The 230,686-nt window shown below is 36.4% G+C and carries 197 protein-coding genes, 1 tRNA gene, 2 other RNA genes, 2 pseudogenes and 2 other annotated features (2 of these 204 running past the window's edge); of the genes and pseudogenes, 41 read left to right on the plus strand and 161 right to left on the minus strand.

Annotated elements, in window-relative coordinates; translation table 11 throughout:
• From IGL49_RS07285 to IGL49_RS07340, 12 genes are all read right to left on the minus strand, one after another.
• On the minus strand, window positions 1-1,312 hold the 5' portion of the coding sequence (locus IGL49_RS07285) for a glycoside hydrolase family 35 protein (RefSeq protein WP_174108271.1). 497 nt of this gene lie to the left of the window's left edge; 1,312 of the gene's 1,809 nt are visible here — the first part of the coding sequence; it begins with the start codon at window positions 1,310-1,312; its stop codon lies off the left edge, out of view.
• A 32-nt stretch (window positions 1,313-1,344) separates the two neighbouring features.
• Entirely contained in the window at window positions 1,345-2,286 is a 942-nt protein-coding gene (locus tag IGL49_RS07290) for a hexose kinase (RefSeq protein WP_104854047.1), read from the minus strand.
• Between the two features lie 15 nt (window positions 2,287-2,301).
• Window positions 2,302-3,297, minus strand: coding sequence for a tagatose-bisphosphate aldolase (gene lacD / locus IGL49_RS07295; protein WP_104854048.1), 996 nt, complete (start codon window positions 3,295-3,297; stop codon window positions 2,302-2,304).
• A 22-nt stretch (window positions 3,298-3,319) separates the two neighbouring features.
• Window positions 3,320-4,492, minus strand: a complete 1,173-nt coding sequence (gene agaS / locus IGL49_RS07300) for an SIS domain-containing protein (protein ID WP_104854049.1) — start codon at window positions 4,490-4,492, stop codon at window positions 3,320-3,322.
• 11 nt (window positions 4,493-4,503) lie between these two features.
• Window positions 4,504-5,235, minus strand: a complete 732-nt coding sequence (locus IGL49_RS07305) for a GntR family transcriptional regulator (protein WP_104854050.1) — start codon at window positions 5,233-5,235, stop codon at window positions 4,504-4,506.
• Between the two features lie 272 nt (window positions 5,236-5,507).
• Window positions 5,508-6,338 (minus strand): manganese catalase family protein, encoded by an 831-nt coding sequence (locus IGL49_RS07310; RefSeq protein WP_104854051.1) that lies wholly within the window; start codon window positions 6,336-6,338, stop codon window positions 5,508-5,510.
• 36 nt (window positions 6,339-6,374) lie between these two features.
• Window positions 6,375-7,313 carry a magnesium transporter CorA family protein gene (locus tag IGL49_RS07315; RefSeq protein ID WP_104854052.1) on the minus strand — a complete coding sequence of 313 codons (939 nt, stop codon included), beginning with the start codon at window positions 7,311-7,313 and terminating at the stop codon, window positions 6,375-6,377.
• 130 nt (window positions 7,314-7,443) lie between these two features.
• Window positions 7,444-8,346 carry a glycosyltransferase family 8 protein gene (locus tag IGL49_RS07320; protein ID WP_104854053.1) on the minus strand — a complete coding sequence of 301 codons (903 nt, stop codon included), beginning with the start codon at window positions 8,344-8,346 and terminating at the stop codon, window positions 7,444-7,446.
• The gene (locus tag IGL49_RS07325; RefSeq protein ID WP_104854054.1) at window positions 8,336-9,181 is read right to left on the minus strand and encodes a glycosyltransferase family 8 protein; all 846 of its coding nucleotides are present in this window, start codon (window positions 9,179-9,181) and stop codon (window positions 8,336-8,338) included. The genes IGL49_RS07320 and IGL49_RS07325 overlap by 11 nt, the downstream gene beginning before the upstream one ends.
• 368 nt (window positions 9,182-9,549) lie before the next feature.
• Window positions 9,550-11,718, minus strand: coding sequence for an L-type lectin-domain containing protein (locus IGL49_RS07330; RefSeq protein ID WP_104854055.1), 2,169 nt, complete (start codon window positions 11,716-11,718; stop codon window positions 9,550-9,552).
• A 2-nt stretch (window positions 11,719-11,720) separates the two neighbouring features.
• Window positions 11,721-12,764 (minus strand): DUF3324 domain-containing protein, encoded by a 1,044-nt coding sequence (locus tag IGL49_RS07335; protein WP_104854056.1) that lies wholly within the window; start codon window positions 12,762-12,764, stop codon window positions 11,721-11,723.
• Window positions 12,765-12,853: 89 nt separating this feature from the next.
• Complete coding sequence (locus IGL49_RS07340) at window positions 12,854-13,429, minus strand: WxL domain-containing protein (RefSeq protein WP_104854057.1); 576 nt, start codon at window positions 13,427-13,429, stop codon at window positions 12,854-12,856.
• A gap of 202 nt (window positions 13,430-13,631) precedes the next feature.
• On the opposite strand from IGL49_RS07340, the gene IGL49_RS07345 reads away from it, so the two are divergent.
• Both IGL49_RS07345 and IGL49_RS07350 read left to right on the plus strand, forming a co-directional pair.
• Window positions 13,632-14,471, plus strand: a complete 840-nt coding sequence (locus IGL49_RS07345; RefSeq protein ID WP_104854058.1) for a helix-turn-helix domain-containing protein — start codon at window positions 13,632-13,634, stop codon at window positions 14,469-14,471.
• 124 nt (window positions 14,472-14,595) lie between these two features.
• The gene (locus tag IGL49_RS07350) at window positions 14,596-15,333 is read left to right on the plus strand and encodes a LytTR family transcriptional regulator DNA-binding domain-containing protein (protein WP_002377201.1); all 738 of its coding nucleotides are present in this window, start codon (window positions 14,596-14,598) and stop codon (window positions 15,331-15,333) included.
• Between the two features lie 33 nt (window positions 15,334-15,366).
• On the opposite strand, the gene IGL49_RS07355 is transcribed toward IGL49_RS07350, so the two are convergent.
• The 9 genes from IGL49_RS07355 to IGL49_RS07395 form a co-directional block, all read right to left on the minus strand.
• Complete coding sequence (locus tag IGL49_RS07355; RefSeq protein ID WP_061101350.1) at window positions 15,367-16,611, minus strand: GHKL domain-containing protein; 1,245 nt, start codon at window positions 16,609-16,611, stop codon at window positions 15,367-15,369.
• Between the two features lie 90 nt (window positions 16,612-16,701).
• Window positions 16,702-18,429 carry a hypothetical protein gene (locus IGL49_RS07360; protein WP_104854059.1) on the minus strand — a complete coding sequence of 576 codons (1,728 nt, stop codon included), beginning with the start codon at window positions 18,427-18,429 and terminating at the stop codon, window positions 16,702-16,704.
• 13 nt (window positions 18,430-18,442) lie between these two features.
• Complete coding sequence (locus IGL49_RS07365; protein ID WP_104854060.1) at window positions 18,443-19,480, minus strand: DUF916 and DUF3324 domain-containing protein; 1,038 nt, start codon at window positions 19,478-19,480, stop codon at window positions 18,443-18,445.
• On the minus strand, window positions 19,473-20,186 hold the full coding sequence (locus IGL49_RS07370) for a WxL domain-containing protein (protein WP_104854061.1): 714 nt from the start codon (window positions 20,184-20,186) through the stop codon (window positions 19,473-19,475). The genes IGL49_RS07365 and IGL49_RS07370 overlap by 8 nt, the downstream gene beginning before the upstream one ends.
• Window positions 20,187-20,218: 32 nt before the next feature.
• Window positions 20,219-20,878 carry a WxL domain-containing protein gene (locus tag IGL49_RS07375; RefSeq protein ID WP_104854062.1) on the minus strand — a complete coding sequence of 220 codons (660 nt, stop codon included), beginning with the start codon at window positions 20,876-20,878 and terminating at the stop codon, window positions 20,219-20,221.
• Window positions 20,875-21,204 (minus strand): LPXTG cell wall anchor domain-containing protein, encoded by a 330-nt coding sequence (locus IGL49_RS07380; protein WP_104854063.1) that lies wholly within the window; start codon window positions 21,202-21,204, stop codon window positions 20,875-20,877. The genes IGL49_RS07375 and IGL49_RS07380 overlap by 4 nt, the downstream gene beginning before the upstream one ends.
• A gap of 280 nt (window positions 21,205-21,484) precedes the next feature.
• Window positions 21,485-23,545: an LTA synthase family protein gene (locus tag IGL49_RS07385; protein WP_104854064.1), complete on the minus strand. Its 2,061-nt coding sequence runs from the start codon at window positions 23,543-23,545 to the stop codon at window positions 21,485-21,487.
• Between the two features lie 41 nt (window positions 23,546-23,586).
• Window positions 23,587-24,975 (minus strand): MFS transporter, encoded by a 1,389-nt coding sequence (locus tag IGL49_RS07390; RefSeq protein WP_258078313.1) that lies wholly within the window; start codon window positions 24,973-24,975, stop codon window positions 23,587-23,589.
• Between the two features lie 380 nt (window positions 24,976-25,355).
• Window positions 25,356-26,210: a LysR family transcriptional regulator gene (locus tag IGL49_RS07395; RefSeq protein WP_104854066.1), complete on the minus strand. Its 855-nt coding sequence runs from the start codon at window positions 26,208-26,210 to the stop codon at window positions 25,356-25,358.
• Window positions 26,211-26,539: 329 nt separating this feature from the next.
• Here IGL49_RS07395 and IGL49_RS07400 point away from each other — a divergent pair, with 329 nt between their 5' ends.
• Window positions 26,540-27,370, plus strand: coding sequence for an MBL fold metallo-hydrolase (locus tag IGL49_RS07400; RefSeq protein WP_104854067.1), 831 nt, complete (start codon window positions 26,540-26,542; stop codon window positions 27,368-27,370).
• Between the two features lie 147 nt (window positions 27,371-27,517).
• Here IGL49_RS07400 and sprE read toward each other — a convergent pair whose 3' ends face one another.
• The 5 genes from sprE to fsrA all read right to left on the minus strand — a co-directional run bounded on the left by sprE (window position 27,518) and on the right by fsrA (window position 33,077).
• Window positions 27,518-28,372 carry a serine proteinase SprE gene (gene sprE, locus IGL49_RS07405; protein WP_104854068.1) on the minus strand — a complete coding sequence of 285 codons (855 nt, stop codon included), beginning with the start codon at window positions 28,370-28,372 and terminating at the stop codon, window positions 27,518-27,520.
• A 48-nt stretch (window positions 28,373-28,420) separates the two neighbouring features.
• Window positions 28,421-29,953 carry a gelatinase GelE gene (gene gelE / locus IGL49_RS07410; RefSeq protein WP_104854069.1) on the minus strand — a complete coding sequence of 511 codons (1,533 nt, stop codon included), beginning with the start codon at window positions 29,951-29,953 and terminating at the stop codon, window positions 28,421-28,423.
• A gap of 235 nt (window positions 29,954-30,188) precedes the next feature.
• Entirely contained in the window at window positions 30,189-31,532 is a 1,344-nt protein-coding gene (fsrC, locus tag IGL49_RS07415) for a sensor histidine kinase FsrC (protein ID WP_104854070.1), read from the minus strand.
• The gene (gene fsrB, locus IGL49_RS07420) at window positions 31,529-32,257 is read right to left on the minus strand and encodes a quorum-sensing system protein FsrB (protein ID WP_104858161.1); all 729 of its coding nucleotides are present in this window, start codon (window positions 32,255-32,257) and stop codon (window positions 31,529-31,531) included. The genes fsrC and fsrB overlap by 4 nt, the downstream gene beginning before the upstream one ends.
• An 88-nt stretch (window positions 32,258-32,345) precedes the next feature.
• Entirely contained in the window at window positions 32,346-33,077 is a 732-nt protein-coding gene (gene fsrA / locus IGL49_RS07425) for a response regulator transcription factor FsrA (RefSeq protein ID WP_104854072.1), read from the minus strand.
• 1,109 nt (window positions 33,078-34,186) lie between these two features.
• Here fsrA and IGL49_RS07430 point away from each other — a divergent pair.
• Window positions 34,187-35,091 (plus strand): annotated as a pseudogene (locus tag IGL49_RS07430) (polysaccharide deacetylase family protein).
• Window positions 35,092-35,212: 121 nt separating this feature from the next.
• Here the strand turns inward: IGL49_RS07430 and rplS are convergent.
• The 4 genes from rplS to IGL49_RS07450 all read right to left on the minus strand — a co-directional run bounded on the left by rplS (window position 35,213) and on the right by IGL49_RS07450 (window position 38,427).
• The gene (gene rplS, locus IGL49_RS07435) at window positions 35,213-35,560 is read right to left on the minus strand and encodes a 50S ribosomal protein L19 (protein WP_002357176.1); all 348 of its coding nucleotides are present in this window, start codon (window positions 35,558-35,560) and stop codon (window positions 35,213-35,215) included.
• 143 nt (window positions 35,561-35,703) lie between these two features.
• Window positions 35,704-36,444, minus strand: a complete 741-nt coding sequence (trmD, locus tag IGL49_RS07440) for a tRNA (guanosine(37)-N1)-methyltransferase TrmD (RefSeq protein WP_104854073.1) — start codon at window positions 36,442-36,444, stop codon at window positions 35,704-35,706.
• A complete protein-coding gene (rimM, locus tag IGL49_RS07445; RefSeq protein ID WP_104854074.1) occupies window positions 36,434-36,958 on the minus strand; it encodes a ribosome maturation factor RimM in 525 nt (174 codons plus the stop codon). Before rimM ends, trmD begins: the two co-directional genes overlap by 11 nt.
• A gap of 107 nt (window positions 36,959-37,065) precedes the next feature.
• The gene (locus IGL49_RS07450; protein ID WP_002360069.1) at window positions 37,066-38,427 is read right to left on the minus strand and encodes an Nramp family divalent metal transporter; all 1,362 of its coding nucleotides are present in this window, start codon (window positions 38,425-38,427) and stop codon (window positions 37,066-37,068) included.
• Between the two features lie 197 nt (window positions 38,428-38,624).
• On the opposite strand from IGL49_RS07450, the pseudogene IGL49_RS07455 reads away from it, so the two are divergent.
• The 3 genes and pseudogenes from IGL49_RS07455 (at window position 38,625) to IGL49_RS07465 (ending at window position 41,572) form a co-directional block, all read left to right on the plus strand.
• A pseudogene (locus IGL49_RS07455) lies at window positions 38,625-38,839 on the plus strand (hypothetical protein).
• Window positions 38,840-39,060: 221 nt separating this feature from the next.
• Complete coding sequence (locus tag IGL49_RS07460; protein WP_104854075.1) at window positions 39,061-39,669, plus strand: TVP38/TMEM64 family protein; 609 nt, start codon at window positions 39,061-39,063, stop codon at window positions 39,667-39,669.
• Between the two features lie 100 nt (window positions 39,670-39,769).
• Window positions 39,770-41,572: a glycerophosphoryl diester phosphodiesterase membrane domain-containing protein gene (locus IGL49_RS07465; RefSeq protein WP_104854076.1), complete on the plus strand. Its 1,803-nt coding sequence runs from the start codon at window positions 39,770-39,772 to the stop codon at window positions 41,570-41,572.
• A gap of 45 nt (window positions 41,573-41,617) precedes the next feature.
• On the opposite strand, the gene IGL49_RS07470 is transcribed toward IGL49_RS07465, so the two are convergent.
• From IGL49_RS07470 to IGL49_RS07490, 5 genes are all read right to left on the minus strand, one after another.
• Window positions 41,618-42,304: a Bax inhibitor-1/YccA family protein gene (locus IGL49_RS07470; RefSeq protein WP_104854077.1), complete on the minus strand. Its 687-nt coding sequence runs from the start codon at window positions 42,302-42,304 to the stop codon at window positions 41,618-41,620.
• On the minus strand, window positions 42,297-42,782 hold the full coding sequence (locus IGL49_RS07475) for a MaoC/PaaZ C-terminal domain-containing protein (protein ID WP_002357164.1): 486 nt from the start codon (window positions 42,780-42,782) through the stop codon (window positions 42,297-42,299). The genes IGL49_RS07470 and IGL49_RS07475 overlap by 8 nt, the downstream gene beginning before the upstream one ends.
• Window positions 42,783-42,980: 198 nt before the next feature.
• Window positions 42,981-44,318, minus strand: coding sequence for a UDP-N-acetylmuramate--L-alanine ligase (gene murC / locus IGL49_RS07480; protein WP_002357163.1), 1,338 nt, complete (start codon window positions 44,316-44,318; stop codon window positions 42,981-42,983).
• A gap of 154 nt (window positions 44,319-44,472) precedes the next feature.
• Entirely contained in the window at window positions 44,473-45,426 is a 954-nt protein-coding gene (locus IGL49_RS07485) for a hypothetical protein (protein WP_164982854.1), read from the minus strand.
• A gap of 116 nt (window positions 45,427-45,542) precedes the next feature.
• The gene (locus tag IGL49_RS07490; RefSeq protein WP_104854079.1) at window positions 45,543-46,502 is read right to left on the minus strand and encodes an aromatic acid exporter family protein; all 960 of its coding nucleotides are present in this window, start codon (window positions 46,500-46,502) and stop codon (window positions 45,543-45,545) included.
• 102 nt (window positions 46,503-46,604) lie between these two features.
• Here IGL49_RS07490 and IGL49_RS07495 point away from each other — a divergent pair, with 102 nt between their 5' ends.
• Window positions 46,605-47,216 (plus strand): FUSC family protein, encoded by a 612-nt coding sequence (locus IGL49_RS07495; RefSeq protein ID WP_002395185.1) that lies wholly within the window; start codon window positions 46,605-46,607, stop codon window positions 47,214-47,216.
• A gap of 40 nt (window positions 47,217-47,256) precedes the next feature.
• Here IGL49_RS07495 and IGL49_RS07500 read toward each other — a convergent pair whose 3' ends face one another.
• Window positions 47,257-48,138, minus strand: a complete 882-nt coding sequence (locus IGL49_RS07500) for an ROK family protein (RefSeq protein WP_002360061.1) — start codon at window positions 48,136-48,138, stop codon at window positions 47,257-47,259.
• Between the two features lie 2 nt (window positions 48,139-48,140).
• Window positions 48,141-48,443, minus strand: a complete 303-nt coding sequence (yidD, locus tag IGL49_RS07505; RefSeq protein ID WP_002357157.1) for a membrane protein insertion efficiency factor YidD — start codon at window positions 48,441-48,443, stop codon at window positions 48,141-48,143.
• 178 nt (window positions 48,444-48,621) lie between these two features.
• Between yidD and IGL49_RS07510 the strand changes: the two genes are divergently transcribed.
• Window positions 48,622-48,774 (plus strand): SPJ_0845 family protein, encoded by a 153-nt coding sequence (locus IGL49_RS07510; RefSeq protein WP_002362024.1) that lies wholly within the window; start codon window positions 48,622-48,624, stop codon window positions 48,772-48,774.
• 16 nt (window positions 48,775-48,790) lie between these two features.
• On the opposite strand, the gene yihA is transcribed toward IGL49_RS07510, so the two are convergent.
• Together yihA and clpX are read right to left on the minus strand one after the other, a co-directional pair.
• A complete protein-coding gene (gene yihA, locus IGL49_RS07515) occupies window positions 48,791-49,372 on the minus strand; it encodes a ribosome biogenesis GTP-binding protein YihA/YsxC (RefSeq protein WP_002357155.1) in 582 nt (193 codons plus the stop codon).
• A 97-nt stretch (window positions 49,373-49,469) separates the two neighbouring features.
• Complete coding sequence (gene clpX / locus IGL49_RS07520; RefSeq protein WP_104854080.1) at window positions 49,470-50,723, minus strand: ATP-dependent Clp protease ATP-binding subunit ClpX; 1,254 nt, start codon at window positions 50,721-50,723, stop codon at window positions 49,470-49,472.
• Window positions 50,724-50,914: 191 nt separating this feature from the next.
• On the opposite strand from clpX, the gene IGL49_RS07525 reads away from it, so the two are divergent.
• Window positions 50,915-51,943 (plus strand): lactonase family protein, encoded by a 1,029-nt coding sequence (locus IGL49_RS07525; RefSeq protein ID WP_104854081.1) that lies wholly within the window; start codon window positions 50,915-50,917, stop codon window positions 51,941-51,943.
• A 378-nt stretch (window positions 51,944-52,321) separates the two neighbouring features.
• Here IGL49_RS07525 and IGL49_RS07530 read toward each other — a convergent pair whose 3' ends face one another.
• A complete protein-coding gene (locus IGL49_RS07530) occupies window positions 52,322-54,673 on the minus strand; it encodes a VaFE repeat-containing surface-anchored protein (RefSeq protein ID WP_104854082.1) in 2,352 nt (783 codons plus the stop codon).
• Between the two features lie 186 nt (window positions 54,674-54,859).
• On the opposite strand from IGL49_RS07530, the gene IGL49_RS07535 reads away from it, so the two are divergent.
• Window positions 54,860-56,365, plus strand: a complete 1,506-nt coding sequence (locus tag IGL49_RS07535) for a helix-turn-helix domain-containing protein (RefSeq protein WP_104854083.1) — start codon at window positions 54,860-54,862, stop codon at window positions 56,363-56,365.
• A gap of 79 nt (window positions 56,366-56,444) precedes the next feature.
• Here IGL49_RS07535 and IGL49_RS07540 read toward each other — a convergent pair whose 3' ends face one another.
• The 5 genes from IGL49_RS07540 to IGL49_RS07560 form a co-directional block, all read right to left on the minus strand.
• Window positions 56,445-57,164 (minus strand): MIP/aquaporin family protein, encoded by a 720-nt coding sequence (locus tag IGL49_RS07540; RefSeq protein WP_002357140.1) that lies wholly within the window; start codon window positions 57,162-57,164, stop codon window positions 56,445-56,447.
• A gap of 7 nt (window positions 57,165-57,171) precedes the next feature.
• Window positions 57,172-59,001, minus strand: a complete 1,830-nt coding sequence (gene glpO / locus IGL49_RS07545) for a type 1 glycerol-3-phosphate oxidase (RefSeq protein ID WP_104854084.1) — start codon at window positions 58,999-59,001, stop codon at window positions 57,172-57,174.
• Between the two features lie 20 nt (window positions 59,002-59,021).
• Window positions 59,022-60,527 (minus strand): glycerol kinase GlpK, encoded by a 1,506-nt coding sequence (gene glpK / locus IGL49_RS07550; RefSeq protein WP_104854085.1) that lies wholly within the window; start codon window positions 60,525-60,527, stop codon window positions 59,022-59,024.
• Between the two features lie 276 nt (window positions 60,528-60,803).
• The gene (locus IGL49_RS07555) at window positions 60,804-62,270 is read right to left on the minus strand and encodes a helix-turn-helix domain-containing protein (protein ID WP_104854086.1); all 1,467 of its coding nucleotides are present in this window, start codon (window positions 62,268-62,270) and stop codon (window positions 60,804-60,806) included.
• Window positions 62,260-63,594: an FAD-dependent oxidoreductase gene (locus IGL49_RS07560; RefSeq protein ID WP_104854087.1), complete on the minus strand. Its 1,335-nt coding sequence runs from the start codon at window positions 63,592-63,594 to the stop codon at window positions 62,260-62,262. The genes IGL49_RS07555 and IGL49_RS07560 overlap by 11 nt, the downstream gene beginning before the upstream one ends.
• A 179-nt stretch (window positions 63,595-63,773) precedes the next feature.
• Between IGL49_RS07560 and IGL49_RS07565 the strand changes: the two genes are divergently transcribed.
• Together IGL49_RS07565 and IGL49_RS07570 are read left to right on the plus strand one after the other, a co-directional pair.
• Entirely contained in the window at window positions 63,774-64,130 is a 357-nt protein-coding gene (locus IGL49_RS07565) for a hypothetical protein (protein ID WP_002357135.1), read from the plus strand.
• Window positions 64,131-64,163: 33 nt separating this feature from the next.
• Window positions 64,164-64,325: a hypothetical protein gene (locus tag IGL49_RS07570; protein WP_002357133.1), complete on the plus strand. Its 162-nt coding sequence runs from the start codon at window positions 64,164-64,166 to the stop codon at window positions 64,323-64,325.
• A gap of 240 nt (window positions 64,326-64,565) precedes the next feature.
• Here the strand turns inward: IGL49_RS07570 and IGL49_RS07575 are convergent, their stop codons facing one another.
• The 4 genes from IGL49_RS07575 to IGL49_RS07590 all read right to left on the minus strand — a co-directional run bounded on the left by IGL49_RS07575 (window position 64,566) and on the right by IGL49_RS07590 (window position 69,353).
• Entirely contained in the window at window positions 64,566-65,006 is a 441-nt protein-coding gene (locus IGL49_RS07575) for a hypothetical protein (protein WP_002385841.1), read from the minus strand.
• A 69-nt stretch (window positions 65,007-65,075) separates the two neighbouring features.
• Entirely contained in the window at window positions 65,076-65,612 is a 537-nt protein-coding gene (locus tag IGL49_RS07580) for a GNAT family N-acetyltransferase (RefSeq protein ID WP_104854088.1), read from the minus strand.
• 68 nt (window positions 65,613-65,680) lie between these two features.
• A complete protein-coding gene (locus tag IGL49_RS07585; protein WP_104854089.1) occupies window positions 65,681-68,386 on the minus strand; it encodes a cation-translocating P-type ATPase in 2,706 nt (901 codons plus the stop codon).
• Between the two features lie 316 nt (window positions 68,387-68,702).
• A complete protein-coding gene (locus IGL49_RS07590) occupies window positions 68,703-69,353 on the minus strand; it encodes a YczE/YyaS/YitT family protein (protein WP_104854090.1) in 651 nt (216 codons plus the stop codon).
• A gap of 88 nt (window positions 69,354-69,441) precedes the next feature.
• Between IGL49_RS07590 and yeiL the strand changes: the two genes are divergently transcribed.
• The 3 genes from yeiL to IGL49_RS07605 all read left to right on the plus strand — a co-directional run bounded on the left by yeiL (window position 69,442) and on the right by IGL49_RS07605 (window position 71,865).
• Window positions 69,442-70,107 (plus strand): transcriptional regulator YeiL, encoded by a 666-nt coding sequence (gene yeiL, locus IGL49_RS07595; protein WP_104854091.1) that lies wholly within the window; start codon window positions 69,442-69,444, stop codon window positions 70,105-70,107.
• Between the two features lie 71 nt (window positions 70,108-70,178).
• Window positions 70,179-70,574 (plus strand): DUF3224 domain-containing protein, encoded by a 396-nt coding sequence (locus IGL49_RS07600; RefSeq protein ID WP_104854092.1) that lies wholly within the window; start codon window positions 70,179-70,181, stop codon window positions 70,572-70,574.
• 109 nt (window positions 70,575-70,683) lie between these two features.
• Entirely contained in the window at window positions 70,684-71,865 is a 1,182-nt protein-coding gene (locus IGL49_RS07605) for a multidrug effflux MFS transporter (protein WP_104854093.1), read from the plus strand.
• Between the two features lie 604 nt (window positions 71,866-72,469).
• Here IGL49_RS07605 and IGL49_RS07610 read toward each other — a convergent pair.
• Window positions 72,470-74,305, minus strand: coding sequence for an LTA synthase family protein (locus tag IGL49_RS07610; RefSeq protein WP_104858168.1), 1,836 nt, complete (start codon window positions 74,303-74,305; stop codon window positions 72,470-72,472).
• 207 nt (window positions 74,306-74,512) lie between these two features.
• Between IGL49_RS07610 and IGL49_RS07615 the strand changes: the two genes are divergently transcribed.
• Complete coding sequence (locus tag IGL49_RS07615; RefSeq protein WP_002357118.1) at window positions 74,513-74,662, plus strand: hypothetical protein; 150 nt, start codon at window positions 74,513-74,515, stop codon at window positions 74,660-74,662.
• Window positions 74,663-74,812: 150 nt separating this feature from the next.
• Window positions 74,813-75,172, plus strand: coding sequence for an iron chaperone (locus IGL49_RS07620; protein ID WP_002364154.1), 360 nt, complete (start codon window positions 74,813-74,815; stop codon window positions 75,170-75,172).
• 146 nt (window positions 75,173-75,318) lie between these two features.
• Here IGL49_RS07620 and IGL49_RS07625 read toward each other — a convergent pair whose 3' ends face one another.
• The 22 genes from IGL49_RS07625 to IGL49_RS07730 all read right to left on the minus strand — a co-directional run bounded on the left by IGL49_RS07625 (window position 75,319) and on the right by IGL49_RS07730 (window position 97,178).
• Complete coding sequence (locus tag IGL49_RS07625) at window positions 75,319-75,669, minus strand: DUF2200 domain-containing protein (protein ID WP_002360043.1); 351 nt, start codon at window positions 75,667-75,669, stop codon at window positions 75,319-75,321.
• Between the two features lie 227 nt (window positions 75,670-75,896).
• Window positions 75,897-76,112, minus strand: a complete 216-nt coding sequence (locus IGL49_RS07630; RefSeq protein WP_104854096.1) for a hypothetical protein — start codon at window positions 76,110-76,112, stop codon at window positions 75,897-75,899.
• A gap of 210 nt (window positions 76,113-76,322) precedes the next feature.
• Entirely contained in the window at window positions 76,323-77,684 is a 1,362-nt protein-coding gene (locus IGL49_RS07635; RefSeq protein WP_002419683.1) for a deoxyguanosinetriphosphate triphosphohydrolase, read from the minus strand.
• 16 nt (window positions 77,685-77,700) lie between these two features.
• Window positions 77,701-78,525 carry a toll/interleukin-1 receptor domain-containing protein gene (locus tag IGL49_RS07640; protein ID WP_002360036.1) on the minus strand — a complete coding sequence of 275 codons (825 nt, stop codon included), beginning with the start codon at window positions 78,523-78,525 and terminating at the stop codon, window positions 77,701-77,703.
• A gap of 353 nt (window positions 78,526-78,878) precedes the next feature.
• On the minus strand, window positions 78,879-80,177 hold the full coding sequence (eno, locus tag IGL49_RS07645) for a phosphopyruvate hydratase (RefSeq protein ID WP_002357098.1): 1,299 nt from the start codon (window positions 80,175-80,177) through the stop codon (window positions 78,879-78,881).
• A gap of 130 nt (window positions 80,178-80,307) precedes the next feature.
• Entirely contained in the window at window positions 80,308-81,063 is a 756-nt protein-coding gene (gene tpiA / locus IGL49_RS07650) for a triose-phosphate isomerase (RefSeq protein WP_002362045.1), read from the minus strand.
• 48 nt (window positions 81,064-81,111) lie between these two features.
• Window positions 81,112-82,305 (minus strand): phosphoglycerate kinase, encoded by a 1,194-nt coding sequence (locus tag IGL49_RS07655; protein WP_002357094.1) that lies wholly within the window; start codon window positions 82,303-82,305, stop codon window positions 81,112-81,114.
• Window positions 82,306-82,431: 126 nt separating this feature from the next.
• On the minus strand, window positions 82,432-83,433 hold the full coding sequence (gap, locus tag IGL49_RS07660) for a type I glyceraldehyde-3-phosphate dehydrogenase (RefSeq protein WP_002357093.1): 1,002 nt from the start codon (window positions 83,431-83,433) through the stop codon (window positions 82,432-82,434).
• Between the two features lie 39 nt (window positions 83,434-83,472).
• The gene (locus IGL49_RS07665; RefSeq protein ID WP_002357092.1) at window positions 83,473-84,510 is read right to left on the minus strand and encodes a sugar-binding transcriptional regulator; all 1,038 of its coding nucleotides are present in this window, start codon (window positions 84,508-84,510) and stop codon (window positions 83,473-83,475) included.
• A 419-nt stretch (window positions 84,511-84,929) separates the two neighbouring features.
• Window positions 84,930-85,808, minus strand: coding sequence for a YitT family protein (locus tag IGL49_RS07670; RefSeq protein WP_002357090.1), 879 nt, complete (start codon window positions 85,806-85,808; stop codon window positions 84,930-84,932).
• A gap of 142 nt (window positions 85,809-85,950) precedes the next feature.
• Window positions 85,951-86,520 carry a TIGR01440 family protein gene (locus IGL49_RS07675; protein WP_104854098.1) on the minus strand — a complete coding sequence of 190 codons (570 nt, stop codon included), beginning with the start codon at window positions 86,518-86,520 and terminating at the stop codon, window positions 85,951-85,953.
• Complete coding sequence (locus tag IGL49_RS07680; protein WP_162782498.1) at window positions 86,517-87,023, minus strand: ECF transporter S component; 507 nt, start codon at window positions 87,021-87,023, stop codon at window positions 86,517-86,519. Before IGL49_RS07680 ends, IGL49_RS07675 begins: the two co-directional genes overlap by 4 nt.
• A complete protein-coding gene (locus IGL49_RS07685) occupies window positions 87,007-87,843 on the minus strand; it encodes a bifunctional hydroxymethylpyrimidine kinase/phosphomethylpyrimidine kinase (protein ID WP_164982853.1) in 837 nt (278 codons plus the stop codon). The genes IGL49_RS07680 and IGL49_RS07685 overlap by 17 nt, the downstream gene beginning before the upstream one ends.
• Window positions 87,844-87,997: 154 nt before the next feature.
• Entirely contained in the window at window positions 87,998-89,767 is a 1,770-nt protein-coding gene (gene aspS, locus IGL49_RS07690; protein WP_104854101.1) for an aspartate--tRNA ligase, read from the minus strand.
• 17 nt (window positions 89,768-89,784) lie between these two features.
• Entirely contained in the window at window positions 89,785-91,086 is a 1,302-nt protein-coding gene (gene hisS / locus IGL49_RS07695) for a histidine--tRNA ligase (RefSeq protein ID WP_002362049.1), read from the minus strand.
• A 23-nt stretch (window positions 91,087-91,109) separates the two neighbouring features.
• Window positions 91,110-91,304 (minus strand): hypothetical protein, encoded by a 195-nt coding sequence (locus IGL49_RS07700; RefSeq protein WP_162782500.1) that lies wholly within the window; start codon window positions 91,302-91,304, stop codon window positions 91,110-91,112.
• 139 nt (window positions 91,305-91,443) lie between these two features.
• Window positions 91,444-91,890 carry a D-aminoacyl-tRNA deacylase gene (gene dtd / locus IGL49_RS07705; protein WP_002414558.1) on the minus strand — a complete coding sequence of 149 codons (447 nt, stop codon included), beginning with the start codon at window positions 91,888-91,890 and terminating at the stop codon, window positions 91,444-91,446.
• A 23-nt stretch (window positions 91,891-91,913) separates the two neighbouring features.
• Window positions 91,914-94,127 (minus strand): RelA/SpoT family protein, encoded by a 2,214-nt coding sequence (locus IGL49_RS07710; protein ID WP_002357079.1) that lies wholly within the window; start codon window positions 94,125-94,127, stop codon window positions 91,914-91,916.
• A 214-nt stretch (window positions 94,128-94,341) separates the two neighbouring features.
• On the minus strand, window positions 94,342-95,094 hold the full coding sequence (locus IGL49_RS07715) for a 16S rRNA (uracil(1498)-N(3))-methyltransferase (RefSeq protein ID WP_104854102.1): 753 nt from the start codon (window positions 95,092-95,094) through the stop codon (window positions 94,342-94,344).
• Between the two features lies 1 nt (window position 95,095).
• Complete coding sequence (gene prmA, locus IGL49_RS07720) at window positions 95,096-96,043, minus strand: 50S ribosomal protein L11 methyltransferase (RefSeq protein ID WP_002357075.1); 948 nt, start codon at window positions 96,041-96,043, stop codon at window positions 95,096-95,098.
• Between the two features lie 15 nt (window positions 96,044-96,058).
• Entirely contained in the window at window positions 96,059-96,544 is a 486-nt protein-coding gene (locus IGL49_RS07725; protein WP_010713278.1) for a DUF3013 family protein, read from the minus strand.
• Complete coding sequence (locus IGL49_RS07730; protein WP_164982852.1) at window positions 96,501-97,178, minus strand: DNA-3-methyladenine glycosylase; 678 nt, start codon at window positions 97,176-97,178, stop codon at window positions 96,501-96,503. Before IGL49_RS07730 ends, IGL49_RS07725 begins: the two co-directional genes overlap by 44 nt.
• Window positions 97,179-97,306: 128 nt before the next feature.
• On the opposite strand from IGL49_RS07730, the gene IGL49_RS07735 reads away from it, so the two are divergent.
• The 4 genes from IGL49_RS07735 (at window position 97,307) to IGL49_RS07750 (ending at window position 99,837) form a co-directional block, all read left to right on the plus strand.
• Window positions 97,307-98,584: a replication-associated recombination protein A gene (locus tag IGL49_RS07735; protein WP_104854104.1), complete on the plus strand. Its 1,278-nt coding sequence runs from the start codon at window positions 97,307-97,309 to the stop codon at window positions 98,582-98,584.
• Window positions 98,585-98,656: 72 nt separating this feature from the next.
• Window positions 98,657-98,850, plus strand: a non-coding RNA gene (gene ssrS, locus IGL49_RS07740) — 6S RNA.
• Between the two features lie 60 nt (window positions 98,851-98,910).
• The gene (locus IGL49_RS07745) at window positions 98,911-99,189 is read left to right on the plus strand and encodes a hypothetical protein (RefSeq protein WP_002380425.1); all 279 of its coding nucleotides are present in this window, start codon (window positions 98,911-98,913) and stop codon (window positions 99,187-99,189) included.
• A 174-nt stretch (window positions 99,190-99,363) separates the two neighbouring features.
• Window positions 99,364-99,837, plus strand: a complete 474-nt coding sequence (locus IGL49_RS07750; RefSeq protein WP_104854105.1) for a universal stress protein — start codon at window positions 99,364-99,366, stop codon at window positions 99,835-99,837.
• A 111-nt stretch (window positions 99,838-99,948) separates the two neighbouring features.
• Here IGL49_RS07750 and IGL49_RS07755 read toward each other — a convergent pair whose 3' ends face one another.
• The 17 genes from IGL49_RS07755 to IGL49_RS07835 form a co-directional block, all read right to left on the minus strand.
• On the minus strand, window positions 99,949-101,136 hold the full coding sequence (locus IGL49_RS07755; protein ID WP_002357064.1) for an acetate/propionate family kinase: 1,188 nt from the start codon (window positions 101,134-101,136) through the stop codon (window positions 99,949-99,951).
• A gap of 24 nt (window positions 101,137-101,160) precedes the next feature.
• Window positions 101,161-102,168, minus strand: coding sequence for a class I SAM-dependent methyltransferase (locus IGL49_RS07760; RefSeq protein WP_033599703.1), 1,008 nt, complete (start codon window positions 102,166-102,168; stop codon window positions 101,161-101,163).
• A gap of 128 nt (window positions 102,169-102,296) precedes the next feature.
• Window positions 102,297-102,650, minus strand: a complete 354-nt coding sequence (comGG, locus tag IGL49_RS07765; RefSeq protein WP_104855170.1) for a competence type IV pilus minor pilin ComGG — start codon at window positions 102,648-102,650, stop codon at window positions 102,297-102,299.
• Window positions 102,647-103,084 carry a competence type IV pilus minor pilin ComGF gene (gene comGF / locus IGL49_RS07770; RefSeq protein ID WP_104855169.1) on the minus strand — a complete coding sequence of 146 codons (438 nt, stop codon included), beginning with the start codon at window positions 103,082-103,084 and terminating at the stop codon, window positions 102,647-102,649. Before comGF ends, comGG begins: the two co-directional genes overlap by 4 nt.
• Window positions 103,074-103,400 carry a type II secretion system protein gene (locus tag IGL49_RS07775; RefSeq protein WP_164982851.1) on the minus strand — a complete coding sequence of 109 codons (327 nt, stop codon included), beginning with the start codon at window positions 103,398-103,400 and terminating at the stop codon, window positions 103,074-103,076. Before IGL49_RS07775 ends, comGF begins: the two co-directional genes overlap by 11 nt.
• The gene (gene comGD / locus IGL49_RS07780) at window positions 103,366-103,812 is read right to left on the minus strand and encodes a competence type IV pilus minor pilin ComGD (RefSeq protein ID WP_104855167.1); all 447 of its coding nucleotides are present in this window, start codon (window positions 103,810-103,812) and stop codon (window positions 103,366-103,368) included. The genes IGL49_RS07775 and comGD overlap by 35 nt, the downstream gene beginning before the upstream one ends.
• Complete coding sequence (gene comGC, locus IGL49_RS07785; protein ID WP_002356991.1) at window positions 103,809-104,084, minus strand: competence type IV pilus major pilin ComGC; 276 nt, start codon at window positions 104,082-104,084, stop codon at window positions 103,809-103,811. Before comGC ends, comGD begins: the two co-directional genes overlap by 4 nt.
• On the minus strand, window positions 104,084-105,130 hold the full coding sequence (gene comGB, locus IGL49_RS07790; protein ID WP_104855166.1) for a competence type IV pilus assembly protein ComGB: 1,047 nt from the start codon (window positions 105,128-105,130) through the stop codon (window positions 104,084-104,086). The genes comGC and comGB overlap by 1 nt, the downstream gene beginning before the upstream one ends.
• A complete protein-coding gene (comGA, locus tag IGL49_RS07795; protein ID WP_104855165.1) occupies window positions 105,087-106,055 on the minus strand; it encodes a competence type IV pilus ATPase ComGA in 969 nt (322 codons plus the stop codon). The genes comGB and comGA overlap by 44 nt, the downstream gene beginning before the upstream one ends.
• 239 nt (window positions 106,056-106,294) lie before the next feature.
• Entirely contained in the window at window positions 106,295-107,623 is a 1,329-nt protein-coding gene (locus tag IGL49_RS07800; RefSeq protein ID WP_104855164.1) for an APC family permease, read from the minus strand.
• A gap of 290 nt (window positions 107,624-107,913) precedes the next feature.
• Window positions 107,914-108,987, minus strand: coding sequence for a 23S rRNA (adenine(2503)-C(2))-methyltransferase RlmN (rlmN, locus tag IGL49_RS07805; protein WP_002356987.1), 1,074 nt, complete (start codon window positions 108,985-108,987; stop codon window positions 107,914-107,916).
• A 124-nt stretch (window positions 108,988-109,111) separates the two neighbouring features.
• Window positions 109,112-110,941 (minus strand): ABC transporter permease, encoded by a 1,830-nt coding sequence (locus tag IGL49_RS07810; RefSeq protein WP_104855162.1) that lies wholly within the window; start codon window positions 110,939-110,941, stop codon window positions 109,112-109,114.
• Complete coding sequence (locus IGL49_RS07815) at window positions 110,931-111,680, minus strand: ABC transporter ATP-binding protein (RefSeq protein WP_002381711.1); 750 nt, start codon at window positions 111,678-111,680, stop codon at window positions 110,931-110,933. Before IGL49_RS07815 ends, IGL49_RS07810 begins: the two co-directional genes overlap by 11 nt.
• Window positions 111,681-111,797: 117 nt before the next feature.
• Window positions 111,798-112,499, minus strand: coding sequence for a GntR family transcriptional regulator (locus IGL49_RS07820; protein ID WP_104855161.1), 702 nt, complete (start codon window positions 112,497-112,499; stop codon window positions 111,798-111,800).
• A gap of 130 nt (window positions 112,500-112,629) precedes the next feature.
• On the minus strand, window positions 112,630-115,053 hold the full coding sequence (locus IGL49_RS07825; protein WP_104855160.1) for a DNA translocase FtsK: 2,424 nt from the start codon (window positions 115,051-115,053) through the stop codon (window positions 112,630-112,632).
• 172 nt (window positions 115,054-115,225) lie between these two features.
• Entirely contained in the window at window positions 115,226-116,437 is a 1,212-nt protein-coding gene (locus tag IGL49_RS07830) for an NAD(P)/FAD-dependent oxidoreductase (protein WP_016617571.1), read from the minus strand.
• Window positions 116,438-116,465: 28 nt separating this feature from the next.
• Window positions 116,466-117,371 carry a prenyltransferase gene (locus IGL49_RS07835; protein ID WP_104855159.1) on the minus strand — a complete coding sequence of 302 codons (906 nt, stop codon included), beginning with the start codon at window positions 117,369-117,371 and terminating at the stop codon, window positions 116,466-116,468.
• Between the two features lie 121 nt (window positions 117,372-117,492).
• Between IGL49_RS07835 and IGL49_RS07840 the strand changes: the two genes are divergently transcribed.
• The gene (locus IGL49_RS07840; protein ID WP_104855158.1) at window positions 117,493-118,473 is read left to right on the plus strand and encodes a polyprenyl synthetase family protein; all 981 of its coding nucleotides are present in this window, start codon (window positions 117,493-117,495) and stop codon (window positions 118,471-118,473) included.
• An 80-nt stretch (window positions 118,474-118,553) separates the two neighbouring features.
• Here IGL49_RS07840 and cydC read toward each other — a convergent pair whose 3' ends face one another.
• The 7 genes from cydC to IGL49_RS07875 form a co-directional block, all read right to left on the minus strand.
• Window positions 118,554-120,320: a thiol reductant ABC exporter subunit CydC gene (gene cydC / locus IGL49_RS07845; RefSeq protein WP_104855157.1), complete on the minus strand. Its 1,767-nt coding sequence runs from the start codon at window positions 120,318-120,320 to the stop codon at window positions 118,554-118,556.
• Entirely contained in the window at window positions 120,317-122,050 is a 1,734-nt protein-coding gene (gene cydD, locus IGL49_RS07850) for a thiol reductant ABC exporter subunit CydD (RefSeq protein ID WP_104855156.1), read from the minus strand. Before cydD ends, cydC begins: the two co-directional genes overlap by 4 nt.
• A gap of 4 nt (window positions 122,051-122,054) precedes the next feature.
• Window positions 122,055-123,068, minus strand: coding sequence for a cytochrome d ubiquinol oxidase subunit II (cydB, locus tag IGL49_RS07855; protein ID WP_104855155.1), 1,014 nt, complete (start codon window positions 123,066-123,068; stop codon window positions 122,055-122,057).
• Window positions 123,065-124,483 (minus strand): cytochrome ubiquinol oxidase subunit I, encoded by a 1,419-nt coding sequence (locus IGL49_RS07860; RefSeq protein ID WP_104855154.1) that lies wholly within the window; start codon window positions 124,481-124,483, stop codon window positions 123,065-123,067. Before IGL49_RS07860 ends, cydB begins: the two co-directional genes overlap by 4 nt.
• 660 nt (window positions 124,484-125,143) lie before the next feature.
• Window positions 125,144-127,225, minus strand: coding sequence for a DNA topoisomerase III (locus IGL49_RS07865; protein WP_104855152.1), 2,082 nt, complete (start codon window positions 127,223-127,225; stop codon window positions 125,144-125,146).
• A gap of 130 nt (window positions 127,226-127,355) precedes the next feature.
• The gene (locus tag IGL49_RS07870) at window positions 127,356-127,721 is read right to left on the minus strand and encodes a DUF1033 family protein (RefSeq protein WP_104855151.1); all 366 of its coding nucleotides are present in this window, start codon (window positions 127,719-127,721) and stop codon (window positions 127,356-127,358) included.
• Between the two features lie 97 nt (window positions 127,722-127,818).
• Entirely contained in the window at window positions 127,819-128,388 is a 570-nt protein-coding gene (locus IGL49_RS07875; protein ID WP_002356965.1) for a TetR/AcrR family transcriptional regulator, read from the minus strand.
• A 132-nt stretch (window positions 128,389-128,520) separates the two neighbouring features.
• Here IGL49_RS07875 and IGL49_RS07880 point away from each other — a divergent pair, with 132 nt between their 5' ends.
• Both IGL49_RS07880 and IGL49_RS07885 read left to right on the plus strand, forming a co-directional pair.
• Window positions 128,521-129,036: a YbhB/YbcL family Raf kinase inhibitor-like protein gene (locus IGL49_RS07880; protein WP_104855150.1), complete on the plus strand. Its 516-nt coding sequence runs from the start codon at window positions 128,521-128,523 to the stop codon at window positions 129,034-129,036.
• A gap of 16 nt (window positions 129,037-129,052) precedes the next feature.
• Window positions 129,053-130,291 (plus strand): multidrug efflux MFS transporter, encoded by a 1,239-nt coding sequence (locus tag IGL49_RS07885; protein WP_104855149.1) that lies wholly within the window; start codon window positions 129,053-129,055, stop codon window positions 130,289-130,291.
• 179 nt (window positions 130,292-130,470) lie between these two features.
• Here the strand turns inward: IGL49_RS07885 and mnmA are convergent, their stop codons facing one another.
• The 4 genes from mnmA to IGL49_RS07905 form a co-directional block, all read right to left on the minus strand.
• Window positions 130,471-131,595 carry a tRNA 2-thiouridine(34) synthase MnmA gene (mnmA, locus tag IGL49_RS07890; RefSeq protein WP_104855148.1) on the minus strand — a complete coding sequence of 375 codons (1,125 nt, stop codon included), beginning with the start codon at window positions 131,593-131,595 and terminating at the stop codon, window positions 130,471-130,473.
• A 225-nt stretch (window positions 131,596-131,820) separates the two neighbouring features.
• Window positions 131,821-132,165 carry a DUF1831 domain-containing protein gene (locus tag IGL49_RS07895; protein WP_002356959.1) on the minus strand — a complete coding sequence of 115 codons (345 nt, stop codon included), beginning with the start codon at window positions 132,163-132,165 and terminating at the stop codon, window positions 131,821-131,823.
• Between the two features lie 67 nt (window positions 132,166-132,232).
• Window positions 132,233-133,378 (minus strand): cysteine desulfurase family protein, encoded by a 1,146-nt coding sequence (locus IGL49_RS07900; protein ID WP_104855147.1) that lies wholly within the window; start codon window positions 133,376-133,378, stop codon window positions 132,233-132,235.
• Window positions 133,379-133,536: 158 nt separating this feature from the next.
• The gene (locus tag IGL49_RS07905; RefSeq protein ID WP_002362076.1) at window positions 133,537-134,511 is read right to left on the minus strand and encodes a ribose-phosphate diphosphokinase; all 975 of its coding nucleotides are present in this window, start codon (window positions 134,509-134,511) and stop codon (window positions 133,537-133,539) included.
• 212 nt (window positions 134,512-134,723) lie between these two features.
• Between IGL49_RS07905 and IGL49_RS07910 the strand changes: the two genes are divergently transcribed.
• From IGL49_RS07910 to IGL49_RS07920, 3 genes are read left to right on the plus strand one after another with little or no spacing between them, the layout of a single operon-like run.
• Window positions 134,724-135,473: a metal ABC transporter ATP-binding protein gene (locus IGL49_RS07910; protein WP_104855146.1), complete on the plus strand. Its 750-nt coding sequence runs from the start codon at window positions 134,724-134,726 to the stop codon at window positions 135,471-135,473.
• Window positions 135,470-136,339: a metal ABC transporter permease gene (locus IGL49_RS07915; RefSeq protein WP_104855145.1), complete on the plus strand. Its 870-nt coding sequence runs from the start codon at window positions 135,470-135,472 to the stop codon at window positions 136,337-136,339. The genes IGL49_RS07910 and IGL49_RS07915 overlap by 4 nt, the downstream gene beginning before the upstream one ends.
• Entirely contained in the window at window positions 136,326-137,252 is a 927-nt protein-coding gene (locus IGL49_RS07920) for a metal ABC transporter substrate-binding protein (RefSeq protein WP_104855144.1), read from the plus strand. The genes IGL49_RS07915 and IGL49_RS07920 overlap by 14 nt, the downstream gene beginning before the upstream one ends.
• A gap of 54 nt (window positions 137,253-137,306) precedes the next feature.
• Here the strand turns inward: IGL49_RS07920 and IGL49_RS07925 are convergent, their stop codons facing one another.
• The 5 genes from IGL49_RS07925 to IGL49_RS07945 all read right to left on the minus strand — a co-directional run bounded on the left by IGL49_RS07925 (window position 137,307) and on the right by IGL49_RS07945 (window position 143,045).
• Window positions 137,307-138,845: an ABC-F family ATP-binding cassette domain-containing protein gene (locus IGL49_RS07925; RefSeq protein WP_104853762.1), complete on the minus strand. Its 1,539-nt coding sequence runs from the start codon at window positions 138,843-138,845 to the stop codon at window positions 137,307-137,309.
• 369 nt (window positions 138,846-139,214) lie between these two features.
• A complete protein-coding gene (locus tag IGL49_RS07930; protein WP_104853761.1) occupies window positions 139,215-140,408 on the minus strand; it encodes a M20 family metallopeptidase in 1,194 nt (397 codons plus the stop codon).
• 14 nt (window positions 140,409-140,422) lie between these two features.
• On the minus strand, window positions 140,423-141,256 hold the full coding sequence (locus IGL49_RS07935; RefSeq protein WP_104853760.1) for a MetQ/NlpA family ABC transporter substrate-binding protein: 834 nt from the start codon (window positions 141,254-141,256) through the stop codon (window positions 140,423-140,425).
• Between the two features lie 19 nt (window positions 141,257-141,275).
• Window positions 141,276-141,956: a methionine ABC transporter permease gene (locus IGL49_RS07940; protein ID WP_104853759.1), complete on the minus strand. Its 681-nt coding sequence runs from the start codon at window positions 141,954-141,956 to the stop codon at window positions 141,276-141,278.
• A gap of 18 nt (window positions 141,957-141,974) precedes the next feature.
• The gene (locus IGL49_RS07945) at window positions 141,975-143,045 is read right to left on the minus strand and encodes a methionine ABC transporter ATP-binding protein (RefSeq protein ID WP_104853758.1); all 1,071 of its coding nucleotides are present in this window, start codon (window positions 143,043-143,045) and stop codon (window positions 141,975-141,977) included.
• An 85-nt stretch (window positions 143,046-143,130) separates the two neighbouring features.
• Window positions 143,131-143,381 (minus strand) — a binding site (T-box leader).
• A gap of 568 nt (window positions 143,382-143,949) precedes the next feature.
• Window positions 143,950-144,195 (minus strand) — a binding site (T-box leader).
• Window positions 144,196-144,458: 263 nt separating this feature from the next.
• Here IGL49_RS07945 and IGL49_RS07950 point away from each other — a divergent pair.
• The 3 genes from IGL49_RS07950 to IGL49_RS07960 all read left to right on the plus strand — a co-directional run bounded on the left by IGL49_RS07950 (window position 144,459) and on the right by IGL49_RS07960 (window position 146,572).
• Window positions 144,459-144,531: transfer RNA gene (locus IGL49_RS07950), tRNA-Thr, on the plus strand.
• 157 nt (window positions 144,532-144,688) lie between these two features.
• Complete coding sequence (locus IGL49_RS07955) at window positions 144,689-146,179, plus strand: glucosyltransferase domain-containing protein (protein ID WP_104853755.1); 1,491 nt, start codon at window positions 144,689-144,691, stop codon at window positions 146,177-146,179.
• Window positions 146,180-146,392: 213 nt separating this feature from the next.
• A complete protein-coding gene (locus tag IGL49_RS07960) occupies window positions 146,393-146,572 on the plus strand; it encodes a hypothetical protein (RefSeq protein ID WP_002383739.1) in 180 nt (59 codons plus the stop codon).
• Between the two features lie 87 nt (window positions 146,573-146,659).
• Here IGL49_RS07960 and IGL49_RS07965 read toward each other — a convergent pair whose 3' ends face one another.
• From IGL49_RS07965 to IGL49_RS08045, 17 genes are all read right to left on the minus strand, one after another.
• Entirely contained in the window at window positions 146,660-147,625 is a 966-nt protein-coding gene (locus IGL49_RS07965; protein ID WP_104853754.1) for a hypothetical protein, read from the minus strand.
• 89 nt (window positions 147,626-147,714) lie between these two features.
• Complete coding sequence (locus IGL49_RS07970; RefSeq protein WP_002359936.1) at window positions 147,715-148,005, minus strand: hypothetical protein; 291 nt, start codon at window positions 148,003-148,005, stop codon at window positions 147,715-147,717.
• A 48-nt stretch (window positions 148,006-148,053) separates the two neighbouring features.
• Window positions 148,054-149,292: an aminoacyltransferase gene (locus tag IGL49_RS07975; protein ID WP_240185120.1), complete on the minus strand. Its 1,239-nt coding sequence runs from the start codon at window positions 149,290-149,292 to the stop codon at window positions 148,054-148,056.
• A gap of 381 nt (window positions 149,293-149,673) precedes the next feature.
• Window positions 149,674-151,482, minus strand: a complete 1,809-nt coding sequence (gene glmS / locus IGL49_RS07980; RefSeq protein WP_104853752.1) for a glutamine--fructose-6-phosphate transaminase (isomerizing) — start codon at window positions 151,480-151,482, stop codon at window positions 149,674-149,676.
• A 442-nt stretch (window positions 151,483-151,924) separates the two neighbouring features.
• A complete protein-coding gene (locus IGL49_RS07985; RefSeq protein WP_104853751.1) occupies window positions 151,925-152,758 on the minus strand; it encodes an energy-coupling factor transporter transmembrane component T family protein in 834 nt (277 codons plus the stop codon).
• Window positions 152,755-154,461, minus strand: a complete 1,707-nt coding sequence (locus IGL49_RS07990; protein ID WP_104853750.1) for an ABC transporter ATP-binding protein — start codon at window positions 154,459-154,461, stop codon at window positions 152,755-152,757. Before IGL49_RS07990 ends, IGL49_RS07985 begins: the two co-directional genes overlap by 4 nt.
• Before the next feature lie 100 nt (window positions 154,462-154,561).
• Window positions 154,562-155,113: an ECF-type riboflavin transporter substrate-binding protein gene (locus IGL49_RS07995; RefSeq protein ID WP_002356937.1), complete on the minus strand. Its 552-nt coding sequence runs from the start codon at window positions 155,111-155,113 to the stop codon at window positions 154,562-154,564.
• A gap of 228 nt (window positions 155,114-155,341) precedes the next feature.
• Entirely contained in the window at window positions 155,342-156,697 is a 1,356-nt protein-coding gene (glmM, locus tag IGL49_RS08000; protein WP_104853749.1) for a phosphoglucosamine mutase, read from the minus strand.
• Window positions 156,690-157,853 carry a CdaR family protein gene (locus IGL49_RS08005; RefSeq protein WP_002374494.1) on the minus strand — a complete coding sequence of 388 codons (1,164 nt, stop codon included), beginning with the start codon at window positions 157,851-157,853 and terminating at the stop codon, window positions 156,690-156,692. The genes glmM and IGL49_RS08005 overlap by 8 nt, the downstream gene beginning before the upstream one ends.
• Window positions 157,850-158,734, minus strand: a complete 885-nt coding sequence (gene cdaA, locus IGL49_RS08010) for a diadenylate cyclase CdaA (protein WP_002389035.1) — start codon at window positions 158,732-158,734, stop codon at window positions 157,850-157,852. Before cdaA ends, IGL49_RS08005 begins: the two co-directional genes overlap by 4 nt.
• 196 nt (window positions 158,735-158,930) lie before the next feature.
• Complete coding sequence (nifJ, locus tag IGL49_RS08015) at window positions 158,931-162,662, minus strand: pyruvate:ferredoxin (flavodoxin) oxidoreductase (protein WP_164982850.1); 3,732 nt, start codon at window positions 162,660-162,662, stop codon at window positions 158,931-158,933.
• A gap of 258 nt (window positions 162,663-162,920) precedes the next feature.
• On the minus strand, window positions 162,921-164,261 hold the full coding sequence (gene glnA, locus IGL49_RS08020; RefSeq protein WP_104853747.1) for a type I glutamate--ammonia ligase: 1,341 nt from the start codon (window positions 164,259-164,261) through the stop codon (window positions 162,921-162,923).
• Window positions 164,262-164,303: 42 nt separating this feature from the next.
• Window positions 164,304-164,687 (minus strand): MerR family transcriptional regulator, encoded by a 384-nt coding sequence (locus IGL49_RS08025; RefSeq protein WP_002388239.1) that lies wholly within the window; start codon window positions 164,685-164,687, stop codon window positions 164,304-164,306.
• Between the two features lie 202 nt (window positions 164,688-164,889).
• Window positions 164,890-166,131: a GTPase HflX gene (hflX, locus tag IGL49_RS08030; protein ID WP_104853746.1), complete on the minus strand. Its 1,242-nt coding sequence runs from the start codon at window positions 166,129-166,131 to the stop codon at window positions 164,890-164,892.
• Between the two features lie 3 nt (window positions 166,132-166,134).
• Entirely contained in the window at window positions 166,135-167,064 is a 930-nt protein-coding gene (miaA, locus tag IGL49_RS08035) for a tRNA (adenosine(37)-N6)-dimethylallyltransferase MiaA (protein ID WP_104853745.1), read from the minus strand.
• Window positions 167,065-167,811, minus strand: a complete 747-nt coding sequence (locus IGL49_RS08040; RefSeq protein WP_104853744.1) for a glycerophosphodiester phosphodiesterase — start codon at window positions 167,809-167,811, stop codon at window positions 167,065-167,067.
• 158 nt (window positions 167,812-167,969) lie between these two features.
• A complete protein-coding gene (locus tag IGL49_RS08045) occupies window positions 167,970-168,920 on the minus strand; it encodes a GDP-mannose 4,6-dehydratase (protein ID WP_104853743.1) in 951 nt (316 codons plus the stop codon).
• Window positions 168,921-169,131: 211 nt separating this feature from the next.
• On the opposite strand from IGL49_RS08045, the gene IGL49_RS08050 reads away from it, so the two are divergent.
• Window positions 169,132-170,679: an oligosaccharide flippase family protein gene (locus tag IGL49_RS08050; protein WP_104853742.1), complete on the plus strand. Its 1,548-nt coding sequence runs from the start codon at window positions 169,132-169,134 to the stop codon at window positions 170,677-170,679.
• Window positions 170,680-171,075: 396 nt separating this feature from the next.
• On the opposite strand, the gene IGL49_RS08055 is transcribed toward IGL49_RS08050, so the two are convergent.
• From IGL49_RS08055 to IGL49_RS08125, 15 genes are all read right to left on the minus strand, one after another.
• Window positions 171,076-171,966, minus strand: coding sequence for a hypothetical protein (locus IGL49_RS08055; RefSeq protein ID WP_104853740.1), 891 nt, complete (start codon window positions 171,964-171,966; stop codon window positions 171,076-171,078).
• Window positions 171,963-173,423 (minus strand): O-antigen polysaccharide polymerase Wzy family protein, encoded by a 1,461-nt coding sequence (locus IGL49_RS08060; protein ID WP_002411416.1) that lies wholly within the window; start codon window positions 173,421-173,423, stop codon window positions 171,963-171,965. Before IGL49_RS08060 ends, IGL49_RS08055 begins: the two co-directional genes overlap by 4 nt.
• A gap of 27 nt (window positions 173,424-173,450) precedes the next feature.
• Window positions 173,451-174,428 carry a glycosyltransferase family 2 protein gene (locus IGL49_RS08065; protein WP_104853739.1) on the minus strand — a complete coding sequence of 326 codons (978 nt, stop codon included), beginning with the start codon at window positions 174,426-174,428 and terminating at the stop codon, window positions 173,451-173,453.
• Window position 174,429: 1 nt separating this feature from the next.
• Complete coding sequence (locus IGL49_RS08070; protein WP_104853738.1) at window positions 174,430-175,488, minus strand: NAD-dependent epimerase/dehydratase family protein; 1,059 nt, start codon at window positions 175,486-175,488, stop codon at window positions 174,430-174,432.
• A gap of 12 nt (window positions 175,489-175,500) precedes the next feature.
• Window positions 175,501-176,205, minus strand: a complete 705-nt coding sequence (locus IGL49_RS08075) for an IspD/TarI family cytidylyltransferase (protein ID WP_002378508.1) — start codon at window positions 176,203-176,205, stop codon at window positions 175,501-175,503.
• 555 nt (window positions 176,206-176,760) lie between these two features.
• Window positions 176,761-179,904: a GW domain-containing glycosaminoglycan-binding protein gene (locus tag IGL49_RS08080; protein ID WP_202585441.1), complete on the minus strand. Its 3,144-nt coding sequence runs from the start codon at window positions 179,902-179,904 to the stop codon at window positions 176,761-176,763.
• A 315-nt stretch (window positions 179,905-180,219) separates the two neighbouring features.
• Window positions 180,220-181,062 carry a LicD family protein gene (locus IGL49_RS08085; RefSeq protein WP_104853736.1) on the minus strand — a complete coding sequence of 281 codons (843 nt, stop codon included), beginning with the start codon at window positions 181,060-181,062 and terminating at the stop codon, window positions 180,220-180,222.
• A gap of 15 nt (window positions 181,063-181,077) precedes the next feature.
• Window positions 181,078-181,911 (minus strand): glycosyltransferase, encoded by an 834-nt coding sequence (locus IGL49_RS08090; RefSeq protein WP_104853735.1) that lies wholly within the window; start codon window positions 181,909-181,911, stop codon window positions 181,078-181,080.
• A gap of 119 nt (window positions 181,912-182,030) precedes the next feature.
• Entirely contained in the window at window positions 182,031-183,428 is a 1,398-nt protein-coding gene (locus IGL49_RS08095) for a sugar transferase (protein WP_104853734.1), read from the minus strand.
• Between the two features lie 105 nt (window positions 183,429-183,533).
• A complete protein-coding gene (locus IGL49_RS08100) occupies window positions 183,534-184,835 on the minus strand; it encodes an EpaQ family protein (RefSeq protein ID WP_104853733.1) in 1,302 nt (433 codons plus the stop codon).
• A gap of 28 nt (window positions 184,836-184,863) precedes the next feature.
• Window positions 184,864-186,867 (minus strand): DUF7657 domain-containing protein, encoded by a 2,004-nt coding sequence (locus IGL49_RS08105; RefSeq protein ID WP_162782506.1) that lies wholly within the window; start codon window positions 186,865-186,867, stop codon window positions 184,864-184,866.
• Window positions 186,868-189,009, minus strand: a complete 2,142-nt coding sequence (locus tag IGL49_RS08110) for a glycosyltransferase family 2 protein (RefSeq protein WP_104853731.1) — start codon at window positions 189,007-189,009, stop codon at window positions 186,868-186,870.
• A gap of 11 nt (window positions 189,010-189,020) precedes the next feature.
• The gene (locus tag IGL49_RS08115) at window positions 189,021-192,164 is read right to left on the minus strand and encodes a glycosyltransferase (protein WP_104858223.1); all 3,144 of its coding nucleotides are present in this window, start codon (window positions 192,162-192,164) and stop codon (window positions 189,021-189,023) included.
• Window positions 192,154-193,371 (minus strand): ABC transporter ATP-binding protein, encoded by a 1,218-nt coding sequence (locus IGL49_RS08120; RefSeq protein WP_104853729.1) that lies wholly within the window; start codon window positions 193,369-193,371, stop codon window positions 192,154-192,156. The genes IGL49_RS08115 and IGL49_RS08120 overlap by 11 nt, the downstream gene beginning before the upstream one ends.
• Before the next feature lie 12 nt (window positions 193,372-193,383).
• Window positions 193,384-194,178 carry an ABC transporter permease gene (locus tag IGL49_RS08125; protein ID WP_002356900.1) on the minus strand — a complete coding sequence of 265 codons (795 nt, stop codon included), beginning with the start codon at window positions 194,176-194,178 and terminating at the stop codon, window positions 193,384-193,386.
• A gap of 247 nt (window positions 194,179-194,425) precedes the next feature.
• Between IGL49_RS08125 and IGL49_RS08130 the strand changes: the two genes are divergently transcribed.
• On the plus strand, window positions 194,426-194,767 hold the full coding sequence (locus IGL49_RS08130; protein WP_002356899.1) for an EamA family transporter: 342 nt from the start codon (window positions 194,426-194,428) through the stop codon (window positions 194,765-194,767).
• Window positions 194,768-194,840: 73 nt separating this feature from the next.
• On the opposite strand, the gene IGL49_RS08135 is transcribed toward IGL49_RS08130, so the two are convergent.
• The 12 genes from IGL49_RS08135 to map all read right to left on the minus strand — a co-directional run bounded on the left by IGL49_RS08135 (window position 194,841) and on the right by map (window position 204,923).
• Window positions 194,841-195,191: a DUF2304 domain-containing protein gene (locus IGL49_RS08135; RefSeq protein ID WP_104853728.1), complete on the minus strand. Its 351-nt coding sequence runs from the start codon at window positions 195,189-195,191 to the stop codon at window positions 194,841-194,843.
• Complete coding sequence (locus IGL49_RS08140; protein ID WP_002369094.1) at window positions 195,191-195,916, minus strand: glycosyltransferase family 2 protein; 726 nt, start codon at window positions 195,914-195,916, stop codon at window positions 195,191-195,193. Before IGL49_RS08140 ends, IGL49_RS08135 begins: the two co-directional genes overlap by 1 nt.
• A 58-nt stretch (window positions 195,917-195,974) precedes the next feature.
• Window positions 195,975-196,817 (minus strand): dTDP-4-dehydrorhamnose reductase, encoded by an 843-nt coding sequence (gene rfbD / locus IGL49_RS08145; RefSeq protein WP_104853727.1) that lies wholly within the window; start codon window positions 196,815-196,817, stop codon window positions 195,975-195,977.
• 90 nt (window positions 196,818-196,907) lie between these two features.
• Window positions 196,908-197,936 carry a dTDP-glucose 4,6-dehydratase gene (gene rfbB / locus IGL49_RS08150; protein WP_002359895.1) on the minus strand — a complete coding sequence of 343 codons (1,029 nt, stop codon included), beginning with the start codon at window positions 197,934-197,936 and terminating at the stop codon, window positions 196,908-196,910.
• Between the two features lie 24 nt (window positions 197,937-197,960).
• Window positions 197,961-198,533: a dTDP-4-dehydrorhamnose 3,5-epimerase gene (gene rfbC / locus IGL49_RS08155; RefSeq protein ID WP_104853726.1), complete on the minus strand. Its 573-nt coding sequence runs from the start codon at window positions 198,531-198,533 to the stop codon at window positions 197,961-197,963.
• Between the two features lie 12 nt (window positions 198,534-198,545).
• Entirely contained in the window at window positions 198,546-199,412 is an 867-nt protein-coding gene (rfbA, locus tag IGL49_RS08160) for a glucose-1-phosphate thymidylyltransferase RfbA (RefSeq protein ID WP_104853725.1), read from the minus strand.
• Between the two features lie 121 nt (window positions 199,413-199,533).
• On the minus strand, window positions 199,534-200,247 hold the full coding sequence (locus IGL49_RS08165) for a glycosyltransferase family 2 protein (RefSeq protein ID WP_104853724.1): 714 nt from the start codon (window positions 200,245-200,247) through the stop codon (window positions 199,534-199,536).
• A gap of 3 nt (window positions 200,248-200,250) precedes the next feature.
• Window positions 200,251-201,078 carry a glycosyltransferase gene (locus IGL49_RS08170; RefSeq protein WP_104853723.1) on the minus strand — a complete coding sequence of 276 codons (828 nt, stop codon included), beginning with the start codon at window positions 201,076-201,078 and terminating at the stop codon, window positions 200,251-200,253.
• On the minus strand, window positions 201,078-201,866 hold the full coding sequence (locus tag IGL49_RS08175) for a glycosyltransferase family 2 protein (RefSeq protein WP_104853722.1): 789 nt from the start codon (window positions 201,864-201,866) through the stop codon (window positions 201,078-201,080). Before IGL49_RS08175 ends, IGL49_RS08170 begins: the two co-directional genes overlap by 1 nt.
• Before the next feature lie 121 nt (window positions 201,867-201,987).
• Complete coding sequence (locus IGL49_RS08180; protein WP_104853721.1) at window positions 201,988-203,124, minus strand: MraY family glycosyltransferase; 1,137 nt, start codon at window positions 203,122-203,124, stop codon at window positions 201,988-201,990.
• Between the two features lie 110 nt (window positions 203,125-203,234).
• On the minus strand, window positions 203,235-204,143 hold the full coding sequence (locus IGL49_RS08185) for a YihY/virulence factor BrkB family protein (RefSeq protein ID WP_104858225.1): 909 nt from the start codon (window positions 204,141-204,143) through the stop codon (window positions 203,235-203,237).
• A gap of 15 nt (window positions 204,144-204,158) precedes the next feature.
• Entirely contained in the window at window positions 204,159-204,923 is a 765-nt protein-coding gene (map, locus tag IGL49_RS08190; protein WP_104853719.1) for a type I methionyl aminopeptidase, read from the minus strand.
• 174 nt (window positions 204,924-205,097) lie between these two features.
• On the opposite strand from map, the gene IGL49_RS08195 reads away from it, so the two are divergent.
• On the plus strand, window positions 205,098-205,541 hold the full coding sequence (locus IGL49_RS08195; protein WP_104853718.1) for a flavodoxin: 444 nt from the start codon (window positions 205,098-205,100) through the stop codon (window positions 205,539-205,541).
• Window positions 205,542-205,613: 72 nt separating this feature from the next.
• Here IGL49_RS08195 and IGL49_RS08200 read toward each other — a convergent pair whose 3' ends face one another.
• Together IGL49_RS08200 and IGL49_RS08205 are read right to left on the minus strand one after the other, a co-directional pair.
• Complete coding sequence (locus tag IGL49_RS08200) at window positions 205,614-206,087, minus strand: TspO/MBR family protein (RefSeq protein WP_104853717.1); 474 nt, start codon at window positions 206,085-206,087, stop codon at window positions 205,614-205,616.
• Between the two features lie 155 nt (window positions 206,088-206,242).
• The gene (locus tag IGL49_RS08205; RefSeq protein WP_002356883.1) at window positions 206,243-206,815 is read right to left on the minus strand and encodes a TetR/AcrR family transcriptional regulator; all 573 of its coding nucleotides are present in this window, start codon (window positions 206,813-206,815) and stop codon (window positions 206,243-206,245) included.
• A gap of 250 nt (window positions 206,816-207,065) precedes the next feature.
• On the opposite strand from IGL49_RS08205, the gene IGL49_RS08210 reads away from it, so the two are divergent.
• Window positions 207,066-208,304, plus strand: coding sequence for an aminopeptidase (locus tag IGL49_RS08210; protein ID WP_104858737.1), 1,239 nt, complete (start codon window positions 207,066-207,068; stop codon window positions 208,302-208,304).
• An 87-nt stretch (window positions 208,305-208,391) separates the two neighbouring features.
• On the opposite strand, the gene ffs is transcribed toward IGL49_RS08210, so the two are convergent.
• Window positions 208,392-208,478, minus strand: an RNA gene (ffs, locus tag IGL49_RS08215) — signal recognition particle sRNA small type.
• 39 nt (window positions 208,479-208,517) lie between these two features.
• Window positions 208,518-209,039, minus strand: coding sequence for a tRNA adenosine(34) deaminase TadA (gene tadA / locus IGL49_RS08220; RefSeq protein ID WP_104853715.1), 522 nt, complete (start codon window positions 209,037-209,039; stop codon window positions 208,518-208,520).
• Window positions 209,040-209,116: 77 nt separating this feature from the next.
• Here tadA and IGL49_RS08225 point away from each other — a divergent pair, with 77 nt between their 5' ends.
• Both IGL49_RS08225 and IGL49_RS08230 read left to right on the plus strand, forming a co-directional pair.
• Entirely contained in the window at window positions 209,117-209,968 is an 852-nt protein-coding gene (locus IGL49_RS08225) for a PucR family transcriptional regulator (protein ID WP_104853714.1), read from the plus strand.
• A gap of 56 nt (window positions 209,969-210,024) precedes the next feature.
• Window positions 210,025-210,870: a PhzF family phenazine biosynthesis protein gene (locus tag IGL49_RS08230; RefSeq protein WP_104853713.1), complete on the plus strand. Its 846-nt coding sequence runs from the start codon at window positions 210,025-210,027 to the stop codon at window positions 210,868-210,870.
• 26 nt (window positions 210,871-210,896) lie between these two features.
• Here IGL49_RS08230 and IGL49_RS08235 read toward each other — a convergent pair whose 3' ends face one another.
• Both IGL49_RS08235 and IGL49_RS08240 read right to left on the minus strand, forming a co-directional pair.
• A complete protein-coding gene (locus IGL49_RS08235; protein WP_002356871.1) occupies window positions 210,897-211,235 on the minus strand; it encodes a hypothetical protein in 339 nt (112 codons plus the stop codon).
• Between the two features lie 83 nt (window positions 211,236-211,318).
• Complete coding sequence (locus tag IGL49_RS08240; RefSeq protein WP_002384290.1) at window positions 211,319-212,023, minus strand: zinc metallopeptidase; 705 nt, start codon at window positions 212,021-212,023, stop codon at window positions 211,319-211,321.
• Between the two features lie 198 nt (window positions 212,024-212,221).
• On the opposite strand from IGL49_RS08240, the gene IGL49_RS08245 reads away from it, so the two are divergent.
• Window positions 212,222-212,575, plus strand: coding sequence for a YxeA family protein (locus tag IGL49_RS08245; RefSeq protein ID WP_104853712.1), 354 nt, complete (start codon window positions 212,222-212,224; stop codon window positions 212,573-212,575).
• Between the two features lie 34 nt (window positions 212,576-212,609).
• Here IGL49_RS08245 and IGL49_RS08250 read toward each other — a convergent pair whose 3' ends face one another.
• Both IGL49_RS08250 and treP read right to left on the minus strand, forming a co-directional pair.
• Entirely contained in the window at window positions 212,610-213,614 is a 1,005-nt protein-coding gene (locus IGL49_RS08250; RefSeq protein WP_104853711.1) for a nucleoid-associated protein, read from the minus strand.
• Window positions 213,615-213,741: 127 nt separating this feature from the next.
• Window positions 213,742-215,208: a PTS system trehalose-specific EIIBC component gene (treP, locus tag IGL49_RS08255; RefSeq protein WP_104853710.1), complete on the minus strand. Its 1,467-nt coding sequence runs from the start codon at window positions 215,206-215,208 to the stop codon at window positions 213,742-213,744.
• Window positions 215,209-215,416: 208 nt separating this feature from the next.
• Between treP and gloA2 the strand changes: the two genes are divergently transcribed.
• The gene (gene gloA2, locus IGL49_RS08260) at window positions 215,417-215,797 is read left to right on the plus strand and encodes an SMU1112c/YaeR family gloxylase I-like metalloprotein (RefSeq protein WP_104853709.1); all 381 of its coding nucleotides are present in this window, start codon (window positions 215,417-215,419) and stop codon (window positions 215,795-215,797) included.
• A gap of 27 nt (window positions 215,798-215,824) precedes the next feature.
• Window positions 215,825-216,313: a hypothetical protein gene (locus IGL49_RS08265; RefSeq protein WP_104853708.1), complete on the plus strand. Its 489-nt coding sequence runs from the start codon at window positions 215,825-215,827 to the stop codon at window positions 216,311-216,313.
• 49 nt (window positions 216,314-216,362) lie between these two features.
• Here IGL49_RS08265 and IGL49_RS08270 read toward each other — a convergent pair whose 3' ends face one another.
• The gene (locus IGL49_RS08270) at window positions 216,363-223,844 is read right to left on the minus strand and encodes an LPXTG cell wall anchor domain-containing protein (RefSeq protein WP_104853707.1); all 7,482 of its coding nucleotides are present in this window, start codon (window positions 223,842-223,844) and stop codon (window positions 216,363-216,365) included.
• Window positions 223,845-224,232: 388 nt separating this feature from the next.
• Window positions 224,233-225,330, minus strand: a complete 1,098-nt coding sequence (locus IGL49_RS08275) for an FUSC family protein (RefSeq protein WP_104853706.1) — start codon at window positions 225,328-225,330, stop codon at window positions 224,233-224,235.
• Window positions 225,331-225,502: 172 nt separating this feature from the next.
• On the opposite strand from IGL49_RS08275, the gene IGL49_RS08280 reads away from it, so the two are divergent.
• Window positions 225,503-227,644 (plus strand): GH92 family glycosyl hydrolase, encoded by a 2,142-nt coding sequence (locus IGL49_RS08280; protein WP_104853705.1) that lies wholly within the window; start codon window positions 225,503-225,505, stop codon window positions 227,642-227,644.
• 40 nt (window positions 227,645-227,684) lie between these two features.
• Here IGL49_RS08280 and IGL49_RS08285 read toward each other — a convergent pair whose 3' ends face one another.
• Together IGL49_RS08285 and IGL49_RS08290 are read right to left on the minus strand one after the other, a co-directional pair.
• Window positions 227,685-229,166, minus strand: coding sequence for a response regulator transcription factor (locus tag IGL49_RS08285; RefSeq protein ID WP_104853704.1), 1,482 nt, complete (start codon window positions 229,164-229,166; stop codon window positions 227,685-227,687).
• Between the two features lie 11 nt (window positions 229,167-229,177).
• A protein-coding gene (locus IGL49_RS08290) for a sensor histidine kinase (protein ID WP_164982880.1) crosses the window boundary here: on the minus strand, window positions 229,178-230,686 show its 3' portion. The gene runs 222 nt beyond the window's last position; only the last 1,509 of its 1,731 coding nucleotides appear in the window; its start codon lies beyond the right edge, outside the window; its stop codon occupies window positions 229,178-229,180.

Consider the following 230,686-nt stretch of genomic DNA (forward strand, 5'->3'; position numbering starts at 1 on the left):
CGATTTCCGTTTGATATTGCGTTGCTTGATGTACCTGATTGACAAATAATTGCAGACGATCACGACCGTCAATCACTCTTAGCTTTTCTTCTGCAGCATCTTTTTCAATGCTTGTTCGGTAAAGAAGATAGCCGGTATTTTGTCCTAATTGTTCCATGGTTTGCGGATAAACGCTGACCACTGGCTGACTAATCGTTTCTAAAGTCGCAAATAAACTCACTTTGTTTGTTAAAGGAATTGCTGTTTGCGCAAAAGAATCTTTTACTAATGGCTCAGCTTGTGGTAGCGCAGGATACTCCTCGTGAAGCATTTTTTGTAACGCAAAATACTTTGCGGTTGGGTTTCCTTGTTCATCAAGTGGCGCATCATAATCATAGGAAGTGATTTGTGGTAAATCAATGGTTCCTCGTGCGGAGCAGCCATTCATAAACCCAAAATTGGTGCCGCCATGAAACATATATAAGTTGATACTGCCTAATGCTAATGCTTCTCTAACTGACTCAGCCAATTCTTGCGGATCTCGTTTAATAATTGGCTCTTTCCAACGATTAAACCAGCCATCCCAAAATTCCATACACATTAACGGCCATTTTTTACCATGTTCTTCAAAAAAGGCTTGCATCATACCGAAATTTTCTTTGGCTTTTGAGCCAAAATTCCCGGTTACTAAAATATCATCTTCAATCATGCTACCTGCCCGCAATGTTGCGCGCCACGGCCCGTCAGAAGTAAAAAATGGTACTGTCACGCCACGTTCAATCATTAAATCACGAATCGCTCGTAAATACGCTTTTTCTTCGCCAAATGAACCATATTCGTTTTCGATTTGAATCATTAAAATATTGCCACCGTTAGCAAGTTGATGCGGAACAATTTTTTCCATTAAAACATCATAATATTCCGCAACATGCTTCAGATAGGTTGAATCATTTGAACGCATCCGTCCTGGTAAATTTAATAACCATGCTGGAAAACCGCCAAACTCCCATTCTGCACAAATATAAGGAGACGGCCGCACAATCGCATATAGTCCAAGTTCTTGTGCTAATTTTAAAAAGCGCTCCAAATCTAATATTCCCTCAAAATGAAATGTTCCCTTTTGCGGTTCATGTAAATTCCATGGCACATATGTCTCAACTGTATTGAAGCCTAAAGCTTTCAAATTATAAAGTGAATGATACCAATCTGAGGGATCTACACGAAAATAATGAATAGCGCCTGATAAAATTTTAAATGGTTGACCATTTAAAAGAAATTCCTCTTTAATTTCAAATCTGTCCACATTGCCACCCTTTCTAGTAAACGCTTTCAATTCCTGGATAATTGCTAAGTAAAGAAAGCTCTTTATTTAGCAATTTCAACTACTTGGATGTTCATAAGATGTTTCTTCACGTTCTCTACGTCTACATGCCCAGTCGTTCTTTCTTGGGCATTAGCCATTCCGGCCGCCATGCCCCATTTTAGCAGTTCAGAAGCTAGGGCATCCTTCGCTAGTCCATATGCCAGACCAGCAATGGTTGCATCTCCTGAACCAACAGGATTTTTAGCTTGAATCGTTGGAATTTTTACACGGTAGAACTGATCGTGGTGTTTGGCAATTGCACCATCTTTTCCTAAAGACACGACAATCCATTCAATTCCAGCAAACATTGGTTTTGTTAAAGCTGTTTGTACAGTTGCTAACGGATTTTCTGAAAAATCTTGCTCTAGCAATCCTTCTAGTTCCTCTAAATTAGGTTTAATTAAATACGGTTTCCATGGTCCTTGAAGAACTTGCCTTAAACTATCACCAGAAGTATCTAGTAGCACTTTAACCTCTTGTGCGTGAGCTTTTTGAACTAATTCTTGATAAAAATTTGATGGTAATCCTTTCGCCAAACTTCCAGAAATTGTGACAATTTCTGCTTGCTTAATTAATTGATCGAAATTTTCAAGGAAGTCGCTGATTTCTTCTGGGGAAACAGTCGGTCCAGCTTCTAAAATTTCAGTTTGCTTCCCCTCGTGCAAAATCGCAATCGAATCACGCGTTTCTTCTTTGATTGACGTAAATGCTTGGGGGATGTTTGCTTTCTTTAACTCGTTTGCAATAAACGCCCCATGAAAACCACCAAGAACGCCGGTAGCGATAACATCTCCACCTAAATCATGAATAACGCGAGTGACATTTAGTCCTTTGCCACCAGGGGTTTTTGTCACCTGACTGGTCCGATTAACGGTATCAAGCTTTAGATGATCTAATAGGTAGGAGATGTCAATTGACGGATTCATTGTTACTGTTACTATCACAGCTATGCCTCCCAATTACCCTTCGTTTACTTGAACTTTTGCATGCCAAGAGCTGGCGGTTGCTGCGATGACTTCATTTAAACTTTCAATGTTTTCTCGGCCTTCTGTTTTTAACCAATCACAAGCCGCAGTTTCTCCTGCTTCAACGAAAGGTTTCACGCCATTTTTCCACGTAGCACGGCCACATAAAACACCATTAAATGTTGAACTAGCTTCTTTAGCGAAACGTAGTGTTTCTTGGAATAGCTCTGTTGAGACACCGGCACTTAAAAAGATAAATGGTAAATCAGTGGCTTGACTTTGTTCTAAGAAATAATTCGCCGCTTCCTCTTTTGTATACGCTGTTTCAGCCGGCGCAAAACCTTCTACAAAATTCATATTAACTGGAACTTCCACTTTCAATACATCTACTTTATATTGGGGTTTAGAAAATTCTTTCATCATTTCATTCACTTTATGCGGTTTAACTTTTGCATATTCTAAAGAAGTTGCATCTGCTATTTGTGCATCGTAAGAAACTAATTCTAAGTAAAATGGTAGGTCTTCTTCTGCACATTCACTCCCTAAGCGTTCAATAAATACATGTTTTTGATGATTGATTTCTGGATCCTCATCCACATCATAGTAGAGTAAAAATTTAATCGCATCTGCGCCTTCTTCTTTCAAGCGTAAAACAGACCAATCTGCTAGTAAATCAGGCAATCGTCCCGGAGTTGTTGCATCATAGCCCGTTTTTTCATAAGCGAGTAACAATCCAGCCTCGGTATCGCGTGCTTTTGCAGCAGGTAATCCATATTCTGGATCCAATAAAATGGCGGACGCATAAGGTGTCAATTCTTTCGAGACTAATTCTTTAAACGTTTCAATTTGTGCATCAGTTGGCTCTACATCTAGCGCTTTGATCATTTTTTTCAAGGCACCTCGTTGATCAATGGCTAATGCGCTAATGATTCCTTCTTGGGTTGACAAACGATCCATTGCCGCTTTTTTTCCAGCTGTTAACGTAAGCATAGTTCCTCCTCCAAATGTTGTATTATTTATAGTCATAAATCGTTACGCCTTTAACCACACGATTCACTGTACCTGTCGGTGAAGGGGTATCCGGTTTATTTCCAACTTTAATAGATGTTAAAAGTGCGACTGTTTGGGCTACCATGATATCTGCTAATGCTAAATAGCCATCAGGTAACAGCGCTGTTTCTGCGGAATATTCAATAGTCGAACCTGTGAAATTACGTTTGCCAGGTTGAGCAATCGCAAAAACACCCGCCGCAATTTCGTCACCGTGAACTTCTTCTAAGATATCCAAGTCATAATCTCTTGTGTATGGTGTATTATTAACAAAGCCAAACATTATTGTTTTTTCATTAATAAATGATTTTGGTCCATGACGGAAGCCCATGGAAGAGTCAAAAATCGTGGCAACTTTGCCGGCTGTTAGTTCTAAAATTTTCAATTGTGCTTCTCTTGTCAAACCAGCTAAACTTCCAGAACCAACATAAACAATTCGTTCAAAATCAAGGTTAACAATTTCATTTAATTCTTCTTCACGAGATAACACTTCTTCACCCAATTTTATTAAAGCGGTTACATAATCTTGTTTTTGCTCAAAGGTTGTTTGATCAAAGAGTAGTAATGTGCCTAAGGTCATGCAAGAAAAACTACCAGTCATTGCAAAACCACCATCATTGGAACGTGTTGGCATTAAGAATAAAAAGCTGTTCTCTTCTTTTTGGCTTATTTGTGCCAGTTGTCCTTCTTCGGCACAAGTAATCGCTAAATGATGAATTGTTTCAACCGCTTGATTAGCCACTTCAACTGCCGCTAAACTTTCAGGGCTATTCCCACTTCTTGCAAACGAAACTAACAATGTTGGTTCGTCTTTAATCAGATAATCTTCTGGTTTGGCCACAATATCGGTTGTCCCGATACTCTCGAATGAAAAGGCTTGTGTGTCGCCGTGTGCTCGGAGATAAGGTACAACAGTATCACCGACATATTGCGAAGTTCCTGCTCCTGTAAAAATTACTCTTGTGCGTTTCCCTTGCGCTTTCGCTTGGACTTCTTTTAAAAAGTTTTCCAAAGCTGCTTGATTTTTATGATACAGGGTCACGGTTTCTTGCCAAAGCTCAGGTTGCTGACGAATTTCACGTGTCGTGATTTCCGCTCCTAACTGTTCTAGTTCTTCTTTTTCTGCTGTAAACATACTAAACTCTCCTAACTATTCCGAATATGGCGTATCTGATAATGAAATTGGTCTGCTCGCGCCACACTCAACGTAAATTCAATAATTTCATTTTTCATGTTATATGTCTGACGTGCTAAATGAAGGACTGGCGCTCCTTCTGGAATCATCAATAATTTGGCATCTTCTTTTGAAGCAATACTAGCGTATAATTCTTCATCAGCTAAGCGTATGGTTTGCTTAAAATCTTCCGAAAACAGATCATATAATGGTTTGCTACGTAACAATTGATCCGTGAGTGATAAGAAAAATTTCACAGGCAAGTATGTGTCTTCAACCATTAATGGCTCGTTATCAGCAATCCGCAACCGACTTAATTTAAAAACTGCCTCTCCTAACGAAAGATTCAAATGCTGACAAATAAATTTATCCGCTTCCAATTTTTCGAAGGATAAAATACGCGTATGCGGTTTTCGGCCGAGTCCTTTCATTTGTTCTGTAAAACTATAGGCGCCAGCTAAATCAGCGGCCTCTTTTTTTATATCTGAAACAAATGTTCCTTTGCCATGACGGCGATAGATGGAACCTCTATTTTCTAGTTCTTGTAGCGCTAACCGGACCGTCGTCCGACTCACCCCATATTGTGCAGTCAATTCACGTTCTGAGGGCAACTTGTCATGAGGAATCATGCATGTTTCGATTCGTTCCTGCAGCAAATCGACAAGTTGATGATACAAAGCTTTGTTTTTAAAGGCATTTTCCATAACTTTCTCCTTTACCTTAACTGGTTATAACCACAAACCAATAGTAAGGTGGTTTTTTTTATTTTGTCAATAAAAAGCATCAATAAATATCTTTACATCGCCACACCCCCTGTATAACAGCGTTTGCATTTTTTTATTTTTCTTTGTTTTAATATTTTTTTCCTAAAGAAATCACCTTGTTATAAAAAACCATCCTTAAATATGATACCAGTTAATAAAAAAAAAGATTCTCTAAACGAGAATCTTTTTTCATATATAGCTAGAGGTATCTTTTATTTTTTTAATTTCGGTGTACCGTACATTTTAGGTGTAACAGGCTTTAAGTTAGGAGCTTTCCCTTCAATTTTTGGTTCTTTCAACCATTGGTATTCTCCTTCTCCATCTAATGCTTTACCACTAGCCCATGAGCCTTGACTGCTTTCATCTCCTTCAGAAAAGTTATAGAAATCATAGGCAATATCCAAACGTTCTTCTTCTCTAGGAAAAGTACTTGGAACTAAGATAGAGCCCTCTTTTGTTTCCAGTTCCTTCACTGCGCTTGCCCATAAATTTTGGTGATAGCTATCTCTAGCTAAAAGGACAGAAAGTAAATCTTTCACTCCACGGTCATCAATCATTTCATAAATTCGAGCAACTTGTAAGCGTCCTTGGGATTCTGCATTTAAATTAGCACGAAAATCAGCTAACATGTTCCCACTAGCAATAATGTACCCACCACTCCAGGGATTTCCAACGCTATCTGCGGGACGTGGCCCTAAACCAGCAACAATCGCATGCTGGGGATTCATTCCAGAAATGATTGCCCCAATTGTTGGATCTTTTTTCATTGCTTCTTCTTGGTCTTCCACTGGCGCTCCTTCAAGTAGACGAGCGACCATTGTCGCAAGCATTTCAACGTGGCCCAACTCTTCAGTAGCAATATCCATTAACATATCTTTATACTTTTCTTCTCCACGACAGCTCCATCCTTGGAATAAATACTGCATTGCTACACTCATTTCACCGTACTGTCCACCAATTAATTCTTGAAGATACTTTGCAATTAACGGATTCGGTTTGTCTGGTTTCGCCTCAAACTGTAATTCTTTTTGATGTCTAAACATGATTCATCCTCCTATATAATAAATTTTAATTCCTCTTTATTTTGAATAATCTTTTTTGTAAAGATGGTAACCAAAGGCCACTGCGATAATGAGCGCACCTAGGACGACTAATAAAAAACCTAGCCCAGAACTTTTACCTGGTAAGCCACCGGTATTCATACCCCAGATGCCAGCAATCATCGCTGGAATTGAAATAATTAATGCCGCTGAATCAAGATATTTCATTAAATGGTTTAATTGGTTATCCATCATTCCGCTAAAAAGATTGCCAATACTTTCTAAAAGGTCTCTATAAATCGAAATCATTTTTTCGGTTTGTCGTTGTCTCAATTGAACGTCATAAAGTAGTTTTTTATCGGATAATCGCTGAACAAACTGGGAAGATTGCCAGAGTAATTCTAAGGTGCTTTTTTGATCCCTTAACGTATGATCAATGTAAACGATTTCTCTTTCTAAATCAGCTTGTTTGTACAATTCCTCGTTTTCTGTAGTCATACGTGCTTTTTTATCTAGACGATCGATCCGTTGTTTCTTTTCCTTCAACTCCTCTACGTAATGTGAGTAGATATCTAAAATCGCATACGTTATTAATTTCTCAAATGTATCTATTTTGTAATCATATTTTTCTAATAAACGATCAAAAAAATGATTGTTTCCATTAGTACATGTAATTAAAAGGTTTTCTGAAGAAATAAACGAAATAGGTACTATACGTTCCTCAATGTTCTTGCCCTCTTTCAAAAGATTCATAAGCACTAGCGAAATCGGTTGTTTCAACATCGTATCCGAAAGAGTTTCAAAACGAGAAACTTCTTCTGGATACGACGTACCTACAAAAATATCTTGAGGAAAATTATACTCTTTAATTATTCTTTCAATTACCTTGTTTTCACTAGTGTCAATGACTAACCAGTTAAAATCTTTTTCTTCTGTCTCCCTCACTCGTTCCCCACCAATAAAGTAGTACTTGGGCATTATAAATCTCTCCTTCTAAAAAATATTTCGAGTAAACACACAATGCCTGGCGCAAATTAATCTTCTTTACGTCTCCACTTTTCTGCAGTAATTAATTGAGGTGTACCTCTATTATTCTAAATAACAAGGGTTATTGAACATGCTCAACAGCTTTACTATTTTTGGCATAAGAAAGATATTTACTAAATGTTTTTGCACATCGAAAGGCAGTCATATTCGCGTATTGGTCATAATAATATTTTGTTCTGCCTTGAAATTCTTTGGTCCAAGGTTTGACATGGCCAGTAAAGTGGATAATGGATGGTGCTCTTCTCGTTTCTTCATATTGTCTTTCTCCGTATATTGTTGGATGCCTTTTCGCTTTTGACATTATATAGCCTTGTGCGTTCCACTTGGGATGTAACAGGGTCCAACGATCATGTAAAATAGCATTCAATGCATCTTGATCATGGAAACGTAATTTTTCTGGATTTTGTTCAATAAATGTTAAGACTTTAGTAGTTACATCTAAATCCAACCATTTTTTAACATCGATTAGCAACAAGCCTGAGTTAAAATAACACATAGATTCTGCGGGAATCGCCATTTTTTCCAAACGTTGGTGGAAACCTGCATCTTCAACAGCGGCGACAATATTTTCACCTAAATCTACTGTCCATAATTTTGCGACATCATCCAAGGCAATCATGTCACAATCCATATATAAAAGCCGGTCAATATGGCTTCCTCTAAATAACTCTGGAATTGCAATTCTATAATAGGCTGTTTCGGGAATCCGCTCACTTGTTACAACGTTTTTGAAAAAGTGAGGATTAATTTTTAAAAATGTTAACTCTGCGTTGATTTGTGTATGTTTAATCGTAAAATACAGTAGCTGCTTGCTTTCAAAGTTGATATTGTCATCAATCACATAAAAATGAACAGCGGCCGCTGAGGGACTATTTTTTAAAATTGAAACAAACATAGCAGCAAGATGTGGTACAAAGTTGGTATTGCAACAAGAGACGATTGCTAGTTCTTTTCTATTTTCCATTTTTTGCACCTACTTTCTTTAGCTTGTTTAGATAAAGAGCTGTATAAGGATGATTTTCTAATGTATTCCAAGGTTTATCATGACCAGTAAAATGAATAATCGCTGGTTCTTGATTTCCCGCTGTATATAATTTTTGGTAGGCTTCATTCGGCGCTTCATGACGATTAAATACTAAAGATGTCTGCATATTCCATCTCGGTTCTAAGGCTAACCAATCTTCATAAAGAACGGCGTTTAAGGCATCTTGATCATGATAGACAATCCGATCTCCGTTTTCTTCTAGATACTGAATTGTTTTTTGGGTGATTGCTTTCTCGTTCCACCGATCAACATCAATAATCATGACCCCTGAATTAAAATAATAATCGGATGAATGGATACCCAAACGTTTTAAGGCATATGCTTGACCAGGGTCAATCACTGCGCCAATCGTTTGGTTCGCTAATGGCGTATCATACAACTGGACAATATCATCTAAAACAAGCGTGTCTGCATCTAAATAAAGGACTTTTTTATAGCTATATTTTTGTAAAATTGATGGCAAAGAAATTCGTAAGTAAGCGGTCGTTGTAATATGGTCACTCACTAAAAAATTTTGATAGACTTCTTTGTCTACTGTTAAGAATTCAACAGTCGCACTTTGTGAATAACTACTAACCGTCTCTTGGAGTGCTTTTTTGCTAGATATAGATAATCCATCATCAATCACATAGAAATGAATTGACCTATTCGAATGACAATTTTCTAAAACAGTCGTTATCATCACATTCAAATAAGGAGCATAATTTTCGTCTGAAGCTGTCACAATTGGCACAATCTTCTGTGTTTTTCTCATCAAAACCACTCTCCTCTTTCATCTTTTTATAGCTAAGTTCATAACCAGAATAGGACTGAAAAAATATTTATGCAAATGATACGCTTTGACAAACATAATTAAATTATAAAAAAAATATATTTTATTACTATTAAAAAATATTTATGAGGAAACAAAAAAAATCATATACTCTTATTTTACGGACATATTATACGCAATAAAACCTATATAATACTATTCCTACTATTTTTTATTTTTGATAAAAACAACCATTCGAAATCCCCTTATTTATTTTAATATTTTTTAAAATAGTATTACCAATAAAAAACTGACTACTCAGTTAAGTAGTCAGTTTTTTTATTCAATGATCTTTAAAAATATTCTAATTTTTAAGGCTTAACTTCTGATAACCGCCATCTAACATTTCCTGAATACCGTCCCGGTATAACTTTTAAAGGATCAGCTTTAAAACGAAAATAGAGATCATAATCATTTAAACTTTTAGTTATATTCTTACCTTCTACTTCTTGCTTTAGAATTAACTGTTCATCTTTGGTTAATTGAAAAAGTAATGTTTGAGTATTCTTTTCAAAAAAACAAAGTGACACGTCTTGTCCCCAGTTTTCTATTTGTTCAACGATAGTTGCTAGTTGTCCACTTAATTCCCAAGAATGACTGCTTGTATTTGTAATCGTCAGCAAATCGTTCTCCTGTAAATTTTCTATTTTCATATAAAAATAGCCATCTTCACGCTTCGTTTGAACTAATTCGTTGATTGTCAAAGTGTTGCCAACAAAAGCTGTAGGAACTGTTGCTAATTCTACAATTCCTTTGAAATCAATGGCTTGAATTTTGGTTTCTGATTGATTTCCTTCAGCATCTACTGTATACATACCTACGTAATACATTTTTTCGGGTTGAAGCTGTGAAGTCTCGTATTCAATAGTTGTTTCAAAGTTCTCCGTTAAATTTTCTCTCGAAAGATGTGCTTTTTCAGAAAAGGTAGTCGTAGCTAATTCTTCTTCTGAAACGATAGGACTCATAAACAGTTTAGTTGAAGTGGAATTTTCATCTTCAATTTGAACAGGCAGATAGGCCTTTCGTTTTTGTCGTACAATTTGAGGAGACTGAGCTGCCTCCGTTGCAGAAGAATGACCAGTTGTAATTGTCGGCATCCATTTCCCTGTTAGCTTGTAATAATGGACAGCGGGATCACCGGTAGTCACTGGTTTAGAAAAAGCATTCCCGGAAAAAGTACTAGAAACAGGAATAGTTAAATCCAGCCGGCTATTTATTTGAACGAACTTGTTTTTCACTTTGAAATAAAGACCATACAACGTGCCTCTTTCAAGTGCCGGTAATGTAATAACTATTTTGTCTTTTTCTCTTGTAAAAGCAAGTGCTTGTCCCCCCGTTGGTTGAGCGCCTGTACCTATTTCTTGAGCACTCCCGAAGTAAACCTTATTCTCTAGCACTTCAAAGTTATCAGGGAGTGTCATTTGAATCCTCGTCCCGGCTTGTAGACGAAGTAAATCACTTGTTTGTAAATAATCAATCGCTGTCATATACGTGATTTCTTGACTTCTGTCGACCGAATGAACTTCATTTTGAGGAATCCCAGTATCTGCTAGCAATTGGTTATCCGCTGATTGTACGACACCCATACGTAATTGCAAATCTACCAGCCCTTCCACATTTGTAAATGAAATAGCTTTTGCTTGTGCATAGCCCCCATTTGCTCCAGTAAACCCAAAATAAACACGTTTATTTTCATTTAAGCCTAAGTTATTTTTAAACTCCGTATCCACAGGAATCGTAATATTTAAGGCATAATCAGGAACAGAATAGGTAAATGTTCCCGCTTCTCGTTTAAATTCCACGACAAATTTATGCCACTTACTATCAGATAAATCTGCCACTCCTTTTTCATTTCGGTGATGAAGAACTTTGTCAATCTTAAAAATACCATCTTTTGTATAAGAAGTTTCTGCCCCCGGATAAGCCCAGGCAATATGATGGCCTTTGGAACTTGTATCACGATCCATCATGCCATCATTTGCAATAAGATTACTATTATTGTTATAGAAGGTGTCAAATTCAATCGCCACACTGTTAGGAATTGCCCCTTTACTTAGCGGTGTAGAATCTCCTGTGTTTGCCCATACCCCAATCGTTGGACCAGTTTCTGCGGCTATTGCTGTCGGACCATTACTTTGCATAACAAACGTTAATCCATCACTATCATTTGCTACATTTTCAATATAAAAAGCCATCTCAATTTTAAAATCATTTGTGAAACTCACTGGATTATTAAACCAAACTGCCCCACTAGAACTCGGTGTTGTATCATTAATCTGAACATAGCGGTGATTTTCAGATCCACTTGGACTTCCCGCTTTTCCTACCGTCGAAATCATCGTTTGATCGATTGGTAATGTCTCAAATTCTGGTTCAATGATTGCCGCTAACCCTTCACTGGGGAAGAAAAATAGACCACCAAAGAAAAGTGGTAAACAGGAAAGCAAAAAAAACAAAACGCTTAATTTGCTGGGCTTCATTCTTAATTCACCCTCCTTTTATTTTTTAATTGGTAATATTTCCAAAGCAAGCCCAGAATGGCTAGTAAAAACACAATTAGCATGCCAACTAAAATTGAAAATATAATAGCTTCATCTTTCTGTTTCGCAAAAAAGACTGTTTTTTGATTAATTGCTTTCGCTTGAGCAGCAGAAACAGTAAACGAGTCATCGAACACCCAGTTGCCTTTTGAGGAATGAATTGCGATATGAACATTATATGTTCCAGATTTTAAAGTTTCTTCCTTTAACTCTGTTAAAATTGGCATTAAGGAGTTAGGAGCAATTTGATAGTTGTCTGCTTTTTTCGCACCAATTATTTTTTTATTTGTTTTATCATAGACAGTTGTCTCAACGTTTACCTTACCAAGCGCGGTAGGCTGGTTGTTTATCAAGGTACTTTTGATGGCTACAGCATCATTTTTAATGACAGGCTCAGTTTTGTCAAAAAGTAAATTAGGTAATGGTAGTGATCCTAATTCACTGCGTAACCGTACACCAATTTGGGTTAGATATTTCGCTTGAATCATTGAATGCATTGCTTTTTCTTGGTTTGGGGAAGTAATTGTTTCAAAAGCAAAAGCACCTAGTATCTCACCAGTAATTTTTTGTCGTTGACTATCTAATTGAAACGAAACTTTTTTACTTTCAGAAGGCTGCATCCTTATAATTTGTTGTTTTGGTTCAACAAATTGAGTAAATGACTGCCCTTGATACATTTCTGCAGTTTCAAGGCTTTGATACGCAATTATGCCCGTAGATGTCGTATAACTGTTTAAAGCACTCGCTTTTACTTGCAATGTTTGTTCAGATGTATTTGTAACTAAAAGAGTCAACGTTTGTTTATTTTCCTGAAGATATAAATCAAAATATGTAGCTTCTGACACTTGATTTTCAGGATACTCGGGTGTCACAGTAAAAGTGGTCGTTTCCGCCTCTGCAGACAGTACTTTACTGTTTATACCAAAAAATATGCTGCATAATGTGAAAAAAAATAACAAAAAAGTGGTGTTACATTTGACAGCCATGCTCTCTCCTCCTAACAGTCAAAATTTCAACTTTATTGTTGAGCCATTTAACTAACAAACAAATTACTAAATTTTTTGTTCATGTTGCTTCATTCAGGAGTATAAGCGTTTGTTAACACCCAAGTAACCGTTCCTCTGTAGCGGCCACTATTAATATTTTGTTTTGGAAAAGTTAACGTCGTGTTTGATAAATCAAATTCATTCGCTGCCAATCCTGTTGTTCCACTTGCACTAGCAACAAGTGTCGGCTCAGTTGTGCCAGCATCAATCGTTGTCGTAGCAGTAACCGTCGCATCGCCTTTTGCGCGTGTGGTTGCTAAATTTAATTTCGCAGATTGTAATTTTACGTTATTTTCATTTTTAATATCTGAGAGTTTTAATGACAACATCCAGCCAGATTCGTTTGGCCCTCGATAATCAAATACTTTCGTTATCTCTGGTGTTCCAGTCAATGTTTGATCAGATTCCGCAACATCTTGAATCGTTAATTCTCCAAAATTAAAGTTAGAAACTGCGTCTAAACTTAAGATTCCTGGTTGAATTGTCAAAGATGCTTCACTTGTCAATTCAGCTGTTGGGTTCGCTTCGGCAGCATACGAATTGATTGCTCCACCTCCAAAAGACAATCCCAGTACCGCTATTGTCGATAAAATACTTTTTTTCATCCTATCCCATCCTTTTTAAAATTTTCAAAAAATGAACTTAACTATCTAAATGATAATTAGTCTGAATTGGAGCATAACACAAGATGTTTTTCTTTTTAAAAAAAGATGTACTATAAGTCATTTTCATAAGAGCAAGACCTTTCTATGATGGTATAATAGGGAAACAGAAAGAAATTTTCAGAGACCAAGGAGGTAAACTGACGTGTATGGTCAAACAATCAGAAAAATTCGAAAAGACAAAGGGTTAACTCAAAAAGATGTTTGCCAAGGGGTTGTGACACTGAGCTATTACAGCCGAATTGAACGAAACATTAGTATCCCTACCATCGATATATTTATGGAGATCATAAAAAATTTGAATGTTCGATTAGAAGAATTTATGTATATTCACAATGGCTATCAGAAAGCTTTAAAAGATCAGACTTGGTTTGAGATTACCGAACTTTATCATGCAGGAAATATGAAAGGTCTTGAGGACTATAAAACAGCGATTTTAACTGGAAAACTGCCACACGAAGAAGAAATTACGATTCAATTAATTAACCTGTTTATTTATCGCTTGGGCGGCAATGTCGTTGCCGAAAATATAACCAATATTGTTCAAAACTTGATGAACTTAGAAAATTGGACAAGTAGGGAAGTCACAATGTTCATTACGATTATGGACGAAATTCCTATCGAAACTTTGTTAATTATTGTCAATCGATTGCTCAAAAAAAGAAATCTTTATTCTGCTTCTGATGGCTACAATTCTCCTTATAGCAAAATACTCATCAATACCATCCTTCTCTGTGTAAACAACAAGTATCTTAACGAAGGGCTAAGTTATATGAAACAGTTTCGAGAAACGTTAGAAATTCGAGATTTATTCGGAAAAACAATGGCTTTATTCTTAGAGGGGTTGCTTTGCTATGCCAAAGGAGCACAACTTGCGGGTACCAAAAAAGTGAGTGAGGCGTTTCAAATTTTTCATTTATTAGAGATGGATAATTTTTCTCGCAAGTATCAACAATACTTTGAGTATATTAAAACTATCTATTGATATATTCATTTTTTTGACTTTTACAATGTTAGCTTATGGAAGAAAGTAAACGTAGCGCTTTATCTTCCTAACTTATTTCTGTTATACTTAAGTAAGAAATATGTGGGTAGGAGAGCGTAAATTTATGAAAATTTATTACATTGAAGACAATCCTTTTCATCAAGAGCGATTTAAAAAAGAACGCCACAACTATGAAAGTTTACGTTCTGTTCCTGTAGAGATATTTCCCAATAATAAATTAGAAAGTATTTATAAAAAACTAGATACTTTTGATTTTTCAGTCTCCGATATCTTCTTAATTGATATTGATTTGCAATCCCTTCATTCTGGTATTGATTTTGCAAAAAAGATTCGACTAATTAATCCTGATTGCTACATCATCTTTTTATCAAATGATACAACTAAAGGTTTAGAAATTATCAATCAACATATTCGACCTGATTTATATCTCTCTAAAAATGAAATGAGCAACGTATTTTTAGCTTTGGAAAATATCTTGGTATCTAGATTAAAAAAAGTTAATAACACAACTGCTCTTATTGAACTTAAAGGTTCTTCAAAAGTCTATCTGATTCATCCAGATGAAATTAATTACCTCTCCACTATTAAAGGATTTCGTTCGTCTATAGAATTTTTCGGTACAACAGAAAATTTTATCATTCAAGATAAAATGAAAAATTTAAAACAATTACTTGCTCCTTATCATTACTTTAACGATTTAAAAAGCTTTTCCATTAATCCGTATAATATTAAAGAAATAAATAAAAATACATTGGAAGTTATTTTTAAAAACGAAGAGTGTTTGGCATTGAGTGCTACCAGCATAAAGAAATTACTTACGTACATTGATGCTCTAGGATAAACAAAAAGCAGGCAAAATATGCCTGCTTTTTGTTTACTTAAAAGAAATAGTTAAAGATAATTCAAACAGTTTCTCTTGTTTATCATAGCGCAAATCATAATTAATATTGTTATACAGGTTAACAATTCTTGAAAAATTATAAAGCCCTAGTCCTCCTGCTTTTTTCTCGGAATGACCACGTTTTAAAAGTACCGTTAAATTGCCACCATGGTCAATTATCGCAGGATTTCTAACTAAAAAATGAAAAGCCTGATCTTTTTCGTTTAAACAGATAACAATCGGTTGAGCATTATCTGTTGCCGAATAATGCTCAATGGCATTATTTAAAGCAATAGAAAGTAGACGGATCAAGTCGATATAGTCCACAGCAACCGTTGAAATCACATTTAAAACTTGAATAGAGTATGATCTATTATTCTTTTCTGCTTTATCGATAAAGTCATAAAGTAAACCTTTAATCACTGGGTCTGTAATCTTTTTCATTGGATTATGTCTAGCATCTTCTATCCTCTCTAAAGAATACTCTTTAAAATGAGTTACCAGTTCTCGCGCCTCTTCTGGTGTCTGATGACTAATTCCATATTCTAAAGCGGCAATAAAATTTAAATAATCATGACGAAATTCATCTAATTTATTGTAATATTCTTGTGTTTCTTTTAAATCTTTTAAGTAAGAAGTAACAAATTCCTTACGTTTTCTGTTAATAATGAACACTATAAAAGCTACACTACTAAAAAGGTTGAATCCTAACATAATAATTGAAGTTAACACGTAATCTAGTGAATATAGGTTCACTTGTGCATGTAGAAAATAAAGTCCTGCCATCATTAAAGTAGACAATAAGGTAATGCTTTTCATTTTTTTCGTATAATCTGTAAAATAGTCAAAAATATGATATTTTTTATCAAGATGCTTCAAGTACAGACATAAAACTACTGTCATAGCGATTTCTAGAAAAACAGTAATATATAAATGATTGAACCCTAGATATCGTGGAAGATCAATACACAAGAAGATAATTAATCCCCCACAACTCATTAAAAAATTATTTAGTAAGATAGAAAGATAAATGTTCTCTACTTTAATATAGATATAGTAACATTGAGAAAAATAGAGCAGAAATAAAAAAAAGAATGTATATTTTATCATAAGTAAATTACAAACCGCCAATAATAAATAAAAGATAGTAAAAAAGTACGTACTTCGCTCCTGAAATAATAGATTGATGCCTATTAAAATATTTACATACACCATACCCACAAATACAATTAATTCCATTATTTTACTTCCACTCCTGACTTGCTAACCTATATTATCATACCAAAAAAGAAAGAAAAACAAAGAATCTATGTTTTCCTTTCTTTTTAACTAGGGGGCTTCAATAATTGTCCATTCTAACTCAGATTGATAATCGCCAATATATGCATTCGATGAAATCGCTAAATCAAATTGATGATTTCCATCTTGTATCAGACCATATTCCGTGTCAGTTTCTTTGACAACAGGTAAGGTAACTTGTTGATTATTCGTAATGACTAAATTATCTCTATTATTTTGATAACTGAGAACAGCTGGAAGTTCTCTTTGCGCATTTTTAAATGTGCTTATTTGGCTGACTACTAATTGCCAGTTTCCTGGTGAACGCGTGGTATCTTCAATTTTTATATCGACTGGTTTTTGAGGAAGAGAGTGAACTGTTTGTCCATTAATAACAGCATCTTGAAAAGATAGGACTGAATCAACAGATTTAAAATGTACAGTGCCTTCCATTAATTGTAAGGTAAAAGTTGCAACATTTGACTTGAGTCCCTCTGTATCTACCACATAAATTTCAACAGCATTCGCTCCAAGTTTTAAATCGGCTAATGACATTTCTTGTGAAAAAACATTCCAAGTCCCTTTATTTGCATTCGCTACAGAATTTTCTAGTAGATGTTCTACCCCATTTAATTTGTAATAAAGAGTCCCCGTTTGACTCTCAGCGTCTTTCCATTGCCCTTCCACTTTAAAGGATGAAAGATTCGGCGTTATTGGAATAGTTTTATTTGATAATGCGTCCACCAACTGAAGTTGAGGAGGTGTATTTTTTTGTACCAACGTTAGTATCCCGTTATCGGATGCGATTTGCCCCATACTATCTTTTATTTCAATCTGTGTTTTATTTTGGCCAATCATTCCTATATTAGTTAAATCAACGGGTATTGAAAATGTTCCCTCTTTTTGAAAACTCCCAGTTGGTATCGCAACAGTTTGACCATTAACAGTTAACGTGGGTTTTAGATCCGCTATATTTCCAGTCCATGTACCGGTTAAAGTTATATGGTAGGAATTTGCATCAGTGATGTCGACTACTTTATTTTTACTTCCCTCATCAAAAGATACATTGATACTTTGAATAGCTGGCATTTTCGTAGTTAAAAAATCCTCCCAATCAAAATCACCTTTAGAGCTGTCATAAATACCTGAATGCAGAGAAAACTCTTTATTTTTTAACGCTTCCTCTGTAACCTTGGCTTTATACGAAAGAATAATTTTATCTCCTTTGTTTATTAACAAATTGGAAATTCGATAAGTGTCATCATAAGGACCATCATCATATTGATTCGTTACTTGAAGTTCTGTCATCCGACCATCATAGGAAACAGTATCATGATACATCACTTGTGCTTCTGCATTAAAGGCCCAAAATATATCTCGATGAAGTTCTTTAGAAGTATTAACGAATGAGCCAGTATCAGATAAACTTCCTCTTTTATAAATAAACGTTGGTTCTCCTTCTAATTTCAATCCTTGTGTTTCATCTGGAAAAAGAACTAACATGGAAGATTGATTAAAAGATTCAGGTAAGACACCATCATCTAGTTTTTCCAAAGTTGTATTGACTGTGACCGTGTCCCCAACAGCGGTATAGTACGGTGAATGGTCTTTTTCATAAGCAATTGTAGCTTTCACATGACCACCCAAAATGGTTGCTTCTTGATTATCTGGGTAGTCTGCGGCTAAAACATTCCCTGAAAAAAAAATCAGAGAAATAAAAATGGCACACATTAGAACTAAACAATTGGTGGCAAAAAATTTTTTATTAATTATGTTCATTGAATATGCTCACCTACTTCTTTTGTTTAAGTAATTTATAACTTAAAACTAGAATAATCCCTATTAATAATAAACCTACCACGATAATGATCGGCAAATACGGAACTCCTTTGTTTTCTAGAACAGCTTTTTTATTTATTTTTTCTGCTTTTTTAGCTTGTATTTCGAAATCAGTCGTCAAATGCCAAGTTTTATTGGTAGTCCCTTCTTTAGCATCAATTGTGACGGTATAGTTACCTGGTGTAATCTTTTCTTTATTTAAGCCAATTGGAAAGTTAAAATTCGTATTAGGCGCAATGGACATATTTTCTTTTTTCGATTTATAAAGAACCTTTTTAGAACCTTTTTTGGTAATTGTTGCGTCAAAACTTACTTTACTGATAATTGTTGGTGTTGGATTTTGGACATTTGCAAAAATAGTCGTATACGAATTTTCTAAACCGGGCCGTGCAGCTAGTAATTTTAAATCTGGCGTCACTTTATTTGTATTCGTTTCTAATTTCATTCCGATTACATAGGCATATTTATTTCTTATAGCTGTCCCACTAACCTTTTTACTTAGCGTATCTTTTTTAGTGATATGAATGCCACCAAGAATTATCCCTGTAAAAGCTTGTTTTGGCATCTTTATTTGAAAGGGAATATCTTTTGCTTCTCCAGGTTGTAATGCCACCTCTTGTGTCTCTGGTGAAACCAATTGATTTAACACATAATCAGCTGATACATCTTTTTTTACGTTTTTTTGTCCATAATCAATGACACCATTACTATTCGTTACAGCATTATTAACATCGACAAGGTAAGTCGCCTTCTCTTGACTATTGTTCTTTATATGAATAGAAACTTGTTCTTTTTGACTCGGTTTTAACAATAAGTCAAAATAAGAAAGCTTTTTATTATTTTGAAAAGATGGAAGATTTGCGCTAACACTGTATGCTGATTCTTCAGAATCAGCATACACTTTTACATTGTTCATTCCTAAAATAATAAAACTTATTCCGATAAACAAACAACTTTTAATGAGGGAGAAACAAGGTCTGCTTTTATTCATGAGCATCAATTGGACCAGCAGTTAAAGTCCAAGTAATCGTCGCTGTATATTCTTTTGCCTGAGCACTTCCTGAGGGAACGGCTAGTTGAACATCTGCATTATGTCCTTCTTCACCAGGAAACACATCTAGCCAGGTTCCTTCTCCTGCCAGACTAGCTGCTGACATGACATTTAGTGCTTCAGTATTATTGAAAGTTACATCTTCGTTTACAGTAGGTTGTGCACTGGTATTATCTGATTTTTTTCGAGCAACTCCATTTTCAAACGATAAGACGGCCCCTTTTAATTCAGATTGATCCTCTGCTTTGAATTTAGAAGCACTTGCGGTTAAAGTCCAACCTCCTTCAACACCACGTTTATCAGTAATTTGGACATGTGGTTCAGCATTTAAAGCGCTATATACTTGACTATCACTAGAGATTTCTTGGGTCCCAAAACTAATATTAGAGACATAATCAATAGATAAAGGACCATTATCATCTGTGCCATGATTATCTGGATCATCTGGGTCAACCGGATTGACAGGATTATCTGGATCGTCTGGATCAACCGGATTAACTGGATCATCGTTTCCTCCAGTAAAAGTGACTTTTGCTGTAGTCGTTGTTGCATCACCTGACTCGGCTGCATTTGCTAAAATTCCAGTCAAAAGTGTTGCAGACAATAATGTTGTCGCTGCTAAAGAATATAAGATACTTTTTTTCATATTCATTCTCCTTTATGTGTTTGTAACTTTTTTTAAGCGGGTGCATCCGTTAACGTCCATTCAAGAGTCGCTGTGTAATCCCCAGCTAAATTTCCAGAAGGAACTTTCAAAGAAACATCTGTTGTAGTCATTTGATCTGCCCATGTTCCTAACCCTGTATTCACTGCTGAGGTCATGATATTTTGAGCTTCTGTATTAACTGTTACAACTGCTGTAGATGGCGTTGCAGATTGATTATCATTCACCGTTTTAGGCATGCCGTTTGGTAAAGTTAATTGTGCCCCCTTCAATTCTTGCCCACTTTGTGTTTTGAATCCGGCATTTTCGCTATCATAATTGACTTGTAAATTCCAACCTGCACCAGTTCCCCGTAAATCGGATACTTGAGCTTCTGTACGTAAAGAAGGTTTTTGTGCTGCATACGTTTCTGTAGAACCAGAAATTGTTTGCGTACCAAAATCAATATTAGAAATGTAATCGATACGTAAGACCCCAGTGTTTCCTGTTGGATCATTGGAATTAGGATTATCATCTGGATCAATAGGATCAATTGGTCCAACAGGATTATCTGGATCTGCTTGTGAGATACCGATTTTTGCTGTACTTGTAGCATCTTTATCTTCAGCATGAACGACTGTACTACCTAATGTTGCACAACTAAATAATGCCGTAATTAAAATCATTTTTTTCATTGTTCTGTTTCCTTCTTTCTTCTTTTGAAAAATATCCATAATAGTAATCCGCCAATAAGTAACCAACCACTAAGTATAAGAAAATGATTTTTTTGTTCATTAGTCATTGGAAATATTTTTTTAGATTTCATTTCGTGATACTTTTTACTGTTTTGTGTTTGTACATCTGAATTATTCGTTTTTTGTTGTGGCATATTGCTTTTAAAGGTAATGCCAACGTTACTTTTTTCGCTAATTGCAAAAGCATCCTGTCCAAAACTAGTAGATATTTGAATACATCCAATCATCATTAGCATTATAAGCAATTGTCTACTAAATTTTTTCATTTGTTGTCCCCCTTACCATTAATCGAATAGCACCCCCAAACTGAAGTTTTGATCAATTTAGAATTATTACAATTCAGAACATCCATAGTATACTTAAATCAAAACAACATTTCTTGATTTTGAAATCGCTTTCTTTTAAAGTTGTGTCAAAATATTATACAATTTAATATCTTTTCTCTTTCTAAGAGAAAAAGTGAAGGACAAAAATCATTTTAGGTTTTTGTCCTTCACTTCACATATGATTCTCTTTCCCTTACAAAAGTTATCCTTCTTAAATAATCTATGGCGTAGTCGGATAATTTTGAACTGTCGTTTGATTGCCATTTTGACTAAACAAGCTAGTCGATTGTGCATTTTTTTGTTTTTCTACTTCTAAGACTTTATTTTTTTCAAAAGCCACATCATAGTTGTAGTCCTTTGGTTGCACTTCTTGGAATCCTTGTGGTTTATAAAAACGTAAAAGGTTTTCCTGATTTAATTTGTCAGATAAACTTAACGATTTTTTCACCCAATCGTTAGCTTTCGTGACTTCTGCTTGTAAATCTGCTGGAACTTGGTCTAATTTTTTCCCTTGATTGTTGTAGATCTCCCCACCTAGATAAGAAAATTGAGGCGTTACAAAATCGCCATTTCTAAAAGGAACCACTTGTTTATATTGAGGGGGTAAAAGGTCCGTGCCAAAATGGATATAATTTTTATCATCGATGCCTAAAAGATGGTACAGTGTCGGTAAAACGTCAATTTCTCCACCATATTCGTGCATGATTTTCCCTTGCGTATATCCTGGCATGTAAAACATCAAAGGTACTCTTTGCAATTGCGCATTGTCATAGTTTGTCCACGTCTTTGGATCGCGGTTGAAGGCTTTACATAAGTCCTTGTTGTTCGCATCTGAAATACCGAAGTGGTCACCATAAATAACAAAAATAGAATGATTGTATAAACTAGTTGTTTGCAAGTAATGGAAAAATTGTTCTAGCGATTGGTCCAAATAGTGCGCTGTTCGAACATAATCATCCACAATCGAATTGCCTGTGTTCAATTTAGGAAACGGAAAGTTCTGATCATCCGTATAATAAGGGGTATGATTGGTCACAGTTAAAAACTTCGCATAGAATGGCTGCTGTAAATGTTCAAGCTCACTAGCTGATTCCCGCAACAATTGTTTATCTAAAATACCGTAACCTAGTATTTTGTCATCTTTTGAAAAATATGACCGATCAAAAAAGTATTGATAACCTAAGTTTTTATACACATGGTCTCGATTCCAAAAACTCCCCACATTTCCATGGAAAACAGCGGTTGTATAGCCTTTTTGTCCTAAAACAGCGGGAGCCGCTTCGAAAGTATTGTCTGATCCTAATTGTGTAAAAAGAGAGCCTTGCGGGAGCCCGAATGTCCCTGTTTCTAACATGTTCTCCGCATCACTCGTTTTTCCTTGCCCGACTTCATGAAAGAAATTATCAAAACTGATTGTCGCTTTGTTTTGATAGAGCTGATTTAAAAACGGTGTAACCTCTTGGCCTTGGACTTTCATATTAATCAAAAATTGTTGAAAACTTTCTAAGTGAATCACAAATACATTTTTTCCTTTAGCAATCCCGGCATACTGCGGATTAAGCGGTAAGTTATTCTGCTTGGTAAATTTCATGATTTCAGGTAATTCGTTTGAACTAGCTTCTGCTCTTACCTCATTTGACATGGCTGTTTTGACACCATCGATGGCTGTGAATGCATCCAAACCAAGATATTTTACAATATAATTACGATCAAAAATTCTTTGAAGCAATTGAGGACGATCGGTTTCGCTTAAAAATAAGTTAACCGAAAAGAGCAAGACGCTTAAACAACTAATTGAGATCGCCAGTCTTCTATTGATAGGTTTGGTCATAAAGACTTGATGATTCCGTCGCTGTTTAAAAGAGTAAAATACCAAAACAAGCAGCACTAAAGTATCTAGCCAATAAAAGACATCGTGGACCCTCATTAAGGCAAGTAAATCACCAGAAATCCCTTCTGAAACTTTTGAAAAACCAAAAACAGATTGGATGGTAATAAAGTCAGTGAATTCACGATAAAAAATAATATTCAAATATAAAATTAATGTATTTAAAACATTTAAAAGAGTTAAGCTAAGCATAAACGTTTTATGCTTTTTAAAATACAAACTAAAGCCAAATAATAACAACGTAGTAGCAACTGGATTGAACCACAAAATTTCTCGCTGGAGACTGCCCTTAACGCCCAATGAGAAATCTAGATAATACGCCAGAATCGTTTTTGCCCAAAAGAGTAAAACAAAAAATAGAAAGAGTCCTAATCGGTTATTTATTTTTTTCATCTAAGTTTGTCTTCCTTTCCCTTCAAAAAAATCTTGATTTGTTAAAAATAAAACTTAACTTTGCGCAAAGACTTTTTCGCTAGCGCAGAATTGGATAAATAACTTAAAAAGATAATCGCAATGGCACAGCATGCAAATAAAAGCCATACGTTTGTAAAAGGCGTTCGAGTAAGTGAACTAGTAATAGGCTTTGTAATTAAAAGACTTGGTAGCGCGACCCCTAAAGAATTGCCAATTTGCTTACATGTCACCGCAATTGCGGCTGCCGTTCCTGACTGAGAAAGTGGCATTCCTTCAATCGCTGTAATGGTAATCGGTGCGTTTAGCATCCCAAATCCAATACCTAAAAAGATATAAATAACAAACAAAATAATCATAGGCGTCGTTTTAGTCACAAATAATTGTAAAAAGCTAACAGCCAACATTGAAATACCACAAAGCATAATAGGACGTTTTGTTCCTATTTTCCCTACCATTTCTCCGGCTCTCGGGGCAACAATAAAACTAACAAAAGCCAAAGGAATGGTTGATAAGCCAGCTGCCAACGGGCTGAAGCCTCTCATCTCTTGCAAATATAGCGTGTTTAAAAATAAATAGCCGTTATATATGATAAAACCAAAAATAGCTAAAAAAGAAGCCGATGTAAATGGAATAGATAAAAAGAAGCGCGGGTTGATTAACGGATTGTCAATGTTATATTCATAAATAAAGAAAATAACAATAGCTAAGCAGCCGATTATCCCAGTACTTAAAATATCTGGCGAGAAAAAACCTTTTCTAGGTAGTCCGATAATGGAATAGATAGAACTAAATAGAAAAAGAATCATCAATGCTTGGCCAACAAAATCATTTTTCGCCGTTTTCTCTACTCTTGACTCAGGTACAAACTTTTTTGTAAGGATGATTGCCGCTGCAATGATCGGTACATTTACAAAAAAGACATACCGCCAGCTAAAATAAGAAACAATCAGTCCGCCAATAATCGGGCCCATTCCTAAGGAAATCCCTGTAACAGAGCCCCACAAGCCGATTGCTTTAGCTCGTTCTAACTTTTCGGTAAATACCTGTGTAATAATAGACATTGCTACCGGATTTAACATGGAACCACCAATCCCTTGCAACATGCGAAACGCAATCAATTGTCCAGGCGTTTGTGAAATCCCACATAGGAAAGATGCTAAACCAAAACAGGCTAAGCCCAACTGAAGGACTCGTTTACGACCAATTCGATCCGCTGTAGATCCAGACAACAATAACAAGGATGCCACCATTAAAGTGTACCCATCTGTTACCCACTGTAATGTAGACAAATTCGTGTGAAATTCACTCTGAATGGACGGTAAGGCAACGTTGACAACCGTAACATCCATGGTTACTATAAACAAACTCATGCAACAAGTGTACAAAATAACTTTTTTTCTATCGATCATAAAAACAGTCCTTTCTAGCAACTACATAAAACAGGAAATACAACAATGACACCTAAACTTCTAGCGACACGGTTATCGCAAGTACTCACATATCAACAATTCTTTATATAACTTGCTATTTAGTTATTTTATTCTAAAAAAGTAAATCTTTAGATAGCCAAACTATACACCAGAACCCACTTAAATTGAACCGTAATAGATACGATTTATTGATTCTTAAGTTATTAAATTATTGAACATTCCGTTCAGAAATATCGAACAGTCCCATGATTTACCACCTCTTTTAAACAATGAACACCAAAAATAGCCTTATCCGCATCAGAAGTAAATCTAAGCGAATAAAGCTATTTTTGGTAACTATTCCGAAGTAATTTTAATGGCTAAGTCTCTAGCAACTTTTGTAAAGTTGCCTTGACTTGATTAGGTTGGACAAAAACCGAACTGGAAACATTTCGGTATAAATAAAATTTTTGTTTTCGTTCAATCGGTAAAAAGAAGAGTTTAGAATCAATTTCCTGCAGTTGTTCTTTCCGAAGAGAGATCACCGCATAAACTCCTTTACTTTTTTCAATGAGACGAGTAAGCATCAACGTATCGTAGCAACAAACAAGCGGACTTGTTAATTGCAACATTTCTAGCACATTCTTGGTAGCTTCTAAGTGATCTAAGTGATGAGGCAAAAATAGAAATGGATAGTTAGTCAAACAAGTGAAGTCTTCTTCCTCAATTTCTTGTTTAATTTCTCTTGAAACACAAAGATACATTTTTAGTTCAATTAATTGTTCTTTCTTTAAAACTGGACTATTCACGTCTGCAGAAGTAATCACAAAATCTAACTCATGATTCTCCAATTTATTCAATAACTCAAACGATGAACCATGATAACATTCCCAAAAACGATTCAGTTGACTCTCATTTTCTGTCACTTTATACATTAGGGACGTATTTCCAAAACCTAAACGCATCACTGGATTCTCAATCATTTCGTGCAGATTAAGTTTCATTTTCTTAGCCTCGTTTAAAATGATATAGACAGATTGGACGATTTTATCACCATAGGAATTTAACGTCAAAGAATTACCGTTACGGTCAAAAAGTAAATGGCCCAATTCACTTTCCAAATCTCTTAATGATGCGCTTAAGGTTGATTTACTAACATGGAGTTCAGAGGCTGCTTTGGAAATACTATTATATTTTGCAATAGTATAAAAGTATTCTAATTTTTCAATGGTCATCTTTTGTCATCCCTTTTATTCAAATTCATATGCCCACACAACCTGTTCAAAACACGCCTCACTCTTTATCAATAGCGTAGTTACTTTTGTACTAATAAGCTATGTCCATCTTGTTATTCTTCTATAACTAATGTTAGATAGATATGGAAGTGCCTTCAGTAAAACTTTTTCTATTTTACGCAAATTAACTTAAGAAATGCCATTTCAATTCTTCTCTAAAAAAGGTAAGATAAATACAGCAAATGTTTCCGCTTCCATCCCCTTTTGCTTTAAGATTCAGCGTTATTTACTAAGTATCAAGAATGTCAAAGAAAGGTTAGGTACTCCCAATGAAAATCAACTATTTAGGTACGGGTGCAGCAGAACGGATTCCAGGAATTTTTTGTAATTGTAAATTATGTAAGTATGCTCGAGAGAAAAAAGGACGAGAAATTCGTACACAAACTCAATTAATTATTGATGATGTCCTGCTGATTGATTTTCCAGGAGATTCTTATTTGCATCTGTTGCAGTACGGCTTGTGTTTTGCAGACTTTGACTCTTTGCTAATCTCTCATTGGCATTCCGATCATTTTTACGGCGAGGATTTGGCTTATCGAATGTCTGGTTATGCATTAGATGTTCCCAATTGTTTAACTGTTTACGGGAATAAAGCAGTTAAGACATTTTATCAGCGCGCCTTTGATTTAGAAGGTCGTCAAGACGATACCCGATTACAATATCAGGTTATTCAGCCCTACAAGTGTTTTACTATTGCGAACTATACGATTTATCCCCTTCCTGCACAACATGGAAATTTCAGCGAAGATTGTTTTATTTTCGTTATTGATGATGGTAAAGATGCCTTTTTATCCACTCATGATACAGGTTACTTTACGTCAGAAATGTTTGAATATCTTGAAAAGAGCCATTTACTTCTTAGTGTTGTTTCTTTAGATTGTACTAGTCAAATAAACGAAACTGGCAATAGCCATATGAACTGGGAAGAAAATTTAAAATTAATTACAGAATTAAAAGAAAGGAAACTCGTCACAGATAAAACGATTTACGTTGCCAACCATTTTTCTCACAATGGCGGCTTGTCTTATGCGGAGATGGCGGCTTTATCTCAAAAGCATGAAATCATTACTAGTTATGATGGTTTAGAAATACTAACTTAATCGGATTATTTACCTTCTTTTCAGCACTATTATATGCTTTTAACCGATAATTACAAGGCACTTTTATCGTAACTTACACTATCTTAAAAAACAAAAATACTCAAAATTTCCAGAATTACGGGAAATTTCGAGTATTTTTATGGTTCTTTACGCTGCTGGCACAGCGGATAAGCGTTTATTTTCTTCTTCATTCACTCGATTGACAATAAAGTTATAATTCACTTCATTTAGTCTTTGACCATGGTTTCCTGTTTGCTTAATGCCACCATTGGAATGAACACCAACTACTTCAAACTGAGCATTATAGATTGGTGAACCAGATTGACCGCCTGTTGTATCGATATCATAAAATAGTAATGGATTTTCTAAGTCTGTAAAGTTAGATGTAAACAAATCATTTTCATGAGACCATTGCGTGTGGTTTTTCTCACCTGGATAGCCTGATATTGTTACATGGGTATCTGAAGATTCAAACTTTTTCAAAACAAATGGCGTTAAAATTTCTCCCAACTCTGGGGCATCCGGACGATCATTTTGTTTACCAACAGTTACTACCGCAATATCCGCGTTCGGGGAAAAAGCTACATCAATCACTTTGAATTTACCAAATGGTGTCGCACTGCCATCTCGCCCTGGATAAAACCAAGCATCATCTTTGGCACTTGGATTTAATACTTTGGCATTCTTAAAACTTTCAGCCACATGATTATTGGTGACAATTGTATTGGTTCCAACCACAAAGCCTGTTCCTAAAGAAATATAGCCTGGTTTACTGGCCGGGGAAATGATTCTTCCGATTGACGCGAAAGGCGCTTCGGTTGTATCTGCTACTTCTTGTCTTCTGTCTTCAGGGTCCAGTAACGATCTTTTTTGTCGTAAATGACTTTCGGCAGGAACGATATACTCTTCTGCATTTGCAGACAGGCTAAAACCGGCTATCAAACTTACTAAAATCAGAAACAAAAAACCAGAACTAATTTTTCGTATGGAGAACTTTTTCATAAAATTATGCCACTCCTTATCCATTTTTATTTAATTGGGGAAGTTTTTTCATTCATTGACAAGAACAGATTCACTTGGTTGGTTTACCTGAATATCCTCTTTAGCTCCGATTCCAGCAGAGTTAAATGCTGCTGACACCACTGAAGCTGCTTCATCGCCATATTGAACTTTTGCAGCAGCAAGCATCGCATCACGAGCATCACTGAATTGTGCTTTAGGTGTTAAATAATTTACTAACGAGCTATAGAAAATAGTCTGCGCTTTTTCAATGCCTAAGTTCTGGATAATAGTGTAACCAATCCGGTTAATAATTCCACTATTATAATGAACACCGCCTTGATCATAATAAGGCGTTCCTTTATACTGTGCTCGATCGTCGTATTGAGCCATGGTTTCTGGTTGTCCGTGTTTGCTTGGCGTTTGTAAATTTCTAATGCCTGTTTTTCGATCTACACTCTGAGTGTCTGCGCCAATTTCTGGATTAGACGCACCAGAAATAATATAACCCATTAAATCAGAATAAGATTCATTCAACGCACCTGATTGTCCTAAATATTCTAAACCTGCAGTATGTTCTGTCACACCATGTGTCATTTCATGGCCAACTACATCTAAAGATGAAGCATACGTTTTTCCTGTTAGTGTACTTGTTTCACCATAACGCATTGCTTTTCCATCCCAAAAAGCATTATCATAAGCATCTGGATGTTGTTCATCAACAACTGACAAGATGGGCATCCCTCGATCATCAATACTGTGTCGTTGGAAATGGTCTTCATAATATGTTTTCACAAATTTTCCATGTGTATAGGCATCGACAGCATTCTGATTTAATGCTGCTAGTGATGGTGCTTGAATGATAGTGTAATTATTTTTGCCATCAACTACTGCATGGTAAACACCTGTGTTATCCGTCCCGTGTAAAGCAATTCCCGCGTTGTTTTTTTCAACTGGTACATTAAACGCTACTTGAAAAGAGTTTTTTAACGTTACTTCACTACCAACATGCTCCGTTAAATCTTGTTTTTCTATAATTGTTCCATCTGTAGCATTCACTTTATAAACCAATGATACGGGGTCACCAGTTGGTGAAGAAGTTACTCTGACTTTATAAAATAATTGCCCTTCATTATTTACACGTTTGTCAATAGCTAAAAAGACAAGATCTTTATTTTCCGGATTATCAGAAGCAATAATTTTTTTAACTCCTTCTTCACCGATTGCATCAACCGATTGAATTTTCACTACTTGATCAACTGGATTTCCTGTAACACTTGTTACTGCACCATTTTTATCTAAATGAATAATCACATTATCTGAATCAACAGTAACGCCTTCCGTTTGCTTTTCTAACTTAAGATGCTTCATACCCCACGCATCTTCTTTTCGATCTACAACCGTATATTGTTCAGCAGCTGCCTCAGAAATTGCCTCCTTTTCCAACTTCGATAAAACTGTTGAAACTTCACTTTCTGAATAAACTTGTTCTTCTGCTGCTACAAAAAGTGAAGAAAATAGACATGAACTTCCAACAAAGATGCCTGTACCTAAAATATATAAAATTTTATTCCCCTTCATCAAACGATTAACTCCTTCCCCAGTTTCCTTTTATTTCTCTTCCCAACAAAAGTATTGCTTTATCCTCCCTAATCTTTCCCGTTAAACGACCGCCCCTTTCCCTGCGTAAATATTTTGTTGCTATTTTCATTATAGACAATTACCTAACTGGCACTATCTAAATTCCTTAATCAGCCGACATTTTTCCCTGAATTGTCCTTCATATCTTAATACCATAGCAAAAAAGTTGTTAACAAATTCATTCGTTAACAACTTTTTTACTGTTATGATTTTTTTCAATAATTAAATGTTGAGTGACCGATCCTTCATTGAAGGAAGTTTGTAAATCAAATTGATCCGAAAAATCAACAATTTCTTTTACATATAACAATCCCCAACCATGCTCTTCAGGGTTACTTTTAGAACTAAATTTGGTTTTCTTCATAACCCTAAAATCAAATTCGGCTTGAACACTATTTGTTATCACAAACTCTTGCGTTTCATTTTTATTAAAAATCGAGATTGCGAACATTTTCAATTCTGATTTTACACTATTTTCAATCGCGTTATCTAATAGAATAGCCAACAAACGAATCACAACCACTAAGTCGATTGATGTATCAAGAATAAATACTTCTGGCACATCAACAATCACTTTTAGTTTTGCTTGCTTTGCGGTATTAATTTTCATACTTATGAGTGCCTTAAGTTCCATATTTTTCAAACGATTTAACTTCATAAGTTCAAATTCTTCATTATCAATAATTTTTTTGGTTGGTGCAATCGTTTCTTCATAAATTCTTTTGATTTCCAGAATATCTTCGTATGAAATAGCAATTTGTAAACTATACAATAAATTTTTATAATCATGACGAAACATCGCTAGCTCTTCGTTAATGGATTCTATTTTTTCAGTATAAATCGTTAAATTATTCAATAATTGAGTGTTGATACGTTGTTCTTCCAAATAAGCTTCAATGACTAAGCCAATCAGAATTAAAAATAAACCTACACTTATTAATAACTCCAATTTAGAACTATTTACCGTGACAAATCCTCGCATAAAGTCAGGTGAAATCTCTGGCGAAATCAAAAACACAAAAAGTAACAACAGAATCAACAATAAAAGTAAACAACCAAAAAAAATTCGGCTATTTTCTAACACACGATTTAATCTTAAAAAAACACTATTGGGAATTTTTAAAGCAATCCAGATATTTATAAGCAACAGAATAACATTTGAGGCAATCCATAATAATTTATTTTGATAAATCTGTTGAAAAAAAACACTTAAAATCGTTTGCTCCGTGTAATTGATAAATGAAACCATAAGCAATGTAAAAACGGATAAAAATATCGCTTTAAAAATTGAAAACCTCTTTTTGTGAATAAGTAAAAATCCTGTAAAAACAACGACTGTCAGCGCATAAATCAACCAAGAGTAGCCCAACATTAATGCCGCAAACGAACAAAGATTAATGACAATAAGCAATGAAAGTAACGGTATTTTACATTCAATCTTGATCAATGTTACTCGTAAAAAGACAAAAACGATAAAGCTAGATACAAGCAAAACGTTAGTAGCTAATAACAACAAAATCATTTTTCAATATTCTTTTTAGGTTTTTCAGTTTGTCCCATCCATTGTCCAAATATATTGGGCGAATTTTGATTTAATCTAGGTTTAGTTCCCACACCATCACTAACTTTTTCTACTCTTTTTTCAATAACATTTTTAATTATTTTTTTACCAAATTTCATAAAAACACTTCCTTCAATTAAATTTTTTGTTACAGGTAGTATCATCAGACCTTGGATGACGAGACCGTAGAGTATTACTGAAGCAACCTTTTCTTTGACAAACAGACTACATAAAATAAGTAAACACACCCTTATAAGGCTTTGCTTTTTGAGCACTTTTAAATCAGATTGCTGAACAGGTTCGATCGCTGTTCCTTGTGGCGCATACCAATATAATAATACGACTAAGAGGCAAATCAATAAAATTTTATAAATAAACGGTAAGCTCACAGAAAAATTTTTCAATACAAATGGTATGGCAACATAGATAACAATGCTTTCTAGACGACAGAGCCATTTGGTTTTCGCATGCCAGCCACCTGCGACAGGCCGTAAAAAAATCAGTACGACGTATACAATAAAGGTTTCGCTTAACGTCCCAAATAAAACCGATAAAATCAGAATCATCAGAAAATTAAACAAGCCAGAAAAATAAACGGTCAGGTAATACTTTGTCCATTGTGTTTTTCCTGATTGATCTTCCTTATCCATATCCATAATATTTTTTAGAATCCAATCGATTAGCATATCGCCCTCCTCTTCAAGTATTGCACTAAATTATAACGAATATAGCGACTAATAGATAGATAATTCCTTAATTAGTCATTATTCCTCCCTAAGTAAGAAATAGCCCCTTGACCTGAGTATAATATCTTCTTGAGACTGGTACTTCCGTTCCGTCTCTCATAGTTAAAAGATGCGTTTTATAATTTAATTTTGCCGCATATTTTTTATTGATGATGATTGATTGATGGACTCTAATCAAATCTGGATGCAGTTGTTCAATTTTTGATAACGTTCCATAAAATTCTCTTTTAAAATTTTTACCAACCATTGACACACGATGATCGTATTCCGTTTGAAAGAAATAAATATCATTAATATCCATTTTTATAGAGGACGCTTTTAAGTTAATGATAATATATTCACTTTTTGTCTTTATATTTTCTTTTTGTTGAATATATGCGTCGACACACGTTTCAACCTCTTTTTGGAAATCTAGAAAATCCACGTTCTTTTGAATAAATTGAAGAGCTGAAACCATATATTTATAGGAAGTTAAAACTAATTCTGTGTGCGTAGAAATAAAAACAATCAGACTTTCGCTGTCTGTTTTTCTGATTTCTTTAGCAACCTCAAAGCCTGCCTGGATATGATTATTCATTTGAATGTCTAGGAAAAAGATATTTAATTGGGCATCCTCGCGTGCTGTTCGTAATAATTCATCTGACCGTGAAAATAAATGGATTGTTTCATTATAAATATTTCTTGAATGTAGGATATTTGTTACCAATGCTTCTAACGCTTTTGCTTGAATAATTTGGTCTTCTAATATATAAATAGCCATTTGTTCACTCATCCCTTTCTCAAGAAGATATAAAATTACACAACAAAAGACAAATGATTATAATGTTCAATCAATTTATACACCAATAAAAGAGATAAAAAATTGATTGTCTGTTAGTATATTCACATAAATTTAGTATAGCGATTTCAGTAGTTTCCTGCAAACAAAAACATAAAATAACAAAGAATTAAGAAAGATGACTTTGGACTATTCATCTACCGCTAACGAATTATGAGGTCTATTGTCTCTTCATTGACAAAAAACAAAGAATCAACCGCCAAACTGTTCTTGTCGTTTTATACATGACAAAATCAATTTATTGGTCGATCCTGGTTATTTTAATTCGTTTGTTCACACATAGATCATTGTGCTAGTTTTTTTACTTAAACATCTACACTTCTTCCTGTGGAATGAGTCGATTAAGCGTTGAGCGTGGGACAAAAACTGATAAACGGCGGGAACAGAAGCAACACTACGCGTTGCTTCAATCTCAACAACATCTAAGGTGTTTTCTCGACATACGTCTCGTCACAGTCCAGGCTTCAAAAGAGCTACAGCTCTAAGAGTTGCGATGTTTCACTGTGAAGCATGAACAGATGAAATCATCGTACCTACTTGGTGAAGGTCCTTCGGAACTTACAAGGATAAAACTGTGACGAGCCTTTGGCGAGAAAACAATAAGCCGAAATTGACTTTCTCACATAAGTGTTCGGCGTATCTTAATCCTTCCAAGTACTCCTGCGATTACTCGATGTATTTGAGCTTTTGGTAGTGTTGAACAGTCCCTACTTGGTTCTCGGAGTTAAACACTTCTGTCCCAACCTCCTCCTATTAAACCTTCAGGCGTCTGGACACCATTAAAATTAATCGAATTTCCTAGAGCATATTTTTCTTTATACATTCGGTTCAGCTGCTCTTCTAGATAAATAAATTATATTCCTTTCATCCCCTAGCAACCTTTTATCTTTTATTAAATAAACAACTAACTAAATTGAAAAAAATGAAACTTTTCGGTCCTCAAATTCGTCTATAACTAATAGGACGTTCAATTTTGTATAACGTGGAGGTGTATTTTTAACTTTTTTCATTAACCAAAGAGGAGTGAAAGTATGCGACATCAGAAAAGAAAATTCAAAATAAACGGCTATGTATTATTTAGTGCGTTAATTCTCATTGTTCTTGTTTTCGTTCAAACGTTCCTATTAACTCAGCCCAAGATAACAAGTCAAAATGATGCTACTGCACAAACATCGACCAAAAAATCAACTGCAAAAAAAGATTCCCCGACCAAGCTAGAAAAGGAATCAACACATATGAGTATTTCATCAAAAAAATATGCTTACTCAGCAGACAAAATCAGAAAATATATAACTGGAGAAGAACCTTACAAAGGTGAAAAATTAGTATTCTTAACCTTTGATGATGGCGTTAATAATCAAATAACACCCCAGGTCCTAGATACGTTAAAAAAGTATAAAGTCCATGCAACTTTTTTTTTGTAGGAAATACCCTAACTTCTGGAACCCAAAACATAGTGAAACGTATAGTCGCAGAAGGAAATGCAATAGGTTTTCATAGTTTAACTCATGATTATGCAACGTTATATCCAAATGGGATTGTCAACACTGAAGAAATACAAGCGGAAATAGCGACCATGCAGAGCTCTATTAAAAAAATATTGGGGGAAACATTTCAAACAACTCTCTGGCGATACCCAGGAGGTCATATGTCATGGAGAGGTACAGAAAAATCTGATGAATTATTAAAACAACTCGGCATTCATTGGATTGACTGGAATGCAATGGTTGGTGATGCGGAGCCGTTAGACAAACAGCCTACTACAGTCGCAGAAATGCTAACTTTCCATCAAAATTCACTTGAGGTCTATCCAGATTATAACGTTAGAGTAGTCTTAATGCATGATTCAGTAGATAAAGAATTAACGAAACAAGCATTGCCTCAATTAATAGAGTTTTATCAATCAAATGGTTATCAATTTGGTGTGTTATATTAGAGTAACTAGGAACAACTAAAGAAAGTATTTCTGGTCTTAGTCAATGCTAATTTCCCACTTAATTACACACAAAAACACCCTCTTGCTAAGCAAGAGGGGGGTTCTGTGTCGAATAATAAAATTAACGACGGATTTCTTTGATACGAGCTGCTTTTCCGTGTAATGCGCGTAAGTAGTAAAGTTTTGCACGACGTACTTTACCGTAGCGAACCACTTCAATTTGAGCAACACGTGGTGTGTGTAATGGGAATGTACGTTCCACACCAACACCATTTGAAACTTTACGTACTGTGTAAGTTTCGCTGATTCCAGCACCACGGCGTTTAATTACAACACCTTCGAATAACTGGATACGTTCACGAGTACCTTCGACTACTTTCGCATGAACGCGAACAGTGTCACCAGGGCGGAACGCAGGAATATCCGTACGTAATTGTTCTTGTGTTAATTCTTGAATTAATGGATTCATTTTATCCTTCTCCTTATTCCCAAATATTCTTATGGTCACTTCTGCCACAGCGGAATATTGTAATAGTTAGAGCGCATTGCACTCACCAAATTAGTTTACCACAGACAAAATAAGCTGTAAAGAGAATTTTCTTGAAAGTGCCCTTATTTTTGTTCTTCTTGTTTAATTTCCTCTAACAACTTCAACATTTCAGGCGTCATTTCTACTGATTCCAACATGTCAGGTCGACGCAAAAAGGTCCGTCGTAATGATTCTTTTAGTTGCCATTCTGCAATTAATTTATGGTTACCATTCGTTAGCACGGCAGGGACTTCCATATCATTGAAAATAGCAGGTCGGGTATATTGTGGATGCTCTAATAGGCCAGTGGAATGTGAATCCGTTTGTGCAGAAAGATTGTTACCTAAGACATCAGGTAATAAACGGACTGTCGCATCAATCATGACCATCGCGCCTAATTCGCCCCCTGTTAAAACATAATCCCCCAATGAAACTTCATCTGTGACCATCGTGCGAATTCGCTCATCATAGCCTTCATAATGTCCACAAATAAAAACTAAATGTTCTTCTTGTGAAAATTCCTCGGCCATTTTTTGATTAAACGGTTTTCCTGCCGGATCTAATAAGATGACCCGTTTTAGTTGCTGGTTTGTCTCTTCTTCAATTACTTTTAGGTTATCATAGATCGGTTGTACTTTTAAAAGCATCCCCGCGCCACCGCCATATGGATAATCATCGACCGTTTGGTGTTTGTTATCTGAAAAATCGCGAAAATTAGAGACATTCAATTCTAATAACTGCTTTTCCCGAGCTTTCCCAATAATTGATTCCCCCATTGGTCCTTCAAACATTCTAGGAAAAAGAGTTAATACATCAATTCTCATCGTCAATCAATCCTTCTGGAATGTCCACATCAATCCGTTGATTTTCGACATCGACTTTTGTAACAACACCTTCAATATACGGTAAAAGTAAATCTTTTTTCTTTGATCGTTGGACGACCCACACATCATTCGCACCAGGAGATAAAATTTCTTTAATTTTTCCCAGTTCACTACCTGTTTCATCATAAACAGTGGCGCCAATGACTTGGTGATAATAAAATTCGTCCTCTGCCAATTCAGCGAGATTGTCTTTTGCAACTTTTAAAATACCGTCACGATATTTTTCAACATCATTGATATTTGGATGTCCTTCAAAGCTTAAAATGTCAAAATTCTTATGCTTGCGGTGGGACTTCACGACCAATTCAATTGGTGCTTTTTTCTCTTGAAATAGCAGTAACGTTGCTCCTTTTTGATAACGTTCTTCTGGAAAATCCGTTTTCGAAATGACCCGAACTTCTCCTTTGATTCCTTGTGTGTTCACAATTTTTCCTACATTTAAATAATCTGTCACGTGAAAGCCTCTCTTCCTTGTATTTCATCTTTCCTATTCTACCATTTCTTACGCGCAAATTCTATGAAAAAACAAAGGCCAACTTTTCCAGTCAGCCTTTGTTTTTATTAATTCGTTAAACCAGTTAATGTGCCATAAATTAAAAATAAATTCAATAACGTCAAGGCAATTGCAATAATCCAAGCTAAAAATTTCACCCACGCTGGATTCGCAAATTGGCCCATTAATTTTTTATCACTTGTATACATCGTTAAAGGAATAATCGACACTGGCAAAGCAATACTTAGGAAAACTTGCGTATAAAGTAACAAGTCTTCAACAGCCGTTTCGCTACCACCATAGATAATGACACAGATAATGACTGGCACAATTGCTAACAAACGAGTTAACACTCGTCGTGCCCACAACGGCATTTTTAAATGGATAAAACCTTCCATCACAATTTGTCCTGACAGCGTACCTGTAATCGTTGAATTTTGACCCGAAGCCAATAAAGCAATTGCAAAAAGAATACTTAACACTGGGCTAGCAATATTACCAACAATATCTGGATTTTTCAGGGCATCAAATAAATCAACGAATTTACCTAATTCACTGTTGGTTCCATAAAATAATGCTCCTCCTAAAATTAACAGCAAACAATTTACGACGAAAGCGACAGTTAATTGAATATTTGAATCCCAAGTAGTGAAACGAATTGCTTTGGCTTTCTCAGCATCATCGTTACGATCAAATTTCCGTGCTTGCGCAATGGAAGAATGCAAATATAAATTATGAGGCATGACTGTCGCTCCAACGATTCCCAAGGCTAAAAATAACATAGATTTATCTGTCGCTATTTTTGTGTCTGGAATAAAACCTCGTAATACTTCACCAACATTTGGATCTGCTAATGCCACTTCATAAGCAAAAACAAAAAAGATGACTGCAATTAAACAAGAAACAATTGCTTCGATTTTGCGAAAGCCTAACTTTGTCAGTAGCAAAAGTAATAAAACATCAAACGTTGTTATCAACACACCAATTAATAATGGAAAACCAAATAATAATTGCAAAGCAACGGCACCACCAATTACCTCAGCGATATCTGTAGCCATTATGGCTAACTCCGTCACCACCCACAAGGCAACGCCCGTTCGTTTACTTGTATGCTCTCTAGTCGCTTGAGCTAAATCCATTCCTGTCACGATTCCTAAGCGCGCAGCCATACTTTGTAGTAACATGGCAACTAAACTAGAAAGCAAAATCACACTAAGTAACGTGTACTTATATTCCGCTCCACCAGCAATTGAAGTAATCCAATTTCCTGGATCCATATAACCAACAGCCACTAAAGCGCCCGGTCCGCTATAGGCTAACAAAGTTCGCCAAAAGCTAGCGTTTTTAGGTACCTCGACGGTATTATTTATCTCTTCTAAACTAGGTCCATTTGCATAATTAAGCATTTTTTCCGTTTTCTTTTCTTTCATCCAACATCCCTCAATCTATCTTGTTCACACATTTCACTTTTAGGTGTACCTAAAACTAGTTAACATAATTATAGTCTTCTTATTCTTCGTTGTAAACTGTTACATTTTAATTTTTTTAAGCAATCTCGCTCTAAATCGTTTGGTTTTTACCAAAAAATCCCTTACACTTATTTTATCATAGATCGGAGGTTATGAGGATGAAATTAGATATGGTCGGTATTATCGTTAACGATATGACACAAGTACTCTCTTTTTACCAAACGCTAGGTTTTAACGTGCTGGGAGAAGCTTCGCCTGAAGCCAAGCTGGTTACATCGTTTTTAAAGAACCTTGGAATGCACCTTGGGGCCAACGATACGCAATCATTAAAGATGTAGATGCAAATTTAATTTCACTCTTTGCCCCTCTATAATGTTACTAAAAAAAGTGCTGCTTTCACTTCTTTTAGTCTCTTTCGCGAAAAAATTGCAGAATGGGTCTTAAGTAGGATGTCTTTTCTACTTCTTTTTTTGTATAATAAACCTATCAAATGATGTGTATCTTACAACTTTGTTCGTTTGCAGAAAGAACAAACGATGTTTTTTATTGATAAAAAGTTATATACTAAAAGTATAATGAGTATAACTAAAGGAGATGAGAAATGTGAGTGTTACCCTGTCTAGAAAAATTGTTAATATTATTTCCATTTTAGGCATTGTTGCAACCATTATTGCAACCATCTATTTTATTCGATTGGGTGTCTTCAAGGATATCAATGCCCTAAGAGGACTAGTAGGGCAATCTGTCATTCTCGGTCCGATTATTTTCATGTTAATTCAGATTATTCAAGTGGTTATTCCGATTATTCCTGGTGGTGTCAGCTGTGCTGCGGGGGTCTTGATTTTCGGACCAACAATGGGCTTCGTCTATAATTACGTTGGTATTGCACTTGGCTCTATCATTATTTTCTTACTAGGTCGTAATTATGGGAAACCATTCATTATGAGCCTTGTCAGTGATAAAACATATAACAAGTATATCGGTTGGTTAGACAATGAAAAACGTTTTGAACGATTGTTTGCTTTAGCAATTTTCTTCCCGATTGCACCGGATGATGCGCTTTGTTTAATGGCCGGTCTAACAAAAATGTCTGTGAAAAAATTTACTCTGATTATTTTATTAGCAAAACCTGCTTCTATCTATTTATATAGTCTTGCGTTAATTTATGGCGGAACATTTTTAACTAGCATACTGGGAATGTAAAATAAATAAAAAAGCGAACGGACTAAATCAAAACTCTGCCTGTGTCAGTTTGATTTAGTCCTTTTATTATGGAATTTTGGTAGAAACTGGAGGACTTTTGATGTTTAGTTATTTTAAAAATAGTATTGTGAATACGCTAGATTTTCTTAAAGGGACAACGGCATATTTTCGCGACGTGCTCTTGATGCACGGATTTATGTTATTCGTTCTATTGCCTTTATTAACAAGTTTGTCCAAATTGGTACTCAAAGAAGGTGGGATTGATTATATTTCCTATGATAACTTAGGGGCAATTGCCACGCAACATCCTTATGTCCTTTTGACTTTTCTACTGATTGGACTGTTAATTTTACTGGCGCTCTTTTTTGAATTTACTTTTTTATTGCTAAGTGTCTATTTTATTAAGAAAAAACAACCAATTACTCTAACGCAATTATTGCACGGCACCTTGCTTCAGATCAAAAAAGTTCGAGGAATTACCTTTCTGTTTTTCCTGGCATATTTCTTTTTGATTTTACCATTAAGTGGGTTAACCTTCCGCTCTTATTTATTAACAAGAGTTAAGATTCCAGCCTTTATCTTAGATTTTATTTTTGCAAATCGCGTCATTATTATTATTGGTTTCGTACTGTTAGAGCTGATTATCTTATATTTAGCGATTCGACTTGCTTTTGCCCTCCCAGAATTGATTTTACGTGATGTTGGTTTTCGTGAGTCTTTAAAACGTAGTTGGCAAATTACGAAGCGGCGCTTTTTCCAAATTCTGGGACAATTTATTATTATTGGTGGAACTGTTTTAGGGATTTTTACGGCTGGCTATTTCTTGATATTTTTAGGTCAAACCGCCGTTGAAACGTTTAAACCTGAATGGTCTTTACCTAGTGCTGTCATCGCTATGACACTCCTTCAGGTTATGATGCTCTTAAACTTGGTGTTGTCTAGTGTTGCTATTTTTTACATTATTGTTGATGACATGGAGGATGAAGGGATTTTACCTGACACGCCAGAATGGTTCACCCCGAAATCAGAAGTTCGGGTAGAATGGACCACCTTCAGAGTCGTTCTTTTTTGTTTGATTGCAATCATCTTCGGAATTGGTGTAGGTACTTATAATACAAATTACCTAAGTCATACTCCTGACCGAAAACCTGTTACTATCTCCCATCGTGGTGTCAATGGTAACAATGGTGTTCAAAACACCTTAGACTCTTTAATCGAGACCAATAAGGCGAAACCTGATTATGTTGAAATGGATATTCAAGAAACTAAAGACCATCAGTTTATTGTCATGCACGATTTTAATTTACGGGCGTTAACGGGCGTTAATAAACGACCAAATCAATTAACACTTAAAGAATTAACGAATATGAATGTCACAGAAAATAGGCAAACTGCTAAAATGGTTTCTTTCGATGATTATTTAGCCAAAGCCAATCAATTAAAACAACGTTTATTAATTGAAATCAAAACCACGCCTCAGGATAGCCCTGATTTAGTGCAGCGCTTTGTCAAACAATACCGCGAAAATATTTTAGAAAACGGTCATATCCTTCATACCTTGACCTATGATACGGCGATGGCCTTAAAGAAAGAAGAACCACGCTTTTATGTAGGCTACGTTATTCCTTTCAACATTGTGGGACCGCCTAAAATGCCAGTTGACTTTTTTACTATGGAATACAGTACAATGAATCGTAACTTTGTAAATGCCGCTCATCATGATGGTAAAAAGGTTTATGCTTGGACAGCAAATGATGAAGATGTTATGACGCGAATGATTTTTTACGGTGTCGATGGCATCATTACCGATCAGCTCAGTCTACTGAACGAAACAATGAAAACCGATTTAGAAAACCCAACATACTCTGATAAACTGTTGAATTTCGCTATTGGAATGGGTTAAAAAAAGAGCCAATCTGCTGAGCAGATTGGCTCTTTTACGTTCATGTTAGTTGTTTTTACCAAAAATTCTTAAGAAAGCTAAGAATAAGTTGATGAAGTCAAGGTATAATTGTAATGCGAAGAAAACGGCCATCCCAGTACCTGCTTGATCACCTGTTTGCGCATAGACTTGGCGAATACGTTGGTTATCGTAAGCAGTAATCCCTGAGAAAATTAGGACCATTAAAATGGAAATAAAGAATTCTACAGCACTACTGTGTAAAAGGAACATATTTAGCAACATCGCAATGATAATTCCGATTAAGGCACTATAAGCGGCATGACCAACTGCTGATAGGTCTTTCTTCGTAAAGACACCTACTAATGACATCGCGCCAAAGGTAGCTGCTGCACTTAAAAATGCGCCGGCCACTGTTCCACCAGTATACATTAATAAAGTCACGGATAAAGTGACACCATTTAATAATGCATACGCAACAAATCCTGCAATCGCAATGGTTGGATTCTTCTGTGCTTTTGCGCCTAGATATAAAACTAAGCCAATTTCAACAAGCCAAATCATCCAAAAAGCTAAGCTTGATTGGAATAAAGTAGCTAGAACAGGTAAAAAGACAGTCGTCATGGCATAAGCCATGATTGCGCTAATACCAATTCCTAACGCTAAAAATCCGTAAATTTTGGCATAAAATTTATTCAACCCTATGCCAGTTTGTATATACTCTTGATTATTCATAAGTTAAAGTCCCTTCTTTCTCTGTTAGTTCATCAATCGTCACTTGGGGTGGTTGAACCATCACCACTGCATCTAACACGCGATTTTCTTGCTCATTAACCGCCTCAACAGAAATGGTAATCACATCTTTCATTTTGTCGACTTTGATTACTTCTAATTGGAAAGTCAATGTTTCGTAATGAAAAACGGGTTCCACAAAGTTCACAGAGAAATTCACAACATGTGAACCTGGTCCTGGTAAATGTTTAGAAATCGCACTAGTGATAATTCCCATCAGCATAATTGATGGTACGATTGGTTTTTCATATTCTGTTTTTTGGGCATAATCATGTTGGATATATAAAGGATTCGCATCATTGGTCAAGCCCAAGTAAAGTAATAAGTCCTTGTCTTCAATTGACTCTGTCAAGGACAACGAATCTCCCTCTTCGATATCTTCGATGGTTTTGCCTAATTTTCTCGGTTTTCCGATATTCAAATTAGTACACCTCCGTTATTGATAAGATAATTGTACCAAAATGTACTTAAAAGGCAAGTTAAAAAGTAGTCTTTAAAGGATGTTTAAACAAAACCAACTGATCTACCATGCTAGCATTCTAAAAACAAACAACGGAACAGGAGCAGCTTCTTATTTTTTGAAGCCAGATACCCCTGTCCCGATTTTGATTATGTTCTCTTATAAAACGTTTCTAGTTGTGTTACTTAGTAATGTTTCGTAGGCTTGTTCAAATTTCTGAACGTCGCCAGCGCCCATAAAGACAACCACTGCATTTTCAAAATCTAGTAAAGGCGACACATTATCTTCGGTAATTACTTGTCCACCTTTTTGAATTTTTTCACCTAAATCTTCAATGCGTACCTCGCCTTGTGTTTCACGCGCAGAGCCAAAAATATTACATAAGAATACTTCATCTGCTAAATCCAGTGCTTCAGCAAATTCATCCATTAAGGCAATTGTTCGTGTAAATGTATGCGGCTGGAAGACAGCAATAATTTCTTTGTCAGGATATTTTTGACGAGCGCCATCAATCGTTGCTTTAATTTCGGCTGGATGGTGCGCATAATCATCAACAATAATCATGTCACTGACTTTTTTCTCGCTAAAACGACGTTTCACACCTTTAAAACTTAGCATTTCTTCTGCGACTTTTTGCATATCAAGTTTTTCAAAATAAGCCACAGCAATCACACCTAGCGCATTCATGATATTGTGATGGCCAAATGCTGGTAAGACAAAATGACCTACAAAATCATCCTTGTGATAAACATCAAAAGATGAGCCTTCCGTTGTTCGTTGAATATTTCGTGCTTGGATATCATCCTCTTCACTGACGCCATAATAATAAACTGGCACTTCTGATTCTAACTGACGAAGATACTTATCATCACCATAAGCAAAAATTCCTTTTTTGACTTGATGAGCCATTGTTTGGAACGCTGAAAAAACGTCCTCAATGCTCTTATAGTAATCCGGATGATCAAAATCGATATTCGTCATAATCGCATAATCTGGTGAATAAGCCAAGAAATGACGGCGATATTCACACGCTTCAAATGCAAAGAAATCAGCATCTGGTTCGCCGTGGCCAGTGCCATCCCCTATTAAATAACTAGTTGGATTGATACCACTTAATACATGTGCTAGCAAACCAGTCGTACTTGTTTTCCCATGTGAGCCTGTTACAGCAATGCTTGTATACGGTTCGATAAAACGAGCAATGAAATCATGGTAACGAATTACTTCTGCGCCTAATTCGATGGCACGGGCAATTTCCTCATGGGTATCTGGAAAAGCATTTCCAGCAATAACAATCATGTCTTTATCAATATTATCTGCATTAAATGGTAAAATAGGGACACCTGATTTTTCAAGATCCCGTTGTGTAAAGAAATACTCTTCTACGTCTGATCCTTGAACGTTGTAGCCTTTTTGGTGTAAGACCAACGCTAATGAGCTCATGCCAGAACCTTTAATTCCGACAAAATGGTATAATTTGTTCTCTTGATTTCCCATTATAATCCTCTTCTCTATCACTATATAAAACATACCTTTTTTAAAAAAATTTCAATCATACGAGATTCATTATCGTATAAAACAAAAAAATAATCAACTATTAAAACAGAATAAAAAACTTACATGTTTCAATTCCACATGTAAGTTTCATCTCTTAACTAAAATATTTACTGTTTTCTAATACAGAACTTGAATCTTCTAGCATCCCACTTAATGGTTTATCCAAGATGCCCTTTTTCTTTTCTTCTGTCACAGGTACTTCAGGATCCACTTGAGCATTCGCTTTAGCTAGTTTTTTCCCATAGGCAGTTTGACTTTTAGCATTTTTCTTTGCGGCATTCAAACGGGAACGCGAACGCAAATCTAACGCATCTTCGCCAAAACGTTCTAAGTCTGGTTTGATTTGTTGATATTGTCGTCTAGTTAAAGGAATCTCAGGCTCTGAGGTTGGAATATTAAACTTCCGCACCGTTGGATCTTCTTCCGTATCTTTCACTTGAAAAGCCGTTGGTTCATCATCAAGAATGACATATGAACGTCGATCTTTTTTCATTGCTTTTAGCAACTCTTCTTCAGTAAAACTAGGTTCCTGTTCCTCAGGAATCACAGAAGCCGGGATATATTTAGGAACAAAATAAGAAGGTGTCGTTTTCTGCATTAATGGTGATGTGGCAGGTCTACTTGGTTTCGCTACGACTTCTTTTTTTTTATACGTTTGTGTCCAGCCATTTCCTTTTGGCGTGCCAAAAAGGCTATTATTTTTTTTCGTTGCTTGTTTATTTTTCGTTGTTTTACTAGCGTGTTTTGTATAGTCTGGCAAATTAGAGCGATGACGTGCTAATTGCTCTTGTTGTGCTGCCGTTAATTGTTGCGGTTGTTTATTTGTAGTTGGTTGATTCGTTATTGGTTGTTGGACAGATGGCGTGCTTTGTCTAGTATCTTCGGCAGATGTTGCAGTTCTTCTGCTACCAGACATTGTTTTCCCAATCAGATCATCTTGAAACAAGTTACGTTCATTATCTGTTGGTAATTTTACGCCCTGTTCATCATCATACGCTGGAAAACGGAAATGTTTTCTTTTCACTTGAGCATTATCCATTGCGGTCATTCCTTTTATTTTTCTTTCTCATTAGTTTAACACATTCTCAATGAATACTAAAGAACTTGCCTGAATTTTTAAGAGAACAAAAAAGAAACCTCCGTTTAAAAAGGTTTCTTTTCTGTTTATTTATCTAGTTGTAATTTGGCAAAGTCCGCTTTGACTTGGATGAACGACTGAAACAATTGTAAAAACTGAAAGAGCCGCGCCCGATTTTCAAATTCACTTCTTGTTTGTGGCAGTGGTTTTGTGCGATAAGTTTCATAAACGGTCTTAATTCGATTCATAATTTCTTGTCCATCATTATTCTCTGCAAATGTTTCTGCCGTATATTCCAACAATTGTTGAATATAGCGAACTTGTTGCGCATCAACGGTAATATCTTCTAATAATTCCAACATGTTTTTTAGAATATTACTTTGCATTTTTCTCATCGCAAAGTACTCTAAATAGTACGTATTGGTAGACAGCAATTGATTCTCGGCATGATTTTTGGCCCACGTCTCGCCTGTGCGAATAAAGGCTTTTAAATCTGCACAATGCTTGACCAAATTACGCTCTCCTGCAGCGTTGTTTAAATGTAGCGCCATTTCCCTTAAAATTTTACGAAACATTGTTTCAATGACTTCTTGGTCTTCTCTTAAACGTTTTTCTGTATCAGGCATATAAGAATTAGCTAATAACGCTAGTCCCACACCAATACTCATTAATAAAAACTCATTTCCAATAATCGCCCAAGAAAGATTTTTTTCGACTAAATAATGGGTTACCAAAACGGAACTCACAACAATCCCATCAGATAATTGAAAATACACAGCTGCTGGAATAAATAATAACAAAAAAATACCAAAAGCAATCGCTGTAAAACCTAAAAAAGTAAAACAAATATACGCTAAAATAGTTGCTAAAGCTAAGGATAACAAACGATAAATCCCTGTCATGACAGATGTTTTTTTCGTGCTAGTAACACTTAAAACCGAAATAATCCCTGCCGAAGGGGCATAGAGTAATCCCAGTTTTTCCGCAATAATCATTGCTAATGCAGCGCTAATGGCTGTCTTGACTGTTCGTAAACCAATTTTCATGCATACTCCCCTTAAAAAATAATAATTCTTCACTTTTCTCTAGTAATTTTACCTCTATTTCGGTTATCATTAAAGAGAAAAGTTATTTAGGAGCGAATATTTATGATAGTGGGTCGATTTCGTTTAGGCATGCGAACGTTAAAAACAGCAATTGCTGTCATGCTGTGTATTCTTTTATTTCAATTTTTCCATCGTGGCTCACCTATGATTGCCTGTTTAGCAGCTGTTTTTTCACTAAGACAAGATTTAAATACAAGTTTGTCTTTTGGAAAATCGCGCATTATTGGAAACACATTGGGTGGCTTTTTAGCTTTGCTTTATGTATTAGCACAAGATTATTTTCCTAATCAAAACTTAGTAGAATTACTGCTACTACCACTTTTAGTCATTATCGTCATCGTTGTTTCTGATGGGATTAATAACAATGCTGGGATCATTTCTGCGACTGCGACACTTTTAATGATTTCTTTAAGTATTCCGCAAAGCGATTCCTTTCAATATGCAATGGAACGTGTGTTGGATACATTCATTGGGACCTTTATAGCGATTGGTTTAAACGTCTTTTTACAACCTAAGCCAGCAGAAGAAGCTCATGAAATTTCTGAAGATTTAGCTGAATTAGAAAAGAAAGAAAAAGAACTAGAAGCTTTACGCCAACAAGTTCAAGCGCGGATTGCTGCAGAAGAAAACACTGACGACAAGGCAAATAAATAAAGAAACAGCCGATTGAAGAGAATAACAATCGGCTGTTTCTTTATAGTTCCCAATTTGTTTTTGCTTGAAAGTTGGCGGCTGCGCCAATCAAATTGGCATCATTTTGATAATGGCAGGTCACGATTTCGGGAACAAAATCTTTTAATTCAAAGGTCTGTAAATGCGTTAGCATCCGGCGATTAATCTCTGCTAATAAGCCTTCTTTAGCAGAAACACCGCCTCCGAGTACAATCATTTCAGGATCATAAGAAAACTGTAAGCCGAATAATCCTTGTGTCAAATAATCATAAAAATTATTGACTTCTTCGCGAGCAATCTCATCCCCTCGTTGTGCCAGTTCAAAAACTTCTTCTCCTGTCACCGCCTGTTTTTCGACTCCGATTCGTTCACAATAGCGCTGAGCCATTTTGACAGCTGTGCCAATTTCACTGAATGTTTGGCCATTACTTAAAAAGTTCAGTCCAAACTCGCCTCCATATAAATGAGCGCCTTTGTACAATTCGCCATTGCGAAAAATCGCTCCGCCAATTCCTGTCCCAATAACGACAAAAAGCACTTCTTTTTTCCCTTTCGCCGCGCCTTCATATATCTCTGCTAAACCAGCACAATTCGCATCATTTTCGATAGTCACTGGTAAGCCAAACAACGCTTCTAATTCTTCGTAAATGTTAAAATGATGAATATATGGAATGGCGGAAATCCCTAAAATCTGTTGACTTTTTTCGTCAACTACTCCAGGTGAACTAAAAGCAACACCACTAATCGACTCATTTCTTTTGTCTGCATAAACCGAATATAAATGCGCTTTCATTTCTTCCCAAGAGCCAGGTGTTGGAAAGCTCCCTTGATTTGTTAATTCTTTGCCTGTCCAAACGCCGTATTTCACGGAAGAACCGCCAAGATCAAATGCTAAAATTGCCATATTTATCCATCCTTTTCTACTTCTGTTTTCTTATTTCTTCGATACGTATACGGTCCATGATAGGTCTCATCAGGATTTTTCGTCAAGCGAAATTTCAACGGAACATAGTCAATGCCGCCTTTAACAAAAGGATGACATCGTAAAATCCGGGCTACTCCCATCGTTGTTCCTTTGACACTTCCATGTGTATGAATTGCATCAATCATATATTGAGAACACGTTGGGTAATAGCGACAACGTGCAGGCAATCCTGGAGAAATAAATCGTTGATAAAAACGAACACCGCCGATTAACGGATTTTTCATAAAGTGCCTTCTTTCTAACTAATTCTTACTAAAGAATAGCTTGTTTTTTCATGTTTGGCAAGTCCTAGTGACGAGAAATTACACCAGGTGCCCCTATTACGAATTCTTACATTTCTATTGCTATCCAAATGAAAAAAAACGTGCTACACTATAAAAAAAAGGAATGGAGGCTTAGTAAATGGGATTAAAATTTGAACGTTCCAATGACTTAGATAAACTCTTCGATTCTTTCGCCGTTGATCCATTAAAAAAAGAAGTACCTCTTGAAGAACTGGCAAAACAACGACAAGAAGCAAAAAAAGAAGAAGCAAAAAAACAAGCAAAAGAGTAATTTTGCTTGTTTTTTTCTATAGAAACTTTTCAATTGCTGTCCAAGCTGCTTCTTTTCCTTCTTTTGTTTCAGAAGAGAAAATAATAAAGTCATCTTGTTTATCAAAATTCAAAGCTTTTTTAATGACACTCTCGTGTTTGTTCCATTTGCCCCGCGGAATTTTGTCCGCCTTAGTTGCCACAATAATAACTGGCAAATCATAGTATTTCAAAAATTCATACATTTGGATATCATCTTGGGTCGGCGGATGACGTAAATCAATTAAAGAAACGACAGCACGTAATTGCTCACGTTGCGTGATATACGTTTCAATCATTTTTCCCCACTTCGCACGTTCTGTTTTAGAAACTTTGGCATAACCATAGCCAGGAACATCTACAAAATGTAAGGCATCCTCAATTAAATAAAAGTTTAGCGTTTGCGTTTTACCAGGTTTACCTGAGGTTCTTGCTAAATTTTTACGATTAATCAAGGTATTAATAAAAGATGATTTTCCAACGTTCGAACGTCCAGCTAAAGCAATCTCCGGTAACTGAGATTCAGGATATTGTTTAGGGGATACCGCACTAATCACGATTTCTGCATTATGTACGTTCATTGTTTTCCTCCGTTCTTCTATTCAGTCTTTCATTCAAAAACTTAACAAAAACAGCTCTTTCGGAGATCCGCCGAAAGAGCTGTTTTCAGCTTCAATCTTATACAGCTTCTTTATCTTTTTTGTTATAAATAATTGTTGGTTTACCGGCACCTTCAGCTGCCATTTTAGTAATGATAACTTTTTCAATGCTTTCATCTGAAGGAACATCAAACATTACGTCCATCATAATTTCTTCAATGATTGAACGAAGTCCGCGTGCGCCAGTATTACGTTCAATGGCTTTGGCTGCGATGGCTTTTAATGCTTCTGGTTCAAATTCTAATTTAGTGTCATCAAGAGACAATAATTTTTGATATTGTTTCACCAAAGCATTCTTCGGTTCTGTTAAAATTCGAACCAAATCATCATTCGTTAATTTATCAAGCGCAGCCATTACAGGTAAGCGTCCAATAAATTCTGGAATTAAACCAAATTTCAATAAATCTTCTGGAATAATATGTTGCATAATGCTTTCTTCTTCATTTAAAGCAGAATTGGTTTTACCAAAACCAATGGTTTTTTCGCCTAAGCGGTTTTTAACAATGGTTTCAATCCCATCAAATGCTCCACCAACAATGAAGAGAACATTCGTTGTGTCTATTTGGATAAATTCTTGATGTGGATGTTTGCGGCCCCCTTGTGGCGGTACACTTGCAACTGTTCCTTCAAGAATTTTTAGTAAGGCTTGTTGAACACCCTCACCTGAAACATCTCGAGTAATCGAAACATTTTCACTCTTACGGGCAATTTTATCAATCTCATCAATATAGATAATGCCCTTTTCCGCACGTTCAACATTATAGTCAGCAGATTGTAGTAATTTTAAAAGGATGTTTTCAACATCTTCCCCTACATAACCTGCTTCTGTTAAACTGGTCGCATCAGCGATTGCAAAAGGTACATTTAATGTTTTTGCTAACGTTTGAGCCAAGAAAGTTTTACCTGAACCTGTAGGTCCAATTAAACAAATGTTACTTTTTTGCAATTCAACGTCATCTTGAGTTGCAGCTGTTTCTGATTGATTCACACGTTTATAGTGATTGTAAACAGCAACAGAAAGTGTGCGTTTTGCACGTTCTTGTCCAATAACATATTCATTTAAAACATTTAAAATTTCTTGGGGTTTTGGCACATCCGTTAATTCTCGGACTGCTTCATCATAAAATTCTTCATCAATAATCTCTTTACATAGATCAATACATTCATTACAAATATAGACACCCGGACCAGCAACAATTTTTTTTACTTCTTCTTGTGTTTTCCCACAAAATGAACAACGAACGGTCCCGTTATTATCCGTATTGTCGTACATGTTCGTCACCCCTCTAAAAATCAAAAAATGACTGTCATCACAGTCTCTCATCATAATAGCACAAACCACTTTAAAATGCGAACATCTCAGATAGAAAGTTTTATTGTTCTTAGACTTCTTATGGTATACTACATTATATAAAAGCACTTTCATAAAAAGTGATTGTGTTGAAACAAATTGGAGGAATTGTGATGTTAGAACAAATTTTACTAGGTACCTATACTCGAAGAGCCAGCCAAGGCATTTATAAAATTGCATTAGATACAACACAAGGTCGTTTAACAGAAGCGACACTTTTATTAGAAGAAACGAGTCCTACCTATCTTGCTCTGAGTCAAAAGGGCGAACTTTTTAGCGTCACTAGTGTTGACGGTGAAGGTGGCACTGCCGCTTATCAACCAGAAATGGACCATTTTAACTTATTGAATAAAGTAACTGAGGAAGGTGCACCGCCATGTTATGTAGCTGTTGACGAAAACCGACAACTGGTCTATGCAGCAAATTATCACCAAGGTATTGTTCACGTGTATCGTATCTTAGAAGATGGTTCTTTGGAAGATGCTGACAAAGTGATTCATACAGAGCCAACTGGTCCTCATGAAAATCAAAACAATGCCCATGTTCATTACACAGATTTAACACCTGATCAACGCTTAGTCGTCTGTGATCTAGGAACCGATCGTGTGTATACGTATAATGTTAGCTTAGACGGAAAACTTTCTGAAATCGCTCAATTCGTGACTGAGCCAGGGACTGGTCCACGTCATTTAGTGTTCCACCCAACAAAATCATTGGCTTATCTATTTGGCGAATTAGATAGCACTGTTTCAGTTCTTTCATATGATGAAACAGATGGTTCTTTCACTGAATTACAAAAAGTTTCTACTTTGCCTGCTGATTATGATGCGTTTAATGGTGGTGCTGCGATTCGTATTTCTTCTGATGGCCGTTTCCTTTATGCTTCAAACCGTGGCCATAACTCGATTGCTGTCTATGCTGTTTCAGAAAACGGCGAAGCAATTGAACGAATTCAATTAATTTCAACCGAAGGCGAGATTCCGCGAGATTTCGATTTAGATGCTTCTGAAGATTTCGTTGTTGTCGCTAATCAAGACTCTGATAATTTAACACTTTATCGTCGGAACCAAGAAACAGGCTTATTAGAAATGATTCAAAAAGATGTTGCCGTTCCCGAATGTGTTTGCGTTTTGTTTGTGTAATAATCACAACAAGCAGAACGATGAGACGGAACCCGAAAAGGCAATATTATAACGAATGTTTAATTAAGAAATAGTATTCAGCTCTAAAGCTAAATTCTTCCCAAAGTGGCAATATTACTTTCATCTGTTTATGCTTTGTAGTAAAGCAATACCACTTCTTAGAGCTACATTTTTGAGGGGCCTACCTGTGAAAATGAATATCAAAAAGCATCTTAAAGGTTGTTACTTTTGTTCTTCCTATTATAAGATTTCAAGCCTGGGGCAAAAATCTAAAATGATTTTTGCCCCAGGCTTGTGCTTAAAACCTAATATTAGGAAAGAAATGGTGCCTATTCCTTTTCGTTTATGGAGTCGGTCACTTTTTTACTAGTTTTTAATTTACACTTTTTTCTTTTTAGAGATATAGAAAAAAACCAAAGAGATCATAAGAATACCAATAACTACCAGAAGTAGACTCATTTTTTGATTTTCGCCAGTTTTAGGTAAAACTTTTTTTCTTAAATCTGTTTTAAGTGGTGATTGTTTTTGCGGATTTTTATTGTGTGTAACTTTTGTATCGTTGACTTCTTTTGCTGGAGTACGGAAGTAAACAGTTTGGTTCTTGTCATTGATATCTTCATGCAATGCAATTGCTGTACCTTGACGCATCAAGCGTTCAAAGACGACAACTTCTTTTCCTTCTAAACTTGTACCATCAAAAGTAAATTCAAGTTGAACGACGCCCTCTTGGCTTTTGGCCACAAAAACTTGTGTCGCCGTCACTGCTTTGCCATCTACCAATAACGGTTGTCCTGTTTCTTTATTCATTAATGTTCCCTGAATGATATATTCATTACCTTTAATTAAATTTTTATAAGAAACATTATCCACAATCGTTACTTGTTTACTTGGTACAAGATCTTTTTGACCGTTTTCTTTATTTGTCGCGGTTGTGGCGATGGTTGGTGTTGTGAAAAGAACGGTTTGTTTTTCATCATCTAAATCGGCATGTTCAGCAATAGGATTGGGACTTTCTCCTTCGTATAAGTATTCAAAAACGACCACTTTTTTGCCAGTTAATTCACTAGCTTTTACTGTAAATTCGACTGTTGTCGTGCCTTTTGACTGTGTAGGCGTAAAGGTTGTTTCAGCCGTCACTGCTTTGCCATCAACTTCCAACGGTTGACCCGTTGCTTTGTCCATCAACTGTCCGACAATAGTATATTTCTGATTTACCTTTAAGCCCTCATAATTAATTTTATCTTCAATTATAACTTTCGCTAGTGGTTCTAACACTTTCAATCCAGATTCTTTGTCTGTTGCTGTTGTTTGTATTTTAATTTCTTCTCTTGGATTGTTAGGCGTATTAGGAATTTTCGGTTTTTCAGTTTCCTTGATTGTCACAGTTTGATCGACATCATTGATATCTTCGTGTGATGCAATTTCTCTGTTTTCTAGGAATAATTTTTCAAAAACAACAATTGTTTTCCCAGCTAACAAGCTTGCATCAAATGTAAAATCTAACGTTTCAAAACCGTTTGATTCTGTTGGAATAAATGTTTTTTCTGCAGTAATAGGTAGATCGTTCACTAATAAAGCTTCACCAGTCACTTTATCCATCAGTCTTCCTGAAATAGTATACTCTCTATTTGGTATTAAATTTTCATAATGGATTTCATCACGAATTGTTGCTATTTTTTCTGGCTCAACAACTTTTGTTCCATCCGTTTTATTTGTTGCTGTTGTGCGTACTGTTACTTTTTTTGGTTGCTCATTAGGGGTTTCTGTAATCCAATTCATTGATGCCTCAGTTTGCTCGTCTTTCGCGATATACTGATCACCTATCACTAATGATTGTTGCTGATTTGTACCTGCTGGTCGATCATATTTCATAAATGTAAAGGAAGTAGTTCCGCCATTCGCAACGACTTGAATCTCATCTGTTGGAGTTGCATCTGGAACAGAAATTACAAATTCTTCACCAACTGCAATTTCTACGCCTGTCGTCATACCTACCGCTTTAGTTCCCGATTTGGTAATAATTTGTGCATCTGCGATATTTTTACTTAAAGTAATCATCGCACTTCCTTGTAAATTAAAAGGAGCTGTCAAACGATAGCTTTGACGATATGTGGATTCGTTAGAAACAACCTCACCAATTTTTTCTAACTTAATAGATAAATCTTGATGAATCCACTCACGCAAATTTGCTACTCCAGCAGCAAGCTGTGGATTAGTAATCGTAAATTGACTCATATCCCATGTTGGTACAATTTCATGGACCATCCATTGGGTCGTTGTGTATGCATCGATGTTACTCAATGTCCGAACGCCAGGACCTTTGTAAACATTTTGTCCTTGCTCAACGTATCCTAGTTTTAATAAATTTGACAATAATACTTTTTGCTCTTGTGTTAAGTCATCTGCAGGTATGGCAGACCCATTTGGCGTTGCCTGATTAAAATTCAAACAATATGCCAAAATATTATCTGTCGTATTTTTAAACTTTTGTCCATCCCATGGCACACCATTTTGATCTTTCGCAAACCCTTTAATTATTCCGTCGCTGTCTACCGTTAAATAAGAACCTTGGAGCGGGATTCCATCGTTCCACGTTCGGGTCGCAGTATTAATTCCCACAGGTGCAAAATTTTTTGAACCTGTGGGAATTTCAGCTGCTTGTACAACTGGTAAAATAACTAATTGTGCAAGCGTAAACAGCACACTTAATAACGCAACTACTTTTTTCATTTATTAGCCTCCACTAATCTATTAATCTATACTTCTGATATACAGTAATATAGTAAGTATATTTTACTCAATTTTTTTCGTTTGGTTTACTTTATAACTTCTAAAAAAAAGAACGATTTAGATAATCAATTTCCGAGCTATTTTTTATAATAACCATTATAATAAAATAGAAGCTATTATTAAGGAGTGAGTCTCATAAAAACGCAAGATGCCATAAAAACATTTCTGCTTTCAAAAAAAACTCAAAAAAAGTTAGATGTCTTTTTGTATTTAGCGAAACGAAACAACCCCAAGTTATCTGTTATTGCCCAAATATTTAATTTGTCCAATAAAAATTTATCTATCTACCTTCATGAAATCCAGGAAGACTTAACTAACATCCCCGAAAGTACCTTAGAAATACAAATTAATCATGGAACAATTTCATTGTATACAACTAGTAACGATTTTTTATTTCATTATTTTTTGCTATTCAATTATTATTGTTTACAATCTACTGATTATATTCTTTTCAAAGCTATTTTAAAAAAAGAAAATAATTCTGTTTGGAAAGTTAGCCAAGAAACCAATTTCAGTTCCTCTTATATCTATAAGCGTTTGAACAATCTTAATAAATTGCTGGATTTATATGGTATTTCTGTCCATTTTTCTCCTTCATCAACTAAAGTAATTTCTGGTACTGAATTTCAAGTGCTATATGCTTTTTTAGATGTGTATTGGACAATTTTTTTAAATTTACTTTCTTTGCCACGTTATACATCAAAATATTTTAAAAATATTTTATCAGAACATATTAAACCGGAAATTTCCGAGCGTTTAGAGTTAGCTTCACAGTTAAAGTTAAACTTACTTTTACACATTTCTAACTATCGTTTTCCTTATACTTCAGAAGATTACCTTGAAAAAGACATGGAACAAAAGTCTTACTTAACTCTGTATTCAGAACCAGAATTAAATATATTTAGTACAATTTCAAGTTTTTCAGAAAATCAAAAAAACGTAGTAAACATCATTGCCCCGCTGGCCATTGACAATCTTGATTCTTCTGAACGTGCATTATATTTGTTAACTTCTTTAAAAAATAAACAATGTCTAGAATATCAATATGTTGAAAAATTATTAGACACTTTTTGCCAAACATTCAATATCTCTCAAATGCGCGAATTTGATCGTCATTACTTTTTACTTATTTTATTTAAAAATGTTGTTTATAATCAACTGTTTATTTCCAAACAGCCAAATACAGCAATTCTAGATTTTTTAGTCAATAAAAACAATGATAGCCAAAAGACTTTACAGAAAGAAATTTATGATTTTTATCAAAGTTTTTCAGGTAACTTTCCTTATCAATTAGAATTTAAAGACCAAGAAAATCCTGATTGGACATGCGAATTACTACTAAGAATCTATAAACATTATAGCCCGCGTACTAAAATAAAAATTGGTGTGTCGTATTCTCGTGATTTTTACATTGCGAGTTTTATCATGATGAAAATTAAACAAGCGTTTAGTGAGGACATTATTTTTGAACGAACGAATTTTTCAACTTGCGACATTGTTATTACTGATTATCCTATATTTAATTTGCCTGAAAAAATTGAACGAATTTATATTTTAGAAGAAGAGTTAACCCGGGAAGATTGGGAATTAATTTTCAGTAAAATAAGTATCGCTATTTTCGATTTACAATAAAAAAGAACGAACCCAAAAATCAGTGTAGATTTCTGGGTTCGTTCTTTTTTTCTATTCAGTTAGTTATCCGTTTTTTCTATTAAATAGTGAATAAATAAATTACTGCAGCTAATGAAGCACCTAAGATAGGTCCCACAATTGGCACCCAAGAATACGCCCAATCGGAATCACCTTTTGTTTTCACAGGAATAATTTGGTGCGCTAAACGAGGTCCTAAATCACGTGCAGGGTTAATTGCATAACCTGTAGGTCCGCCTAATGATAGACCTAGTCCTAAGACCAAAATCCCCACAAGCATTGGGTTAATCCCAGCCGCTAAGTCGTTTTGAGAAAAGGCTAGTAAGCCAAAAACCAAGACAAATGTGCCGATAATTTCTGTTAAAACATTGGCTGGATAGTTACGGACAGCTGGACCAGTTGCAAAGGTTCCTAAAATAGCGCCTTTGTCCTCTGTAATGTTCCAATGGGGTAAATAAGCTAACCAGACAACTAAACCACCAATAAAACCGCCTAGGACTTGAGCTACGATATAAGGTAAAACCATGCCCCATTCAAAATTTCCCGTAATTGCCATCGCAACTGTTACAGCAGGATTTAAATGCGCTGGACTCATATACCCAGACATGTAAACAGCTAATGTAACAGCAGCGCCCCAACCTAAAGCAATAACGACCCAACCAGAAGCAAAGGCTTTGCTTTTCTTCAAGTTAACTGCGGCACAGACGCCATCTCCTAGTAAAACTAAAATCATCGTTCCGAAAAATTCACCGAATAATTGTGTCATCATCGAAGTTCCCATTTTTCCTTCACCCTACTTTCAAATTTTTTAAATCTGATTCTTCAATTACTTTTTCTAATGTTTCAATTTGTCGTGCTCTTTCTTCCGCTGTCCACTGATAATGCTGTGCCATTTCTTCAATGACTCCCGCTTTTACTTGGTCCAAACGATCACGCATAAACAATAAGTGGTTGGTCCGTCGTAATAAAAAGTCAACGGGTGTTAAAGCCATTTCTTCTTCCATCGCATAGTTTAAAGAGACAGTTTCCGTTAAGGTTAAACCAGGAATTACTTTTGCATGATCAATCATTTCAAAAACAGTCGGTACGTTAGAGCCATATAAATGAGCTAAGTATAGTGCATCCTTTTCACTTAACCCTTTAGACACGCCATGTTTTGCCAACGCTTCTAATTCTTCATCTACCGTTGCAGGATTCAATTTTCCACCTGAAACTGGATAGTTTTTAGAATCAATTAAGGTGAATTCTTTTTGGTATTCTTCTGCTAAGATGGTTTGAATCATTTTCATCGCACCTTCTGCCATTTTACGATAATCTGTTAATTTCCCACCAGCCAAAGTTAGCAAGCCATCCGCTGATCTTTCCAATGAACTGCCTCGAGAAACAGCTGAAGGATTGACTTTATTTTCCACCAAACTGTCTTCCAGATGGTTTAGGACTTCTTCAATTTCTCGTTTATCTGTTTGTTTTTTTTGGTATCTGTCAACGACATCAATGACTTCATCAATACTTTTATCTGAAAGTTTGCCATTGTTTCCACCATTATAATCTGAGCCACCGTTAGCAGAAATTAACGGTCGTAAACCGGCCCAGCTGGCTTCAATATCATCAATTGTTAATTGCACCTCTGGATAACGATTATTTACTACTTCCAATAGGTAATCAACATCACTTTGTTCTACTGTTGGATGTTGAAAATCTCCATGGTAATCTGTATCCGTCGTCCCAAAATATGTTTTTTCTTCTCTAGGAACAACAAAGACCATGCGGCCATCTTGTTTACCTGTATCAAAATACGTTGGTTGAGGGACGTTTAAACGGCTTTTGTCTACAACTAAATGGACTCCTTTGGTCGGACGCATTTGTGGTGTGAATGATTCGTTTTTATCTAAGCCTCTTAATTTATCCGACCAAGGACCAGTAGTATTAATCACAACATCTGCGTGAATCTCAAACTGTTCGTCAGTTAGTAGATCCTTTGCTTGAATGCCAGTAATTTTACCTTCATCATTGTATAAAAAGCCCACCGCTTGAACCCGACTCACAGCATGCGCCCCGTCAGCTACTGCTTGTTTAATATTTTCAATAACTAAACGAGCATCATTATTTCGGTAATCTAAATAAACACCGCCACCTTGTAGACCTTCACTTTTTAGTTGTGGCTCACGTGCCAAAACCTCGTCTTTTGTTAACAGATAGTTGGCGTACTTGGTACCTGTAACATCAGCTAACTGATCGTATAAATCCATTGCTATTTTGACAGAAAATAGGTTAAATGTTGCATTTGGCTCATCATAAATCGGCAATAACATGGGATCCGCTTTAGGGATATGTGGCGCAATTGATTGAACAACGGCTCGTTCTTTAACCGTATCCGCCACTACTTCTACATCAAACGTTTTCAAATAGCGGATACCACCATGAACTAATTTGGTTGATCGTGAAGAGGTGCCCTCTGCGAAATCCTGCATTTCAATTAATCCTGTCTTCATTTTAGCGGCACTGGCTTGCAGGGCAACGCCTGCGCCAGTAATGCCACCACCGATAATTAAGACATCTAAGTGTTGTGTTTTTAAAGCGTCGATTGATTGTCGGCGTGTTTCTATTGAGAAAGTCATAAAAAATTCCCCTTTTCCATTTACTTATTTTTACGTTTGAATTGTTGGGTAGCTGCTACTGCTTGTTGCCACCCCACATATAAATCTTCTCTTTCTTCTTCCGCCATAATTGGTTCAAATTGTTGGCCTTCTTCTTGGAATGCTTTGATTTCTTCTAAGTCTTTCCAGAAGCCAACCGCTAAGCCCGCCAAGAAAGCTGCGCCTAAGGCCGTTGTTTCTAAGTTATGGGCTCTTTGAACAGCAGTGTTTAAAATATCCGCTTGGAATTGCATCAAGAAATCATTGTTTGCTGCGCCACCGTCTACTTTTAAGACGGGAATATCTATGCCTGTATCTTCTTTCATCGTGTCAATAATGTCACGGACTTGATATGCAACTGCTTGAAGTGTCGCTTTGACAAAATCTTCTCTTGTGGTGCCGCGTGTTAATCCAAAGACAGCCCCGCGCGCTTGTGAATCCCAATATGGTGCACCCAAACCAGTGAATGCAGGAACCACATAAACTTCATTGTGTCCTGTTGACGCTTTGGCTACTGCTTCAGATTCTGCAGCCGTTTGCAACATTTTTAAGCCATCTCGCAACCATTGAATTGCTGAACCAGCCACGAAGATACTTCCTTCTAAGGCATAATATACTTTGCCGTTAATGCCATAACCAATAGTGGTAAGCAGATTATTTTTAGAAAGTTGAGGTTCTTCGCCCGTGTTCATGACAATAAATGAGCCTGTTCCATAGGTATTTTTAACCATTCCAGGTTCAAAGGCCATTTGACCAAATAAGGCGGCTTGTTGGTCACCAGCCATCCCAGCGATAGGAACTTCACTTCCGTAAAAATGGTAATTTTTTGTTAAGCCATACACTTCAGAGTTCGAAACGACTTTTGGTAACATCACGCGTGGGATATTTAAAAGATCCAAAATTTCTTGATCCCAATCTAAATCATGGATATTAAACAACATCGTCCGACTTGCATTTGAATAATCAGTGACATGAGTATCTCCCGTTAATTTCCAAACGAGCCAAGTGTCAATTGTTCCAAACATCAATTCTCCATTTTCTGCACGTTCTTGCGCACCTTCTACGTGATCTAAGATCCAACGAACCTTCGTTGCTGAGAAATAAGCATCAATGATTAACCCAGTTTTTTCATGAATCATTTCGCTGTAGCCATCTTCTTTTAGTTGATCGGCAATGGGTGTCGTTTGGCGTGATTGCCAAACAATTGCGTTATAAATGGGTAACCCAGTTGCTTTGTCCCAAACAACGGTTGTTTCCCGTTGATTTGTAATCCCAATTCCGGCAATATCTGTTGGTTTCACTCCTGACTCAATTAAAGAACCTGCAATAACGGATTGAACAGAATTCCAAATTTCATTGGCATTATGTTCCACCCAGCCTGCATTAGGAAAATATTGAGTAAATTCCTTTTGTGAACTACCAATTTTGTTTCCTTTTTTATCAAAAATAATTGCACGAGAACTAGTCGTTCCTTGATCAATTGCCATAATGTATTTTTCTTCTGCCATGATAATTCCTCCTAAACGTTTTTGAAATCGTTTTCTTTATGTCCTTATCTTACATACAAAAGACTAACCAAACATGTCAAAAACTTTTTTTATTTAAAAAAAATTGAAAGGATTTCTATTAAAACCAACAAAGACAACGCTTTCAATAATACTTTTATTATCTCTAATTTTTCAATAAAAAGAAACATTTTTGTTTAAAAAAGCCTAATTTTCGACTTTTAGTGGTAAAAAGGTTGGTGTGAGGATCAGATAATTTCCTTCACACCAACCTTTTGTTTATTTCTCCCGCAAGGTGCGTATTTTCTTTTTTAATTGTTGCACATCATAGGTCGAACTTAATTCTGACAAAACATAAACTTCCGGTGTTCCTTGATAGCTCGTTTGCTGATAATTGGTCACAATTAAATCATATGTTTGTTCAGGCTGATACCTCTCCACCAGCGTGCCATTCATATTTTTAAGACTGAGCATTAATACTTGTGTTAACGCCGCTTGATAAAGAGCATCCATCGCTAAGTGAATCCCAATTTTTATTTCGCCAATCATTTTAAATTCAATTAATGCCAACACGCTTAAATATTTGACCAAAGAAAGTTCATGTAAACTATCTCCTGGTTGATACGTTTCATTAAAACAAGCTAAAGCTTTTTCTAATAACGTTTTTGAAAAAGAAGCTAATTCCCGACTAGATAATTGTTGTTCTTTTTCCCAAATATGGGCCCGATCAAAGACTTCCAATTCTCCTTTAAAAAAATACAGTTTTCCATGAATTTGTGAAAAATAATAAGCCATGGTTTTCTCAAGAGTAGGTTCAAATTTATGGGGCCGATAATACAAGACCACATTTTCCATGATAAATGTATCAGCTAAAGAAACAGCGGAACGACGACCCCGAATTAAGGAATATTCATCAAAAGCTGATTCTGGTAAAACCGACATTGTAATTAGAAAAACAAAATGAATCATGCTTTCGCCTTCATCTAATTCTAAAGAATAGCGACTGGAAAAACGGAAAAATAATTGTCGAACTTGCTTAAATAGAGGATCTTCTTTAAAATCAGTCATTTTCTTTCTCAATTGTTGATATTTTTTCGAAGTGCCCGCTAGGCGCTTTTTCGTAATACTCAACCAAAGGCTAACTTTTAACGCATTATGTTCATTAAAAGTAAAACCTAAGCCAGTCTCAATCCCTTCAATTATCCGTTTATTTAACGGCGACATCGTTTTTTTCTGGTGTGTTTCATAGGGAGTAATATACCAATACAACTGAAAGTAAAAGTAACGAATCTGCAATTCTTCTCCCTGTAGTTGGCCATTTTTTATTTGCAAATCAAAGGCGGCTAACAATTGATTAAGTTCTTTAATCTTTCGAAATAAAGAAGACTCACTAATCATAAATTTAGTCGTTAATTGAACAATAGAAAACTCTTTATTACGATATAAATAATCTAAAAGTTGAAATTTAAGAGACTCTTTTACAAATGCTTCAATTAAATGATTCAACGAAAAAAAATCCGATAAGGTGATTGATAGCTGTTGGCCATCATAAGTCAGCTGACAATCCTGTCCAAAAGGTTTCAAAAAATAATGTAAATCCTCTAAGTCTTTTTCAAAGGAGGCTTTTGTGACCGCTAAAAATGCCGTTAAATCAGAGACTGAGCAGGTACCGCCTGCTAAGATGGTTTGTTGCACCGTTAATAATTGTCGCATCGCTTTCTTTTCCAATAACGTCTCAACTTTCATCGTTCTCTCTCCAATAAGCCGAAGCACCCATCAAATTTGTAATATCATAAATATTGGTTAAAGCAGGTTGATAAAAATAATCTTTTTGTAAAAGGTCTGTCAGCGTCTGACCTGTTTGGATACTTAATGCTAAAGTATTTATTTTTTCTAAACAATTGTTTTTTGAACAAAGCTGTGCCCCAAGGACCCGTTGCGTCACTTTATCATAAATTAATTTGCCTAAAATCTCTGTCCCATGTTGTAAGGGCGGCGCTGGCTGTCTAACAATTACGGAAGCAAGTGTTTGCGGAAAAAATAACCCTTCCGTTTCGGTTAGACCTGTACTAGCAAGATAATAGTCCCCCACTTTTGTTCCCATTGTTCGCAAAGAGCCAATAAATCGGTGTGTTTTTTCTTCTAAATTGTTGGCGACTACTAAGCCAGTTCGTACCGCATTGTTCACTAACGGGGCATAAAAAGTTTCCGCGACTGGTTCATTCATAACTGAAATGCAGTCACCGATGGCAAAAACATTCGGCACTGATGTTTGTAAATAAGCGTCCACCGCGATTGTCTGATCCAGATTTCGTTGAATTTTTTTATCCAAATAGGCTAATTGAGGATGTAAGTTTAAAGCAAAAATCCCACTGTCACAAGAAATTTCCTGCTCGCTTGTTTCAAGAACAATACCATTTGCTGTTTCTTCAATTCCTAGGACCGTTTCTTCAAAATGGAAAATTACTGCTTGTTTTTCCAAAGATTTTTGAACTTCTGCGACCATTTCTTTATCAAAATATTTAGGCAATAGATTTTCCAAACTTTCAAAGACATGGACCGTTTTCTTCATTTTCACAAGAAAATCAATAGCTTCCATTCCAATGGGTCCTGCACCAATGACGGCTACTGTCTGGCTTTCTTCCAGTAATGGAACAGCCGCTAAAGCACCTGACAAAAATTTATATTTGAGTAATTTTTCTGTTTGACTACCACGAATTTGCGTGGAAAATTGGCTCGCGCCTGTCGCTAAAATCAATTTATCATAAGAATACCACTGTTGCTCTTCCTTTCGTGACCAAGCAATCAATTGGTTCTCAACATCCATTGCCACGACTTCTCTATTTAAAAGCAACTGAATCTTTTGACGACGTAATTCCTCTTCCGTTATGTAACGTGCTTCGTGTAATTCATTGATGGTATGATTAAAATACGCACTTAAGCCACCAGATAAATACCCCACTGTTGCTTGTTTATCAATTAAAGAAATTTCTGCTTGGGGATATTTTTTCCTTGAAGCAATTGCTGCGGAAATACCTGCGAATGATGCACCAATAATCACAATTTTCATTTGTTTCCTCCTCTGTCAGGACCTACTATACTTCTCTCAGTTTATCATGATTAAAAAGAATGCTAAAGCAACAACTATAGTTTTCCCTTAAAATAATTATTTTTGCTGAGCGCATTGCTTTTCAAGCACTTTCATTTTCATTTATAATAAATGTTACTACTGTTTGAGGAGGAGTTTTCATGTCTGCAACGAAAGAGCAATTGGAACTATTTTTATTTTATTTATCTGAAACCCATACAAAAAGTTTATCTTTACATGACTTAGTTACAAGTCGACCACGCCCAGAAGAAGCGCGTATTTTATTAAATATTAACGAGGTTTTCACTTACTACCATAGCGCTCGTGTTCTCTACACAAGTGTTCCTGCTCTTGAAAACAACAAGTCTGAGCCTTTTTTCCAAGCCTTCGAAAATTTTTATTTTGAATTAAAACAACATTTTTTCAATGAAGAAGATGAAACCAACCAATTGAATGAACGTCTAGAGGAAATGAAAATTGCCTTTGAACAATTGACGGATGACTACAATGTTCTATAATAGAAGAGAACAATTCGTTGAGAAGGGGTCCTTATGAAGCAAGAAGAAGTGATTGAACGTTTAAAAGAAGAACTAAATTTGCCATTTTTTAATGGCACACTGGAAGAAAAGAACTATTCTGAAGCAGATTATCAACAAATCAAGAAAGAGTTAATTCAATACTTTGATGATTATGTGCGAAATGTTGAAAATTAACAAGCTAAAACAACCTTTGATTTTAATAAAATCAAAGGTTGTTTTATTATTAAATAAAAAAATAACAAAAAAACCACCGGCAGTTTTGCCGATGGAAAAGGAGTATTTACTCAATAAGAGTAAAATGAAAAATAAAAAGGTTGTTGTTGGTATGAATTAATAATACAATACACTTTCTCTTTTGTCCATAAAAAAGACATGAAAAAAATATTAAATTCGTTAGTTATTTTTATTAGTTTTTTATTTTTTCAAAAGAATGTTGCTCATCCGCGTAATGGCAAAGGTTAATTCATCCGTTGCTTGATCCTGCTTTTCTTCTGAAGCATTAAATAAATCTGCATCAATACCTGTTTCTGGATCTGTTGCTAAAATCATTTCATTGCATCCTGCTACATATTCTGTATAAGCATGTTGAAATTTTTTGTGAATGCCAAGTACTTGTGGTGTCGGTTTTAATGTTCCGACTTTTTTGAGCATTAATTCATATTTTTCAGTACCTTCTTTAAATTTTGCTTGAATTTCTGCAATTCGTTCGGCTGTTAAATCATTTACTTTATTCTTATCAATCGCTTGACGAACTTCTTCGTAATATGGATTCATGACTTCGCCAATATCTTCTGTTGTTTTAACGATATCATTAATTGTTTGAACATAAAATCCTAAATTTGGTCTCATAACCATCCCTCTTTTCCCTTTTCTCTTTCACTCCATTTTACACTTTTTCTATTCCATCTGACAAGTGGCACTTTTTCAATCTTTATTTTTTTGATTTTTAACAGAGAAAACATAGTGAGGCATCGTTTTGCCACAGTATGTTTTAATGTATCGATCCCTAACAAGCATCTGGTTTCGAATAGCGACATTCATAGAGGCTAAGTTCGTATCACGAATCGTTGAAATAACTTCTGGAAAATTTAACACATCGAATGCGTACTGCTTTGTCGCTGCGGCAGCTTCAATCGCATACCCTTTATGCCATTCTTTGGCACATAAATGATAACCAATTTCTGGATAGCTCTTTCCTTTTACTAATTGATTGGTGAGACCACACTCGCCGATGACTTCGCCTGTTTTTTTCTTCTCTAACGCCCATAAGCCGTAGCCGTATTCTTGATAGGATTGTAAGTTCCACTTTAGCCAGTTTGCGACTTCTTCGTCAGAAAAAGCATGTTCATAGGCATACATTACGTTTTCATCTTGCAAAAATTTTTTCAATTCCGCTTTATCTTCCGACTGCCATTCTCTGACAATAAGTCGTTGTGTTTCGAAAATAATTTTCCGTTTCAAGCCATTTCACTCCTTGAATAAAGAAAAATTGACTGGTTTAAGTACCAGCCAATTTTCTTTTTTCTATATTAAGCACCTTTACCTGCTTTACGTTGGAAGAACTTGACAATTTCCACAATTGGGATGATAGCAAAAGAAGTACCTGCTACAATTGCCCATTGATACGCATCTAAATGTGTGACGCTGAATAAATCATTAAATCCTGGAATAACAATCGTTGCAGCTAATAGCAAGAACGAAACAAGAATCCCATAGTTAAATGATTTGTTGCGGAACAAGCCAACTTTGAAAATTGATTGATAAATCGACTTCACATTAAAGGCATGGAACAATTGAATTAATCCCAAAGTAGCGAAGGCCATGGTTAAAGCATCACCGTGTTGTAAATCATACAACGCTTGCGCCGATAAGTTTGTGTTAGCTGTGGTATGCGCTGGGAACATAATTGACATTTTGTACACAATCAAAGTCAAGGCTCCTTGCGTAATCCCTTGGTAAACTACACTGCTTAAAACGCCGCCAGAGAAGAAGTTCGATTTTTTTCCACGAGGGGCATGACTCATCACATCACGTTCTGCTGGTTCCACACCTAACGCAATCGCTGGGAACGTATCCGTTACTAAGTTAATCCACAATAAGTGAACAGGTAACAAGGTATCCCAATTGAGCATTGTTGCAATAAACAAGGTTAATACTTCCCCTAAGTTAGCTGAAAGTAAATATTGAATCGTTTTTTGGATATTTGAGAAGACTTTACGTCCTTCTTCTACTGCTACAATAATTGTTGAAAAGTTATCATCGGCAAGGACCATATCTGAAGCACCTTTCGATACTTCGGTTCCGGTAATCCCCATACCAATCCCGATGTCAGCAGCTTTTAAGGCTGGAGCATCATTTACGCCATCACCAGTCATCGCAACCACTTTTCCTTCTTGTTGCCAGGCTTTAACAATCCGAACCTTGTGTTCTGGTGAAACACGAGCATAGACAGAGTATTGTCCCACAACTTGTGCAAATTTTTCATCTGACAATTCATTTAATTCAGCACCTGTAATGACTGCATCGTCGTCGCCTTCTTTGATGATGCCTAAACGTGCCGCAATTGCTTCTGCTGTATCACGGTGGTCACCCGTAATCATAATTGGACGAATACCCGCTTCTTTCGCGACTTTTACAGCATCTGCAGCTTCTTTTCTCTCTGGGTCAATCATACCGACTAAACCAGCAAATGTTAAATCTTTTTCCACATGTTCAGAACTCATTTCCGCTGGAATCGTCTCAACATATTTATAAGCCATTCCTAAAACACGTAAGGCTTGTTTCGCTAATGAGGTGTTGGTTTTCAAAATTTCTTGACGTTTTGTTTCATCTAATGGACTTGTTTCGCCATTTAATAAGATTTCCGTACAACGTTTCAATAATTCATCTGGCGCGCCTTTGACAGAAACCAAGAAACCACCTGTTTTTAATTCATGAACAGTAGTCATTAATTTACGATCAGAGTCAAAAGGAATTTCTGCCACACGCGGTTCAGCTGCTACTTTTTCGGTTACGTTAAACGCATGATCTAAACCAAATTGTACTAAGGCAGTTTCTGTTGGGTCACCAATTAATGAACCATCTTGTGCGATTTTTGTATCATTCGTAAAGTTCATGATTTTTAAAGCCATATTATCAGCAGGGATTTCTGTTGAAGCAGATAAAACTTGACCATCTGTATACAACGCTTCAACGGTCATTTGGTTTAAGGTTAATGTACCTGTTTTATCTGAACAGATAATATCTGTACTTCCTAATGTTTCAACGGCTGGTAACTTACGGACAATCGCATTTTTCTTGGCCATTTTTTGAGTCCCTAAAGCCAAAATAATCGTGACAATCGCTGGTAATCCTTCTGGAATTGCCGCTACAGCTAACGAAATTGACGTTAATAACATGTCAATCCATGAACGACCATTCATCATTCCTACCACAAACATCACCGCTGCAATGACTAAAATGGCAATTGTTAACATTTTACCCAATTGGTTTAAGTTTTGTTTTAATGGCGTTTCCGTTTCTTGTTCGCTTGCCAGCATGCCAGCAATTTTACCGACTTCTGTATTCATTCCTGTGCCAACCACAACACCAAGACCGCGTCCATACGTCACATTACTATTGGAATAAGCCATATTGATCCGGTCACCGATACCAATATCGGTTCCCTCTAAAATGGTTACTTCTTTTTCGACTGGAACAGATTCACCAGTTAACGCTGCTTCTTCAATTTTTAAGCTATTCGCTTCCAATAAACGTAAATCGGCTGGAACGACATCGCCTGCTTCTAATAAAACAATGTCGCCTGGTACTAATTCATCACTTTTAACAGTAATGACGTGTCCATCACGGCGAACATTGGCATTTGGTGAAGACATTTCTTTTAATGCTTCAATGGCTTGTTCCGCTTTGGCTTCTTGAATGACCCCAAAGATAGCATTCAAGATAACAACCACTAAGATGATAATCGAGTCTACCACATCATGGGAAAAGACGGCTGAAATGACCGCTGCCGCTAATAAAACAATAATCATAAAATCTTTGAATTGCTCAAAGAATTTCACGGCAAGTGATTTTTTCTTCCCTTCATCTAGCACATTTTCCCCGTACGTTTCTAAACGCTTTTGAGCCTCCTGTGCACTTAATCCATCAGTTGTTGTGTTCATTTTCTCCAAAACAACTGTGTCGTCTTGTGCGTAAAACGCTTCAGACAATTGTGTTTTCTTTTCTTCTGACATGTTCTTCCTCCTCTATTTTTTGCAGCATCCTTCAAGTACTATTTTACATTCCATCAAAAATAAATGAAAAAAAATAGACTTGTGTATGCTACTTCGTCGAACATACATAAGTCTCACCGTTTAAGACAACACCAGAAATTGCTTTCGGAGTTGGTGATGTTGTCACAGCATAAATACTGTCAGTTACTCCCTCATGAAAAAACTATTTAACATTGATTGGAGAACCAATGTTATGAATAATTACTTAATTAGTATACCGTTTTCCACTCTTTTTTTCAAATAAAAGTTCTGCTCATTTGAAAAAAATGAAATCCTTTCATTCGGATTCCAGTTTCTTGATTTGTATTCGTAAAATACGTTGTTGCCCCCGCTTTCTCGACCAACTAATAACCCAAGAAAGTAGGAAAAGACTGATCACGGTTCCCTCACGAACAAAAATCGGCAAATGATAACTCATGGACAATCCTAGTGCTAAACTGACGCAAAAAATATCAACTAAATATCGATAAACCTGAAAACTATAGCGCGTTCTTTCAGAAATAAGTGTACAAAATTTTTCAATGGGAAATTGCAAAACACCCAGCGCAACTACCTGTCCTGTTCCAATTCCTGCTATGATTGTCCCTAAAATAAATAGAACAATTTTAACCAAATAATTTTGAAAAATAAGCGAACCAAATAATTGATACAAGAAAAAATTAATGACAAAACCAAAGCCGATTAACGCCACCAAAATAATCAAATAGTCCTGAATTTTACGCTCCTGATCTAACAACCAACACGTGCCTAAAAAAGCTAAATTGATAGCCGTAGTAACCGTCCCGACTTTTAAATGAGTAAGTGTTGCAAAGGTCACATTAAACGCATTAAAACTACTAACTCCAATGCCTGCTTGAATTGTCAAACTGATGCCCAATGCACTAATTAAATAAAAAAGAAACGATAGCACAATTTTTTTCTTCCACATTATAAAAACTCCTCTACTCTTGATACGTCTATTATGTGCTAAAATAGAAGAAAAAAATAGGAGATATCTCCTATTATAAGGAGAAAAAATGCTTAAAACAGCCTACCAACGATCACCGAAACAAGCATTAGCTAAAAATACGCCTTTTTTTAATGAAACTGATTTAAAACACAGTTTTATTATCGATTTTGAAAATCAAGAATTCATTCATCACCAAGCAGAGCCATTAAATTATCTTTTTTATTTAATCAAAGGAAAAGCGAAAATTTTAAAAACAGAACGCAATGGCCGCCAATCCATTGTTCAGTTTTTAACGACAGGTGATTTAATTGGCGATTTAACATTAGTTCAAGCGGAAACGATAACCAAGGACGTTATCGCCATAGGAGAAACCTGTTGTTTAGCTGTACCTTTAGCTTACGCAGAAACTGTTTTAAAAAACAAGGTGCTTTTTATGCAACAACTCAGCCATTATCTAGGGGAAAAAATGCTCCAACGGGTGGATCACTTTACAACGAATCAGACCTATGAACTAAGTTATCGGTTAGCAGAATTGTTATTGGTTGCCGCTAATCACGAAGATGTTTATAAAGAAAAACATACTGAGATTGCCGAATACTTAGGGGTTAGTTATCGCCATCTTATTTATACCTTCAAACAATTTCGAGAGCGCGGCTTTATTCAAAAACAAGGAACTGCTTATCACATCAACCGCTTAGCGTTACATTCTTTTGTGCAAAAAATGAAGAGTTAAAGTGGTGGATTGTTGACAAATAGTGTGCTTCCCGCTACCCTATTCTTATTAATAAGAAAGAAGGGACAGCAATGGAGCAAGCATCATTTACTGTATCTAGTTGGCAAGAACAACCGATTGACAATCTTAATGAAAATTTCCCAGTGAATCAAGCGAGCGCTACTTATCAATTGTCAGGTGCCTTATCTGGGACAGCTTCTGTGGAATACTTAATGACTTATCAAGGCTCTTCAATGGCTGATGGACTTGAAGCTGTGGCTCAAGTGGTCGGTTTCTTACATTTCGAAGGAACTTATTTAGGAAAAAAAGGTACCTTTACTGCTTGCGAAAAAGGAACGTTTACACAGGGCCTTTTAGACTGTCCTGGTGAACTATTTCAAGCATCCGGTGAGCTTGCCGGTTTATTTGGTCGCTACACTTATGAATTTAGTCAAGAAGAAGCGCTTCTTCATTTAGACTTTGTATAATAAAAAATTTCAAGGAAAGTTGGTGACATTATTTTACTTATTTTAAATTTGGCGGTTGTAAAAGATAATGGGTGTTTTTGATTAGATTAAACTTTTAAGGAGAAAAATCATGAAAAACACCCAAAACACCGTCCCATCATTACTAATTATTATTTTGCTTGTGGGATTTCCACAAATCAGCGAGTCGATTTTCACACCCATTTTGCCGGCACTTAGTTCTGCTTTTAACATTCACGACAGCGTGGCACAATTAACCATGAGTATTTATTTTGTTGCCTTTGCCGTTGGTGTTTTATTCTGGGGCATTCTATCCGATACGATTGGACGTCGCCCAGCTATGTTATTAGGAATTTTATGCTATTTAATCGGAAATATTGGCCTTTTTTTGAGTCCGACATTTCCTTGGCTGTTATTCTTCCGTTTAATTCAAGCATTTGGTGCAAGCGTTGGTTCTGTCATTACCCAATCGATGATGCGGGAAAGCTTTAACGATTTTCAAAGAGGGAAAATTTTTGCTCAAACAAGTGCTGCCCTATCGCTATCTCCTGCCATCGGACCGTTAGTCGGCGGGCTTGTTCAAACCTATTTTGGCTATCAGCATGTCTTTAGCACCTTAATTGTCATGGCTGTTCTATTACTTTTCTATAGTTTTTATCGTTTACCAGAAACCTTTCACTTAGAAAATACCTTAACGAAAGCGCCTTTTTGGTCCGTGGCGAAACGCCTTTCCTTCGATTCAAAAGTTTGGTGCTACGGCTTATTGATTGGTGGCATTAATGGTTTATTGTTTAGCTACTATGCAGAAGCTCCGTTTATTTTCATCAATCACTTTGGCTTTAGCAGTGTTCAATATGGCTTTCTTGGTTTAGTTTTAGCTGTGTCTAGTATTCTTGCTGCGGTTCTTATCAATTGGTTACTGGGATATTGGTCCGCGGAAAAAATTGCCTTTGTTGGTTTGTTGCTAAGTATCTTTGCAGCTTGCTGTTTATTAATAATGACACAATTTGAATCAATCATTGGTCTTATTTTGTTTATTTTTCTCTTTTTCTTAGGGATTAATATTACTTTGCCAAATGCCTTAAGTATGGCCTTAAAAGGCTATGAATCTGTGATTGGTACTGCCAGTGGAATTTTTAGTTTTGTCTATTACTTGTTTGTTAGTTTCTTTACCTATTTGATTAGTTACTTTCACAATGGCACCATTTGGGTCTTACCACTTTACTTTTTTAGTTTTGCCTGCCTGTTAGCTTTCAGCTATTATGTCATTGTTTATCGTAAAACTTTAAAATAAAAATCGAGCCTGGGACAAAAATCACTTTGGATTTTTGTCCCAGGCTTAAAAATTGATAAACGGCGGGAACAGAAGCAACACTACGCGTTGCTCCGATCTCAACAACTTCTAAGGTGTTTTCTCGACATGCGTCTCGTCACAGTACAGCCTTCAAAAGAGCTACAGCTCTAAGAGTTGCGATGTTTCACTGTGAAGCATGAACAGATGAAATCATCGTACCTACTTGGTGAAGGTCCTTCGGAAATAAGCCGAAATTGTTGAAAATCACGAAGAACGTAGTGATTCGATGATGAACAATACCTACTTCGCAGAGCTCCGATCTCATCAATCTCTAAGTGATAAATCACTAAGAATTGAAGGACTTGGTCTCCAAAAATTATAGAACACCGGGTCCTTCAATTCTAGCATGTTCCATGCGTAGAAATTGATGCGAACGAAACGGAGTGTAGTGTATCATGCAACATCAACTCGTACCTCGTTGTGTTTTATGACATTTTTTGGAAATTCCTTCTTATTGCTGAGAAACACTATTTGCAAAGCAAATAGATGTTAAACAGTACCTACTTGGTTCTCGGAGTTAAACGCTTCTGTCCCGAACTCATTTTTAGCTAAAAAATTGATTTTCTAAACTATATTGCTTTCCTGAAACAATGTCATATTGAATCAGTCGGTATTCCTCATATAGTTGTTCTTGCTTTTTATTCATTTCTACTGTTTTTTTCCATTCCCCACCGAGATAGTAATTCCCCTTTTCAAAAGCAGGCAATTGTCCTTGTACCTCATTTAGCATAGCGTAAAATCCCGATTGCGGTAAGCCGCTTTGTTGAAAAAGTGAGGGAGCAAAATAAAATGGACTAATGGTAGCTTGATGCTGATTTTTTTCTGTTAACTGGTTCGCCGTATCATACATTAGAAATTCTGTCTGGTGAAGGGCTGCCCCTTCATTCAACGCTTGAATGTTTTCATCATAAATACTTGGTAAGTGATCTCCCCAAAAAACGACTAATGTGCGTTTGGGCATTTTTTCGATTTCTTGTAGGAATTTTTTCAAAGCTTCGCTACTGTAGGCAATATCTTGCAAATAATTATTGAGCGCGACTTGATTGCCGTTTCCTTGAGAAAAATAATTGGACGTTGGGTATTTATTTTCATAGGGCATATGTGTTTGCATAGTAACTAAATGAATGAATTGCGGTTGCTCTTTTTCTTTAAGCAGTGTCGTCACTTCCTGATACGCTGCTTGATCTGAAATGTAAGGATTATTTTCTAGTTTATCTGTATAGTTCATTGTTTTTTCATTGATAAATTGATCAAAACCTAAAATTTTATACACATCTTTTCGTTTATACATAGATGTATTGTACGGATGAATAGCCGTTGTTTGGTACTTTTGTTCCTTAAGTAATGAAACAATGGAAGGCAATTCCGTCATCTTAGGAATCATCATCGTATAAGGGGTAGTCATTTGGCCATTCATTAATTCCATCGAAAAACTTGTTAAGGCTTCAAATTCAATATTCGCAGTTCCACCCCCGTAGTTTTGTGAAAGCATCTGGCCGCTGTAAGTTTTATCAGCGATTTGCTGATAATCAGTTAAAGGATTACCGATAATAGACAAACCTTTCAGATGATCTGGATTTGAAAAACTTTCACTCATGACAAACACAATATTGGGTTGTTCCTTGCTCTGCACTGTTTTCGCCTTGGCCAACGTTTGATACTTCTGAGTAATTTCTGAAATAGCTTCTTTTGAATAGCCTTTTGGTTGATCCATAGCCTCTACTTTTAAATTATATAGAAAACCACCAATAAATCCTGTATTGTAGTAATTCATTTTTTGGCTATAAGGAATCCATAACGCGGTTTTATTATAGGCTTTACGTAACAAATTTTGCGGATTGTTAAAATCACCAATATATGAAAATAGACCAATCGAAAGTACAAGACTTAACACACGAATCGTTTGTTTTTTCTTCGATAAAAAGAAACTTTTATAAAAGGCTTTTCCTAAGAAAAAAAGTGCTATACAGCCTAACGCTACCACAAAAATAAACGGCCATAAACCAACCATTTCTTTTAATAAACTAACTTCTGTGATCATTTTTAAGTCGTCTGGGTAAATAGGTTCGACACGATAAAACATCTTTTGATAGTCCGCAAATCCTAAAACCCCTATTATGACACTATATAAAAGAGCGCCAACTCCTAATGAGCCTGCCAAACTACATAAAAAAAGTAAAAAAACGCTTAGCACAAAACAACCTAAGAAAAACTTTTCCGTATGCCACGAAAAAGCAAACTTGAAGGCTAAATCAGCAGACAAGTTATTCTGACACCATTGCAGATATAAGTTACTAAAAATAATTAATATGATGAACCCGATTCCATACAGAAGATAGCGGTAGGGCCATCGTTTAAATTTCTCAACTCTCTTTTTCACATCGATCTCCTATTCAAAAACTAGTAATGTATTTATTTTATGCTTCTTGAAAAAGAATGTAAAGAAGTAGCTAACAAAGAAGTCTAAGGAATAGTAAAGAAAAATGTTATTTATTGCAAAAATAATTTTCCAGTGGTATAGTAACAATGGAATTTCGTTATCAGTTATCGTCGCCTTTTTAGAGTACTTTATGAAAGGAGAATAACTATGACTTACAAAGTAAAAAACATTCAATACCGTATTCAATTAGACACAGACAAAAATATTTTCATTGTTTTTGATGCAAAAAATGAAAGTAAAACAGCAACTGGTCACACAATTGAAGAAGCAATTGCACACTTAAAACAATTAAACTAAGGAGTGACAAACATTTCCATGCAAGACCCTTTAGGTAGTTATTTAAGCTAAAAGCCGTTTAGTAAAGAAAAAATACTAGACGGTTTTTTTGTATCCTCTTCGCCTTTTATTTTTTACATAGTATACTGAAACAAACGGAGGTGTTTTTATATGACCATCATTGCAAACTATATTCGCCAACAACCCCAACATCAAACACAGTTAACAGAAATCTACCAAGCAATTTTAGCGGTTGTTCCTCAGGAGACTACTGAAAAAATCGCTTATGGAATGCCGACCTTTTACTTAAATGGCAATTTAGTGCATTTTGCGGCGGCCAAGCAACATTTAGGTTTCTATCCTACGCCATCAGCCATCCAACGTTTCAGCAAAGAATTACGCCCTTTTAAAACCTCGAAAGGTGCCATTCAATTCCCCTACACGCAAGAGTTACCTCTTTCATTAATACAGGAAATAGTTAAATTCCGTGTACAAGAAAACATGAAGAGCGTGGGACAAAAATCACTTTGAATTTTTGTCCCACGCTCAAAAACTGATAAACGGCGGGAACAGAAGCAACTCCTTCGGAAATAAACCGAAATTCTCCAAAAATTAAAGAACAATTTTCGGAAATTTCTTCTTATTTCTCGGAGTTAAACACTTCTGTCCCGACCTCTTCATGTTCTTAAAATTTTTTCCATCGCTTTTCCCTTGGCCAATTCATCGATTAACTTATCTAGGTAACGGATTTTTTGCATTAAAGGATCTTCAATTTCTTCCACGCGATAGCCACAAATTACGCCTTTAATCAATTGGGCGTTTTCATTAAAATTGGGCGCTTCTTCAAAAAAAGTTTCCATCGTTACTTTTTGAGCCAATTGTTGTTGCAAGCCTTTTTCATCATAACCAGTTAACCAGTAAATAATTTCGTCAACCTCCGCTTGCGTTCGATTTTTACGTTCTGCTTTTTGAATATATAGCGGGTAAACACTGGCAAAGGTCATTGTATAGATTTTCGGTTTTGTCATTGGTTTTCCTACTTTCTGAAAAAATAACTCCTTCTCATTATACTATACTTCTCTTAAATTTAAACTTTAATACATGTTAAAACAATAAGTGCCGTAAAAAAATTTAAAAAGCAGTAAAATTGACTCTTCTAGTCAAAATTTCTTTTGTTATTTTTCTTTATATAAGGAGCCCATTTTTTATGTTATTTAATCACAGGAACCTGATTCTATCATTGCAGAATAGGCTTTCATTCAGTATACTGTAAATAGAGGAACAAGAAACGAATTGGATAATTAGGCACTGAAAGAATGCACCACCGTTCTGAATGTTTCGAAACACACAACAGGTTATCGAAATGGCCATTGGAGAAAAATTCCTTTTTCTCCGAGGTTAGCGATTGTGACATGTTGCAATCGTTTTTTGTCCTTAAAATGTTGAGAAAAAGAAAAAAGGCACTTTGCATGTCAGCACCACCTGACAAACAAAGCCCTTCATAGACAGCACAACCTATCTATTCCAGTTGCCTTTTTTGCTAGTTACACTAGCTAATTTTAGTGTACCCGATTTTCAGTGAAATTACTAGCATCTTTAAAATTTTTACTGAAACGATCAGCCTGTGCACTGAACTAGTTTTCTTAGCGGCGGCAACCGTTGAGAAACTTTTTCTCAAATTTTAAGTGAATAATGTATCATAAACTTTTTTGGCATATCCATCCGTCATATTACATACAAAGTCCACCGCCATTTTCAAACGATAATAGTCTTTTTCTGCTTCTGTAGCGTTCTTTGCTTCTCTTCTATACAACGCTTTCGCGCTTTCCGAAATATTATTAAAGATTCGCTCCTCATACTTATTCATGGAAACTTTTTCGTATTTTAGTACGACTGGAACAAATTCATCTAGTAAACGATTGATGATATTGAAGCCTAATACCTCTTGATCCAAAATTGTTTTTGTTTGAAAAACATAGGCTCTAGAAAAGTTTTTTAATGCCTGAAAGCATTTCACTTCATCACAATCTTCAATTATAATTTCATTATGATAGATACCTCTCATAATTAAGTCATAATGATTAGCAAAATTTTTCGCTACGCTTTGACAAACAGCTCTTTGTGTCTTTCTCAAAAATTCTTGTAAGGTAGCTTCTTCTGTTTTATCTTTTTCTAACATTAAAAATTTTTTTGTTCCTGTTTGCGCATCAACAAACTGCTTTAAATCTTGATAGCTGTATAAACCATAATTATAGGCATCTTCGATATCTGAAAAAGTATAGGCAATATCATCTGAAGCTTCTAACAAAAAGACTAATGGGTGTCGCTTATTTTGTGTTCCTGTCGCAAATTTAATGGCGTTAAAGACTTGTTTTTCCGAGTAAAAATAGCCAACTTTTTTAGACAAAAGCTGTTGCTTATTTAATTGATCTGAAGATGCCGTATATTTGATAACTGTATCTAATGTCGTGGCTGTTAGTTTCATTCCTGCTTTAGAAGTCCCATTATCATGATGTAGTTTTGTTAAAAGTCGGATGGTTTGAGCGTTTCCTTCAAAGTTAAGAAAATCATTTTGTTGTTGCTCCGAAAAATCAGACCAACAAGCATACAAAGGACCATTTTTTTCAAACCAAATACGAATGGCTTCTTCCCCAAAATGTCCAAAAGGGGGATTGCCAATATCATGGATTAATGCAGCTGTTTCTAACAACCGATAGCATTCTGATAATTCCATAACCTCAATGTTTCGTTCGTTCAACTGTGAAATAACTAATCTAAGTATATCCCTACTATGCATGGCCACTTCTAAGCTATGCGTTAAACGCGTTCTTACAAAATCATTACGTTCTAAAGGAAAAACTTGTGTTTTGTCTTGTAAACGTCTAAATGCATCACTTTTAATTACTCTACGATAGTCACTATCAAAAGATTTACGAAGTTCTGGGGCTAAATCAACTTGCTTATTTAACCAGTCATTTTGATATTGTTTGCCATTATCAGAAATACGATATGTACCAACCAACTGACGCCAATTCATTTTCATTTATTACCTCCTCCAATTACTCTACCTTCTCTAAATAAGAGACGTAAATATTTTTACATTTACCAATATCACTAAATTCCCGATTGTTATACGCCTTATCCTTTTTCAATTTAAACCGCACTTTTTCGCCTTCTTGAAAAGTTCCCCACGTAAGAAAAAAGAATAACCAATGGCTTTCATCCTCTGATAGCGTGTCTAACCCTAAGCTTTTAGGCTCAATTAAGCTAGGTAATTTGAAACAGTCATACACCCCTTTTGCTGTGCCATACACAGGACGATGAGTGCTAAGAGTCGTTTCAAAATATCCTTTTTCATCAGGTTTTAAATAACTTGCTTGCCGAATCAGTTGTGTCAGTTTATTTTGGAATGGCTGAATATTTTTCTCAACGTTTAGTTCAAAATCTGGTTCAGCTTGTACATCTGTGTCATGAGATAACTTTTTTAATAAGCAGTTTATTTCATTAGTACTTGTCTTGTCATTAAACGCAATCGCCAAACGCTCGCTGCTAATAACACCTTTCATATCTTTCATAGAAAAATTATTTAACGCAATTGGATAGTGTTTATCTGATAGCATCCAAGAAGCACCCATTTCGTTTAAACATGGAATACTCTGATAATAATGATCAGATAAAAAATACAGCATGACAGGTTGATTGGTTAGCTCCCTTTTAATCGTGTCAAAAATTAATTCTCCTGGTTGTACACCCGTTTCAATAGTGGAACTATAAAAAATATCCTGTGTTCGAAACCCAAACTTTTTCAATAATTGGATAAACGCATCCACATATTCTTGATCCTTTGAACTATGACTAATAAAAATCTTTTTCCCGTTGCTCACTACTCAACATCCTCCAAGTTAAATTTGTGTTTTCATTTTTTTGTGAAATTATATACTATTTCTTTAAGCGTACAGCGTTATCTGAAACCAGTCAATACTAAAATTATAAAATAACAATTATTTTGTTTTATTAATTTTTTATATAATGTTATTTTGTTAATGTTTTGTTATTTTTAAACAAGTAATTATAGAGCAATGTACGGTTGAAATTATTTCCAATCTATTTTTTTCAATATTTTTATAAATATAAAAAAACACGCCTTTCTTTGCAGAAAGGCGTGTTTTTACGTCCGAGTATAAGGAGAATTGATTCATTAACCAATTGTCCCTTTAAGCGTTATTCATTAAATGAATTATTTGTTTTTTAAGTTGTAGAAAGATTTTAAGCCTTTGTATTCAGCTACATCGCCTAATTGATCTTCAATACGTAATAATTGGTTGTATTTAGCAATACGGTCAGTACGGCTTAATGAACCAGTTTTGATTTGGCCAGCGTTTGTTGCAACAGCAATATCAGAGATTGTTGAATCTTCTGTTTCACCAGAACGGTGAGATACAACTGCAGTGTAGCCAGCTTCTTTAGCCATTTCGATTGCTTCAAATGTTTCAGTTAAAGTACCGATTTGGTTAACTTTGATTAGGATTGAGTTAGCGATACCTTTTTCGATACCTTCAGCTAATTTAGTTGTGTTTGTTACGAATAAATCGTCACCAACTAGTTGAACTTTATCGCCTAATACTTCAGTTAATTTTTTGAATCCGTCCCAGTCGTTTTCGTCTAAGCCGTCTTCGATTGAAATGATTGGGTATTTAGAAACTAATTCTTCGTAGAACGCGATCATTTCTTCAGTTGTTTTTTCGCCTTCGCCTGAGTCAGCTAAAACGTAAACGCCTTTTTCTTTGTCGTAGAATTCTGAAGAAGCAGCATCCATAGCAAGAACAACGTCTTTACCAGGAACATAGCCAGCTTTTTCGATAGCTTCGATGATTACTTCGAAACCTTCTTCGTTTGAACCTAAGTTAGGAGCGAAACCACCTTCGTCACCTACTGAAGTAGCTAAGCCGCGACCTTTTAAGATTGAAGCTAATGCGTGGAATACTTCTGCACCCATACGTAAAGCTTCTTTGAAAGTAGGCGCACCTACAGGCATGATCATGAATTCTTGGAAGTCAATACTGTTGTCAGCATGTGATCCACCGTTGATGATGTTCATCATTGGAGTTGGTAATACTTTTGTATTGAATCCGCCTAAGTAGTGATATAAAGGCACTTCTAGGTAATCAGCAGCAGCACGAGCTACGGCGATAGACACACCAAGAATAGCGTTAGCACCTAATTTACCTTTGTTAGGAGTTCCATCTAAATCGATCATTGCTTTATCGATAGCCATTTGATCGCGTACATCGTAACCGATGATTGCTTCAGCAATGATGTTGTTTACGTTATCTACAGCTTTAGTAACACCTTTACCTAAGTAACGAGCTTTGTCGCCATCACGTAATTCAACTGCTTCGTATTCACCAGTTGAAGCTCCTGAAGGAACCATTCCACGGCCGAAAGCTCCGCTTTCAGTGTAAACTTCTACTTCGATTGTTGGGTTACCGCGTGAGTCTAAGACTTCGCGTGCGTAAATATCAGTAATAATTGACATGTTTTGTCTCTCCTTTGAGTTTGTATTTATACTAAGGGGATTCCCTCATGTATGATTGTAGTTAATTCTCGCAAACTATGCAAACATTTTTTGCAAAAGTCATTGAGAAAACGTTACCGTTAGTGATTTCTTATTTTACAGCATCTAATAAAGCTAGGAATGAATCTGCTTCTAAGCTTGCGCCGCCGACTAAAGCACCGTCAACGTTTTCTTTTGCCATATATTCAGCGATGTTTTCTGGTTTAACAGAACCACCGTATTGAATACGAACAGCTTCAGAAACTTCTTTGCCGTATAATTTTTCAACTGTTGAACGAACAACACCACAGATTTCATCTGCAATATTAGCATCTGCAGATTTACCAGTTCCGATTGCCCAGATTGGTTCGTAAGCGATAACCATTGAAGCAACTTGTTCGTTTGATAAACCAACTAAGCCGTTAGTGATTTGACCTTCGATCCATTCCGCTGTTTTACCAGCTTCATACGTTTCTAAAGTTTCACCACAACAGAAGATTGGTGTCATACCATTTGCAAAGATTGCTTTGGCTTTTTTATTGATATCTTCATCTGTTTCGTGGAAATATTCGCGACGTTCAGAGTGTCCGATAATCACATAGTTTACACCTAAATCGGCAATTGCAGCTGGTGAGTTTTCACCAGTGAAGGCACCAGCGTTTTCCCAGTAGCAGTTTTGTGCAGCTAATTTCACTTCAGAATCTTTTAGGTTCCAAGCTAAAGGAGCTAAGAATAATGCTGGAGATCCAATCACAGCGTCAACAACGTCGTTTGATGGAACAGCATTTTTTACTGCTTCTGCAAAGCTTTGTGCTTCGCTTAAAGTTTTGTTCATTTTCCAGTTACCAGCGATAATTGGTTTGCGCATGAAAAGCACATCCTTTTCTTTTTTTAAAAATATTGTCTTTTAAACTGATTATTTATCGTTAATAGAAGCTAAACCTGGTAAAGTTTTGCCTTCTAATAATTCTAAACTTGCTCCGCCACCTGTTGAGATGTGAGAGAATTTGTTTTCGTAGCCTAATTGAATTGCTGCAGCAGCAGAGTCCCCGCCACCGATGATTGTTGTTGCGTCTTCTAAATTAGCAATCGCTTCACACACACCAATTGTTCCTTTAGCAAAGTTACTCATTTCAAATACGCCCATTGGTCCATTCCAAACAACTGTTTTCGCACCTTGTAATTCGTTAGCGAATAATTCAATTGTTTTTTCACCAATATCCAAGCCTTCTTCATCATCTGGGATTTCAGTTGAAGGAACCGTGTGGAAAGGAGCGTCATTGCTGAACTCTTTAGAGACAACTGTATCAACCGGTAAAACTAATTTGTCGCCAGCTTTTTCCATTAAGCTTTTCGCTAAGTCCACTTTATCTTCTTCAAGTAAAGATAAACCAACACTATAGCCTTGTGCTTTCATGAATGTGTAAGCCATACCGCCACCGATTAAAATTTTATCGGCTTTTTCAATTAGGTTTTCAATGACAGCGATTTTGTCAGAAACTTTTGCGCCACCCAAGATTGCTACGAATGGACGTTTTGGATTTTCAACAGCTTCGCCGATGAATTTAATTTCTTTTTCCATTAAGAAACCAGCAACTGTTGGGATACCAGTTGAAGCAATTCCAACGTTTGAGGCATGTGCACGGTGTGCAGTACCAAAAGCATCATTGACAAATACATCGCCTAAAGAAGCCCAGTATTTACCCAATTCAGCGTCATTGCCGCTTTCTTTTTTGCCGTCAACATCTTCAAAACGAGTGTTTTCAAATACTAAAACGTCGCCATCTTTCATATTGTTAACAGCGTCTTCTAATTCTTTACCACGTGTTTCTGGAACAAAAGTAACTGGTTGACCTAGTAATTCGCTTAAACGTTCAGCCACTGGTTTTAATGATTTACCAGCTTTGTCTTCTTCTGTTTTTACACGACCTAAATGAGAGAAAAGAATTGCTTTTCCGCCATTTTCAATCACGTATTTGATTGTTGGTAAAGCCGCTACGATACGATTATCGTTTGTGATCACGCCATCTTTTAACGGAACGTTAAAGTCAACACGGACAAGGACTTTTTTGTCTTTTAAATCTACATCTTTAATTGTCTTTTTAGCCATGAGTAGACCTCCTGTATTGTCAATTTTAGGATTTTTCTTTTTTAAAAAAAGAAAGCGGAGAAGCGCGTTGCTTCCCCGCTTATTATTTCACAATTGTTCAAATTTCACTAATGATAAGAATGAATCTTATAAGTTAGCGAAGTATTCTAAAGTACGAACTAATTGAGCAGTGTATGACATTTCGTTGTCATACCAAGCAACAGTTTTAACTAATTGTTTGTCGCCAACTGTCATAACTTTTGTTTGAGTTGCATCGAATAATGAACCGTAAGTCATACCTACGATATCAGAAGAAACGATTTCGTCTGTGTTATAACCATAAGATTCGTTAGCAGCTTTTTCCATTACTGCATTTACTTCATCAACAGTAACTTCTTTGTCTAATACAGTAACTAATTCAGTTAATGAACCAGTTGCTACAGGAACACGTTGAGCAGCGCCATCTAATTTACCGTTCAATTCTGGGATTACTAAGCCGATTGCTTTAGCAGCACCAGTTGAGTTAGGTACGATGTTTGCAGCAGCAGCGCGCGCACGACGGAAGTCGCCTTTAGGATGTGGTCCGTCTAATGTCATTTGGTCACCTGTGTAAGCGTGGATAGTTGTCATTAAACCTTCAACAACACCAAAGTTGTCATGTAAAGCTTTAGCCATTGGAGCTAAGCAGTTTGTAGTACAAGAAGCGCCTGAAATTACAGTTTCTTCTCCAGTTAATGTTTCATGGTTTGTGTTGTAAACGATTGTTGGTACATCGTTACCACCAGGAGCTGAAATAACTACACGTTTTGCACCAGCAGTTAAATGTTTTTCAGCAGCTTCTTTAGAAGTAAAGAAACCAGTACATTCTAAAACGATGTCTACGCCTAATTCGCCCCACGGTAATTCTTCAGGGTTACGGTTAGCTAAAACTTTGATTTCTTTGCCGTTAACGTTGAATGAACCTTCGTGAACTTCAACTGTACCGTTGAAACGGCCTTGAGTTGTGTCATATTTTAACAAGTGTGCTAACATTTTAGCATCTGTTAAGTCGTTGATTGCAACTACTTCGATTCCTTCTACATCTTGGATACGACGGAAAGCTAAGCGTCCGATACGTCCAAATCCATTAATACCTACTTTAACTGTCATTAAAGATTTCCTCCTTATGAAAATCAAAAATTTTTTATTTTAAAGGGTTACCCCTTTTAAAATCTCGTTTGCAGCAGCTTCATCTGTGATGAGCCACGTTTGTTTTGGTGCGTTTTTCATGTATGCGCGAATGGCTTTGGCTTTCGTTTTGCCGCCCGCAATTGCGACGACATAGGGAATTTCTTGTAAGTTTTTTAATTGAAGGCCAATTCGTGGAATTTTATAGACCACTTTTCCTTCTTCATCAAAGAAATAACCAAACGATTCTGCCACGGCATTTTTTTGTTTGAGCATAACCATTTCGTCATCAGACATTTTTCGGCGTGCCGCCATGTGCAACGCTCGACCAATACTGTGCACCACACAGTTGGCATGACTAATTAACGTAAGAACTTCTTGAATCGAGGGTTCTTGTAATAAACTATTATACGTTTCACGACTCAATTGTTCTGGGACATATAACGCCCGGTAGTTACCACCCGTTTTGTTGGCCATTACAGCACTAATTGAATTGGCTTGGACAGAAACTGCTTCACCAATCCCTCCTCTGGCTGGAACAAACAAATTATGACGTTTTTCAGTTTCTAGTGATCCCATATTTTCGGCCACCATGGCCATTGTTGTCCCACCCATAACCGCAATTGTATTCTCACCATTTGGTAAGAGTAAATTCAGCGTATTGGTTAAGACATCTCCAAAGTCCGAAAGAACTTTCTTTTGGATATCACTATCTCCTGCAACAACGATACAACGTTGAATGCCAAAGTACTGTGTCATTTCTTTTTCGATTTGGTGCATGCCAAGCAATTGATTCATGACTAATTCTAAGCCTTGATAGACTTCCAAACCGCGTTCTGTTAATGTCATTCCGCTTTTTGAAGGTTCAATCAGGTTGAGCTGCTTCAAAACATCTGTTTCTGTACGCAAGACTCGCTCTGTAATTCCCATCGTTTCTGATAAACTTCTACGTCCAATAGGTTGCATCCAATAAATATTGCGAAGAATTTGGAATCTTTCTTGTAATACATCGAGCATATCTGGAGCAACTGCTTCAATCATTTTAAATTCTTTTAACATGATGCGCTCCTTTTGTGGGTCGAAATATGTCCAAGTAAGACTGAAAACGACCTATGAACTTTAAAAAAATAGAATTGATGTTCGTTTTTCCTACTATTTATTCATAACAGTATTAAAAGTACTTATCAATTACACACTTAGTGTACCAGTTTTTTTAGGTCTTTTCAATAAAAATGATTCTTTTTTCATCGTTTTCTTTCAAATCCAAACAAAGCATTCGTTTGTGGGAAACAATAGCGACTTATTTCCGAATAATCAGATCTAATTAAACCAAAAGCAAAGGAATTCACGAACGTCTTTCAATTAATTTTTTGTTTAAATAGGAATTTTACGTCTTCTCACAAAGCATTTTTTACTTATTTTTCAAAAAAAGCAACGAAAGAATAGACACAGCCATTCTCTCGTTGCTTCATACCCTTTTATTTGTAATCTTCTTCGTAAAAACGTCCTAAAATTTTAACATTATCTGAGATGCTGACAAAGGCATTCGGATCACTTTCTTTCATGGCTGCTTCTAAACTTGGCAACTCAAAGCGTGTCACAATAGTTAGCAAAACAGTTTGGCGGTCGTGGCGATACGCCCCTTCTGCTTCATGGATAATTGTAATACCGCGACGCATTTTCTTCTGAATCTCATCCACGACTCGATCTGGGTTTTTAGTAACAATCATAACTTGCATTTTCTTTTGCTTAGTGTAAACAGCATCTGTGACCTTCCCACTTACAAAAATTGATAACGCACTGTAGAACATGTACTGCCAACCAAATAAATAACCTGCAACAAAGACAATTAGGGCGTTAAAATAAATTGAAATGGAGCCAACGGAACGCCCCGTTTTTTTCCGAATGGTAATGCTTAGAATATCTAAGCCCCCAGAAGAAACCCCGTTTTTTAAGACAAAACCAATTCCTGATCCAGAAATCGCCCCACCAAAAATAGCACAGATAATTGGATCTTGTGTCATCACCGTTTGCGGAACAATATGCATAAATAATGAAGTTAAAGTCACGGTAATGAAAGTAAAAATTGTAAACTTCTTACCTATTTTTTTCCACGCAATAAAGAATAACGGCACATTTAAAAGATACAATGTAATGGAGACGGGCACATTAAAACCGACAATTTTGGTTGAGAGGGTTGTTAAAATTTGGGCCAAGCCTGTTAAGCCACTGGAATAAATATTTCCTGGTTGATAGAAAAAGTTCATGGCAATTGATGCAAGAATGGCATAGACAATCGACACGGAAAATTTTGTTGTATAGTCATGAACTGGCAGTCCGTCGTAAATTTTTTTCATAAATAATAGCCTCGTTTCAGGTTTTCAATAAATTACATTTCTTTTCATATTATACGTGGTTTACCGAGAGAAAAAAAGAGATTCCTATAATATTTACGGAAGATTCATCAAATGTTTATAGAAATGAAAAAAGAACGAAATCTTAACGATTTCGTTCTTGAGTTGTTTCATAATGGGCTCTTGGTCCACCTACATATTTAGGACGAGAATATAATGCTGTAACATGAGCCGCACCTAACGTTCGAATGCTCAAGCGAAGAGGCACTTGCACATGTTTTACGTGCATACCGATAGATGTATCGCCAATGTCAATCCCTGCTTGAGCAACAATATGCTCCACTTCCACTGGTTCATCAAATTTTTCAAAGGCAGCCACTGAACAAGAACCGCCAGCATGTAATTGTGGTACTACAGAGACAATTTCAAAGCCTTTTTCTTCGGCCACACGACGTTCCATGGCTAGAGCACGATTAATATGTTCGCATCCTTGGACAGCCAAAGAGATGCCTTTTTTATCTAATTGTTCAATTAAGGTTGAAACAATCCATTGTCCTACTTCGGCACTGGAATTTTTACCAATGACGCCACCTACTACCTCACTGGTGGTACAACCTAAAACAAATAGGTCCCCTTTTTGTAAATTTCCTGCTGTAATGACTTCTTCTGTAAGTGTCACTAACTGTTCTTTTAACATTTTTTCATCGATAGTCATTTGTTCATCCTTCTTTCTTCTAAACGACCATTTTTTGGTAACACACGTTTTAATGTTTGACTAAGAGGCAATGCTACAATCACCCCAAATAAGGATTGAATGATATTCCCTGGTAAAGAGGCAATCCCCGCACCCACGCCGTAAAGCCAGCTAGTCGCTAAAGCATACCCGCTAATCATGAGGAGACTGGCTGAAAGTAATCCTAGCGTTTGCATCTTTTTATTTTTATTAAAGAAGTGCCCTGCTAACCAACCTTGTCCACCATGAATCAATAACGAAAAAACGAACCATTGTGGATAGCCTGACAATAAATCAATTAAACCACCGCTTAAAGCTCCGACTGTCAAGCCACCGATCGGACCAAAAAGTAAACTAGCAATGTAAATCCCTGCATCCGCCAATGTAACAAAGCCATTTGTTGCTGGGACGGGGATAATAAAGACCATTGACACAGCCACTGTTAAAGCGGTAATTACTGCATATAGACTAATTTTTCTTGTCATTAACCGCCACACCTCCTGCTAGTAATCCTTGATGCCATACACTTCCAAAAGCTGCATTTAGCTGGACCCCAGAAACAATGGCTTCATGAACGTACGTTTTTGCTAAATCAACTGCTTCAATTAACGGATATCCTTTAACTAAATTCGCACCAATTGCAGAGGCAAAGGAACAACCAGCGCCATCAATGGTGTGGGCCATTACTTTTTCTTTGACCAATTGAATATGTTGTTGTCCATCATAAAAAAAGTCACGTGCTTCTTGACCAAGCCAACGATTACCGCCTTTAATCACCACCGTTGCCGCTCCTAAAGAGTTTAACTCTTCCGCCGCTTGTTGGACTTCTTCGACGGTTGTTAATTTTCTGCCAATGAGTAATTCTGCTTCTTTTAAATTAGGCGTTATAATCGTTGCGAATGGAAAAAGTTTTTCAACCAATAACTGCATGTACCTTTTTTCATAAACTGAAGTCGTTTCTTTAAAAGCCAAGACAGGATCCAACACCACCGGCAGACCTGCGTGCTTTTTCAAAAAGGTTGCAATTTGTAGCATACTTTCTTCACTGTGAATCAAGCCAATCTTGATGCCGTCTAAACTCCCGGCAGGTATGGAAGCGAGTTGCTCTTTCACCAAAGAAGTCTCAAGGTCATGAATCTGAAAATGATTCTTAGGGGCTGTAGCAAGGCAAGTTAAAGTTGATAAGCCAAAGACTTGATGATTTTCAAACGTTTTTAAATCTGTTTGAATCCCGCCACCTGAAAAAGGATCGGAACCGCCAATTGTTAAAATTATTTTTGTCATTTGTTTCGCTCCTTTATACACTCAGTTATCATACAAAGTTTTCTAAAAAGAAAAAACAGCCAATTGGCAGATTTTTAGCTCAGCCACTTTTTTAAATCTTTCGTTATCTTTTTCCTTCCCAAAGAAAGAGTGACCTCATCTGTCAATGAGGTCACTCTTTCTTTGAATTTAAAACTTATTCGTCAATGGCTGTTACATCAATGTTTAATTCGAACAATTGTAATGGAGAAACTAAACTTGGTGCGTTGTTCATTGGATCAATCGCTTTACCATTTTTAGGGAAGGCAATCACTTCACGAATATTTTCTTCCCCAGCCAATAGCATTGCTAAGCGGTCTAGCCCTAAAGCAATCCCTCCATGTGGCGGGAAGCCGTAATCTAATGCGTCTAGCAAGAAACCAAATTGGTCTTGTGCTTCTTCTTTTGTAAAACCTAACGTTTCAAACATTTTTTCTTGTAATTCTCGTGTATGGATCCGTAATGAGCCGCCGCCTAATTCGTAGCCGTTTAAGACAACATCGTAAGCTTCAGCATACACAGAGGCTGGGTCTGTTGCTAAGCGGGCCACATCATCTGCTTTTGGTTGTGTAAATGGATGATGAGCAGAAACGTAGCGACCAGCTTCTTCATCATATTCAAACAACGGCCAATCCACAATCCACAAGAAATTGAATTTCGATTCATCAATTAAACCTAATTCTTTACCTAAACGTGTACGTACCGCACCTAAAGCAGCGGCTACGATTTCAGGTTTATCGGCACCAAACATTAAAATATCACCGACTTCTGCGTTAGTTGCAGCAATTAATTCATCACTAACTTCTGTTAAGAATTTAGCAATCGGTCCTTTTAAGCCATCTTCTTCAACTTTTAACCAAGCTAAGCCTTTTGCGCCAAATTGACTCACATACTTACCTAAGTTATCCATGTCTTTACGAGAATACTTATCTGCGGCGCCTTTTGCATTTAAAGCCTTAACATGTCCGCCATTTTCCAACGCTGCTTGGAAAACTTTGAAGTCTACGTCTTTCACTACATCTGCAACATCAATTAATTCCATAGCAAAACGAGTGTCGGGTTTATCGCTACCATAGCGTGCCATTGCTTCGTCATAGCTCATTCGTGGAAATGGAACAGAAATCTCAATTCCTTTTGTCTCTTTCATCACTTCAGCCAACATATTTTCAGTATATGTTTGAATTTCTTCTGGTGTTAAAAAGGTCGTTTCGATATCGATTTGTGTAAATTCTGGCTGACGGTCGCCTCGTAAATCTTCATCACGGAAACAACGAACGATTTGGTAATAGCGATCGAAGCCTGCCCCCATTAATAATTGTTTAAAGAGTTGTGGTGATTGTGGTAAAGCATAAAAATGACCGGCATGGACACGAGAAGGAACTAAATAATCTCGAGCGCCTTCTGGTGTTGATTTGCCTAAATAAGGGGTTTCAATGTCTAAAAAGTCATGATTATCTAAATAGTGACGGATTGTTTTCGTTACTTGGTGACGTAATTTAATGTTGTTTGTCATTGATGGACGACGTAAATCTAAATAACGATATTTCATGCGCAATTCGTCATTAACGTTATTGTCATCTTCGATGGTAAATGGCGTTGTTTTCGCAGTGTTTAAAATCGTAATGTCGGTCGCCATCACTTCAAACTCGCCAGTTTTCATTTTGGGATTAATCGCTTCTTGATCACGATAAACGACTTGACCTTTAACTTCGATGACATATTCACTACGACATTTATCAGCAATTTCCCATGCTTCTTTTGACTTTTCTGGGTTAAAGACCACTTGGACGATTCCTTCACGGTCACGTAAATCAATAAAGATAACGCCTCCTAAGTCACGACGTTTTTGAACCCATCCTTTTAATACAACTTCTTTTTCAATAAATTCGGCAGATACATTGCCGCAATAGGTTGTGCGTTTTGCCATTTCTCAATCTCTCCTTTTTATTCTTCAATCATTTTTGTCATCATTTCGTCATACACTTCATCAAATGAATCATGAATAGCACTTAACGGAAAGGCTTTTTCTTCGCGTGTTGCCATTGATTTTACGTTGACAATGCCTTCATTCAATTCATTTTCACCGATTGTTAAAACTAATTTTGCTTGTAATTTATCGGCCGTTTTAAATTGCGCTTTTGGTTTGCGATTCATATAATCACGATCAGCTGAGAAACCAAAGTTACGAATGCTTTGAACAAGTTGCAAAGCTGCGACGTTGGTTTCTGAACCAATGCCAACCACATATGCGTCTAATTCAGATAACGCTGGAATCACAACTTCTTCAGCTTCCATTGTTAACAACACTCGTTCAATACCCATACCAAAACCAAAACCTGGTGTGTCTGGGCCGCCTAATTCTTCAACTAAACCATTATATCGGCCCCCTGCACAAATAGTTGATTGCGCACCCATTTTAGGCGCTTCACTCATAATTTCAAAAATTGTGTGTGTATAATAATCCAAGCCACGAACCATATTACTATCAATTTCATAAGGAATTTCTAGTAAATCTAACATATCAGTTACTGCTTCAAAATGTGCTTTAGATGGTTCATTTAAATAATCTAAAATGGAGGGCGCTTCCGCGACAATCACCTTGTCTTTTTTATCTTTGCTATCTAACACCCGCAATGGATTTTCATGTAAGCGACGCTGTGAATCCTCGCTTAATTCTGCCATATGCGGCTCTAAATAATCGATTAATGCTTGACGGTACGTAGCACGTGTTTCTTTATCTCCTAGTGAATTAATGACTAATTTGATTTGTTGGATCCCTAATTGTTTGAAAAAGTCCAAAGCCATAGCCATGATTTCAACATCCAATGCTGGGTTTTCACTACCAAATGCTTCCACACCAATTTGATGGAATTGACGCAAACGACCAGCTTGTGGGCGCTCATAGCGGAACATGGGCCCCATGTAATAGGTTTTGTATGGTTTTGTGTATTCTGGACCATATAATTTATTTTCAACGAAGGCCCGAACAATCGGCGCTGTTCCCTCAGGACGTAGCGTCACGTGACGGTCTCCCTTATCATAAAAATCATACATTTCTTTTGAAACAATATCTGTGGTATCCCCAACACTGCGAGAGATTACTTCATAATGTTCAAAAATTGGGGTTCTGATTTCTTGGTATTGATAATCTTTAAAAATCAAACGAGCTGTTTCTTCCACAAATTGCCATTTTTCAGAAGTTCCTGGCAAAATATCGTTTGTTCCTTTTGGTTTTTGATAACTCATTGTCTTTCTCTCCTTCTATCATTTCACAAAAATGTGTGTGCCATTTTCTTTTTTCTAAAAATGAAAAAAGCCCTTGTATGTTCAACATACAAGGGCGTAAAAGTCTCTTTTACACGGTACCACCTAGTTTTGAAAGATTTTACTCTTTCCTCAACGATTAACGCTCGTAACGGGACGGCTTTTCTTCCGTCCATCTCCAGAATGTCTTTCACTTTCACTGTTGAAGTTGCTCTCAGCCACGGCAACTCTCTCTTCGCAGACAGATGAAACTTACTCGTTCCTTCGTAGATTTTTAATATTATCTATAAACTACTAAAGTTCTCTTAGAAAGTCAAGGGGTTCTGACAGGAAAATCAATTATTTTTCTCGTGTATCAATCACAATCGTTACTGGTCCATCATTGGTCAACGACACTTGCATATCCGCGCCAAATTCTCCTGTGGCTACTGCTATTCCTTCTGCTTCTAATTGTTGATTAAATAATTCATACAAAGGAATCGCCACATCTGGACGAGCCGCTTCAATAAAACTGGGACGATTGCCTTTTTTAGTTTTTGCATAGAGGGTAAATTGAGAGATACTCAAAATTGACCCTTCAATCTCTTGAATGCTGCGATTCATTTTCCCTTCGTCATCTTCAAAAACACGCAATTTGCTGATTTTACCAACAACATAAGCCACATCTTCTAGCGTGTCTTCTTGATGGATGCCAACCAGCACCATGAAGCCTTGCTTGATTTGTCCTACTATCTGCTCTTCTATCGCGACTTGTGCTTGACTGACTCTTTGAATAACTACTTTCATCTTTTTTGCCTCACTTTTAACACTTACCCATTGGTTCGACGAACACTATAAACATCTGGTACACTTTTAATTTTGTCAACGATGGTTTTTAAATGAGAAAGGTTTTGAATTTTCACAGTGACATGAATCTGGGCCATCTTATCTTTGGATGGACGAGCTTCAACGCCGACTAAATTTTTTGTCATTGAACTAATGACTTGTAAAACATCACTTAGTAAGCCACTACGATCATAGCCGTAAATCTCCAAATCGGCAGCGTATTCTTTGCGACTGTGCTCGGTATCTTCCCACTCAACTTCAATTAGACGTTGCGCTAATTCTTCTTGATGTTGTACGTTAGGACAGTCCGCACGATGAATTGAAACGCCACGTCCTTTGGTAATGTAACCAACGATTTCATCGCCAGGTACTGGATTACAACAACGGCTTAAACGAATCAACAGGTTGTCCACCCCTTGAATCACGATGCCGCCTTCATGACGAACTTTCATTTTTTCTGATTCTTTTTTAGCTGGTTGATTTAGCAACTCTTCTGCTTCTTGACGTTGGCGTTCTAACTCTTGTTCGCGGCGTTCTTTTTCTGTTAAACGATTGCACACTACTTGCGCACTTACTTCGCCATAACCTACTGCCGCAAATAAATCATCTTCCGTTTGAAATTTAAATTTATCTAGCACTTCCGCCATTTTATTCTTCGTTAAAAATTCTTTTGGTGTAAAGCCGATTTCTGTCATGTATTTAATGACAGCATCATGCCCTTTAATAATGTTATCTTCACGGTCTTGTTCTTTAAAGAAACGTTTGATTTTATTTTTGGCTTTACTTGTTTTAACCATTTTCAGCCAGTCGCGACTAGGTCCGAAAGAATTCGGTGATGTTAGGACTTCAATAATATCCCCATTTTTTAGGACATAATCTAACTGTACCATTTTGCCGTTGACCTTCGCACCAGTTGTTTTATTCCCAATTTCAGTATGAATACTGTAGGCAAAATCTAGTGGTCCGGAGCCTTTTGGCAGTTCGGTTACATCTCCACTTGGCGTAAAGACATAGACTTTGTCGCTAAAAATGTCTTCTTTCACACCTTGCATAAATTCAGAAGCATCGTAGCTTTCATCTTGTAATTCAATAATTTCATGGAACCAATCGACTTGTTTCGTCAGTTCATCTGTTTCAATTTTTTCCGCTTTGCCTTCTTTATAGGCCCAGTGAGCCGCTACCCCAAATTCGGCGATTTGGTGCATCTCATGAGTCCGAATTTGGACCTCTACTGGATTCCCTTTTGGTCCAATAACTGTCGTATGGATAGATTGATACATATTCGCTTTTGGCATAGCAATATAATCTTTAAAGCGACCTGGCATTGGTGTCCAACGTGTATGAATCGCCCCTAACACAGCATAGCAATCTTTAATGGAATCGACAATAACACGAATGGCTAATAAGTCATAGATTTCATTAAACTGTTTCTTTTGGTCTTTCATTTTACGATAGATTGAATAAATATGTTTTGGTCGACCATATATTTCTGCGTAAATTTCTAAATCTTCCGTAGCTAAACGAATATCTTCAACTGCTTCTGCCACATAAGCTTCACGTTCATCGCGTTTACTTTGCATCAAATTAACAATTCGATAGTATTGGTTGGGGTTAATATAACGTAAGGCCGTATCTTCTAATTCCCATTTAATTCGACTAATCCCTAAGCGATGTGCTAAAGGCGCATAAATTTCTAAGGTTTCTTGTGCAATCCGTCGTTGCTTATCTTCACGTAAATGTTTTAATGTGCGCATATTGTGCAAACGATCGGCTAGTTTCACCATAATAACCCGTAAATCTTGCGCCATTGCCAATAACATTTTCCGATGGTTTTCGGCTAATTGTTCTTCATGAGATTTATATTTAATTTTTCCTAGTTTCGTCACGCCATCGACTAACATTGCGATGTCTTCGCCAAATTCTTCTTTTAAATCGTCTAGTGTTACGTCCGTATCTTCGACAACATCATGTAAAAATCCTGTTGCTACAGTATGGGGATCCATATGTAATTCAGCCAGAATGCCTGCCACTTGAATCGGATGGATGATGTAAGGTTCACCTGATTGTCGGACTTGACCTTCGTGTGCTTTTTCAGCATAAGTTAATGCTTTTTGAACCAACTCAACATGTTCTGGTCCCATATAGGTACTTACAATTTTGATGACCGCTGGGCCTGTCAGTATTTCTTCTTTTGGCATGGTATTCACTCCTCTATGAAGGTGACCTTTGGATAAAGAACACTTCGTTCACGTTTTATCTATTTTAATAAAAAAGAAAAGTACCACTTGAAACAGTAGCACTTTCAACAACTCTATTATACTAAATTTCCCTTAAATTTCAATCACTGTCGCTTTTTTACTCTCTGTTTATTCAAAGAGAATGCCTCCAAGAATTTTACAGGCGGGCTTTCGTTTAATTTAAAAGTTCCATTTGGTAGCTAACCGCACTTAAAAGATACAACGGTGCTGTTTCTGCTCGTAAAATTCTCGGACCCAACCCGCAAAGTTTCGCCCCAGTCTGCAAAAATTGTTCAATTTCTTGCGGTGCAAAGCCACCTTCAGGTCCAAAGAGCACACATAAACGTGTGCCTGGCTGGCAAGTGGATAATACTTGTGCTAATTGACTTTTTTCTCCTTGTTTTGCTGATTCTTCATACGCAACCAAGACTGTGTCATATGAGTCAAATTGCGCAATGATTTCTTGTGTTTTTCCCACCAAAGAAACACTTGGTGTCTGCTGCCGATGCGATTGTTCCGCCGCTTCTGTGGCAATTTTTTGTAATCTTTTTTCTTTGGCTGCTCTTTTTTTGTGGTCCCATTTGACAACGGAAGTTTTCGCAGGAAAGCCGATAAACTGATTGCCACCTAGCTCCGTCCCTTTTTGAACAATCCATTCTAACTTGTCCCCTTTTGGTAACCCACACGCAATCGTCACTTCAATTGGCAATTCTTTGTCCATTTCTTCTTTACTAATTTCTTTAAAGTGAACAGACGTTGAATCAATTTCCACAATCTCAGCTAAAATGGCAGTTTTATTTTGAAATACTAAATAACAACGATCATTCGGCGTCATTCGCATAACTCGCACAATATGATGATAGTTTTCATCTGCGACTTTATACAAATCTTTTTCTTGATAATCTTCTTTCATGAAATACCGTTGCATTTTACTCTTCCTCTGGTTTCTTCAAGATGATCGCATACCAATCGCCTTGATTAAAGAGTTGGTCCACCACAAAACCGACTTTCGTTAGTGCTTCTAAAACCATTGCTTTTTTATCTTCAATAATTCCAGAAATAATGAAGGTACCGTCTTGTTTTAGCAAACGCCAAGCATCTTCAATCATTAACACAATAATATCTGCCAAAATATTTGCGACGATTACATCAGCAGAATGGTCAATCCCTTTTAGTAAATCATTGGCTGACACATGAACATCGGCCGCAATGGGATTTAAATCCATATTTTCTTTTGCTGCTGCAACTGCTACTTCATCTAAATCATATGCGTAGACATCTTTAGCCCCTAAATAGCGACTTGCAATACTCAAAACACCAGAACCCGTTCCTACATCTAGAACTGTTTCGCCACCACGTAAAACAGTTTCTAAAGCTTGCAAGGTTAAACGAGTCGTTGGATGCGTGCCTGTACCGAAAGCCATACCCGGATCCAATGTGATAATTTTTTCTGCTTCATCTTGTGCGTGATAGGCTTCCCAACTTGGCACAATCGTTAAGAATCGTGTGACACGGACAGGATGATAATATTTTTTCCAAGCAGTTGCCCAGTCGCTTTCTGCTACTTCACTAATTGTCATTTCGTTTTTACCAATGGATAAGCCGTACTCAGGCAAGCGTAAAATATTTTCTTTCATAAATGGTAAAATTTCTGGTAAGAAGGTTGTTTCAGGAAAATAAGCCATCACAATCGCCCCTTCTTTAATGTGGGTGAATTGCTCTTTATCTAAAATTTCCCCATACAGATCACTTTCAAAATTTTCAATGTCCAACGCATCTTCAATGGCCACGCCACTTGCACCAGCTTCCATCATAATGTTTGAAATTGCTTCAACTGCTTCGCTAGCCGTTTCTACTTTTACTTCTGTCCACTTCATGTTCTCACCTCTAAATTAATAACTTGGATACGCAATCCATTGTTCTTTTTCTGTTTCTGCCACTTTTTTAATCATCGCTTCAAAATCTGCTGGCTCCCAATGCAATTCAAAAACTTCCGCTGTTTCATCTGATAAAAAGTCTAACAAATCACTTTGCCCTTCATCTAAAACCACTTTTAAATAGTGAATGAATCCGTCTAAAACTGCTTTGCGTAGCCCCTTCTTTCCTTCATAAGGAATTGTGACTAAATATTCTTCGTCATCAACGACTGACTTTTGCGGATTGTAAAATAACAAACCATCTTCAAATTCAATAAATTCTTCTTCTGAAAGCGTACCATCAACATCATCAATCGCCACTTGCTCATTGTTTTCTGCATATAAACGAACAATAACTTCGATGGTATGGTTTTTACGATCCCAATCAAGGCCTACTTCGTAATCTGCTAAGTGTTTTTCAAGTTGTTCCTCTAAGTATGTGAGCATTGTTGCTTTTTTCATTTTCTTCATCCTTCCAGCCAAAATCTATTTGGTCTACTGCTGTTCTTTTTTGTTTAGAAATATACGGATTGCCAGCCACGACGTATCTTAAAGGCAACTCTGTCCAACGACCTTTATTGGGAATCCCAATTCGTGGTAGTGCCTCAATTTTTTTCGGAAATTTTCGTTTTTCTGGCACGAGCCGTAACGAACTAGAAAAAATCGACTGCCCATATAATTGCTTATCAATTCCTAAGGCTGCAACTAATTTACCTGGTCCATTGGTCAATTCCACGCCTTGACGTCCTTGGCGATTTTCAATCATTTGATCGACACCTTCAACAGGTTCAATCGCGCGGATCATCACCCCTTGTGGTTTGCCTTGTTCTTGTGTCACCATATTTAAAATTAAATGCGTGTGCATAGTATATAAATAAATCGTGCCTGGTTTGTCATACATGGCTTGTAAGCGTGGCGTTTTTCTCAAGCCAAAGCTATGGGCCGCCTCATCATCAGGACCTAAATAAGCTTCTGCATCTACAATGTACCCACCTAAAACGCCTGTTGCTGTTTCGTGCTCTAAATACATCCCTAACAAGTATTGCGCCACTTCTTCAGTTGTTTTTCTGTTAAAGATATTTATCGTCTCTTTCATTTCTTTCACCACTCCCTATCATACACGAAACCTTCCGCTATATCCATCTAAAACCCCAAAAACCACCAAAAAGCGAATGTACGTTCTTTATGTTATAATAAGATGATTATGAAAAAGGAGGTCCTTTTATGCAACAACCTTTAGCCTATCGAATGCGACCTCGTCACTTAGACGAAGTGGTTGGTCAACAACATTTAGTCGGCCCTGGTAAAATTATTCGTCGGATGGTCGAAGCCAAAATGCTTTCATCGATGATTCTTTATGGGCCGCCTGGCACTGGAAAAACCAGTATTGCCAGCGCAATCGCTGGTTCAACAAATTATGCCTTTCGCATGTTGAACGCGGCTACAGACACCAAAAAAGATTTACAAATCGTTGCTGAAGAAGCCAAAATGAGTGGCACAGTGATTTTACTGCTTGATGAAATTCACCGATTAGATAAAACAAAACAAGATTTTTTGCTCCCTCATTTAGAAAACGGACGAATTATCATGATTGGCGCCACTACCGAAAATCCTTATATTACAATTAATCCTGCGATTCGTAGTCGCACGCAGATTTTTGAAGTGAAGCCCTTAACGGAAGCAGACATTCAGCAAGCGATTCAAGAAGCCTTAACCGATAGCACACGTGGTTTAGGCGATTATCCTGTCCAATTAGAAGAAAAAGCATTACAACATTTGACACGTGCAACGAACGGTGACTTACGTAGTGCGCTAAATGGACTAGAATTAGCTGTTAAATCAACACCCAAAAATGAACAAGGCGAAATTAAGATTACCTTACCGATTATTGAAGAGTGCGTGCAACGAAAAGCCTTAACGCATGATAAAGATGGCGATGCCCATTACGACGTGATTTCCGCTTTCCAAAAGTCGATTCGAGGAAGCGATGTAGATGCAGCACTTCATTATTTGGGTCGCTTGGTTGAAGCAGGTGATTTACCGATTATTTGTCGTCGTTTAATGGTCATTGCTTACGAGGATATCGGTCTTGGGAATCCTGCGGCCACCGCTCGGACAGTCACCGCTGTTCAAGCCGCCGAAAAGCTAGGGTTTCCAGAAGCTAGGATTCCTCTAGCCAGTGTCGTCATTGATTTATGTTTATCGCCAAAATCAAATTCTGCAGTCACAGCGATTGATGCTGCTTTGACAGATATTCGACAAGGCTCTGTGGGAGATGTTCCTGATCATTTGCGTGATGCCCACTATGCTGGAGCCAAAGAATTAAACCGTGGTATTGGTTATCAATACCCACATAATTTTGAAAACGGTTGGGTCAATCAGCAATACTTACCTGACAAATTAAAAGAGGCACGTTATTACGAACCGATTGATATTGGTAAATATGAGCAAGCCTTACATCAGCAACTCAAGCGTATCCAAGAATGGAAACAAAAAAAATAACAAAATAACACGCTTTCAAAAAAAGAAACAATCTCGTTGCCGATTTTGAGAGAGTATGCTATTATAAAGATGGTAAATCTGTGATGTACGCGTTGTCCTTTCACTGTGTTGACCGAACATTTTTATTGATATCTAGGGATCCTGCTTGTATCAAAGTTGGTAACATGCCTTTTCTTTTGGTAGTTCAATACTGCGATCGAGGAACCCACCTGCTTATCTTGCGGGTTCAATACTCTAGGACGATTACCGGCATCGACGGATTTTACCATTTTTATGTAGATTCCTAAACAATTTGCTCTGGCAAGTTGTTTTTTTTGGAGGACAAGATGATTCGTATACTCGTACTATTACTCGCCGTTGTCACAGGCGTAGCCAGTTATTATTTGATGAAGAAAAGTGCAGCTTTTTTACCACTCTTAAAAAAAGAAACTGCAACAGAAAGTCAACAGTTTATCGAACGTTTTGGGCGTTATTACTTGATTATCGCCATTCTAGGTGTTCTAGCGGCTATTTTTAATCGCCCGTTATTGTCAATTGGTTTTATCTTTTTTGTTTTATTACTTTCAACGTTGTTTAGTTTAACTTTTGCAAAAAAAATGTCATAAAAGACGATGAATTTAAAACTTCGTTCAAAAAGATTTTTTGAACGAAGTTTTTTTACAAAAAAATGCCAATATTCAGAAAAAAAGAAGCGGTTTCAGTTTCTTTTTTTCTTTGTTTGTTTTACAATTATTATAGAAACAATTAATGATTTTTTTACGCTGAAAGGAGCGGTTATTATGTTACAACAATATCAAAAAATTATGATAGCAATCGATGGTTCTGACGAAGCAGACTTAGCCTTTAAAAAAGCGGTCAACGTCGCTAAACGAAACGATGCTGAATTACTATTAGCACATGTTGTTGATACGCGCTCTTTCCAATCAGTGTCCTCTTTTGATGGTGCGCTAGCAGAAGAAGCAATGTCAATGGCAAAAGAAACCTTAGACACCTACCAACAACAAGCGGTGGATATGGGACAAACAAAAGTCTCCAGCGTTCTAGCCTATGGTTCTCCTAAGAACATTATTGCCAAAGAATTACCAAAAGAATACAACATTGATTTAATTATGTTAGGAGCAACTGGATTAAATGCCGTTGAGCGTTTATTTATTGGCTCTGTCTCTGAATCGGTTATCCGTAACGCTAACTGCGATGTTCTCGTTGTACGGACGGATTTAGACAACAAATTACCAAAAAATGAAGAAAAATAAAAAATAAAAAGAAACTGAGCCAACTATCACTTTTGATAGTTGGCTCAGTTTCTTCTTATTTACCTATTAAGCACACCTTGTGAGAGCGTCTCACAAGGTGTGTTCGTTTAATTATTTTAGACGTTCTACGTCACGGGCAATCATTAACTCTTCGTCAGTTGGTACTAATAGAAGCTTGATTTTTGAATCATCCGTTGAGATAACTGCTTCTTCACCGTGTACATTATTTTTGTCATCATCGATTTCACAACCAAACCAAGTCATGCCATCAATAATATCTTTACGAACGCCAACTGCATTTTCACCGATTCCAGCAGTAAAGACAATCGCATCAACGCCATTCATAACAGTGACATAGCTACCAATGTATTTACGAATACGATCGATAAAAATGTTGTATGCTGTTTGAACTTCAGGTTTATCTAGGTTTGATTGAATATCGCGCATGTCGCTTGATAAACCATTTGTTAAACCTAATAAACCAGATTTTTTGTTTAAAATATCAACCATGTCTTGCACATCAGTCAAGCCAAGTTTTGTCATTAAATAAGGCAATAGTGACGCATCAACATCTCCTGAACGAGTCCCCATTGTAACACCAGCAAGAGGAGTGAAGCCCATCGATGTATCGACTGATTTACCACCATCAACTGCAGTGATTGAAGCACCATTTCCTAAGTGACAAGTGATAATTTTTAAGTCTTCAATTGGACGACCTAACATTTCTGCAGCACGTTGAGAAACATAACGATGACTTGTTCCATGTGCCCCATATTTACGAGCAGCAAATTTTTCATAGTATTCACGTGGTACACTATATAAATAGTTGTGTTCTGGCATTGTCGTGTGGAACGACGTATCAAAGACTGCCACGCTAATGATTTCTGGTAAGATATGTTTAAATGCTTTAATCCCCATCGCATTCGCTGGGTTGTGTAAAGGTGCTAATTCAGATAAAGCTTCAATTTTTTCTAACACTTCGTCTGTAATAACAACAGAATCTTTAAATTCTTCTCCACCAGCAACTACACGGTGACCCACACCAGTAATTTCATCATAAGAACCTAAAATGTTTAAGTCGATTAATTGGTCTAGTAACATTTTTACTGCCACTTCATGGTTATCGATATCAACAATTACTTCATATTTTTGTCCTTCACCATATTTAATTGTGAAAATAGAATCTTTTAAGCCAATACGTTCAACGATTCCTTTAGCGATCACTTCTTCATTTGGCATTTGGTATAATTGCCATTTTAAACTTGAACTACCTGCATTAATTGCAATTGTTTTAGACATAATTTTCTCCTCTTCGTTACTATTTTATTTTAAATTTGAAGCTTTCCAAGCTTCAAATTGTTTAAAGAACTCCGTTACTTTATTGATATCTTTCAAAGAGGCAAGTTTTGCTAACAAAACTTCCTTCACTTGCTCAGCATCTGCACCCTTGTTTTGAACAAGCAAGATACTTTTACGTGATTGTTCTGACTTAAACAATTCATCAGGTAACTGTATCATTCCTTGTAAATAGACGTTTTTCGTCAACCAATTTTTAAAGAATTCACTTTGCTCAGTCTCTAAAATATTGGTTGGGATTAAGAATAAGCCAATCCCTGCTGGCTTCACATATTTCATAGCTTGCTCCATTAATAAATGATGCGCATAACTATGGCCTTCCTCAGCAGCAGCAGCAAATCCCTTTGCTCGCTCATCATTTGGATAATAGCCAATCGGCAAGTCACTTAATGCTAAATCAACTGGATCCAATAACAAATCTTGCAATCCGTCTTGATGGAACAACTGAATATTGGCTTGTGACCAAGCATTGTTCACAGAAGATACTGCCAAAAGTGTTTCATCGATATCCACACCATAACCAGAAACTTTGTAACCAGCTGTTTCAAGGTTCAGCAGAACCGTTAACAGTAAATTTCCCATTCCTGAAGCAGGATCTAAAATTTTTAATGGCTCTGATTTATTTGTTAATTGTTCTACTAAATAAACAAACAAAAAGCCAATACCGTCTGGCGTCAATTGATGATTTGCTTGAAGCTGCTCTTTTCTCGTGCCTTTTAACAAAAGTAATTGGGACAAGCGTCGCACATCTTCAGGAGCTAAATCAATTTTTTTAATCGTATGATACAGCGTTTCTAATTGTTTCACTGTCTCTGGATTAGGTACTCCGTCAAGTACTCGTACTTGAAAATCATCTAAAATATTTTCACCATTCTCAATATACGCATCTAAAAAAGAAGTATCCAATGACTGTTGCAATAACTGGATTGCTTGTTCCATTGGCTCGAAAGCCTCTTCAATTTTTTCTGGGAACAAATTAGCACCTCTATTCTATTCAAAATGTAACAACTTCCATACCTGTTTTATTTTAACGAAAAAAGAAAGAATAATCAATGCCTTTACTGTCTTTCTTCTAAAATCTAATAATTTGTAGAAAAACAACGCTACTCCAGGATTGTTTCCGCTTTTTTTGGATGAGAAAATCTCTCTTGGTATTGGTATTTCTGACCAGATTTGTTTAATAAAACAGTTATTCTTAATTGTTCATTTTTGTATGTATAATTGAGGGTTACTTGCTCATATACGAGCCTTTCGTCTGTTTTTAACTTTCGTCTATTTTGTTTAACATCTGCAAGAAATAAATGAAGGATACTTTTCACTGTATAGTATTCCTGTGTAGCTTGCGTAAATTTTTGTGTTAACTGACGTTCTTCTAGTAACTGAAGGGTGAGAAAACTCATCAAATAAACAAATGCCATGGCCGTGAATAATAAGTTTCCTGAATATTTTTGCCTCATTGTAATTCTCCTTTTATCGGAAAAAAACTATCAAATGTTTTTCCAGAAGTAAAAGTAACTTCCAAAGTAAACGATTGCCCTTCATTTTTAAACTGTCCATTTTTGATACCGATTAACAGCGGCTGATATCCTTTACCATTGACTCGCTTAATAATTTTATCTTCTTTGATTTGAATTGAAATAGTCTTGTTTGTTTCTGAATCGAGGAAAGAAATCTCTTGAGCAGAGCCTGTTTGGAAAGCGAGCTTTTGACATTCTTTTTCTAATTGAATTAAAAATATATGCCAGGATTTCGAATCATTGTTTTTCAAATATTGATTTCCGATAAAACTTTGTTGAATCATCAACTGAAACAATTGACACATACAACTTAAAACGACTAGTGCCACTAAACACTCTAACATCGTAAAACCCGCATATTTTTTATTGACCAATCAAAATCGCTCCTCTTGAATCTGTGACTTTTAGTATCCTTCTTCCCTCGTTCTCCATCAAAGAAAATCGGTAAGTTTCTCCTTGATATATCCGCTCTTCGAAACGTAAATCACCCGTCTGCTCTAAAAATAAAATTGCTTCGTATCCTAGACGAGTGCGCGTTAATTCTTGCTCCCGTTGATAATTTTGCTGAATTAATTGTGTAATAGTCAGGGAGAATATCCCTGCTACCACACATACAATACTAAAACTAACGAGACTCTCTAATAAAATAAAACCGCTATAAATAGTTAATTTTCTTCGTATATTTGCCACTCCCCATCTGAAATTGTAAAATAAGTTGCTGTTTCTTTTCAGTCCAAGTAAAAATATATTTCACTAAACGGCCATTGTTTCCTGACGAGCGAAGAAAACTGAGCTTGCTTGGGCCACTCACTGTCATTTTTTCAGGTACAGCTAGCGAAGTCCTTCGAGCCGATTGGTTCAATTTATCAGGGAATGAAAAGCTTTGTTGTTCTTCAAAAAACCAAACTTCTTGTGTTTCCTCTAAAACAATTGCTTGCTGTTGCGCAAAACGAAGTTGTTTTTCTACCGTAGCAAGAAGCTGTTCAATTTTTAACGTTTCTTGCCAGCGGTGAATAGCGAGTGTTGGGAGCATAGTCATAAAGCAAATAATTGTTAAACTAGCAAGTGTTTCCATTAATGTGAATCCTTCTGACTTGTTCATTGCTTTTCTGCTGTATATTTATCTAACTGCTCTTTAGTAATGTAGCCTTCGTTGACTAATTCATTTAAGGAAGGCGTCTTATTTTTTTCTAGTGTATAGAGCTCGATTTGTGATTCCACAATTTTTACAATTGCTTCATTGCCTTTTTTATCAACTGTTTCTTTATGTTTCGCTAAGTTAGGAACAAAAAGTAAAATCAATACGGAAATAATCAATAAGACAATCAACATTTCTAATAATGTAAACCCTGCGTATTTTTGTTTCTTTTTCATTATAAAACTCCTTCCATATTGCCATAAATAGGCAGCAACATTGCCCCATAGACACCGATAATTAAACAAGCAATTATGATAAAAATAAATGGTTGAACAAGGGTAATGACTCGTTCAATTTTTTTGAAAAAACCTTGGAAACAGACATTACTATAAACCATCAACTCCTTGCCTAATTTTCCTTTGACTTCTCCTTGTTGAATCATTAAACCCAATGCTTGCGTAAAAAAAGGATAAGCAGCTAATTGTCTATGTAAGGTTTCACCAACTAGCAGTCCTTCACTAATTGCTCCAGCTAATTCTTTCATTAAGGGGTAATTGGTTGTATGGCGCATCAAATCGATGACCTCTTTCATTTCTAATCCTTGCGCAAGCAACTTCCCCCATTCTAGTGCAAAAAAAGCACTGACGTATTCCCGATAAAGGCCACGGATAATTGGCAATTTCAGATAAATGAACGCCTGCTGAATAGCAGACTGATGCTTCAAATAACGGTTTAAAATGAAGAAACTAAATGAGAGGACAAAAACTAAGGTAACCAGAATGTATGGACTGTAAACAATCAGAAGAATCCCAATATTTTTAGAATAACTATTGGCATCATTTTCCATTAATTGGGGCAATAAAAATTGCCGAATACCAACAATGACGAGAATCAAAAAAACAATCAGGAGCAGCGGATAACTAATTATTTTATAGAACTGTTGCCGATATTTTTCCGTTTGAAAAAAATGTTCGTAAATCGCTTGTAGTGTCCCTACCAAATCCCCGTGTGCAGTAGCAAACGACAATTGTGCCGAGACCATTGTTGAAAATCCTAATTGTTCTACTAAAGCTTGTAAGGCAATACCTGAGGAAAAACCTTCGACTAAAAAAGTTATACTGTGCTGAGGTAACGCGTTTGATTTTTTCATGAAGGAAAAACTTTCTTGTATATTAAAACCATTTGCAAGTAAATCTGCTAATAGTTTCAGAAAAAGCTGCTGTTGTTTTTTTGTTAGTTTATTCGACGGTTTGAAAATACGTTTCTTCTGTAATAAACCCATATGTCCACGCCTTTCTTAGATTCTTTTGCCAACTGCTCTTTATAATGGCTTCCTTAAAAAAGAAATAATCATAAAGAATGCCCGCTACTTCTTCCTTATTAATCGTGGTTGTCAAGATCTGTTGATAAATAACACCTTGCAAGCATTCACTCAATTCATGCTCTGGGCCACCTAATTCTATCAAACGGCGTTGCACCCCCAATAAGTTGCGCGCATGAATTGTCGCAAAAATAGTATGACCGGTTAAGGCGGCTCGAATAACTGCTTGAGCCGTCTCACTATCACGAATTTCACCAATAATCAAAATATCAGGATGATGTCGCAAGCAGACTTTGATTAAGGCTTCGTACGTTAACTGAATTTTTTCATTTGTTTGCAACTGTAAAAACTGCTTTTCCTCAATTTCAACAGGGTCTTCAATTGCTATCACTTGTTGTTCGCGACTTCTTTGTTTAGCCACACGATACATGGTTGTTGTTTTCCCCGAACCAACTGGTCCACTGAATAAATAAAGTCCGCGTTTCTGACAAGATGCTTCAATTTCATTCAGTTGGTCGGGAAAGAAAAAATGTTCAGCTTGTTCACCAAATCGATGCAAAAAGCGAATCACCAAGCTCTCTCGATTCTGAAAATCCCCCACAGATGATAAACGCAAGCGTTGCTTTGTCTCGCCAATTAGATAAGTTGTCGCACCTAATTGTGCTTTTCGTCTTTCTCCGACATCCATGCCGCCTATAAATTTAAAGTGGAAAATTAGCTTTTCACCTATTTCTGCGGAAACTTGTGTGTAAGGTGTCCGTTGCATCCCTGTCCGAAAAGAGATGGCTATTTCGTTATCATTGGGTAAAAAATAAACGTCTTGCGCTCCATGAAGAACGCCCCATTCAATTAATTGATGAGCCAATTTTTTTACATTTTCAGTCATTTATTTCCTCCTCTCACTAATAAACTACGCATTTATTTTATGATTTCAGCAAAAAAAAGAACCTTCACCAATAAGATGAAGGTTCTTTTTTTGAAGTTTGCGCTGTCCATCTATCTTCCCCAAAATAGTGGAACTACTAGACACTTAGTATTATACTAAAAAAATCTGGCTTTTAGTTTTCAAAAATTTCTCTGAATCACAAAATCTTTGAGAAAACTATCAGAATCAGATCGGATCGTTTACGTTTTTGGCTTCGTTTTTTGTTTATTAACTAAATAAACTGGAATTCCTAAAAGCGTAATCCCAATCCCAATCAATGCTAGAAAAGGCTGTGTAATACTTGTTGTAACCAAGATAAAGATACCACCTAGACTAGCGATAATTGGAATAATTGGATAGCCAGGAACTTTATACGGTCGTTTTAATTCAGGTTCTCGTTTTCTTAAAATAAAAACGGCTAAGAAAATTAATAGATTAAAAAGCCACATAACAAAAACTAACATATCCGTCAATAAATCGAAGGTCCCGAAAAACATCATAATAACGGCTACGGCTAACTGAAAAATTCCAGCTACGTAAGGAACAACAAAGCGTTTAGACAACTTTTGAAACTGGCGACTAAAAGGCATCAGATTATCTAAGGCCAAGGCATAAGGAATCCGAATTCCCGTCATTGTGTAACCATTTAACGCACCATATACAGAGATTAAAATCCCGATAGTTACGATTTTACCACCAATTGGTCCAAAAATAGCCACAGAAGCATCCGAAGCAGCGTTTAAATTTCCAGCGATTTGCTCAATTGGTAATGTTTTTAGAAACACAAAATTAATTAAGGCATAAATTAAAGTAATCAATAACAAACCAAAAATAATAGCTTTAGGCAAGTCTCTTTCTGGTCGCTTCATTTCACCAGCCACATTACCCACACCTAGCCAGCCATCATAAGCAAACATGGTTGCAACTAAGGCACCACTAAAAGCAACTAAAAAGCCAGTATTCGCTGTTGTTTCAATGGGAAAAAGCGAAACCGCTACCTGCCCTGGAGTAAATAATCCTACTAAAGAAATCAAGGCAATTGGAATCAGTTTTACCACCAATGTCGTGGATTGGACCAAAGAAGCAATTTTTGTTCCTAATAAATTAATTATCGTGATACTGGTTCCAGCAAGAACGGCAATCGGTATCAATAAATTTGCCGATAGATGAAACAAGTTGATTAGTTGTGTACTAAAAATAATGGATAACGCCGAAATGTTGGCAGGATAATAAATAATACTTTGTGCCCACCCTAACAGAAAACCAGCTAGTTTCCCATATGTATATTCAATATACTTCACTGCGCCACCTGTTTCAGGGATTGCTGTAGCAAGTTCGGCGCTAGTTAATCCTGCACAAATGGTTAAGGCACCACCTAATACCCAAGCAAAAATAGCTAAACTAGCTGACTGTGCGTGTCCAACGACACTCGCAGCTTTAAAGAAAACGCCAGCGCCAATCACCGTACCCATTACCGTGGATAACGCACCAAACGTTGTTATCTCTCTTTTTAATTGCTTTTTCTCCATAGACTCCCTCATTTCATTTAAAATAAACAAGCGTTACAAAATTTTCACTTTCTTGAAAAGATAACGAAAATAATAGCTGTTTTCATGAAAAATTCTGTGACGATCTCTTTTCAGTATAGCTATTTCTTTTAGAATTTCAAGTTTGAAAACTACAAAAAGAAAATTTGTCATAAAAGTTTTAGAGCATTCATCTTTTGTTTATAAACAAAAACTGAGGAAGCGACGATTTTCCATTAAATAAACGAAAAATCGGATCAAAAAGAAACCTTTTTGATCCGATTTTAACTACGTTATTGGTTTTTGACTTTTTCTTTTTTCATTTGTTTACTACGTAATTGTCCGCAAGCCGCATCAATATCTGTTCCGTGCTCTTTACGAATAACACAATTGATGCCATTCTTTTTGAGTACATCATAAAATTTTAATACCGCTTCTTTAGAGCTTCGGCTATATTGATCGTGTTCACTCACCGGGTTATATGGAATCAGATTAACATAAGAAAGTTTTTTCTTATTCCGTAGTAAATCTGCTAATTGTTGGGCATGTTCTGGTCGATCGTTCACTTGACTCAACATAATATATTCAAATGTAACACGCCGGTTGGTTTTTTCAATATATTCATCAATTGCTGCCATTAATTTTTCAATTGGAAAACTACGATTAATCCGCATAATTGATGTACGGACTTCATTGTTAGGAGCATGTAATGAGATTGCCAAGTTTACTTGTAGTCCACTGTCCGCAAATTCACGAATTTTTGGCACTAAACCACTTGTTGAAACTGTAATATGGCGGGCACCGATGGCCAAGCCTTTATCATCATTAATCGTTCGTAAAAAGTTCATGACATTGGCATAATTATCAAATGGTTCACCAATTCCCATCACAACGACATGGCTAACACGTTCATCCAACCCACGTTCATCGAAATAGTGTTGTACCCACATAATTTGGGCAACAATCTCGCCAGCAGTTAAATCTCTTTGTTTTTTTAATAGCCCACTAGCACAAAATGTACACCCGATATTGCAGCCAACTTGAGTGGTCACACAAACAGATAACCCATATTCTTGACGCATTAAAACTGTTTCAATCATATTTTTATCTGGTAATTCAAATAAATATTTCACAGTACCATCTTGCGCTTCTTGCACAATGACTTGTTTTAATGGATTTAATGAAAAATTTTCTTCTAATAAAGTCATCAACGATTTAGAAATGTTCGACATTTCACTAAATGAAGCAACACGTTTTGTATACAACCATTCCCACACTTGTGTTGCGCGAAATTTCTTCTCGCCATGGGCTAAAAACCAGTCCACAAGCTGTTCTCTTGTCAGTCCATAAATGGATTCTTTCTGCATTTCTTTTCCTCATTTCTGCTATTACATTCGCTTCATAACTATAACGTATTCTCACTTTGAATGCAATATCACGAAGATCCTCAAAAAAAATCGTTAAGCGTGCATGCTTAACGATTTTTTATAATTAATCTTTCACTAAGTGATAAACTTTCTTGAAGTAGAACGTTCTGGCAATTAAATAGTAAACGACCTGAATCAATAAGAAAACGCCTAAAACTTCCCAGCCAGCTAATTGCATTGGCTGATCTAACACGGCATACATTGCTTTCAAAGCAACAGCTCCATGAATAAATGAAACAACAATTGGGGTAAAGAATAAAATACCTACTTGTTGGTAAATCATTTTCTTCAATTCTTTTTTCGTCAAACCAAGTTTGTAAATCATCTTGAATTTTTCAACGTCCGTATTCATATCACTGTATAAACGGAAGTATAAGAAACTACCAGCAGAGACAAAGAACACGATACCGATGAATAGTCCGACAAATAGAACTGGTGTATAAAATTGTGTAATGGCTGCAATTGTAGCCGTTGTTCCTGTTAACATTGGGTATTTATCACCAATAATATTTTCAGCATCAATTAAGGTTTCTTTATCTGTGCCTTCTTTTGGTTGCCAAATTGTTTCTGTTTCCTCTTTGATTCCATCTGTTGAGGTACTATCTGGGATAACAACCACACCGCCAAAAGTCGGTAATACCTTGGTTTCTTCTGTTTTTCCAATGTTTAAAACTTGATCATTTCCCAATTGAACAGATTTAACATCTACTGATGCAGCAGAAGGAGCATCTTTTTGTACTAAATTAACTACGCTATTCCCAGCAATCGTTGGTTCGTCAATCATTTTTGCTAACTTATTATATTCAGATGTTTTGATCAATTGGATGCCAGCACTTGTTTTGTACATTGTGTAATCAACCTGATCAAACTGAATATTTTTTTCTTGGAATGTTTTTGTCGCAAATTGTTTCATTTCTTGATTTTCTGGGTTGGAAGAATCAGACAATGTCAATTCGTATGGTACAGAACTTATTCCTTTAAAAATCATTTCATTCACGCCGTATAACGTTCCAATGGCAGCAAAAGCGACTGTTGAAATCACTGACACCAAGAAGAACGAACGCGCATTATCTTTCATGCGGAAAGCCAAATCTGATAAAACGACCATATTAGTTTTTTTCCAAAAGATTTTTGGTTTCCGTTTTAAACGTTCAATGACAGAAACACTCAATTGGTCAAATAAGAATTTTGTTCCTAAAATAACTAGGAAAATTACTGGGAACATCACCATTAAAACTAGTTGTCCCTTAGCAACTAAAGCAATTCCATAGCCGACAACTAAAAGCAACACGGCTAAGAAGGATTTAATTTTAGAGCTTTTGATTTCACCTTTACCCATTTCACCCGCTTTTAGTAACTCTTGAAGTGTCGCTTTTGGCAAACGGAATTGAATAAAGAAAGAAATTACTAAGAACAAGACCGCAAACGAAATGACAGTAATGATAAACGGCATCACTGGTAAATAAAAACCTAAACCTAGATGCATTAATAAATTGCTAATCCATAAAATAAACTGTGAAAACCCAACACCTAAAATGCTACCAAAAATTGTAGCAAAGAAACCAATCACTAAGTTTTCAATAAAAATCATTTTCTTCAACTGTTTCGGGCTCATCCCTTGAATCATCAAGGTTCCAAATTCTTTTTTCCGAGATTGGATAAAGACATCCATCGAGTATAAAACGAACAAGAAAGAGAAACCATAGATAATAATTGCCGCAGCCGTCATTCCCATTTGTGCTTTAGGATTTAAACCATTAGCTAAGGCTGGGTGAAAGACAAAACCAGTGAATGTAAAAAAGATCATCACAGAAAACATTGTGCTTAGGAAATAAGCCAAGTATAAATGCTTATTTCGAATCGTATTTCTTATAACAAACTGATTAAAATTCATTATCGACACCTTCAATCTCAGCCAGTTTCACCATGATTAAATCGTAGAACTCTTTTTGATTGCCATTTTGGACAATTTCATCAATTAATTCACCATCTTTAATAAAGACGATACGCTTGCAATAACTTGCGGCTAGCGGATCGTGGGTCACCATTAAAATCGTTGCTGCCTCTTCTTCATTTAATTGTTGTAACAAGCCCATCACATCCTTAGATGATTTCGTATCTAAGTTTCCTGTTGGTTCATCGGCCAGTAATAATTGTGGATGATGAATCATTGCCCGAGCAACGGCGACCCGTTGTGCTTGTCCACCAGAAATTTCTGCAATTCGTTTTTTCAACAAATGATTGATACCTAAACGCTCACTTAATTCTGCTAATTGGCGTTTCATTACAGAGACTTTTTCTCCATCAAGCGTCAATGGCAGAATAATATTTTCTTCAACTGTTAATGTTGGCATTAAATTAAAGCTTTGAAAAACAAATCCTAATTCTGTACGACGGAATTTAGCAATTTGTTCTTGATTCAAATTATTTGGATTTTTTCCATTTAAAAGTATTTCACCGTCTGTTGGACTATCGATTGTTGCCAATAAATTTAAAAGTGTACTTTTCCCACTTCCAGAAGGCCCCATAATGCCAATAAATTCACCATCTTGGACAGTTAAATTAATCCCTTTTAAGGCTTCATATTTAATTTCGTTTCCGTAAACTTTTTTCAAATTTTGTACTTCTAACATATTTTCCACTCCTATTCTTCTCACTCATTTAGTGTATCGAAAATGAAAAAAAACGACAATAGAAAAGAATAACAATGAACTTACATTACTGTAAGTGCACTGTTATTCTTTTAAAAGTTACGCTTCATATTCAATCACATAAGGATGAATCTTCGTATTATAAATAGCTTCTGAATATTCTACGCAATGACCTGTTGGGCTTAACGAACGCCGAATTCTTTTTAAGCCCGTTGTTTCAGTTGTTTGCAACATCTTTTGTTCTTCTTCTGTCAAAGTTGCAACTTCAAACCGGTCTTCAAATTTATAAATTTCAATGGCATGACGATCCATCAAACGATATAAGGATTCTTCTTGGTATTCAATCAATGATACGTCTTTCATGGCAGCTGGCAAATAGTAATTAAAATAAATATAGGGTTGTTCATCGATTAGATATAACCGTGAAAGGTGAACCACTTCTTCCCCTAAAAATTGATAAGCTGGCATCTCTTTTGACAATGTCAAGTTTTCAACTTGTAAAACTTTTTTAGTTACTTTCTGACCTGACTCATTCAAAAATTCAGTGAATGTCCCTGCTTTTGATAATTTATTGTAGGGCCGATTGCTTAACACAGTTGTGCCCCGGCCACTTTTTTTCTCAACAAATTCTTCCGCTGCTAACATTTCGATTGCCCGTCGAATCGTAATTTTACTAACGTTAAACATCTCTTCCAATTCTGTTTCTGTTGGTAAAAACGTTCCTACTGGATACTTGCCACTCAAAATATCTTCTTTAATCTGATCTGCTACTTCTAAATAAAGCACGCTTTTTCTTCTCATGATACGCTCCCTCCCAACCGCACTATTCCTTTCTATTTTACCAGAAAATGATGATTATAACATGATGCTTTGCTGAAATTATAAAAAAAGAACAAAAATAGATAAATTTATCTATTTTTGTTCTTTTTGTTTATTGTTCCGGTGTCTCAGGCACTACCTCTTCTGATTCCGCTTGTAAAAAGACTTTTCTTGGTTTACTACCTTCTGATGGTCCAATAACTCCGTGTGCTTCCAATTCATCCACTAAACGAGCCGCACGATTATAGCCAATTCTAAAGCGTCTTTGTAGCAATGAAATACTAGCTGTTTGCATTTCAACCACCAAGTTTTTTGCTTCTTCAAATAACTCATCTTGAGGAGCTTCGCCACCGCCTGAAGTGGTCGGTTCATCGGTTGGCATCATGCTTTCTTGATATTCAGCTTCTTGTTGGTCCGTTACAAACGCAACCACTCGTTCGACTTCTTGATCAGAAATAAAGGCCCCTTGGATGCGGATTGGTTTATTTTCTCCCATTGGTAAGAAGAGCATATCGCCTCGACCTAATAGTTTTTCCGCCCCATTGGTATCAATAATGGTACGCGAGTCTGTCCCACTTGAAACCGCAAAAGCCATTCGAGAAGGAACATTTGCTTTGATGATTCCTGTAATGACATCTACACTTGGTCGTTGTGTCGCTAAAATCATATGAATGCCCGCTGCCCGTGCCATTTGGGCTAAGCGGATAATCGCATCTTCGACTTCGTTACTTGCCACCATCATTAAATCAGCTAACTCATCAACAATGACAACAATAAATGGCAGAATCGGACGATTTTCGCCATCTTCCGCATTTTTCTGTTGAATTAATTGATTGTAACCAGTAATATTTCGGACGCCTGTTGCTGCAAATTTTTCATAACGAAATTCCATTTCTTGAACTACTTTTTGCAAGGCTTGGGCCGCTTTTCTCGGATTAGTAACCACTGGCGTTAATAAATGAGGAATCCCGTTATACACATTCAATTCCACCATTTTCGGGTCAATCATCATTAATTTTACTTCATGGGGTTTCGCTTGCATCAAAATACCTGTGATGATGCCATTGATAGCAACCGATTTCCCACTCCCTGTCGATCCCGCAATTAATAAATGCGGCATTTTTGATAGATCCGCAGTTTGAACCATCCCTGAAATATCTCGACCTAAAGGTACTTCTAATAGTTTATCTGGATGACTTGGTTGTGCCTCAACAATATCTCTAAAGGATACTGTACTAATTGCACTATTAGGAACTTCAATCCCAATTAATGATTTTCCAGGAATCGGGGCCTCCATACGAACATCTTTGGCGGCAAGCGCTAAAGCAATGTCATCCGTCAAGTTAACAATTTTGCTAACTTTTACCCCAACAGCGGGTTGAACTTCAAATTTTGTGACAGATGGTCCTAAACTGGCTTTGACCACTTTAGCATCCACGCCAAAACTCTTGAAGGTTTGTTCCAAGACGCCAATATTTTTTTCGATTTTTTCATATTCACCACTTTGATCCGTTGCTTGAATTGTATCTAACAAATCAGTTGGTGGTAGTTGATAATCACGATCTTCCGCTTCTTCAGAAATTTCAAATTCGAGAACACCAGCTTCATCTGCCGCTTCCTCTTCCTGCTCTCGTTGCGGTTTTGTTGCTGTAATTGGCGGTACAGGCATCGCCTGATTTTGCTGTTGAAACGAATCAATTTGAACAGGCGTTGGTGCGGCCGGTTCTTCTGCCATTGGTTGGTGGGTTTCAACTGGCGTTTTTGTTAAGCGCTCGGCTGCCGCTTGTTCCATGCGTTCCTGCTCTTGTAATTTTTGTTGGGCAGCGGCTTCAATTTTTGCTTGGCGTTCTGCTGCTTTGGCTTCTTTCTTCGCTGCTCGCTTCGCCTCTTTTTCTTCTTGTCGCGCCTGTGATTTTGCCGAAACATGGCTTAGGCGATCTTGAATACTTTGGAAATGATCAACAATTTGCTGAAAATCCCACATACTCATCAAGAAAATCCCCGCTAACAGTAGCAATGTAGCAATTAAATAGCTACCAAATTGTGCCACCAAAAAGTACGTTCCTTGATAAAGCAGTGCGCCAATCATACCGCCTCCTACGTTTTGCGTCACTTGGTTGGCTTTTAAATCGCTTTGCAAAAATTCCCAAGTGTTACCTAAAATATCTGGTTGACTGCCACTAACATTCCGAAACATAAAGGCATGTAAAAATAACAAAATACTAATATAAATCAGAACAGCGCCAAAAATAGGGCGCCCTCTTTTTAACGGAAAATCTTTCCCATAAATCATGACTAATAAGCCATACAGGATTAGTAAAATCGCTGCAAATGGAAAGGTATTACCTACGACTAAGCGTAAACAATTCGCTAATAACGTGCCTAAAAACCCTAAGCGAAAGAGTCCAAAGACACCGAATAAAATAAAAATCAGGCCAAGAAACATATAATTTAAACGTTCTTGTTGTTGCTGTTGTTTTTTGGTCTTTTTCTTTGTCGTACTTTTTTTCTTATTTGTTGCTCTTTTTTGTGCCATTTAACTTCCCTCTTTCCATCACTTCTCATTATACATAAAAATGGAATCGAACAAAAGTGCCCACCTCATTTTACTTGAAAAATCATGGAAATTTTTTAAAAACTTTCATTTTAAGAAAAATGGAACAATAGTCTCTTGACCACTGCTCCATTATTTCTTATTTTGCTGATTCTTAATGGTATAAGTCGAAACGACCTTTAGCCATCATTTCTTTGGCGCCACCTGTTTCAAAGAGCGCTTTGTTCATGATAATTTTTTTCATGAATGAAGCTGGGTATCCTTTGATATCTGTTTTACCCACGATTCCTAAGGCACGTGTATTTCCGACAGAACAAACAGAACCTTGTGATTTAAAGCTGAAAGGTTTAGTTGCTTCCCCTTTCAATTGTGCTTGAATATTTTTTGCAGCATGAGCGCCCATTTTCAAGGCGATTTGTGCTGTCGTTGGGTAAGGTCGATTGGTTTCTGTATCCATCACTGCCGAGCAGTCACCAATAATATAGACATTGCTATGGTTCGCATCTGTTAAATCTGGTTGAACCATGACACGACCACGACGAGCTTCAAAGCCAGAATCGCCTACAACGTGACTTCCACTAACACCCGTTGTCCAAATAATTGTTTTGGCAGAAAGTTCTGCCAAGTCGCCTGCTTCGTTATCTTGATAAACAACTGCGCCTGGTTTGATTTCTTTAATTGGTTTACCTAATAATAAATGAATAGCTGAATCTTTTAATAATTGCACACCATAGTTCGCAAGTTTTTCGTTAAACATCGGCAATAGGCGAGTAACTGCTTCGACACAATAAATTTGGATTTGATCTGCTGAGACACCTGCGATTTCAGCAAATTTTGGTTTGTTTTCAACAAGAGAACCTAATAATTCAATCCCTGTAAAGCCTGCTCCACAGACAACAATTTTTAAGAATTCTTCGTTTTGAGTTGCTTTGTATTGACGCATTTGCTCTTGGATATGTTCATACACGTTTAAAGCCGTTTTCACATCTACCATTTGTAGAGCATGTTCTTGCACACCAGGGATACCAAATGATTCTGATTCAAACCCAAGAGAAACAACTAAGTAATCATAATTGATTGTTTGGCCATCTTCTAAAGCAACTGTTTGTGTTGCAGCATCAATTGTTTTAACTGTTCCTTGGATAAAGGTGGTCATTTTTTCATCGACAACATCCATAATATTGTATGTGATTTTTTCAGCTGGTTGTGTTCCAGCAGCAACTTCATGCAAATCCGTTGCTTCGTAGTGATAGTTGTTACGATCCACTAAAGTAATTTCGACGTCTTTGGCGCCTTTTTGTAATTCGCGTAATGTTTTTAAGCCTGCGTAACCAGCACCTAAAATAACAACATGTTTCTTATTCATTTTGATTCCCTTCCACTCTATAAAAAATTTACAGCCACCACAAACCTATGGCGAAAAATAGCACTTGTGCAGTTGCTCCCACAGCTAAGATCTTCACAGCACAAACAAATGTTTTACTCTTCACTTGTTCCTTCAGTAAGGCTTGGGTTTGTTTCCGTACAAAAGGTAAAGTTAAAAGCATGAGTAACATTGTTGACGGGGTTAATCCTAAACCGACAGCTAACAAAATGGCTAACATTGCTATTGTATTTAATCCGACGAATAATTTCAAAGAACTTGCTTTGCCAAGGTAATGAACTAATGTATATCTCTTGTTATTTTCATCTTCCTCTAAGTCACAGATATTATTTGCTAACATTAAGTTAGCAATGTAACAAGTGTTAGGTAAAGCGACTAAGAAAATCCCCCATAAATTAGCTGCCGACCAAGGGAAGACTTCAAACGTATTAATGTAGACACAAATGAGGGTAATCATGAACCCCATTGTAAATCCTGAGAAAACTTCGCCCAATGGTAGGCTAGACAAAGGTTTGGGTCCTGATGAATAAAAAATACCAATTAAGTAACAATAAAGACCCATAATTAATAACGGCCAGCCGACAATGAATGACAACCCAATTCCCATTAAAGCAGAAACGAGAATCATCCAAAAAATCATTTTACGTATTAATGGCAAAGATAAATTTTCTCGACCGATAATATTCGTTTTTTCCTTATAATCATGAACTTCTGTGGCATGATGGTAATCATTATAATTATCTAAAATATCGACCGCCATATTAAAAATAAACATCGCAATGAAAAAAATTAAAACATAGCCGACATGGAGCCGCCCATATTGGTACCAACTAAAACAAATTCCTAACAAAAATGGCAAAACACTAGCCGTTTTTGCTTTTAATTCTACTAATTCAAAAAATATTTCTCGATTCAAACTATCCCTCCGCTACTTTTTTACAAACTTTGTTACTTTTAAAACTTAATTACTGTATTTCTGTCGCCAATTCGTATACAATCAAATAGTATTGAACCACTGAAAGGATCGTAGTATATTTATGAACACATTTTGGAAGTCGTTTCCTGACGTTGAACGTTCTTTAACGGAAACATGTGAACTAATTGAACAAACGTTGCATACACGCAACGAAGATATTGAAGAAGCCTTGGTAACTTTGGCTCGTTCTGGCGGCAAATTATTACGCCCCGCTTTTTTCTTTCTTTTTGCTCAACTGGGTGATGAAGAAAAACAAGAGAAACAACAACTATTAAAAATAGCTGCATCTTTGGAAATCCTACATATGGCTACGTTGATTCACGATGACATTATTGACGATTCTCCATTGCGCCGAGGCGCTGTGACTATTCAATCACAATATGGTAAAGACGTGGCTGTTTACACAGGTGATTTACTATTCACTGAATTCTTTACTTTGATTGCAGATGCCATGAATGGCTCTGAATTTATGAAAATCAATGCACAAGGAATGAAACGGTTGTTACTTGGTGAACTCGATCAAATGAGTCATCGATTTGACCGCCGTATGTCGATTCCTGCTTATTTAAGAAGTGTCAATGGCAAAACAGCCGAACTTTTTTCACTAAGCTGTCTTGAAGGGGCCTATTTCGGTCATAGTTCAAAAGAAGTCCAACGTTTAGCTAAACGAATTGGCCGCCATATTGGCATTGCTTTTCAAGTCTATGACGATATTTTAGATTATACCGCCGACACGGAAACCTTGAAAAAGCCCGCTTTAGAAGACTTGTCACAAGGTGTCTATACGTTACCACTTCTCTTCGCTTATCAAGCAGCACCTGACGTATTCAGCCCTTATTTGGATAAAGGACGTGCCATTACCTTAGAAGAGGCAGCTGAAGTTGCGGCGCTAGTCAACGACTATCATGGCGTTACAGAAGCACAAGCTTTTGCTAAAAAAGTAACCAACAAAGCAATCACTGATATTCAACAATTACCTGATGGCACAGCAAAAGAAACCTTACTTTCCTTAACTAAGCTCTTATTACATCGTTCATTTTAAACGTTTTATGGAAGAATTGCCATTAATTGAAATAGAAAAACGACTGATTGTTTGCTTTAATCAACAACCAGTCGTTTTTTTTATTCCTCTAAAGAACTAATGCCACGATCAATTCGGTAAAGTTTTTGATAATGTGCATTGGTTGCAAGTAATTCCTCTGGCGTACCACTCATTTCTAATTGGCCGTCTTCGATAAAGATCACTTGATCCATCAAAGTTACGCCTTGCAAATGGTGGGTAATCCAGATGACAGTTTTATCTTTTAATGCCTCAAAAAAGGTTTCCAACAATTGCTGTTCTGTAATTGGGTCTAACCCAGTAGTTGGTTCATCTAATAACACAATCGGTGTGTCTTGTAAAAGAATCCGCGCTAGTGCCAAACGATGTCGTTCGCCACCAGAAAAACGCAAACCTGCTTCATCCACCATTGTTTGTAAACCTTCTGGTAATTGGGCAACCATTTCTTTTAAGCCAACTTTTTCTAAAACCGCCCAAACTTCTGCTTCGCTCGCTTCTTCTCTACCAATCCGAATATTATTTAAAATGGTTGTTCGAAAGAGGTACGGCGCTTGGTGCATAACACCAATATATTCAGTCATCGTCTCACCAAATGCCTCAGTTGGGATATTTCCTAAAAGGATTTCTCCCGAAGTAGGCCGTAAATCACCACGAATGAGCGAAGCCAACGTACTCTTTCCTGAACCACTGCGCCCTAAAATCGCTAATTTTTGTTTTTCAGGAATTGTTAACGATAAGTCATTTAATACCTTTTTCTCTTGATTTTCATATGCAAAAGACAAATGTTCTATCGATAAACTGGTGCCGTTTGGCTGAACAGGCGCTTCTGTTGAGTCACCGTCTCCTTCAGGAAGCTCATTAAAACGACGAATGGAATCCTTATAAATCGTTGTTTCCTGTGCTGCAGCAGGTAGCGGAGCAAAAGCATCAATTAACGGAAAAACGGTTAAAACAAAAGCACCAATCCAATTGGCTGCCCCCCCATGATTGCCTGGAAACCGCACGCTAGTCCAAGCCAAGACAGCAATCGCAATCACACCAAAAAGAAGTTGTAAAACAAAGTCTCGGCCACGGTTAAATTGCTTCATTTTTTCATCTAATGTACGAACGTTTGCTTCATCTGTTTCATAACGGGCAACAAATTCAGTACCTCGTTGACTAAATACCCAATCAGACACACCTAGAATATTGTCGGTTAGCGTTTGATATAACTCATTTTTGGCATATTTATGTTTTTCTTGACGCGCACCATTCACTAGGACTGAAACAAGTGGCAATAGAAAAACAACCACTCCTAGCATCAGTAACATGCATAAAGCAAACCACCAAGAAAAGAAACCTAACGCAATCACTAAAAAGATATACAAAATCCAAGCAATAACGGTTGGGAAAATCGTTCGTAAATATAAGTTTTGGATATGATTAATATCTTCCGAAAGCAAACCTAAGATATCCCCCGTGCGATATTTTGTCTTAAAGAAAATCGCATCTTTTTCTAGCACATTATAAAGTTTCAAGCGCAGATCAGAGGTCATTTTTAACACCCAGTTATGACTCGTTAGACGCTCCACATAGCGAAAAACTGGACGGCCAATCCCAAAGGCTCTTGTTAAAACAATGGGAATATAAATTAATAAAATATTCTCTGGTAAGGAAGCCGCACGACTGATTAAGTAACCAGACGTAAACATTAATGCCCCTGCGCTAAAAAACGTCAAGAAGCCTAAAAGTAAGGCAAAATACAAGGTTTTTTTATAGCGTTTTAAGAAAGGACGAACCCATTGATCGTTTTTCCAAACATCTTTCGTTGTCGGTTGTTTTTCCATCATTGGCGTCCTCCTCTCATTTGATTCATTAATTGAACATAGTAGCCATCTTTTTCAATCAATTCTGCTAGCGTTCCTTGTTCCACTAATTGCCCTTTTTCCATCACTAAAATGTAATCCATTTCTTCCATCCAATGAAGACGATGTGTCGCAAAGAAGACAAGATGATTGTTCATTAATGGCAACATGCGCTCTTTCATTTCAACTTCTGTTTCAATATCCAAATGCGCTGTCGGCTCATCAAACAACAAGATGTGGCGTTTTTGATCGACAAAGGCGCGGGCCAACGCTACTCGTTGCGCTTGTCCCCCGCTTAACATTCGGCCACTTTCCCCAATCAAGGTATGAATTCCTTCAGGAAGATCTTTGACTAGCTCGTTTAAGCCAACTAACTGAATCGCTTGCTGAATCGCCTCATCTGTCGCTTCAGGTGTATAAAAGCGAATATTGTTTGCCAAAGTATCTTGGAAAATATATGGCGCTTGAGGAATATAAAGGATTTGTTTTTGCCAGTCTTTTTGTAAAAAATGTGGAATCGTTTGACCATTAATCGCCAATTGACTCGTTTCTTCTGTTGGTAATAAAAAGCCACTTAACAAATTAATTAACGTTGACTTACCAGAACCACTCGCCCCGATAATTCCAATCTTTTTGCGACCATCAACAGAGAATTGTAACGATTGAATCGCTTCTTGCGTTGCATCTTCATAGGAAAAATTTAGCGCTGTGACTGACAACTGACTTTCTTGATGCCAATCATCTAACGTTAGCACATCGGTTTGTTCTGCTTCTGGCAATGCTAATACCGCTTGGATCGCTTGAAAAGAATTTTTTCCATCTAAGGTTGCGTGATAATCACTTGAAAAATCACGAATCGGCAAAAAGAATTCGGGTGCTAAAATCAAAGTAACTAGGGCAGGAAATAATAAAATCGTGCCGTTTAATAAACTTAAACCAAGGAAAACTGCCACAACAGCAACCGATAATGTCGTAAAAAAGTCTAACGCAAAGGTTGATAAAATGGCAATTTTCAACGTACTCATGGTCGCCTTTCTGAATCGTTCACTTGTATGGTAAATACTCCCTGCATATTTTTTACTTAATCCAAACAGTTTCAGTGTATCAATCCCACGCAAGGAATCAATAAAATGATTGGAAAGCATTTGAAATGCCGCATATTGCTTGTCCGCTTTACTTTGTGCTGCATAACCTAACACAATCATAAAAATAATAATAATTGGAAAAACAATCAGCAATGTTACGCCTGAACGAATATCTTGTGTAAAAACAAAGGCCAAAATAATCCAAGGAATAATCATCATATTCATCATTTTTGTCAAAATCAATTGTAAATAATTTTCGGTTTGACTGATGCCTTCTAAAGCCATGGTAACCATATTCCCAGTCCCATTTTTTTGAACAACATTTGGCCCTAAACGGAAAATTTTAGTTAACAATTGTTCGCGTAATTCTTTTGAGCGTTCATAACTAAATGTATCGAGCATGCTCTCACGAAAATACGTAATAACATGTCGACCAAGATAAAAAATAAAAAAGAGTAAAATACTCTGTAGTTGTTGGTTAAGATGCCCACCACTCCAAAGGCCGACAATGGCTTTTGAAAGAAAAAAAGCTTGCCCAATTATAAAGACTGCTTGCAGGAAAGAAAAACCTGCAAGCAAGACAAGAATTTTTTTGATTTTAGGCATCTGTAAGATGTCTTTATCAATCATAGATTTAATACCCCTCTGGTACGGCTGTATGTGAAATACGTTTTCTGAAAATATAATAGGACCAAGCAGTATAAGCTAACACGAATGGTAAAATGCTTAAAGAAATCCACGTCATAATTTTTAGTGTATATGGTGTGCTTGTTGCATCTTTAATCAACAAATCAAATCCTTCACTACCAATCATAACACGTGGGAACAAGCCACTGAACAAGAGAGCAACTAATACAACTAACGTTAAACCACTCGCTAGAAAAGCTAACATCTCTTTGCGTTTAAACACCCCAACATTGGCAATGACTGTTAAGACCACAATTGCTAACGTTAAAATTAAAGTGACCGTAAAGTTCTTTTCATAAAAGTCCGTTTTGAAGTACATCAACACTGCAAAAACAACTAAACCGACATATAAAACGCCATATAAAATTTCTGCATAATTTCGAGCACGTTCGCGAATTGGGCCTTCTGTTTTTAAAGCAATATAGTTCATGCCGTGTAAGTAGCAAAGTAATGTTAAGGCTACTCCACCAACAATTGAAAACAGATTAAAATAATCCGTAAATTGCGCATGCATATTGCCGTTTGCATCTAAAGGCATTCCTTGGACTAAGCTAATAAACAAAATACCAAAGAAGAACGGTACAAGGAAACTCCCAATTGATAGCGTCCAGTTCCACATCCGACGACGTTTGCCTTCTGGCATGTTGTGGCGGAATTCAAAGGAAACTCCACGAATAATTAACCCAAATAAAATCGTAAATAGAATTAAATAGTAGCCACTAAATAATGAAGCATACCAATATGGGAAAGAGGCAAACATTGCGCCGCCCGCTGTTAACAGCCAAACTTCGTTTCCGTCCCAGACAGGTCCAATTGTTGCAACGACTTGATCTTTTTCATCATCATTGTGTGCCAACGTTTGAACGGCCATTCCAACACCAAAGTCAAATCCTTCTAAGAAGAAGAAACCTGAGAATAAGACGCCGATAAGGACAAACCATAATAATTGTAGTGTACTCATTCGCCAAATACCCCCTTATCAAATGGATCCAACGCTGGTTCATTTTCTTTCGCTAATTTTTTCGCTTCATAGTCTGGTCCTTTACGTAATTCTAAAATGACCAAGTAAACCATGACACTACCTAAACCAGCAAATAATAAGAAATAAATGACATTTGACGTAATTAATGAAGCAACCGATACATTTGGTGAAACACTTTGTTCAATCGTAAATAATCCATAAACAGTCCACGGATAACGACCTAATTCAGTGACTAACCAACCTGTTGTATTCGCAAGGAATGGCGCGAACGTACATAGAGCAACAATCCACAGCATCCATTTCTTCTCGTACAGCGATGGTTTTTTCTTCCTTGTAAAGAATAGTCCTAAGGCAGCAACCAATAACATTAAGGCACCAAAACCAGCCATGATACGGAAGCTCCAGAATAAAGTGTTAACTGGTGGATAATAATTTTTATCATCCCCATATTTTTCTACCAAGCGTTTGTTGACTGTATCCATCCCATCAACCGAACCTGATAATTTGTTATACGATAAAATACTTAGCATATACGGAATATCGATACCAAAAACTTGTTTATGTTCTCGTTCATCTGCCCAAGCAATCAATGTCCAAGCAGCGGGATCATCAGAGTCTTCATAGGCCCCCTCCATCGCCGCAAATTTCATTGGTTGTCCTTCAATTAGAGCTTTCATTTGCAAGTCGCCAGCTAATAAAACGCCGATTGAACCGAACAAAGTAACCCATAAGCCAATGCGCATAGATGCTTTGTGGAATGAAATATCCCGTTTTTTCAGCAATTGGAAAGCAGCCATACCAGCTACTGCCATGCCGCCCAATGTAAAGGCGCCCATGATAACGTGTGAAAATTCATACCAAACTTTTGGATTGCTGATGACAGCTACAAAGTCCACCATTTCAGCACGGCCATTATTGATGACATAGCCTACTGGATGTTGCATGAAACTATTCGCAACTAAAATCCAGAAAGCAGACATCATTGAACCGAATACAACTAACCAGATAAACGTTACGTGAACTTTTGGATTCATTTTATCCCAAGTAAAGATCCACAAACCTAAGAATGTTGACTCTAAGAAGAAGGCTAAGAGCGCTTCTACAGCCAACGGTGCCCCAAAAATATCTCCGACGAATCGAGAATAATCAGACCAGTTCATCCCAAACTGAAATTCTTGAATAATCCCGGTTACAACCCCAACAGCGAAGCTTAATAGGAATATCTTTCCCCAAAACTTGGCCATTTTACGATAACGTTCCTCTTTTTTCACAACGTACATTGTTTCCATAATTGCTACAACAAGTGCTAATCCTATTGAAAACGGTACGAAGAAAAAGTGGAAAACTGTTGTCATCGCAAATTGGATTCTCGCCAATGTTACAATATCAAACATATTATTTCCTCCCTGATTTGCCTCCACACAAAGAAACAAGCTTACCTGAATTGTTCATTTCCATTAGCGATGACTCCTTTTATCTACGAAACTAAAAGAAAATTCAAGTGAACTTTTCCAAAAAGTGTGAAAATGCATGTAATATAGAATAATTCCAATCTAAGTATACAACTTTCTGAGGCAGAAACCAAACAATACAGAAGTATTTCTCACAATTTTTTTAGGTGCTACCAAGATTTCTTCCCTTTCTTCCATCAATAAAAAAAGCCCTTCCTCAAAAAAGGAAGAACTAATCTCAATCTATCAACATTTTGACTTATCACTTGATTAGTTCCCAAAAATTGAAGCAACTATTCTTTGATGATAAAAATTCTAATCTTGTGATGAAAATTACGGATTGCTGGAGGTGATAGTTTGTTTTTAAACAACATGACTCTAAAACCTCGGAGAATTATTTTTTCTCCATGATTCCGTACTCGCATCACTTATCCATAGCTAGATTTCAGTTTAGAAGGTCTGATTTTTTTCTTCACGTTTATTATACCAAACTCATTAATATCTGTAGGGAAAGTCCACTCTTTCAAGAGCGGACTTCTTTATTAAAACGTAACAACAATCAAATCCACTATACACTATAGCTAACTGTAATTCGTCAAGTTGCTATTCTTGGTTCATAGCGGCTTTTAAGGCCTGTGCTAACGCACTTTCTTCTGGTTCGTCTGGTTGTGAATATTTTTTCATCAAACGACGTTCTTCATGTTTTGTCATTTTTTGTTTTCGTTCTTTTTTATCGGGAATTTTTTCAGTAATCGAACAGAATTTACATTTGAAAGAACGACCATTTTTTCCTTCTATGATAACCATTTTTTTATGACATTGCGGACAACGATGATTGGAGACTTTCGGGTCTTTACGACGGCGATAGCTACATTCTTGATTGGTACAAACGTAAATTTTGCCATCTTTCGTATTTTTTTCCCGTAAGTTTGAACCACAATCTGGACATTTTTTTTGCGTAATGGAAAAATCTTGATATTTTTTCTCGCTTTGTTTAATTTCACGGACTAATTTTTTCGTATCCTCTTCAATATCCTTTAAGAAAAGTTGACTCTTTTGTTGACCCGAAGCGATTGCTTCGAGCGACTTTTCCCATTTTTCCGTTAGTTCAGGTGTCACAAGTGATGGATTCACCAAGTCTAATAGTTGCTTCCCTTTGGCAGAGACACTTAAACCGCTATTGGTTCGTTCCATCAATTCTGATTTAATCAGTTTTTCAATGATTTCCGCCCGCGTTGCCGGTGTGCCTAAACTGTGTTTCTCCATTTTTCCTAACAACGTTCCTTCGGTTAATGGTTTTGGCGGCGACGTTAATTCTTTGTTAATGGTAAAGTTTGGCGCAACGGTCATGCCTTTTTGCCATTGGACAGTGGATAGCGGCTGTTCTGCTGTTGTTTTCCAGCCAGCAACAACTACTTTATTTTGATGAAAGACAAATGTTTCTTTCCCAAAAGCGACGGTAACTTTTGTTTGTTTGGTTTGGTTTGGCTCAGCAAACAAACCTAAGAATCGTTGAACAATCATTTGATAAATTTTTTGTTCATCATTGCTTAGCTTTTCATAACGAGGACGTTGTTCAGTTGGAATCAATCCATGGTGATCCGTGACTTTTGCATTTTGGAAAACTTTTTGTTGTTTAACAACGGCCCCATTTTTAAGGTAGCCTTTCACTTCTGGTGAAAAATCAGCAATGGCTTGAAGTCGTTCTTTCATCGTTCCTTTCATATCCGTTGTTAGATATTTGCTGTCAGTTCGAGGATAGGAAACAATTTTATGGGTTTCGTATAAACTTTGTACGAGAGACAACGTTTTCTTTGCAGAAAATTGGAACCGCTGGTTGGCTTCACGCTGGATTTCGGTTAGATCATACGGCAACGGCGCATTTTCTGTTTTGACTTTTTCTTGGATATCGGTAACTAAGCCCTTTTGTTTCGATAGTTCTTTGACTAATTGTTCTGCTTCCTGCCGTTCTTTTAAAGCGTATGGATTTTTTTGGGTCATCTTTGCTTTTTCTGATTCAACAGTTAACGAGATAGTAAAATAAGTTTGAGGCTTAAATTGTTCAATCGTTTTTTCTTGTTGGCGTACCATTGCTAAAGTTGGTGTTTGAACACGACCTGCGGATAAGTTATCTTGATATTTCACTGTCAAGGCCCGTGTGACATTTAGCCCCACTAACCAGTCAGCTTTTGCGCGCGCCAAGGCAGAGTCATACAAATTATCGTAGTCTTTCGCTGGGCGAATTTTCTTAAACCCGTCTTTAATGGCTTTGTCTGTTTGAGATGAGATCCATAAACGTTTGACTGGTTTGTTAAAACGGACATATTCTAAAATCCAGCGGGCCACTAATTCACCTTCACGACCAGCATCGGTGGCAATAACAGCTTCAGAAACATCTTTACGATTGGCTAATTGTTTAATCGCTTTTAATTGATGTCCTGTTTTCGGTAACGGTTTAATCCCTAAATTCTTAGGAATCATTGGCAAGGTTTCCATTTGCCATGTTTGCCATTCTTTGTTTAAATCTTCTGGCATTTTTAGTCCTAAGAGATGCCCTAAAGCCCAGGTGACAATCACGTTGGGTCCTTCATAATAATTCTTATTTTTTTGATTTGCTCCTAAAACGCGGCTTAAATCTTTTGCTACGCTAGGTTTTTCAGCAATAATTAATTGTTTTGCAACCACTAGTTTCGCTCCTTTTTAAGTGCTATCTTTTCGTATTATACCAAATATTGGTTCGATTTTCTCTAAATTCCGAGAATAGAAAAAGAGTTTAAAGAAAATTCCCTGAGGTTTTTCTTTAAACTCATGCGTTTCAAATAACTTTCCGTTTGCAGAATTTTGTTTTGCCAAAATGATTGGAGATTGTGGTAAACTCAGCTTTATTTTCAAAAGTAACCGCATGATGATTTTCTAGTAATGCTAAACCGAAATATTGTTGTAAATCTTCATCGCATTCTTCACACCAGCGTTCTTCCCCATCATTCCAGAAAGCCGTTAAATAATTGGGCTTTGTATTGACGTATGTATAATCCTGAGAAAGTTTTTGCCAAACTTCCACATAATATGTCTCTGCATCGGTCAAGTTATCGAAGGTTTTTTCTTGAACAATGTCCTCTTGCCAGTCATCAAAAAACCACCAAGGTTCATTGTCGCCATACATTGTAATTACTTGATACATTGAACCGCTCCTTTTTTTACTACTGTAGGTATCATAGTCACTTTCTGAAAAAGTTGCAAGGATTTGGTTTCGGACTGAGAAATTTTTGAAATTTATTTTATCCTGCCACTTCTAAAGAAGCAATAAAATCTTCAATCATGCGACGATAACTTTCTTCTGGCGTGGCTTCTTCGCGCTGAAAATAACCTAAAAAACGTAAGGTAATATAACCATGGATTAAGCTACGTAATTCTCGACTTTTATGCAGTCGTTCTTCATTATTAAATGGATAAAAAGCTAAAAGTTGTAAAATAATTTGATTGGTTTCATGAATGCCTTCAATTAATTGTTGGTTTTGCGTTTTCGGCACACTGATAAGTAATTCATAGACCGCAGAATTTTCAAAAGCAAATTGTTGGTACGTTTCAGCATATATCCGAATTGCTTCTGCGCCACTCTTACCCACAAGGGCTCTTCGCAATGCATCATTTAATTCTTGGATTAACAAGTCCACTAGAGCATTTTTTACTTCAGCAATATTTTTAAAGTGATTATAGAGTGAAGGATACTTGATGCCTAAATCAACGGCTAAATTTTGAAAGGTTAATTGTTGAACGCCCAATTCTTCCGCTAGGTTGCGAGCACTTTCAAGGATTTTGGCTTTCGTTAAATTCCGTTTTTTTGCCATCTTTCTGACGCCTCCAATTCTTAAATTTTGGACAAGTATTAGTTTATCATATCTATTGACTCTTTTTAAACTATAAATTATAGTTTATAATAATAATTTGTAAACATCATTTTTGAAAGAAGGCTATTTGGCATGCATATTACCAACCATTCTCATTTGGCCGACCGTTATGGCAAACGAACCAGTGCAGAATTTTTATTACACGAACGTCCTATTTTATCTTTTCCTATTTCTTTAGCCGCTATTCCTAAAGAAGCCCGTTATTTATCCTGGGAATTAATTGATTATGACACAATTCCTTTAATCGGTTTCCCTTTTATTCATTGGTTAGCTGCCAATGTTCCTGTAACCAATGAAATTCCTGAAGACTATAGTCGAACAGCACTCAAGCCTACCATTCAAGGAAAAAATAGTCTTGCTTCTCCTTTGGGGAAACAGATGCTTCCTGTGCTTGCCACTGAAACGTTACCCGAGTTAACCGAACGTTATCTGGGGTTAAGTCCTCGCTCTGGTGTGCACACCTATACGTTATATGTGTACGCTACAAAAAATCCACTAAATTTAAAAGAAGGCTTTTTTGCGAATGAGTTGCATCAAGCATTGAATGATCAACTACTCGCTAAAGCCAAATTTGAATTTCTTTACTAGAAAGTGAGGAAATAGAATGTATGAATTAATTAAAAGTAAAATTTTCCGGCCAAGACAACCTTGGGAAAAAAATCTGCTCGTTTTATGGTTTGGCACATTTATGGCCGGTATCGGCTTTAGCTTAGTGATGCCATTTATGCCTCTTTATATCAACACATTAGGTACTTTTACCCACCAACAATTGAATTTTTGGAGCGGAATCACATTCTCCTCCACTTTTTTAGTCACGACCATTGTTTCTCCTTGGTGGGGCCGTTTAGCCGACCGAAAAGGACGTAAGTTAATGTTATTACGTGCTTCATTAGGAATGGCTATCGTCATTAGTTTAATGGGCGCAGTCACAAGTGTTTATCAATTGATAGGCTTGCGCTTATTACAAGGTGTTTTTTCTGGTTATATCAGTAATGCAACTGCGTTAGTTGCTACAGGCACACCTAAGGAAAAAAGCGGTCAAGTGCTTGGTACTTTAGCCACTGGTTCTGTTACCGGCACATTGCTAGGTCCTCTTTTGGGCGGTGTCACTGCGTCTATTTTCGGTTATCGGCCAACCTTTTTCATTACTGGTACGATTTTATTACTCGTTTTTGTTTTGAGTCTCGTCTTTGTCCATGAAGAGTTTGTGCCAATTGAAAAAAATCAAGCCGCATCTGGGAAACAAATTTTAAAAAAACTAGAACATCCCCACGTGATTCTTGGAATGTTTATTACGACATTAATCATTCAAGCTTCCAATAATTCAATTAGTCCCATCATCAGTTTATATATTCAACAATTGTTGGGTGGTCACGGAAATGTCACCTTAATTAGCGGAGTCATTGCTTCTATTCCAGGGATTGCAACGTTAATAGCTGCCCCTCGTTTCGGCCGGTTAGGCGATCGTATTGGCAGCGAACGCATCTTGACAATTGGCTTAATTTTAGCCATTTTCGTTTACCTGCCAATGGCCTTTGTTCAAAATGTCTGGCAGCTTGCTATACTTCGTTTCTTAGTTGGGATTTCCGATGCCTGTTTACTACCTGCTGTTCAAACATTGATCACTCGTTATTCTCCAAGTGATGTTGCAGGCCGTATTTTCAGTTACAACCAATCTTTCCAAGCGACCGGAAATGTGATTGGTCCTATGATTGGTTCAAGCGTATCTGCCGCTTTCGGTTATCGTGGTGTCTTTATTTCCACTTCTTGTCTGGTTCTCATTAACCTTCTATGGGTTCGTCGAAGCACCGCCGAATTAAAAAAAGAGAAAAAAAACATCTAAGTTATACACAGAAAAGTTATCCACAATTTGAATTTTTAATTTTTCTCTTTTTCTTATTTTTTAAAAAATAGGCATATTAAATAAAAAAGAAAAGCTGATATTTACTGGTTTTATGACCATCATATCAGCTTTTCTTTTAGTTAACTCCACTCTTTTTGTTTCACAACTCGTGAAACTTTTTAGACGTATTGTAGTTCTTTTTCATCTTGGTAGGCGCGATCAATTAAGCCGCCCCCTAAGCATTCCATTCCATCATAAAAAACAACAGCTTGACCTGGAGTGACTGCGCGGGCTGGTTCCTTAAACGTAACGGTTGCTTTTGTGCCATCTTCAGATAAGGAAACATGCACTGGCATATCTGCTTGACGATAACGGAATTTAGCCGTACAGTCAAACTCTTTTGGCATTGGTGTATCAACAGTAAAATGAACCTCACTGGCTTCTAAATGTGTTGCATATAGTTTTTCATGGTGAAATCCTTGTCCCACATATAATGTATTGGTGGTTAAATCTTTCCCAATCACAAACCATGGTTCTTGTGTTTTACCGCCACCACCAATTCCTAAGCCTTGGCGTTGACCGATAGTATAATACATCAGACCATCATGTTGTCCTTTGATTTCACCATCTTCTGTCACCATGTTGCCTTTTTTAGCTGGTAAATAATTACTCAAAAATTCTTTAAAATTCTTTTCACCAATAAAACAAACGCCCGTTGAGTCTTTTTTCTTGGCTGTGGCTAATCCAGCACGTTCAGCAATTGCACGAACTTCTGATTTTTCCATACCACCCAATGGGAACATTGTTTTTGCCAATTGGGCTTGTGATAATTGGCTTAAAAAATAGGTTTGATCTTTATTATTGTCAATTCCACGTAACATATGCACTACGCCATTTTCATCCGTTTCTACTTGCGCATAGTGGCCAGTCGCAACATAGTCAGCGCCTAGTTGCATAGCATAATCTAGGAATGCTTTAAATTTAATTTCTTTATTACACATGACATCTGGATTTGGTGTCCGTCCTAACCGATATTCTGCTAAAAAATATTCAAACACACGGTCCCAATATTCTTTTTCAAAATTAACCGAATAATACGGAATCCCAATTTGATCCGCTACTTTTGCGACATCTTTATAATCCTCAGTTGCGGTACAGACACCATTTTCGTCTGTATCGTCCCAATTTTTCATAAAGATCCCAATTACATCATAGCCTTGCTCTTTTAAAAGCAACGCTGTGACAGATGAATCGACACCGCCACTCATGCCTACCACGACACGCGTTTTGCTGTTATCTGCCATTTTATCACCATCATTTCAATTAGATTCTGAAATCATCCACGATTTGAAGGTCGTAACTTTTCAGTGCTTTTCATTATACTATTTTTTTGAAATAAGTAAAGCAAGCCGGGCGTATAATGAGAAAATACTTGGAACAAAGACACAGCGAGCAAGCCGTTGCTTTCAAGTAAACAGAAAACCTGAAGGAACAAGCTGCTTTTACTTGTTTCTTCAGGTTTCTCTGAATTATTCTACTTTCTCTAGTACACCACGACTAATTAAGCCATCCATTAAGAAAAAGTATTTTTCTTTACTCATTTCATGTTGTTCATTCTTGAAAATATTCATTGGTTTTAAACCATTTGCCGTTGTAATGGACATTTTTAATTCTTTCAGATCAGCAGTGATCGTAATTTTTAATTTGAAGCCTTCATTTCTCTGAGGCGTTGGATCTAAGGAACGAATCAATTGAAAGTTCCCTGATTTTGTTTCAGTAAAGCCGTTATCTTTTAATGTATAGCGTTTTGCACTAGGATGTACTTTGTAAAAAACTGTTGAGCCTTCAACAGCAGCCGTTGTTGTAAATGCCATGGGTTCCACCTCGTTATTTTCATTGTTACCTTCATTATAGCGAAAACCTTTAGCTGCCGCAATCAGTTTATTTTTTCAATTGTTGAATCACTGCAACTAGTACTTCAGAAAAAGTCGCAATTTCTTCTGGTGTGTTCCCGTAGCCAAAGCTAATCCGAATCGATTCTTTAATAGCAGAGGAATTTTCTCCATACATCGCTGTCAACACGTGCGAAGGATCCACAGTTCCCGCTGTACAAGCCGAGCCGGTTGAAATCGCAATGCCTCTTAAGTCCAAATGCATTAAGAGCAAATCACTGGGAATTCCTTTTAAATGAAGATTTAAGACATGTGCTAAACGATTGGTTGGTTCACCATTAATTGAAAAATCAATATTGGCTTCTTCTAACGCTTTTAAAATAATCGTTTGAAAACTTTGATAAGCTGTTTTTCTTGCGTGCTTTTCTGCAGAAGTTAGTAATGAAACGGCAGTACCCATGCCAATAATTCCAGCTAAGTTTTCCGTGCCCGCACGTCGTTTTTCTTCTTGTTCCCCACCATGTAAAAGAGGTGGTAATTGGATTGCATCGCTTTTAAATAAAAAACCTACGCCTTTTGGACCATTGATTTTATGAGCAGAAATGCTTAATAAGTCGATCCCCAATTCATGAGGTAAAATCACTTCACTTCCATAAGCTTGGACGGCATCTGTATGAAAAATCGCCGAATGATTTTTCAGAATTGCACCAACTTCAGCAATCGGTAATCGATTTCCGATTTCATTATTGCCATACATCATTGAAACCAAGATCGTTTCTTCGCGTAAAGACTTTTTGAATTGATCCATTGAAATCTGACCATTTTCATTCACAGGCAAGTAAGTCACTTCAAAGCCTAACGTCTCTAAGTATTCCATCGTTCGTAACACAGCCGGATGTTCAATTGCCGTAGTAATAATATGTTTTCCTTCCTTTTGACGAGAAAAAGCAACTGCCAAGATAGCTGTGTTATCCCCTTCTGTGCCACCACTATTAAAAATAATTTCGTGGGGTTTGGCTTGTAAGCTCTCGGCAATCGTTTGACGCACTTCTTCCAGAAGACCGTGTGCCTTTCGTCCAAACTGATGAATACTTGATGGATTGCCAAAAGTCGTTTGCATATTTTCAGTCATCGCTTGAATGACCGTTGGATGAAGCGGTGTTGTTGCCGCATGATCTAAATAAATGGGTTCCAAATGACTCGTCCCTTTCCTTATGTTCTGGCGTTATTCTAGCATAAAAAGCTTAAAACACAAAATCAGAATACTTTCTCTTCTATTTGTAAAAAAGATAAGAAAATAGGCCTAACACGCTTAAAGTTGTTAGACCTATTTTTTAGTTTTTAAGGAACCACTTATTCTCCTTTTGGTTCTAAACGGAATAATGGACTCATTGGTTTATTTTCATGAATACGAAGTAACGCTTCCCCCATTAACTCAGCGCAAGAAATAATATTCAAGGTTGCTGGTTGGCGGTCTGCTGTCGTATAAACAGAGTCAGTAATACTAATTTCCTTAATTGGCGCATTTTCTAAGGTTGCTTTTGCGCCTTCTGATAACAAACCATGTGAGGCGCAAGCATAAACTTCTTGCGCACCATTTTTCATTAAAACTTCCGCCGCTGTGGCTAACGTTTGACCAGTATTCAAAATGTCATCAACAAGAATACATTTTTTCCCAGCGACATTCCCAATAACGTAACCTTCTTGACGCACCCCATCAATCTCTTCATGGTCGACAATTGCTAAGGTCGCATCTAAGTACTCCGATAAACTACGTGCGCGTTGAACGCCACTGTTTTTAGGCGAAACAATCACAATTTCTTCCCCTACTAATGCTTGTTGACGATAATAATGAGCAAACAAAGGCATTGTAAATAAATTATCTACTGGGATATCAAAAAATCCTTGGACTTGAACAGTATGCAAGTCTAATGTCAACAAACGTGTTGCGCCTGCCTCTACTAACATATTAGCAACTAATTTCGCAGTAATGGGCTCTCTTGGTTTCGCTGTGCGGTCTTGGCGAGCATAACCATAGTAAGGCAAAATAACATTAATTGTTTTTGCGCTAGCACGTTTTAATGCATCAATTAAAATAAGCAATTCCATCAAATGATCATTTACAGGGGCATTCGTTGCTTGGATGATGTAGACATGATCGCCACGAATACTTTCTTCAATATTAATTTGAATTTCGCCATCACTAAATTGGCGCACGGTACTTTTTCCTAATTCTGTTCCTACAGATGCTGCGATTTTTTCAGCAAGTGGTCGATTTGCATTTAAACTGAAGATGCGTAAGGTGTCATCTTGATAGTTTTCGGTCATGATATCCTCCGTCAATATAAAATAATAGTCGTTTTCATTCATATTCTACCATTTTTTGTCATAAAAATCATGGGATCCTCCTTAATTTATTGAAAGAAACGGTTTTCTTTGTGAAAAAAGCGCTTATTTTTAGGTGCGCCTAAAAATAATTTGCATTTTCTCAAATTATCCCTTATACTATTTTTAAGGCAAACCTAAAAAGGAGGAATTTCATGAGAAAAAGCTTTAACTTAGCTGTTCAAGCGTTAACCGTTCAATATCAAGGACGGACCGCTTTAAATAATATCCACGTTACTATTCCCTCCGGTAAAATTACTGGAATTATCGGACCAAATGGTGCTGGAAAGTCAACATTTATTAAAGGGTTATTAGGCTTGATTAAAACAAAGGAACGTGATGTTTTGTTAAATAATCAAGCGATTGACCAACAAAAAACAACCATTGCCTATGTAGAACAACGTAGTGCCTTGGATCTTAGTTTCCCCATTAGCGTTTTTGAAACGGTCTTGCTAGGAACCTATCCAAACTTGGGACTATTAAAACGCCCAGGAAAGAAAGAAAAGCAAGCAGCCCTGGCTGCATTAAAAATGGTGCAATTAGAAGACTATGCGCAACGCCAGATTGGCGAACTTTCTGGTGGTCAATTGCAACGTGTGTTTATTGCCCGTGTTTTGGCCCAAGGTGCTGAGGTGATTTTTTTAGATGAACCTTTCGTCGGCATTGATATGTCTAGTGAAAAAGTGATTATGGATATTCTTAAATCATTAAAAAATCAAGGTAAAATGATTATCATTGTTCACCATGATTTGCACAAAGTTTCCCACTATTTTGATGAATTAATCGTTTTGAAAAACCGGCTAATTGCTGCGGGCCCTGTGGAACAAACGTTTACTGCAGAAACGCTCCAAGAAGCATACGGTGATTTGTTAGGTGATTTATTAATACAGGGGGTTGCAAAATGATTGCTGCATTTATTGATGGTTTATTCCGTTATCAATTTTTACAAAATGCCCTTTTGACGTCTGTAATTGTCGGACTCATTTCAGGGGTAATTGGTTCATTCATTATTTTACGAGGGATGTCTTTAATGGGTGATGCGATTTCCCATGCTGTTTTACCAGGCGTCGCTGTTTCTTATATGTTTGGTTTCAATTATATTTTTGGCGCTTCAATTTTTGGCTTATTAGCTGCATTATCGATTGGCTTTATTACCCAAAAAAGTCCACTAAAAAATGATACTGCCATTGGTGTTGTCTTTAGTTCTTTTTTTGCTTTAGGGATTATTTTTATCTCTTTTGCAAAAAGTTCCACCGATTTATATCATATTTTGTTTGGGAATGTATTAGCGGTCGCAGACACCGATATTTTAATTACCTGTGTCGTCGGCGTGATTGTCTTGATTTTTGTGGCATTGTTTTATAAAGAATTGCAAATCACTTCTTTTGATCCCACAATGGCCCAAGCCTATGGTTTAAATATTCAATTTTTCCACTATGCATTGATGTTTTTACTAACATTAGTCGCTGTTTCTTCTTTGCAAACCGTCGGCACTATTCTAGTCATTGCCATGCTGATTACGCCTGCGGCAACGGCTTATCTATTAACAAACCACTTACCAACAATGATTGGCTTAGCCTCTACTTTTGGGATTTTAAGTTCAGTGATTGGCCTGTTCTTTAGTTATTCTTATAACTTAGCTTCTGGTGCGACGATTGTTTTAACCGCCGCCTTATTCTTTTTATTGGCTTTCTTTTTCTCACCAAAGAAAGGCCTAGTATTTGTAAACCGTGAGAAAGAAATGGAGGAATCAACGAATGAAAAAATTTAGTTTATTTTTTTTAACCCTTTTAGCAGGGTTAGCGTTAGCTGCTTGTGGGAATCAAGCAGCTGAGAAGAAAGAAAAATTGGCAATTGTGACAACGAACTCGATCCTATCCGATTTAGTAAAAAATGTTGGCCAAGACAAAATTGAGTTGCATAGTATCGTGCCAATTGGGACAGACCCTCACGAATATGAACCGTTACCAGAAGACATTGCTAAAGCTTCTGAAGCGGACATTTTATTCTTTAACGGCTTGAACTTAGAAACAGGCGGAAATGGCTGGTTTAACAAATTAATGAAAACGGCCAAAAAAGTTGAGAATAAAGATTACTTTTCCGCAAGCAAAAATGTTACGCCACAATATTTAACAAGTGCTGGTCAAGAACAAACAGAAGATCCACATGCTTGGTTAGACATTGAAAATGGCATTAAATACGTAGAAAACATTCGTGACGTGTTAGTAGAAAAAGATCCAAAAAATAAAGATTTCTATACAGAAAACGCGAAAAATTATACCGAAAAACTTAGCAAACTACATGAGGAAGCCAAAGCTAAATTTGCTGATATTCCTGATGATAAAAAATTATTAGTTACAAGTGAAGGTGCCTTTAAATATTTCTCCAAAGCTTATGATTTAAATGCCGCTTATATTTGGGAAATTAACACAGAAAGTCAAGGAACACCTGAACAAATGACCACGATTATTGATACCATTAAGAAATCAAAAGCACCTGTGTTATTTGTTGAAACCAGTGTCGATAAACGTAGTATGGAACGGGTCTCAAAAGAAGTGAAACGACCAATTTACGATACACTTTTCACAGACTCCCTTGCCAAAGAAGGAACAGAAGGCGATACGTACTACAGCATGATGAACTGGAATTTAACAAAAATCCATGATGGCTTAATGAGTAAATAAATAATAAAGAAGAAAGAACCAAGTTGACTCCCCCTCAACTTGGTTCTTTCTTCTTTATTTAACTAATTCCTCAATATCAATTACTCGATCCACAATTTCCTCATAAAAATCTGCTTCATGGGAAACCAGAAAAACCGTTCCTGGGTAAACGTGAATTGCTTCTTGTAAACTTTTTTTGGCCGCTTCATCAATATGATTGGTTGGCTCATCTAAAAATAACAAATTACTTGTTTGCATCATTAGTTCCGCTAGTTTTACTTTTGTTTGCTCACCACCACTTAACAGGGCTAACGACTGCATTGCTAACTTATCTGGTAAACCTGCCCTAGCCAAATGACTTCTTCGCTCTTTAATCGTTGTATCTGGAAAACGATCTGATAAATAGTCTAGCGGCGTTAACTGCTCATTAGGCCACGCCAAGTCTTGGGTAAAATAAGCAATTTTTGTATTCAGCGGATAATGAAATTCTCCATCTAATGAAGGAATCACTTTGGTTAACGTTTTAATTAATGTTGATTTGCCAATCCCATTAAAGCCTTTCAATGCGACTTTTTCACCGACATGAACCATTAAATCTAACGGTTCTAACAAAGGTTCCCGATAGCCGACAACTAACTTCTGGGTCGTTAGTGCTTGCGTTGCAACTAACCCTTGATAAGGAAATTCAATCGCTGGCTTAGTCAAGGAACCTGGCGGAGTCAATCGTTCCAACCGGTCCAATTGTTTTTGTCGACTTTTAGCCATCGTTGCTCGATTTCCAGCTTTGTATTTACGGATGTAGGCTTCCATTTTTTCAATTTTTTCTTGTTGGGCCTGATACTGTTTCAAATAGGTTTGTTTATTCTGCTCTTTTTGTGCAAAAGATTTTTCTACATTTCCAGTATATTTGGTTAACTTGCCAAACTCAATATCTGCGATGCAATTCGTCACTTCATTTAAAAATTGATAATCATGGGAGACTAATAGAAAGCTTCCTGCAAAATTATTCAGATAGCGAACAAGCCATTGAATATGTGTATCATCTAAATAGTTGGTGGGTTCATCTAAAAGTAACACATCAGGGGCCTCTAACAATAATTTTGCTAAAATCACTTTTGAACGTTGACCACCGCTTAGCTCCCCTAACTTTTTATCCAAACCAATTGCTTGTAGTCCTAACCCATTGGCTAAATCCTGAATAATCGTGTCGATTTGGTAAAAATTACTTTCATCTAAATCTGTTTGTAATTTGCCTGCTTGTTCTAAAAATTTTTCCGAAGCCGTTTGACTGTATTCTTCATAAAGTTTTGTCAGTTTCGCTTCTTTATCAAAAAGTTCTTGAAAGGCTTGTTTCAAAAAATCAACCATCGTTAGTGATTGTTCTACAGAAACATGCTGATCCAAGTACCCAATCTTGCAATTTTTTTGCCACTGAATCGTTCCTTCGTCTGGCAATACTTCCCCCGTTAAAATTTTAATTAAGGTGGATTTGCCGACACCATTTTGGCCAGTTAAGCCTAAATGATCCCCTTTATTCACTTGCAATGAAGCCTCTTCATACAAGACCTTTTCGCCAAACCGATGCGTTAAATGTTCAATAGTTAAAATACTCATTTTCGTCACTTCTTTCTTGTTAACTGATTATTTTGGGACAACAAAAAAAGAACCACGTCTGCACGTCGTCCATCCTGACAGAAATCCCGACAACCGCTTGTACGTACACTCAAATAAGACTAGCTTTTCTAGTCAAAAAATGTCCTATCAAGCGATGAAGAAATTAATTGCTCGGCTCCACAACAGTGCTTCATCTGTTCTTAAACTATCGGGAGCTACTTTTCTTGTTAATTTATCAGTTAAAACAAAAAACATGTGAATCACCTTTCTTATGCTTGTATTCTACCATAGAATGACAAGAAAGCAAGCCACGTTGGTTTATAACGAAAGGAGCCCACAAACCATCATTTTGTCGGCTCCCTATCCCTATTATTCTGATAAATAGTTTAATGCATAGCGTACGTGGTACTCTGCCGCTAAAAGTAAGGCACGTTCATCAATATCAAATTGTTCATGATGGTGTCCAAAATGAGTAGCTGGATTTTCAGGGTTTCGTGAACCGACCCGTCCATAGATACCAGGAATTACCGCTAAGTAATCAGCAAAATCATCCGCCCCTAAACTTTTAGGATGATCGGTCACAACATTTTCAAAACCAACAATCTCACTGGCTACCTGCTGTGCACGGTTGGTTGCTTGTTCTTCATTAATTAATGGATTCGCTGCCGCATAAACAGAAAAATCAGCAATTTCTGTACGATAAGACTGAGCAATTTCATGGGCAATTTCTTCTACTCGTTGTAAAACAAATTGGCGCGTTTCCTGACTAAATGTTCGAACAGTGCCTTCAATGGTTGCCTGGTTTGCTACAATGTTATAACGTGTTCCTGCTTGTAAAACGCCAATTCCTACTACGACAGAATCTAAAGGATCAATCTCGCGAGCCACAATTTTTTGTAATTCCACAACGATACTGGCTGCTGCTAAAACAGCATCCCGTCCATTCTGTGGTTGGGCAACGTGACTACTTTGACCCCTGACTTCAATCTTAAAAATATCGCAAGAGGCATTGGTGGCGCCTTTGGTAGCGACTAATTTTCCGACCGGCACACTAGAATCTAAATGAATCCCAAACACTTGGTCGATTGCTTCTAAATAATTTCCTTCCACAAATTGTCGAGCGCCTGCACCAATTTCTTCAGCTGGCTGGAAGGCCAGTTTAATCGTTCCTGAAAAGGTATCCTGATGTTTTTTGAGCACTTTAGCTGCACCTAGTAATGCTGCCGCATGACCATCGTGTCCACAAGCATGATTGAGTCCTGGATTTTTAGAAGCATAGGCAGCGCCTGTTGCATCTGGCAATTCCAACGCATCAATATCTGCACGTAACAAAATCGTTTTGCCAGCGCCAAGACCTCCTTCTATGGTTGCTAAAACACCCGTTTCCCCTACTTCTACAAACGGAATAGCTAAGGCTAGTAGTTCTTCTTTAATTCGCTTAATCGTTTCATATTCTTTTAAACTTGCTTCAGGGTATTGATGAAAATGACGTCTTAAATGGATTATCCATTCCTTTTCCGTTGCAATAGCTTCTTGGATTGTTTGAATCGTTGTTGTACTCATTATAAATACCTCCTTTATTTTTTACCAAATGTTTCCCAGGCTGGAACATTGGCGCCTTTTGATGTTTCTGCAATGACCTTTTTTGTTTCTTCTTGTTGATATTCTTCTACAACTTTTTGATAAAGTTTATTCTCTTGATCTTCTTCTCGGGCCACGACAATGTTCACATAAGGTTTCGCTTTTTCGTTTACAGGTTCTAAGAAAATAGCATCTTTTTCTGGTGTATAACCAGCATCAACAGCCATACCGCTGTTGATCACTGAAGCATCGACATCTTGTAAAGCGCGCGCTGTTTGCGTAGCATCTAATTCAGTTATTTTCAATTGGCGTTTATTTTCAGTAATATCGCTAACAGTTGGTAATTGCTGTTTCGCAGGATCAACTTTTATCAGTCCCGCAGTTTGTAATAAAATTAACGCCCGCCCACCATTTGTCGGATCATTCGGGATAGCAATTTCTCCGCCGTCTTTAATTTTTGTGATATCTTTCAATTTATTAGCGTAAATTCCCAATGGTGCATTGACTGTATTGCCAATTGATACTAATTTCGTCCCATGCTCTTTATTGTAATTGTCTAAAAAGATTTGATGCTGAAAGGCATTTAAATCAATTTCTTTTTCTGCTAATGCTGCATTAGGTTGCGTATAGTCTGTAAATTCTACCAATTGTAAATCAATATTTTTCTTTTTCAAACGGTCTTTGACCGATTCCCATTCATCGTTTTTTGTTCCTACAACGCCTAGTTTAACAGTTTCTGTCTTAGTATCCTTCGCAGTCCCCGATGCACAACCTGCAATCGTAAAAGCTAATACTCCAATAAGTCCAATTAATTTACTAAATTTTTTCATTTGTCAGTTCTCCTTTTTTCTAATGTGATGTTTTTTTGATTAATTGATTACTAATGGCTTGACTGATAAATACCATAATTAAAATAATTAACGTGGCCATAAATGTCACATCGGTTTGAAACCGATTGTAGCCTCGAGTAATCGCTAAGTTGCCTAGACCACCGGCCCCAATCGCTCCTGCCATAGCTGTTAATCCAATTAAATTAATAATTGTCACTGCTGAAACACGAATAATACTTGGTAACCCTTCAATTAAATAGACCCGAAAAATAATCCCTAAGGGACTCGTCCCCATAGCTTCTGCCGCTTCAATAACACCAGGATCTACTTCTAATAACGCATTTTCAATCTGGCGCGCGAAGAACGGAATTACGCCAATAACTAACGGGACTAACGCTGCGGTTGTACCAATTGTTGTTCCTGCCAAAATTCGTGTTAACGGTTGAATCAGTGCGAGCATAATAATAAAAGGAATGGAGCGACAAACATTAATAATTTTTTCTAAGACGCTATACAGGGGTGAATTTTTCAAAACACCACTGGGCCCAGTACTAACAAGCACGACACCCAACAAGACTCCTAACACGCCAGCAATCAAGGCTGTCCAAAAAACCATGTATAATGTTTCCCATGTACTTTGAAAAAACTCTTGTTTTAATTGAACAACATTCGGAAAATATTTCTCAAATAATTGATACATTTTTATTTCACTCCTTTTTTAAATCACCTGTAAATTCTGCTTTTTCTTTGTTTGCTGATAGGTTTTCAAAACATTGGTTCGCACGCCTTGTTTCGCTAAATAAGTAAGGGCTTGTTGACGCTGGGCCTCATCACCAGAAAGCACCACAATTAAATGGCCAATAGGAACATTTTGAACAATTTCGACATTGCCATAAAGGATATTTGTATATACCTGATATTGGCTATACAATTGTGCAATTAATGGCTCGTTCGTTTGATCTCCCACATAAGAAAATTCAATTAATTCTTGATTTTTATCTAAATCAGCTAATTTAGGATGTTCAAGAATCGTGGTTAATGCTTGGTCAATATGGGTTGCTGTCCGAATAAAATCTTTGGTCAAAGGTTGTTGTGGTTGACTAAAAATCGAAACAATATCGTTTGATTCGACAACGCAGCCATTTTCCATCACCGCGACTTTATCACAAATTTCTTTAACCACTTGCATTTCATGGGTGATCAAGACAATCGTCAAGTTCAGTTCTTGATTTAACTTTTTTAACAAGGCTAAAATCTGTCCAGTTGTTTTTGGATCTAACGCACTCGTCGCTTCATCACAAAGTAAAATTTCAGGATCGTTTGCTAAAGCGCGGGCAATCGCAACCCGCTGTTTTTGCCCTCCTGACAGTTGACTGGGATAAGCGTCCCGTTTTTCACTTAGTCCAACTAACTCTAATAAACGGCTGATTTTTTGACGCCGTTCAGTTTTACTTAGCCCAGAATATTTTAATGAAAAATCGATATTACTAAATATGGTCCGCTCTTTCATCAAATTAAAATGTTGAAAAATCATGCCAATCTTTTTTCGTTGTTGTCGTAATTCCTTTTTAGAAAAAGTTAAAATATTTTCTTTGTTAATAATAACGCTGCCCGCTGTTGGTCGTTGCAATAAATTAATTACCCGTACTAACGTACTTTTTCCAGCACCGGAATAACCAACGATTCCGTAGATATCTCCTTTATCAATTGTCAAAGAAACATCTTGGACGGCCTGAATTTCTTGTTTTTTTTGTTGAAATGTCACACTGATATTTTTTAGTTCAATCATTCTTTATCCCCCTTCATTCTTACCAACCTGCATTTTTTCATAAAAAAGAAAAAAGCATCCTCAACGACACAACTCGAGTTGTATCGTTGAGGACGCTTTTTTGCGTGTTACCACCTCATGTTCAGAATTTGCTCACACAAATTCCCTTTTCAAGTACGGAACAACATGTTCGATACCCTAGCTCGATAACGGGAGCCCCCGTCGCCGCCTTGTGTTTAACACTCGGAGCGCTTGCTCAATAGCCATTTTCCAAAACGTCTTTGTCACCTATTCTCAGCTACCTAGGCTCTCTGTTAGACAGATCAAGTCTTGTACTTACTATCTCACTGCTTTTTTATTTCTATTCATTCTAAACTGATTTTCATCTGATTTCAAAATCAAACAGACTAGAGTTTCTATCCCTTCAAGCATCGAGTAATCGCAGATAACTGCTACTCTGTCGCTTTGCGCCAGTCGTAGTGCTCAACAGGATTTGACTGTGGCGAGAATCGTAGGAACACTTTCGTGCAAATGACACAACTTGACCTTCGGTCACCTTGTACTGTTCATCACTTACAAAGGCCATAACGCGTCGAGTAACCGCAGACAGCATCTACTCTGTCGCTTTGCGCCAATCGTAGTGATTCGTGCAAATGACACAACCTGCCCTTCGGTCATCTTGTACTGTTCATCATCTACTCTGTCGCTTTGCGCCAATCGTAGTGATTCGTGCAAATGACACAACCTGCCCTTCGGTCATCTTGTACTGTTCATCATCTACTCTGTCGCTTTGCGCCAATCGTAGTGATTCGTGCAAATGACACAACCTGCCCTTCGGTCATCTTGTACTGTTCATCATCTACTCTGTCGCTTTGCGCCAATCGTAGTGATTCACAGCAAAAAGCCCTTCACTAGCGTTTTGCTAGTAAAGGGCGAATGATTCGCGGTACCACCTTTTTTCGAAATATAACTGATTCTTTATATCTCATCTCTTATCCAAGTCTTTATTAACTTGGTGCACATGGTAACGGGTGCTTAGCCGAAATTGCTTACTTATCAGCAATTTATTCTCAGAGGCCATCTTCAACTTTTCTGAACCTTGTCCCTTTTCACCAGTCAGGACTCTCTTTTGAAGGTCATCAAAATTTACTCTTCTCTTCAACGAATGAATAGTTATCTGTGATGTTGATTTACACTTTACTAGAGAAAAAAGAGATTGTCAACAGTTTTTCTTAGAAAAAAATCATTTTTCTTTTTTTACGAAAGAGCAATTGACAAACTTTCGTCTATACGTTATTCTATTTCTTGTGCACGAGATTTGTACCATTTTTTAAAAGGATCTTTGACGATTACTCCTCGTAGTTTAGCCTTTGAAAGTGAACTCTATGGTTTTCACTTCATTGCAATCCTCGAGTTAGTTTAGCCTTTGAAAATGCCGCCTTAGCTCAGTTGGTAGAGCACCACCATGGTAAGGTGGGGGTCGCCGGTTCAAGCCCGGCAGGTGGCTTTTTGGTAAAATCCCAACTCTTTAATAAAGAGTTGGGATTTTTTTGTTTTGCCCACACTTAGTGTTCTGTCAAGATGAGAAAATAACAAAAGCAATTTCTTCATTCCACTCGTTATGTTATATTTTAATTGTTAAATAATTATTGGAGTGGAGTACAATGATGAAACAATTACCTACAGAATCAAAAAAATTTGATTTGAAGAATTGGTGTATGGAAAATAAAACCTATCTTCTATTGATCATTTTAATTTATCAAGTGGCAGTTTTATCCATCGGCGTTATCAATTTCCCTTACTTAGATGATAATGCTCGCCAAGTCGCTGGAATGACAGATTTTGGTACGACTTACGCACGTTGGGGCAGTGAATTTCTCTCATGGTTTGTTCAAGGAAGTCGTCATTTAACAGATCTGGGCTTGACCACACCGATTCTAACAGGTCTTATCTTATCTCTCACAAGCATACTGGCTATTTATATCATCAATGACCAAAAAATTAGCTGGGGTTCCTCTTTAGTAGCTACTTTAATTGGCCTCAATCCTTGGTTCCTCCAATGTCTTAGTTTCAGGTTTGATAGTCCCTATATGGCATTGAGTATTTTTTGTTCGTTTCTTCCTTTTTATTGGTGGCAGCGTAATTCTTTTGCGTTTTTCTTGGTTTCTGTCTTTTCGCTGTTTGTTATGTTTAATACTTACCAAGCCTCGTCAGGAATTTATATAGTTATCGTCTTATTCCTTACTTTCAAGCAGTTACTTGCTGGAGAAAATTTCATCGCTCTTTGTAAAAAAGTCGCACTTGCTGCTATCGCTTATCTACTTTCTATAGTCAGCTACCTTATCGAGTTAAAATTTGTACCTTCCGCAACAAACAACATTGGGGGCAGTCAGGCCTTACCAAGTTTGCACGATATTCCCAGTGTGGCGTATCAAAATAGTTACCATTATTTTTCAGAGCTATTGAACCAAAGTAATCGTTTATGGCTTTTATTACTGCTTCTACTGCTTGTTTTATTTTTTATTAGTCATCTATCAAATAGCAAAATCAACTTAGGCCTAAGTTTCCTTTATTGTATCTTGTATTTAGGACTTGCTTCTTTCTTAAGTTTTGGTATTTTTATTGTCTATTCAAGAAATATCGCAGGTGATGCGCCTCGCTATATTTACGGATTTGCTGTTTTCGTTACAATCAGCATGTTAAGTTTATTTAACAATCGACAAGTGAAAGCAATTTATCTAACTTCGTTGCTTGTGGCCAGCTTATTTTCTTATTATATTTTATCGTTTGTTTTGGTGTATTCTTCCACATTAAACTATCAAAAAGAGGCATTCAACCGCCAAGCAGCTGTTTTAACAGATGATTTAAAAAATGTTGTAACAAACGAACGAAAAAAAGTTTATTTAAATACGTTTTTCAAAAATTCAACTGTTTATGCTAATACAAGTCGAAACTACCCAATTCTTTCAAAGATTGTGCCACCAAATGACGGTCTATACTTCCCTAATTACGTTTGGTTCAATACTTCATCGAATTTAGGAGTAGAGATGGCACCACTGACCGATACGGATATGTCTAAAAATCAAAAAGTAGTAAGTAATCACTTTTATGACATTTATGCAAACAATAAAGAAATATTTGTGTTTATGAAATAATTTGTTCCATCAAAAAACACTTCTTTTGCAATAAATGTGACTGTATGGTTTGATTAAGATGGATTAACTATCCTTTTCGGATACAGCTATTACTTCCTGAAACTTGTTTATTTCTCATTTTTCTTATGAAGTAACAAAATTTTTGCAAAAAAACAATTCGTTTTCTATGTTATGATAGAGAAGTGAAAATCACCAGAAAGGTTGTTGCGGACTATGAGAACTCGTCAGAAAAAATTATTTTTATTTTCAATGATTTTATGGTTAGTTGAATTTTTAATTACACGGATTTCTGATTCTTTTCCAGGAGCAACGCCATTGTTCGTTGTGATTTGCTTGATTCAAGGAATTCTTTTTACTTATTTCTGTCTTGCTTTTTTCTATTATCCGCAATAATCAGTCAAGAAAAGCAATTAGAGCAGATTCAGCAAATTTCTGAAACCCCAAAAATGGCACGTCCTCGCTTTTAGGACATGCCATTTTTTAAAGCATTATTTGTGTAAAAGCCGTTCGTATCGCCTGTTGAACATTTTGAACAGCATCGATTTGATGGCTTTTTGCTTCAGTCAATTCTTTTTCAATATATTCAGGATAATAGGTTGCCAAATAACCCAAGACCCAGATAGTTGGATCTGAAATAACCGTCTCTGCTAATGGATACAAATAGGCAAGATGCAACCGAATTTCTTCTTCCAAATGCTGCAGCATAATTGGATCATCATTTTCTAAACGATTCCTAAGTTCCGTACAAATTTTGGAATAGATCGGTGTATTTAACGGTCCAGTTTTTCCTTCTAGTAAGACTGTCTGAGGCTGATTGTCATACCAAAGAAAAGTCAGTGGTTCTGAAAATTGCAACAGTGCTAATTCTTCAATAAACCATTCCCGAGCAAAATAACTAAGCGCTTGGTTCATAACTAAATCTTTTGCGACTTCCACAAATACTGGTTTAGGCAAATATAAACTGGTTTTAATATTCGCTAATTGTTGATAAACAGGCAACTGATCGCTTACTAACAGGTTCCTTTTGATTGCTTGAATTTGCTGCGTTTCTAATTGTTGATACGCTTCTTCCACTTGCATTAATTGTTGCTCTAACGTTTTTTGTTGTGCTAGCGTTATTTTTTTAGTTTGAAGTAATTGCTTTAATAAAATATACCCTTCAATAAAGCGACGACTTTGACTATAGATTTGCATATAAATTGCCGCTGTTTTTAGGTTCTCGAAATAAGACTCTTGGAACGCTTCTGCCAATGCTAGTGCTTCGTCAGCTTCACCCATTTCCAACAATAATTGGACAATTTTTTGATTTACTGGCGGTGTTTGTTGTAGCTGATAGGCTTGTTGAAAATTTTCTAAAGCAGCTAGCTGATTATGTTCTACCAGCGCTTCTTCTCCTTGTGCAATAAAACGTTCATAGTTTTTTGGAAATTCATGAATGGTAGTCATATCTAACCTCCTTTATTTCTTATTTAAAGCAGATGGGACACTTGCCTAAATGGCTAGTGTCCCGATTTTAACTATTCAAACGGACTTTTTTAGTAAAGATTACGAATAATGATTGCCGTTTCTAGGTCGCCCTCAGCATTCATCTTCTCCGCCTTTTCTTCTAAACTATACCCAGCAAAACTTTCGTTTGTTAAGACATCTGCTACTGTAAATTTAGCAACTTTTTCAATACTGACTGCGTCTGGTGCTACTTCTTGCACGCTATCCCAGCCTGTATCAATAAAGACTTTTGTATCTTCAGTAATCGCTTCGTTTGCTTCTAACGCCTGCATAATTTCTTTTAACTGTGCATACGTCATAACCTCGACTTGATTTTCCATTTAAACGCCTCACTTTGTCCATTCCTTTTTAAGGATTAGGTTTTAATTTTAGACTTTTTCTTTAATTGTTTTTAATGCATGGTATAAGGCATATTTCATTGGTTTGGCTTTCCATTGGAAATTACCCATTAATTCTTCGACATGACCGCCAAAGGATTGTTTGAATTTAAGAACCCCATCACTTCCATCAAAGACACCGTCAACGCCATAAAAATTATATTTGGGAATGTTATTTTCTACTGTGTAAGTTAACATTTTATGTTGAATTAAATACGGTGCATAGTATTGTTTATATTTTTCATACGTACCACTAAACAAGTAAACCACTTCTTGTGGATGAACAATGAATAAGGCGCCTGCTAAAATTTCAGGTTCATCTGATGTTTTCATTTCTTTAGCTTCGTCAATCCGTTTGCGCACGGTACGAACTTCATCTTCGAATTCACGTTTCTGGTTATTTTTTTTACGGCTTTTAGGATTGGCAATTAACGCTTCATTGACTTCGTTGAGTGTCTCTTGTAATTTGCGTAATTTCTCATGAAGATTTTCTAAATAAGTAGCAAAGTTTAGTTCCGCCACCATAAATTTCGCTCGTTCGCCAAACTCTTCATAAACCGCTTGGTAATAAGCTAAATCCTTATCTTCAAAATTACGTCGTGCACTTGTTTCTTCCGTTAATTTCTTAAAGAGAGGTAACTCTTCGTAACGAAGTTCTCGGGTTGTTACTCCATATTCCCATGTTTTCTTGATGTCATATTTAGCATCTTTTCCATAAGATTTCCAAAGATCTTCTTCTGTTAACCCAGCCATATCTTTGACAAACAGCCAACGTGGCGCGCCATCAAAATTGTGCACATCAAACCCTTGGTGTTCAAAACCAATTGATGTGAAATAGTCAAATGTTTCTTGATTGACCTTTTCAACTTCACCACCATTAAAATCACGTAAACAAATTTGTTTATTTGGAGTAAAGGTTAAATAAAGGCCATCATTTTTTTTCACATATTTTTTTAAGCCTGTGAAAAAGGCTTCTACACATTTTTTATCTGTATAATCCATCAAAATTCCGCCGTCAATGTCGAAAGCATGACCAATTTTGACTTTTTTCTTGCTTAGGATACACGCAGCAATTAATTGACCTTCTCGTTTGACACCAACATATTCACAATGCCAGCCACGTCGTTCCAATAAATGTTTCATTTCGGGTGTTTCTAAAAAGTTACCTGCAGGATGTGTCATTGCAAAGGTAGTAAATTCTTGTTCAGTTAATGTACTAAACTGATCCATATCAAACAACTCACAATCTTTTTTTGTTAAATAAATTAGCACTTTTCAGCTTAACCTACTTTTTGCTTTCTTTCAAACAAAGTTACCTCACTGGCTAATTCTTATTTTTCGGTTCTTATTAATTATATCTAATTTTGCTAAAATGCAAACAGTTTTCAACGGAAAAAAAGAATTTCTTTGGAATCTTTCATTTTTGACTGAATATCTTTCTTTTATAAAAAATATTTGAGCGTGGGACAAAAATCACTTTGGATTTTTGCTCCACGCTCAAAAACTGATAAACGGCGGGAACAGAAGCAACACTACGCATTGCTTCTGTCTCGACCTCAGATATTAAAACTTATGAGAATCCGTTGAACATCTTTACCTTAGGTTCTTAATTTACTCAACAGTTACACTTTTGGCTAAGTTCCTTGGTTTATCAACATCGTAGCCTCTTTGTAAGGTTGCATAGTACGCTAATAATTGGCCTGGAACAATGCTAACTAAGGCAGAAAGTAACGGATGAACATCTGGAATAATCAGTTGGTCTTGTGGTTTTGCCAAGGATTCCAAGGCAATCACAATATTTCTTGCCCCACGACTCTCGACTTCCTTTAAATTGCCTCTTGTATGAGCTGCGACTTTGGCATCTGTCACAATCCCAATCACAGGTGTTCCTTCTTCAATTAAGGCAATCGTTCCATGCTTCAACTCACCTGCCGCAAAGCCTTCTGCTTGAATGTAGGAAATTTCTTTCAACTTCAAGGCCGCTTCCATCGACACATAATAGTCGACTCCTCGCCCAATATAGAAGGCATTTCGAGTATACGTCAGATAATCTTCCACCAAGGCTTTCATTTGTTGTTTTTCATCAATCAAGGTTTCCATGACAGCCGCTACCACGCTCAACTCGTGAGCTACATCAAATGAGACGGCTGCTAATGTTTGGCGTTCTTCACCAATTGCTTTTGCTAAAATAGCTAAGACAGCGATTTGGGCAGTATAAGCTTTGGTGGAAGCGACAGCAATTTCTGGTCCTGCGTGTAATAACAAGGTATCGTCCGCTTCACGTGATAATGTTGAACCAGCAACATTTGTTAATGTCAGTGATGGATGCCCTAATTCATTAACCTGTACCAGTACTTGGCGACTATCTGCCGTTTCACCACTTTGACTTAAGAAAATGAAGAACGGTTTTTCAGATAAAATAGGCATATTGTAACCAAATTCGCTTGATAAATGAACTTCCACAGGAATACTGGCAATCGTTTCAATTAAAGATTTTCCGACCCAACCTGCGTTATAACTTGTTCCACAAGCAATAATGTAAATTCGGTCACATTGATTAATTTTCTCAAGTAACGCTTCATCTAAAGTCACTTTTTCGCCTTGAGTATATGCTTGAACAATTTTGCGCATCACTGCAGGTTGTTCATCAATTTCTTTGAGCATATAAAACGGATATGTTCCTTTTTCAATGTCATTTAAATCTAATTGCGCTTCAAAAGGTTCTCGGTTGATTACTTGTCCTTCTGGCGTTTCGATTACTACTTTGTCCGCTGTAACAGTTACAATTTCACCATCAACAATCTCAACAAATTGATTGGTTTCTTTAATCATCGCCATCGCGTCACTACAAATCACATTAAAGCCTTCACCTAGACCGATAAGTAACGGACTCTTATTTTTCGCTACGTAGATAGTATTGGGGTCCATTTTATCCATTAATGCAAAAGCGTATGAACCTTTAATTTCGGCTAAAGCCGCTTTAAAAGCATCTTTTGTTGAAAAACCATTTTCAGCAAAATGAGCAATTAATTGAACGACGATTTCAGTATCTGTATCACCAATTAAGTGAGCACTGCTTAAAAATTGTTCTTTTAATTCTTCAAAGTTTTCAATGACACCATTATGCACTAAGGCAAAGCGTTGATCGCTGGAAACATGGGGATGTGCATTGGCGACAGTTGGTTCGCCATGAGTGGCCCAACGAGTATGACCAATACCAACTGTTCCATCGATTTCTGGCGTTAATTTTGCTGCTAAATCGGCAATGCCCCCAACTGCCTTAACTACATGGGGCTGTTGGCTTTGATCATTCACACAAATCCCAGCAGAATCATAGCCTCTATATTCCAATTTTGTTAATCCTTGAATCAAACTTTCCGTGACATTTTCTTTCCCAATCATTCCGACAATTCCACACATAATGCTAATTCCTACTTTCCAATTGAAATTCTGTATTTACTAGGTCCTGTTTAACTAGTAAATCCCATTATATGTTTCTACCTGCGTGATAACCGCTTTGTTCTAACTTCGCAATTAGTTTTTCTTTGTTATCTGTAGAGTGCAGTCCCTAGAGCCACCCGCCGAATCTTCGATAAGCTCTCTCCTCGTCACCTGTACGTTCAGGTCTGGCGCTATCCAATATTGGTCTATATACCTCCCTTATAAATATATTTAGTAGAAACATAAATAATCATACAATTAAAAGGTGGTGCCTGTCAACAAAAATATAAAAACATTAAATTGGTCTAGTTCTTTACAATAGTAAAAAAAGAATCTAGTACACTCATAGTAAGAGAAAGTACTAGATTCTTAATAATAAAAAAATATCCGCTCCATTTATAGAACCTTATCAATTTGTTATTTATTGGAACGGATTATAAAACCGTCCACCATTCACATGGAACAACCAGAAACTGATTCCTAATAGGCATAAGGCGAGTATCAATACCGAAAAATCACGCAGATGAAAAGGTTGTTGCGCATACCACGTTCGATTTTTCTTTTGACCAAAACGCCTTAATTCCATAGCGGTGCTGACAGTTTCAATTCGATCTAAACTAGATAGGATTAAGGGTAAAACGATTTGTGCTACGCCTTTGATTCGTTGGCCTAACCGCCCCTTTTTAGACATCTCATAGCCTCGCGCTTGTTGTGCTAAAGAAATATTAAAAAAATCTTCTTGGATATCGGGAATATAACGAATAGCCAGCGCTACTGCATAACTAATGCGATAACTCACACCAATCCGATTCAAGCTGGAGGCAAATTCACTAGGATTTGTTGTTAATAAAAAGATTAATGCTAATGGAATCGTACAGAAATATTTTAAAACTAAATTAAATTCATAAAATAATTCTTCTTGTGTCAAAGTAAACCGTCCGATTCCTTCCCAAATCACGGTACGTGACTGATATAAATCAACTCCATATTCAGGTGCAAAAAGGTAAACCGTTAAGATATTCAACAAAGAAAAAATAGCAATAAATTTGATAACAAAAGATATTTGATGCCATTTAATATTTGATAATTTTAACAAAACAAGCGAAACCACAGACATTCCTAACAAATAACGAGTATCATAAGTGGTCATACAAGCAACAGAGACAACGATTAAAAAGACTAATTTGCTTGTGCCATTTAAGCGATGAATCCAGGTTGAATCAGGATGATAGCCTAACATTTGTCGTTCACTCATCCAAAACGCACCTCACGATCGTAAGCAACAAATTTTTCTGTAAATAGCAAGGGATTTTCCAAGCCTAACGCTTTAGCAAAGGTAAATAAGCTCGTTTCTTTTAAAGAAGCTGCTTGAATTAATTTTTCATTTGTTAAAACAGCAACTGGAGTCGCATCTGCTAGTAAACGTCCATCACAAACTACTAACGCACGTGTTGTATATTCCAACATTAAGTGCATATCGTGAGTGATCATTAAAATAGTCACACCTAAGCGGTTCAACTCTTCTAAAAATGTCATCATTTCTGTATAATGCTTAAAATCTTGCCCAGCTGTTGGTTCATCTAAAATTAATAATTCAGGTTCTAAAACTAAGATCGATGCAATAGTTACCCGTTTTTTCTGCCCAAAACTCAATGCAGAAATCGGCCAGTTCCGGAAGGGATACAGCCCACAAATATGTAAAATATTCGTCACACGTTCCTCAATTTCTGCTTGTGGCACATCTCGTAAAACTAATCCTAAAGCTACTTCTTCAAAAATCATTTTTTTAGAAATCATTTGATTGGGATTTTGCATCACATAACCAATTTTATCTGCACGTTCTTTGATTGAATAATTGGAAAAATCCTGTCCTTCCCATAAAATCTTGCCCGATTGAGGCGTGATGAACCCGCAAATTATTTTAGAAAGTGTAGACTTCCCGGCACCATTTTTTCCTACAATGCTGATCATTTCTCCATGATGAATAGTTACTGAGAAGTCATCTAACACTTTTTCACCGTGACGATCATATTGATAGGACACTTGTTCCAAACGCAATAGTTCAGCTCCTTTGACTGCACTAACTGAACTAGGTTGGACAGACCACTGTGTCATTTTAGGCAAAACCGTTTCGCCTGATACTTCGGCTAATTTGTCTAAATGACTAACTTGTGTTAAATCAATCCCAGCATATTTCATGGCTGTAACGTACAAAGGTTCACGAATCCCTTGTTGGGTCAACGTATCTTGACGTAACAATTCATCTGGCGTTGTATCAGAAATAATTGCGCCCTCATTCATGACAATAATTCGATCAACCGATTCGCAAAGAACGTCCTCTAAGCGATGTTCTATTATTAAAACAGTCGCTTTTGTTTCTTGTTGAATGGTGTCAATCAAAGTCATTGTTTCTTGTCCCGCTCGTGGGTCAAGATTAGCCAAAGGTTCATCAAAAAGTAAAATTTTTGATTGGTTAATTAGAACGCCCGCCATAGATACACGTTGTTTTTGACCACCTGACAAATCTTGTGGACGGTGTTGCAATAACTGATTCAGCTCAACAATCTCGGACCATTTGTGGACCGCCTTTTTCATTTCTGCTTGTACAACTGCATCGTTTTCTAAAGCAAAAGCAATATCCTCAGCAACCGTTAAACCGATAAACTGCCCATCGGTATCTTGCAAAACAGTTCCGACATCAAAAGACAGATCAAACAGACTTGTTTCTTGGATATTTTTACCAGCAACCGTAGCTGTTCCTTGAATTTCACCTTCATAAATATTGGGAATTAACCCGTTGATACATTGCGCCAATGTTGATTTACCACTACCACTAGGCCCAACGATTAAAACCTTTTCTCCTTCATAGATGGTTAATTGAATCCCCTTTAATGTTGGTTCAGATTGGCTATGATATTGAAAGGAAAAATTATTAAAAGTAATGATTGGTTTTTTCATTCGGCCTCACCTCAGTTTCTCCATAAAAGAAAGGGTCTGAGCATTAGCAAAGTAATTACTAGGGCAGACCCTTAACCATTTAAATTATTTCGACAGTTTCTTAATCTTTTGATAAACTGCCTTTCTTTGTTCTTGTTGATGCATAAGCTTTCATCAACAATGTTCCAATAATACCCACAGCGACAATATTTGAAACAGTCGCAAATACTCCTTGTGTGAACACTTTACTTGCGGGTTCACTATAAATCAAAATATCCAAACTAGGCGCGATTAAGCCCCAAACGACGATATTACCAAACGCTTGGAAAATATTGAAACGCACCATGTCATTTGTTGTAAATTCACCATGTTGAAGATCCATTTTACGACCAGCGAAGCCAAAAATAATACCAATAATTCCTGAACAAATAATCCAGCTCCACCAAGCGCTACCATACGTGGTAAAATCTTTTAACGTGTGACCAATCAAACCAATTAGCCCTCCAGCTACTGGTCCAAAAACAACTGACATTAAGGCAAGAAATGGATACGACGTTTCTAAGTTCGTATTAGGAATTCCAGTTGGAATCACAACGAATCGACCTAAAATAACAAAAACTGCAGAGCCAATTCCAATTGCTACAATTGTCTTGACGGACATTTTTTCTTTCATTTCGCTCCTCCATTCTATAACTCCATTGATTTACAGCCGCTCCCTTCTTGATTTTATCGAATAAAAAAAGAAGATACGCGGTGCATCTTACTTCTAAAATAGTACCCTTTTAACCGCTCTATGTCAATGATAGACAGAGCTTATTAGCTATTTTATTTTTTGATTTCCAACAAAGAAACCAGACACTTAACGCAAGCTAGCATTAAGTGTCTGGTTTCTAATTTGTTCTTATTCAACGCCGATTTCTGCACGTACTACTTCGGCAATTTTATCAACGTAATAATCAACTTTTTCTTGTGTTGGCGCTTCGGCCATCACACGTAACAATGGTTCTGTTCCAGAAGGACGAACTAAAATACGACCTTCGCCATTCATTTCTGCTTCTGCTTGTTCGACAACTGCTTTGATTGCCGGAACTTCCATTGCACCATTTTTATCTGTGACACGAATATTGACTAATTTTTGTGGATAAATCGTCACTTCGTCCGCTAATTCAGATAATTTTTTGCCCGTTTGCTTCATAACATTCAACAATTGAATCCCTGAAAGCATGCCATCACCTGTTGTGTTGTAATCTAAAAAGATCATGTGACCAGATTGTTCGCCACCAAAATTGTAATCATTTTTACGCATTTCTTCTACAACATAACGATCACCCACTTGCGTTACCACATCTTTTAAGCCAATTTCTTCTACAGCTTTATGGAAACCTAGATTACTCATCACTGTTGTAACGATTGTATCTTTTTTCAAACGTTTTTTCTCAGCTAAATATTTGGCACAAATATACATGATTTTATCACCATCGATAATTCGTCCTAATTCATCGACTGCAATAATTCTATCGCCGTCGCCATCGAAAGCCAAACCAGCATCGGCGCCTTTTTCAACTACCATTTCTGCCAAAGCTTCAGGATGAGTGGAACCCACACCATCATTGATATTCAATCCATTCGGACTTGTTCCCATTGTATAGAAATCTGTCTCTAAATCTGCGAAGACGCGATTGACTGCTGTTGCAGTTGCTCCGTTGGCAGCATCTAAACAAACAGTCATATCTGCTAAATCGCCAGGAATACTTTGAACTAAAAATTGCGAATATTTTAGTAAGCCTTCTGGAAATTCATCCAGTGAGCCTAAGCCTTCTGCAGAAGGTCTTGGTAAATTATCTTCTTCTGCGTCTAACAATGCTTCAATTTCGGCTTCTTGATCGTCTACTAATTTGAAGCCGTCTGCCCCAAAAAACTTAATCCCATTGTCTTCCGCAGGATTATGTGAAGCTGAAATCATTACGCCAGCGGATGCTTTTTGTAAACGAGTTAGATATGCTACACCAGGTGTTGAAATCACCCCTAATTGGAAAACTTCAATCCCAACTGATAATAACCCAGCAATCAATGCTTGTTCCAACATCTCACCTGAAATACGTGTATCGCGGCCTACAAGAACACGAGGTTTTCTTGAACTATCTTCATGTTGACTCAACACATAACCACCGTAACGCCCTAATTTAAAGGCTAATTCAGGTGTTAACTCCTTATTTGCAATTCCTCTTACACCATCTGTTCCAAAATATTTACCCATTTTGATTCTCCTTAGTCACTTGATTCTCTGTATTTTCAGTTGAACCAGCAGTTGTACTTTCTACTGTTGATCCCTCACTTGTTGTTTCAGAAGTATTTGATTCTACTTGACTGGATGTACTTGGTTGTACTGCTTGGCTACCTGAGCCAACCGTTGTTGAACTTGCAGGTTCCCCTGAAGTTTCATTTGTATTTGATGACTGTTGTTGATTGTACACGGGGCTCAAAGAAACGTCAACCTCATCTGGTGTAACTACGTATTCTCCATTAACGGGAATAGTCACTGATTGTTTTGTTTCTTTGCGAATATCAGAAATATCTACCGGTACCTCAATTGATTCTAGCGTATCTAAAATTGATTGCGGGCCACTGACCCTAACTTGGTACGTTGATAAACTATAATTGTAATGAGCGATCCCAGCAGGTGGCGTACCTGTCATACTAACATTCAGTGGTACATCTTTCGTTGGCGCAGTTAAGCCTACTGTTACTTTGACTTGTGGTGCTGGATTTTCGATACTTAGGACTTGACCTTTGGCATCTAGCGCTTGGACATTTACCGTTTGTTTAATCGTATCAATTGTTTGTTTGGCACTTGAGACTGGCGCAATCACTTTGTCAATTGCTTTCGCTGTTTCTTCTCCAGTTGTTACTTCTACGGTTTTTGGATCCACAGAAATATTTTTTACTTTGTAGCCTTCTTTTTCAATGTTATCAGAAAGTTGTGCTTCTACATCGAATTTTTTTGTTACTCTCTTTTCAATCGTTACAGTCACTGTTTTCGGTTCAATTTCAGCTGTAACAGCTGAACTTAGTCCCCGAACTGTCAAGGGTACTTCCGAAGTCCCTAATGGCAATTTGGTTAAGTCTGCGACCACTTGGAAATTTCGTGTGTCAGCATTTGATTCCATGTTTAATTGAATGCGGTTCGCACTACGTAAATGAACATTTACACTCTCTTCAAATCCAGAGACATAATATTTGTCTTTATCGTATTGGACTTGGACAGGAATATTATTCAGTGTTTCACTATACGTTTGGCTTGAACCTGAATTGGAGGGATTATTGCCTGTTGCATTGGCATTAAAAAATAACAACAATGCAAATAGCAATGAAAGCAAACCATTAAACCAGCTTTTTTGGGAGGCTTTTCTCATTTGCGTTTAACCCCCTTTGTTACATCATCGATAAAATGCTGCAAAGCACTTTTTTTATCTTCCGATGATTCCGAAATTAACTCCTTACGCAAAATTGTTAAATACTCTTCTTGCGTTAGACCAGGAATTAATTCATTGTTCAACGTCAAACTAACGTCACCAGTTTCTTCAGAAACAACAATCGTAATGGCATCACTGACTTCACTGATACCGACTGCGGCTCTATGGCGCGTTCCAAATTCTTTTGGAATTAAATTGCTTTCTGATAGCGGTAAATACGCACTAGCAACAGCAATTTTTTCATTTTTGATAATCACTGCACCATCATGTAGTGGTGTATTTGGAATGAAAATATTAATCAGTAATTCACCAGTAATATCGGCATCCAAATCAATACCTGTCTCAATGTATTCATCTAAACCAGTATTGCGTTCAATGGTTATCAAAGCACCAATTTTCCGTTTTGACATGTACTGAATGGCTTTGTCAAAGGCCTGAATAATACGCTCATCTTCTTGTTGCGCACCTTTATTCGGGCGGAAAAACGAACTTCTCCCTAGATGTTCCAGCCCTCTTCGCACTTCCGGTTGAAAAATAACAACCGCGGCGATTACACCATACATGATGACTTGATTCATTAACCAAGATAATGTATGTAGACCAATTATCTCACTTAGAATGCGGATAATGATAAAAACAGCGACCCCTTTTAATAGTTGGACTGCTTTTGTTCCACGAACAAGCATGATTAATTTGTAAACGAGGTACCATACGACTAGGATATCTATGATATTGATAACAAAATCCTTAGATAAGAAATCCGTTGAGATGACTTGCTGCCAATAATTCAAATCTAATAATTGATTCAATTGAAACGACATCATACCCCTCACTTCTCTCTCAAGATTTCCTAACAAGTATACCACATTATTTTCTTTCATCACAGAACGCAAGCGGAAACATCAAAAAAATTTAGGAACTTTTTCAAATAACTTGAAATTTTTCATCAAAAAATCGCATTTCTAACTAAAAAACGTGTCCAAGTAAAAAGCTCAGACACGTTTTTTTGATTTCTATTTAATCTTGCTCACGTTGTTTTCTCTTGGCTGCTCGTTCTGCACGGCGGGCAGCCCTTCTCGCTTCCGCTTCCGGATCAACTACGCGTTCTTTTTTCACTCGCGGTTTCTCTTTCTCCGATGCATTTATTTCTGGTTCACTCTGTTTTTCAAGTTTTGCTCGAATTTTTTCTTCTTGACCAGCTAAACGAGCATAATTATAGAACCGTCTCTTAGCATCATTAATTGTTTTATTAAATAACAATTCCGCTGTATCTGGTTGACTAGATTCTAAGGATGCAAAGCGAACTTGTTGGCGCATAAACTCTTTCATTAATGAAAAATCTGGTTTTTTGAAATCCAGTGTCATTGGTTCTTTGCCTTTTTCTCGCAATAATGGATTATAGCGATATAAAGACCAGTAACCTGAATGAACTGCGTCTTTCGCTTCTTTCAACGTTTGACTCATCCCACCTGCTAAACCATGTGTAATACATGGTGTATAAGCAATAATAATCGATGGTCCAGGGAATTTTTCTGCTTCTTCAAAAGCTTTAATCGTCTGCATTTGGTTTGCACCTGAAGCAATTTGAGCGACATAGACATTTTCATAAGTCATTGCCATCATCCCTAAATCTTTTTTAGAGGCATATTTCCCACTGGCAGCGAATTTCGCAATCGCTGATGCAGGAGTTGCTTTGGAAGTTTGGCCGCCTGTGTTGGAATAGACTTCATTATCTAGAACTAACATATTCACATCCGCACCACTGGCTAACACGTGGTCAATCCCGCCGTAGCCAATATCGTAAGCCCAGCCGTCCCCACCAATCATCCACTGACTTGGTTTGACAAAAAGATCTTGATCGTCATAAATTGCCTCCAATAAAAGTTGATTCGTTTTTTCTTCAAGCAAAGCTGCACGTAATTTAGCTGCACGTTGTTGCGTACCTTCACTTTCGGACAGATGTGCTATCCAATCTTCCATCAATAGACGCAACGAGTCACTAGCTACAGAAAAAGCTTTGGTCATTTTACTAGCCAAACGTTCGCGACGTGCTTGCGTTGCTAACAACATACCATAGCCAAACTCGGCATTATCCTCTAAAAGAGAATTAGACCAAGCTGGACCTTGTCCTTGTTCATTAGTAGTGTACGGTGTCACCCCCGCTGCAGCACCCCAAATCGATGAGCAACCTGTGGCATTAGCAATCATCATTCGGTCACCAAACATTTGCGTCAATAATTTAACATAAGGCGTTTCGCCGCAACCAGAACAAGCACCAGAAAACTCTAATAAAGGTTTATTAAATTGCGAACCTAAAACAGTATTCGGTTTTGCTGGATTTTCCTTTTGACGTAACGTCATCGCAAACGCCCAGTTCATAGCCTGCTCTTTTTCTTCTTCATAAGGTTTCATTACTAAAGCTTTGCCTTTAGCTGGACAGGCTTCCACACAAAGACCACAGCCAGTACAATCTTTGACTGAGACTTGGATACGATACTTCAAGCCGTCGGCACCACGTAGATCACGCACAATGAATCCTTCTGGAGCTTCGGTCATTTCTTCTTCATCGGCTAAGAATGGTCGTATCGCCGCATGGGGACATACAAAGGCACACTCATTACACATAGTACATCGATCGCTAATCCACTCAGGTACTTCTAATGCAACTCCACGTTTTTCAACTGCTGCAGTTCCCAAAGGCATCCGCCCATCGGTCATCCCATTTTTCGCTAGTGTCGCAACAGATAACGCATTGCCTTCTTGACGATTAATCGGTTCAACAATTTCATGAACAAAATCACTAACATTTTCTGAACGTTTTCGCGGTTGAACTTCAAGCGTTCTCCACTCTGCTGGAACAGGTACCTGATGCAACAATTCAACGGTCTTGTCGATTGCTTGAATATTTTTTTCGACAACTTTCATGGACTTATGACCATAACTTTTCAGTGCTTCTTCTTTTAAAATTGGCAACACTTGCTCAAAAGGCATAATTTCCGCTAATTTGAAGAAAGCTGTTTCCATCGCGGTATTAATTCGCCCGCCTAGTCCGACTTCACTAGCTAATTTCACTGCATTGATTGTATAAAACTGAATCTCATTTTCAGCTAGATACCGTTTTAATTGATTTGGTAAAAATCGTGCTAATTGTTCATCATTCCAAATGGTATTTAAGAGGAAAGTACCGCCTTTTTTTAACCCTTTTACTAAATCATAGGTATGCAAATAAGCGGCTGTATGACAGGCCACAAAATCAGAATGTTCAATGAGGTACGTTGAGCGAATGGGTGTCTCGCCAAAACGTAAATGAGAAACGGTCAACCCGCCTGATTTTTTTGAATCATAATAGAAAAAGCCTTGTGCATACTTGTCTGTATGATCACCGATAATCTTAATTGCTGACTTGTTCGCCCCTACTGTCCCATCAGAACCAAAGCCCCAAAATTTAGCTTGATAGGTTTTCGGATTCGTCAAATCAAGTGGTTTGCCAACTTCTAATGAAGTATAAGTTAAATCATCATCAATCCCAATTGTAAAGCGCTTCTTCATGGCAGAACGTTCTTTCATCAATTCATCAAAAACCGCAACAATCTGATTTGGCAGTACATCTTTAGAACCTAAACCATAACGCCCACCAATAATTGTTGGGCGAATGTCCGCTTCATACATCGCACTTTGGACATCCAATAATAACGGTTCGCCACCAGCACCAGGCTCTTTCGTCCGATCCAAAACAGCAATTGCTTTAACTGATTGTGGTATTTTTTCGAGAAATGTTTCAATTGGAAATGGTCGATAGAGATGGATATTAAGGAAGCCGACTTTTCTTCCTTGTTGTTGTAAATAATCAACCGTCTGTTCAATTGTTTGTGCAACTGAACCCATTGTGACAATCACTTCTTCTGCATCTTCTGCGCCATAGTACGTCACCAAATCATAATTGGTGCCCCGTAATCGATTAATTTCTGTCATATATTTTTGAACAATACCAGGTAATTTTTCATAATAAGGATTTATTGTTTCTCGTTGTTGAAAGTGAATATCTGGATTTTGGTTCATTCCACTAACGGAAGGGTGATTCGGGTTCATGCTCCGACGACGAAATTCGGCTAATTTTTCTTGATTTACTAAGGGTGCTAATTCTTCATAGTCAAGAACTGCCACTTTTTGAATTTCATGACTTGTTCTAAAGCCATCAAAAAAGTTCATAAATGGAACACTCGCTTCAATCGAAGCCAAGTGAGCCACTGGTGCCAAATCCATCACTTCTTGCACACTGCTTTCTGACAACATAGCAAAGCCTGTTTGGCGTGCGGCCATTACGTCTCCTTGATCACCAAAAATATTTAAAGCATTCGTAGTTAAAGCTCGGCTCGCCACATGAAAAACAGATGGTAATAGTTCTCCAGCTATTTTGTACATATTAGGAATCATTAAAAGTAACCCTTGTGAAGCCGTATAGGTCGTGGTAAGCGCGCCTGTTTTTAAAGAGCCATGGACCACGCCGGCAGCACCAGCTTCTGATTGCATTTCGACTACTTTCACAGGTTGACCAAAGATATTTTTCTTACCTTCGGCCGACCACTGATCAACAAGCTCAGCCATTGTTGAACTTGGTGTTATTGGATAAATGGCTGCTAATTCTGTAAAGGCGTAGGAAATATAAGCTGCTGCAGCATTCCCATCCATTGTTTTCATTTTCCGCATGTTTTTCTCATCCTTTATATCTAAAAAATAGAATAGTTGCACGCATATTCTTGTTTATTATAGCGGAATTTCACAAATTATGAAAGATTTTGTCAATTTTTTTGCTTAAAAATAAAAAAGAAATTGAGAAAAAAACCACTTTATCACCTATAAACAAACTATTTCACTGAATTAAAATTACTTTATTTTGTGAAATAGAAATTATCTATTCGTTCACAAACTAAAGAATGAAAGAGGGAGATAAGCGTTTCGACTTATCCCCCTCTTTCTAAACATTAAGATTATTAAGAGTAACGGCTTTTAGTACAACTCCAAATATTGTTCTCTTTCCCATTCAGAAACGGTTTGACGGAAGGCTGCCCATTCCATTCGTTTTGCTTCTACAAAATTGGCAAAAATGTGACGACCTAATGCATCAATCATTACTTGATCTTTACGTAATTCTTTGATGGCATTGTGTAAGGTTGATGGTAAATCTTCAATTTGTGCATGTTGACGTTCTTCCTCATTCATCACATAAATGTTACGATCAACCGCTGGCGGTGGCGTAAGTTCATTACGAATACCATCCAAACCTGCTTGTAATAAGACTGCCATTGTTAAATACGGATTCGCTGAAGGATCGACAGAACGTAACTCTAAACGAGTCGATAAACCACGAGACTCAGGAACTCGAATGAGTGGTGAACGATTTCTGCCGCTCCAAGCTACATAAACAGGTGCTTCATAACCTGGTACCAAGCGTTTATAAGAGTTCACTGTTGGGTTACATACCGCAGTATAGGCACGGGCATGTTTTAATAAACCACCTAAGAAATGATACGCAGTTTGGCTTAAGCCCATCTCTCCTGACTCGTCATAAAAAACATTACCTTCTTCATTAAATAATGACATATTGCAGTGCATGCCAGAACCATTAATCCCAAATAAAGGTTTTGGCATAAATGTTGCGTGCAAGCCATGTTTGCGCGCAATAGTTTTCACAACTAGCTTGAACGTTTGAATATTGTCACAAGCATCAACTACATCAGCATATTTAAAGTCAATTTCATGTTGACCAGGTGCTACTTCATGATGCGAAGCTTCCACTTCAAAGCCTAAACTTTCTAACTCTAAAACAATATCACGGCGACAATTTTCACCTAAATCGGTTGGCGCAAAATCAAAATAGCCACCTTTATCATTCAAGTCAGTGGTAATTTCACCATTCTCATCTAATTTAAATAGGAAAAATTCTGGTTCTGGTCCTAAGTTAAATGAAGTAAAGCCTAATTCTTCCATATCTGCTAAGGCACGTTTTAAATTACCGCGGGGATCTCCGGCAAAAGGGGTACCATCAGGATTGTAAATATCACAAATTAAGCGCGCAACTTTTCCATGGTCGCTTTCCCACGGAAAAATCATCCATGTAGATAGATCAGGATATAAATACATGTCACTTTCTTCGATACGAACAAATCCTTCAATGGATGACCCATCAAACATCATTTTATTATCTAATACTTTGTCTAGCTGACTCACAGGAACTTCAACATTTTTAATTGTTCCCATAATGTCGGTAAACATTAGTCGTAAAAAACGTACGTTTTCTTCTTCTGCAATATGTTTAATCTCTTCTGCCGTTTTAGCTTTTCTTGTCATCGGTCTGATCCCCATCCTTCATTTTTATTGGCTGCTGAAACGTTAAAGCCTTGGTACATTCGATTGGAACGGATTTTGCTGAGTAAGTCCTCCTTGCGAAAGAATTTCGTCGTATAAAATCTGACGAACATCTGCATCGGTTAACGGACGAGTCGCCTCGGCGGTGTTTTTTTGTTCCTCTAATTTCATTTCATACACTCGCTTAATCCCTGCCATGTTTAATCCATCAGATAAATAATCTTTAATTTCTAACAAAACATCAATATCATTTAAGGAATACATGCGCCGGTTGCCCTCACTACGTTCTGGATGAATCAAGCCCTGTTCTTCGTAGTAGCGAATTTGTCGAGCGGTCAAATCCGTTAGTTTCATGACTGTACCAATTGGAAAAACTGACATGGAACGGCGTAACTCTTTTTCTCTCATCTCCATCCTCCTCTCTTAGTTATTTCTTAGAATAACAATAGAACGATAAATTGTCAAGAACTTATGTTAGATTTTCTAACATAAAACAAAAAACCTGATAAATATGGACTTTTCCATCTTTTCACGGCTGATTTTCTCCTGTTAACTAAAAAAATAGAAATGATTTGTAAAAACAAATCATTTCTAATCAACTTACCATTTTCTATTCGCTTTCGGATTCAGCCAACCATTTAGACTCTTTTTTCGCAAAGCCTTTCACGATATACCGATTTTCATTTTCAGCATATTCTTCTGAAATCATTAGCGTCATCCGACGAAGTTCACTTAATAGTTGCCCATCAGTTGGACTAATTTCTAATTGATAAGGCGCTAGTAATTCCATCATTTGAGCACGAATAGCTTGAACCAGTCGTTCTTTATCTTCAGGAATTTTAGTTGAAATCAACACATTGGGAAATAAAGTTGGGACAAATTCTTTACTGTCCACTTGATCTCTTTTATTATAAACCGTCAAGCATGGAATATTTTCCAACGCTAATTCTTTAATTAATGTTTGAACTGTGCGTTCATGTTGTAAACGATCTGGCGCACTTGCATCCACCACATGAAGCAGTAAATCCATCGTTCGACTTTCTTCCAATGTCGACTGAAAGGCTTCAATCAGCTGTGTCGGTAAATCTTGAATGAAGCCGACCGTATCTGTCAGAGTAACTTCCATGCCTTGAGGCAATTGCCATTTTTTGGTTAAAGGATCTAACGTTGCAAACAATTGATCCTCTGAATAAGTACCTGCTGTTGTTAACATATTAAGAATGGTTGATTTACCAGCATTGGTATAACCAATCAAGCCAATTTGAAATAGTTCTGAATTTTGTCTTTTCTGGCGGCTTCGTTCACGATGAGCAGTGACTTCTTTTAACTCACGACGGATACCTAAGATTTTATTCCGAATGTGTCGGCGGTCCGACTCCAATTTCGTTTCACCAGGCCCACGCGTCCCAATTCCACCGCCAAGTCGGGACAACTGTTTTCCTTGACCAGCCAAGCGAGGCAATAAATAATCCAATTGCGCTAATTCAACTTGTAACTTTCCTTCTTTGGAGCGTGCACGCAAAGCAAAGATATCCAAAATTAATTGTACACGATCAATTACTCGCACAGCTAACGCTTCAGATAACAGTTGATTTTGACGAGGTGTGAGCTCATGATTAAAAATCACAACATCCGCTTCATAGGCATCTGTGAATTGAATTAATTCTTCCAATTTCCCCTTACCGATTACGGTTTGTCGATCAACTTGTGGTCGTTTTTGCGTTAAAACAAACACCACTTCTCCATTAGCGGTTTCCGTTAAATTAGCCAACTCTTCCATTGATGCAGAAAATGTCTGATAATTTTTTTCCGTTTCAACTCCTACTAAAATCACTTTTTCATGAGTGGTCATCGCCTACTCACTCTCCTTCTGTTGTAGCCATTGCGCTACTTCTTTTTCCAACTTGGGCAAATCAGTTGGCTGCTGAACCAAATCCCACCAATGCGCAACCATGCGATTTCTAAACCAAGTCAATTGACGTTTGGCATATCGTCGCGATTGCTGTTTGACTGTTTCAACTGCGATCTCTAATGATTGTTCCCCGGAAAAATATGGGAAAAATTCTTTATAGCCAATACCTTGAGCTGCTTGTGCATGTGGTTGCTGAAACATCTGTTTTGCTTCTTCCAACAGCCCTTCTGTCATCATTTGATCCACCCGCTGATTAATGCGTTCATATAATAAAGTACGATCTGTTTCCAAACCTAACAAATAATAATCATAGAGACGAGCTGGTTTTTCCTTCGGGGTCAAAATACTATAACCTGTTTTGTCAAAGACCTCTAATGCACGAATGACTTTTTTGCGATTATTAAAATGAATGCTATCAGCCGCTAGAGGATCCTTTTGTTTTAATAACTGCCATAAGGCTTGATTCCCTTTTTCTTCCGCAAATAAATTGTACGTTTCTCTAATTTCTGGCGAGTCATCTACCTCACGACTTCCTAGTTGAAAATCATAAAGAAGTGATTGAATATACAAACCTGTTCCTCCAACGATAATTGGCAGTTTCCCTTTTTCAGTAATTTCTTTGATTTTTTGACGGCCCTCTCTCTGAAAATCAGCAGCAGAATAGGTTTCGCTGACTTCACGGCAATCAATTAAATAGTGAGGAATCCCTTCTTTTTCTGTTTCTGTGACTTTAGCGGTGCCAATGTCTAACGAGCGATAAACTTGCATAGAATCACCGCTAATAATTTCACCATTAAATTTTTTTGCCAAAGCAATACTTAATGCTGTTTTCCCCACCGCAGTGGGTCCTACAATAACTAATACTTTCTCCAATTATGTTTCTCCTTCTTCTTGCCAATTTTGACGAGCAAATTTTGCTTCTTCAGGAAAATCTGTATGAACGCCTGCCAATTTTAGCTGAAAACAATTTTCCATTTCTTCCATCCGATTAACAGTCCATGGCCGCAGCGGTTTGCCAATTGTGATAAGTTCTTTTTCATGAGCCAACACCCAAGACATTTTTGGATGTAAACTATCGACAAGCGCGAATGCCGGTCCCGCTTGACTTAAATCCTCTGCAGATTCATAAATAAAGGCAATTTCTATCTTAGGATCAGCTTTTTTTAATTTAACTAAACTCGGAAAATAAAAACTAGAATATAAATAACGAAACGGCCAGTTTTTTTGCTTCATTTGTTGGACGACTTTTTTCTCAATTCCTTCATAATGGATAATATCTGTTTTAAGTTCAATATTCAAAAAACCATTGAATTGTTCTTCTTCAAGACAATTTAAAACATCTTCCAATGTTGGAACACATTGAACAGAAGGATTTTTCTGAAACCAGCTTCCAGCATCTAGTTGTTTTAATTCGTTTAATGTTAACTGTTGGATTTCACCATGACCATCTGTCGTACGGTCCACCGTTTCATCATGCATAACGATTAAATAACCATCTCTAGATAGGTGAACGTCTAATTCAATTCCTTCAGCACCAACACGAACAGCCTCTCTGAAAGCAATACACGTATTTTCAGGATGGGTGCCTTTACTCCCTCGGTGTGCAATAATATCTGTCATGCTCTCACTCCAATCTTGTTTATTGTACCATTGGAGTGAAGTGGGTTCAAATATCGGGAAACGAAAAGAAAGAGTAGGACATCAATCAAAGCGACTGATGATGTCCCACTCTCCAAGTCTTATAAACAATTTAGTCTCAAATCCGTCTTTTTATTCTCTTAATCTTTTAATTCATACTTAACATATTTATCCAAACCAGATTGAATACTATATTTCGGTTCATAACCAATGGCACGTAATTTAGATATATCCGCTAAGGAATCTTTGATGTCCCCAGCTCGCGCTTCTTTGTATTCAACTGGCAAAGTGACTTTCATAATATCATTTAAAGAAGAAATTAACTCATTTAAATCGGTTGCTTTCCCAGTCCCGACATTATACACTTCCCCAAGTGATTGGTCAGAATGAGCGACAAGATTCAACGCTTGAACCACGTCCTCAACAAAGACAAAATCACGAGATTGTTTTCCATCACCAAAGATATTGAATATCACTTCTTGATTGGCTAATAAGCGTTTGTAAGAGTCCATCACAATCGAAATAACGCCAGAATAAGGCGAATTAGGATTTTGGTTTGGCCCATAAACGTTAAAGAAGCGAACAGCGCTTGTTGGAACATCATATAAATGACAATAGTTTAACACATATTTTTCAGAAGCAAATTTATCGACTGCATAAGGCGTTAATGGACGAATTACTGATTCTTCCTGTTTTGGTAAAGTTGGCTCATCACCATAAACAGCTGCAGAAGAAGCAAACACCAAACGTTTTAAATCTTTCTGGTATTTCCGAATTAATTCCAGTAATTGTAACACACTCTCAAAATTCACTTGGTGTGTTTCCACTGGACGTGCTACTGAGTCTGCTACACTAGCAATCGCGGCTAAGTGAAAAATGTAATCGAACTGATACTCTCGCAGTACTTTTTCCATTAATTGTTGATCAGTCACGCTACCTTCAATGAACGTGATATTTTCAGATGTGTTTAAATTTTCAGTTTGGCCCATTGATAAATCATCAATGACCACAACTTGACTGTCTTTACTATAATAATTTGCTAAGGTTGAGCCGATAAAGCCGGCACCACCTGTGATTAGGAATGATTCCACTTTTGTCCCTACTTTCTAAAATGATTAATTTATTGTATTTTATCATATTTTTAACCATAAAACATCGTTCCTTAACGAATAACAATTATTAATATATTACGAAAAAATCTCTTAGAGAATTGATATTCTTTCTTCATTAAGTTATGATTGCAACTGAATAAAGTTTTTATTTATCTTAGTAGAACCATTTTAATAAGGAGAACAGAACATTATGCAAAAAAAATCACGTTTAGAATATTCTATTATTAATTCTAGCATCTCAACAATAATATTTATTTTGACCATAGGAATTCAGTTTATTTCTAGAACGATATTCATTCGCTTTCTAGGAATTGAATACTTAGGACTAAACGGCTTATTTACAAATATACTTAGTATGTTGTCATTAGCCGAATTAGGTGTTGGAACCTCAATCATTTTCTCATTATACAAACCATTGCAACAAGAGGATACTGCAACAATTAAAGCTTTAATGCATCTATATAAAAAAATATACAATATAATAGGTATAGCAATAGGTATCATAGGTTGTTTACTCATTCCTTTTTTACCTGTGATAGTCGGTAAAGATGTAGGTATCCCGAATATTCAGCTTTTATATTTATTATTTTTAGCCAACTCCGTTTTCAGCTATTTCTTTACTTATAACCGCTCATTGCTTAATGCAGATCAGCTTGGATACCTCAATGTGATTAACACGTTTGCTTATTTAGTTGTCGCTACAGTTATTCAGGTGTTCGTATTATACACAACGGGCAATTACGCACTTTATTTACTTATTCAAATTATTTGTACAGTAATTTCAAACATTGATATTTCTCTGCGAGTAAAAAAAAGATACAAACACGTATTTCAATATCAAGAAATAAAAAAATTGGATAAAGAAACTATTAAGATTTTAAAACAAAATACCATTGGAAATCTTTCTAATAAAATTGGTTCTGTCGTTGTTTTGAGTACAGATAATATCTTAATTTCCATATTTGTTAATTTAGCTGCAGTAGGGCGTTACTCCAACTATGTGTTAATTGTAAATAGTATTAAAGGTATTTTCAACCAGTTTACTAATTCTATAACAGCTAGCATTGGAAGCGTAGCTGTCTCAGATGACAGAGAAAATGGTCGTGAAATATTTTTCAGACACTATTTTATAAATTTTATTCTGATTTATTTTGCAACAATTGTTATGTTTTTATCTATACAACCATTCATATCTTGGTGGGTAGGCTCTTCTTACCAACTAGATAATTTCATTTTCACTTTAATCATCTTAAACTTTGTTATTGGTGTTTTTAGAAATTCTGCGCAAGTATTCATAGCTGCATATGGTTTAGCTTGGATTCAAAGATGGAAATCTGTTGTGGAGTCCATTTTAAACATTGTATTTTCTTTAATTTTCTTATTAATTTTCGATATGGGTATCGCTGGAGTTATTTTAGCCACTATCTTATCTTCTCTAACCTCAGTTTCTTGGTATGAACCGTATGTAGTCTTAAAATATGGTATTCATGATAGATTTGGCAAGTATTTGTTTGTCACTTTAAAGTATTGCATAGCCTTAGGATTAGGTATTCTAGCTACTTATCCATTATTTAGTTTGATATCTGCTACAACTCTTTTAAGTATTATATTGAGATCTTTAGCTGGAATTGTTATTGGAGCAATAGTCTTCGTTATTTTATTTTATCGCACAGCTGAATTTAAATTTGTAATAAGCATTTTTAACAGCCTTATCACTAAGCTCAAAAAAAGGCATTAATACGTTTTATTTATTATATGATGAAAAAAAGCTCTTTGTTAAATGTTAGTAAATAAATATTGTAGAATCGTATCAAGAGGTCGGGACAGAAGTGCTTCACTGCGAGAAATAAGAAGGGATTTCCGAAAATTGTTCTTTAATTTTTGGAGAATTTTGGCTTATTTCCGAAAGAATTGCTTCTGCTCCCGCTCTTTATCAAATTTTAAGCCTGGGACAAAAATCACTTTGGATTTTTGTCCCAGGCTCATTTTTACAACTCATCAACCCTTATTAACAAAGAGCAAAAAAACACTCCTATATTCGTTTGTGTTACAGGAGTGTCTTTTTATTTTAAATAATTTCTTAGACTTTAAACATGATAATAATGTGTACAAAATTCAATAGATTTTTGCTAAATTATCCTCTTTCTGAATCTTCTTCATCCTTGTCTAAACTAAAAGTTTTATCTATTAATAAGCTTTGAATGGCAAGCATACTCTTGCCGCGTTCAATATTTGTTAATTCTGGATCCGAAACTACTATTAAAAATTTCTCTTTATCTCTATATGCCCATAAAAAACGATTATTATCAAAAAAATCAATTTGTTTAATCATTTTTTCTTCTGCTGAATCGATAAAATTAGGTCCGTATAAAAAATTTACAGATGAATCTTTATCTAAATCATTATAATTTTTATTTAATGAATTGGATACTTTTTTATTCCACCAATCTAAAATCGATAAATTGGCTTTATTCCAAGACTCTTGGTCTTCAAATAAATACACACCTTCTTTTATTGGAGTCCCATCCATTCTTGTTCCTACATTAAAAACTACAGAACTAGTTAAACCAGATAACTCTGCAACATTGTTCTCATTATAGTCTAAAAATTTTATATTATATTTATTAAAATAACTAATGATATCACTTGTTCTTATAACTTCAAAATCGTCTCGGACAGCTTCTACTTCAGAAGGATCAATTTTAGTTGTTCCCACAGCAATACGATTCTTTTCATCCTTAAGTCCTAAATAAAAATCTGTATCTTTAATGGAATCCATTTGGTATCGAATATGAAAATTCTGATCTTTATCGACTTTAACTTTGCCTGCTTTCCTGTTTATGTTAGCTTCTAAAGTACCTGGTTCACCATTCAAAAATTGCCCTTTGATCTCTACAACACCGTTGCCATCTGCTACAAATTCCTTTTGAGTGAAATGAATAATTGGATATTTTGCTTTACTACATCCACTCAATAAAATACTTACTGTAATAACTGTTAGAATTGTCCCAATTATTTTTTTCATTTACGACTTACCTTCCTTAACCTCTCCAACTTAGCAAGTAAAAATGAACTGCCAAAACATATAATCATTGGTGCAATAAATGTTGGTTTCATAATAAATTGTAACCAGCTAGTAGCATCACTACGTGGAATAAACAAAATATTAGAAATACAAATCAATGCAATCGTAGATAAAAGCAAATTGTTTCTTTTAAAACTTACTACAAGAAAAATCAAAATAATTCCTAATAAAATACTAGCTATAAAAACCCCTATATATCCGTAATCTGCAAATATTTCTAATAGATAAGAAGAACCATTTCCATTTCCAGCTAAATACTCATCTTTACGATAAACATATGCCAAATTATGTGCCAAACTATTACTAATCATGCCTTTTTCCGGACTATTAGTGCTAGGCAATCCGATACCGTTGAATAGCTTTTGACCAATAAATCCATACTTAAAAGAATCAATAAAACTTCCAAATGTATAATTTTTTACATCGATAAATGGTAGTTTGTCCAAAAAATCATGCCCAAATATAATTGTATCAAAAGAGGTTCCTTGTTTGAAGAAAAAATCAACAATTAATGAAAAAAATCCGTTTGTTTCAATTGAAGAATTCGCTCTAATATAGTTAAATGCCCCCATCAATACAATCATTAAAGGTGTCGCTAGAATAATTACAATTTTTTCAAATTTACTTATCCATTTTTGAGAATCTTGTAAATAGTCTCTAATAATAAAATAAAGTAACGCAAAGATAATTTTTAAAATTAACGGGCCTCGCTGTCCCATTAAAAAAGTTGGAAAAGAGCTTATCACATAACTTCCTAGTACCACGTAACTAATGCCTTTTTTGGGCATACAAGCTAAATAAATGCACACAACATAAGGCATCATTAAACCTAATACTTGCACATATGTTGGCAAGTTCGAAGAAAAAGATGCATAGAACTCTTCATATGACGTACTACGTACAAATATTAGTTTTTCCATATCACCATAAACACTTACAATCAATGTTATGAAATAAAAGACTAAACTAAATTTCATTAAATATATTCGATAAGTAGGATACTTTTGTTTTTCCAGCTTAGAATCAAAATCTTTAAGTCCAAACCTTTGAAATAACATCGCACCTATTAAGATACCAATTAAAGTTAGATACAGAACATTCATCGCAAAATTTGATCCTGAATACCCCCAATGCCACCAAATTCTATTACGAAAGAAACTAATAAATGGACGACTTAATAAGAAGACAAAAATAGTAATATTAAAAAAGAAAAAAACTGATTTTTGTCCGAAATTTTTAAATGAATAAACCAAATTGCCTGTCCAAAAAAACATTACACCAAATAGTTGCCAATTGTACAACATCTTAGCTTTACCATAGAAAAAAAGAATAATCGATACAATTATACAGATGGTTTGAGTAATTGTATATATATCCAGTTTAAGCTTTTTTTTCATAATATTCTCCTAACAACTTTTTAAATTTTAACTATTCTTTTTATTATTTGCTTCTTGTAATTTAGGGAAACAAGAATACGCACACTTACTAAATTGTAGAGCACACATGGCTATCTTTCTAGCCTTAGTAAAATATTTATTTTTCATAATGAACAGAAAATTCTTCCTCAAAAAAGAAATAACCTCTTTTTGAATTATTTTTTCTTCTTCCGTTAACTGACTAGTAACCATTTTATCTAAAACAATAAAATTTGCCCAACATACGCGTGTATGAACAACATTAGATAATTCAGGATACCGATCTAAGATATATTTTTCATTTTCTTTCCAAACATTGATTGTATCTAAATCTTTCTTAGAAAAAAGATTGGTTGAAATACTATTGGCGCGGTGAAAATAATAATATTTTTGTTGCGTATCAATAACAATTTTATCTGTATGCTCTAGAATAGATAAAATAACTGCACCGTCTTCTGTAATCATGCCTACAGGGTATCGGATATCTTCAAAAATTTTCTTTTTATATAACTTATTAACGGCATGAACAGATACAACTTTAGCTTCTAAAATCATTTTCATTGCTGCTACTTTATCCAGTACTATATATTGCTGTTGTTTTTCCACAGGCTCTTTTCCCTCGTAAACATCATAAATACCACAGATTGATAAATCAGCATCTTCTTTTACGATATTTGTATATAATAATTCATACATATCATCCGCAATGTAATCATCACTGTCTACGAAACCTAAATACTCACCTGTCGCGATCTCAATTCCAGCATTACGAGCATCGCTCAGCCCTCCATTTTCTTTATGGATAACTTTTACCCGTTCATCTTGTTCAGCAAACTGATCACACATTGCTCCAGAACTGTCTGGAGAGCCATCATCCACCAGAATCAATTCAAAGTCAGTAAATGTTTGAGCTAAAATAGAGCGTACGCATTTTTCTAAATATTTTTCTACATTGTATACAGGAACAATAATACTAATTTTGGGCATATCAATTTCCGCTACCTTCTAAAATTTTAATTGTATGTTTTAATGGTTCTTCCATACTGTCGTACAGTGGCTGCCAACCTAATGCGTAGATTTTTTGATTGTCTAGTAGTGCTTTTGTTGCTTTAGAAAACCCTTGTTTTTCTTGGGCGGTGGCTTCTCCATGAATCACTTTTGTGCCAGCCACATTGGCTAATGTTTCCGCAAAAGTGCGTAACGTAATATCGCAATGTTCGTTTGAAACATTGTAAGCTTCCCCTTTTTGCCCTTTAACTAATAAAAACAGAAGAGCAGATACAATATCTGCAACGTATGCATAAGAATATAGTTGGGTTCCTGCACTTTTTAACACAATGTTTTCTTTATGGACTGCATTCATAATAAATTGAGAAGAAGCTTTACTATCCGAAAGTAACATCGTAGGCCCGAAAGTACGACTAATTCTTGGAATAACAACATCAATACCATATTTTTGAATATAGGCTTGACATAATGATTCACTTGCTCGTTTTCCTTCGGGATAACCGGCCCGTAGCGTGTTACAGTCAATATAACCGCAATAGTCTTCTGTAAATTTATCAACATCTCCACGATTTTCTCCATAGATTTCAACAGTTGATAAAAATAACACTTTTTCACTACCCGCTTTGACCGCATAATCTAAAATATGCTGCGTACCAGCAATATTGGTCATAATCGTCCCAATTGGATCACTGGCATATGATTTAGGATGTGTATTACTAGCACAATGCAACACATAGTCACAAGCTTCTGCTATCTGAATTTCTTCTGTGACATCTCCGATAACTATATGGAATAACGGATCTTCTAGATAACTAGTAAATCGCTCTTCTAAACGCGACAATGTTCGTCCCATCGCCCAGATTGAAATATTCGCATTTCTCGTTTTATTTTGGTACATAAGCACATCAATTAAAAAGGTCCCAATCATGCCTGAAGCACCAGTTATAAAAACAGATTTATTAGTTACTTTCGTCCAATCTGGTGTCTTCTCTAAAACTCGTTCAACTTCTGATAAATAATTATCGTCTGTAAATAACATGGTATCCCTCCACTACTCTTCTTTCATTTTCAAGAAGCCTTTAAATAACTGTAAGTCATCTTGTGTGGTTAACTTAATGTTTTTATCTGAGCCTAAAGCAAAGTATAATGTTTCGCCTAAATCCACCATCATAGTATTTGTGTATGACGATTCAGAAATACCAATATTCTCACGGAATGCTTTTTCGTAGGCCCAAGTTAATTTTTCAAATTTATAGGCTTGTGGTGTTGACACGCGACGTAAGGTTTCACGATTAATATATTGTCGAGTTGTTTCCTCAGTTTCTTTCACAAAAATTTGTTCATTGTATGGCAATGAAGTTACTGCATTGCCGTATTCTTGACATTTAACAATTACATCAGATAAAACTAATTCATCAACTAATGGACGAATCCCATCATGGATAACAATAGTATCTTCTGGGTTTGAATGTTCTTTTAAGAAATTAACCCCATTGTTAATTGATTCTTGACCAGAATTTCCTCCTGGAATAATCCATTGTAATTTGTCAATATGGTACTCTTTTGCATAGGCATCTAGTGTTTGTTCCCAACCTTTTTTACACACAACTAAGATTCGATCAATGAGTGGATGCTTTTGAAAAGATTCCAATGTGTAGATAATTATCGGTTTTTCCTCTACCATAATAAATTGTTTAGGAATTTCCTGCCCCATTCGTTTACCGACCCCACCGGCAATAATTAAAGCTGTAATCATTTGATACAAAATCCTTTCCCTAACTAGTCAATAACTAGTTTTATTTTCAATTTTGTTTAACTTATATATTCATCAATACAGCCAAAACTGCATTCAATCTTTTACATTTTCTCATAACTAACAGTAAGTTTCAATAATTTATCGTAGACCTTAATCGAACTGTAAATATTTTTATTCGTTATTTTAATAAAAAAATTACGGACAAACGATAAAAACTCTATACTTTTTGATTTACAAAAAACATCTCAAAATTCTGTAGAATTCAAATAGTAGAACTCAAGCCGTATTTAGAAGTGAGTAAAAATCGGCTTAAATGCCATTTGTCGCGGATACAAGTATTTCAGAAAATACTATTTTTTATTCAAATACGTTAAATAGACCATAACCATATGTTTGAGAAAAAATAATTTCATAATAAGAATCACTTAATAAAAAATGAAGAAGCCAGAGGGTTTTCTCCTCTGACTTTTACGATGTTTCACTATTTTTATTTACCAATACTATTTGACAAAGAACCTCGATAGATTGTTTGTTCGTTACCTTTATAAACTTATTCTATATTTTAAAGGCGCGACTATCCAACCAACCGATTGTTTGTCCATTTATTTGAAATTGATAAGCTGTAACACCTGTTGATAGTTTAGCGGATTGAATGATCTGCACATTTTGATTTGCATATAGAGAGCCTAAGCCTATTTTCTCTCCATCTTCTGCTGTATTATTTGGTTTTGTATATAATCCATGCTTCGATGAAACTGCTACATCGCCTATTTTAGCTTTGCGACTCATTTTACTATAAGTGGCTTTATCTAATGTAGCTGTAAATGCTCGTTTATCCATCCAGCCTGCATCTTTTCCACCTACTGTAAAATGGAGTAACTCCGTCCGACTTGTTTTGGCATATCCTATGATATGAACGCTTTGGTTCGCATATTTATCTCCCATACCGATATTAACAATCTCAGGAGCGGTATTCATAATCCCATTAAACACGCCATGTTTTCCTGATTCAGCTGCTGGTTTTACTTTTGCCATGTAATCATATTGTTTTTCATCTAGTAGCTCATCATACACATTGCTGAAGGCGCGACTATCCAACCAACCGATTGTTTGTCCATTTATTTGAAATTGATAAGCTGTAACACCTGTTGATAGTTTAGCGGATTGAATGATCTGCACATTTTGATTTGCATATAGAGAGCCTAAGCCTATTTTCTCTCCATCTTCTGCTGTATTATTTGGTTTTGTATATAATCCATGCTTCGATGAAACTGCTACATCGCCTATTTTAGCTTTGCGACTCATTTTACTATAAGTGGCTTTATCTAATGTAGCTGTAAATGCTCGTTTATCCATCCAGCCTGCATCTTTTCCACCTACTGTAAAATGGAGTAACTCCGTCCGACTTGTTTTGGCATATCCTATGATATGAACGCTTTGGTTCGCATATTTATCTCCCATACCGATATTAACAATCTCAGGAGCGGTATTCATAATCCCATTAAACACGCCATGTTTTCCTGATTCAGCTGCTGGTTTTACTTTTGCCATGTAATCATATTGTTTTTCATCTAGTAGCTCATCATACACATTGCTGAAGGCGCGACTATCCAACCAACCGATTGTTTGTCCATTTATTTGAAATTGATAAGCTGTAACACCTGTTGATAGTTTAGCGGATTGAATGATCTGCACATTTTGATTTGCATATAGAGAGCCTAAGCCTATTTTCTCTCCATCTTCTGCTGTATTATTTGGTTTTGTATATAATCCATGCTTCGATGAAACTGCTACATCGCCTATTTTAGCTTTGCGACTCATTTTACTATAAGTGGCTTTATCTAATGTAGCTGTAAATGCTCGTTTATCCATCCAGCCTGCATCTTTTCCACCTACTGTAAAATGGAGTAACTCCGTCCGACTTGTTTTGGCATATCCTATGATATGAACGCTTTGGTTCGCATATTTATCTCCCATACCGATATTAACAATCTCAGGAGCGGTATTCATAATCCCATTAAACACGCCATGTTTTCCTGATTCAGCTGCTGGTTTTACTTTTGCCATGTAATCATATTGTTTTTCATCTAGTAGCTCATCATACACATTGCTGAAGGCGCGACTATCCAACCAACCGATTGTTTGTCCATTTATTTGAAATTGATAAGCTGTAACACCTGTTGATAGTTTAGCGGATTGAATGATCTGCACATTTTGATTTGCATATAGAGAGCCTAAGCCTATTTTCTCTCCATCTTCTGCTGTATTATTTGGTTTTGTATATAATCCATGCTTCGATGAAACTGCTACATCGCCTATTTTAGCTTTGCGACTCATTTTACTATAAGTGGCTTTATCTAATGTAGCTGTAAATGCTCGTTTATCCATCCAGCCTACATCTTTTCCACCTACTGTAAAATGGAGTAACTCCGTCCGACTTGTTTTGGCATATCCTATGATATGAACGCTTTGGTTCGCATATTTATCTCCCATACCGATATTAACAATCTCAGGAGCGGTATTCATAATCCCATTAAACACGCCATGTTTTCCTGATTCAGCTGCTGGTTTTACTTTTGCCATGTAATCATATTGTTTTTCATCTAAAATTACATCATATTGTTTTTCGTTACTAGATGTAAATCGTCCAGTGTAATCAGCATTAATATCAAACACACCGACGCCAATATTAACACCTGGAATCGTTAATAATGAAGACCATTGCCATGCTGCATAACCTTCGTTTTTGTGCCATAACTGATCTGCAGTCGGTTCAAAAGGATACTGAGCAATCCAAATATTTTCAGTCCCTAGTTGTGTCGGCGATAAAACTCCTTCTGTAAACCAAGCTGCCATTGAATAATGTAATACATTCGTAAAGCCTCTTGCTTTTAATTGATTGGCAAAAGCAATTGAATTAGCTGTCAATTGTCCATTATTCATGCTACCTTCTTCTGCATCATTAATCATTAAAGTGTCTTTTGGTAATCCAGTATTGATTGCTGTATCGGCAAAGTAGTTTGCTTCTTTTATTGCCTGATCTTTTGTTGTAAAGTGACTATAGTGATAGGCGGATACTTTTATTCCTACTGCATTTGCATTTTGAACTTGTGCAAATCTTTCTGGATTTTGATAAGTTGTCGCTTCGGTCATTTTAACGACCACTCCGCCTATTCCATAACTTTTCATAGTTTGATAATTTGCTACACTTAAACTACCATTCCAAGAAGATACATCAATAAAGTTTTTTGGGGGACGATTTGCCTCTGTTATGCTAATAGGATCACCGTAGGCATATGCGGCTCTTTTTCTTCTCGTTCCTTTCATTCCTGATCCCATAGGTTTGTTCATATCCTCTGTTATTACGATTTCGTCTTCATCTTTCTTATTAGCTTCTGAAGAATTAGTCGTTTCCGAAGTTTCTTCAGCATCTTTTGATTGCCGAGTGTCTGTAGTACCACTCGTGTCCAGACTATTTTTTGTTTCCAGAGGAACTGATGATGAGGTGCTAGAAGAATTTTCTATCGAAGTTTCCTCACTAGATGATGTAGAGTTTAGTGTTTCTACTGTATCAGCAGAAATTACTCCTTCCGCACTTTCACTACTTGATGCATCAATTGCATACACTATTGATGAACTAGGAACCAATGTTATCAACATTAGCATTGTAATAACAGATATTTTATTTATTCTCTTCATTTTTTTTACCCTTCTTTTTACGTATTCTTTACGATTAATCCTCATTCAATTATAGTATGTAAATTTTATCTGAAACCAACAATTTTTTACTTTTAAAATTGAAATTTCTCAAAGCTGATTAGAATGAACGCTAGTTTCAAATAATTTTCTAATAAATTTCAGCTTACGTCAAGAAAATCTTGCTAACTTTTTTTTACTATTTTATTTCTAAATTTTATCTTTTTATTACATTGATTGTGTTATTTATTTTTTACAACAAAATGCTGAACGCTATTTATTGATAACGTTCAGCCTCAGTATAAATAATTGAAATTTTTAAATATATTCTGTATACGATTTTTTGGCATCAACAATTAGCGCTTCATGATGAGGTTGTCGATCTTCCTCTGGTGGCAATTGCAGATAATCCCCAAAAACCTGTGTTAAGTAGCGATTGTATCCCACAGGTATTGGCATTTTTGTATCTTCAAATGGAACAAAAATAGCCGATTTAAAATCTTCCAAATGATAAATATTACCCATGTAGCGTGGTCCAACACATAATTCTGTAACATAAGGAGTTGAGCCAAAGGAATACTTAGTCATTCTTTTTTCAGCGAAGCGCCAAATATGATAGCGAATTTTGCTTGAAGAAAAAATCCCTAATAAAACCTTGCTTCCTGTAGCCATAAGACCACCATGTTTTTCTGGAACAACTTGCGAACAAAATAAAGCATAAATCAGTGCCCAAAACTTTTGAATTTTTCTTCGCAATTTTCCTTCTGGCGCACCATCTAACGGAAAAATATCAATTGGTAAACCATGAGGGATATCTAAATCCTCTTGATAGGGCTTAATAAAAGTAGTGGCAGTATCTCTAATAGTAATAAATGAATTATGATCATTATATGTTTTAGAAGCAACTAATAGTGGATATCTATTTGTGTCTGCTTTCTGCGGCCATAGCTTTTTTAATTTTTCATAGTCTGGTCGTGGCATAAAAAAATCCAAATCATCATCCCACGGGATAAATCCTTGACTGCGCACAGCGCCAATACAACCGCCGCCACAGAAATAACATAACAAATTATTTTCTTGACAAAATTGAACAAAATATTTGGACATGGTTAATGTTACAGCTTGTATTTCTTTTAAATCTGTCTGGGACATCTCTTGCATAATTTTACCTCAATCTTAATCTTTTTCTTTCCTTAAAAACTTCTCATAAAATTTACCTCGTAAAGTATTTGGCATCAAACTTACGACAACATGCGCACTGGAACTCACAAAAAAATCTTTAAAACTACCAAGTCCTGCTTGATAGATTGCTTTGCGTCCTTTTAGTCCTGACTTAAAATACTGCCAACCACCACGCCGTGCGTACATATCACTGCCTGTTCGAGCATAGACTAAATGTTCAGAAAGGTTTTGCGCTTCCTTTCCGTTTTTCAATAATCGTACCCATAAATAATAATCTTCAAATCCTGACATTGGCAGATAGTTACCAACCTCTAAAATGTCTGACTTCTTATACATGACAGTCATATGGTTAAACGGGTTTCTTCTTTTGGAAAATTCCCGAATATCCTCATTAGAACTGGGAAGGTTACGATAACCTAAAACATTTTCTATATTCCCTTCAAATTCGATAATGTTAGAACCGACAATCACCAAGTTAGGATTTTTTTGGAATAATTGCCACTGCTTTTCAATCCGATCCGTCTTCATAATATCATCTGCATCCATTCGTGCAATCAGGTCATTACGACAAGCTTTAACCCCTTCTGCCAACGCTTTACCTAAACCAACATTTCTTTCTAGAGGTAAAACATGAAGCACTTCTGGATGCGTTTCTTTATATTTATCTATAATGCCTGTCATTTCTTCAGTTACAGGACCATCTTCTACTAATACTATTTCATCAACTTTTACAGTTTGATTAAAAATACTGTCTAAACATGCAATAACATATTCAGGACGCTCTTTTATATAAATGGAAAGCAAGACACTTACTGGTACCTTTTCCATTTCTTCACCCCTATTTCTTTTTTCATCCACGCTTGTATATTTTTACATAGAATACCTGATTTTTCAAGCTTTGTTAGAAGTCTCTCTTTTTTTCAAAAAAAGAGGAGCCACAGCTCCTCTTAACGGTAAATTCTAATAGCGTTCTCTTTACAATAATCCATCGTCAATTCTTCACGTTCTTCAGACTCATCTAATCCTCTTGATGATACTTTATCAAAGAGAATTTTGATGGTTTGAAGCAGAATTTTCATATCCAATAGTAACGAATAATTCTTAATGTACAGTAAATCAAAGTTCAATTTACTATTGTAGTCAGAAGCATACTTCCCATAAACTTGGGCATAGCCGGTAATCCCCGCACGTACATTGTGACGTAAATAGTAATTCGGGTTTTCCTGATTAAATTGATCAACAAAGAATGGTCGTTCAGGACGTGGTCCGACAATGGACATGTCCCCGCGAATAACATTGATTAATTGTGGCAACTCATCAATACGTAAAGCACGCAAGTATTTACCAACTGTAGTGACGCGACTGTCGTTACTTGTAGATAAGACGGGACCTGATTTTGCTTCCGCTGTTGCCGACATCGTTCTAAATTTTAAAATTGAGAACTCACGTTGATCTAATGTAATCCGAGTTTGTTTGTAAATCACTGGTCCCGGTGAGGTTGCTTTGACTAAAATTGCTGCAATAAGCATTAAGGGTGAGGTAATCACAAATAGGCAAACTGAGACTAATATATCGAATAAACGTTTAATAAAATTCTCTTCTGGTTGGATTTCAAAATTTGAAACTTCGATAATACTTTCATCTTCAAAGTTCATCATGTTCGGTTTTAACATAATTAGATTCTCAAAACTTGTATCTAAAAAGATTTTTTTCTTGTGTTTGACAATTAATTGATACAATTTTACTTTTTCGTTCTCATCAACATTACTTGAAATATAAACAATATCGATTTCATCGATAATTTTTTTTAAGTTTTCATAGTAATTGCTGACAACAACGCTCGTTACTTTATGCTTGTTATTTTTATCAGACATAAAGTTTTGAATTGACCGCATGACTTGATTTTCTTTACCTAATAAGACCACTTTTCGCTCATTGCTGACCTTTAAGTAAAGATAATAAACAAGAATTCGCCAAAGACTTAGAACAATAATTCCGATTATAAAGGAATATCCTAAAACAGAACGCGGGAACGTAAACCAACGTCCGGCAAATGTCACAATCATAATCGTTAATGTCATTAAAATTTGACCAATCACCGTGACAAAAATGATGTCACTAATTTTGCGATTATAAAAAATATACGCACCTAACAATAAATTTAAAAAGATAAAAAAGATTGAAATGTAAATTGCAGATTTTTCATAAGCCACAAAGTTAAATGATGGTATTGCTCGGCCAAATTTCATTATAAATCCTAAGATGATTGATAAATTATAGAGCAAAACGTCTGCTAAAATAATTACAATCCGTCTTGCATTACTCCATTCACTTTTTGATGTCATTAAAAACTTCCTCTCTTCACTTCCAGTAATTACATTATTTGTAATAACACGCAATCCCTATATTACCATAATGTCAGCGGACAAGAAAGTTCTATAGGATGAAAATTATCTGCGATGTCTTTGGACACGACTTAATTCTTCAGGTTGGTCCCAGCCCTCTTCGTCAACAGGTGCTATTGGGCGCTCTTCATTGCTAATAGGACTTATTTGTTTCACTCGTTTTCTTCTTTTAGGCATCGTTGGTCTTTCATGTCTTCCTCGTTTTTTCTCTGGCCGGAAGTAGAAGGCTAGCCCAAGGAAACTATAAACAATTGGCATCCAATGAGGCGCTAATAAAATATCTTCCATAAATGAATGAATCCAGATTAAAAGGAAGCCTAAAAGTAAACTAACTTGCAAACGATCCAATATTTTTTTGCGGAAACCAATCAATAAAATCATACTGACTAAAAAACCAAATAAAATCAGATAGCCAATGACGCCAAAACTACTTAACGTAAATAGGAAAGCATTATGTGTCCCCAGCGGTTTCCATGAAGCCACAAAAGGCTCCATACCGACTTTAATATGTTGAGGATCAGATAACCATTTAGCAAAAAACTCATGCCAAATTCGTTCTCTTCCTGTAAATAAATCAACAGTATCCGATTCTGCACATAAGTAAAATAACAACGGTCCCAATGCGGCTACTCCAACAAAACTAAACAACCAAACTTTCGAACGTTGCAAGAAACGTTTTGGTAAAAGATTATCCACCAGAATAAAACCAACTAAAATGGCAAAAGAGGTTTTTGATTGGCTGACCCATGTACCTAAAACACCACCAATGTATACAGGTAAAAGCAGCAAGTTAAAAACCTTATTTCTATATGCTTTGATCAAACTGCTGGCCATCATTGTTGAAAATATCAACGTTGCACCAATCGTATTGGTATTAATCCAAATACTTTCCAGTTTATTTGATTCTTTAAAAATTTCGTCTGCTGGAATCAATTGTGGCAACTCCACGGACATCCGATACAAAGTCGCACTCAAAGCAATTAAAGAGACAATTAATAAAAGCGTTTGATCCAAGCGGTCAAAGACACAAACTTTGAAACAAAGGACCAACAAAATAATTAAAGGAATCATTGTATCTGTTTGCATCGTGCTATGACGGATCGATTCCGTAAAATGAAACAAGAGCCAGGTGGCTAGCGCCAACGCTATGGTCAGCCAGTCAATAAATTTTAATTTTGTACAATTTAATAGCAGTACAAGTATTACTGCTATTAATAATAAAATCGAACTATTGGCATACATATATTTTGTGACTGGCGCGTCAATTCCTACGACCCACATCGTATACGAGCCGATCATTGTTAATAATAAAATAAGTCGACCGATTCTATTCAATACTTTTCCCATATTCAAACCTCATTCCATGAATGAATCACTAGTCGTTTATTCGATAAATATATGCCCCGTTCTGATCAGGTCCATATAATTTTTCAAAATGAATCGTTGGTGTGTCTAACGGTTCTAATGGTTTATAAACGACCGCATATTTAATCCCATATTCTTTTAATTTTTCTGGAGATAAACGAGCAATAATCGCATCTTTTTGCATCAACTCTAAAACAGGTGTTTGATTTCCTACTTCAACATTGATATGCGCATAGCGATTATAAATAAATGTGTCTTTTCCTTTTGGATCTAATGGTTTCCAAGCCTCTAAGTCAGGTGTAAAAGCAACACCGTTAAATGTATGCACGCCTAACATTGGCAAATAACCATACATCAAGCGTTCGCCCACCCACAATTGGTTGGGGTCTTTTTTGTTAATCTCTTCCACTTCTACTGCTAATTTTTTTCCATAGACAGCAGAAACACCTCGAGAAATTGGATTAACAAAGGCACCAGAAACCATAATGATCCCTAATAAGACAAGGACAAATAACGTGCGCCAACGTTTAAATAAAGCAACAATTAAAACGGTAGCGACAACCAAGACACCAATGATGTCCATTCGTGTAACGTATAACCGTAAATTGCCTGTATATAAAACAAAGAAATACAGAACAACATTTAATCCTAGCGCCCCTAACCAGGCCATCATTGGAATTTTTGCTTGACGATTCCATAAATAATCGATGAACCATAAACTCAACAACACAGCGGCAAACCCAAAGGATAACATCGCCCGTTGTTCTGGCACATAAGACCACAATGTGACCTTAGCAAAAATTGTTGGAAATTGCACGCTCATCCAAACTAAGTTAAATAAACAATACACGAATAAGACAAAACCGTAAATGTTTTCTTTGATTTTTTTATAAAAAATAAATGGTGAGAGCGGCAAAATAACAAAAAATAATTGATAAAAACTACTGATTTCCGAATTATTGGAATACGGAACATCTTGAAACGGCATTTTCCAGTTTGTTAAAAATAACAAAATATCACGTTTGGGCATATCGCCACCTAAACTCACCCGTTTTCCTGGATAAGCGGTATCCATTACTGCTTTTAAGGAATCCAACGAGCCATATAGCGAGCCGCCAACAATAATCGCCGTCATCAAGAGTGCCCCACCTATCAGGACCCCATCCCACTTATCCAACTTAATTTTTTTACGAAATTCTAAAAAGAATAAAATCAAAAATAATAAAATCAAATAACCAAGTGGTACTTGTAGCGCAGGATAAATCACTAAAACAAATCCTGAGGCCATAATAACAGCCGTTATCGCACAAATAACGCGACGTCGAACACTACTATGATAATAGAAATAATTATAAATTCCCACTAAAAAACCTAAGCCAAAAAATACTAAATCTCCGACTGGCGAGACAAACCACCATTGAAGGGCCGAAGAAAACGGAATCCAAACACTTGCTAACAAAGCTAAATATTTATTCCGCCGTGTGACGATCAAGCCAATTTCAAAAGAGAATAAAATTAAGCCAATTAATTTAAGATTCCAATACCAAGATAAGCCATATTCTTTACCTAGCAGCACGTAGCCCCACGTAAAAGGTTTCGCTAACGTGGCCAAATTCCACGCTGGCGAATTATAGCCTACCACCATGTCTTGCCCATTTAACGTAATCACATCATTATGTGTTTTCAAACCTGTTTGTGTTTGCGAGAGGCTAAATGGGGTTTGAACGAGCCATTCATCCGAGCGAACACCTCTTGGTTCACCAGCAATTAATGAACTTTTTTGACCATCTGCATATTCAGAAACATACGCATCCCACATGTTTAATGAACTACCATGGACTTTCAAGGCGACCAGTAAAATAAAAATGACTGCCGCTAGCAGATAGCGCCAGCGTAACAAATGATCAACCAAGCGAGCGCTCTGCTCAGCTTGGTTGCGTAATGGTTGTTTTTCTTTTCTTGTAGTTAGTTGTTGTTCCATCTTTTCGCTCCATTTCGTCATCCGCAATTGCATCTAGTCAATTCGTAATGAAAAGTTGGGAATATCCCTTGTCAGATTAGGATTATAAAATGGATCATTTTCAATTAAAGGTCCCCATTTTTCTTCCATCATCACTTTTTCTTGTTCAAAACGTTTTTTCTTTTTGCCTTTATCATCATATCCACGAGTTTGAGATTCAAAATGATAAAGCTCTGCTTCATGAAGCCAAACATTGTCACGTCCTAAAGCTTGGACTTTCAGGCATAAATCAACATCATTGAAAGCTACTGTAAAGGCTTCTTCAAAACCACCAACTGCGTCAAAATCTGCTTTTTTCATAAGTAAGCATGCGGCAGTAACAGCTGAATAATTGACATTAATAGCTAACCGACCAAAATAGCCTAAGTCACCATGGGGATAACCATAATGACCATGCCCAGCGACGCCACCTAAGCCTAAAATAACGCCTGCGTGTTGGACTGTATTATTTGGATACAATAATTTCGCGCCTACACAGCCAATCCGTTCTTGCTGAGCAAATGAAACCATCAAAGTTAACCAATTCTCTGTAATCACTTCGGTATCATTATTTAAAAATAACAAATACTCTCCGTGCGCTTTTTTCGCTGCACGATTGTTAATAGTTGAGAAATTGAATGGAATATCGATTGCTTCAACGAAAAAGCGGCCAGGTAATTGTTGTTCAAATTCTGCATACAATTCGTGCATTTTCGGATCTGTACTTCCATTGTCAGCCATAATAATCTCATAATTTTGGTAGGTTGTTTTTTCAATAATCGATGAAACACAACGTTGCACATCTTTATAGCCATTTTTAGTTGGAATAATAATTGAGACTAACTTTTCAGATTCAATGTCATAATAAACATCGTATAAGCCATTCGCCGCCCCATGCATTGCATGGCCATTAATTCCTCGACGAACGAGCGCATCTTGCACGGCTCTTAGACCCGCTTCGAAAGCATAGCCTTTGGAGCCCTGATCCACTGCTGTTGAGGTTGGAAGCATCCGCCAATAGTAAAGAACTTTCGGAATATGTGTGATGCGTTCTTTTGTCGTTTTTTCAGTAAATCTTAAGACTAAATCGTAGTCTTGAGAACCTTCGTAACCTTTTCGAAACCCGCCAATTTCTTCTAGAATACTCCGACGATACACGCCTAAATGCGAAATGTAATTGGTTCCTAAAAGTAAATCAGGTGACCAATCTGGTTTAAAGGCTGGATCAGAACGATTTCCATCCATGTCAATCTTATCTTCATCACTATAAATTAAATCCAGTTCTGGATTTTCATTAAGCACTTTAACCACTTCATAAAAAGCATTGATTGCTAATTCATCATCGTTGTCTAGTAAGGCGACAAATTCTCCGGTAGCAATCGCTAAAGCAGAGTTGGTTGCTTCTGAAATATGACCATTTTGTTCACGAAAGACGACCCGAATTCGCTCATCCAATTGTTGGTACTCTGTTAAAATCTTTTTGACATTAGGATCTGTTGAGGCGTCATCGGCCATACATAATTCCCAGTTAGTATAGACTTGATTCAAAATAGAATCAATGCATAACCGAAGCCATTTTTCTTCAACATTATACACTGGCATCGCAATGGAAATTTTAGGTTGATAATGAAATGTTGCGATTTCTTGTGTCATCGCTTCTATGTCTAGCACTTCATTTCTAGCTAACCAGTTAGGATATGAAGCTTGATTTCTTAGTTTCTCAATTTTCGCTCGTTGAATGGTGTGAGAAATACCATTTTTAGCCATATATTTAAATCCTTTTTTGGCTTTTATCCAAAGACGAGTCACTTTATCTTCTGTCCCCGGAATCACTGGATATTTTTTATTCAAGGGAAAATCCACCGTTACAACATGTGCTGATGATTGAAAATGAAAAGGGAGTACTTTTTTTTGTTTAATTCCTTCAAGTGTAACAACAAAGCCAGCTTCAATCGCAGGCTCTGTTTGATAAATTTGATTAACATCTTCACGTAAAACGCGCTGAATGTTATAAGCGGACACTTGGTTTTCATTATTAATTGTGAAAGTTGGGCTTTCTTTAGTGATTGTATCTAACGCCCAACCCGTAATGGTTAAATTATTCGTTGTCTTGTCGCGATAGATACTATCAAAGATCACCTTAATGTCTTCATTCATGTGCATTCTCCTTATAGATGTTTCGGATTTCGGTAAGGGTCAACTAAAGCTTCCGCGGTCCATTTTTCCGCAAGTTCTTTATAAGATCCTTTTTTATCATGATTTTGCATTTTTTCGTCTGCTTTCAAAATTGCATAGGAAACATATACATTTCGTTTACCAGCGCTAGCAAATTGTAACGATAAATCGACACCCATCCACTCTTTTCCTAAGCTTTCGTTAATTCCTTCTAAATTTAGGTAAAGTTGCTTGTTGAATAGTAAGCAATCTTCAGTTGCTGCTTGAATATTTCTTGGTAAAGCAATTCTGTAATAGTAACCTAAGCTTTTACCAGGGGTGCCTTTTTCAGGATAAAGCAACCGCCCTTTGTCTGTATCAACCGATACCCCCACTGTTTCCACGCGATAGCGTGCATCAACTACGCGGCCAGTCACTAAACCAGAGGTCTCTTGTTGACCAATGTTCATTAACTCTTTTAACCAATCATTTTTCGTTGGTACCAAACCAGCATTTAATAAAGCCACATATTCTCCCTTAGCAGCTTGAATCATGCCATGACGTGTTTCTGTTGAAACATAACGAAGGCGGTCGTTTTTAATATTTATTTGATTCTCGAAGCGTGCAGGCAATAGAATTTCATAATTTGTATACGCAGTTTTTTCTAATAATTGACGTAAGTAACTACTCATATTCTCTGTGTCATTCGTAATAATCAATGATACCATCGGCACATGATCATAAAAATAGTTAATTTTATAGGAACCATAAAATTCGGCAATCTCTACTTGTGCTTTTAAACCACGGCGTTCCGTTGCTGCTTGGACCGCTTTTTGACCAGCTACATAGGCGTAGCCTTTGCTTTCAGGGTTTAGAGCAGTCGATGATTCAATGGCACGCCAATGATACATCATACCAGGAATATGCTTGATTTTCGTTGCTTGTTCCGTTGCTCGCAATACGAAATCATAGTCTTGAGCGCCATTATATGCTGAGTTCAGTCCGCCTACTTTTTCTAATAAATCACGTTTCACAACAACAAAGTGTGTAATGTAATTATGGTTTAAAATCAGTTCTGGATTCCAGTCCGATTTGTAAAACGCATTGAAGCGACGACCATTTTCTGTAATTTTATCTTCATCAGTATAAAGAAAATCAATCGTTGGATCTGTATTTAAAGCTTTGACCACTTCATATAACGCTTGCGGCGCTAATTCATCATCGTTATCCATGAAACCAACAAAATCGCCAGTAGCAATCGACAAAGCTGAGTTAGTTGCTTCTGAAATATGTCCGTTTTCTTCGCGATAAATAACTTTAATCCGTTGATCTAGTTCTTTATATTTTTCTAGCATGGGCTTAATGTGTTCGCTTGGCGATGCATCATCTGCTAAACATAACTCCCAGTTTTCATAGTACTGATTTTGTAAAGAAGAGACGCACGCTGCAAGCCATTTTTCTTCGACATTATAAACAGGCACAGCGACAGAAATTTTAGGCTGAAATTGGAACGTTTTGATTTCCGCTAAAACTGCCTCCACGTCAACAGGGTCTTCTGCTTTTTCTTGTCGTTTAAAGTACCACTTCACAGAGCCCATCAAACCACGTGTTTGAATCGAACGCCATGCTCGATCAAATTTCGTACCTGGTTGAACCATGTTTGGACGCTCCACTACGTATTGAACCTTCTGTCCAGATTTGGTGTCAATGTTTAACGTGTAGGCTGGTAAATCTTCTGGATCTTTAATCGTAATGACAAACCCATAATCTTGATCGCCTTCTAATTCGAACATATCGATAACATCACGACGATATTCTGTTTCCACCGTATAAGTGACTGATTCACTGGCTTCTGCAATGCCGAATCTTAGCGGATAATTTGTTTGTTTGTCATACGCCCACCCTCTAATAACAGAAACGTTATTTTCTACATCGCGAGCAATATCATCAATGGTCAAATTAATCATTTTATCAAATTTAGTTAATGTGATTCGTTTATATTTTCCAGTAGGCATAGGGGCAGTCTCCGTCTGTTTATTCATTTCTTCTAAAAATTGATTTCTTTCATCTAACAATGCATGAATAAAGGTATTTTCACGTTCTGAATAGTTGCCTTCAAAGAAATAATCAATGGCTACCGTCAGGTCTTTGCCTGCTATTTGGGCATCGGTTACTTCAATTACCGGTACTTGCGTATCTAAGAAATAATAGATATTCTCTTGTACCAGAAAAGCATTTGTTGCTGCGACTGGGACTGTCTCGCCATCTATCGTCATAGATAATTTGATAATTGTCCCCGTTAAACTTGGGAATAATTTTATCAGTTGGGCGTCTTCTGGTATCTTCAGTTGGAACTGTTTTGTTTCAGGATTTTGTAGATCAACTGGTTGATCCAACTCGGTTTCTTTTTCTTCGCCACAATTAATCAAAATATGAACATTTTTTTCATTGTATGAATTTATCGGTGTTACTCGCTCTGGCTCTTCTACTGGTTCAGCAGTCAAAGCAAAAAAGTACTGATACACTTCGCCAAAGGGACGCGCTTTAAAAGCTGCTTGTACTTCTACAGGTAACTCTTCATACGTCGTAGGAATTTCGTTGTAGCCCACTTGATTAAATGTAAAATCTTCTTTGGCAATGTATAATCCAACTTCTGCAAAAACTTTTTCAAATCCTTCTTGTAAATAGAATGATTTATGCGTAGCATCCAACAGCCCAGTTTCATTCCAGGTTAAACGATTATTAAATAAATTAATTAAGACCGAATTATGTGCCAAATTAGGGAAAGTGATTAAGATTTGACCGCCTGGTTTTAAAAATGGTTTGACTTTTGCTAAGGCGCTTTGAGGATTCATTAAATGTTCCAACACATCCGCAAAAACGATATAATCAAACGTCTTACCAGCAAAGTATTCGACCCAATCATTTTCATCAATATTGCCATAAAAGGCATCTGTTGAAAATTGACTGACATGATCATAAAGTTCTTTGTCTAATTCAACAATTGAGACCTGGCACTTTTTTTCTTCCATCAAATAGCTAGTCATCCGCCCATTCCCTGGACCGAATTCCAAAACATCACTATTTTCTTTGATTTGTGCTACGATTTTCCCAACACTGGTACTCTCGTCTGTTTCCATTTCAAAATCATACTTCATCTTTTGTCGTATCCTTCCATTTATGATCTAAGATGACAATTCCTTCTCCGGCATAACGACCGGTAATAAACATCGTCACGTATTTTGTTTTGTAGACTAATGGGACTGTTGCATGTTCCTCAAAGAAAGCAATATCAAAATAATATTCACCTGTTAATAATGACATTTTTTCATATTCTAAATAAAAAACATTCCGTCCTTTTTTCCAAGGAATTTGCACGTCATCTAACAACGTATTTAAGCCACAGACATAATGATTGTCCACTGTTCGAATAGCGACCCCACAAACAGGCTTCTTAATTTGGTCGTTTTTGACAGTATATTCAATTTTTACAATCACTTTTTCATCTTGTGTTACCATTTCTAATGGTTCATAATCCGCGTTTAAAAGTTCCGCATGATCCACTTCAATAATATCTGGCGTTGGAGTTTCATCCTTCATGGTCGCTTCGCGGTCAACTGTTTTAATTGATTTCTTTTTCAAAAAGTTTTCGTAATTGGTAGTCACATCCATCGTATCACCATATTCAACGACTTTCCCGTGTTGCAACCAAAAAGTTCTGTCACAAAAACGACGGATGGAGTTTACATCGTGAGAAACAAATAAAATTGTTTTACCAGAATTTTTAATTTCTGTAAATTTTTCCATACATTTTAATTGAAATTCTAAATCCCCGACAGCCAACGCTTCGTCGACAATTAAAATATCTGGATCCACGTTAATGGCTACCGCAAAAGCCAAGCGGACAAACATACCACTAGAGTACGTTTTAACTGGTTGATACAAATGATCGCCGATGTCAGCAAAATCAATGACATCTTGGACACGCTCTTCCATCTCTTCTCGGGAAAAACCTAGGACCATTCCGTTTAAGAAAATATTTTCATATCCTGAATATTCAGGGTTAAAACCTGAACCTAATTCAAGCAACGCTGAAATTTTACCATTAATGACCATTGACCCGGAGGTTGGTGTTAGCACTCCAGTAATAATTTTTAACATGGTTGATTTTCCAGAGCCATTTTCACCGACAAAACCAATCATCTCGCCTTTTTTTATTTGCATCGTGACATCGTCTAATGCATAAAACAAATCGTGGTAGGATTTTTTGGTTGGACTAAGCGCTTCTTTAAACCGATCGGACGGTTTTTTATACATGTTGTATGTTTTGGTAATATGTTGGATATCAATTGCATATTCTGACATGTCGTTCTCTCCTTATAGTACATCTGAAAAATGTGGTTTTAAGCGTCTAAACACGGTTGAGCCAATTAATAGTAAAACAATAGTAACTCCCCAGAAATATAAGCTATATTGCCAATGTTCCCAGAACCATGCACCGCCTAAATAAGATTCGCGGTATCCTTGAACAATATAATATAATGGATTGATTTTTAAGATTGTCGCAATCATTCCAGTTGGTTGCCATAAAATTGGCAATGTCCACATAACTGTTTGCATAATGATATTGATAAATTGCATAATATCAGGTAAAAATGGTTGTGTTGAAGCAGTAATCCACGTAATTGCTGTTAAAAAGACTAATAAACAAGCTAAGTAGTAAATTAATTGCAAACTGTACAGACTTGGGTAATAACCGTTGGCTGTAGTAATTACAAAACCAATTAGAATGAAAAACAAGTGGGTGTACAAGTTCGATAAAATTTTAGACGTTGGTAAAATTTGTACATTAAACACGACTTTTTTAACTAAATAACTATATTCACGAAACACATTCGTGGCTGATAATAACGAATCTGAAAAGAAGAACCAAGGCACCATCCCTGTTACTAAATAGACAATGAATGGCATATTGTCGCCAGCTCTAGAACGAAGGCCTACAGAAAAGACAAACCAATACGTCAAAACAGTTACTAATGGCGTTAAAAACGCCCAGACAATTCCTAGTGCTGAACCAGCATACTTGGCCTTAAAATCATTAAATGAAAATTGTAATAACAATTTTTTGTTCTGAAAAATATTCTTGAAAATTGAAAATGTTTCTTTAAACATATACTTATTCCTTCCGTAATAAACTATTTTTAACTAAAATTTTTGGATACAAAAATGCCATTTTAAACAACATTTCTATTTTATCGATAAACGCCTAGGTTTTCAATAGTAGACCCCTTTTTATAAAGAAAAATTTAATTGATTTCGCTATATAAAAAAATCTTGTCCAATTTTTAGGAGATTATGCTACAATAATGGAGGTCTTGCATTTTTTTGCACGGAAACTATTTTTGAGAGAAGGGAAATTATGGTTCTTTTTATTATTTACGTATTTCTGTCTTCTGCTGGTCTGGTCTTATTTAAACTAGGTTCTAGCAGTTTGAACATCCAACTCCAACAAACAATCTTTTCAATGAATATCTCACTTATTTCTTTATTAGGTTTATTTTGTTATTTAATTAGTTTTATTTTATGGATGTTAATTATTAGTCGTTCCGATGTTTCTTACATTGTTCCTTTAGGCGTTGCCTGTACAAACATTGCTATTTTAATCGCTTCAAATCTTATTCTAAAAGAGACAATCACAACGAATGCCCTTATTGGTGCTGTGGTTATTATTGTCGGCATTGTGATTATGAATCTTAAATAAAAAAGATCGCTATTCATTGAGCTGACCCTTAAATATTAGACTTTCAGGTCCAACTTTTAAGGGTCACTACACATTAGCGATCTTTTTTATTTTCTTCAGATTTCATGATAGATAATTCTTGCAATAATGTTTTGATGCGATTTTCGTGTTTTGAAATCAACACAGAATTTTTAATTTCCATAATTAAAAGGACAATCACCGCAGCTGATAATAAGAAGTTTGATGTTGTTTCAAACCCAACGGCCATTGCTAACCATTCTGCTACATGCGGGAAAATAGCAAAAATAATTAAGACAATTGAGATTAATAACCAAATCAAAGCATTTTTTAGGAGAAAAATATTTTTATTAATTCCTCGAATAATGTATAAGAAAAAGCCAATTGCAAATAAAAATAAAGCTAGCCATAACACGGTTGGTAGCATTAATCTCCCTCCTTCATAAAGGCAGCAATCAGAATTGCTGAGCCGACTTCCAGCATATACTTCACAGAAGCCAAGGCACGAATCGAAGAAACACCACCAAGCCGTTCCATCATATTGACAGGTCTTTCAACAATCACAAAGCGTTTTTTAATTAAGTGAACAATCGATTCTGGCTCAGGGTAATTTGTCGGGTAACGCTTTGCAAAAAAAGCAATCACTTTCCGATTTCCCGCTCGATAACCAGAAGTCACATCATAAATTGTTTTACCAGAAGCCATTCGAATACAAAAGGATAACAAACGAATGCCAAAACGACGCATTTTCGTACTTTGAAAAGCCGCTTCGTTTCCAGGAATGAAACGAGAGCCAATCGAAAAATCGCATTTATCCTCTGCTAATGGTTCCAGTAAAACAGGCAAACTATTGATATCATGTTGACCATCACCATCAAACTGAACCGCCACATCATACTCATTTTCTAAGGCATATTTATAGCCGGTCTGTACCGCTCCGCCAATACCTAAATTCAACACTAAATGAATGGCATTAATTTGGTTGGCTTCTAAAATTTGTTTGGTTCCATCTGTCGAGCCATCATTAATTACCACATAATCCAATTCATGTTGAAAATGCGTAACTTCCTGTTTAAATGTTTCAATGGAAGCAATCGTCCGCAAAATGTTTTCTTCCTCATTGTAAGCAGGAATGATTAAAAGTACCTTCATAAAGAGAAACACCTTTCCACTTTTTCTCTAACAAAACCCCTCACTTACACAAAGCAATTTATTGTTGAACATTTTCTAACATTTGTGCTAAGGCTTCTTGCCAAGTAGGAATTTTAAAGCCTAACGCTTCTGTTTTACTTAAATCCATGACAGAATATTGTGGTCTTTGCGCCTTTTGTGGAAATTGAGTTGAATCCACTGGCAGTACTTCCACTTCAGTATCTTTTAAAATTTCTTTAGCAAACTGATACCAGCTACAGCTGTTTTCATTAGACAAATGGTAAACACCAAATGGCGCTTTTTCTGCAATAACAAATGCCATAAATTCAGCTAACGTTCTTGTCCAAGTTGGACGGCCAAACTGATCGTCCACTACCGTTAGTTGGTCTCTTGTTTCCGCTAATTTTTGCATGGTAAAGACAAAGTTATGACCGTATTGGCCAAATACCCACGATGTTCGAATAATATAATAGTCGTCCAAGATTTCTTGTACCGCTTGTTCACCTAATAACTTCGTCCGACCATACTCATTTAAAGGGTTCGGTTGATCATCGGTCGCATAGACGCCTTCTTTTTTAGTTCCATCAAAAATATAATCTGTACTTACATAAACAAGCGTTGCCCCTACTGCTTTAGCAGCTTCTGCGACATGACGTGTGCCATCTACATTCACTTTTTCATCTAATTCCTTGCCTTCGTCTTCTGCTTTATCAACAGCTGTATAGGCAGCACAATGATAAATGACGCTTGGTTGAATTTCTTGCACTTTTGCCAACGTACTATCAGCATCAGTAATATCTAATTCTGTGGAATCAGTTGAGACATACTCAATTCCTTGTTCGTCTAATAGGTGACGTAATTCTGTACCCAATTGGCCATTTCCACCAGTAATTAAAATCATTTTTTTCGCTCCTTCTTGAAAAAAAGGCAGGGCAAAGTAGCTTTGTACTTTGCCATCGCCTTTCGACTTTTATCTCGCATGTCAGAAAATTTACTGACCATTTTGTGCATATTTCGCTTCAACAGCTTCTTTATCTGCACGCCACCAGTCTTCATTTTCTGTATACCACTTGATTGTTTCTGCCAAGCCTTCACGGAAATTCGTGAATTCTGGTTCCCAACCTAATTCTTCGCGTAATCTGGTTGAATCAATCGCATAACGTAAATCATGTCCTGCACGATCATTGACATGTTCATAGGCGTCAACAGGTTGTCCCATTAATTCTAAAATTAATTCCATCACTGTTTTATTGTCTTCTTCACCATCGGCTCCGATTAAATACGTTTCGCCAATTTGCCCTTTTGTTAAAATTGCCCAAACAGCCGAAGAATGGTCGTTTGTATGAATCCAGTCACGAACATTTTTGCCAGCACCATAAAGTTTTGGTGTAATACCACTTAAAACATTGGTAATTTGACGAGGAATAAATTTTTCAATATGTTGATATGGACCATAGTTATTTGAACAATTTGAAATTGTTGCTTGTAAGTTGAAAGAACGAACCCACGCTTTGACTAACAAGTCAGATCCTGCTTTTGTTGAAGAATAAGGACTTGAAGGATTGTAAGGCGTTTCGGCAGTGAATTTTTCCCCTTCGCCTTCTCCATGTCCTGGTAAATCTTCTCTTAAAGGTAAATCGCCATAAACTTCATCAGTCGATACATGGTGGTAACGAACATTGTTTTTACGGCAAGCTTCAATCAATGTGTACGTCCCAATCAGATTGGTTTGAACAAATGGGAATGGGTCGTTTAATGAGTTGTCGTTATGCGATTCAGCAGCATAGTGAACGACCGCATCTGTTTCAGCGACTAAACGATTAACTAATTCAGCATCAGCAATATCTCCTACGACTAATTCCACGCGATCACTCGGTAGACCTTCAAGATTTTTTTCATTTCCTGCATACGTTAACTTATCTAACACAGTTACATGAACTTCTGGATGATTCTTTACAACATAATGAACAAAATTTGAGCCGATAAAACCAGCTCCACCTGTTACGATGATTTTTTTCATAATTGAAACTCTCCTACTTTTTTCTTAAATTTCGCCATAGATAAACGGATTTTCCGCTTCAAATTCTTTTAAGGTTGGATGTTTTTGATCCTTTTCCGACGTAATCGCTTTTTCTGGCGCAATTGGCCAATCAATAGCTAACTCTGGATCGTTAAAAGCAATACCGCCGTCCGCTGCTGCATTGTAGTAATTATCACACTTGTACATAAAGTTCACGTTCGGTGTCAGGGTGACAAAGCCATGAGCAAAACCTTTTGGTACTAAAAGCTGACGGTGATTATGTTCTGATAAAATGTAGCCTTCCCATTGACCATAGGTTGGACTCCCTTTACGAATATCAACAATCACATCTAATACCGCACCAGTTACAACGCGAATTAGTTTTGTTTGCGCAGCTTCGCCTTTTTGAAAGTGCAACCCACGCAAGACACCCGCTTCTGTTGATAATGAATGATTATCTTGGACAAAGTCAAAGTCTAAACCATGTTCTGCAAATTTAGCTTTGGAATAACTTTCTGTAAAAAAGCCACGATGATCACCGAAAACATCCATTTCGATAATTTTGACATCTTGTAATTTTGTATCAATAACTTTCACGTTTCTTCGCTCCTATTCTGCTGCTAAACGTAGCAAGTATTGGCCGTAGCCATTTTTCTTCAATGGTTGTGCCAATTCTACCAATTGTTCTTTTGTAATATAGCCCATTCGATAAGCAATTTCTTCCAAACAAGCGACTTTTAAATTTTGACGTTTTTCAATTGTTTCAATAAATGTTGACGCTTCTAACAAGGATTCGTGTGTGCCTGTATCTAACCAAGCAAAGCCACGGCCCATGACCTCAACAGAAAGTTTATTTTTTTCAAGGTAGACTTTATTAACGTCTGTTATTTCTAATTCCCCACGTTCTGACGGTTTGATCCCTTTCGCAATTTCAACCACTTCATTGTCGTAAAAATACAAACCTGTCACTGCGTAATTTGACTTCGGTTGTGCTGGTTTTTCTTCAATAGAAAGTGCCCGCATCTCTTCATCAAATTCTACCACGCCGAAACGCTCTGGATCATTTACATGGTAACCAAAGACTGTTGCCCCTGACTCTTTAGAAGCCGCTCGTTGCAACATTTTTGATAAGCCGCCACCATAATAAATATTGTCCCCTAAAACTAAGCAGACACTATCATCACCAATGAAATCTTCACCAATAATAAATGCTTGCGCCAAACCATCTGGGCTTTCTTGCACCGCGTATTCGATATGAATGCCTAAATCATGGCCATCGCCGAATAAACTTTCAAAACGTGGTGTATCTTCTGGTGTAGAGATAATCAAAATTTCATTAATTCCCGCCAACATTAACGTTGACATTGGGTAATAAATCATTGGTTTGTCGTAAATTGGCATTAATTGTTTTGATGTTGCTTTTGTTAACGGATATAAGCGTGTCCCGCTTCCGCCTGCTAAAATAATTCCTTTCATGAACAATCTCCTTAAATACTTCTATTTTTAGTTTCTATAAAACCAAATATCCTTCCCTATTATCGCATTATGCATAGGGTTTGTCATGTTTTTTACGTAAATTTTACAAATCTGTAAAAGTTTAGCGCTGTTCCTTTAAACGCTGATGTAAAGCTTTTAATAAATTCACACGCCAATTTAATTTTTGGCGGAAACTTGTTTTGGTAATAATGGGGCTGACGTTCGCTCCATGTCTTCGGTAAAGCACTAATGGTTCTTTAATGAGACCCGTTTGCTTCTTCCGTGCAGCTAATAAGCCAATCCACATATCATGCATCGGAACTTCTGGCGGAATGGGTAAAATGACGTTTTTCATCTCTTGACGAAAGGCCATACCTGCCCCAATATAGCCACTTTTTATTGCATTTCGCCAAAACCCTGGTTTGACTTTTCGAAACTTAAAATAAGAGGGATTGGTAACTTGTAAATCCGCATCAACAATTTTCAAGTCACTAATAACCACTTGAATGTCAGGGTGCGTTTCAAAATATTCTGTCACCATCGTTACTTTATTTGGCAACCAAACATCATCTTGATCTGCTAAAAATATTACTTCGCCTTTCGTATGCGTAAGCGCAAATGCAAAATTAGCAATTACTCCTTGCCCTGGGCCTTGTAACAATTGAATTTGGGGATAATTCGCTGCATACGTCCTCAAAATTTCCAACGTATGATCAGTAGAACCATCATCTGAAATAATTAGTTCATCTTCTTCACTGACTTGTAAAAGAATACTATCTAATTGTTCCGCGAGATATTTTTCTCCATTATATGTCGCAATACAAACTGAGATCATAGATTATCCTTTCATTAACTTGAGAAATTCTGCCAATGTTTGCCGCCAAATTTGGCGATTTTTGACAGTTAAAAATTGCTTACTACTGCGTAAAAATAAATGGCGTCGATGATGGGAAAACTTTTCTTGGTCATATCGACGATAAAATAACGTTTCTGCTTCAATAATAGAGCGATAACGTTGAGGACTCATTGTACGATAATCTAAAACAGACAATTCTTGTTTTAGGTGGATTGGTAAGACTTCAATCTTTTTATTGGCTTGATTCAATTGATAAAAGAACCAATGATCTAAATAGTCCAAAGGAAATTCTTCCGAAAATTCTTCCAACCAGCGCAGCGTTTCTGCCGTAATAACTGTTCCAGAATTGATAGCCATCAACGGTTGGTTGGCTATCCCTGCTGTTGGCTTTTCTCCTTTAAGGCCAACATATTGATCACTATATATTGGCGAAATTTGTTGTCCATTTGCTTCTACAATTGGAACATAGACTGCCACAGTCGGATCTAACGGCATGATAATCAACGTATCAAAATAAGAGGCTGGCACTTCTGTGTCTTGGTCAAGGAGCAACAATAATTCACATTGATTCGCTTGACTAAAAGCAATCGCTTCATTATAAGCGGTCGCTAGACCTGGATTATCAGGATTATGGCGATAAGTAACATTTTGTTGTAAAAATAATGCATCTTCTTGAGGAAGTGGGCTGTTGTCATAAATAAATAAGTGCAATTCGGGATGATTTACCACTGCTTTTAATAACAAATAATTCGGCGTATCAGCCATTTTCATTTGATATAAAACGATGACTACCGCTAGTCTTTGACTCATTAAAAGAACCTCCAGCCCCATTTGTTGAAAAATTTCCCCATAGATTGCATAAAGATTTTAAACAATTTCCGACTTTTATGGGCGCCCTTTTCATACATGTGAACAACCGTTTCAAAAGGCGTATAGAGAATCCGATAGCCCGCTTTGCCAAAACGTAAACATAAATCGTTGTCTTCAAAGTACATGAAGAAACGTTCATCGAACCCACCAATTCCAACGAATTTTTCACGATCAATCAACATAAAACAGCCTGAGCCCATTTTAATATCCGTTGTTTCTGTATCCGACAAATCGCGACATTCATAAATGCTTAAACGTTTATCAAAAATCTTCTTTACAAATTGAAAGGGAATAAAGCGTAACATATAATCGAAAACATCTAATTTTTGACGAACTAAATATTGCGTCGTGCCATCTTCATTTAACACTTTGGGGCTAACGACTGCAATGTTCTTATCTATTTTGATACGGTCTAATAGACGATCAAGCACTTCTTTAGTAACCAAAACATCTGGATTAAAAATAATTGCATACTTTGTCGAAGCATTGAATAACACTTGATTATGACCATGACCAAACCCTTGATTTTCTTCAGCGCGATGGATAGTAATAAATGGTTCATATGTTGTTAGTTTTTCAAGATACGCTGTTTCAGAATGATTGTCATAGATATGAATATCATAGATACTGTCAGTCCCTAGTTCGGCTTTTAATTGGTCTAGTACATTAAAAATGTAACGACTATTATAAGTGACAATCGAGATTGTTACCATTTCTTGCATGCTCATTTCTCCTTACTACTGAAACATCGTCTTAAAAAAAAAGCATATGTTTCACACATATACTTTTTTAAGTTTAATGGAATTATATCATAGGTTTACGCTCTCGCAAAGCAACCTAAAGATTTCTTTACTTTCTCTTAGAATGCTTGCCAAGCCGCTTTTTCATTTGCTCCTGACGATATTCACGATTCCCTAAAATCCGTAACAAATACATCAACGGTTGATGCCCTTCGCCAACTAGACCGATTAGTTCAATAAATAATTCTAGTCCAATTAAACAAAAGACAATTAATAAAATTGATGCTACTGTACTTGAGTAGCTGAACAATAAGGAAACAAAAGAAAAAACTAACGCTAATGCATAAATAGTCATGACCGCCCCTTTATGGGTAAAACCTAAAGATAACAAGCGATGGTGCAAATGCATTTTATCTGCTGAGGAAATGGGCTTCTTGTTCAATAGCCGTCGAATAATTGCATAAACCGTATCCGTAATTGGCACACCTAAAATCACCATTGGCGTAATTACCGTAATAAACGTGGCATTTTTTAAGCCTTGTAATGACATTACTGCAATCATAAATCCGAGGAATAACGCCCCAGTATCTCCTAGAAATATTTTAGCCGGATAAAAATTGTATGGGAAAAATCCCGCAATGCTCGCAACTAAAATAAAAATAACAATTGGAATATAGACCGTTTTAGCATGTAGGAAAAAATACCCTGTAATACCAATCGTGGTTAATCCAATAATGGATACGCCTGATGCTAAACCATCCAAACCATCAATTAAATTTACTGCATTCGTAATCGCTAAAATCCACAATAAAGTTAGTGGTAAGCTAAACCAGCTTAAATCAATCATCCCAACAATTGGCAACGTCACAAAATCGATTCTAATTCCAGCAACAAAATAAATAACTAATGCTGCTAACAAAATACCGATTGTTTTTTTCGTTGGAGTAATCTCTTTGATATCATCAATGAGGCCTGTCAAAACAACCATTCCACCAGCCAAAATAATTGGCCAAATATAATCTTGTGGGATAATTGAACGAAAAATCAATAAACATGAACTAGCAAAAGCAATATAGATTGCAAGTCCTCCTGCTGTAGGCATATTTTTGGTATTGATTCGTCGCTCTCCTGGTGCATCATAGGCGCCAATCCGAAACGCTAGAAGCTTAACAAGTGGTGTTAATAGCAAAGATAAGATAAATGTCATAAATAAACGTATCAAAACTTCATAAATAAATAGTGACATAGTCGAACCCACTTTCTTCTCGTTCAGGGTATATTATACCGTAAACTGAAGCATTTACAAGCTGAAACATGTGTTCTGGCAACGGTTTAGACTTTTCTAAAGAAATCCATTTATTTTTTCTTTTTAAACCACCTAAACAAGCGTTGTTCAAAACTTGGTTGTTTTTTTTCTTTATCTCCAGATAAGTATTCATCGACGACAGCGTTGACAATTGCTCCTAAAATAATAATCGTAGCAGCAAAATTCAGCCATAACATTAAGATGATAAAACTCCCGATGATTTGATAACTTGCGATTCTAGAACTAAAATATTTTACGTACAAACCAAAAATTTGTGATAATAGCATCCAACCGACTGTCGAAAAAATAGCCCCTGGCAAGATGGAACGTAACGACAATTTTCGATTAGGAACGACCGCATAAATCAAACACATAATTACTAATAAAACAACGGTCGTTAATGGCCATTTTAATGCTTGGAAAGTATCAATCACAGACGTTGAGTAATGGAAAATTGGTTGCAGTAATTCAATAATGTACTGACCCAAACCTAAAATTACCACTACACCGACAATCGCCACCATGAATAATAAAATAACTAAAAATGAGACCACTCTTACGAGAATAAAGTTTTTCCTTTGTTCGACACCAAAGGCTTTATTCATCGCGTTTTGTAGTGCATTAATACTTTGGCTGGCACTCCAAAATGCCGCTAAAGCGGAAACAGAAAGTAAACCACCTGAACGCTGAGTCAACAGCGAACGAATCGCTGGCTCTAAGTTCTTGTAAACATCTTTGGGAATGGCCTCCGCAATATAAGGTAACACAGAATTAGGGTCAATTCTTAAATAAGGTAAAACATTACCTACCGCAATCAGTAATGGAAACAGCGAAAGTAATAAATAATAGGCAACAACCACTGAGCTGTTGCCTATTTCGGCTGTGACCATGTGACTTTGCGTTGTCTCAATAAAACGCATCAAAGATTGATTCTTTTTGATGTTGTCGAGAAAATTCATCACACACGCTCCTTATTAATAAGTCAATTCTTCGCCTTGTGACGTTAAGATTCTTGGACCTTCTTTCGTAATCGCTAATGAATGTTCATATTGACAACTTAGACCACCATCTTCAGTATAAGCAGTCCAACCATTTGGGTCCATTTTCATACGCCAAGTTCCTGTGTTAACCATTGGCTCAATGGTAATAACCATTCCTTCTTTTAAACGTAGTCCTTTACCTGCTTCACCATAGTGAGGGATCATTGGACTTTCATGGATAGTTGGGCCAATGCCATGGCCTACAAAGTCGCGCACAACCCCGTAGCCTTTCCCTTCTACATACGTTTGAATTGCATGACCAATGTCGCCAATTCTATTTCCTACTTGTGCTTGTTCAATCCCAAGATATAGCGCTTTTTTGGTTACTTCCATCAAACGGTCAATTTCAGGTGTTGATTCACCTACGACATAAGACCAACATGAATCAGAGATTGCACCTTTTAAGTCGACACACATATCTACTTTGATTAGGTCGCCATCTTTTAATACTTTTTTACGAGGAAATCCGTGACAGATTTCGTCGTTGATACTACAACAAGTAGCATATTTGTAACCTTCATAGCCAATTTGAGCCGCCACGCCACCATGACTTTCAATAAAGTCTCTCACAAATACTTCAATATCCCAGCTTGTAATGCCAGGTTTAATAAACGTCCGTAAATGACGGTGAACATCCGCTAATAATTCCCCTGATTCATCCATCATTTCAATTTCTCGTGGTGATTTTAATGTAATCATACTATCTCTCCTAAACTTGTTTCATTCAAATTATTTTATCACATTTTTTGCAAAAAAGATTGTTCAAACACCAATTTTCAAAAAGTCCCGTAATAAAAGCACTCGCTAGTCTTTTATAAGAAATACGCATCTGCTATAATAAGTGACAGAATTGTATGAGGGGGAAGAAAGTTTATGACGTTAGCAAAAATTGTGTATGCAAGCATGACTGGGAATACAGAAGAAATTGCCGACATTGTTGCAGAAGCATTTGAAGATTTAGAATTAGAGGTCGAAATTGATGAGTGTACGCAAGTCGATGCCACTGATTTTGAAGATGCCGATATCTGTGTAGTGGCTACATATACGTACGGTGATGGCGATTTACCTGATGAAATTGTCGATTTCTATGAAGACTTACAAGAGATTGATTTATCAGGAAAAATCTTCGGCGTTTGTGGTTCCGGAGACACGTTTTATGATGATTTTTGTAAATCTGTGGACGACTTCGAAGCAGTCTTTACTCAAATTGGGGCAAAAAAAGGCGCCGACAGCGTTAAAGTTGATTTAGCCGCTGAAGAAGACGACATCCAACGTTTAGAAGAATTTGCGAAAAAATTAGCAACGGCCGCAGAATAACTACGTTGAAATAAATCAAAAACACCAGAGAAAAATGGAAATAACCATTTTTTCTCTGGTGTTTTGATATTCCTAATTTAAAAATAAAATACTGTAATTTAAAGCTGCCGCAAAAGTAACCCATAGAATATAAGGAATCATCAACCAACCACGCGTTATTAATTTATAACGCAAGTAGTCCCACTGTTGAACTATTAATAATAGCCATAACAAAGAGATATCAATCACAGATACTAAATTATTTTGTAAAGAGAAAAAGAAAAATGTCCAGAAAAAGTTCGCAATAAATTGTAAAATAAAGAGCGTAATCATCCGTTTTTTCTGTTGTTTATTTGGATGAATTAAGATGAAATAAAAAGTAATGCCCATAAAAATATACAATACCAACCACATCGGTCCAAATAACCAGCCTGGCGGAGCAAAGCTTGGTAATCTCAACGCTTGATAATATTCTCTCGCATTTACTGAAAATAAGCCCGACAAGAGTCCTAGCCCAGTAATTCCTACAATACTTATCCATAAACGCTTATCTTTTAATATGTTCATATTTTTTCTCCTTTCTATTTCTCCTCTTTACTGTAGCATGGTTGCGAATAATCTACCATTAATACACTTAACAAAAAAGACCGTTCTTTTAAGAAACAGCCTTTTGTTGTAACCTCACAGAAGTTATCAGCATGAGGTTACACTTTTTTTAATTTTTATAAATCAATATCAATTGGTTCATCTCGTTCAAGAATTGCTTCAATACTATCTTTCATTAAATGAATGATTTGTTCTTCTGAAGGATGGATAATTCCAGAAGTCATCAATGCAGCCACACCAGTTGCGACCACCCATGTTCCCATGTGTAAAGAGTCAATTTGAACATCGTTTAAATTAGCATACTCAGGATCAGCTTTTACCGCTTCAGTAAAATAGTGATAAGAGAATTCTTGCATTTTTTTGCCGCCACCATATTCTTCTAAATAAAGCGCACGGTATAACTTACTTTCACTTGTCGCAAAATGAATATAGTTTAAAGCCAAATCAACAATTGTATTCCCGGTATGTTTTACTGGAAATACTTCTTTCGCTAAGTATTTATGAATTTTTTGGAATAAAGCATCGCGTAAATCATCCATGTTTTTAAATTCCAAATAAATCGGTTGGGTGGAACATTTCATTTTATTAGCAATATTACGTGCAGTGAACTTCGAAAATCCTTCAGTGGCGACTACTTCATAGGCAGCTGTTAAAATCTGCTCTTTCGTAATGGTTTTTTTTCTTGCCATAATTCCCTATCCCCTTTATTCATTCATATACAACGCTTCCAAATAAATGCTTATGGTTATTGTAACACGATTTTTCTATTATGCAAAATTAGAACAACTCTTTGTACAAAAGTTCACTGAGCGGGAGCACGACAACTTTTACCCCGACTTAAAATAACAGTTGATAAAGGCGTTATTTCGTTGAGTTACCTGCTCTTCCGTGTTATGATATGAGCAGTCATTACCCATCAAAATGAAGGAGGAATCACGAATGACCTTAGAGAATTTTAATGAAAATCTAAAGAAATATGCACGTTTAATTGCTGAAACGGGTGTCAATGTTCAGGACAATCATACGGTTGTTTTACAAATCAGTGTCGATCAAGCGCCCCTTGCCCGCTTAATTACGGAAGAAGCTTATCGCTTAGGCGCTGCCGAAGTAATTGTTCAATGGAGCGACGAAACCATTCAACGTGAATTTTTAGCTCATGCTGCAACTGATCGTATTGAAAATGTTCCTCAATATAAAATTGATCAAACCGACGATTGGATTGCTAAAGGCGCAAGCCGAATTAGCGTGGTTTCTTCTAATCCTGATGCATTAGCTGGCGTGGATGCACAACGTGTAGCTACTTTCCAAGCGGCTAATGGGAAAGCATTCGTCAACCTACGAAAAGCAACACAAGCCAACAAAGTAAGTTGGACTGTTGTAGCTGCTGCTAGTGAAGGCTGGGCAGCTAAAGTCTTTCCAGAATTAGCAACAAGTGAAGAACAAGTCGATGCACTTTGGAATGAAATTTTCAAAACAACACGAATTTACGAAGAAAACCCAGTCATTGCTTGGGATATTCATGATAAAAAATTACAAGAAAAAGCGGCTGAATTAAACGAACAACAATTTACTGCTTTACACTACACAGCTCCTGGGACAGATTTAACGATTGGCTTACCTAAAAACCATTTATGGGAAGGCGCTGGTAGTTATAACGCACGTGGGGAAGAATTCATGGCTAATATGCCAACAGAAGAAGTTTTCACTGCCCCAGATAGTCGCCGCGTTGATGGCTATGTCTCTAGTACAAAACCACTAAGTTATGCTGGCACAATCATTTCGGGAATGAAATTTACATTTAAAGATGGCAAAGTTGTTGACTTCTCAGCTGAACAAGGCGAAGAAGCATTGAAAAATCTATTAGCTATTGATGAAGGTGCCAAACACTTAGGAGAAGTTGCTTTAGTGCCAGATCCTTCACCAATTTCACAATCCGGTTTGATTTTTTATAATACATTGTTTGATGAAAATGCCTCTAATCATTTAGCCTTTGGTTCCGCCTATGCGTTCAACTTACAAGGCGGCACTGAGATGAGCGAAGAAGAATTAGCTGAAGCTGGTTTAAATCGTAGCCAAACACACGTGGACTTTATGGTAGGATCTGACAAAATGAATATTGATGGTATCAAAGAAGACGGGACGATTGTTCCAGTTTTCAGAAATGGCGATTGGGCATAAATTTAAAAAGAAGCAAGCCGTAAAAAATAACGGCTTGCTTCTTTTTATTTCAAATAAAAAAAGGCTTCTCAGCCTTGATACGTTCCTTATTCAATCAGACACATGGCGGCACTTGCTTAGTGCTGCTTCCTTCCGGATCTGACACAATTCACTAGCCCGCCATTGTCCTAGCCTTTCGGCAAAACCTAGTATAACGTATTTTTATTCTTTTGACTAGTCTTTCTTTTGATTTTTTAAAAGTTTCTCTTCTTTTTTCTTTGCCCGTAACTTTTTAAAGAACTGAACTAATAATAAGCGACACTCTTCTTCTAAAACTCCTGCTTCGACATAGGCCACATGATTGAAGCGTTCATCTTCTAATAAATTCATCAATGTGCCAGCAGTGCCTGCTTTAGGATCGGTTGCGCCATAATAGACTTCTGGAATTCGTGCTAAAAGCATCGCCCCACTACACATTGGACAAGGCTCTAAAGTTACAAATAATTGGGTTTCTTCTAGACGCCAATTTTCTATCCCGCGACACGCTTCTTGGATTGCATACATTTCTGCATGTGCCGTTGCTTCTTGACGTGCTTCTCTCAGATTATGCCCGCGACCAATAATTTCCCCTTGCTGAACAATTACAGCTCCAATAGGCACCTCAGCCAAACCTTCTGCTTTTTTCGCTTCTGCAATGGCTTCTCGCATAAAAAATTCTTTTTCTTCTTGTGTTAACGTTGTTTCTTTTTTTCCCAATTAATTTCCACCTTTCGGCTTTTTCCCACTAAACTTCTGTCTTGCTTCATGGTACAATAAATCAGTGAGGTGTGTCTATGATTATTGAAAATTTATCTCAGCTTTATCCCAAAGGCTATTTATCAAAAACAATTGGTTCCGAAGCCACCTATTCAATTCCTGTTGACGACCAATTTTTCATTGTGAATAAAGCTTTTTTAAGTATTAAAGAACAGCATTTGTTGGAAGCGCTTTTTCCTGTTTCTGAAAATCCAACAATAACTGGTAACCACCCTTGGTTCAGTTACTTATTTCAACAAGCAAAATTACCTGTCGAAGGGACCTTTCGTATGTTGCAAATTCAAACGAATGTCACAAAAGAATTACAAGCTGAATGGCAATTTAATTTAACGAAGATGTTTCCAGATACAGTTGATTGTTTCAGTCCAAGCAATAATATGTATATTTTAGTTGAAGAACAGTCAAAAAATACCTTTCAACAAGAAGAAATTCAAGGAATCTTTTTAACATTAGATACAGACTTTGATTGCGCTAGTGCTGTCTTTGTTGGTAATTTTTATTCCTCTGAAGATATTCTTCGCCGTTGTTTCCATGAAGAACAACGTATTTTTTCAGAAGAACTTAATCCCTATAGTCGAACGACTGTTTTTAGTTTAACTGATGTCGCCCTCCACTATTTTACCAAAGAAGCTATGAGCCAAAATGTACTTGTTGATCATTATCGTCGTTTATTAAATAAAGATACCGATATTCAGCCGATCATCAGCGCTTTGTGGAAAAATCAAGGCAATATCAGCTCCACTGCAAAAGATTTATTTATGCATCGAAATACTTTACACTATCGGTTGGAAAAGTTTTTTGAACAAACTGGCTTATCTTTAAAAAAAATGGATGATTTAATCTTTTGTTATTTGTTATTAAGAAAGTAGCACGTCCATTTTTCTACTGTATGTTTTTTATTCCCAATTAGAAAGTAGGCGTTCCAATGAAAATTACCGCATATGTCGCTAGTGCATTTAGTAAAAACCACGAAGGTGGCAACAAAGCAGGCGTTGTTTTTATAACACAGCCATTAACGAGAACCCAAAAAATGGCCATCGCCAAAGAACTAGGATTTGCGGAAACTGCTTTTGTTTCAGACTCAAAGATTGCTGATTTTCGCCTTGAATATTTTACACCAAAAGAAGAAGTCGACTTATGTGGCCACGCGACAATTGGTGCTTTCACCATCATGAAGCACTTAAATAGATTATTGCAAACAGAATATACAATCGAAACCAACAGCGGTTTGCTCGCAATCACGGCGAACAATGAACAACTATTTATGGAACAAACTGTCCCAACTTTTTATGATACGCTCACTTTAGAAGAATTGAGCGGCTGCTTTGATTTAAACGCAGTGACAACAGCTTTTCCTATCCAGATTGTGTCAACGGGACTAAAAGATATTTTGGTTCCCATTAAAAATGCGCAATCATTACACGATTTACAACCAAACTTTGAAAAAATTAAGTTACTTAGCCAAAAGTATGGAGTTATTGGGATGCATCTTTTTGCTTTGTCTGAGGAAAATATTAATTGTAGAAATTTTGCGCCCCTTTATGACATTGATGAAGAAGCCGCTACTGGTACATCAAATGGCGCGTTAGCTTGTTATCTTCACCATCACCATATTTTGCAAAAATCAAATTATACCTTTGCCCAAGGTGATAACTTAAACGCTCCTTCAGAAGTCTTAGTGCGTTTGAACACTACACCCCAAAAGACAATTGATCAAGTTCTAGTTGGTGGTAGAGGCTATTATGTCGAAACAAAAGAATTATTTTTATAAAAAAAAGATGGCCTAGGCCATCTTTTTTACTTCATTGCATCTTCAATAAATGTGAAAAAACGTTCTTTTAAAGAATCTGTATTGTCTTTAACTTTTTCGCCATATTCAGCTAATTTTGAACCGCCATCTTTCACACGATCGACAACATTTAAAACAGAATCTAATTCATCATCGGATAAATCATCGACAATCGATAATAATTTTTGGTTTCCATCAAATTTATCGTCTACAAACTTTTTAACTTTATAACGATTGGAAACATGAGATACCTTCTTAATAATTTTTTCAGAAGCGATGACTGCAACAGAGACACTTGCAACTGCAGCAATGCTTAAACCGATACCAATTTTTGTTGATGCTTTCATTTCCTTCAGCTCCTCTGTTATTTTCTACTTTAATCATAACATATTATTACTTTTATGCGTAATAGAAAGACCTTTGCTAGCACTTAGTCCCGTCGGTTGTTGCCACCAAATAAAATAACCAAACGTAAAAGTTGTAAAAAGGTCGAAAGCGCTGCTGCTACGTAGGTAAGTGCAGCTGCAAAAAGAACTTTTCTGGCCATTGGGACTTCTTCTTCAGTTAATAAACCACCTTCAGAAAGAATACTTAACGCACGTCTCGACGCATTAAACTCCACCGGTAAAGTCACCAATTGAAAAATCAAGGCTAATGAAAAAGCCAAAATTCCAATATTGATTAACGTTTGATTCCAACTAAATAAAACACCAATCAAAATTAGTGGAAAGGAAATGGTTGAACCGATGTTGGCAACTGGAACAATGGCTGCACGAAGACGTAAAGGCACATAGTTCGTATGATCTTGTACCGCATGTCCACATTCATGAGCTGCCACGCCAATAGCCGCGACCGATGTCGATTGAGCAGTTGCTTCAGATAAACTCAACATTTTGTTTCCAGAATTATAATTGTCAGTTAGATCGCCAGCGATTTGCTGAACTCCGACATCATTAATTTGTTCTTTTTGTAAAATATACTGTGCTGCCTGCGTGCCTGTAACATGTTTACTACTTCGTACTTGATCATATTTACGAAAGGTACTGTTAACATATGCGGAGGCCGCACCAGAAATCGCAATTCCGATAATTACCAATATATAGGTTGGATCGATTCCAAAATAAAAGGGCATCATTGTCCTCTACCTCCATCTTTTTTTCTTTATTGTAGCATGATAGTGAAAAAAAGGGAGCGACAAACGTTGTCTTTTGTTTAAAAAAATGATGAATTTTTCAAGAAAGTACCAAAACTAACAAAAGTGTCACTCAATTAACGGAAAAAAATATGGCAAATTTCCTAAAAAAAAGGCATACTATTCCTTGAGGTGAGGAAAATGAAAACATTACTAAAAATATTAATCCCCTTAGTCATTTTAGCCGGTGGTAGCTGGGGCGTTTATAATTACTATTACGGCGGAGAAGCCTATTATACACAAATCACAACATCTGGTGAAAAGAAAGATGAAAAATCGGCTACTAGTGAACCGATGACCATGTATTATTATCAACAACCCGCGTTTAATAAAAATGGCGAAGAAAAGACCATAGAATTAAACGAATATCGTGATCAACCGTTGCGTATGAAAGCCTATCTAAAATTGAAAGTTAATCCCCGTAAAGGCGTGATCAGTTGGAATGAAGTGACAGAAAAAGAAGTCCCAGAAAAAGCGTTAGAAAAATTAAAATAAAAAAACCGTTGGCAATCGACCAACGGTTTTTTCTTTATAATTGATTACTAATTTTTTCAATATTTTTTAGCATAATGGACACTGTGCCATCTGGATTATTAACGAATTCAATTAAATCGCCATTGCGGTAAACATCTAATGGAACAATTAATTCAATACCGTTATCCATTTTTAACTTTTGTTTGCCAAATTTCTTTTCAGAAATTTCCCGAGATTCTCTGACTGGCGGTGTTTTATCGACAAACTTCGACTCATTCACTTCTTCTTGATAAGCTAATTTAGCTGATACATTTTCTTTAAACACTTGCTCAGCAATCTGCTCATTGTCAATCGTTCCCGTTTCCTCAATGCTATCATACACCGCTTCTTTTACAGAAGCCATTAGTTCAAACTCATCTTCGTTAAATTTCTTTCCAATGCGTTTGACTGCTTTTTTAATTTCTTTGATATTTTCTTCCATTGATGGTGCTGCTTGCGTTTCTATCACTTTTTCAGAGAAATACCAGATTTTTTCTCCTGAAAATTCATATCTTTTCTCTAGTAATTCAAACGCTAATGTATCTAAGTCAACCGTTATTCCTTCATCTGGTTTTTGTGATTTTGAAGACAAAATTGCTCGGTTGATAATCAATTTGTTATAAACGGACTCTTCTTCATAATCGACGTAATGTGTGTAACTTTCTTTATAATTTAATTTAATCATTGCGACATGTAATACCGTATCTAATTCATATAAAATGAACAAGATATCGGCGCTAGGCGCATCTTCGCTTCCTGAATAAACATCATACCAATGTTGGGTAACTTCTTGGCTTTTCTTTACAAAATCACTAGGAGTCCCACGTAACGTATCAACAAAGGAACTATTTTCCGCCAATGTTCCAGTCTTTGTTTGTGCAGTCGAAAGTTTTGAAATTTTTGCAGTTAAATACGTTCGAATGTATTCAGTGGTTAAATCTAATTCCTTTTCAGAAAAAACAGGTGTCCCAGTTTCTCGATCAATAATGTGTAAAATTGCTTTTTTTAAATAAATATCCATTTTTATGCTCTCCTTTTCTCAACCTTTTTAGTCTAACTGAAAGAGAGAAAAAAGCCAATAGTTTCTATAAAAAGAAGAAGAATTCGTAGACATTTGTCTACGAATTCTCCTTCACTCCCAAAAGCGCTTATCCTTCTTCGCTATATAACATACCTGTTGCTTCATCAACTGGATCGACTTTATTAAAGATGCCTTTCTTTCTGAAAATATAAGTTAAGCCCATTGGTACGATAATGGCAATCACCATTGCGCCTAAAAACGGCAAGTAATATTGTGGGACAATGGATAAAATTCCTGGTAAACCACCGACGCCGATACTTGTCGCACGAACGCCCATTAAAGTGGCAAACATACCTGCCATTGCCGAACCAATCATGCCTGCAATAAACGGATAAACATATTTTAAGTTGATTCCAAACATCGCTGGTTCAGTCACACCTAGGTAACAAGAAATCATCGCTGGAATCGAAACTTGTTCTTCTTTTTTGTTTCCACGATGCATAAAGATAACCGCTAAAACCGCTGAACCTTGTGCAATATTTGATAGAGCAATCATTGGCCATAAGTTGGTTGACTGAAAGTCAGCAATCAACTGTAAATCAATAGCATTACTCATATGATGCAACCCGGTGATGACTAATGGTGCGTACATAAAGCCAAAGACAGCACCAAATAACCAATTAAATGTTGACGTTAATCCTGCATTTACGATATCAGAAACCCAACTACCAATCGTCCAACCAATTGGTCCTAAAATGACATGTGCAGCCAACACTGTTGGCACTAAAGCAAACAATGGTACAAAAATCATTGAAATTGCTTGAGGAATCACTTTTCTAAAGAAAATTTCAAGATAGGCAAGCAAGAAGCCGGCTAACATAGCAGGGATAACTTGCGCTTGATAACCAATCATGTTAACTTGAGCAAACCCAAAATCCCAGAAAGGAATTTCTGCTGCTTTAGTCGTCGCAACTGAATAAGCATTCAAAAGTTGTGGTGAGACTAATGTAATCCCTAGGACAATCCCCAAGATTTGTGTGGTCCCCATTTTCTTCGTAATACTCCACGTAATCCCAACTGGCAAGAAGTGGAAAATTGCTTCGCCAATTAACCATAAGAATGAATTGACTCCATTCCAAAATTGAGAAACTTCCACGATTGTTTGACCATCAAGAAAACCAAATGGAACCCCTTCCAAAATATTGCGGAACCCTAAAATCAATCCCCCGATAACAAGTGCAGGAATTAATGGTGTAAAAATCTCAGCTAAAACAGAAACAACTCGTTGAACAGGACTCAAATTATCTTTGGCAGCTGCTTTCCCTTCTTCTTTTGAAACCCCTTCTAAACCGGAAATTGCAGAAAAATCATTATAAAATTGTGGGACTTCATTCCCAATAATTACTTGAAACTGTCCAGCATTTGTAAAGGTTCCTTTTACAGAAGGAATATCTTCAATCACAGGTACATCCGCTTTTTTTGGATCTTTTAATACAAAACGCATTCGAGTTGCACAATGAGAAACAGCTGAAATATTTTCTTTGCCTCCTACTGCTTTCAACAACTGTTGTGCATCGCTTTGAAACTTACCCATTTTACATTCTCCTCTCAAACTTGTATATACAATTAAGTTGTATATACATCATACTTTATTATTCTTTTTTTGGCAAGCGCTTTCTTCCGAAAAAGTAATTTTATTTTTTACAAGTCCCTTGCCTTTTTTTAAAGAGTCAAACAGAACGCTTTTTTAGCTGCTTTTTTATTGCTATACTACAGAGGAAAAAACGAAAAGGAGTACGAAAATGTTTTTTAAAGAAATTCATCACGTGGCAATTAATGCCTCAAATTATCAAGCAACTAAAAATTTTTATGTCGAAAAGTTGGGCTTTGAAATTCTTCGCGAAAATCATCGTCCCGAAAAAAACGATATTAAATTAGATTTAAAATTAGGTAGCCATGAATTGGAAATTTTCATTTCTGATCAATTTCCAGCTCGTCCCTCTTATCCTGAAGCTTTAGGATTGCGTCATTTAGCTTTTAAAGTTGAACATATTGAAGAAGTGATTGCTTTTTTAAATGAACAAGGAATTGAAACAGAACCGCTACGAGTAGATGATTTTACGGGTGAAAAAATGACCTTCTTTTTTGATCCAGATGGGCTACCTTTAGAACTTCATGAATAACTACTTTAAATGTTAGGAGAAATTTTTATGACTGAAAGACTTACTTTAGAAGGCACAACCATAATTTATCAAACCACTATGACGATACAAACTTCACCTGAACATTTATGGACTTTTTTTACCGAAACAGAAAACATCATTAAATGGTTTCCTGAACTTCAAGTTGTTCAAAACGAAAGACCTACTGCTTGGCGCTTTGTAATCGATGATTTTGAAGAATTATTGCCATTTATCACTTTTAAACCAATGAAACAATTAAATGTAACTTGGGATACGGGAAATATTCAATTTATTTTGAAAAAAAAGGATACTCAGGAAACAGAATTAGCCTTTCGTGACTATTTGCCTGACAGCTTTACTACTGAACGTTTTCGAGATATTGCTGGTTGGTTCATTGTTTTACAACGATTAAAACAAGCAATTGAATCTCCCGAGAAAGACTTTATCGAACCTGATTTCTCCTCCATTGAACAACGATATTTAGAAAAAGTAACTGAATTATTACGAATTCAATAAAAAAACTCGAGCAATGCTAGATCGATATTCTAACATTGCTCGCATTTTTTTAATTATTTTTTTTCTTTTTGGACAGTGTCCACCAGCCAGTCATTGCTAACACTGCTGAACCTAAAATGGTCCACCATGAAGAATTTCTTTCACCGGTTGTTGGTAATGTTCCAGCTGTTTTTGGTTGAACTGCTGAGAGTGGTGTTGATGGTTTGCTCTGTGGGTTCAGGTCTGTTGTAGATTCAGGTTTTGCTGAATCAGTTGTGTTTGTTTCAGTTTTTTCTGAAGAAATTGTCGGTTCGTCAATGGTTGATTTTGGATGTTTGTTTTCAATTTCTGACTTTGGTTCTTCACTTGGCTTTACATGTGAATCTCCGGAACCTTGATTTTCTTCTTTTTCTGGAAGTGTTTCTGTTGGGACTTTTTTTGGTTTTTCTTGTAATTGATTATGCGTAGTTTGTAATTCTTTCAAAGCACGATCAACTTCTTCTTGTGTGGTATTGGCGTCATTGATGACACGTAAAGCTTCTTCCCGAGCTGATTTAAAGGTGTTCCAGCTCTCAGGAGTATAATCAGTTGAACGTAGAGTTGTGACTTGATTGTAGTAAGAACGCAAGGCATTTTTGTTCACTTTTACTTGAACATCACGTGCTTGTAAGCCTTTATGAGCAGCTTGTAACTCTTTCAGCACATGATCCACTTGCGCTTGTGTTGCATTTGTATCATTGATGATTTGCAAGGCTGCTTCGCGAGCTGCTTTGAATTTTTCCCATGATTCTGGTTGATAGTTTGTTGAATCTAAATTTGTCACTTTATTGTAAAAATCTCTTAGTTCGTTTTTATTAACAGGAACGATTTTGTTCAAACCAGCATGACTTTCTGTTAAGTTTTTCAAGGCAGTGTCGACTTGTTCTTGTGTGGCATTAACATCATTTATCACTTTTAAAGCTGCTTCACGTTTTTCTTTAAAAGCTTGCCATGATTCTGGTGTATATTCTGTTGAAACCAGGTTCATGACTTTGTTATAAAATTCTTTTAACTGCTCTTTGTTTACTTTTGAAGGATTGTTTTCGTTATTTTTATCACCGCTGTCTGGATTTTTATTATCAGGATCTGTTGGTTCAACTGGATCAATTGGTGGTTCTGGTTTTTCTGGATTTTTTTCTTCTGGATCGGTTGGTTCAACTGGATCAACTGGCGGTTCTGGTTTTTCACGATCATTTTCAATATCTTGAATTTTTTCTTCGATTACTTTCAAATCGTCTTGAGAATTTGATTCTTCGACTTCTTTGATTAGCGAATCTTTTTCAGTTTCTGTTAAATTCTCATTGTTAGTGATTGAGTCTTTGACTTTATTCTTGGCGTCGTTTAATTCGTTCGCTTCTTTTTCCGCTTTGTTGGTTTCACCTTGTTTGTTTGCTTTTTCATCAACTGAATTGACTTCGTCAACTGTTTTTGAATCCTCGACTTCTTTGATCAAAGAATCTTTTTCTGTATCGGTTAAGTCAGAATTGTTATTGATTGAGTCTTTGACTTTGTTTTTAGTGTCCTCTAACTCTTTCACTTCTTTTTCGGCTTTGTTAGATTCACCTTGTTTTTTAGCTTTGTCTTCAACCGAATTTACTTCGTCAATTGTTTTTGAGCCTTCAGCTTCTTTCGTTAAAGTATCTTTTTCTGTATCAGTTAAGTCAGAATTGTTATTGATTGAGTCTTTGACTTTGTTCTTGGCATCTTCCAATTCTTTTGCTTCTTTTTCGGCTTTGTTAGATTCACCTTGTTTGTTTGCCTTATCGTTAATTGAATTGACTTCTTCAATTGTTTTTGAGTCGTCGACTTCTTTGATTAGCGAATCTTTCTCAGTTTCTGTTAAGTTTTCGTTGTTATTGATTGAATCTTTGACTTTATTTTTGGCGTCGTTTAACTCTTTCACTTCTTTTTCAACTTTGTTAGTTTCACCTTGTTTGTTTGCCTTATCTTCAACTGAATTTACTTCTTCAATTGATTTTGAGTCGTTTACTTCTTTCAATAACGATTCTTTCTCAGTTTCTGTTAAATTCTCATTGTTAGTGATTGAATCTTTAACTTTATTTTTAGCGTCATTTAACTCTTTCACTTCTTTTTCAACTTTGTTGGTTTCACCTTGTTTTTTAGCTTTGTCTTCAACTGAAGTTACTTCGTCAATCGTTTTTGACGATTCCACTTCTTTTATTAGAGAATCTTTTTCTGCGTCGGTTAAGTCAGGATTGTTATTGATTGAATCTTTGACTTTGCTTTTGGTGTCTTCTAACTCTTTCGCTTCTTTTTCGGCTTTGTTAGTTTCGCCTTGTTTGTTTGCTTTGTCTTCAACTGAAGTTACTTCGTCAATTGTTTTTGATGATTCCATTTCTTTTGTTAGAGAATCTTTTTCCGATTCGGTTAAGTTAGGATTGTTATTAATTGAATCTTTTACTTTATTTTTAGCGTCTTCTAACTCTTTGGCTTCTTTTTCAGCTTTGTTAGCTTCGCCTTGTTTGTTGGCTTTGTCTTCAACTGAAGTTACTTCGTCAATTGTTTTTGAGTCGTCCACTTCTTTGACTAGTGAATCTTTTTCTGCGTCGGTTAAGTCAGGATTGTTATTAATTGAATCTTTGACTTTATTTTTAGCGTCTTCTAACTCTTTGGCTTCTTTTTCAGCTTTGTTAGCTTCACCTTGTTTTTTAGCTTTGTCTGCAATTGAATTTACTTCGTCAATTGTTTTTGAATTTTCGACTTCTTTGACTAGTGAATCTTTTTCTGCGTCGGTTAAGTCAGGATTGTTGGTGATTGAATCTTTAACTTTAGTTTTAGCATCTTCTAACTCTTTCGCTTCTTTTTCGGCTTTGTTAGCTTCACCTTGTTTGTTTGCCTTATCGTTAATTGAATTAACTTCGTCAATTGTTTTTGAGTCGTCCACTTCTTTAGCTAGTGAATCTTTTTCTGACTCAGTTAAGTCGTTATTGTTATTAATTGAATCTTTAACTTTGGTTTTGGCATCTTCTAGCTCTTTGGCTTCTTTTTCGGCTTTGTTAGCTTCGCCTTGTTTTTTAGCTTTGTCTGCAATTGAATTTACTTCGTCAATTGTTTTTGAATTTTCGACTTCTTTGACTAGTGAATCTTTTTCTGCGTCGGTTAAGTCAGGATTGTTATTGATTGAATCTTTAACTTTAGTTTTAGCGTCTTCTAACTCTTTCGCTTCTTTTTCAGCTTTGTTAGCTTCACCTTGTTTATCCGCTTTATCTGCAATTGAATTTACTTCGTCAATTGTTTTTGAATTTTCGACTTCTTTGACTAGTGAATCTTTTTCTGCGTCGGTTAAGTCAGGATTGTTATTAATTGAATCTTTGACTTTATTTTTAGCGTCTTCTAACTCTTTCGCTTCTTTTTCGGCTTTGTTAGCTTCGCCTTGTTTGTTGGCTTTGTCTTCAACTGAAGTTACTTCGTCAATTGTTTTTGACGATTCCACTTCTTTTGTTAAGGAATCTTTCTCAGTTTTGGTTAGATTACCGTTGTTATTGATTGAATCTTTGACTTTAGTTTTGGCGTCTTCTAACTCTTTCGCTTCTTTTTCTGCTTTGTTGGTTTCACCTTGTTTATCCGCTTTATCTGCAATTGAATTTACTTCGTCAATTGTTTTTGAATTTTTGACTTCTTTGACTAGTGAATCTTTTTCTGCGTCGGTTAAGTCAGGATTGTTATTAATTGAATCTTTGACTTTATTTTTAGCATCTTCTAACTCTTTGGCTTCTTTTTCAGCTTTGTTAGCTTCACCTTGTTTGTTTGCCTTATCGTTAATTGAATTAACTTCGTCAATTGTTTTTGAATTTTCGACTTCTTTGACTAGTGAATCTTTTTCTGCGTCGGTTAAGTCAGGATTGTTATTAATTGAATCTTTAACTTTATTTTTAGCGTCTTCTAACTCTTTCGCTTCTTTTTCGACTTTGTTAGCTTCGCCTTGTTTGTTGGCTTTGTCTTCAACTGAGTTGACTTCCTCAATTGTTTTTGAGTCGTCTACTTCTTTAGCTAGTGAATCTTTTTCTGACTCAGTTAAGTCGTTATTGTTATTAATTGAATCTTTAACTTTAGTTTTAGCGTCTTCTAACTCTTTCGCTTCTTTTTCTGCTTTGTTAGCTTCGCCTTGTTTTTTAGCTTTGTCTTCGATACCTTTGACTTCTGTACTATTTTTTGCTTCATCTACTTGTTTTTTCAACTCTTCTTTTTCAGTATCAGTTAGATGTTCATTGTTATTAATGGTATCTTTGGTGTTATTTTTTTGATGAATGAAGTTTTCTGTATCTTTGTTTTTTGCATCATTACTGATTTTTTCCAATTGTTCTTGGTTTGTGGCTTCTTTTATTTCTTTTTCAAAGCGATCCTTTTCTTCTGGTGATAGATTTTCTAAGCCATCTAAAATTTCTTGAACTTTTTGTTTTGCTTCATTTAATTCTTTGCGTTTTTGTGCTTCTTGATTTTCAAGATTTTTTGTTTCTGCATCGGTTAAAATCCCTTGAATTTCTTCCACTGTTTGAGCCTTATCAATGTTAGTGATAAATTCTTTTTTTTCTTCTGCCGTTAAATGATTTAATTCTTTGGCAATTTTATCCTTAGCTAATTCTTTTTCTTGACGAAGAGCCTCATCTTGATCTAACGCTTCTTGACGGATACCATTTACTTCATCGACTGTTTGTGCATTATTGATACGTTCAATCAGCTTTTCTTTTGTTATTTTATCTAAATTATCCAAACCATTAATCATATCTTTTGCTTTATTTTTGGCTTCGTTTAATTGTTTTTCTAAACGATTCGCTTCGTCTTTTTGTTGTGCTTGATCGATGATATTTTTTAACGCGTCTAAATCGTTATCAGGATTGTTTAATGCTTCGATTTGTTCAATGAATCCTTCTTTTTCCGCTGGCGTTAAGTCGACAAATTCATTGCTGATTTTGTCTTTTCCTTTGTTTTTTAATTCTTCAAACTGTTTTTCTTTTTCACGACGTGTTGTATCGTCTTGTTTGATTGCTTCTTCAACAATTTGATTGACTTCATCGACTGTTTTGCCGTTATTTACTTGATCACCAAAAGTAGCTTTTTCTTCAGTTGTTAAATCTTTTAATTCATTGATTTTATTTTGCGCATCTTTTTTCGCTGCTTCTAATTCTTTAGCTAAATGATTAGCTTCATCGGTTTGTCGTGCATCTTCCACAACTTGATTGATTTCTTTGACACTTTTGGCGTCGTTTAAACGTTCATTAAAGTGATTATTTTCTGTTTCTGTTAGGTTTTTTAAGTTATTTAATTCTTGTTGCGCGTTATCACGCGTTGCTTGGCGAGCAGCATCCAAATTTTTCATCTCTTCAACTACTTTATTTATCTGGTCTAAATTCGTCGCTTCATCAATTTTATTTTCGGCTGCTTGTTTTTCTTCATTTGTTAAATTCTTCAACTGATTGACTTCATTAATAGCCGCTTCGATTCTTGTATCATTTAATTTTGTGGCTTCTTCCAGAATCGTCGAAATGGTTTTGTTATCTTTGGCTGCATCAATCTTTTTCGCAAAGCCGGCTTTTTCCTCTTCTGTTAAACCAGGCAGCTGATTGATTTCTTGTTTTGCGTCCATTTTCGGTTTACGCGTTGGATCTGCTAAATTACGTGCGTCTTCTAAGATTTTTAGCGCTTCTTCAACCGTTTTGGCATTCATTACTTTCTCTTTAAATTCCGTCTTTTGTTTACTGGTTAAATTCAATTTATCAATTTTTTCAGAAGCATCTTTTTGGACTTGCGACAAGATTTTTTGGGTATTTTCTTCGATTGCTTCTACGACAATATTTTGAATTTGGTTAATTGTTTTGGCTTCTTTTACCCATTCAATATATTGTGATTTTTCTTCTGGTGTTAAGCCATTAAAGGTTCCTTCTTCATTGGTTAAAGCTTTCAAGCGGTTAATTGCATCAATCGCTTGTTTTTGCGCTTCTTCAAAGACTTTGATGGCTTCTGCACGTTCTTCGGCTTCTTTGATAATGGTTTCAATTTCCGCAATGGTCTCGGCATTTTCAATTCGTTCTGTAAAACTATTTTGCCAATTTTTCGGTAAAACCAATTGGTTGATTTCTGTTTTGGCTTCTTTTTTTGCATTAGCTAAATTCTGTGCATCTTTTTCATTAGCTTCTTTAACAACGTCTTTGATTTCTTGACCATTTTTCGTTTGGTTCACTTTTTGAACAAATTCATCTTTTTCTACTTGTGATAAATTCGGTAATTTTTGAATTGCTTCAATCGCATCTTTTTGTGCTTCACTTAAGGGGATAACCGTCAAAACACCAGCATTCGTATAAATACTTGCTTGGTCTTCACTTAAAACATCAGTCGCTTTCACTCCGTTTGATTTCACAATTAATTGGGCATAGTATTGACTAAAATCATCAGTTAATTGAACATTTTTTAACACCAATGTACGTCCAGTTTCACCAATAATTTTTTGTCCCTTGTTCTTTTGAGAGGGGTCGCCTTTAAACCATTGAATATAATACCCATTTTTCACATTTGGGTCATTGGCATCTTGGAACCATTCTTCATCATATCCTGAAATAGTGAACTTGGCGTCATCTCCTTCAACGACACGTTGATTGTCGGCACTTGGATCAATTCCGTTTCCGATTAAAATTGTTTTTGAACCAGAAATTGGTTTTCCATCACCAATATCAACAGTCGCTGTAATCGTTAAGGGACCAAACTTCGTTTTATCGTTAGTTAAAACCAAACGACCAGTTTTGGGATCAATTGTTCCTAATTCAGGATTATCAATCGACCATTTAACTTCTCCTTGACCATTTGTTGGGATAATTTGCACGCTAGGCTGAACAACAATCGATTCAGCCTGAATATTATCAAAACCGCCTTTTAAAATCCCTTCACGTAACGCTTCTGTCGTTAATTGGTTATTCACATAGTAATCACGTGGCGTGTCGACAACAATTTTTGAGACAGGATGTTCCACAATAAATTCAATCGAAGCAACATTAGAATACAAGTCACCACCACGACCAATCAACCGTCCTTCCCACCAAGTATGTTGTTGATAATAAGTGGTTTTGACTTTATCAGAAGTGACTGTTAATTTTTTGCTCTCGCCACCTTCTGTTTTCGGCACAACTTCCCATGTTTTTCCATCTGTGGAACGATACCATTGATATTTTGAAACGGCTAAAAGATTTGGCTTATCTAATAAAGTCCAATCAGCAGAAGGATTTAAAGTTACTGTCGTATTAATATCAGCAACGGTACTCATTGGCTGTTTGAAATAGCCTGAACGTAATGTATCCAACCCAGTGATCGAAACACCTCGAGGGGACGGGGGAAATTTCGGTACAATTTCATTGGCAACCGTTGTAAAATTCCGTTCTTCTTCTGCATGAGCAACCAGGCTTGAGGTAGTTGCTGAATAGGTGCCTAACGTTAATAAAACACTCGACCAAAGCAAGACTTTGCGGCTCTTCGTCTCCTTTTTTTGTTTGTTGTTGATTGTCATTAAAATTCCTCCCAAATAATTTTTCTAACAAAACACTCAATTTTCAGGCACGTTTTTAGGATAATCGTAGACAAAAAGCTACCACTATTTCTCAATTATTCGTTATCTTTTCTTTTATACTGAAAGGTGAGTATATCTATTTTACTAGGAGTATAAATAATATCCTAATCAATCTTTCTTATATAACGATCGTTTTAGACAATACAATTAAATTGTCTATTCATTCCATAAAAAAATTAAAATTACTATTTTATTAACAATTGAAGCATAAAAAAACCATTGAGAATTCCTCATTATACTCTTCTATTATCTTCATAATACCCACATTATTTTGAACAAAAAAAAGATTCGTTTTAAAAACGAATCTTTTTTTAGTATATTAATATTATTATTCTAGCAAACGAAAATATAAGTAAACAACTAAATCAATTAAGCAAACAACAAAAATTGCCAATAATACAAAAGAGACCCGCAATTCTGCAGCGTACATCCCTCGCAAACTAATTGTTGCCAAACATAACCCAAAAATCGTTGCCATTGTCACTTGTAACACAGTTCCTGGTTTTAGGGCATAAACAAAAATGCCAATCAAACTAGAAACAACCAGGTGTGTCAGTGGCAATTGAAGCCAATTCACGACAAACAAACTAAGAAAACACCCTAAAAGAGTTCCCCAAAAACGCGTCTTAATACGTGTGTTCATTTCTGCTTTCACAGGATGCAGGAGTAGAAAAACATTCATCGGAATCCAAATTATTTTAATACCTCCGACACTCCACATTAAAACAAAGCTCAGCGTAATAGTGAAACTCATCCGAACAGCTAAACGAAATCGTTGCACCCTTTCGTCAGGACTTTCTAAAAATTGTTTGAAACTTGTGATCCCCAAAAAAGTCTGTTGTAAGTCGTGCCAGAAATTAATAACCGCCAATTTTTGTTGCTTCATATTTAATTGAATGCTTTTATGGCCTCTACTCTTTAAGCTGGTTAGCTGACTTAATCCTGTTTGCCACCAAGCGTTTAGTGTTAAAGCCAATAAAAAAAGACCAATTAAAAAGGCCACAACTTGAGATTGCATCAAAAATGTATTTCCTTTAACCTGGATTAACTGACAAAACGTAAACATCATCAAGTAACTATGATACCGCATCGGCGTCGCAGATGAATAAAATAAATAAACAATTAAAAATGTCACACTACTATTTAAAATAATAGACCAGCTAAAGGAACTACTAGCTATAAATGCTAAAAAACTGATCACAAATTGCCTGATACTCATTTTGAGCAGCGCTACAAACGAATAATCTTTTTTATAGTTAATTTTAAACATAATAGTAAATACAGGCACCATAATTAAATAGCTTGGGGAAAATAAAAAATCCAATGTATAAAAACTAACCAAAAAAAAGGCGATGACTGGGAAAATGGCCCCAACATACGCAAAAAATTGCTGACTTTTTGTACTAAAAAAATAAATAACAATCACTCCAATATCGATTCCTTATCCATTGTAACATGCTTGTCAATTCCCTCTTCAAATTGAATATACCAATTCGTTAAAAATAAATAAAAAAGCAAATAAATACGCTTTCATTTCTCGTTTTTTGTGCTATAATCAGCCTATATGATATATCATTTAAAACAAAGGAGCTACTTTCATGAATATTCAAGCGATTGATACGCGACACGGAACTGCCAACCAACATAGTTTTTCAAATGGGAATTGTCTACCCTATACTGGCGTGCCATTTGGGATGAACTTTTACGCCCCGCAAACAACCGACCAAAAAGGCAGCTGGTGGTTTCATCCAGAAGATCGAACATTTCAAGGCTATCGAGTAACGCATCAACCAAGTCCTTGGATGGGTGATTTTAGCCATTTATTAATGACCCCTGTCAGTGGTTCATTGTCGGAACTTTCTTTATTCCATGCCCAAAGTTCTTATCGTCCAGAAGAAAGCCTTTTTTCTCCTGTCGAAATTAACTTAACTCAATTACGCTATCAAATAACTTCTCAATTAATCCCAAGCATGTATGGTGGTATCTTAACCATGGATTATCAACAAAAAGATAATCACTTACTACTAACTCTGCCTGGACGTTATCAAGTAAAACAATTAGATGACCATCAAGTGGCTGTAAAAGTCATCAACTATTCTGGTTGTGAAGATCCAGATTTTCGTTTTTATTTTGTGCTTCATTTTGAACAGCCTTTGACCAAATGGTTTGCCCCTTCTTCAGGCGAAGATGGCAAAATCCTTCTTTCTTTTGGAAATATTGCTCAACAAGTTGTTCATTTTAGTAGTTCATTTATTTCTGAAAAACAAGCGCAGTTAAATTTAGCGCGAGAAATCTCTTTCCGTTCTACTGAGATGCTACAACAAGGAATCGCAGATTGGCAGAATTATTTCGATCGCCTTAAAGTAACGCATGAAAATCCTGAACATACTAAAACGTTTTATCATACACTGTATCGAACATTCCTATTTCCACAAACCTTTTATGAATTGGACGAAAATCAGCAGCCAATTCATTATGATACGTTTTCACAAACTGTTCGCCCTGGTGTGCTATATACCAATAATGGCTTTTGGGATACTTACAAAACGGTCTACCCATTGTTCTCGCTGATTGCTCAGGAAAAATACGAAGAGATGCTAGAAGGCTTTTTAAATAGTTACAACGAAACAGGTTTCTTGCCAAAATGGTTATCGCCAGATGAGCGTGGTTTAATGCCTGGCACCTTGATTGACGCTGTCATTGCTGATGCCGCCGTGAAAAAGATTCGTCCTGACTTGATGCCTCAGTTCCTAGAAGCGATGAAAAAAGGCGCCACACAACAAAGCGAACGAGAAAATTATGGACGTCAAGGAACTCTGGATTATCTAAAATATGGCTATGTTCCTTCAACCTATCATGAATCTGTCAATCATACCTTAGACTATGCGTATAGCGATTTCTGTATTTCACAAGTTGCAAAAACATTGAATGATTTAGAGACAGCAACGTTTTATCGTCAACAAGCCTTGAATTATCAACAACTTTTTAATCCTGAAACTGGCTTTATGCAAGCAAAGGATACTGAAGGCAATTTCCGTCCTGACTTTTTAGATATTCGTTGGGGCAAAGATTACGCCGAAGGAAGTGCTTGGCAATCAAGTTTTGCGGTCTATCAAGATTTTGCAGGTTTGATTAAGCTATATGGTAGCGAGTTAACTTTCGAAAAAAAATTAATTCAGCTTTGCAATCAAGCGCCTAACTTTAACGTTGAAGGCTATGGTTTTGAAATTCATGAAATGAGTGAAATGGCGGCAATTGATTTTGGTCAATTAGCTATCTCAAATCAACCAAGTTTCCATTATCCGTTTCTATTCAGCTACATTGGTAAACCAGAGATGGCTCAACCACTTTTAAAACAATTGATGCAAACATTTAATGCTTCACCAACTGGCTATCCAGGCGATGAAGACAATGGTAGTATGTCTGCTTGGTATATTTTTAATAGCTTAGGCTTTTATCCAGTCACACCAGGAACTGGTGAATATGTAATCGGGATGCCTTTAGTCCAGACGGCGGAAGTAAAACTGTCAAATGGTAAACACTTAACCATTCAGACATCACCGAACAAAGTCCAACAACAATTTATTCATGAAATTCAGTTAAACCAAGAAAAACATACTGCACCTTATTTTACTCATCAAGAACTATTAAACGGCGGGACTTTAGATTATCAATTAGGGATCGTCCCGAATCCACAAAACACAGCAGAACGACCGTTTTCATTAAGTACGGAAAAATAATAAAAAGAAAGATGTTCAATTTTTATGAACATCTTTCTTTTTATTCTTCGACACCTGCGTAATTTGACTGGTATTGTTCTCGAAATTCTTTTGGCGTAATTCCATTTAATTTTTTAAACATTTTTGAAAAATAATTGGTATTATTGAACCCTACTTTTTCTGAAATTTCGTTGATTGTATCATCCGTGTACAATAATAATTTCTGGGCATGCTTGGTACGCACTTGATTCAAATATTGAGAAAAACTCCGCTTGGTTTCTTTTTTGAAAATTTGGCCTAAATAACTAGGGTTCAAATGAAGCTCATCCGCCACCATTTTTAAGTTTAGTTCTTCTAAATAGCCTTGTTCAATTCTTTCTACAGCTTGGCTAACACTTTCTGAATATTTTTTTATTTTAGGTTTATTTTTCACTTCTGTTAAGACTTGCTGCATTAACGCATACAGTGTATTAAGATTGTTGCTAGCTCGAATTTCTTCCACGATTTTTTCATAGTTTTCTTCTAACACAGTTGGATACTGACGAGAAATATCTGAAAAAAGTAAAAAGACTACATAGCGTACATATTCTGGTGTAGCGTGTTGTTGACTTAACTGATTGAAAATGGCATCTAATTCCCGTTGAATGGTCTGCATATCCCCAATCATCAAGGCTTGGTTAAACGCTAGAAAAGTAAAATCTTCTGCCGAACGATTCATTTGTTCTTTTTGATTATTTGGCAGAAATTCTTGATAGAACGTTTCAATTGCTTGCAACTGTTTTACTTTCTCATAACTTTCATAAACCGTTTCCCATTCGTTGACAGATTCCCCTACAAAAATCTGACCTTGACCAGCTAGAATAGCTTCTATTTCACGAATAAATAAGAACGCTTCTTGTCTGGCCCCTTTATAGATAAGTAACAATTGGTGGTACGTACTCATCCAACTTTCAATGAATAACAGTTGGCCTTTTTTCATAAATAGTTCCTTGATTGTTTCTAAAAATGGCATCTCAGCTTCAACCAATAAAACGGTGAAATCACCTAGTTTTATAGTCGCAAATTGCTGCATTAACTCTTCGTATTCCCCTTCGCTGATTTCATCATTAAGCCAACGCATCAAGCCATTTTCTAGATATAGACGCACGCGGGCATGGGATTTTTTTTGTTGGTCCAATTCTGTTTTAATTCTCTGGATATTGGCTAATAGTTCTTGCTTATTGACTGGTTTCAAAAGATAATCTTGGACCTGCAAAGCCATGCCTTTTTTGACGTAATCAAACTCTTGATAACCTGATAAAATTAAACTAATAAATTGATGCCCTTTTTTCTTTGCTTGCTCAATTAATTCGATCCCACTCATTTCCGGCATCGTAATATCTGTTAATAAAACATCAATGGATTCTGTTTCTAAAAAAGCCAATGCTTCTTGCGCACTACGCGCTGTTTTAACAATTTCAAAGCCTAACTCTTGCCAAGGAATAATCCATTTTAAGCCTTCTAAAATCATATATTCATCATCAACAAACATCACTCGATACATTTTTTCACCCCTTATGCTACAAAAGAAAGACGAATTGTCGTCCCTTCTCCTTCTTTCCCTTCAATCGTTAAACCATAACTCTCCCCAAAAAAGCGTTGTAAACGTTCATGAACATTTCTTAACCCAATGGATTGTTCCGTTTCTATTTCTGTTTGATTTAAACGTTCGCGAATTTCCTCTAACCGATTGGCGGTAATTCCTTTTCCATTATCCACAACAGCCACAATAATTTTTTCGCCTTCTCGGTAGGCGTGGACCTTGATAGCATTGTCTTGTCGTTGATAGTCAATTCCATGCACAAAATAATTTTCGACAAGCGGCTGAATGATAAACTTAGGAATTTCAACATCAGCAATTGTTTCTTCTATTTCGAACTTATAGGCAAATTGATCGGGATAACGCATTTGATACAAATACACATACTTTTCGCAAAATAAGATTTCCTCTGCCAAAGTCGTGGTTTTTTCTTGGTTAATATTATTCCTAAGTAGTGTTGAAAAAGCATAGACAACATCAGCTAGTTCTTCTTGTTGCCGACTCAAGGCATACATGCGAATATATTCCAACGTATTATAAAGAAAATGAGGATTAATTTGCGACTGTAACGCTCTCATGTGGGCATCACGTTGCTTAATTTCTAAAGTATAAATATCGTGAATGTATTGATCTAAACTGTCTACCATAAAATTAATCGCGGAAGCAATATCATTCAACTCTTCCTGAACTTGATTCGTATCAATTCGTTCTTTTAAATTGCCATCGCCAATGGCTCGTGTCGCTTCTAAAATTAATTGGACTTGTTGAGAATAGCGTTTAAACAAGCGGTTTAAGCCCACTAATAAAATAACAATCAAAAGTAAACCAATCCCTAAAATGGCCGCATAGTTCATAAACAATTGTTGAAATAAGACTCGGCGGCTTGTTAACAAGAGAATGGTGCTCCGGCCACTGCTTTCTATTTCCGTAATATCATAGCGAGTATGAAAAACCTGTTGGATGTCACTATCGGTGTGCATTCTTTTATCTAGTTGCTGCTCTTCTTCTTTAGTAAATTGCGCTTTTTCAGAAAAAATTTGATTCCCAGCACTATCATAGATAAACGCATTAATGCCTGATTTTTTCAATAAGTCTGCTTGATTGCCTAGTAACTCTTGACTTGAAAACACAGTGTACAATTCTCCCAGCGGTTGTCCTGTATAAGGATCGGAGATAATTCGCATTAGTTGAAAACCATGTTTTTTAATTGATGACATATCCATTTTTTTCCCATTTGTAGCTGTGCGATTGGCGAACAAAACCTGATCAAATTCATCTAAACGAATAATCACTTCTTCTAAGTCAGGAAACGTGCTAAATAAAGTACTTAAATTATTTCCAAAGTGGGTACTGACCCGATCTTCCGACCATTGGCTATAAGTATAGTCAAAATACTCAGGAGGAGAAAGTTCCATATATTTTCGCATGTTTTCAATTTTACTTGCAGAGCCAGCTAATTCATTAATCATATTCGTCGCTGCATT

The sequence above is a fragment of the Enterococcus sp. DIV1337a genome (genome assembly GCF_051712285.1).
Taxonomy (GTDB): domain Bacteria; phylum Bacillota; class Bacilli; order Lactobacillales; family Enterococcaceae; genus Enterococcus; species Enterococcus faecalis.

Coding starts and splice junctions, on each gene's coding strand:
- lacD (WP_104854048.1), bottom strand. CDS start 3,297: ATGCTTACGTTAACAGCTGGAAAAAAAGCGGCAATGGATCGTTTGTCA.
- agaS (WP_104854049.1), bottom strand. CDS start 4,492: ATGTTTACAGCAGAAAAAGAAGAACTAGAACAGTTAGGAGCGGAAATC.
- IGL49_RS07305 (WP_104854050.1), bottom strand. CDS start 5,235: ATGGAAAATGCCTTTAAAAACAAAGCTTTGTATCATCAACTTGTCGAT.
- IGL49_RS07310 (WP_104854051.1), bottom strand. CDS start 6,338: ATGTTTAGACATCAAAAAGAATTACAGTTTGAGGCGAAACCAGACAAA.
- IGL49_RS07315 (WP_104854052.1), bottom strand. CDS start 7,313: ATGCCCAAGTACTACTTTATTGGTGGGGAACGAGTGAGGGAGACAGAA.
- IGL49_RS07320 (WP_104854053.1), bottom strand. CDS start 8,346: ATGGAAAATAGAAAAGAACTAGCAATCGTCTCTTGTTGCAATACCAAC.
- IGL49_RS07325 (WP_104854054.1), bottom strand. CDS start 9,181: ATGAGAAAAACACAGAAGATTGTGCCAATTGTGACAGCTTCAGACGAA.
- IGL49_RS07330 (WP_104854055.1), bottom strand. CDS start 11,718: ATGAAGCCCAGCAAATTAAGCGTTTTGTTTTTTTTGCTTTCCTGTTTA.
- IGL49_RS07335 (WP_104854056.1), bottom strand. CDS start 12,764: ATGGCTGTCAAATGTAACACCACTTTTTTGTTATTTTTTTTCACATTA.
- IGL49_RS07340 (WP_104854057.1), bottom strand. CDS start 13,429: ATGAAAAAAAGTATTTTATCGACAATAGCGGTACTGGGATTGTCTTTT.
- IGL49_RS07350 (WP_002377201.1), top strand. CDS start 14,596: ATGAAAATTTATTACATTGAAGACAATCCTTTTCATCAAGAGCGATTT.
- IGL49_RS07355 (WP_061101350.1), bottom strand. CDS start 16,611: ATGGAATTAATTGTATTTGTGGGTATGGTGTATGTAAATATTTTAATA.
- IGL49_RS07360 (WP_104854059.1), bottom strand. CDS start 18,429: ATGAACATAATTAATAAAAAATTTTTTGCCACCAATTGTTTAGTTCTA.
- IGL49_RS07365 (WP_104854060.1), bottom strand. CDS start 19,480: ATGAATAAAAGCAGACCTTGTTTCTCCCTCATTAAAAGTTGTTTGTTT.
- IGL49_RS07370 (WP_104854061.1), bottom strand. CDS start 20,186: ATGAAAAAAAGTATCTTATATTCTTTAGCAGCGACAACATTATTGTCT.
- IGL49_RS07375 (WP_104854062.1), bottom strand. CDS start 20,878: ATGAAAAAAATGATTTTAATTACGGCATTATTTAGTTGTGCAACATTA.
- IGL49_RS07380 (WP_104854063.1), bottom strand. CDS start 21,204: ATGAAAAAATTTAGTAGACAATTGCTTATAATGCTAATGATGATTGGA.
- IGL49_RS07385 (WP_104854064.1), bottom strand. CDS start 23,545: ATGAAAAAAATAAATAACCGATTAGGACTCTTTCTATTTTTTGTTTTA.
- IGL49_RS07390 (WP_258078313.1), bottom strand. CDS start 24,975: ATGATCGATAGAAAAAAAGTTATTTTGTACACTTGTTGCATGAGTTTG.
- IGL49_RS07395 (WP_104854066.1), bottom strand. CDS start 26,210: ATGACCATTGAAAAATTAGAATACTTTTATACTATTGCAAAATATAAT.
- IGL49_RS07400 (WP_104854067.1), top strand. CDS start 26,540: ATGAAAATCAACTATTTAGGTACGGGTGCAGCAGAACGGATTCCAGGA.
- sprE (WP_104854068.1), bottom strand. CDS start 28,372: ATGAAAAAGTTCTCCATACGAAAAATTAGTTCTGGTTTTTTGTTTCTG.
- fsrC (WP_104854070.1), bottom strand. CDS start 31,532: ATGATTTTGTTGTTATTAGCTACTAACGTTTTGCTTGTATCTAGCTTT.
- fsrB (WP_104858161.1), bottom strand. CDS start 32,257: ATGCTAATCGATTGGATTCTAAAAAATATTATGGATATGGATAAGGAA.
- fsrA (WP_104854072.1), bottom strand. CDS start 33,077: ATGGCTATTTATATATTAGAAGACCAAATTATTCAAGCAAAAGCGTTA.
- rplS (WP_002357176.1), bottom strand. CDS start 35,560: ATGAATCCATTAATTCAAGAATTAACACAAGAACAATTACGTACGGAT.
- trmD (WP_104854073.1), bottom strand. CDS start 36,444: ATGAGAATTGATGTATTAACTCTTTTTCCTAGAATGTTTGAAGGACCA.
- IGL49_RS07450 (WP_002360069.1), bottom strand. CDS start 38,427: ATGAAAGAAAAGAAAACGGAAAAAATGCTTAATTATGCAAATGGACCT.
- IGL49_RS07460 (WP_104854075.1), top strand. CDS start 39,061: ATGAGAAATGTGAGTGTTACCCTGTCTAGAAAAATTGTTAATATTATT.
- IGL49_RS07465 (WP_104854076.1), top strand. CDS start 39,770: ATGTTTAGTTATTTTAAAAATAGTATTGTGAATACGCTAGATTTTCTT.
- IGL49_RS07470 (WP_104854077.1), bottom strand. CDS start 42,304: ATGAATAATCAAGAGTATATACAAACTGGCATAGGGTTGAATAAATTT.
- murC (WP_002357163.1), bottom strand. CDS start 44,318: ATGGGAAATCAAGAGAACAAATTATACCATTTTGTCGGAATTAAAGGT.
- IGL49_RS07485 (WP_164982854.1), bottom strand. CDS start 45,426: ATGACCGCAATGGATAATGCTCAAGTGAAAAGAAAACATTTCCGTTTT.
- IGL49_RS07490 (WP_104854079.1), bottom strand. CDS start 46,502: ATGAAAATTGGTTTACGAACAGTCAAGACAGCCATTAGCGCTGCATTA.
- IGL49_RS07495 (WP_002395185.1), top strand. CDS start 46,605: ATGATAGTGGGTCGATTTCGTTTAGGCATGCGAACGTTAAAAACAGCA.
- IGL49_RS07500 (WP_002360061.1), bottom strand. CDS start 48,138: ATGGCAATTTTAGCATTTGATCTTGGCGGTTCTTCCGTGAAATACGGC.
- yidD (WP_002357157.1), bottom strand. CDS start 48,443: ATGAAAAATCCGTTAATCGGCGGTGTTCGTTTTTATCAACGATTTATT.
- IGL49_RS07510 (WP_002362024.1), top strand. CDS start 48,622: ATGGGATTAAAATTTGAACGTTCCAATGACTTAGATAAACTCTTCGAT.
- yihA (WP_002357155.1), bottom strand. CDS start 49,372: ATGAACGTACATAATGCAGAAATCGTGATTAGTGCGGTATCCCCTAAA.
- clpX (WP_104854080.1), bottom strand. CDS start 50,723: ATGTACGACAATACGGATAATAACGGGACCGTTCGTTGTTCATTTTGT.
- IGL49_RS07525 (WP_104854081.1), top strand. CDS start 50,915: ATGTTAGAACAAATTTTACTAGGTACCTATACTCGAAGAGCCAGCCAA.
- IGL49_RS07530 (WP_104854082.1), bottom strand. CDS start 54,673: ATGAAAAAAGTAGTTGCGTTATTAAGTGTGCTGTTTACGCTTGCACAA.
- IGL49_RS07540 (WP_002357140.1), bottom strand. CDS start 57,164: ATGGGAACTTCGATGATGACACAATTATTCGGTGAATTTTTCGGAACG.
- glpO (WP_104854084.1), bottom strand. CDS start 59,001: ATGACTTTCTCAATAGAAACACGCCGACAATCAATCGACGCTTTAAAA.
- glpK (WP_104854085.1), bottom strand. CDS start 60,527: ATGGCAGAAGAAAAATACATTATGGCAATTGATCAAGGAACGACTAGT.
- IGL49_RS07555 (WP_104854086.1), bottom strand. CDS start 62,270: ATGAAAGTTGAGACGTTATTGGAAAAGAAAGCGATGCGACAATTATTA.
- IGL49_RS07560 (WP_104854087.1), bottom strand. CDS start 63,594: ATGAAAATTGTGATTATTGGTGCATCATTCGCAGGTATTTCCGCAGCA.
- IGL49_RS07565 (WP_002357135.1), top strand. CDS start 63,774: ATGTCTGCAACGAAAGAGCAATTGGAACTATTTTTATTTTATTTATCT.
- IGL49_RS07570 (WP_002357133.1), top strand. CDS start 64,164: ATGAAGCAAGAAGAAGTGATTGAACGTTTAAAAGAAGAACTAAATTTG.
- IGL49_RS07575 (WP_002385841.1), bottom strand. CDS start 65,006: ATGGTTATGAGACCAAATTTAGGATTTTATGTTCAAACAATTAATGAT.
- IGL49_RS07585 (WP_104854089.1), bottom strand. CDS start 68,386: ATGTCAGAAGAAAAGAAAACACAATTGTCTGAAGCGTTTTACGCACAA.
- IGL49_RS07590 (WP_104854090.1), bottom strand. CDS start 69,353: ATGTGGAAGAAAAAAATTGTGCTATCGTTTCTTTTTTATTTAATTAGT.
- yeiL (WP_104854091.1), top strand. CDS start 69,442: ATGCTTAAAACAGCCTACCAACGATCACCGAAACAAGCATTAGCTAAA.
- IGL49_RS07600 (WP_104854092.1), top strand. CDS start 70,179: ATGGAGCAAGCATCATTTACTGTATCTAGTTGGCAAGAACAACCGATT.
- IGL49_RS07605 (WP_104854093.1), top strand. CDS start 70,684: ATGAAAAACACCCAAAACACCGTCCCATCATTACTAATTATTATTTTG.
- IGL49_RS07615 (WP_002357118.1), top strand. CDS start 74,513: ATGACTTACAAAGTAAAAAACATTCAATACCGTATTCAATTAGACACA.
- IGL49_RS07620 (WP_002364154.1), top strand. CDS start 74,813: ATGACCATCATTGCAAACTATATTCGCCAACAACCCCAACATCAAACA.
- IGL49_RS07625 (WP_002360043.1), bottom strand. CDS start 75,669: ATGACAAAACCGAAAATCTATACAATGACCTTTGCCAGTGTTTACCCG.
- IGL49_RS07630 (WP_104854096.1), bottom strand. CDS start 76,112: ATGCAAAGTGCCTTTTTTCTTTTTCTCAACATTTTAAGGACAAAAAAC.
- IGL49_RS07635 (WP_002419683.1), bottom strand. CDS start 77,684: ATGAAAATGAATTGGCGTCAGTTGGTTGGTACATATCGTATTTCTGAT.
- eno (WP_002357098.1), bottom strand. CDS start 80,177: ATGTCAATTATTACTGATATTTACGCACGCGAAGTCTTAGACTCACGC.
- tpiA (WP_002362045.1), bottom strand. CDS start 81,063: ATGCGCAAACCAATTATCGCTGGTAACTGGAAAATGAACAAAACTTTA.
- IGL49_RS07655 (WP_002357094.1), bottom strand. CDS start 82,305: ATGGCTAAAAAGACAATTAAAGATGTAGATTTAAAAGACAAAAAAGTC.
- gap (WP_002357093.1), bottom strand. CDS start 83,433: ATGACAGTTAAAGTAGGTATTAATGGATTTGGACGTATCGGACGCTTA.
- IGL49_RS07665 (WP_002357092.1), bottom strand. CDS start 84,510: ATGTTAAAAGAATTTAAAATGATTGAAGCAGTTGCTCCAGATATGCTC.
- IGL49_RS07670 (WP_002357090.1), bottom strand. CDS start 85,808: ATGAAAAAAATTTACGACGGACTGCCAGTTCATGACTATACAACAAAA.
- IGL49_RS07675 (WP_104854098.1), bottom strand. CDS start 86,520: ATGACTATCGATGAAAAAATGTTAAAAGAACAGTTAGTGACACTTACA.
- IGL49_RS07680 (WP_162782498.1), bottom strand. CDS start 87,023: ATGACAAGAAAAATTAGTCTATATGCAGTAATTACCGCTTTAACAGTG.
- aspS (WP_104854101.1), bottom strand. CDS start 89,767: ATGGCAAAACGCACAACCTATTGCGGCAATGTATCTGCCGAATTTATT.
- hisS (WP_002362049.1), bottom strand. CDS start 91,086: ATGAGTTATCAAAAACCAAAAGGAACAAACGATATTTTGCCAGGAACT.
- dtd (WP_002414558.1), bottom strand. CDS start 91,890: ATGAAAGTAGTTATTCAAAGAGTCAGTCAAGCACAAGTCGCGATAGAA.
- IGL49_RS07710 (WP_002357079.1), bottom strand. CDS start 94,127: ATGCCAAAAGAAGAAATACTGACAGGCCCAGCGGTCATCAAAATTGTA.
- IGL49_RS07715 (WP_104854102.1), bottom strand. CDS start 95,094: ATGCAACGGTATTTCATGAAAGAAGATTATCAAGAAAAAGATTTGTAT.
- prmA (WP_002357075.1), bottom strand. CDS start 96,043: ATGAAGTGGACAGAAGTAAAAGTAGAAACGGCTAGCGAAGCAGTTGAA.
- IGL49_RS07725 (WP_010713278.1), bottom strand. CDS start 96,544: ATGAAAAAAGCAACAATGCTCACATACTTAGAGGAACAACTTGAAAAA.
- IGL49_RS07730 (WP_164982852.1), bottom strand. CDS start 97,178: ATGAAAGAGACGATAAATATCTTTAACAGAAAAACAACTGAAGAAGTG.
- IGL49_RS07735 (WP_104854104.1), top strand. CDS start 97,307: ATGCAACAACCTTTAGCCTATCGAATGCGACCTCGTCACTTAGACGAA.
- IGL49_RS07745 (WP_002380425.1), top strand. CDS start 98,911: ATGATTCGTATACTCGTACTATTACTCGCCGTTGTCACAGGCGTAGCC.
- IGL49_RS07750 (WP_104854105.1), top strand. CDS start 99,364: ATGTTACAACAATATCAAAAAATTATGATAGCAATCGATGGTTCTGAC.
- IGL49_RS07755 (WP_002357064.1), bottom strand. CDS start 101,136: ATGTCTAAAACAATTGCAATTAATGCAGGTAGTTCAAGTTTAAAATGG.
- comGG (WP_104855170.1), bottom strand. CDS start 102,650: ATGAGGCAAAAATATTCAGGAAACTTATTATTCACGGCCATGGCATTT.
- comGD (WP_104855167.1), bottom strand. CDS start 103,812: ATGAACAAGTCAGAAGGATTCACATTAATGGAAACACTTGCTAGTTTA.
- comGC (WP_002356991.1), bottom strand. CDS start 104,084: ATGAAAAAGAAACAAAAATACGCAGGGTTTACATTATTAGAAATGTTG.
- comGB (WP_104855166.1), bottom strand. CDS start 105,130: ATGGGTTTATTACAGAAGAAACGTATTTTCAAACCGTCGAATAAACTA.
- comGA (WP_104855165.1), bottom strand. CDS start 106,055: ATGACTGAAAATGTAAAAAAATTGGCTCATCAATTAATTGAATGGGGC.
- IGL49_RS07800 (WP_104855164.1), bottom strand. CDS start 107,623: ATGGAGAAAAAGCAATTAAAAAGAGAGATAACAACGTTTGGTGCGTTA.
- rlmN (WP_002356987.1), bottom strand. CDS start 108,987: ATGCAGAAAGAATCCATTTATGGACTGACAAGAGAACAGCTTGTGGAC.
- IGL49_RS07810 (WP_104855162.1), bottom strand. CDS start 110,941: ATGAATTTTAATCAGTTTGTTATAAGAAATACGATTCGAAATAAGCAT.
- IGL49_RS07815 (WP_002381711.1), bottom strand. CDS start 111,680: ATGTTAGAAGTACAAAATTTGAAAAAAGTTTACGGAAACGAAATTAAA.
- IGL49_RS07820 (WP_104855161.1), bottom strand. CDS start 112,499: ATGAGAAGAAAAAGCGTGCTTTATTTAGAAGTAGCAGATCAGATTAAA.
- IGL49_RS07825 (WP_104855160.1), bottom strand. CDS start 115,053: ATGGCACAAAAAAGAGCAACAAATAAGAAAAAAAGTACGACAAAGAAA.
- IGL49_RS07830 (WP_016617571.1), bottom strand. CDS start 116,437: ATGAATAAGAAACATGTTGTTATTTTAGGTGCTGGTTACGCAGGCTTA.
- IGL49_RS07840 (WP_104855158.1), top strand. CDS start 117,493: ATGAACACATTTTGGAAGTCGTTTCCTGACGTTGAACGTTCTTTAACG.
- cydC (WP_104855157.1), bottom strand. CDS start 120,320: ATGATGGAAAAACAACCGACAACGAAAGATGTTTGGAAAAACGATCAA.
- cydD (WP_104855156.1), bottom strand. CDS start 122,050: ATGATTGATAAAGACATCTTACAGATGCCTAAAATCAAAAAAATTCTT.
- cydB (WP_104855155.1), bottom strand. CDS start 123,068: ATGAGTACACTACAATTATTATGGTTTGTCCTTATCGGCGTCTTATTC.
- IGL49_RS07860 (WP_104855154.1), bottom strand. CDS start 124,483: ATGTTTGATATTGTAACATTGGCGAGAATCCAATTTGCGATGACAACA.
- IGL49_RS07870 (WP_104855151.1), bottom strand. CDS start 127,721: ATGTATCAAGTAATTACAATGTATGGCGACAATGAACCTTGGTGGTTT.
- IGL49_RS07875 (WP_002356965.1), bottom strand. CDS start 128,388: ATGGCAAAAAAACGGAATTTAACGAAAGCCAAAATCCTTGAAAGTGCT.
- IGL49_RS07880 (WP_104855150.1), top strand. CDS start 128,521: ATGCATATTACCAACCATTCTCATTTGGCCGACCGTTATGGCAAACGA.
- IGL49_RS07885 (WP_104855149.1), top strand. CDS start 129,053: ATGTATGAATTAATTAAAAGTAAAATTTTCCGGCCAAGACAACCTTGG.
- mnmA (WP_104855148.1), bottom strand. CDS start 131,595: ATGGCAGATAACAGCAAAACGCGTGTCGTGGTAGGCATGAGTGGCGGT.
- IGL49_RS07895 (WP_002356959.1), bottom strand. CDS start 132,165: ATGGCATTTACAACAACGGCTGCTGTTGAAGGCTCAACAGTTTTTTAC.
- IGL49_RS07905 (WP_002362076.1), bottom strand. CDS start 134,511: ATGACCGAAAACTATCAAGATGACACCTTACGCATCTTCAGTTTAAAT.
- IGL49_RS07910 (WP_104855146.1), top strand. CDS start 134,724: ATGAGAAAAAGCTTTAACTTAGCTGTTCAAGCGTTAACCGTTCAATAT.
- IGL49_RS07915 (WP_104855145.1), top strand. CDS start 135,470: ATGATTGCTGCATTTATTGATGGTTTATTCCGTTATCAATTTTTACAA.
- IGL49_RS07920 (WP_104855144.1), top strand. CDS start 136,326: ATGAAAAAATTTAGTTTATTTTTTTTAACCCTTTTAGCAGGGTTAGCG.
- IGL49_RS07925 (WP_104853762.1), bottom strand. CDS start 138,845: ATGAGTATTTTAACTATTGAACATTTAACGCATCGGTTTGGCGAAAAG.
- IGL49_RS07930 (WP_104853761.1), bottom strand. CDS start 140,408: ATGAGTACAACAACGATTCAAACAATCCAAGAAGCTATTGCAACGGAA.
- IGL49_RS07935 (WP_104853760.1), bottom strand. CDS start 141,256: ATGAAAAAATTTAGTAAATTAATTGGACTTATTGGAGTATTAGCTTTT.
- IGL49_RS07940 (WP_104853759.1), bottom strand. CDS start 141,956: ATGTATCAATTATTTGAGAAATATTTTCCGAATGTTGTTCAATTAAAA.
- IGL49_RS07945 (WP_104853758.1), bottom strand. CDS start 143,045: ATGATTGAACTAAAAAATATCAGTGTGACATTTCAACAAAAAAAACAA.
- IGL49_RS07955 (WP_104853755.1), top strand. CDS start 144,689: ATGATGAAACAATTACCTACAGAATCAAAAAAATTTGATTTGAAGAAT.
- IGL49_RS07960 (WP_002383739.1), top strand. CDS start 146,393: ATGAGAACTCGTCAGAAAAAATTATTTTTATTTTCAATGATTTTATGG.
- IGL49_RS07965 (WP_104853754.1), bottom strand. CDS start 147,625: ATGACTACCATTCATGAATTTCCAAAAAACTATGAACGTTTTATTGCA.
- IGL49_RS07970 (WP_002359936.1), bottom strand. CDS start 148,005: ATGGAAAATCAAGTCGAGGTTATGACGTATGCACAGTTAAAAGAAATT.
- IGL49_RS07975 (WP_240185120.1), bottom strand. CDS start 149,292: ATGGATCAGTTTAGTACATTAACTGAACAAGAATTTACTACCTTTGCA.
- glmS (WP_104853752.1), bottom strand. CDS start 151,482: ATGTGTGGAATTGTCGGAATGATTGGGAAAGAAAATGTCACGGAAAGT.
- IGL49_RS07985 (WP_104853751.1), bottom strand. CDS start 152,758: ATGAGTGAACGACAAATGTTAGGCTATCATCCTGATTCAACCTGGATT.
- IGL49_RS07990 (WP_104853750.1), bottom strand. CDS start 154,461: ATGAAAAAACCAATCATTACTTTTAATAATTTTTCCTTTCAATATCAT.
- IGL49_RS07995 (WP_002356937.1), bottom strand. CDS start 155,113: ATGAAAGAAAAAATGTCCGTCAAGACAATTGTAGCAATTGGAATTGGC.
- glmM (WP_104853749.1), bottom strand. CDS start 156,697: ATGGGTAAATATTTTGGAACAGATGGTGTAAGAGGAATTGCAAATAAG.
- IGL49_RS08005 (WP_002374494.1), bottom strand. CDS start 157,853: ATGAGAAAAGCCTCCCAAAAAAGCTGGTTTAATGGTTTGCTTTCATTG.
- cdaA (WP_002389035.1), bottom strand. CDS start 158,734: ATGTCGTTTCAATTGAATCAATTATTAGATTTGAATTATTGGCAGCAA.
- glnA (WP_104853747.1), bottom strand. CDS start 164,261: ATGACAAGAAAAGCTAAAACGGCAGAAGAGATTAAACATATTGCAGAA.
- IGL49_RS08025 (WP_002388239.1), bottom strand. CDS start 164,687: ATGAGAGAAAAAGAGTTACGCCGTTCCATGTCAGTTTTTCCAATTGGT.
- hflX (WP_104853746.1), bottom strand. CDS start 166,131: ATGACCACTCATGAAAAAGTGATTTTAGTAGGAGTTGAAACGGAAAAA.
- IGL49_RS08040 (WP_104853744.1), bottom strand. CDS start 167,811: ATGACAGATATTATTGCACACCGAGGGAGTAAAGGCACCCATCCTGAA.
- IGL49_RS08050 (WP_104853742.1), top strand. CDS start 169,132: ATGCAAAAAAAATCACGTTTAGAATATTCTATTATTAATTCTAGCATC.
- IGL49_RS08055 (WP_104853740.1), bottom strand. CDS start 171,966: ATGAAAAAAATAATTGGGACAATTCTAACAGTTATTACAGTAAGTATT.
- IGL49_RS08060 (WP_002411416.1), bottom strand. CDS start 173,423: ATGAAAAAAAAGCTTAAACTGGATATATATACAATTACTCAAACCATC.
- IGL49_RS08065 (WP_104853739.1), bottom strand. CDS start 174,428: ATGCCCAAAATTAGTATTATTGTTCCTGTATACAATGTAGAAAAATAT.
- IGL49_RS08070 (WP_104853738.1), bottom strand. CDS start 175,488: ATGTTATTTACAGACGATAATTATTTATCAGAAGTTGAACGAGTTTTA.
- IGL49_RS08075 (WP_002378508.1), bottom strand. CDS start 176,205: ATGATTACAGCTTTAATTATTGCCGGTGGGGTCGGTAAACGAATGGGG.
- IGL49_RS08080 (WP_202585441.1), bottom strand. CDS start 179,904: ATGAAGAGAATAAATAAAATATCTGTTATTACAATGCTAATGTTGATA.
- IGL49_RS08085 (WP_104853736.1), bottom strand. CDS start 181,062: ATGCAAGAGATGTCCCAGACAGATTTAAAAGAAATACAAGCTGTAACA.
- IGL49_RS08090 (WP_104853735.1), bottom strand. CDS start 181,911: ATGGAAAAGGTACCAGTAAGTGTCTTGCTTTCCATTTATATAAAAGAG.
- IGL49_RS08095 (WP_104853734.1), bottom strand. CDS start 183,428: ATGACATCAAAAAGTGAATGGAGTAATGCAAGACGGATTGTAATTATT.
- IGL49_RS08100 (WP_104853733.1), bottom strand. CDS start 184,835: ATGGGAAAAGTATTGAATAGAATCGGTCGACTTATTTTATTATTAACA.
- IGL49_RS08105 (WP_162782506.1), bottom strand. CDS start 186,867: ATGCAATTGCGGATGACGAAATGGAGCGAAAAGATGGAACAACAACTA.
- IGL49_RS08110 (WP_104853731.1), bottom strand. CDS start 189,009: ATGAATGAAGACATTAAGGTGATCTTTGATAGTATCTATCGCGACAAG.
- IGL49_RS08115 (WP_104858223.1), bottom strand. CDS start 192,164: ATGAAGTATGATTTTGAAATGGAAACAGACGAGAGTACCAGTGTTGGG.
- IGL49_RS08120 (WP_104853729.1), bottom strand. CDS start 193,371: ATGTCAGAATATGCAATTGATATCCAACATATTACCAAAACATACAAC.
- IGL49_RS08125 (WP_002356900.1), bottom strand. CDS start 194,178: ATGTTTAAAGAAACATTTTCAATTTTCAAGAATATTTTTCAGAACAAA.
- IGL49_RS08130 (WP_002356899.1), top strand. CDS start 194,426: ATGGTTCTTTTTATTATTTACGTATTTCTGTCTTCTGCTGGTCTGGTC.
- IGL49_RS08135 (WP_104853728.1), bottom strand. CDS start 195,191: ATGCTACCAACCGTGTTATGGCTAGCTTTATTTTTATTTGCAATTGGC.
- IGL49_RS08140 (WP_002369094.1), bottom strand. CDS start 195,916: ATGAAGGTACTTTTAATCATTCCTGCTTACAATGAGGAAGAAAACATT.
- rfbD (WP_104853727.1), bottom strand. CDS start 196,817: ATGATTTTAATTACTGGTGGAAATGGCCAATTGGGTACAGAATTACGT.
- rfbB (WP_002359895.1), bottom strand. CDS start 197,936: ATGAAAAAAATCATCGTAACAGGTGGAGCTGGTTTTATCGGCTCAAAT.
- rfbA (WP_104853725.1), bottom strand. CDS start 199,412: ATGAAAGGAATTATTTTAGCAGGCGGAAGCGGGACACGCTTATATCCG.
- IGL49_RS08165 (WP_104853724.1), bottom strand. CDS start 200,247: ATGATCTCAGTTTGTATTGCGACATATAATGGAGAAAAATATCTCGCG.
- IGL49_RS08170 (WP_104853723.1), bottom strand. CDS start 201,078: ATGAGTCAAAGACTAGCGGTAGTCATCGTTTTATATCAAATGAAAATG.
- IGL49_RS08175 (WP_104853722.1), bottom strand. CDS start 201,866: ATGAGCATGCAAGAAATGGTAACAATCTCGATTGTCACTTATAATAGT.
- IGL49_RS08180 (WP_104853721.1), bottom strand. CDS start 203,124: ATGTCACTATTTATTTATGAAGTTTTGATACGTTTATTTATGACATTT.
- IGL49_RS08185 (WP_104858225.1), bottom strand. CDS start 204,143: ATGAATTTTCTCGACAACATCAAAAAGAATCAATCTTTGATGCGTTTT.
- map (WP_104853719.1), bottom strand. CDS start 204,923: ATGATTACATTAAAATCACCACGAGAAATTGAAATGATGGATGAATCA.
- IGL49_RS08195 (WP_104853718.1), top strand. CDS start 205,098: ATGACGTTAGCAAAAATTGTGTATGCAAGCATGACTGGGAATACAGAA.
- IGL49_RS08200 (WP_104853717.1), bottom strand. CDS start 206,087: ATGAACATATTAAAAGATAAGCGTTTATGGATAAGTATTGTAGGAATT.
- IGL49_RS08205 (WP_002356883.1), bottom strand. CDS start 206,815: ATGGCAAGAAAAAAAACCATTACGAAAGAGCAGATTTTAACAGCTGCC.
- IGL49_RS08210 (WP_104858737.1), top strand. CDS start 207,066: ATGACCTTAGAGAATTTTAATGAAAATCTAAAGAAATATGCACGTTTA.
- IGL49_RS08225 (WP_104853714.1), top strand. CDS start 209,117: ATGATTATTGAAAATTTATCTCAGCTTTATCCCAAAGGCTATTTATCA.
- IGL49_RS08230 (WP_104853713.1), top strand. CDS start 210,025: ATGAAAATTACCGCATATGTCGCTAGTGCATTTAGTAAAAACCACGAA.
- IGL49_RS08235 (WP_002356871.1), bottom strand. CDS start 211,235: ATGAAAGCATCAACAAAAATTGGTATCGGTTTAAGCATTGCTGCAGTT.
- IGL49_RS08240 (WP_002384290.1), bottom strand. CDS start 212,023: ATGATGCCCTTTTATTTTGGAATCGATCCAACCTATATATTGGTAATT.
- IGL49_RS08245 (WP_104853712.1), top strand. CDS start 212,222: ATGAAAACATTACTAAAAATATTAATCCCCTTAGTCATTTTAGCCGGT.
- IGL49_RS08250 (WP_104853711.1), bottom strand. CDS start 213,614: ATGGATATTTATTTAAAAAAAGCAATTTTACACATTATTGATCGAGAA.
- treP (WP_104853710.1), bottom strand. CDS start 215,208: ATGGGTAAGTTTCAAAGCGATGCACAACAGTTGTTGAAAGCAGTAGGA.
- gloA2 (WP_104853709.1), top strand. CDS start 215,417: ATGTTTTTTAAAGAAATTCATCACGTGGCAATTAATGCCTCAAATTAT.
- IGL49_RS08265 (WP_104853708.1), top strand. CDS start 215,825: ATGACTGAAAGACTTACTTTAGAAGGCACAACCATAATTTATCAAACC.
- IGL49_RS08270 (WP_104853707.1), bottom strand. CDS start 223,844: ATGACAATCAACAACAAACAAAAAAAGGAGACGAAGAGCCGCAAAGTC.
- IGL49_RS08280 (WP_104853705.1), top strand. CDS start 225,503: ATGAATATTCAAGCGATTGATACGCGACACGGAACTGCCAACCAACAT.
- IGL49_RS08285 (WP_104853704.1), bottom strand. CDS start 229,166: ATGTATCGAGTGATGTTTGTTGATGATGAATATATGATTTTAGAAGGC.